Origin of the sequence: Lacrimispora xylanisolvens, from assembly GCF_002934545.1 — a bacterium.
Classification (GTDB): Bacteria; Bacillota; Clostridia; order Lachnospirales; family Lachnospiraceae; genus Lacrimispora; species Lacrimispora xylanisolvens.
Window position 1 is genome coordinate 115,343 of the sequence record NZ_PTJA01000006.1, and the last position, 203,019, is coordinate 318,361.

A 203,019-nucleotide genomic window follows, 5' to 3' on the forward strand; every position below is an offset into this window, starting at 1 on the left:
ATCCCATCATGGAACCAATACTGTTCAGGGACTCATAGTCAATGGGGATATCCAGATTTTCTTTCGTGATGCAGCCACCAGATGGACCACCGGTCTGCACTGCTTTAAACTTCTTGTTATTCTTGATTCCTCCACCAATATCATAGATGACCTCACGTAAGGTAATGCCCATTGGCACTTCCACCAAGCCCACATTATTTACTTTACCGGCCAGAGCAAAAACTTTTGTACCAGGCGATTTCTCCGTACCGATACTTTTAAACCAGGCAGGTCCTTTTAAAAAAATTGGGGGGATATTGGCAAATGTCTCTACATTATTCACACAGGAGGGTTTATCCCAAACACCTCTTTGAGCCGGAAACGGGGGTTTTGAACTGGGCTCCCCTCGTTTACCTTCTACAGAATGGATAAGAGCAGTTTCTTCTCCGCAGACAAATGCACCGGCGCCATACCGTAATCCGATATCAAAATTAAATCCTGTGGAAAAAATATCCTCTCCCAAAAGTCCCAGTTTCCTTGCCTGCTTAATGGCTACTTCCAGGCGGTTGATGGCAAGGGGATATTCCGCTCTGATATAAATATACCCATACTGGGCTCCTATGGCATAGCCTGCAATTGCCATTGCTTCAAGAACAGAGTGAGGATCTCCTTCTAGTATGGAACGGTCCATAAATGCACCTGGATCTCCTTCATCTGCATTGCATATAATATATTTTTCATCCGACTGATTCTGCCTTGTATATTTCCATTTGAGACCGGTAGGGTAACCGCCGCCGCCTCTTCCTCTGAGACCTGACTGAACGACTGTATCAATTACTTCATCCGGACTCATTTCCGTTAAGCATTTTGCCAATGCCTGATACCCATCTGCCGCAATGTATTCATTAATATCTTCCGGGTTGATAAAACCACAATTCCTAAGTGCGATCCGGATTTGCTTTTTATAGAAGGGAATGGATTTTTGCCCTTCCAGTCTTTTTTTTGTATTTGGCTCCACATACAGAAGACGTTCCACCTTACGGCCTTTTATCACATGCTCCGTAATGATTTCCTCTGCATCCTCCGGCTTTACCGTGATATAAAACACATTGTCCGGATAAACTTTTAAGATGGGACCTTTCTCACAAAATCCAAAGCATCCGGTGACAACCACTTCCACTTCATTGGTTATTTCGTGTTTCTTTATTGATTCCTTTAACATCTTCACCAGTTTCAGGCTATCGGACGCTGTACAGCCGGTACCTCCGCAGACCAGTAAATGCATTCTGAAGTTACTCATATGCCCTCCTCCTTATTCCACGTTTTCAAATGATTTATTAATAATTGCATTTTGGAGGAGGCGGCCATTTTTTATATGCTCAACCACAATTTCCCGTCCTCTGTTCTCGTCCACTTTTCCATATAGAACTGACGGCATTCCTTTGGAGATAACTTCGACCACCGGTTCCTGGGCACAATATCCGATACAGCCAGTCTGAGTTACAGATACATTGGCAAGTCCCTGCTTTGCAATTTCATCCAGAATGGCTTTCATGGTTGATCTGGCACCGCTGGCAATCCCGCAGGTCGCCATTCCCACCCGGACTAAAACCTTATCCTCAGATTCAGCAGTGGACCGTAAGTCCAATTGATCAAGAGCTGCCTGTCTGATCTTTTTCAGTTCTTCTACTGTTTTTAACTTAGCCATCACGCTTCCTCCTGATATTCTTCAATGATTGCTTTAACCTGATTCAGTTCAACCCTTCCATATACCTTATCATTGACCATCACAACAGGAGCAAGACCACAGGCACCAATGCATCGTAATCCGGATAACGTGAATTTTTTATCTTCCGTTGTTTCACCTGCTTTGATATTCAGGATCTTTTCAAATTCCCGCATAATGGCATCGGCACCTCTTACAAAGCATGCAGTTCCCAGGCATACATTGATCACATACTTACCTCTGGGTTCTGTGGTAAAGTAAGAATAAAAGCTAATGACACCAAATACCTTCGCACTGGGGATCTCAAGCTTTTCAGCAATAAAAAAAATCACATCATTGGACAAATATCCATAGAGATGCTGAGCTTTGTGCAGTACCGCAATTAACGCTCCTCTCCTGTCTTCCATGCTGTCAATAAATTTCTGCAGATCCTTAAATTTCTCCTGGGTATTGCATTTGCTTTCCATAAACAGATCTCCTTTTGGCTTTATGTAGACGCTCCCTGTCTTACAAGGGATAGATTTCCTGTTTATCCTGTCTTATATACATATAAATTACAAATATATTTAAAAAATGATTGACACTGACGGAACGTTATGGAGTATAGTTATCCTATCAAGAGCAGGAGGAAAGAAAGTATGAGAACTGTAAAGGAAGTATCAGAACTCACCGGTGTCAGTACGCGTACGCTTCATTATTATGATGAGATCGGCTTGTTTCCGCCTACAGACAAAAGTGAAGCTGGATATCGGCTTTATGACGACAGAGCCATAGAAATTCTACAACAGATTTTATTCTTTCGTGAGTTCGGTATACCTCTTAAAGATATTAAAACCGTCATGAAAAACCCTTCACTTGATAGAAATCAGATTCTGCAATTGCAAAGAGAGATGCTGGTTGAAAAAAAAGAACGCATGGAACGCCTCATTGCCAGCATAGATAAGGTTCTGAAAGGAGACAACAAAATGGATTTTTCAGTTTTCACCAAAACAGAGATTGAGAAAATGTTTCAGCTTATGTTTGACAGCATGCCGGAGGAAATGCGTCAGACAGCCATTGGTGAATTTGGCAGCTTAGAGCATTGGAAGAAGCATTATATTGAAGCCGTATCTTCAGAAGATATGCAAAAACGCTATGCCAAAGTAGTTGAGTGGTATGGCGGGAAAGATGCTTATTTGTCCACCCTTGAAAATCCAATCAGCAGAGAAGTTGCCGAAAGCTACAAAAAGCGGGAGGACACAATCCGTAAAAAGCTGATAGAAAAACGTGGTTCTGACCTTAATTCTTTTGAAGTGAAGGCGATTATCGGTGAATATGGTTTCGTCATGAAACAGGTTTGCCAGATGAAAGAAGAAGAGGGCCTGATGCTGGCAGTTGCCCAGTCCTACCGTAACAGGCAGTGTCAGCAGGCAATCGATCAGGAATATGGGGAAGGTGCAGCAGAATTTTTTGCACAGGCAATCGAAGCATTTTATTGTAATTAACTTCCGACACTCCTAACAGGAAAGCTTTTGTATTTTAAAGCAGAATATGGTAATATAATTAACAAATTAAATTACTTATAATTAATTAACTGCGAATGTCACAGAGGAGGTAACAAAGATGAGGAAAGAAAAATATTTGTATCTTTATTTGCTTTTATTCTTGTTGATGACAATTGGTGCATTTGTATGGCAAATGTTTTTTCCCAATGTGGCAGAAACTTTTTCGGTATGGCGGATGAGTCGGGGATGGCAGGCCGAAATTGCTTTATGGAATGTTGGGATTGATTTTGGCATTGTTATTACACTGATCAGGCGTAACATTGAATATGCAAAAATACTCTCGCTTATCTCGGTTGTACTTTGCATTTTATTAGGGGGACACCACCTTATTTATGCAGTTACAGCAACGAACGGCAATATCACTCTGCATTGGATGGGCGCAATTGAAGTGCTTCTTATAGGCGGAGGGACTGGTATTTTTGCCCTTATTAAGTCTGACTGTTTTAAAAAAGAAGCAAGATATTGACTTTATGAAAAAAGCCAGCATTTCGCTCATAGCGAAAAGCTGACTTTTAAAGCCGTATACAATCTCCACTCTCTCTTATCCGCCGATCTGGCATTCCAGACCTGACAATCTGGCAATCTTCAGCATCTGTTCCATCTGTTCACTGTTCATAGGTTCTATTCCCTTTAAGGAATAGTCTTCTCCCAGACCTTCATATTTTGCCTCACCCAAACGGTGATATGGCAGAAGATGAAGACGCTTTACACCCTGAATGGAGGCAGCGTAGGTGGAGATCATTTCAATCTCCTTTTCTGTATCATTAAATCCAGGAACAACCGGTACACGAACGATCAGTTCTGTTTTTGACAGACCAATCTTCCTGATGTTTTCCAGTATCCCTCTGTTTGACAGCCCTGTAAACTTCAGGTGCTTTTCCTCATCCACATGTTTCATATCACACAGTGCCACATCAAGCCAGGGAAGAAGCTGTTCAATCACTTCATATTCCGCAAATGCGGAGGTTTCAATGGCAGTGGAAATACCTTCAGACTTGCATGCCTCAAGTAAAGACCTGGCAAAGTGCGGCTGCATTAAAACTTCCCCTCCAGAGATTGTTAAACCACCATGGGAACGGTAATAGTAAATCATGTCTTTCCTGATCTCCCTCATCACTTCCTCTACCGTCATTTCCTTCCCAATCAGCTTCTGTTTTCCCTGAACCAACATATATTGGGGTTCTCTGGACAGATTCTCCGGATTGCAGCACCATTTACAGCGCAATGGACATCCCTTCAGAAAAACGAGAGTTCTGATGCCCGGTCCGTCGTGAACGGAAAATCTCTGAATTTCCGAAACAATTCCTTTCGCTTCATATATTCCCTGCATGCTCCGTCTCTCACTCTCCTAAAATATTTGCTCTGTACGATTAATAATATCATCCTGAAGGCTCTTATCAAGGTAAATGAAATGAGCGCTGTAGCCAGCTACACGGACAACCAGATTCTTATACTGATCGGGATGATTTTGTGCATCAACCAGTGTCTCACGACCTACTACATTATACTGTACATGCATTCCTTTCTGATCAAAGAATCCTCGTACCAAAGCAGAAAGTTTTTCCAGACCTTCTCTTCCGCTAAGAGCAGAAGGATGGAATTTCTGATTAAATAATGTACCGTTTGATACAATCATATGGTCTAAATGTGCAACGGAATTAGCAGCTGCTGTCGGTCCATTGGTGTCTCTGCCGGATACCGGTGATACACCGTCAGCCAAAGGCTCTCCCGCCTTTCTTCCGTCGGGCATTGCACCAGTCTGTTCGCCCATGGGCACATTCGCAGATACGGGATATAAACCTGGCTGGAATTGTCCTCCCCTGACATTTCTGTATTTTTCTACCTCACGGCAATATACCAGTGCAGAGAGTCTTGCCAGGTCATCGGCTTCTTCAATATCATTTCCGAACTTCGGCACATTTTCCATATCCTCAAGCATACTGCTGTAATCACCAGAAGCTTTCTTTGCTGTTATTCCCTGAGATGTAAGTTCTGCAAGGCGGGCAATCTGATCCGGAGACAGGCTCTTTCCTCCTTCTGTCAGACGACGTACTACTTCCTTTAATATCTCTGCATCCACGGCTTCCATGGATGTTCCGCCAAAGTTATCCTCCATAGCCTGTTTGATCTGAGCAAGAGTATACTTCTTCTTATCAAATACAAGTTCCTTGATGCACATCAGGGAATCGCCCACATTTGCAACGCCAACGCCCTGAGGTCCTGTAAAGTTATAATGGGCTCCACCGCACTGAATCGACTTTCCTTTTCCAATGCAGTCATCTACCATAGATGATACAAAGGGAAGGGGCGCTCTCTGACCATGGGCCATATCAACGGAATTATCTGCATTGGTGAGGAATCTTACACAGTATTGCATCTGCTTCTGATAAGCTTCCAGAATCTGCCCAAAGCTGGTAAAGGAAGTAAATTCTCCGGTTTGAGGCGTAATTCTCACTCCATCCAGACAGCCATTGTAAACCACCAGTTCCAGTACCTTTGCCAGATTAAAGAATGCTGCATCATGCCAGCCTTCCGTCTTTCCACCCACCTGAGGCTCCACGCAGCCGATGATTCCATAATCTCTCGCATCTCCCAGAGTAAGTCCTCTGTTTACCAATGCAGGAATGATTACCTCATCATTGTAATATGCAGGCATACCAAGGCCCAGTCTTGAAGTCTCAGCAGCCTTAATTAGCAGCTCATGAGGAGAACCGTTCCAGACACGGATTGAAATAGATGGCTGGGGAAGCTTTGTATGCTGGGTTGCTTCCAGGCATGCAATAGACAGTTCGTTGGTCGCATCCATACCCGCTCTATCCTGTCCTCCTACAATCAGGTTCTGGAACATGGGATAACCGCCAAAGCCTTTGGTGGATCCGGTATCACGGACTTTGTTCACATCATTGAACTTCACCCACAGGCAGTCCAAAAGCTCCTGCGCTCTTTCCTTTGACAAATTCAGACTTTCGATGTCTGCTTTATAATAGGAATACATATACTGGTCAAAGCGCATGGGGGAAATGGAGTGGCCATTGGATTCAATTTGTATAATTGCCTGAACAAACCAGAAGGATTGTAAAGCCTCATAAAAATTCTCCGCTGGATTAGCAGGGACTTTCCTGCAGTTTGCTGCGATCACTCTCAATTCCTGAGCCCGCTTCATATCTCTTTCTTCTGCTGCCATCTTTTCAGCCAGAGCTGCAAAACGTTCAGAATAACGAATTGCTGCTTTAGATGTAATTATTACTGCATTTAAGAAATGGGTTTTTTCAATTGAGTCAGGACAGCCTTTATCCAGGTTCGCCAGTGCATTCTCCGCATCTTTGATAATGCCTGAGAATCCATTCTTCAAAACCCTTTCATAATCAACGCTGATATGACCCACACCATTAAAATAGTAATTACCAACAGTGAATACATTATGATTCATGGCAGTTTTTGTATCATCATACATTAATTCTGTTGCCAGTTCATTGACAGTACGACCGTTCCAGTATGTAAAGCACTCTTTTAATTGATTTTTCACTTCATCTGTAATGGTAAATACATCACCTTTACGCTGTGCAAGTGAATCAAACTCATCCAAAAGCCATTTGTTGGAAAACTCCGGGAAAATCTGTGTGGATCTGGGTGCAGTCGTGAGATTACCTACAATTAATTCACTGTCACGGATTACCAGCGTCATATTTTCCAGTATATATTCCAGAGCCTTTGCTCTTCTAAGAACCATTGGCAATGCTTCTGTCTCTTTATAAGATTTTGTAATCAGTAAAGCCCTCTCTGATTCCACTGCCGGCAATGCCTTATATAATCCATCAATTAAGTTTTGAATCCTTGGGCTTGTTTCCTCCGGCCCAATGTTTAATATCTGCTTCATGGTTTTTCCTCCATCTCCATTACATTTTTTCTCTCAAGGGTTTAACAATTTTTTTGTAAATGCCACCGCCTAAAATACCTCCGAGAAAAGGTCCGAAAACCGGAACAATTAGTCCATATAAATTACTGCCTAACCCGTATTTTCCCCAGCCTGCTGCCATCACAAATAATCTTGGGCCGAAGTCTCTGGCGGGATTCATGGCGAATCCAGTCAGTGGACCAAAGGCAATTCCACAGAAAATAACGATGGCACCAATGGCAATATCTCCAATTCCCGCGTCAGGTGCAGAAACATTTTCTTTGTCTGTCACTGCATATATGGTAAGTACCAGCATGGCAGTAATGACGGTTTCATTGATAAATGCTTTCAACATGGAGACCCCGGCTGCCGCTCCAGTCACAAAGATTCCCATCGCTCCGGTTCCTTCTGCGGTTCCTCTTACCCACCCGTTTACTTCTTCCATTCCTCTTATTCCGGAAGAAAACAGATAGTATACAAGTGCGGCTGCACAGAACGCACCGAGTGTCTGCGCGGCGATATAGCATACGGCCTTTTTCTTGTCAAATCCATCCCATACAACCAATGCCGCTGTAACTGCAGGATTTAAATGAGCGCCGCTCACTCCTCCCACAATGTAAATCGCAATGGTAATTGCCCCGCCCCAGCATACTGCCATAAAAGGATAACTTATATCGCTCATTTTCAGCACCATGGCCGCTACAGAGGCAAATCCAATGGAAACAAATAAGAATGTGCCCAGGAACTCTGCCAAACATGGAATCAGTATTTTTTCCTTCATCCCCTTATTTTCCTCCTGTATAGCTTTTTTTGTATAAATCCCTTAAATCCTCTGCTGATGGCTTAATGGGATTTGTTCTCGTGCAGTTATCTCCTGATGCAGCCATTGTCATCCGATCCAGCTTGTCATAAAAATCTGTCTCATTGACACCAGCTTCTCTGAAAGAAGCAGGAATTTTAATCGCTTCGGACAGCATTCTTACTGCTGCCTGCAGCACTTCAGCTCCGTTTTCAGCATTTTTAGGAGAAAGTCCAAGCCTCCATGCAAGATTCCCATATCGTTCTCTTGCTCTCTGATCAGCTGCATTGTAACCCAACACCCATGGGAGTAAAATTGCATTGGCTCTTCCATGGGGAACGTGTAATGATCCGCCGATTGCATGTGCCAGAGAATGATTGATTCCAAGAGAGGCATTGGTAAATGCCATTCCCGCCATACAGGAGGCATCGTGTAAAAATCCTCTTGCCTCCAGATCATCTCCATGCTTTACTGCTGTGGGAAGGAATTCGAATACAATCTCCACTGCTTTTTCTGCCAGGGCGTCTGAGAAACTGCTTGCATCAGTAGAAACATAAGCTTCCAGAGCATGAGTCAATACATCCATCCCTGTATCGGCAGTAATGGACGGAGGAACTGTTTTTGTCAGATCCCCATCCAGTACTGCTAAATCTGGAAGCAAAGCATCATCAACCACTGGGATTTTGCGCTGATCCATCTTAATAACCGAAAAGTTAGTGACTTCCGATCCGGTTCCGCTTGTAGTGGGTATTGCTACAAACACCCGTTTTTTTTCTTTTTCCGCGATTTTCCCACTGCAGTAAAGAATACTTTTTGCTGCATCAATGGTCGATCCGCCACCGCAGGCAATAATCAGATCAGGATCTGTCTTTATAAAGACTTCCGTTCCTTCAGCAATCAACGGGGTATCCGGGTCAGGATAAATATGATCAAAAACAGTTACCTGCGCATCTGTTCTTAATTGTGTCATGACAGGCTTAATGTTTCCGCTTTTAACCATAAACGGATCAGTGATGACCAGAACACGGTTATAGGCCAATTCATCCAATACCTGTATGGAACCGGCGCCAAAATATACTGCCGGCTTAATCTGAAATTTTTTCATTTTGATAGCCGCCTTACCTTATTCAAATTCTATGGTATCAACAATTCCAACAATGGACATATCGCCCACCATGCTCATATCGTTGTCTACGCTGCCGCCCCAGTCAACCAAAACACAGTCTCCAACACCTGCACCAACCGCATCTATGGCCACGTAGGGAGTTTCACTTTCCATCAGTCTTCCTGTTTCATCCACTGACTTTATAACCAGAAGCTTTCCTCCCACCAGTCTGTCTGTCTTCTGAGTGGCGACTACTTTTGCTATTACTTTTGCTAAATGCATGTAATCACATCCTCTCAGATTCCGCTCAGTATCCGGCGTAGCAGATCTTCCACCTCTGCTCTTGGTATAGAAGTTTCCGCTTTCTGCTCCGACTTCACACAACCGCAGGCTGGGATCTCCCTTTTTATTTCTTCTAAGGAACGCATGCCATAAGCGATACGGCGTACATTGATCAGATTCGTCGGGCCGATGTTGTCCGATGTGGAACTGCCTCCAACTGCACCACAGCCCAGTGTCAGAGCCGGAACAAGATTGGTGGATGCTCCGATTCCGCCAAGAGTAGCAGGGGTGTTGACCAGTAAGCGGGATACATTCTTCTTTAAAGCAAATTCACGGATAATATCCTCATTCTGAGAATGGATCGTCATGGTATGACCTTTTCCTTCATTGTTTAAGATTTCCATACAACGCAGGCAGGCACTTTCCCATGTGGGCTCCGTGTAAAATGCAAGGACTGTTGTCAGTTTTTCTCTGCTGTACGGATTTTTATGAGAAACTGTATCCTGGAAAGAGACAAGAACCTTTGCATCGCCCGGTATATCGATACCGGAAAGCTTAGCCAGTTCCTGAGCGCTTTTTCCAACAATTACCGGATTCATGGTCATATTTGGACGAAGCAGAAATCTTCCCAGTTTTTCGGACTGCTCCTCTGTCATGAAATAAAAGCCCTGACGCTTCATTTCTTCCACGACCGTATCTTTCATCTCTGCTTCCACCACAACAGACTGTTCCGACGCACAGATTACACCATTGTCAAAGGTTTTGCTCTCTAAAATCTGGCTTACTGCCTTTTTCACATCTGCACTGCGTTCAATAAATGCGGGACCATTTCCAGGTCCTACCCCTATGGCCGGAGTTCCTGAGCTGTATGCCGCTTTCACCATGGCTTCTCCGCCTGTAGCCAGAATCAATCCAATATCCTTATGCTTCATCAGGGCATTGGTGCCATCCACGGTGGGGACATTGATGCACTCGATTAACCCCTCTGGTGCTCCAGCTGATACACTTGCATCCTGAAGAATCTTCACAGTTTCCTTGATGCAGTTTACAGCAGAAGGGTGCGGAGAAAATACAATTGCATTTCCTGCCTTTAAGGCAATCAGGGATTTGAAAATAACCGTTGATGTCGGGTTTGTAGATGGAATTAAGCCTGCAATAACTCCCATTGGAACGCCTACTTCCATCACTTTTAATTCTTTGTCATCCCGGATTAATCCAACCACTTTCTGGTCTTTCATTGCCTCATAGACATACTTGGCTGCAAAAACATTCTTTACTATTTTGTCCTCCCATTTCCCGTATCCGGTTTCTTCTTTTGCCATCTTTGCCAGCATTTCAGCATTTTCAAGTGCTGCTTCCATCATGGCCTTTACGACCTGATCCATTTGTTTCTGGGAAAACTCCTGATAAGATGACTGTGCTTCTTTTGCTTTTGCCACCTTAGTTCTAACCTCCTGTATGCTTTGGAGGTCCTTATCATATTCCATCACGGCTGATTCCCCTTTTTCTTTTCAATAATTTCTACAATAATGTTCTTTTCGTTTAATGCTTCTCTTGCCAATGGAGTGATGACACTGCGGGAAGATACTTTGATTCTCTGTCCTGGCCGAAAGCCCTGTACATCTTTCATGGTCAGTACAAAAAAAACCTCTGATGATGATTGTTCTGGTAAATGCCTTTCTGAATAAATGGGGATTTCCGGATAAAGCATCTTCTTCAACCGGGACGAAAATTCCTCCCGCCCAATCAATATGGCTCCAAATTCGTTCCATCGCTCCTCGTAGCCAGCCATCATCCGATTATAGGACTCATTGAGATTCATCCCTGTTTCTCTTGTATGTCCGCTGTCGGGACTACAGTTTTCCGTCACTGCCAGTATGGGGATCTTCTTCATAAAGCCAGCTGCAATCGCCATGGAAACCAGGTTGTCCTGTATTCCCATCGCTCCCTTTGCCAGAGTATTTCTGGTTAATACCGGAATGATGATGATGTTAATTTCATTTATTTCCCGATATAATGTCTCTCCATCCAGAATAAAGCGTGAGTCCAGCCTGTCCTTGATTGCACTGGATGCAAGGCTTTTGAAAGCCGGAGTTACCGCTATTCTGGCTTCTGTCAACAGCAGCTCATCAACCATCTTCTGATATTCCTGATAATCTGCAGTACCTCCGGTCAGAAGAACCAATGCCTTTTTATCCATCATCGGCAAAAGACTTTTTAAAATATTTCTGATAATTTCTTCTTTTTCCATCATCTTATTCCTATGCCTTCTCTTTCACAGATGGAATTGACATAGCAATTCCTATGGGTGTCACCAGCAAAGGATTCTGGGGTTTATAAACGGCAATCCCCAGATATTTTTGAAAAACTGCCTCAATTCCTTTCAAACAGCTGGTCCCTCCTGCTAAATAAATGGGGCCCTCCTGTTCTCTCATAAAGGAACGGGTAATGTGCGCCATTTTTTCCATAACAGGCTGGATCATGGTAAAAACCAGCTGATAGTTGTCCTGGCTTTTTTTGTACTGCTCCGCTTCTGAAAATTCTAATTCCATAGCTCCGGAAATCACTAATGTCATGTGAGTTCCACCGGTGGGTTCATCCATGGAATACATGATCTGACCATCTTTTACCGCGGAAACACCGGTAGTACCGCCGCCTATATCCACCACAATTCCGTCCCTGATTCCCATCATTACGGCGGCAGCTTCCGGTTCATCTATTACATGAGTCACATGAAAACCTGCATTTTCCACCACATTACTGATTACCTTCGTGTTTCCGGTCATGATACCTGGCGGAATTGCAGTCGCAGCTTCTTCCAGTTTCGTGTTCAGCCGTTGTTCCAGCCTGCTCTTTAGTTTTTCCAGTATCCGGACAGCATCTAAGAATTGCACTACAATTCCGTCCTTTACCACATTGGCTGACTCCATTTCAAATGCTACCGGGCGGTTTTCCTGGTCTAACACCGTCACCACAATATTGGAGGTTCCCAGATCCACCCCTACTTTCAGAGGCAGCACAAATTGTTTTAAATCTATGAATTCTTTTTCAGAAGTTGCATCCATTTGAAGCAGATATTCATTCGAACGATCCATTTCTGTCTGCTCTCTGATCATATTACCATTCCTCTCACTTAATCAGCTGGACAACGGCATCTGACGGGGTTCCTGCTGCATTGGCCTCATCTGTATCAATGTGGAACTCCAGTGCAGACTGCTCCGTTACACGAATTACCACATGGTGCATGGTATAGCCTCTTTCACCCGGAATTTCTACAGATACCGAATCCCCGTCATTCACCTGAAAATGCAGAGCATCCCCAGGACTCATATGAATATGAGGCTTCGCGATAATAACGCTCTCTTTCATCACCATCATTCCCCTGGGCCCGATCACACAGATGTCTGCTGCACCACTCAAATCTCCGGAAAGACGCACTGGCGGATTTACACCCAATGAAAAACCATCCGAACGGCTGATCTCAACCTGGTTTTGTTTTCTTACCGGACCAAGCACTCTTACATTTGAAAAACTGCCTTTTTTCCCGGCAATACACACGGTTTCCTTTGCTGCATACTGTCCTGGCTGTCCCAGATCTTTTGCCTTTGTCAGCTCATATCCCTTTCCAAAAAGAATCTCCACAGATTCCCTGGTCAGATGGATATGACGGTTAGATACTCCCAGTGGTATTCCATATTCCGCCGGCTGGTTCTCCATCATAGATAAAATTGCTTTTACAGTGAATTCCTGATTACTTGTCATGTTTCATTTCCTCGCTTTCCTCTTGCATGAATGCACAATTTCTCCATTTGTCCCTTTTCTCTCGGACACTTGGGATCCTTGCACAGATTGCAGGTATATGCTGGACTCTTTTCATTCTCAGATTCTCTGTCTGCAATTATCTCAATGTTATTCAGGTTTTCCACAACTTCTGGTTCCACAGACGTTTCTTCCACTTCGGCGGTCTTTTCTTTTTCCTCTGCCGCTTTTTCACTGCAATCCACCTGTGTGGCTTCTTCCGCTTTCCCGGATTCTTCTGCCATTAACCAGCCCTTAAGCCCAGCGGACAGCCGGGGGATTACATGAGCAGATACCACTGTTCCGACTTTTTCTGCATTTACCCCAGCTGAAGTGACTGCCGCTTTTACAGCTCCCACATCACCGGAAAACTTTACCGTAAAATAGGCTCCTGTGGCATTCTCTATGCCCACCAGAGAAACATTTGCTGATTTAAGGCCAGTATCTGCCGCTTCTACCGCCGCAAGCAGACCAATTACTTCAATTAATCCCAGCGCTTCATCTTTCAAAAGGCTCTACCTCATTTCTGTGCCATTTTACAGTGTGGGGGTCGTCATAGATACTGGATTCTGTCCCATACCACGAAGAACGGAAAGTCCCACATCCCTTGCAGCCAGAACAGACTGTCTGACGGCTCCTGAATCCCCTGAAAATGTCACAATAATCTCATTGGAAAAACATGTGCCTGATGCAGGGCTTGCATATGTAACAATATCAACATTTGCTGTTTTCATCGCCATATCTGCCATCAGAAGCCCTACTGCTGCCGGTGCTCCTACCGTAATTCCAAACGCCTTTCCAATGGGAGCATGGAATGCCTTATTGAGCGCATAGCTTGCACGGGCAGTGTAATGAAGCTCAATATGCCCTGCATCACATCCATACACATTACCAAAGTTCCGCTCAAGAGCCGACAGCATTATTTCTACGGCACGTCTTGCATCAGAAACATCTTCTGCTGCAAATATAATTGTGCTTCCATGTCCTGCTCCGCCTTTTGTATCACGGCAGAATTCTACGCTCACTACTTCCGTATTTGTAGCTTTTACTGCCTCGTCAGCAGACATCACATGAGGTGCTCCACCTGTTCTGGAACTCACGATACCGATGGAACGATACTTAGGATCCAGCTTCAGATTTTCATGCAGATGATACTCCAGATTTGCAATTACCAAACCAACTGTGTCCCCAATTCCGGCACCTACAAACTCGGTGAGATTGCACTGAGATGACACAGCTGTCTCCACTTTTTCTGTTGTCTGCTCTTTATTCTCTGAACCAGTAACAGAACTTAAAATCTTATCTAATAAATCCTTATCCATGATCTACCCTCTCCTGAATTATTTCTCCTGAAATTTTGGTAACATTTTCTCCACATCTGTATGTGGTCTTGGAATTACATGAACAGATACAACCTCACCCACACGCTTCGCAGACGCTACACCTGCATCAGTGGCTGCCTTCACTGCACCAACATCCCCCCGTACCATTACGGTTACTAAACCAGATCCGATTTTTTCATAACCGATTAAAGCCACGTTTGCTGCCTTTACCATTGCATCTGCTGCCTCAATTGATGCAACCAATCCTTTTGTTTCGACTAAACCTAATGCTTCCTGTCCCATTTTACTACCTCCAGATTTTTATTTTTATCTATGTAATCATGCAAGGTGCATGTTACATTTTCACAAATAAAAGTGTCAATTCCCTGTTATCGTTATAAATATTATCACATTCATTTGCGTTTCCTTAGGATTTCAGGAAGTACTTCTAGTATTTTTCCCATCTGTGATCTGGTATTTTTTCTACTTCTTTTTTTTGACTATCCGCTATTTAAAGGATTCTCAAGGTGGGAAAAATACCACTTCATAAAAGTGAATTGAAAAGACCAATCAACTATGTTATTATTTTATATATCTAAAATGAGGAGTTGAGTTTTTCATGAATCCAGAATTTGATCTTTTACTTGAGAACTTAATTGACTTCGATGAATTCAGCAAAATTCAATCTGAGCTGTCAAGTATCGTAAGCTTTTCTGTAGTAACCGTTAACACCGATGGGAAACCATTTTCTTCTCTTAGTAATTTTTCTACTTTTTGCCAGTTAATCCGTACTTCTGAGGCAGGCCGCCAGGCCTGTATCTCATGTGACTACTACGCTTTAAAGCATTCACTTGAGATGGGGCATTCGATTGTGTACGATTGCCACTGTGGTTTAAGAGACTGTGCCGCTCCCATAATTGTTAACGATGTTCTATTAGGCGGCGTTTTAGGTGGACAGGTCTTGATTCATGAACAGGACAGGGCATTAATTGATACAGAAAAGCTGGCAAATAAATTTAATCTATGCAAAGAGGATTTAGACCGGACTGTAGCAGAAATTCCTGTTGTTGCAGAGGACTATATCCAGACATGTCTGAAGTTTTACAGTTTTTTTGCCGAATATATCGCAGAAAAAAGCTATAAGACCATCATCCAACAACAACTCAATCATGAAACAATTGAGCGAATCCGACAGCAGCAGATTGCTTCTGCTCAGACCTTAAAAAGAATTCAGGCACAGATGAATCCTCATTTTCTTTTTAATGCTTTAAACTCCATCGCACGTACAGCACTTCTTGACGGATCTGAGGAGACAGAACAGCTGATTTACGATTTATCAAATTATCTGCGTTATACAATCAAAAATACTTCTGATACTCCAACCATTGAAGAAGAACTGAACAATTTAAATCATTATCTGAATATACAAAAAGCACGTTTTGGGGATAAGATTACCTGCCATATACATGCGGATGACAGCATCAGAGACTGCCGCATTCCCAGCATGACACTACAGCCGTTGGTTGAAAACTCTTTCATCCATGGTTTAAAAGACTGCATGGCGAATGGAATTATCAGAATTGATATTACAAAGACGAATAAAAATCATAAAAATGATATCTTAATTCAAATTTATGATAATGGATGTGGTATTTCAGAGGATATCATTGATTTGCTACAAACAGAAGAAGATATTGATAACCCTGCCTCTGGATTAGGATTAATGAATACACAAACCCGTATCAAAAAATTATACGGTCCGGAATACGGAATAACCATTGACAGCAAAGTGTACACTTATACTAAAATTGATATACTTCTCCCAGTCACTTACCGTTAGCTCTAAAGGAGGTGGATTGTATGTATAAACTTTTAATATGCGAAGATGAATCATTGGAAAGAAAGGCTCTGAATCTGATTATTCAGCGCCATTATCCCAACATTCATTTAGTCGGATCTGCAACCACCGGTTTTGAAGCGATTAAGTTAGCGCATCAGCATTTACCAGATATAATTCTGATGGACATTGATATGCCTCAATGCAACGGATTAGATGCTCAAAAAGAAATTTGTAATTTTCTGCCTAATGTAAATACAGTTATTATCACTGCTTACAATGAGTTCACTTATGCACAGCAGGCGATAAAATGCGGTGTTATTGACTTTTTGCTAAAACCGATTGCTCCAAATGATTTGTATAACTGCCTGGATAAAATATTGGGATCAATGAAAAAAAAAGACACCTCCCCTACTGTACCGCCTAAATATACAGATTATATTCAGGAAATACTAAATTATATTGATTACCACTTTTTAGACGATCTGAGTTTAAGTGACCTGGCTTGTGAATTCAATTTAAATGAGAAGTATTTAAGCCGATACTTTAAACAGAAAACGGGAACTTCGTTTACGGAATATATTATAAAACTGAAAATAGAGCGTTCAAAAAATATGCTGAAATTCTCTGATGCTCCCATTTATGAAATTGCAGCGGACTTAAATTTTAATGACGCTTCCTACTTTACAAAAGTTTTTCAAAAGCAGGAGGGTATTTCTCCCTCTCAATACAGGAAAAAAGCGGGGAACTTTCAGATTGTATAAATTTTAGAAGTGTATTTAAAAGAGCCAGCCTTCTATTGATAAGGAAAGGCTGGCTCTTTCCAGGTATTAAGATTTATAAGTTCTTATGAACAATTTCTTTTAAAGCGGGTAAGACATCCTCTTCATACCACGGATTTTGCTTGAGCCACCCCAGGTTTAAAGGAGAAGGGTGCACCAATGGAAAATATTCAGGTAGATATTTTTGAAAATTACGTACTGTCTCCGTTAAACTTTTCTCACGTCTTACATTTAAATAATACTTTTGTGAATAGCTGCCGATTAGAATAATAATTTCAACATCTGGCATCTCCTCCAGTAAACGTGGATGCCACTTTTGCGCGAAACCTTTTCTGGGAGGTGCATCACCAGTTTTTGCTTTTCCCGGATAATAGAAATCCATAGGCAATTGAGCGATACGATTTGTATTATAAAATATTTCTCTGGATACTCCCAGCCACTCTCTTAATCGATCACCGCTTAAATCATTCCAAAACAATTGAGTTGCTTCTGCTTTACGTCCCGGTGCCTGCCCTACAATGGCAATGCGTGCATCTGCAGAGGCTTTAAAGATTGGGGATATTCCCATTTTTGTATAGGATTCATTCATTGGGTCAGCCATGATTTCCTGTTTTATCTTTTCAAATATATTCATGCTTACTTCTACCTCAGACCTCCGTTAAATTCAACATTTAGCAATCTGCTTAGTTTAGCTGTATTATAGCATTTAATTTATTGTTTACGTAAAAGACCGGTCATTCCCTATTATATTGAGAATAAACGGTCTCGTAATTACATTCTATGTGAAATACACATTAAGTTTGTTCCCGATTTTTTGCCATTCCAAGATAGCGGTCAAGCTGCTGTTGCTCCAGTGTAGCTATCATATCTGCAAAAGGCTTAATATCCTTTTTTACTGCATAAGCTTCCAGGACATTAAAATATTCCAATCGATTTTCCTTTGCAATGGACACCGGCAAAAAGCCATTGGCCATCAGTTGGTAGTTCATAATTAATCGAGAAGTTCTGCCATTTCCATCTGCAAAAGGGTGAATTCTTACAAACTCAGCGTGTGTCCATGCTGCAAGCTCCACAACATTATCTTTGGCTCTGTCCTGTAAATCCAGATAGAACGCTTTCACCTGACGATACATGTCGCTGGGGCTTGGAGGAGTATGTGCTGCACCAGAAATATATACATCAACGTTCCGGTATATTCCTCCAAACATGATATTTTCCATTAGAATAGCATGTAAATCCTTTATAATCTGCTCATCTAAAGATTTTTTTTGTGCGATACAGTCTTTTACATACTGATAGGCTTTGTTGTGATTAATAACTTCATAGATTTCCCGAAGCATTTTGCCGCCGACAGATAAACCATCTTCCAGTACCACCTTGGTTTCCAGCAAGGTAAGTGTGTTCCCTTCGATGGCTGTAGAATGGTGAGTATATTCTAGCTCAAACGCCTTTGCGTAGCTTTTTACCGTTATTTCCGGGAGTGAATCCTTAATCTGTTCATAGTATTCTTTTTTTTGCAATAATATCTTATAATCCAAGTTATTCACTCCTATCTTCTTTGTTCTCTTTTACATTATTTTACCATGTAATAGTTAATTATTCAACGTAAGCCTAAATATTATTAAACTATCTTTCAGCGGTACCCCTCCGGATTACCAATCTGCCACCGCAGGGAATCCTTACACATTTCATCAATTCCCCGCTCCGCTTCCCAGCCAAGTTCTTCTTTCGCAAGGGAAACATCTGCGAAGCATTCTCCAATATCTCCAGAACGGCGCGGTTTGATGGAATAAGGAATTGGTTTTCCCCATGCCTTTGAGAATGCTTCTATCATCTGAAGCACGCTGTATCCACGTCCGGTTCCCAGATTATATATTCTGACCTGGGAATTATGGGTAGAAAGTTTCTCCAGAGCCTTAACATGACCCAGAGCCAGATCCACTACATGGATATAATCCCTGACCCCAGTGCCGTCTGGTGTGTTGTAATCATTGCCGAAAACGCTGACTTCTCTAAGCTTTCCTACAGCAGCCTGAGTGATATAGGGGGCCAGGTTATTGGGAATTCCCGTTGGGTCCTCACCGATCAGCCCGCTTTGGTGAGCCCCCACTGGATTAAAATAGCGAAGTATAATAACGCTCCACTCTGGGTCCGCAGTATGAAGATCCGCAAGAATTTGTTCCAACATACCCTTGGTCTGACCATAGGGATTAGTGATGCTTCCTTTTGGGCACTCCTCAGTGATGGGAACAAAGGCCGGATCTCCATACACAGTGGCAGAAGAGCTGAAAATAATCTTTTTTATCCCATAAGCTCTCATGACCTCACATAAAACAAGAGTCCCGGTAATGTTATTATGGTAATATTCCAAAGGCTTTGAGACCGATTCTCCTACTGCCTTTAAGCCCGCAAAATGGATTACTGCCTCAATTGCTTCCTTATTAAATATTTCTTCCAGCGCGTCTCTGTCCAGAAGATCTGTCTTATAAAAAGTCACCTGCCTGCGGGTAATTGCTTCCACTTTCTTCAATGACACACATGAAGAGTTCGATAGATTGTCCACCACAACCACATCATATCCCCGTTCTAAAAGCTCCACACAGGTATGGCTGCCGATATATCCGGCACCCCCTGTCACCAGTATCTTCATCCTTTATCCCCTTTCTTTCCTATTGATATTTATTTATAATTTCTTTCATCTCCACCCACTTCTTCTCCATATCCGCTACCAGAGCAAACTGGGTTCTTGCACGATCTAAGTTGTGGTTATCCCTGCTGGTGTGGAAATAGGTATCTCCCTGAAGGAAATCTGTTAAGAAACGCATACCGCATTCATAAGTCATTAATTTGGCACCCATAGGGAGCATTGTTCTTTCCTCTGCCGTCAATACCTCTTTGCAGCCTTCCATATAGCCTTTCGTATAGATTTCAAACAATTCCAGAGATAAGGATGCCTTGCTGGAATCTGGATCATCCTCTTCGGCCGTATTGGCTCCGAACCGGATGGCATCACCGAAATCAAAGATAGAGAGCCCCGGCATAATGGTGTCTAAATCAATGACACACAAAGCCTCGCCAGTCTGGTCATCGATCATGATATTGTTAAGCTTGGTGTCATTGTGAGTTACACGGAGCGGCAGCCCGCCTTCTCGCAGCAGTTTCATTGCAGTATCTGCCTCGCTTTCCCTGTCCAGTACAAAATTTATCTCTTTGCTGACTAAGTGAGCCCGATTACAGACATCCGCTTTGACCGCTTCTTTAAAAGCTTGCAGGCGAACCGGCGTATTATGGAAATTCAAGATGGTTTCCGTCAGTTTTCCGGCGGGGTATTCTCCCAGTCTGCACAGGAAACGACCGAAGGCTCTGCCGCTCTGGTAAAAATCTTCCGGATTTCTCACCTTATCGTAGGTGGTAGCCCCCTCGATAAAAAGGTAACCTCGCCAATAGTTCCCATCGCTGTCCTGACAGTAATCCTTTCCATCCCGCGCTTTAACAATATTTAACGTCTCCCGGTCCGGATCTCCAGCCTGAGCAATAATCGCTTCACGAAGAAACGAGGTGACACCTGAGATATTTTTCATAAGAGAGACCGGATCCTTAAATACCTCATTGTTGATTCTCTGTATGATGTAAGGCTTTATGGCTCCCCTGTCCACACAGACCAGACGGAACGTATCATTAATATGACCATTTCCATAGCGTTCACATGATACCACTTCTCCCTGGAAGGCCAGCAGACCAATGGCCTCCCCGATTTTTTTACATTGTGCGTCTCCCATTACTGTTCCTCCCAAAGTTTTTCCGGATAAATACCTGTTTTCTTAAGTTCCCTGACGGCATTTACCACCGTTTCCTTATCTTCTTTGTAAGTGACACCGTACCAACGGTCCACGCTCTTTAAAACGGTAACCTCCGCCTTATATTCCTTTAACAGCTCATCCACCACAAAAGGAAGGAAATATTCACATTTTAACGGATTTCCCGGAAGTTCTTTATTCAGAAAAACGGCAAACCTCTGGTCAAGCTCTTTAATTATACTTTTTGTAAATCCCCACATATTCATGGAAACAACGGTGTCCTCGCCCAGCTCTGTCCAGGTCTTGCCGTCATCCTCTGTAAATTTCGCCTTATTTCCCTGCTTTTCAATTCTGGTGCGTTCATGGATATCTACAAGCTTTCCATCTTCACTGATGGTGCACACGCCCCTTGCCACATGACCATTTTCCGTCAAGGTATTATAAAGGCGGTAGCCTACCATGGTATACTGATACTTCTCACCGTCGGAAATCTCTGACAACTGATTGTATATGGACACAAACGCGCTTTTTCCATAATAATCATCCGCATTAATCACGGCAAAAGGTCCGTCAATCACATCCTGGCAGCATAAAATAGCATGACCGGTTCCCCACGGCTTCACCCTTCCCTCCGGCACCTGATACCCGGCCGGAAGCCGGTCCAGCTCCTGGTATACATATTCCACTTTCACGTGGGACGCTATGCGGTCTCCAATGTTCTCCCTGAATTCTTTCTCAATGGCTTTCTTAATAATAAAAACAACCTTCTCAAATCCGGCCTGAACCGCATCAAAAATTGAATAATCAATGATCTTGTTCCCATATGCATCGATAGAGTCTATCTGTTTTAATCCACCATAACGGCTGCCCATACCTGCAGCCATAATCACCAGAACTGGTTTTCCGTTCATTGCTGTTACCTCCTGAAATTTACTATCCTCAGTATAATGAATATGCTCATAAAAATATTTACACGATCTATTATTTTATTTACACGATCGTACTCTTCTTTCATTTTTACAGAAGAATGTGGTATACTGATTTTAAGAATAAACATCAAAAGAAAGGATAACCCATGGCCTATAAAAGCACTTCGCTCCGTCCCTCAGCTGTCATTAAAAAGATTATAACGGTTCACTATTTTGAATACATGAGCAATTTCACTTTTCCCGGTGAAAGCCACGACTTCTGGGAATTTGTCTGCGTTGACAAGGGAGTCATTGACGTGGTGGCAGACGGGAAACAAATCCCTTTAAAGAGGGGAAATATCATCTTCCACAGTCCAGGGGAATTCCATAACATACTGACCAATGGAACGATTGCCCCCAATCTGGTTGTAGTTGGATTTGAATGCAATTCTCCCTGCATGAAAGCATTGAAAGGAAAAGTTTTGTCTGTTCAGGAAACGGAAGCAGCTCTTCTTGCCCAGATTATCATAGAAGCCCGGAATGCATTTACTGGAAGGCTTGACGATCCCTACCAGGAAGAACTGGTCAGGCGGCAGCCCGTCGCTTCCTTTGGCGCCGAACAGCTGATCGGCAATTATCTGGAAGAACTGATTATCCACCTCTACCGTAAATATATTTCCAATCCGGGGCAGATTCTCACGGATAGTCCGGCAGAGAGCCGGATCCATGGAGATATCCATAACCGGATCGTCCGCTACATGGAAGAACATTTAAGAGAGCATCTTACCATTGAATCCATTTGCCGTGACAATTTGATCGGGCGGTCCCAGCTTCAGAAAATATTCCGGGAAGCCCACGGCTGCGGCGTTATCGATTTTTTCTTAAATAAGAAAACAGAAGCGGCCAAACAATTAATTCGAAACAACCAGATGAACTTTACGGAAATTTCAGACTGTCTGGGTTATAGCTCCATCCACTACTTTACAAGGCAGTTTAAAAAAATCACCGGAATGACTCCCACCGAATACGCCTCCTCTATACGTTCTCTCTCCGAAAAGGCATAGAGGCTTATTTTTGTTCATTGATTCATTATATAGTCCATATACATGCCGGGGTGAAAAAGATTATAATTAATATGAATTATAACAATCTTTAACTGTTTATTTAAACGGAGGCACTCCATGCAAAATTTACCGATTCAAGATAATCCTTTACAGACTCGTCAGGATTTAGTGAAAGCTTTAGAAACAATCGTTCATCCTCTGATCCCATATTATTCTGACAGGAACACGCAGCTAATTTTAGGCAACACTGGTACGTGGGCTGTAAGCCGCACTGCTAATATGGAAGCACTGGCCAGACCTCTCTGGGGGCTGGTTCCTGCAGCTGCAGGAGGTTTTACAGATGATATCTGGCTTATTTACCACGATGCGATCCGCTATGGCACCAATCCATCTTCTCCGGAATATTGGGGCGATATTGAGGATAATGATCAAAAAACAGTAGAAACTGCTGTATTAGGACTTGCCCTTTGTATGGCACCTGAGCAATTATTTTATCCGCTCTCCAAAGAAGAGCAGACTCGATTCGCAGACTGGCTCTATCAGGTAAACTATCATAAAGTTCCTGAGAACAACTGGAGATTTTTTATCGTTCTTGTTAATCTTGGTTTAAAAAATGTTGGAATGCCTTATGACAGGGAACGCATAAAACAGGAATTAGAAGCTCTGGATACTTATTATCTGGGGGATGGCTGGTATTCTGATGGTGCAACCGAACAAAGAGATTATTATATTGCTTTTGCCATGCACTATTACGCCTTAATTTACGCACATCTGATGAAAGAGGAAGATCCTGTTCGAAGTAAACTTTACATAGAGCGCGCCAAGATCTTTGCTCAGGATTTCATCTATTGGTTTTCAGAAGATGGTGACTGCGTCCCTTACGGAAGAAGTCTGACTTATCGCTTTGCACAATGCGCTTTTTGGGGTGCACTGGCCCTTAATGATGTGGAAGTTTTTTCCTATGGGGTTATGAAAGGAATTGTTCTAAGGCACCTTAGAAACTGGTTCCAGAAGCCTATATTTAGTCGTGACGGTATTCTTAGCATTGGGTATTGCTATGAAAATCTGGTTATGTCTGAATCTTATAATGCTCCTGGATCACCTGCCTGGTCATTAAAAGCCTTTTTACCTCTTGCCTTATCAGAAAGCCATCCTTTCTGGCAGGCAAAAGAAGAACCATTGCCTGCCTTATCCTACAAAAGAGTTATGCCTCATCCTCATATGGTTTTTGTCAGAAAACCACATCATGTAGCAGCATTTACCGCTGGACAATATGCCGGCTTTGAGCCTGCTCATATGGCAGCAAAATATGAGAAATTTGCCTACTCTAATGTATTTGGCTTCAGTGTACCAAGGGGCGATTATGACCTTGCACAAAATGCTCCTGACAGCATGTTAGCGTTAAGTGAACAGGATAGTTATTACCGCGTCAGAAGGAATTGTGAATTATTGGAACTAAATGAAGAACTTATCCGTTCTCGTTGGAAACCATGGCCGGACGTAACGGTCACAACTACCGTTTTCCCGGGATTACCCTGGCATTATCGTATTCATGATATTGAAACCCAGCGTCCTCTATTTGCAGCGGACTGCGGTTTTTCCATTCCAAGAGCTGCTGACAGAGGGGGAGAGTTTATCCCTTCTGAAGCACAAAATACTGAAAATGGTTATCTGATCTTTGAGTGTCCTTATGAAGATGAGGATAAAGGAACCTGCTATCATTATATCAGTGGAATATACGATTTAAGCGGAGAAGGAACAGCTCATTTTATCCAGGCAGATAGCAATAGTAATCTGATCCATCCAAGAACCTACATACCCATAATCCAGTCACAGCTGAAACCTGGTAAACACAGACTTATTTCTGCCGTTTTTGCCGGAACAAAGGAAGCATTGCCCTCCCATATCCCAATGACTGCAGAGATGTTGCTGGCACTTTTGGAAAATAAATAATAATTAGAAAACGCCCCTGGTCTCAATCTTAAAAGGCCAGGAGCGTTTAACATGAAAGAATCACTCATCAATGGTTAATTTCTGCTTTTTATTCAGATTCCTGTATTGTCCCGGAGTCAATCCTGTCTGCTTCTTAAAAAAACGAATAAAGGCATTACAATAGAGATATCCCACCAGTTTAGCAATCTGATTAACACTTAATTCAGTTTCAGCTAACAGTTTTTTGGAGGCTTCAATCCGAATGCTATTAATTGCATATAATAAAGAGTTTCCAGTTTCACATTTATAGATCTTTGATAAATATGCAGGGGTCAGATGAAAGGTTTTTCCAAGCATTGATACATTTAAATCCGGGTTGAAATAATTTTCTTTAATATATTGATTGATATCCTTTTCTATAAAATATTTCTGCATCTCTTGTTGTGACGAATTCAATTCGCATGCACAAGAGCAAAAAACTAATTCTCCGAAACAATTTGGTATATGAAAATTGATTATCCCAGTGGGTGAGCATGCCAGATATTCGACATCATCTCTATAGCTGTTATTAATCCTATATGCGTTAAACAGCCATATATCTCCTATTTCAGGCGGAATGCCTGGTGCTGTAATAAATTCAGTAAATGGGATTGCGAATTCCACCATAAATTCTTTCTCTTTCTGATCCTGGATAACAGCTGAAATAATATTATTATTCACTCTGGCATATTGTAAAATCGTACCAGCCAGGTCGTTATGTATATCATAATGAAGTACTGCATTTAACGGATTTACCTCAATCTCCATATAGGTTTTTCGATCCCTGTTATCATCAATGAATACTTCTACCACATCCTCTTCATACAGTTTTTCATTAAAGCCTCTCTTAGTTGCATTGATCTGTTCATACTTGCAATAAAAGCCAGCGTATAAAAAGGTGTCATCCCACAAGAACTTAACAATTGTCTGGTTATCATTTTCTACTCCTGTTACTGTATCCACCAGTAAAATACCTTCTGCAGCCTCCCATTGGACTTTTCTTAAATTACCATTGATAATAAGTTTATCGCTTATTTTCCTGCATTTATATCTCATAATAATTCCCTTTCTAAAAATTAATATTGAGTGATAACGTAAAAAAGCGGGGTGCTCTAAAACTAACTTACGTTAATTTTGCAACACCCCTTATTCTTGATTTTCTTCTAGCGATTCCATAAAAATGGATCTTCTGTCCTGCTTAAATACGTTCTAAGCCTTTCCCTGTATCTAAGAACATCATTTCTCTGACAATCCGGCTTTAATAATTCAGGATTCATTTGATAGGGATCCATTTCATTATCATAAAGATATTCCCTCTGTTCCTCGCCTGGGGCATAACCGTTAGTAATGACATAAGTGTAACGCTTATCCCTGATCCCCCGCCAGCCATAGGATTTATGATTAAGACCCTTACAGGAGAACTTCTTTACCATCTCCGCGCCTCCCGGATAAGAGCATATAAACATATCCTTTGGCTCATTCTTATCCGTTGCGAACATTCCTTTTACATGACTATAGCCTTCGCATGTCTCTGGAACGGGAATTTCCAAAAGCTCCAGAATTGTGGGCATGTGATCAGGGCTGGCAAAAATAACAGGGTTGTCAGCCGACTGGATTCTGCCTTTCTGACGAATCATAAGCGGGATATGAATGGACTCCTCATACCAGATATTTTTACTCATCAATCCATGGGAACCCAGCATCTCTCCATGATCCGATGACAGGATAACAAGGGTATTTTCCTCCATATCATGATCTTTCAGATATTTTAGGATTCTTCCAAACTGCTGATCAATTCCATAAATTGCAGCATAATACTGTCTTGTCTGAGTCTCCAGGAGCCCTCCCTTTTCTCTCATCTCTTCCGGAACATTTTCACGATAACAGACCTCCAGGTCCTTAAACCGCTGGTAATACTTATCCGGCACCAGCTCATAGGGAAGATGTGGCGGATTGTAGGATAGATACAGCGCAAATGGCTGTTCCCCCTCTTTCCTTGCTTCCATATATTCGAGCGCCTTGTCTGTTTCAAATTCTGCCGACCATTTTCCTGGCTTTATCTGGCTTTCATCGTCTTGCCAATAATGGGGATTCATATGATCGTCCCAGGCTCCGTAAGACAGCCAGTAATCAAATCCATGCCTTCTTTCCCCTGGCGGCGTATAGGCATCCCAGTCTCTTGCACCTGATATTGGATTGGCAACAAAGTTAAGCTCCGATGCATCCAGATGCCATTTGCCAATGTATCCCGTCCGGTAACCTCCACCTTTTAGCACATCTCCAATGCAACGCTCCTGAGGTCTTAACATGACCTTCTCTTCCAGCCCAATCTTACAATTGGTCCACATTCCAAGATGGAAGGGGTATTTTCCTGTCATAAGAGACGCTCTGTGGGGAGAGCATAAGGGATACGTACTGTAAGCTTTGGTAAACCTCATGCTCTCCCAGGCAAAAGAGTCAATGTTTGGTGTTATCACCTGATCCATGTTCATAAATCCCATGGCGTGCGCCCGCCATTGGTCAGCAAACACATACAGCAGATTTGTCTTCATTTTTTTCTCCTCCACCAGCAATTACCAGTACAGCTTCCAGTCTCTGGAGAGCCTTGTCAGCGCCTCCATATAAAAATAATCTCCCCATGTATTGCACTCATCTACACCACGGTCGGTACAGGTATTCTCTTTGGAATTTCTCGCATAGGTGCCATGAAGCAGCAATCCATTGGACATTTTGTAATCCCTGTTGGCACAAAGGTCTGTCAGCGCCCTAAGCATCCGGTCAGCTGCAGTCAGATATACCTGTGCCTTCTCTTTTTCTAAGTATTTTGCCATTTCCAGGATTCCGCAGACAGCAATGGCAGACGCAGAGGAATCTCTCGGTTCCTCACTTCCTGTGTCAAAGTCAAAATCCCAGTAAGGAATCAGATCTTCCGGCAGATGTTCAATAAAATAATCCGTCACGCTGCAGAATAAGTCCATGTACTCCGTATTCTTTAAATACCGGTAGCTTAAAGCAATCCCATAAATCCCCCATGCCTGTCCTCTGGCCCATGCAGAACCGTTGCGGTTCCCCTGATGGGTTACTCCATACGTGGGTTCCCCTGTTTCCACATCAAAGAAATGGGTATGGTAGGTAGAATGATCCGGACGCAAAATACATTTCATGGCAGTCTTTATATGGTTTTCCGCCTTATCTTCGTAGGAAGGATCTCCTGTCACTTCGGTTGCCCAGTAAAGTAAGGGAAGATTTAACAGGCAGTCAATGATCAGCCGGTATTCCTTTGGTTCGCCAGGGTTTCCCCAGGCCTGAAGAAACTTTCCTCTTTCCCTGTATCGTTCTGCCAGATGATCCGCTGCTAATAAAGCGGCTTTTTTTGCATGCTCATTGCCAGTCAGCTTATAAGCTGCCACACAGGATAAGCTATATAGAAATCCCATATCATGATGATTTACGTCAATTTTATTTTCAATTCTGTCTAGAAAGCTTTCTACCTGTACCTGTGCGGATTTTTGGAATGCATCATCCCCGGTGTGCTCGTAAGCCAGCCAGATCACTCCTGTCCAGAACCCTGTTGTCCATTCCACGTTTTCTGTTGCCTGGTAAAATCCGTCAAAGCTGTTGGGAGACTGGAATTTATCCGTAAATTCCGTAAGGTTCTCTTTCACGATCTTTACTGCATCATTAAGAGCCTGTTGAACCATCCCCGCTTCCATTCCAGGATACTTTTTTATTTGTTCCAATGTCTGTGCCATATGCCTCTCCTTTCCTTTTTACTGTCCATCTTTTTGGACATAGAGGGATACCCGCAGGGTGTTTCCTATCTACTGTCCATCTTTTTGGACATAAAGGGATACCCGCAGGGTGTTTCCTATTTACTGTCCGTCTTTTTGGACATAAAGGGATACCCGCAGGGTATCTCCGTTTTTATCCTTTGATTCCGCTGGCTGCAACGCCCTCTACAAAGAACTTCTGACAGCTTAAAAATACAATGATAACCGGAATCAATGAGCAAACGGAAGCAGCCATGATCCATGCATAATCCGCTCCGAACTGGGATATGAACATTCGGATACCAAGCTGGATGGTTTTCAATTCCTTTGTTTTTAAATAGATAAGCGGTCCCATAAAATCATTCCACACATTGGTAAATGTAAATATGGTCAGGGTTGCCATAGCAGGTTTTCCAAGAGGAAACACAATTTTTCCGAAAATACCATATTCATTTAGCCCGTCGATCCTGGCAGCTTCGCATAATTCATCGGGAATGCTGATATAAAACTGACGGATTAAAAATACGCCAAACGCAGAAAACGCCTGCATTAAGATCAATCCTAAATGAGTGTCGTTAAGACCCAGCCTGGAAACCAGAATAAACTGTGGTACCATGTATACCTGCCATGGAACAGCTATGGTAGTAACATACATGAGAAAGATCAGATCCCTGCCTTTAAAACGCGTCTTTGTAAAACCATAAGCAGCAAAACAGCTGGTACACAGCTGTATGATGGTGGTAATAACCGTCAGCTTTGCTGTATTGAAAAAGAAGGTCACAAGGGGCAGCTTCTTCCAGATGATTTTGTAGTTTTCCCAATGCATCGTATCGGGCCACCATTTCATTGGTACGGAAAATACGTCTTTATTAAGCTTTAAAGAAGAGATCACCATCCAGTAAAAAGGCACCAGCATAAAAAGGGATAAAGCAATCAGTCCCAGATACAGAGGTATCTTTAAATCCTTTGTTTTTGTATTCATCGCTTTCCCTCCTTACATCAAATCTTTAGACCACTTCTTTTCACCCGCGAACTGAATCAGGGTGATCACAAGCACTACTGCGAACAAAACAATGGCTCCCGCACTTGCCGGTCCAAACTCCCATGAGGTAAATGCCTTTTCATAAATATAATTGACCAGGGTTTTGGTGGCGTTTCCGGGACCTCCGCCTGTCATTACATATACAAGATCAAACACCTTAAAGCACTGAATTGTAAGCATAATTAGCACGAAGAATGTGGTCGGAGTCAGCATGGGAATCGTAATATACCGAAGCTTCTGGATACCATTGGCTCCGTCCATCCCTGCCGCTTCATAAAGGGAACCTGAGATTCCCTGGAGAGCCGCCAGATAGACGATCATATAGTAACCCATGTATTTCCATACACTTACCACTGAAATGGCCACCATGGCCCATTTCACATCAACAACCCATCTGGGAGGCCTGGATATGCCGATGAATTTTAAAAATTCATTGATGGGTCCAAAATCCGGCTGAAATAACATGTTCCATACTGCACCTACCGCCACAATGGAGGCAATGTAAGGAAAATAAAGTGCTGTACGAAAAATTGCTATCCCTTTTAACTTATGATTCAGTAAAACTGCCAGTAAAAGTGACAGCACCAGAGTTGGAACTACTGTAAGCAATGCATATTGAATGGTGTGAAGAAAGGATTGAACAAATATTCTGTCACCAAAAATCTGAGCGAAATTTTTTAATCCAACAAACTCCATGGGAGACTTGGAGCCATCCCATTTCATAACACTTAAAATAAAGGAAAAAATAACAGGAATGAATACGAAAATAGCATATCCGATTAAATTAGGCAAAATAAAGGAATAACCGACCAGGTTACTTCGGATTGCTTTCTTTTGATGCGACGTCAATGTGGTTTTTACTGCTTTCATACTGGGTTAACCTCCTTTTCACCTGCTTTTTGCCACAAAAAGAGCGCCTTGTTTAAATTTTAGAAAAGGCGCTCTTTGGCAATCAATTATATTTTACCAGCCTTTGATCTCTGCAACACGTTTGTTCAGTTCTTCGATTCCCTGATCAACCGTATACTGCTTAATCATGATCATTTCATGAACTTCGTCAAGAGCCTTACGAATTTCTTCGATCTTTGGGTCTAAAGGACGGTCAAATGTGTAATGAGTATAGGACAATGCTTCAATATTAGATTCTCCCTCGGGGAAGAACTGTGCGGAAGCGATGGTCTTTAAAGATTCCTCTGTCTGGATACCGGTAAATACACCCTGTTCAGCCAGAATATTTGCGGCTTCTTTGCTTGTAGCAAATTTTACAAAATCCCAGGATAAGTCAGGTTCGTCCGTATAAGCGCTGATTCCGACAGGAGTAAGAGCTCCTACCGTATATCCTGATTCTGTATCAGCAGGATGAGGAAGTCTTGCAATGCCCCAGTTAAAGGAAGTCTCATCTGCTGCACGGGACTGGATCATGGTGGCGATAAACCAGGTTCCCATTGGCATCATAGCGCACTGCTGATTCTTAAATACAGAGGAGTAATGGATATTTGCTGTCTTTAACGTGGAGTAATCCTGGATATATCCCTTATCCTGTAAGGAAAGAGCTGCCTCATACCATGGCTTTAAAAAGGAATAATCTTTTTCAACAACTGTATGCTTGCCATCCTGAACGGCCCAGTTTGTTACAAGCGCCTGCCATGTATGATTATGTCCGCCGTATACCTTTGAGCTGCCTTCTCCGGAAGTCATCTTCGCAGCCAGTTCATTATACTGATCCCAGGTCATATCATTGGAAGGATATGCAACACCTGCTGCATCAAAAAGATCCTTATTGTAGTATAAGACATACCAGTCGGAACGGTACGGAAGTCCGTAAGTCACTCCGTTGTACTGAAGCTGCTCTGCAGCACCATTATAAACGGATGTATCAAAGTTGTCTTTTTTCATGAAATCATCAAGAGGAAGAAGCTGCTTTTTATCAGCCATCTGAAGCATGGAGCCCATATCCTTTACCCAGATAATATCCGGATCCGGCTGAGCTGCGGATAAACTGATTCCCAAGGAATTGTTGTATTCATCAGCAGAAGTATCAATGACTTTAATTTCCACATTGGGATTTTCTTTCATATAGGCATCAACCACTGACTGAAACTGAGGAGATGAATCATAGTCCCATGTCGTAACGGTAAGAACCTTCTTTTCACCAGAGTTCTGTGTTTTATCTCCTGCCTTTGCAGAATCTGCGGCAGTCGTTGCTCCGGTTGTATCTGCAGCACTGCTTTCAGCTGTTTTGCTGCCACATGCAGTTAAAGATGCACACACCATTCCGGCTGCTAATACCATAGCTAAAACCTTTTTTAATCTCATCGGTTTGTAACCTCCCTTTTTTTAGAACTACGCGCGTGTTCTTTATGCTATAAAGATACCAGATCTGAGGCTATATCGGAATAAACGATTTGCATAATTATATTATTTTTTTACGTTTTTCCTGTCTCTAAAAATTAAAACATATACTTTATTCAGATTTTTATATTTTTTTAAGATTCATTTCTATTTCGTTGAATTTCTGCGGAATAAAGGATATGATATTACTAAATTTAATCTCGTGCAGGCTGAGATGCAAAGTTGTGCATCTGGCATTTAACGGCTGTTCACGGGGGAGAAAGGATGAGATCATGCCCCGAACATTCCGGTATAAATTTCTTTTATACAATCTGCTGATGGTTATCATCATTGCATGTGCCGTGAGTTTTTATAACTATCACTCTTATTATAAGGATGCTTTAGAAAACGAAACAAAAAATACAGTGAACCGGGTCCAGATTTTGTCAGATCGGATGGAAGTTGCTTATAAGGAAATGGTCAACATTGTGGTTACCTGCTCCGAACGTAAATCCTTATTCTCCTCTCCTTCCTTTAAAATGGGAGACCATGGGGAATCTGCCTATATTAAGCTCTACGCCTCCAATGTACTGAGAGATTTTTGTGCAATTTCAGGTTACAGCAAATATATTTATAAAATCACACTGTATAATAATGGAGAAGTTCTGCAGGCCGGTAACGCTTACGGTTCCACCCGGGATGTAGGTGACATTCAAAATGCCCCCTGGTTTCATGATCTGCTTTACAGAGAAAATACCCAGTACCTTCTTTCTCTGGAGGACAATCCTTTTTCTCCTACCAATTATACCCCAAAGATTCTTCCACTTTTAAGGCCATTAAAATATGCTTCCAACGGGCAGCCGGAAGACGCATGGATATTTCTTGCTGTATCCCCCAGGCTGTTTTCTGATACACTAAAAAGCATGGGAGACGATCAGATCCTTTATGCAGCCACTTCAGACGGAAGTATTATTACTTCTGTGAATGGAAATTCTTTTAACGTTGACCATTTGCTTGGAACGTTAAAAGACAGGAAAGAACCTCAGGGTAATTTCCGTACCCGGCTTGATGGGGAGGAATGTATCATCGCCTATGAAAAACAGGCTGTCAGCGGATTGATCTTCTTTCAGGTCCTTCCAGTTTCCTCTCTTAATCTGGACCATGGAGTGATCAGCGGCACCATCAGCCTTATTTTCTTTTTCTGTTTTGCCATCGGCCTGACCTTGTCCTGGTTTATATCCCGCCAGTTAAGCGCTCCCATCAGCCGCCTGAAAAAACGTCTGGAATTTATCTCCCAAGGTAACTTTGATCCGGACCGTTCCATTGAAACGGCTGATGAAATCGGAGGCATTGGAAAACAGATTAACCAGATGTCCAGCCGGATCTCCGATCTTCTGGAAACAAGGGTACAAAGTGAGAATGAAAAAAGGGACTTAGAAATTAAAATGCTTCAGGCACAGATCAATCCTCATTTTCTCTATAATACCCTGGATTCTATTAAATGGATCGCAACCATGCAGAAAAACAGCGGAATCGTCCAGGTTGTCACTGCCCTGTCCTCTCTGCTTAAAAACATGGCAAAGGGATTTAACGAAAAAGTAACGCTTCGTCAGGAATTGGATTTTTTAGAGAACTATGTTATTATAGAAAAAATCCGGTATATAGAACTCTTTGACGTATCAACCCAGGTGGACCAGGAGGTTCTTTACGATGCCAAGATCGTGAAGCTGACCCTTCAGCCCATTGTGGAAAATGCTATATTTAACGGAATTGAACCAAGCGGAAGAAACGGGCTGATACAGATTCACGTTTATACGGAAAACGGGATACTCTATATTTCAGTAAAGGACAATGGCATTGGCATATCACCTGAAAATATAGAAAAGCTGCTGACAGATACCTCCCGTATCACAAGAAGCAATATGAGCGGAATCGGCCTTCCAAACGTGGACCGGAGATTAAAGCTGGTTTACGGAGAAGAATATGGCTTAAAGCTGGAAAGCGAATTAGACCAATATACATTGATTACCATTGCCCTACCACTGGAATTTTAGAATGAGCTGACAAAGGGGTGTGAAACATTATGTATCGAATTATTATTATAGACGATGAACCACTGATCCTGGCCGGCATCGCCTCTCTGATCATATGGGAAAACTATGAATGCAGCATTATTGGAAAGGCCACCAATGGCCCTTCCGCCTTTGACATGATTATGGAACTTCAGCCGGATATTGTAATAACGGATATTCGTATGCCCGTATTAAACGGCCTGGAGCTGGTGGAAAAATGCAAAGAAAACAACTGTTCCTTTGCTTTTATTGTATTAACCAACTTAGAAGAATTTCATCTGGTTAAAAAAGCACTGTCTCTGGGTGCTTCTGATTATCTGGTAAAAATTGATTTAAATGAAGAGGCTCTGATCGCTGCTTTAGAACGTGCTAAGGAATCCTGTGACTTATTTCATAATAAAAAACACCATCTGATGGATGAACGTCAGGAGAACAGTCAGGAAGACCTGGATAAGATAACGTTTCGACGCCTTTTATTTTCCCAGGAGGAAGTCCCTGATATCCCCGAAGAACTTAAGAAGCAGTATCCGGCTCCTTTTATCATCCTTTTTACCTTAAAACCCATCCACATAAATTTTGAAGCAGGGGGCGGAAGCTATGATCTGCATTCCGTAAGCAGGCAGATGATTGATATCTTAGGCGGAATCGCGGCAAGATCTTTCTTTCATGACACAATACTGGAATACCGGCAGGATACCTTTCTCATCATTGCCTCTTTAAAGGGTGATACTTTTTCCCAAAACTCTATCAGTGAATTCTGCCATAAATTCAGTGTGGCTTTAAAGACCTATTTTGAGTTATCTGCTGTTTTTGGGGTGAGCCGTTTAAAGGAAACGATGTCAGATCTTCCGGAAGCGTTCTCTGAGGCCCAGACCGCACTGGATTATTATTACTTTGATTCTTCCAACCAGGTAGTATTATACCAGGGTCAGCCCTCCCATTTCAGCCAGGCAAAAAATTTCAACATCAATGTATTTAAAAAAGAACTGGCGGCTTATATCAGTCAGAATGACAGCGAAAAGCTTGCTTCTATCTTTGAAGACATCATCACGCTGTTTCGTGAAAATAAGCCCCGGAAGGAACAGGCGACCAGTGCCTGCATCAATATCTATACTTATTTATACTCCTTCTTTGAAACAGGAAATGGCAGCTATCAGGATATCTTCCCTTATACCATCAACATTGCGGAGCAGCTGAATCAGTTTAACAGCCTGGAGGAAATACTGGAATGGCTGAGAAGCTTCTGCCAGAAGCTTTGCAGGCTTTTAAACGACAGAAAGTCCACCCGCTCTGATAAGCTGGTAGACCTGGCAAGAGGCTACATCAAAGAACACTATATGGAAAAGCTGACTCTGGTGGATGTTGCGGAAGCGTTAAATATCAGTTCCGGTCATTTAAGCAATACCTTTAAAAAGCTGACCGGTACCACTCTTTCTGATTATATTGCTCAGGTAAAGATCCAGCATGCCATGGAGCTTATCGACACTCACCAGTACCTGATGTATGACATCTCTGATAAACTGGGCTTTGATAATCCCTATTATTTCAGCAAGGTATTTAAGAAAGTTACGGGGATATCACCAAGAGAGCATGAAAACAGGACCATCTATCCGCATACGGATAAAGAGTAATTTAAGCCACAAGCATTCATGCCTGTGGCTTATGGTTTAAGTGTAGAGGGTGAGACCTATATTTCTTTGATAATCCTATCTTGAATCTTCTAATATTTATATTCATCCACCATACTATACTGGCTTGACTGTATCGTATTATTCTGTGTCCTTGCAGACTTATTTAAATGAATGTTAACATCTCTTCGGATTTGAAATTGTTCCACATTCTGCTTCAACAAATCAGCCTGACCACTAAGCTCCTCGCTTGCCGCCGCACTTTCTTCTGCGGTTGCACTGTTGCTTTGAATAACAGAAGATATTTGTTCCACCCCTATTAATATCTGAGACACTGCATCAGATTGTTCTTTCGAAGTACGAGCAATATCATTAACAAACTCTCGCACCTGATCTGATCCTGTCACAACATTTGTCATTGACTGTGCAGTGATTTCAACAATCTCAGATCCCCGTTCAACGGCTTGTACCGTTTCTTCAATGAGCATAGTAGTATTTTTTGCCGCATCTGCTGATTTCTGAGCCAGATTCCGGACTTCATCTGCAACAACAGCAAATCCTTTTCCGGCAGAACCAGCTCTCGCCGCTTCAACTGCCGCATTTAGTGCCAAAATATTCGTCTGGAACGCAATATCCTCAATGGTTTTAATAATTTTACTGATTTCTGCTGATTTTGCATTGATATTATTCATAGCCAGTTTCATTTCCTGCATTTGACTATTACTATTAATAACCTCTTCAGATGTAGACACAACTTCTCTGTTTGCCAAATCAGCATTGTTGGCAGTATTCTTTATTTGCTGTGAAATATCAGCTATCATTGCTGAAAACTCCTCAATGCTGCTTGCTTGCTCCGTTGTTCCCTGAGCAAGGGATTGTGCTCCCGATGAGACCTGATTGGCGGCCATTGCAATTTGTTCTGATGACGTTTTAACATGTTCAATTGTCAGGGAAAGATTCTCTGAAATATTGAGAAGAGAATCCTTTATTTTTGAGAACTCTCCTATATATTCCTGTTTCAATTCAAAGCATAAATTCCCCTCTGCAATTTGATTTAGAATATGTGCGATCTCTTGAATATACTCCTTATAATCAACTAAAGTTATGCCTATTCGTTTAAATGAATCAATCAGTTCACCTACTTCGCCACTAGCTTTTGTTTGTAATTGCACATAAAAATCTCCTCCAGCTATTTTATTGGCAGCTTCGGATACTTCCTTTATTGGTTTCGAAATTTTCAGGCTTGTAAATATGCCAAAGAAAATAGCTAATAATGACACAATAGAAATAATCATCATTTCTAACTTAATTAAATTTGTAATTGGGCTAAGGATGTCAGCCTTATCCAAAAGAGCTACATACCGCCAATTTGTCTTTTCACTTTTTATAGACCTGATTAAATATGCTTTATTATCCACTTTTACTTCATTGAAATCTGCACCTGATAAAATAAGATTACTTAATTCACCTCCATATGTATCTGATACATTTTTAAAATTATTATCACTGTTACTTGGATCAGCAATAATCGTTCCGCTATCATCAACAATGATAAAATGTCCTTTTGTATCTTTTCCTGCCTTGTCAACCATCTCTGTAATCTTATCTAAACTCATATCCAATGCAACAACGCCGATTACTTTTCCACTGGCATCTTTCAAAGCTTGAGAAGCACCTAAAATAACAATGTTATCCGTTGCAAAGTAGTAAGGATCACCTAATACTGCTTTATCTGGATTATTAATGGCAATCGGGTACCATGGTCTCTGCCGTGGATCAAAAGGGCCTTCCATATTTCCTTCTGGGTACTGAACATATCCTCCCGATTCCACACCCATATAAACATATTGATAATTAGGATGTGTTTCACCAAATTCTTTAAATCTCTGGAAAATTTCCTGTTCCACTTTTCCATTTTTACTAGGGGTCATTTGGGTTTTTCCATTGTTATTTACATAACTTGTCAAAGTTCCATCTGCCTGCTTTATTATCGCTTCATTTGCAAAACCACTGGTATTATTCATTAATTCTTCAATGATTGAATCAATATTACTATTAAACATCTCAAGCTGCTTATTGGATGCTCTCTCTTGTTCAGACATGATACTTTTACCCGTAAAATTAATAAATATTGCAGAAACCAAGATTAATGGACACAATGAAAATAACAAAATAATTATACTAAGCTTTACCTTCAAACTGAAGTTCATTTTTTTCATCATTATAATCATTCCTTTCAATAAAGTAAGTGTTCAATATCTCTAATAATTTTATCTTTGGTATTTTGCTGAATAACTCAATCCATAACACACGTTTTACAAATTAAATTATCACTTTATTTTTTGTTAACTTTTCTCTTCATGAATTTGTATGTATTAAACCTCCTTTCAAACTTACAGCCAACATAAATAAAATACACATTTTTATCATATTATCAAAGGAAGAGAGAAGAAATAACAAACCTGGTATGAATAAAATCAAATTTATTTTATATTGCTTTATTTTTTACAAATTACTGCAAATATCAACAAAAATCTACAATTTTCTACAAATCCATTATATTGTATTTGTAAAAATTATGCAACAAATTATTATAATCTTTGGTAATTATAGAATTTTAGCACATTATTTCCTTAATCTTCCAAATTTAATTTTTTCTACCAACTATCTTGTTATCTAAAAAAAGGTACATTTTCAAAATGAAAATGTACCTTTTACCCTTTATTTATGTAGGATCCCTTTTATATAAGAGGATTCTAAAATTTGAAGAATTTATTTTTTTAATCGGATTATAATTTTAATGAGAAAGGACTAAATATGAAAATAAAAAAATTCGAATCCTTAACAATGCCGTTGGGCATGATAGGTGTAATCTTTTATTTACTCCATACGCTTTTGGGTCAGCTCCTATGGCCGGATTATAATCCTATCAGTACCGATATTAGTTCTCTGACTGCCGTGGGCGCACCGAACAGAACTTTGCTTTTGATTTTTACCACCATCTATGGCATTGCTACAATATTATTTGTCATAGGAATGCTAGTCAAATCCTTTCGTAAATACCACTCTGCTGTTCGCACAGGATGGGGCATTTTTCTGTTAATGAACCTTGTTTCCATATTCGGATATGCATTATTCCCACTCACTGGTGATAAAACTCAGATGACATTCGGCAACATGATGCACATTATCGTCACGGTAATTGTAGTGTTTACTACGATTACCGCAGGTTTTGTTCTGTCTGTCGGTTATTTAAAGCAAGAGAAAATGAAACGGCTGGGAACTTTTACGATCATTATGTCTGTGATTATTACGACAGCAGGTGTACTCAACCCCATTGGTATGATAAATAATTTAAATATCATGGGACTCACAGAAAGAGCTGTTATTTACTCGCTGCAGCTAATGATGTTTGTGTTCTCGGCGTATTATTCATTTTCAAAGACAGAAAAGCGGTAATTTTGCATCAATAATTATAAGTTCACAGTGTTATGACAGTGTCAGTAAAATTCTCAACCGATGCACTTTTTTCATGAAACCGAACCGCATTTTTTAAGATCCCCTCAAAGGAATAATATTCATCCTCCGGCATGATCGGAAGCTTTACCCTCTCTTTTAAACAGCCGGCTTTGTAGATAGCTGTAATCAGCCCGACCGTCCTTCTCCCGTCTAACCCGGTAATCAAAGGTCTGGCTCCGGTCTCAACTGCACGAAGGATATCATCAATCTCTCCGGTGTGTCCCTCATATAAAAGATCCGGTATTTCCTCATAGAAAGCTTGAATTTTGTCAAGCAGCTCCTGATTCCCCCCTTTCTCAGGGAAGCCATTGGTCTTTGAGATTTCTGCTTTTAAATCCCACGGCACCGAAAGTTTTGCATCGGCACACTGCAGTTCTATGCCCTGCTGTTCTCCATGATGTATGACAGAACTTGTTACCTGTGCCAGACTTCCGTCCTGGTATTCTAACATGGCAAGAGATAAGTCTTCTACCTCTGAATTGTCATGCATCACGTTTGCCAGCATTGCCATGACCGCCTCTGGCAGTTTGCCTTCCAACCAGTTAAGCATATCAATATGGTGTACCGCATGATTTAAGGTAGGACCGCCGCCTTCCTTTTCCCAAAGCCCTCTCCACCACAAATCATAATAGCAATGTCCTCTCCACCAGCTGGAGTTTACATGTACGCAGCAGATCTTACCGGCGATTTTGCTATCAACCACTTTTTTTAATTTGTAGATCTGGTTTCGAAAACGATTTTGTGCAATACACGCCATAATTACATGATTTCTCTTTTCCGCCTCCAACATGGCGTCACACTCCTGAAGGCAGGCAGCCATGGGTTTTTCCACCACTACATGGCAGCCTGCATCCATGGAGTGAATGGAGATTTCCCCATGGACGTACGGCGGGGTGCATATGTGGATTACATCAATATTAAGGCCGGAATCAAGCATTTTCTGATGATCATCAAAAATCCTGCAGGTCAGATGATACTTCTCCTTTAAAGCTTCCGCTTTTTCCGGATAAATATCACACAAAGCGACGATACGGCACCTGTCTGGAAACGTAAGAAGGCCTTCGATATGTGACGGGGCGATATTTCCCGTTCCAACAACCGCAATATCTAACATGGCTTCTGCCCCCCTGCTTCCTCTTGTATATTAATTGCCTGGTTTTGCGCCCTGACGCACAGCTCTGCCGCCTTGAAAGCATGTTCCTGCGTCATGGCATTCTCCGTCCGGTTTATACAGTCTAAAATCAGCTGGCCAAAGAACGGGTATCCAACCATTCCGGTCACTTCAAAATGCTGCTCCCCTTCCTCATTGACCAGGAAGACATGGTTTGAGCTTCCGTCACAGGCTCCGATATTTACGTATTTGCGCAATTCAATATAACCTTTTGTACCAAGGATGAAGGTTCTTCCGTCACCCCAGGTGGAAAGTCCTTTTGGAGTGAACCAGTCTACACGAAAATGCTGGGTTGCCCCATTGTCTCCCAGAAGTACCGCATCCCCGAAATCTTCCAGTTCAGGATAATCCGGATGCCCGAAATTCCCCACCTGGGAATACTGCACTTTTGCATCCTTTACCTTACAGTAAAACAGAAACTGTTCAATCTGGTGGCTTCCAATGTCACACAATATGCCGCCGTATTTTTCCTTTATAAAAAACCAGTCCGGTCTGTCCTTAGGATCTCCCACTCTGTGTGGGCCAAAGCCGTCAATATGTATGGGAGTTCCAATTGCTCCCTGCTCAATCAGCTGTCCGGCAAAAACCGCCGCCTCCACATGGATCCGCTCACTGTAATATACCATATATTTCTTCCCGGTTCGTTTCACCATTTCCTTCGCGGCTGCCAGCTGTTCTAAAGTGGTAAGAGGAGCTTTATCTGTAAAATAGTCTTTTCCCGCTTCCATTACCCGAAGACCCAGTGCACAGCGCAGGCTTGTTACTGCAGCGGAACAGACCATATGCACCATGGGATCTTTCAGGATCTGCTCCTCAGATTCTGCCACCTTAACCTCAGGAAAGGCTTTAACAAAGTCAGCAACTTTTACCGGATCGGGATCGTATACCCATTTGAGTACTGCCCCAGCCTCCGTTAAACCATTGCACATTCCATAAATATGTCCGTGGTCCAAGGCAATCGCTGCTATGAAAAAATCCCCTTTTGAAACCACAGGCTCTGGTTTTCCTTTTGGCGCATAATTCATGCCATCGTTTCTACTGTACATCTTCCTGTCTCCTCTCACTTTCTGTCTGATTCCTTCAAAACTTACTTCCCGGCAAATACTCCGTCATAATAATCTGTTCGCTCTTTGATAATCTGGTCGTATCCTGCTTTCTTTAGTTTATCTTTAAACTCCTGTAATGTGGCATCAAATTTGTCAGGCTGGCAGGTAACTAATTTTACGAAATATTCTTCCCTGATCACACTGATCTCCGTATTTTTCTCTGTAGCGGTTGGTGCAGTAAAGGTTGGATCGTGCCTTATTGTTCCAACAGAAGCATTTTTAAAATTGTCCAGCACATAGTTTTCATATCCGGGACATTCCTTAGAGGTGGCCAGTGCGAATTCGTCGGCAGTCTTATAATAGCCCTGGTTACCAATTATAAACAGATCATGTCTGGTCCAGTCTTTGTCCTTTGTATTATAACTCGCATCAAGAACACAGGGAACCCCTGCATCATCATATTTGAAATGTTCTCCTTCAAATCCGTGGAAAATTGTAAATCCGCCTTCCTTGGTAGCAAGCCAATCCAGATAAGTTACGGCTGCTTCCACATTCTTTGCTGATTTCGGAACAAAGAGATAGGCACCGTTAATGGGATAATTCTTATTATAGATTTCCCCGTCATTATCATTTTTAATGGGAGGAATGCTAATGACATCCGCCTTGGGATCCGTTGACTGAAGCACCTTTAATAAGCTTCCACGGAGACTGTCTACATTATAGTTTACATTGGATTCAAAACAGCCTACTTTTCCATTTACAAAGTCTTCTTTTAAGGCATTTTCCGTAGTATCCACATAATATTCCGGATCGATCAGCCCTTCATTATACAATTGGTTCATCCATTTGAAATACTCTCCAAAGCCCGGATCCATATAAATTAAGCTGGTTGCAGAGTCTGCTTCGATTGCATAAGCTTTCTCATCCTTTACGTTTTTTAAAAATGAGGTAGCCATTACCCCCGCAATATCGCTGGCTTTGGTACATACCCAAAAGCTTGCCGCAAAGGAATCGGGCTTATATTTTTTGAATTCCTGCAGAACGTGGTACATCTCCTCTTTCGTTGTGGGAGCCTGTAACCCCAGCTCATCCAGCCAGTCTTTACGGATAAAGAGATTTGTTGAGGCTGTAGTGGAACGTCTTGCCGGAATGGCCCACAGCTCTCCCTGCTGATTCCGTCCCAGATCCATACAGTCCTTACCAATATATTCTTTTAAGTTTTTTGCCTGATCTTCTCCATCCACATAGGGTGACAGGTCATAGGTTCCTCCATCTTTATAAAATCCTTCCACAATAGAGGATGTATAGCAGATCATAATATCCGGACCAGTGCCGGATGCCATCATAAGCTGGGCTTTATTCACTTCATCCGCTCTTGGAACAGCCACAAATTTAACGGTAATTCCTACTTTGTTCATTTCCTGATTGATGTATTTTGTCCATCTGTTGTCAATTACTGTACTCCCCTCCGGTGCATTGCTTCTGTCAAACACTTCAACCGTTATGGTCACATCATCAAATTTTTTAGATCCGTAGGTGGTTTTAAATTCCTCTTTTCCTCCTGCTGCATCCGATACTGCGGTACCCTTTGTGTCTGCATTTTTAGAAACCTCTCCCGTACTTTGGCAGCCAATCAGACTGACTGCCATTGCAAAAACCAATCCCCCTGCCAGAAAACGCCTTACCTTTTTCATATACCTTCCTCCAATCATATAATTTAGTGTATTAAAATCCCGGACTTGTCAGCCTTTCACAGAGCCCAGCATAACACCCTTTACAAAATATTTCTGAAGCCATGGATAGACAGCCAGTATGGGAACTGTTCCAACTACGATGCATGCCATCTTTAACGATTCTGCCATTACCTGCTGCGCCAGTCCCTCGTTTCCTGCCGCCCCCAGCTCTCCGGCAAAAAGAAGACTTCTCAACCGAAGCTGGAGGGTATACTTTTCAGGGGACTGAATATAAATAAGAGCATTAAAATAATCATTCCAGTAATAAACGGCATAGAAAAGTCCGATGGTAGCAATAATCGGCATGGACAGGGGAAGAACAATCTTAAAGAGAATCTGAACGTCCGTTGCTCCGTCAAGATAAGCAGCTTCTTCCAGACTTTTGGGGATTTCCCTGAAAAAAGTTCTCATTACAATGAAATTAAAAACATTAACAGCTGAGGGAATGTAAAGTGACGTAAGCTGGTCATACATTCCCAGATTTTTTATAACCAGAAAGGTTGGAATAATACCTCCGTTAAAATACATGGTAAACAGGATCATTCCGGATATCCATCTCCGTCCCTTTAATTTATCCTTTGAAAGTGCATAGGCCGCAAATACAGTAAGTATCAGACCAATAGCAGTCCCCAGCATTGTTACCACCATGGTTACTCTCATTGCTGTCCAGATCTGTCCTCTATGTACAATCTCCTTATATGCATCCAGCTGCATTTCAATTGGAAAAAAAGTAACGGTTCCGGATAAAACTGCCCGGTTGCTGCTAAAAGAATAAGCAACTACATTTAAAAATGGATAAAAGCATATTACAACCAGGATCGTCAGCAACAAATAGTTTATCACTGTTCCCCAATTAATTGCTTTCTTTTTACTGACACGTATCTTGTTCATAATATATCCCCCTCTCTATAAAATTCCCTCTTCTCCAATCAGTTTGGCAATACGATCTGCAAGAATCAGTATGAAAATATTAACGGCTGACTGAAACAGACCGATTACTGTAGATAAACTGTACTCTGCCTTTACAATACCCAGACGATAAATATAGGTACTGATTACTTCTGACACATTGATAACCTTGGTGTTGCCAAGAAGCAAAGGAGCGTCCAGACCGATACTCATCATTTTGCTGATAGACAGAATCAGCATAACAATAACCACTGACCGGATCATAGGAAGGGTGATATAGAGGATACGCTGAACTTTGCCTGCGCCGTCTATGTAGGCTGCCTCATACAGGGATTCATCAATACCGGTTATAGCCGCCAGATAAATAATTGTTCCCCAGCCAATTTCCTTCCACACATTGCATATAACATAAGTAAAAATCCACCATCCGCTGCTGTTTAAGAAAGGAATTGCATTGAATCCCAGATGCTTCATCATCTGATTTACGCTTCCATCGGTCTGGGCAAAAAGATTGGTTGCAATGCCTGCCACTACCACCCATGACATAAAGTGAGGCAGATAAAGAAATGACTGGGATACGCGCCGGAACAAGGGAAACCTAACTTCATTCAGCATTAATGCAACCAGTATGGTTAATGGAAAATTCACAGCCAGTGTAGACAGATTAAGTATTAAGGTGTTTTTAATGGACAGCCAGAACAAATCTGTCTGGAAAACCTGCTTAAAGTTAAGTAAACCAACCCATTTACTCCCGGTAATTCCCTTAAAAACATTATAATCTTTAAAGGCAATGATAAGGCCGTACATAGGCACATATTTAAATACAATATAATAGGTAATGACCGGTACCAGCATCAAATACAGCCATTTATCTCTCCAGATATAAAACCAGATATTTTTACTGTCTGAATGCATGGATTGGTATCCAACCTGACGTTGTTTTGCCCACTTCATTTTCATATTCTCCCTTCGCGCTTTCATATACTTAAATTTACCGGACCCCCTCCCCGTATACAACAGTAGATTTCTATTTAGGAGTATGAATAACTATCATGGAGGATCAAAATCTATTATTTCCGTGTAGAATTATGGTATCACTTGAAAACAAACTTTATCCTGTGCTATAGTTAAAGTTAGCCTAAGAGCAAGGATCCGCCGTATTGAGAATATTTCAGTGTAGGAGGCTTTTATGAATCTATTTTCCAATAAGAACTGGGTAAGCAGAAAGAAAAGAGGATTCCGCAGATATTTGTACCGAATCCTTCTTTCTAACATCCTCCTTATTTTAATTCCCATCAGTGTCCTGGGCTTCTTCTGGTACCACATGATGTCACAACAGGCAAAACAGAAATTCTATCAGCAGAAATCCATTGATATAAATGAAATTGCTTCTGGGATCAATCAGCGAATTAAAAGCATAAAGATGGAAACAGCTACGGAAATCGGAGAAAAGAGATACAGTACCTACACCTATTCAAACGATTACAATACAGATTTATCCATGATTTCAAAGAGGCTGTCCGCCATGACACAGAAATATTACTTAATTGATTCGGTATATTTTTACGACAAGACAACCGGCAAAATCTATAATTCAAAAACCGGAAGGTATCTTTTCTCGGAATTTTACGATACCAAATGGTTAAATGATATAAACGACAATATCTACAGCATACAGCAGCTGCCTCCCCGCCTGATCTTTGATGATGAATCATTGTTTGACAAGTACAGCTTTTTATACAATAAGCGGAATAATCTTGTCCTTTCTCTCGTTTTAAAGGGCAGACCGGATTTCTATCTGGTAACTAACATCAGTATTAAGAGCTTATACAATGAGATTGTTGATTCCTACCATCTGAATGATAATCATATGGAGTTTTTTATTCTGGACAGAGATGGCAGGCTTATAGAGGGAGACAGCCGGTATGCAGAATGGAAACAACTGATCCGTCAGCCTGCCAGAGAGCTGGATAATGGAGTGACTTATATCGTCTGCAATAATCGTATATATTTTATGAAACCCGTTAACTTTGACGCTTTATCAGTTACTTCTTATCCCCTCAGCGATTCTTATCAGGAAGCTGTTTATCTGGGAAAGTACATACTTCTGATTTGTATCGGACTAATCCTATTTTCCCTGATCATCTCATTCTATATGGCAAAACGATTATACAGGCCGATTAATATTCTATATTCAGATGTTGCAAAAGGTACCAGGAATTCTCCACAGGAACACGTAACAGATGAAATCGATATGCTGAAACAGGTATTTTCAGAGATGAACACGTTTAATTACAATGCCAGATTAAAGTTAAAACGATTTGATGAAATAAGTAAGGCGTTTAACTTCAGAAGTTTTCTGGAAAACTGGAAGTATACAGCTGATTTCACCAATGACCATCCCTATCTGTTTGATAAAAGCGGAAACTGCCACTGCGAAATGCTGTTGGTGAAATTCGATATCGCCGATATGAAATTGTCACCTGATGATGAGTTGTTATTCCGTCTGAACCTGCAGGAAGTACTGCGAAGCTATCTCCAGTCTTCCATGAAAGGAGTTTTAGCCAAAACCGAGGAAGAGACTCTGGTCTTGCTCTACCAGGGTAATGAAGTGGAGAGTCTTGAGCAGACAAGAACAGTTCTGGCTGATACGGTAATTAAGTTGACAAACCAGAACGCATATTTCGGGATCAGTCAGCCCATATATCATGCGGAAGAAATTTTAGAAGAGTACCCCAAATGTCTTGAAACAGTCAAAAACTCATATTTTTTTAATTGGAAAAATGAACTCACCACATTTAAAAAAATCGAGAAAAGTCTGGACTCTGATGAAGTATATATGATGTTATTAAATATTAATACATCGTTTATCCGTAGCATTGTCTCTCAAAACGAACAGGAAACAGAACGACTGCTTCTGGAATTGGAGGATAAACTTGGGGATATCAGGAATGTCTCCCAGGTCAGGGATGTATTTAACCGGATACTGGTGGAACTGGATCACGAATTTCATTTCACCAGGCTGATGGATACCAACCTTTTAGATGCTTTATATGAGTATAAAACATTAGCGGATATGATTCATTCCAGCAGAAAGCTTCTCATGAATATCAGCGTTCATTATAAAAGCAATGATGCAAAAGAAACCAATTACTGTGATATGGCAAAGCAATATCTAAATGAGCACTATATGAATGACATGAATATCACTGATACAGCTGACTATCTGAATATCAGCTATTCTTATCTCAGTAAAATTTTCCGGGCAAAAACCGGAACGACCTTAACCGATTACTTAAATAACATACGAATTGAAAAAAGCAAGGAATACCTTACTGATACGCTTCTTACGTTAACTGAAATATCAGAACTGGTAGGATATAATAACGTTCAAAGCTACCAACGTTTTTTCAAAAAGTATGTAACCATGACTCCGGGAGAATACAGAAAGCTTCAGGCTTCCAGATTGCTTTAGCAGATGTCGCTCCCCTAAATTGTCGTCAGTGACCTGGCACTGGCCATGAAAGAGTTTTAATAAAATTATCAACTATATTACAAACTTCTTCCGTCCAGAATTCTGCTCCTCCATGATCTGCCCCTTCCAGTAAATACAACCTGACATTTTTACCGCAAGCCTTTAATTTCTTATAAAGACTGACACTTTGGGATACGTTGACAGTACGATCCTTTGTACCGTGAAATATGATAACCGGTGGTATATCAAGTTTATGTGTGATATAACACTCTACCGTTGCTTTTTCCCGAAGCTCCGTTCTTTCTCTTAAATTACTGTGTCCCATAACCATTCCCTCAGGGCTGTCAGGAAGATGATGATTTAAAGTTGAAGGGAACCCATCTTCCTCCAGCATACTGACAGCGCCATAATAATCCAGAATTCCTTTTACTTCCGCCGATACGCCTGGATAAAGGGTTGCATCCATTTCATCGCCTTCTTTTACAATTCCGCAGAACATAGCCACCTGACCACCGGAGGAGGAGCCGCCAACAAATATGTTGTCCTGATCTATATGATAATCGCCTGCATGGATACGAATATACCGAATTGCATTCCTGGCATCCTGAACCTGAGCCGGAAATGCCGCAATACCCGAATGCCTGTACTGAACAACTGCGATCACATACCCTTTTGCCGCAAGTTTTCCAAGTAAGGTACATGATCCATATACATCCTGTTCCATCCACGCAGACCCCTGCACATATACAATACAGGGATATACTTTATCAGGATCATTTCTGGTAAATGGATTCAGAATTTGAAGATGTAATGAAATGCCATTCACTTCTGCGTATTTTACATCATGATGATAAGATACTCCCACCTCATTCCCTGATGTTGTTAACCGCACAGCATCTTCTATTTCCTCAGTAAAATCAGGGAATTCATCATAAGTCCATGTCTTTACTTCCATTTTAAACACACTCCTTATCAATTAATTTTATTTGCTGCTTTGCCCGATATGTTCCAGCATTTCAAAAATCATTTTTTCCGCATGTTCCATTCCTAACGAGGTATCAATGCATAGCTGATAATTAGAGGCCATTCCCCAAATCTGATGCGTATAGTAGCGATAATGTTCTGCTCTCTGTCTATCATTCTGCTGTATCTTTTTTCTTGCCTCCTTCTCATTTAAGCCTTCTGTCTTCATAATTCTTTTTACACGAAATTCCATTGGAGCGAAAAGAAAAACCTTTAAGCATTCATCACGTTCCCCTAAGATATAATCGGCACACCGGCCTACAATTACACAATTGCTTTTCTGTGAAACTTCTTTTATTACATTTGTTTCCGCTTCAAAAATAGCATCCTCCGGTGCTGTATGCTCCTGAGAATAGACATACATTTGATTCATCATATCAAAAATAAAGCTGTTTGTCATTTTTTCTTCTCTTTGGGATATGTACCTGGGTGTATAACCGGTTGAGCCGGCGGCCATTTGAATGAAGTACTTATCATAAAAATCATAGGACAGCCTTTCTGCCAGTAATTTTCCAATATCGTGCCCACCACTGCCATACTGCCTGCCAATTACAATACAAATTGCATTTTTCTTTTGTTTCTCCAGCTTGTCTTCAGCAGAACCAAATAATATCTGATTCAAAACGGTTAAATGTCTGCCTATAAACCTTGCTATAAATCCTACCAGAACTGCGGACACAATTGTGCCTTCCCCTACACCATAAAGGCGTTTCGTAAAGCAAAAGGATACTATCCCTGCCGCCACTGTCATTGTTATGTCAAAGGCAACCTTTGTAATGCCAAATTCTGTTTTCCATCGAAATACAACAGCCCTGACGAAGGCTTCTCCCGGCAGCATAACAACATCAGCAAGAATTTCCAGATATACACCAATTCCAAGAATGAAACACCCTGCCAGAAGACATAAAATTTTAGCTATATACCCTCCCGGTTGAACAGATTTAAATGTGACCATACACAGATCAATAAAATACCCAAATACAATAGATACCGGAATCTGCAGCATCTGCTCCAGCTTAAAATTATTCTTTAATATCAGTAACTGCAGCAGAATCAAAAACAGGCTGAACAATATGGTGAAACTTCCCAGTGAAAATGGAAAATTCAGGCTTAACACATAAGGGATAGATGAAATCGGGGATGTCCCCAGATTTGCTTTTGTAATCAGGCAGACCCCCAGCGAATTAATGAAAATTCCTACAATAAATATGACATAACGCTTAATTTTTTCCATCCTCAATCATTTATCCTTTCAAAGTCTTATTACAAATAAAACACTCCCTTTCAGTAAACAGGATTTTATCCTTGTCTGCCAAGATGGGAGTGTAATATGAACTATCGATTATTTAATAGATTTTTTATGTTTATAATTTTCATCATAAAAACTTCCATTCCTGATGCTATCGGTCATTCCTTTATAAGGTGCTTCATTAATAACATCATTATTGTCAATACCAGCATCTCCAATATAGGTAATTGTTGCAAATTCCGGAACAAGATATTTGGGGTAAGTGTCGTACTTCTCTCTTGCCTCCAGCATAGTGTCTATATGTTCATTCTGATAAGTAACTGTAATTTCCGGATGCTCATGCACCCATTTAGGGAAGAAAATCACACCATGCAGTTTTCTTTCGTTTGGCATAAAATCCAGCGCTACATCTGTACCAGTAGGCTCTGTCCAGGTAATCTTAAATACCCCATCTGTCAGTTTTACAATAGTTGCTTCCTGATCAGTAACCCAACGTCCGGCTACCATTCCTCCATGAATTCTGTAATCCACCGTATGGTCATTCTTTGCATACCATTCATATTCCCAGCCATTATCGTAAGTATAAATAAAATGTGTTCCTATAAAATCTGATAAATCTTTAAAAATTTTTTCTGACATTCATTTTTCCTCCATTATTATGTCATTAAAAACATGTAATTAATTACATATTAAATTGTCAATATTTATGCTATACTATAATAAATAAAATGTCAACCAGATTTTTGGAGGAGTGATATGGCACAAAAAAATTTATTAAAATATATTCTTTTAGGCTTGCTGGAAAACGAGAAAAAAACGGGATATGATTTGAAAAAATTATTCGAAACAGAAATTGGTGAATTCTGGTCTGCAAAGCATAGCCAGATATACTTAGAATTAAAGCGCTTAGAAGAGCAGGGATATATTTCATCTGAGACTGGTTTATTCGGGAATAAGCTTGAAAAGACATATTATACCGTTACAGATAAAGGACGAAGGGTACTGAGTGAATGGGAGGAAACCCCTACCGGAGAACTTCCCATAAACAAAGATGAATTTATTCTTAAATTATATTTTATTCACGATAAAAATGACAAACGCATTCAAGAAATGCTGTCTGAGCAATATCGATTACATGTTTCAAAACTAGCCCATTTAAAAAAGCGAAAGAATCTGCTGTTTAAGGATGAGATTTCACGTTCTAAAAACTACGGTCATTTTTTAATACTTGACCTTGCCATTCGAAGAGAGAAAGAATATATTGGCTGGATAAAACAATATTTGCACTAATCCTGATATGTGTGTGCAGTTTGCTTGTCTAAAGAAGTGTTAACATCAGGGCGGAATTCCAAAGAATCCCGCCCTTTATTAACAGAAAACTAGTTGTATTGCGCTTTCCGGCCTTAATTAATTCCATGGTTGAACTTCTGTTTTTATGGTTGTATGCGGCTGCTTTAGAGCTTCCTGCATCAATAAGAAAAAATAGTTATCCTGGCATCCCTCTGCAAAGGAATAAAAACTGTTACCAGTCAATAGATATTCTTTCATTCCAAGGAGACAGCGTAACATGGCAACTTCATCATCCGTAAGCCGTTCCCCTGCAAAAGGATTATTATAGAGACAATCCCCTCCAAGATTAATGGAATAAGTAGATAATGTATTAATGTTCTGGGTATTCTGAAAGGTTTGAACTAACGGCTGGTTATCTTTGGTCAGGCTTCGTACCACATCATCATCCATTTCACCGCGAACCCCCTGTATATTCAGGTGACGGGTTCGGATTTTGGAACGGTATTGTATATTAGACGCGAAATCATAAAAAGCTACTTTTCCGCTTTCAAATTCTATGGTGTATCTTGACCGGTCAGCAATCACCACCTCTCCATCCGTCTTAATTCCATCTCTGGAGTCGGTGACCGTCACAGGAAATTCATAGTTTTTACCAATTATTCGGGCTGTTTCAAATCCAACTCCTAGCAGTTTTCGTATTAAACTGACCCCGTGATAGTCATGAGCCCAGGATATGGATAAGTTATGAACCTCGCCTAATATTCCCTTTTTTAGAGCCTTTAATTTCGCCTCATAAAGCGGCTGTAAAAAATATTGTTCTGCAATCTGAATCTTGGCATCTTGTTTGACAGAAGTATCCCACAGGGAATGAAGGTCATTTAAGTTCATGGCAGGCGGAGTCTCCACTAACATTGGAATGCCATAAGGGATTAACCGCTTTATCATCTCAGGATTTCCATCCCTTCCAATGGCTATCACCACAAAATCAGGATTCGCAGATAAGCATTCCTTTAAGGTTAAAGCTGTTGGAACGGAATGGGTTTGGGAAAATTCAGCTGCTTTCTCTTTGTTTCGAAAAAAAACAGAAGTTACTTCAAATTTTTCAGATAGAACAAGGCCTATTCTTAAAAAAGCCATTGCCCGGAATCCATTTCCTATTATAGCATATCTGATTTTAGTCATGAGGGCCTCCTTAGATTTTAAATAACAAAACTGCAATAAGCCTAGTGCTGAAATCTTTATTTATTTTATGATAAATTGTAAAATTATTCAATCAAAAAAAATAATGTATTTTAAACCAACTTTACGTTTGTGAGCTTTTCAGATACTTCCCAAAGCTTTGAAGCAACTGCAACATCCTTTGCCTGTGGTGCAATTTTAGCTACTGTTGGGCACCCTCTCATCTCATTCATTCTGGAAGGGCCATAATATACGCCGCCTTTTGCTTCATTTGCGGTTGCCGCATAAAGTGAAGGCCACGCTCCATGAGCAGCCGCTTGAAATAAGATCGGTCCAAATAGCCTCCGAACCATACCCGCGGGGCTATTCTTTCCGGCCCCATTCGGGATCAATTCTGTTCTTGATATCCCCGGATGTGCACCCATGCTGCTAATTCCCCAGCCAGCTGCATCACTTCGCCGTTGTAGTTCAAATGCAAACATTAAGCACGCGAGCTTTGACTGTGAATAGCTTACCATTGGTTTGTAATTAAAATCCGATTGTAAATCATCAAAGTTTATAGCTCCTTGGAGATGAGCCAAACTACTCAAAGTGACCACACGAGGCTTGTTTCCTTTCTGTAAAAGAGGAAGCAACTGTGCTGTTAACGCAAAATGTCCAAGATAATTTGTTCCCATTTGAAGCTCAAATCCATCAATTGTAATCTTACGCAGAGGTGGATTCATTACTGCTGCATTGTTAATTAATATATCCAGACTTTTGCGTTGTGCCCTTATCTGTTCGCCAAATGCTTCTATTGATGCCAAATCCGCCAAATCCAGTTTTTCAAAACATATATTTCCAGCTGGAATCAATTTTTTAATTTTTTTAATGGCCTCGGCACCCTTATCTCTATTTCGGCCCGCCATTATAACTTCGGCTCCCGCCCTAGTCATCGCCAATGCTGTTTCGTATCCAATTCCACCGGTTCCTGTAATAACAACCGAACGGCCTTTTTGTGAGGGTATATCTGCTATGCTCCAATTACTCTTTTTATTTTCTTTCATCATTAACACTCCTTTTATTTTATAGTTTTCTTAACTCCTGCGTAATGCCGCAGTTTCACTAAAGAAAAGTGTTCCTCGGTAATCCGTATATGTTTATCATCTATAACCTCCTATCAAATATACACGGTTAAACTTTAAATTTCCTTCCCAGGTAATTTCCAGTCTTGAAAGTTTTTAGATTGTACTTTATACTTATAGTACCAGTTGGAGTTCTATCGAAGTCAAGTATATATAAAATTATTTTTACAGGAGATCTTAGCCGTGTATACTATTAATGAAGTTTCAAAAATTTGCGATATATCCGTTTATACGATCCGCTTTTATGATAAAGAAGGACTTCTTCCCTTTGTCACCCGAAACAGCACTGGAAACCGACAGTTTAGTGAAGGAGACCTTGATGTGTTAAAACTGATTTGCTGCCTTAAAAATACAGGAATGCAAGTCAAGGAAATTAAGCAATATATCGATTTATGCATGCAGGGCGAAGGAACCGCCCCAGAACGAAGACAGATAATGGTTAATCACCGTAAGTCAATCCTCAGGCAGATAGATGATATGAAAAAGAATCTGACGATTGTTAATTTAAAAATAAGTTTTTATGATTCCTATATAGCTAATCCACAGGCCGGCTATGATCCATTAAAATATATGTTGGAGAATAAACAAAAGGATCATAATGACATAAATAAGCCGTCAAACACTTAGAGTCGTGTCTAAGCATTATTGTTTATGTCGTATAAAAAGGGAGCCCGTCTTACACTAATCTGCAAGAAGGGCTTTAATTAATTAAATCGATTATGCATTAACATACAATGGTTCTACACACTGTGCGATTTTAAGTGACATTTTCCAGAGCATCCGGACTTATTGCTGATTTTGTAGTTGTATCTGCATATATGGCAAAGAGTTTCTATGCTGGTGATATGCTCCAGCGCATTAGCATCGGCATCGGCAATTTCAGGGGAGAGACCGAGCACATCAACAAAAAATGTTCGGATAATCTCGGCCTTATCCAGTGCCAGAACAGCCTGATACTCGCCTTCCTCTGTAAGGCACACCAGTCTGCTGGCATCACGAAATATCAGCTTCTCTTTTTCCAGTTTTTTCATTGCAACAAATGTACTTGTTTTTGTAACACCAATTTCGGCCGCAATATCAATTATCCGCACACCCTCATCACCACGGGAGGTAAGTGTATAAATCGCCTGAATGTAATTTTGCAGGGAAGCAGACAGTTCCTTATTATTCAATATAACCCCTCCTTTCTCTACATAGTTTATTGCTGAAGGCAATATCCTCAATGGTCGTTCCGGAAAACTTCACCACAATGGCCAGCTCATCTCCGCAGCTTGGATTAACGCAGTAAGTGTTGTCTAACCTGTATTCAAAAAAATTATCAATACATAAAAATCACGGGTCTGACAAGGTCTTTAAGTAACGATTTCCACTCTCTGTAATCGTCAAGATTTTTGCCCCTTTATCACTAAATCCACAGGATCCGGAAAAACTGCAGCCATGACACGATTCTCCGCAGCTACCGCCGCTTCCTGATGGGGTATATAAATATTTCATCTGGCAAAGCTGTCGGATTGCCGCATCAATCACGCCTATATCCGTATTTAGTTTTTCAGCTAAATCGCTATAGCTGATGATGTTTCCTTTGCCAACCTCCAAAAGAATATTGTTCAGCAGCATAATTTCACCTCCCTATATAAGCAAAGCGTACCGGCAGAGTAACCCTGTTACCGCCGATACGCTTTCCATTCTTACAATTACCAAAGACCGGCTTTAAAAAATTAGTAATGCAATCCGATAAACGACACCTGCCAGTATAAGTGCGGTAATGAAATAGTAAGCCGCCACTTTTAATGTCCATTTGTAGGACTGGCTCTCACTTGCCGAAGCAGCAACCGCAGCCATGCAGGGAACATTAAAGAAGAAGGCAAATATAAACGCCAAGGCCTGAGGTGCCTGCACGGCTGATAATAAAGCAGCTTCCAATCCAGTCTGATTGATGGCAACAGAACTGGTAACCAACGTTCCTGCCAGACTGGAAACGCCTGTGCCTGCACCAAACAGGACCGCTATCGCGCCCAGCGCAGCTTCTTTTCCCATCGCCGACACAATAAACGCAATGACAAGCTGCCAGCTAAGCCCGAAAATAGAACCCACTGGCTCCAAGAACTTACCGACTGCATAAATTGCACTGTTTTCAATATTTCCGGTGGAGGTATAGGACAGAAGCCAAATAACAATCGCGACCACCATAATTACGCTGAGCGCTTTAGAAGCGACTCCTTTTATTCTTGACCATACATAGTTAAAGATTGTTTTCCAGTTTGGTTTATGATAAGGAGGAAGCTCCATAATGAGTCCTGCCTCTCCTTCCTGCTGGGGAAGCCCTCTTTCAAAAAACCAGGAGGTAAATTTCATGTGCAGAATTGCCACCGCGAACAAGCTGATTATAACCCAAACGGCGTTTACTCCGAAAAACAGGCTGCTCATAAGACCTACCACACCCCATGTTCCTGCGCAGGGAACGGCCCAGCTGGTTGCAATTGTAATCAAACGTTGTCTGGAAGAATCAATGACCCTTGCGCCTGAGACACCGCCAATGGTACAACCAAAACTCATCAGAAACGGCATGACCGATTTTCCGTGGAGACCAAGCTTTGACATCAGGTTGTCAAATACATAGGCGACTCTTGCCATGTATCCAACATCCTCCATAAATCCAAATACAAAGCTTACACCTGATACAAAGGCCACCATGTACATAACCATCAAGAGACCAGGTACCAGTGCTTCGACGATCAGGGACACCAAAAACGGAGCCGTTCCCGCTGCCAGCAGAGCCACCCCAGCCTGAGCAGCAAGCGTCGTGACAACTTCTGTGATTACCTTAGCGATTAAAGCAACAATAATACTTACAATAAATCCAAGCAAAACTAAAACAACCGCCAAAGGCTTCCCCCAGATAGGGTGGATTGCTATCCTGTCAAAGCCGCTTTTCTTTTGCCTCGTTTTTGGAGGAGCCTGCACCGCGTTTGCTAAAACATGATCAATCCATTCATACTTACAATTAGCGCCAATAATTGCGCCATCACTGTAAGAATCAAGAATAGACTCTACTGTTTTCCATGAAGACTGGTCTGACTTTTCTTTTGCCAGCGTCTTAATGTTGTCATCACCCTCAAACAACTTGGCAGCAATCCATTGGGAGCTGTAATTTCCAATCCCGCTTTTAGGAAGCGCGGCTATCACCTTATCAAAATCTGTTCCAAAACTCTCGTGGTATTTTTGCGTAATGAAATTCGTTTCAATATACTTCTTATGGCTCGTAGCCGCCTCTAATCGGCTTAAAAACCTGGAAATGCCATCCTTTTGCGTAGCTACAATAGGAACAACAGGGACCCCAAGACGTTGTTCCAGCTTCTTATAATCAATTTTCTTGCCATTTTTCTCAGCCACATCAATCATCGTTGGCACGACAACCAAAGGAACGCGGACACCGATAAAATCGGATAGCAGGTACATGCTTCGTTCTAATTGTGAAGCATCTATCATTACGACTATGGCATCACTTTTACTGGAATAAACGTAGTTTCTGGTGATCAGCTCCTCTTCAGAATTGGCTGCCAGACTATATGTTCCCGGAAGGTCTACAATATTGTAGGTTGTATTGTTATAAGTAAATTCCCCTTGCTTTTGCTCAACTGTTTTTCCAGCCCAGTTTCCTACGTGCTGCCTGGAACCTGTCAGTCCGTTAAAAAGGGTAGATTTGCCTGTATTGGGCTGACCCATAAGGCCTATGGTAATGTTTTTTTGTGCAACAGCCTGCATCGGTTACACCTCCTCTACTAAAATATTTGCCGCTTCTTTTTTGCTTATGGCGATCATTGTGTCCCTTGCGTAAATAAGCAAAGGAGACTTACGCTTATTTTGAACCACCTCAACGACAGTGCCGATTGACAAACCAATGGATGTGATCCGGCTGATAAACCGGGGTGTCCCATTCAATTTTTTCACTTCATATGATTTATCTTCTTTTTGTTGACTTAAACTATCCATCCTCTTTCCTCCTCGTTGTTTTTTATATTGTTTGAGAATTAATATCCAGTATAATTCTCAGTACAATCATACAAGATCGTGCTTTTAATACATCTGCGCGCATACAGCTTAGAAAATAATTTAGTAGCTAAAACATATAGCAGACTCGTAATATAGTAAGTAATGACTAACTGTATAGTAAAAAAAATAGGCACAAACAATTAACAATGTTTTAGCAACTAAAACATTGTTCAAAAAAACGTCCTTCCTAACAGGGAGGCATTTTTTCGGTCAATTTATCAAATAATGTAATAATTACATTAACATCATTTTCATTCAGGGAATTCATAAACTTTATTGCATCTGCATGCATTTCCTCATGGTGGCGCTCATGCCCATAATAGACTGTTTCACCTTGCCTGGTTAACCGAAAAAAGGTGTCTTTTTTATTTCCGTTTTCCTTATATCTTTCAATCAGACCTTTTTTAACAAGCTTATTTGCAACCTGTGTAACGGCTCCGTTGGTAACCCCCAACGCCTGCGCCAGTTCGCTTGCATTTGCATCCTTGTGGTTAAACATTGCCACAATCAAATGAACCTCTGAATGATGCAATAAATCTCCTGTTCCGTAGTCTCTCGCTTGTTTAGATTCCGCGTTAAAAATATTAATCAGAGAGTAAATTCTCTCCATGAGTTCGACTTTCATTCTTATCACCACATCAAATTATATAGCTGCTAAATCATTTTGTCAAGCAATCATTTTACAATTAAAAATTCATATTTAAAGCAGAGTCATTTATCTTTTGAGTAATATGTTTCATTATCCAGCATTGTTCATTTGCAAGAGAATAATAGACCAATTTTCCATCTCTGCGTTTATTAACAAATCGATTCACCCTCAAAATTCTGAGTTGATGCGAAATTGATGATGCAGATGCTTCCAGAATTTCAGCTAATTCATTTACGCATAATTCATTTACGCATAATTCATCACAGTATAACAAACTAAGTATTTTAATTCGGACGGGGTCGCCTAATACCTTAAAGAATTCCGTCATTTGAATTATCTTGTCATTGCCTTTAATGGGAATTTCAATATTGTTACTCATTAACCCCGTCTCCTTTCATTTAAAGTTTTTTTACAAATAAAACACGGATTGCATTTAATACCGCAATAATTGTTACACCTACGTCTGCAAATATCGCCAGCCACATGTTAGCAATACCAAGAGCACCTAATACTAATACAATAAATTTAATTCCGATCGCAAATACAATATTTTGATATACAATACGAATACATTTTCTGGATATCTTAATCGCTTTTGCAATTTTGATTGGATTATCATCCATTAACACTACATCTGCCGCTTCAATCGCTGCATCTGATCCCATAGCTCCCATGGCAATACCAATATCTGCCCTTGAAAGCACTGGGGCATCATTAATGCCATCCCCAACAAAGGCCAGCTTCGCTTTTTCTGACTTGATGTTTAATAATTCTTCTACCTTAGAAACTTTATCTCCTGGAAGAAGTTCACTGTAAACTTCATCCATTCCTAATGATTTTGCCACTGATTCCGCAACAGCTTTCGCGTCTCCAGTCAACATAACTGCTTTTTCAATTCCTGCCTTTTTCAGTGATCTGATAGCCTCAGCCGAATGTGGTTTGATAATATCTGAAATTATGATATGCCCGGCATAGACTCCGTTAATCGCCATATGAATAATTGTTCCCACATGATGACAATCAATATATTTTACATTGAGTCGATTCATTAATTTCGCATTTCCTGCTGCAACTTCAATGCCATCAACCTTTGCAGTAATACCATTTCCACTGATTTCCTTAGTATCTGTCACTCTGGAACGATCGATTTCTTTTCCATATGCTTTCTGTAAGCTTTTACTTATGGGATGGGATGATGCACTCTCGACTAATGCTGCATATTCTATTAATTTTGAATCTTCCATTTCATTATGATGAATTCCATTTACCTCGAATACACCCTGAGTTAACGTGCCAGTTTTATCAAAAACAACATATTTTGTTTTTGATAATGTTTCCATGTAATTTGAACCTTTGACTAAAATTCCTTCTTTACTTGCTCCACCGATCCCTGCAAAGAAACTTAAAGGGATACTTATTACGAGTGCACATGGGCAACTGATTACAAGAAATGTCAAAGCACGATAAATCCAATCTGTCCAGTCCGGTGAAAGCCCCATACCCAACATACGAACAAGGGGTGGAATGATAGCCAATGCTAAAGCACTATAACAAACTAATGGTGTATATACTTTGGCAAATTTAGAAATAAAATCTTCTGATTTTGACTTACGAGAACTTGCATTCTCAACTAAATCCAGAATTTTTGATACGGTTGACTCTCCAAATTCTTTTGTTGTTTGTATCTTTAAAACACTGGTCATATTGATACACCCACTAATAATCTCATCACCAATTACTGCTTCTCTTGGTAGACTTTCGCCTGTTAAGGCGCTTGTATTCAGACTGGATTCTCCTTCAATAATAACACCATCAAGCGGTACTTTTTCACCTGGCTGCACTATTATAACGCTTCCAATACCTACTTCGTCTGGGTCAACTCGTTCTAACTTTCCGTTTCTTTCTACGTTGGCATAATCAGGACGGATATCCATTAATTCGCTTATATTTTTCCTGCTTTTTCCAACAGCATAACTTTGGAACAACTCACCAACCTGATAAAAAAGCATAACAGCAATTGCCTCAGTATAGTCCCCTTCCCCAAAGATACCTACCATCATTGCTCCAATTGTTGCTACTGCCATTAAAAAGTTTTCATCAAAAACCTGTTTGTTCCTGATTCCATTGAACGCCTTAATTAAAATATCATACCCGATAATTAAGTATGGGACTAAAAATAATCCAAATCTCAACATTCCTGCAATTGGTAATTGTTCTAAAACAACAATTAATATTGCAGATAGAATAATTCGACCAAGCATTTTTTTCTGCTTCTTATTCATAATCTTTCCTCCTTACCCTGTCTTTTCATATAAAATAAAATCGATAGATTTTTATATTGGTTTTAAAACATGGAAAAGCAGCTCCATGAAAATCTTCTTTCGTTGTAATGAGCTGCTTCTCCATGTTGTTTATAAGGTTAACTTAGATAAATATCTCACAATCCTGTTCTACCTTTTTGCAGTTCTTTAAAACTTCCTGCATTACTGCACTTACATCCTGCCCCTCTTCAAACTCTACGTTCATTTTTTGTGTCATGAAGTTTACTACGGCTTCTTTTACTCCAGATGTCTTTTTTGCAGCATCCTCCATTAAGTTTGCACAGTTCGCACAGTCGACCTCAATTTTATAAGTCTTTTTCATCGTAAGTTGCTCCTTTCAGTTATTATCATTCAACAATTAAGTAATTGTTTAATTGATGACCTGATTATATCTCCTATGATTTTTCAAGTCAATAGAATCACTAGTGTTTATACCATTCGGGCGAATAATTTAACTATATGGAATAAATGGGCATTCTACTATTAGTAATATGAAGCAATTGACAATATTCCTGATTCAACTTACAATATGATTAAACACTTACTTAATTGTTTAGAAAGGAACTCTATTATGTCTGATTTTAAACTCCCACACGATCATGGAGAAAATTTGGATACACGTTTTGATCATATGCCTAAACTTGAAGACTTTCAGACAGCATCAGATATTTTCAAATTGCTTGATGATAGCAATCGGATTAGAATTTTTTGGATTTTATGCCACTGTGAAGAATGCGTTATTAATTTATCCGCCATCATGGGAATGAGCAGCCCTGCACTCTCACACCATTTAAAGTTTTTAAAAACTTCTGGATTAATCGTAAGCCACCGTGAAGGAAAAGAGGTTTATTATAAAGCTGCCGAAACACCACAGGCCGATTTAATGCACAAAACCATTGAACGGCTTATTGAAATATCCTGCCCATTGACATAAATACTTCTCTTGATAGAAAAGAGGTGAAAAACATGAAAGAAAGCTTACCAGTGTTACTAAAAAAAAACTTGCAGCATATTCCCATTGGCAAATATGAAATTACGAATTATTCTGGTGATGATAATGATACAATCATTTCATCCAGTCATATCACAGTAGAAATGGATAACCGAAGCAAAGGACAGATGGAAGATTTTCCTCTATTCACCGGAATTGAACTTTTGTTTTACCGTTTTCTTGGTTCCAAAGTATATTCACGACACGAAGCATTTGAACATGTAATAGAAATAAATTATTGCCAGGATGGAAGCATGGGATGGAATATGAATAATGGAACAAACATTTACCTTGGAGCTGGTGATTTATCGATCCATTCAATGACACGTTGTGCAAACTCTGAATTGACATTTCCACTTCATTACTACAATGGTGTCAGCATTACTATTGATATCACCAGAATTGCTACAACCTTACCGGAAATACTAAAAGAAGCTGGCGTCAGCGGGCAGAATCTTTATCAAAAATTCTGTGCCCTTCCGAAACCAGTATTTGTACAACAAAATAACAAAGTCATACAAATTTTTAATGATTTGTACAATGCTCCCTGTACTATGAAAACTGCGTATTATAAATTAAAAGTACAAGAACTCATTATCCTTCTTCTTTCTATGGATGTCTGTGAAGAAAAGATCGTAAATCCCTATTATGAGCAACAGGTGAATCTGATTAATGAAATTCATTCTTTATTAACACAAAACCTGGAACAATACTTCACAATCGATGAGTTATCAAAGAAATTTTTTATCAATACCTCTGCTCTTAAAGAAACTTTCAAATCGGTATACGGCGCACCCATTGCTTCGTATATGAAGGAATATCGTATGAAAAAAGCCATGGAATTACTTAGAACAACCGATTACCATATTTCTGAAATTGCAAATAATGTGGGATATCAATCACAGAGTAAATTTACCGCTGCCTTTAAAGATATTACTAATTTACTTCCCTCTGAATATAGAAGACTAAATCGATAAGGCACAGTGTTTATTGCCACTTTATTGAATTTTACCCAACTGTAAGGCATCGTAATACTTACCATCTACATAATAGTTATCTTTTAGCCGGCCTTCCAGCTCAAATCCATTCTTAATTAATATCCGGGCAGAGCCAATATTTGCATCTGCAACACTGGCATGAAGTTTATGCAGTTTTAATGTTTCAAAAGCAAAATTGCAAATCATTGCAACACACTCTGAGCCGTAACCCTTACCCCAGTGATCCCGATGGAATACATAACCAATTTCCGCTTGGTTTGCTACCTTATCAAAATTAAATAGCATGGCTGTCCCGATGATCTCCCCTGTTGATTTAATAGCAACGGAGGCATAGAGATGCGTACCGGCGGACTCACGTTCCAGCATTGTTTTTACATACTGTCTCGTCTCATCTATTGAACTCATTAAATTCCAGCCAATAAATCGTGATACTTCCTTATCCGACGCATAGCTATGTATGGCATTCACATGGTTCATACTTAACGGCTTAAAACAGATCTTTTCAGCTTCTAATGAGTGAAATAACTCCACGTTTATCATTTTCTCCATTTCCTTATGTGTAATTTACGTAGATTATTTTACCACTTTCTATTGAAATAGACCATCATAAAAATTTTATTGACTGGTTAAGAATTATATGCTAACGTTAAAACAGAGGGTACACTCGGTTTTATAGTGGAGGATAAACAATGAAAAAAGGAAGCAAAAGAAAGCTGGATATTCAGCAGGCAACAAGATTACTTATAATTGAGAAAGGTTACTCAGCCGTTACAATGGCGGACATAAGCGAAGCGCTTAAACTGTCGGTCGGGGGACTTTATTACCACTACCATTCTGTGGAAGAAATCTTTTTAGACATTGTTGAGAACGAAACCAGTGACGTATGGGGGATATTTTCCGATGTAAAGGACATTGAAAGTCTGATAAAGGCTTTTCGCTTATATTACCAGCTTGAAAAAGGGGATATGATGAATTTTGAAAATACGCTAAACTGTATATTTTACCCGTACTTTTTCAGTTTTCCCCCGGATATAAGAAAAGAGAAAATGAAAGAAGCCTATTTGAACACAATAAATGCAATTAATACAATACTTAAAAAGGTTTACAAAAATAAAGAGCATATTAAGCTGTTAAGTCACCGCATTTATATCATGTTACATGGTTTAAATATACTTGCCACCACCGGACAGATTGATGAATTAATAATCAAAAATGAGTTTCTGGAAGTGGAAAAATTCATGTTGCAACTGTACCATGAAAGCGAGGGAAGGCAATGAGTATTTCTATCATAAAAAAATACGATTTTGATAATTTCACAGCAGTGGAAAAGGTTCTGACAATAGATGGTAACCGTTGGAGATACACGGTTAGCGGGAAGGGAAAGCGCTTTTTACTTGCCATACTTTCAAATATTACGGGGCACTTGCTGGGGCTTCCGCTGGCTGAGGAGTTCCGGGAAGAATTTATAACAATAGCGCTTTCCGTTCCTCCTATGCATACGTTTGCCGACACAGCGAAAGGCCTCAAAGCTGTTCTGGATGCCGAACAGGTAACAAAGTGCAGTGTTATCGGCAATTCAAATGGTGGCGTTTATCTTCAAAACCTTATAAAGCAGTACCCCGGTATTGCTGATAAAATAGTATTTTCCCACAGCCTGACATCCATGAATCCAAGTGATGTCAACACCACGAATGCGTCAGAAGTCAGGATTTACAGCAAAATGCGTAAAATACTTAAAGTGCTGCCAGTTTCCGTATTGACATATGGGCTGGGCAGAGCGTTTTGCCCAAAACTGCGGCTGCAATCCGGAAAAACTGATACAGATAAGTTAATTGCACTTTGCAAAGAGGATTTTAAAAGAATAACCAAGCAGGATTTTTACACCATGGCAGACTGTATGGAAGATTTCCTCTTTAACCACATATTTACTTCTGAGCCGTACATAAACAGACCGAAGGATATTCTGATCGTAGACAGCGAATCTGATAATTTGGCCAATCCAATGCAGCGCAAAGAGATGCTGGAGCTCTGCCCTAATGCCAATGAGTATCATTTTAAAACAGGTGGGCACGTTACAATTATAAACTGCCGTGAAGAATATTTTTTGTTGCTGCATAAGTTTTGGGATAGGCCGGATTAATCCTCATTAAACACACCGCCTTCGTCTATTGTTTTCAAACGCTCAAGCCAACGCAATATACACCCGCTATTAAAAAAGCTTAATAATGCGCCATCGCAGAAACGCTCTGCTCTTACAGCTCCGATTAAAAGAGCTATCACGCATTTTGCAGCTAATTTTGATACATCAGCCTCTTCCATTGATTCTATGCTCCATTTCAGTCCATTCGCTTCCAGTGTCTCACCATAACGGGTATGTTCATATTCCGGGTGCTCCTCGCAGAATTTGTATAAGTCTTCCTGGAAGGAATCCACCGTCTTCGAATAATTAACAAATGGCATATGGATCGGACGCTCTGGTGTACCATCGTTTTCCTTATCTATAATCCACTCACCAAATTTATCGGCTTGGATTATTGGTATGTATTTTATTAATTGCTCAAATTTATTCATTCTCGTCCTCCTCAGTATCATCAATGCCATGAGAGCAGGTTTCCATTTTCATAATGATAATAATCTCTTCGTCTTTACCAAATTTTACTCCATCACCGCTATTATAGACAGCTCCATTGATTGTTTGAAAAGCACCTTTTCCTATCCCAAATCCAATCCTGATTGTTTGTTCGGCATAGGAAAGAATAGCCGCAAGAATGATACCTTTTTCAAGATCCCATTGAAGCTTAGTGACCTGTGCATTCGTCCTTGCCATAATTCCACTGATGGATCCCATTTTCCATTTTGATGGTAATGCAGGAAGAAATTCAACCTCTCCTGTGTTTGAATATAGAAGCATTTCATTGATAATTCCTACAGTCCCTAAAGATGTATCTGTGCAATACACCCCCGCACTCCGGTCGGTATTATGATCCGTCATTAAGGATGTGAAATAGATGTTACTGGACATAATTGTATGGAGCAGATCATATGCAGATTCTCCATTCTTAAGCCTGGCAGCAACCAGTGCTTTGTGGACCCACCCATGTGATGCAGTGTCATCCTTACCAGCGTTTTCTCTATTTCTATTTGCGATAGCTGAATTACAAGCTGCTACAAGTTTACCATTATTCTGAATTTCATAGGCAGGCCATGCACAATATAAGTGACTTATATGACGATGTTCATTGTTTTCTGCATATTCATTCATTGCCCATTCACATAAAGTTCCCGTACTATCATATTTATATTCCGGGAGCAGGTCCATTAGTTTCAGCCATTTATCCACATCCGTTTCATATCCATTGTAAGCCAGCGCTTTTTCAATTTCTATTATCATTTTTAGTCCATCCCGCGCAGCAGAAATATCCATTGTGGCATTAGCTGTAATTGGGCTGTTATATCCTTTCGGTCTGTTTTCAGGTGAATAGGATGGAATAATGATATATTTTTCTCCGGGTTCCAGGTTCCTCTTTCCCTCTTTGTAGCATGCCCTCCCATTAATATCTGTATAATATTCAGGAGTGAACAACTGCCTCCAGAAATTTGCCTGCTTTAAAAGGAGTGGATGGAGAATATCCTCCACCAGATTCAGATATTCCCGGTTATACAGGTGACTAATTTTATCGTTGACAGGTATCTTGCAATCCCCAAAACATTGCCAGAACTCATAGATTGGCAGAAGAATCCAGCTAGCGCCAGCATTCCAGTATTGAAACGGATAATATTGATCATACTCGAACATTAGAGCACAATCGCCATCTGTATTTACAGGCACAAGGAGTGCATCTTTCATACCGTAAACCTTGGCTGCATTCTCTTCCCAATCCTTCGCCTGTCTAAGGACAAAATAAATGTATCCAATTGACGCATCCATAACATTGCCTGTATTCATTCCAGAAACCTGAAAATTTACATTGGCATCCATTGTATAGGCGCCGCTCCATCCGGGATTCCATTCACCTGTCCACAGTCCGCAAAGCCGTGGAGCCGAGTTGCCTGCACAACATATCTGTACATATCGGCCCTGATTATAGGCTCTTTCAACAATTGCATTCAATAGCTCGCTATTGTTCTTTTGTTTCCTTAACAATTCTTCATTAAATACGCCTTTGTCTTTATCTGTATCCGAACCAAGACAAAATGATACCGCATTAAATAACGATGACTGCTTTTTCGCATGAGGGGTAAGTGCGGACTCATATGAAAAGTTACCTGTTTCATCCGTGTATTTCTTAACAATTTCCTCAGTATCAGACAACAATTCATTGACCAGATCGTAATTTTTTTGGGTTGCAAATTGGTGTAATTTTCCCATCTGATGTGTACGGGCAGTCTTCGTGATTAAAAACACTTCATCTGCACCGGTAATGCGGATCACGGGATTTTTTTCCTTACCTACATTAATCTTTTCATTTCTGTCAATTCCGGACACCTTTTTTTTCGTTCCACCAACGGCAATCACCCTGGTAACTCCTGCATATCCGCCTTCGGCAAGTTCACTACCGTCATAGGAAGGATAATGCACTACCATTGAGATATGTGTATCATCTTCATCCACCAGCTTTTTATATTGCAAATTTTCTTCATCGCATTTTGCATCTTTATTAAAAGCATCCTTACCGAAGTTTTTCATTGAAGATAAATCATCGATTGATAGATCCATATTCACTTTTATTCCAGCGTCCGATTGGGTGATTTTAGTGATGGTTACATTGTCTTCTCTTGATGTAAAAGTCCTTCTCGTCCATGTTCCGTTCTTGTCGGTATAACTGACAACGATCTCACCTGATTCAAAATCCGTCTCCCGAACATATTCCAATGTTTTTTCCTGCGGCATATTCAATCTGACCTGGTGACCGGGATGAAAGCGATAATTATAGGTACGGATTCTGTCATGTACATTCCAGCTATCATCAAAATTAATCACTGCCTGTCTGGCCTCATGAAGTTCAGCTGTTACTTCAGGCGGCGTAAAGCGAGGTTCTGGTGTTGGCATTATAAAGTACATATTCTGATAGATAAGGGTCTCAGAATATGGAGAGCACGAACAGATTACTCCATTTTCTCCATTTCCAGTAACCATGCCGTCACGCCATCCTGGTTCAGTTGTCTCGTAATTATAATATGGGATAATATCAGTATAAGAATTGGAAATTACCTTCGTTCTGTATTTATCTTTCATATAAAATTCCTTTCACTTGCTTATTTAACAGCACAAATATTCCAAATTATTATACTATAATATCATAATATAGACCATGTCGACACAACAGTTATTCTAATGCTTTGTAGATAGCTCCAATCTTATCAATATTAGCTTCTGCCCGCCCAAAAAATCCTGCAATATATGTTCCTGCGGGTGCAGTTAACGTAAGTGCGGTTCCACTTTTTACTCCACTTTCCAAAACACGGTTTTTGTTTGTTGTCAACTCCAAATAGAATACCCGGTCTGACCCCTTATAAGTATTTTTATAAATAACCGCCTGAATGATATATTCATCGTTTTCCAACGCCAAAGTCTTCTGCGTTCCGCCAGTTCCACCATTGCTAAGCACTGTACCATCCCCATAGGTCATTGATACGGCATCCACGCGATTTTCTCCCCTTATACTAACGGATACAGGTCTGCTGAATGTTGGTGATGGATTTCTTAAGAAATTGAACGCTATCCCACCAGATCCTCCCCATAGATCACTGTAAACGATACTATTATCCCTGGTATAGCTAAAGTTTGCACTTATGGCATAGTGATCAGAAAGCTGATTTCCCTCCAGGTCGGTGAAATAACTATTTTCAACCTTATAAGAGGTGGGATTCAGCGTAATACCGGCACCGCTTCGATAAAAAATTTTATCTACAACTTCATTGTTGGCACTGGTCTCTCCGGACACCCCCAGCAATGCTTCTCCTCCCTTTTCCGGATAAATCCCATTTCTGATTTTTTCTATCCAGACATCTCTCATGTCCAGTCTGTCGACAAATAAAGATTTTAAATCGTCATCAGCCCGGGTATATCTGCAATTGGTATCTCCAAACACAATCACTGCATGCCCCTGAGAATATTGCTCAATATAGGTAGCAAGCTGATTTAAATTACTACGCCTTGCAGCCTCCGATTTCGGATCCGTATCGGCATCTGCGTGAAGATTATAAACATCTACATAGACACCATCTGCTATTTTAACCTGATTGTACATAAATCCCTTTGGGGTCAGTTCATCACTACCGCAATCAAACTTACCATAACGGTCTGTCCATGTTTCACGGTCTGTATCTCCAAATGGATAATTTGACAGGAAATTCATACCATCACCAATTCCTGCTCCTCCAGAAGTAGGGGTTCTATATGCATGAGTATCATTTGCATAGAGGGCGGCGTGATAATTGAAATCTTCCTGTACATTTATTAAATCGTAGGCATAAAGCTTTGATCCTATTTGAGGAATATATTTCTTAGGATCTCCACTGCTGGAAAACATTTCTGGCAGCCCTCCGATATTGTAGGAAAGAACGCTGAAAGTACCTGTGGTATTGCTTTCAGTTCCTGCAGAACTGGAAATATTATTACTTCCAGTTATAAGAGTAGTTAATACTAAAAAAACGAAACATTTTAATTCATTCTTACGTTTTATCATACTCAATAATCCCCTTTCAAATAGTGTGATTTTACAATAATAAATAAGGATGTGAAAGGCCCCAGGAGCTGTGAACTCCCAGAGCTTTTCACATAAATTCTCTTACCGGACGTTCTTGAAAGAATTGACGTTATTGCAACAGCAAAGAAACTCCCCTCCAAGCTTCCCTAATTACTTCCTGTACCAAATTTGAACCAGTTCAGGTTGAATAAGTATCCGCTTCCTCCTGTAAATTTCAGATATAGGTCATGCTTACCGCTCACCCCACTAACATTGCACGTTGCAGCCGCCCAGGTCTGCCAACCCCCGGTCCCGGCAACCGGACAAGTCCCTGTCAAAGTCCCGTTAGGACCATCCAGCCTGATCTCAATATTCCCTCCGCTGGTGGCACTGGCAACTCTGGCCTGAAAGCTTGCAGCACCACTGCCGAAATCAATATTGCTGTAAACGGCATAATCTCCGTTTTCGATATATCCGACATTTTCCCCGCCTTCCGCACAGCTTTCGGTTTGAACTCCCGATTGGTTATTGTAACTCTCCGCTTCAATCTGTGTAAAGGCTGATCTTGGGTCAGGTGTTGGCTGAACACCCCCGGAATCTAATGCGGCACCATCAAAGGGAATGACGATAACCTTACTGCCATGACTGTCGTTACCCAAGTCTTGGTCTTTTGCAACGTCTATCGCCGCCAGTGTCATTGCAACCACATGGCCATTCTCCATATACACATTGGGACGTTCTAATTTATTCCAGTGATTTACCGTACCATTTGAATAGCGGATAAAATTCGCTGTCGGGTCATAGGCATATCCAGGTTCTAATTTCCAGTTGCTGATACCATCTTGGGAAGTGATGTGATACGCTTTACGTGTGTCCCACTTATTGACAATAATATGATAAAGGCCACCACTGTACCACATAACCGGATCCTCCATGTTGACTGTGGGACAACCGGGAATCTTCTCATAAATATTGGTACCCTGAATGGTGTAAGGTCCAAGGACATTATCAGAAATACCAATTACCCCATCTCTTTCAATCAGCCCATAACGTCCATCCGGACGAAGCATAATGTAAACATTGGACGCTGTATATTTGGATGAGTAGGCATTTGGAGTAATCGATACACTACCCAGCTTTGACCATGGCCCATCCAGGGAATTGGAGACAAAAATGTCAGCAGGCCGCCTGGTTTCACTCACCAGAATCCCATACCGCCCGTCTTTTAGTTGGAACGGAACCACGTTGTGACCTTTTCCGCCCTGATCGTTGGACCAGCACATACCTTTGTCTGTATAAGGTCCATAAAGATTGGAGCTCGTCGCATGAACAGCCACAGATCCAAACCACCCGTTGTGACCGGCAGATTGATTCCACCGGCTGGCAAACATATGATACGTGCCATCCGGCCCCTTGATGATACCTCCATCCCAGTATGCATACTTGGACATGGTCCTATCTTCCAAACCGTTGGATTGATCACGAGGACCCACTGCTGCTGCGCCCCAACAGGAAGACGATAGGGAATCGATTATCGGTGTCGTTTTAAAATAATCAATATACTTCATAATCCACATTACCTCCTTACTTGAGATCTCCGGCGGTTACACTTCCTCCGGTAAACTTAAACCAGTTCAGGTTGAACAAGTATCCGCTTCCTCCCGTAAATTTCAGGTATAAGTCATGTTTTCCGCTCACCCCACTAACATTGCACGTTGCATCCGCCCAAGTCTGCCAGCCTCCGGTTCCGGCAACCGGACAAGTCCCTGCTAAAGGACCGGTAATACTATCAAGCCTGATCTCAATATTACCTCCGCTGGTGGAACTGGCAACTCTGGCGTAAAAGCTTTCTGCACCATTGCCGAAATCGATATTGTTATAAACTGCATAATCACCGTTTTCAATATACCCCACATCCTCCCCACCTTCGCTGCAGCTTTCGGTTTGGATTCCAGACTGGGTATTGTAGCTTTCCGCTTCTATCTGTGAGAAAGCTGATGTCTGTCCAGGAGTTACACCTGTGCCGGTGAACTTCCACCAGTTGAAGTTAAACAGATAACCGTTACCGCCGGTAAATTTTAAGTATAGGTCATGTACTCCTGTTGCACCGCTTACATTACAGGTCTTAGTTATCCAGGTCTGCCAGCCTCCGGTACCTGGTACAGCACAGGTTCCCACCAGTTTCCCGTTCTCGCTGTCAAGGCGGAGCTCAATATTACCGCCGTTCGTTGCCGAAGCCACTCTTGCTTCAAAAGATGCCGCACCGGAACCAAAATCTACACCTTTTACTTTTATCCAGTCCCCGTTTTCGATATTACATACATCCATTCCGCCTTCACTGCATTTTTCTGTCTTAACACCGGATTCCCAGCAAATTGTTTCAGCTTCCGTTTTAACATATGGGTCTAAATTACCAAGCTGGCCTGGGCCATTTTTGGTAATTGGAATACTGGGAATTGTACCATCTGCATTGTATTTGAATTGCTCCACCCCAACAGAACGATGATAGCTTCCGCCTCCTGGTAAATTACCGGTATGGTAAAAAAGGTAGGAATTTCCCTTATAATCGGTTACTCCCGGATGGTTTGTATAGCTGTTTTGTGAACCCATAATAGTTCCCTTAGAAGTCCATGGCCCAGTAGGACTGTTGCTGGTCGCATAGGAGATATTTTCGGATCCTCCGGTCATACCTGCGTATACCATGTAATATAAATTATTACGCTTGTAGAACCACGGACCTTCCACATAATTTGCTGGTTTGGGAGATACCTGGACAATACCGCCTGAATATGAAATCATATCCTGATTCAACTTCACATAATAGAGGTTACCGTTTCCCCAGTAGAGATACGCCTGTCCGTTGTCGTCAATGAACACGGTAGGGTCGATATCCTGCGCCCCGTTATTGGCGATTAATGGTTTCCCAAGAGGATCGGTGAACGGCCCGGTGGGGCTGTCTGATACTGCCACACCAATTACCCTTGCGCCCCCGGCGTTATTCCGGGTCATCGGACCGTAGAAATAAAACTTTCCGTTCCTGTTAATAACCTGACCAGCCCATGCATCGCCTTTTGCCCAACTGAATGTGTTGTAAGACAACGGTGATCCATGATCCGTCCAGTTTTGCATGTCGGTGGATGAATAACATCTCCAGTCATTCATGGTATAAAAATTATTGACGATGGTGTCCTCGTCATGAGTCGTATACAAATAGCAAGTCCCGTTATAGACCGTCGGAGCAGGATCCGCAGTATAATTCGTTTGTACCATTGGATTGTCTGCATAACACTCTGTTGTTTGAAATAGGGAAATAGCCATCAGGAAAACTACAACTTTACATACTTTTTTCATAAATTACCTCCTATTAATAGGTTAATTTCCGCCCTGGTTACTAGTTTCGGTCTGGATTCCAGACTGGTTATTGTAGCTATCTGCCTCGATCTGTGTGAATGCCGATTTTGGGATGTTATAATCCGTAAATCCTTTTGCGCACGCCATTTGTGCAAAATTCCACAGACTTGGTTTCCAGACAGTCCAATCGTGACCTCTTCCTGGAATTTGATAATAGGTGCAGGGGATATTATTGCTTTTACAAAAATCAGCTATGCCGTTACTGTAAGATAAATTATCATTGGTTCCAATGCAAAGAAACAATAGCTTCATCTGCTGACGGGTAGCTGCAGGATCCGGAAACAGTTTGTTGGTGGGATAGGCAACAGGTCCCCCGCCTGAAAAACCTCCCACATAGGCGAATTTGTTCATATTTGTACACCCAATATTATATGATTGCGGACCACCATACGAAAGACCGGCAATTGCTCTGTGAAGACGGTCAGTATAAACGGAATAATGTGAATCGATGTATGGGATAAGGCTGTTGAGTATATCATCCGGTAGCTTACTATCAGATATAGACGATGTATTAGCATTTGGTGTTACAATGATAAATGGCTGAATTTTTCCATCGGCAATGAGGTTATCCAAAATAACATTGGCTGCGCCTCCGCCTGTAAACCAATCACCTTCACTCCCGCCGTAGCCGTGCAATAAATACAGAACGCTGTATTTGTTGCTTGTTGAATATCCTGGTGGCAGGTAAATTCTCGCCTTCCTCTGGCCTTTTGTTGCTGATGACTGATAAGTAATACTGTTGATCTGCCCGTGGGGAACGTTGTTCCTTGCCTGGTCATATCCTGCCGGGGGCATGGTTGGGAGTGCTTGTGCCGCCATTGAATTTACAGGCATTGCTAAAAGTACTGCAAGAGTGAAAAAAGCCGGCACTATTCTCCTGACAATTTCATTCATTAAGGGTTTTAGTCTCATTCTTTATTTCTCCTTTCTTTTATTTTGCCGGTATCCCAAACGGGATACACGGCAATTTGATTCGAGTACACTATCTTCCCCCGGTAAATTGGAACCAGTTTATATTGAATAAGTAACCGCTCCCACCGGTAAATTTCAGGTATACGTTATGCTTCCCGCTTGCTCCGCTGATACTGCAGGTTCTGGTAGTCCACGTCTGCCAACCGCCAGTCCCGGTAATAGAACAGGTTCCTACTAATGGACCAGTAAGACTGTCCAGCCTGATCTCAATATTCCCTCCACTGGCGCCGCTGGCTACTCTGGCCTGGAAGTTTGACACTCCTGCACCGAAATCGATATTGTTGTATACGGCATAATCTCCATTTTCAATATACCCAATGTTCTGTCCTCCTTCGCTGCAGGTTTCCGTTTGAATACCGGACTGGCTGCTGAAACTCTCCGCTTCAATCTGTGAAGAAGATCCGCTTACCCGGAGCAGTGCCGCCGATTCTCCCATCTTCATGCCTTGTGAATTCACTACACACAACCGGTACGTACCGGCAGCGGCTGGGGCAGTAATCGATGTGGAAGTTCCTTCCGCTTTTGTCATTGCAGATCCCTCGGTAAAACTGGTTGTTCCAGCCGGTGCAAACCACACCGTGTTTGAAGAATTCCCGCTGCTCCTTATGCTTATGTCAGTTCCGGCTGCAGCTGCACAACTTGCGGGGAACACATAATCCGGTGTTGGAAGTAAGTTCGCCGGGATAATATCCCTGTATGCTTCCTGGATTCCCGAATTCAAACAGGTGGTGTACTGTGTCAAAGGCCATACGTTATCCGGTACGACAACCGGGGGATCAATTTTACTGTTTGGAGGATTAACGCCCATTTTACTTACGGTGGCATAGGTCCGCAATATGGTTAAATCGTGTTTTTGTCCAAAATCCTCACAGTTGATGGTATACTTTACCCCCGGATCAATATCCAGTACGTTGTCATTTTCATTGATATAGGCAGTTCCTTCATCGTTATGCAAACCATAGGTCGGACCGGAGGTTGCAGGAGGAATTCCCCTGACATAGTTCTGGTTAATGTTTGTGCCCGGCATCTGTCCGATGGTATAGATGGCTCCGCTGTCATGAAGCCTGGTTAAGGTATTAATAATCCGGTTATTACTTACTGTGTTGTTTTTACAGGTAGTGGAGTCAGTGAAATTACACCATCCCCAGCCTAAATGGATTCCATTGTATGCTGTTGACTGAACATGGTTATTGGTTATTTTAATGGTATCCACAAAGTAAGCCGTGATAGCGGCACATCCACCAAATCCGTGAGACGTGCTTATGTTGTACAACAAATTATTGTTAATGGTGTTATTCTTACAGACCCCTTCTACGCCGGGAGCATATTTTGCATGGTTTCCACCGTCTCCGATATAAACATGCTGCGGATGCCCTACTGTGATACCGCTTGATGTGATGTCCGTGATGTAGTTGCCCATAAGACTGGAATTTATAACATCGTTTACCATGGATATTCCATCATTGCCGCTGTGCTTCACTGTATTTCTTATAAAATTGATGGAATCGCTACTGCTTACGTTGATCATTCCCGGCAATGTATCAACAAGATCATACTTGGTGTTGTGCCAGTTGTCATTATAAAAAGCAATAAATGCCTGTGCTGCCTGACATGTGGATTTACCGTGTGAGCCTGCAACATTCACAAGGCTGTAATCCGTATTTTCAAAAGTAATGCCCTGAAAGGTGATATTCTTAACCCTGTTAGTCGTTGATGTTCCCGCGATGTCGATCAGCTTCTCTACAACAGGCGCCTCTACATCGGCAGTTGCCATATTCTCGCCTGGACGGATATAGTAATAAAGCGTTTTGGCCGTCTTGTCAAAATAAAATTGGCCGGGAGAATTTAAGAATTCAAAGGCATTATAAATCGTATGGGTACCGGAAGCGCTAAAGGCTGCACCCCACCCCGGAGTCTGTGCTATTGCCCCATAAGGCTGCTGCAAAAGAAGCACTCTGTTACTTCCGGATGTAATGACATCCCTGGTACAAACTATATTCTCATTCCAGGTAGTACCGTTTACGATCTCAAGGTCATCTTTGTTGCTGGCAATTGCCGGTACATCCGATGCATTATACTGAACCCCGTCACTCTTACTGCCGCTTGTCCATGCCCAACTGGCCTGTCCTGCAGTTACGGAATAAGTCCCGTATCCTCCGCGGGCTGTAACGGTTTTGCTGGTCATGGAAGCCCTCTGGTCATTCACATACAGGTTTCTCAATTTAGTGGAACGATTGAGCGCAGCTTTATAAATATTGCCGCTATGCTGAGTCCAGCCTGTGACTTTTGTTGCACCGTTTAAGACCGGCGTCTCACCAGGGTATGCCTGATAATAGATCCTGTATCCGTTTGTTCCCGAATCCTGTGGTGCGAAAGTAATGGTACTGGTAATACTGTAATTTCCACCCCGCAGATAAATATAGATATCTCCGGTCATATTGCTGTTGATCATGCGGACAGCGTCCCGCGCCTTAGTGATTGTTTGAAAGGGTGCCGCAAGCGTTCCTGGGTTGCTGTCGCTTCCTGTGGGCGAAACATAATAAGTTGCCTGAGTCGCAGCGGAGGCAGCTATTGGAAAGACAGCAAAAGTCTTCTTTTTTAACATACAGTTTCCTCCTGATTTTTTTATCGTATCTTTATAGTATATGAGGTAACTTCGAAACTGTGTCCAACAAGTACTTTTTAAAGATGGGCTCACCAGCCAAGGGCCTGAATCATTTTATCAGCATATCGCTTGCCCAGGGTAACTGATGAATCGTGGCTAAAATGGAGACGATATTGTGTATCGCCAGGATCCACTACCAGACCATTTGCAGAGACTACATAGCAATTGGGAATCAGGGAAGGCAGTTGGTTTACCAGCTTATTGTGACCTGCACAAGGACCGCTGTAAAGCAGTTCGCCGGGAAGGAATGGGACATTCCCCAGATTTAGATCTTTTCTAAGATCCTCCACCAGTGTTTTTACCTTGCCGGGCCAATTCGGATCGCCGCTGTTGGATTCGCCCTGATGGAAAATGATACCTTCGATGACGCCTCCATTTTGCTGTGCAATTCTTGCACGGTTGAGGATCCAATTATATTTGGTGCCTCCCGACTTCATAAATGTCTCGATCTTTTCACCACTAATGGCGCAGGGTATCAATCCGATGGTATCCCCAGCCGGGACTTTCTGTATCATGGTCTTGCCAAACCAGTCTCCAGGGCCGATAGCATTAAGCCAGGAAGCATGAAGAGGCGGACATGCCACATCCCACTTATTGGTTACCCGTCCAAGTGCAGCATTATTATCGTACCCCAATACCAGCACGCGGGGGTCTTCCACTTTATCAGAAGCTTGCGCCAAAGCATAACCTGCCATATTGGATTGGCCTAATAGCAGAAAACAGTGGAATTTACCAGCTTTTGCTGTTGTAGTTGTTGTCGGTTCAGGTGTCTGTGCAGACATAAGGGTGAAACCCTGTTCGTTTACAACCCCCAGGCTTTCCATGCTGTATGGCGCCGTAAATTTAAACCAGTTGAGGTTAAACAGGTATCCGCTTCCGCCTGTAAATTTCAGATAAACGTCATGTTTTCCGCTTGCACCGCTAACATTGCTCTTTACATCGGTCCAGTTCTGCCAGCCACCTGTTCCTGTAACCGGACAAGTTCCGATCAAAGTGCCATTAATACTATCCAGTCTGATCTCAATATTACCACCACTGGTAGCGCTGGCTACTCTGGCCTGGAAGCCTGCCGCACCGTTGCCGAAATCGATATTGCTGTAACTAACATAATCGCCATTCTCGATATAACCCACATTCTCCCCACCTTCGGTGCAGGTTTCGGTTTGGATTCCCTGCTGGTTTTTGAAACTTTCCGCTTCGATCTGTGTAAAGGCCGATACGGGATCAGGGGTTGGTGTTGGCGTATTCTGATCCGTAAATCCTGCTGCGCACGCCATCTGGGCGAAATTCCACAGACTTGGCTTCCACACGCTCCAATCATGGCCTTTACCTGGGAGAAGCCATTCCGTGTAACGAATATTATTGGACTTGCAATAATCTCTTACCCTATTGTTATTGGATATAAGTCCATCTGAGGTTCCGCATGAGAGAAACAGCAGTTTTGAATTCGCCCTAACCTTAGTCCCGCCATCAGGAAACAGCTGGTTAACCTGTTTGGTGATGGGTGAGGAGGAAAAGCCACCGATATAGGGAAACTTATCCACGTTGGGCAACCCGATATTCAGCGATTGGGCGCCACCCTGTGAAAGACCGGCAATCGCCCGATGCTGGGCATCAGTATAAACGGAATAGTGTGATTCGATATAGGGTACAAGAGAATTCATCAAATCTTTCGTGAAATTCTCCCAACCATCCCTTACTCCAGATCCCGTCGCATTTCCGTTTGGTAATACAAGGATAAAGGGTTGAATTTTACCGGCAGCAATGAGATTGTCAAGGATGACATTGGGTGCGCCGTTGTTGTACCACTCATCTTCATTTCCGCCAATGCCATGCAATAAATACATGACGCTGTATTTGTTGTTTGTTGAATATCCCGGAGGCAGGTAAATTCTCGCCCTCCGCTGGCTGTTTGTCGCCGTGGACTGATATGTAATATAGCTGACCTGACCGTGTGGTATGTTGGTCTTGACCTGGTCGTAGCCTGACGGTGGAGAGGCTGGGAGCGTTTCCGCCGCAACTGAATTTACAGGTATTGCGAAAAGTATAGCTAGAAGTACAGCGATTATGGAAAATTTTCGTCTCAATTTATTGCTTATTTTTTTCATTATATTTTTTGATTCCATGTTTATATCTCCTTTCTTTTTTTGTTGATTTGTTGTTTTGTTATTTTGTTATTTAAAACCTACCTTTAGATTAATTTAATCGTTACGTCTGCATTTTAACCTCCCTTCTTTTTTAGTAAGTACACTGCACTCGTATTACTTATCTTTAAGTTCTCATAGCCCCCCTTTCACTACCTTATTGTGTAATATAAAATAAGCTTATCTTTAAACCGCCGTTATTCCAAAGGGGGAGATGGACATTTTTTCCTCTACATCATGATATTAATTCATAATCATCCGATGTTTATATTACATGTAGGAATGCGGTACAATGCGCCATTTTTTACTGCTCCCCAATAAAAGGATTATTTTTATTGTGAATTCACATATATTAAAAAGAAAATTTAAAATGCTTTGTAAACTAAATTTTGTGATTAAAAAGCGCACAATTAAAATTATTTTGTTGCAATAAAATACATCTATAAGAAGCCTCCCCGACACATATCCCCGACCAAAGTTCAATGTTTATGGAGGTAACCTCTTATAGATGTATCCTATTTATATCAACTATTCATTTACTTCTATATTAAAATGTTACAGCTTGAATACAAACGTCCAGATTGTGGATTTAATCCATTAATCTAATTTGCATGTTCCATCAGAGCAATACCCATCGGACGATGGTCCAGATTTATTCTCCTTGGTCTTAGCATTGTCATAGTCTTCTTTCCATACCTTTTGAAGTATCTCTAAAAAAATCTCGCTAGGTTGTGCTCCAGTGATAGAATATTTATCATTTATAATGAAAAACGGAACACCCTGAATACCGATTTTTAATCCATCTGCCCTGTCTCTTGCAATATTTTCACTATACCGATCGTCTGCTAAAGCGTCCAAAGCCTCTTTCTCATTAAGCCCAATTTCGCCTGCCAGTCCAGCAAGTGTGGCATAATCGCCAATATCCAGTGAATCTACCAGATATGCCTTCATAAGGCGTTCCATCATTTCTTTCATTTTGCCTTTCTCTTCTGAAAAATATGAAAGGCGGAGCGCGTCGTAGGAATTAGTAGGGATTAATGTATCAAAATGATAATCCAGTCCGATTTCTTTCGCTTGCTGTTCGAGCTGATAATTCAGTTGCTTTGCTTTTTCATATGACATACCATGCTTGCTAGATAAAACCTGATGAATATCCATGCCGGTATTCTTTTTCGCATAAGGGTCTAGCTGAAAACTACGGAAAGCAATTTTGACATCCTCCTTATGCTCAAACTGCTCCAAAGCTATTTCCAGGCGTCGCTTGCCGATATAACAAAACGGACACGCAATATCTGACCAAATCTCTATTTTCATATTCATAAAACTCCTTTCTTAACTCTTACCACCAACTGTTATTTCTATTTAGAGTCGGTCGTAAAACCTGTTCACCTGTTACAAATACTTTCAATTAAGTTTAAATACTTTCAATAAACTCTTGTAGTTTTGTAAGATTTTCTCCTTGAAGCTCTCCTGTTTCTTTCCCTGTCTGCCCTTTATCAAGAAGTCCTAAAACGTTGTTCAGCTTAAAGCCCATAGCCGCCACTTCTTCTTTCGCCCCGCTGGCATCTGAAAACGCGCCAAGCACAACCAAGCTAAGTTCAGGTATTGAATCTTTATTTTGCTTCAAGTAAGTTCTGACCGCTGGAGCGAGGGCAGGCCCCCAATTAGGTGTGAATACAAGAATTTTATTATAACTCTTTGGGTCATATGTCGTAGCGGAAAGAGTTGTATCTCCTTTGATGAGAGCACGGTGAAAACGTCTAACAAACCCGATACTCCCAGACCATTCTGAGTGGTCTTTCAGTTCTTCCACGTCTGCGCTTAAGAGCTGTGCCGCCTTTTGCGCAAGCAGTCTGACATTACCTGTCCTTGAATAGAAAACAATAAGTGTTTTACTCATCTGAAAATCTCCTATTAAAAAAACTTCATTGAATTATTATAGAGTTCATTGATGAATATATGAGATGATAAATATCTAATTTATTTGATCGATTTTATCTTCTGTAACATATTCTTCAATGCGATCTTTTTTGGTATACATATCATACCAAATATTCGCAATTTTATCTTGAACTCCTGAATTCGGCTGCATCCAGATTCCAATTGATACATGCCCCACATAGATACCTTTGTTCTTTAATTCGCTGTTCAAATTAAAGATATAATTACGCAGACCGGAAATTGCAATTCCAACATTACCCATTCCAGGCGTTGGATTGACTGAAGATCCTCCTGTCGTAAACAGTAAAGCCCCACTCTCTTTATCCAACATATCCTGAAGAACTTCTTTAATAGTGGATATCGCACCTAATACGTTGAATTGATATTGATATAGTGCATTTTCTTCTGTTACATCCAGAGTAGTTGCTACTGTTTCTATACCAGGTGTTGGACTGTATTCAAGTACATCAATAAATCCATATTTCTTTTTAACAGCAGCAATCGCTAAACGAATTTGATCTTTATTTAGTATATCTGCTTGAAATGACGCCACTTCGATGCCTTGTTGTTCCAGTTCATTAACTTCTTTGTTCAACTTTTCTACATTTCGGGATATAAGCGCTACACGAAATCCATTTTGTCCGAACTTTTTTGCAATTGACATTCCTAATCCGGGTCCCGCCCCAACTATTACTAATGTTTTCATTTGACATCTTCCTTTCATAAATTAAAGCAGCTCATCGAGTTTTATATAAATAGTTTATTGGAGACTATTACTGCACCAATCGTTTTCCCGCTTCATACGCCTCATCCAATAATTCCTGCGGGATTTTATAGTCTGGTACACCACTTCCATAAACAAGCAAACTGCTTTCAAGCTCCCACCCGAGTAATTTTATCAATGAATCTGTTGACTCAGTTACCTGTTTAAACATTTCCTTGTCAGGATTTCCCTGAGCATACACAGTTACGACTTTCTTACCGGGATAACGCGGTGAGTAATCAGCGTTTACCACAGGATACAACCTATCCATCCATGTCTTTGACTGACCGTTGATTCCGGCGAAATATATTGGAAAGCTTGCAACGATACCATCACATGCAGCTATTTCTCCATACATGGTTTGCAGATTGTCTTTTATAGCACAACCATCGTTTGCCCTACAATAAAAACAGCTTTGACAGCCTTTTATACCGTCGTCATTGAGATCGTAGGTTATAACTTCCATACCAGCGTCTTTTGCGCCCGAAATCACCTGTTCAACCAGCTTTGTGCTGTATCCGTTTTTTCTGGGGCTACCTTTAAAAACAACAATTTTGCCCATAGTTCAAATCCTCCTGAAAAATATTGATTTATCGTGGTATATTTAGTATACTATAATCAAAATATAGTTCAAGTACGCAGAATAATCTGACATAGTATAGTTCTTGATACCATAGGTATTTCCACACAGGAGGTAGAGACATTATGAATAACAGTTTAACTTATGAGGAATTTTTAAAATCGCTTAATTCATTTAAACCAACAGTAAATGATTGTCGTATAAGCAACTCTTTGGTCATGTTACAGGGTAAATGGACAAACCATGTCTTATTTGAGTTATGCAAGCAGGACAGTATACGTTTCGGAGAGTTAAAGAGAGCGCTACCGGAAATTACAAATACAATGCTGACCACTACACTACGGGAACTTGAATCCTATGATCTGGTTAACCGGATTCAATATAATGAAATTCCCCCTCACGTAGAATATTCTTTAACGGAAAAAGGCAGAGACCTGATACCAATTTTTTATGAGATTTATAAATGGACACTTAAGTATGGAAAATAACATAGAGTATCTATGAGGCTTGCCTTAACGGTTCACCATGAAAACGGGCAGTTAGCCTGCTCTTTATTAGAGATGTTGCAGATCAGTCTATTTCTTCAATTAAAGAAAGGGATATCACACGAGGGTAATATCTCTTTCTTCTTAATTTTCATAAATCATTTGTTTCTATTTTCTTAACAAATTTTGAATTCCTGTCCTGGCGCCAGCACAATTACGCGCTTTGGATTGACTACATGATCGTAAATATTCTGCGGATTGCCATTAAATGCTTTCTCATTTGGTGCATCCATTGTTCCCCAATGAATCAGCACAAGCTTCGCATCAGGATAAGTATTGGCTAGTTTGTATGCATTTTCCAAACCAATATGTACATAATTATCTGAGAAATCAAAGAGTATTACATCCGGCGGATCCATGTGTAGCTGACATTCCATTAATCTAGAATCTCCAACATACCAGATTTTTGCATCTCTTGTACGCAAATAAAATCCACAACATTCTCTGTCTTCCCATACCCGGTAATTATAGCTTTCATACAATCTCTGCCATGCGTGATCTGCTGGTGTCAGTTCTATGTCTATCTCGCCCACTTGAATATGGTCTGCTATATCATGCCCATTTGCATCAATGTCACACTCTTCCTTCATTAATGAAGCCACATAGAGGGTTGTATGATATGCATTGCACACAGATTTCAAGTTCTTACAGGTAGCTCTGGAATAATGATCACTATCTGAATGGGAAACCAGAACCGCATCCACCTTAAGTACTTCTTGTGATAAAATCGGTATATCAATTAGCAGTGGCATATCAAACCCATCCAATACGGGATCAATCATGATGACTGTGCCCTGACTGTTTATCATGGCTCCGCCTCCACCTAACCAATATACACTTGTTCCACCTTTATTTTCAAAATCTTCGGCTGTCATCCTACAGGTAGCAGGTGCTACCATTTGACCTTTTTCATTCATTTTCATTTCGATTGACTTCCTTCCCTATCAGCTTGATACGTTAACACGGATTTTGATACGGTCTCATACCGTGATTTACCAGCCTTATTTGAAGTAAAATGAACCTAAAGTTAACGTACACTGCACTCAGAGTCTATTTGTCAACAGATCCAAAAGTTCACAGGCTATTCCCTATATTAGCCTATATACTTTTCATGCATTCTATAATTATATAGCAAGGTGAGTACAAGCGCAAACAACTTCTCCTCTATTATTTAGACAAAACGCACTCATTTCTGAGTGCGCAATTAAACATTATATAGTAGACAGCACATATCTTTAAAGCAGGTATGTAACTCTAATAATAGCTGTTGCGGATTTTACAGTGAGCACAGAAAGCATCCCTCAGTATTTTAAGCAGCCACGCTGGTATGAGCAGTACTATAAAAAACGATAATGTAAGGCGGGTCCGAAATTCCGGATACCCGCCTGTATTTAGTCATCATTAATTGTTATATTCGTTCACTTCATTGTTCGAAATCTGTTCGTAAGCAATATAATCTTTACGCGCTGTAAATGAAGCTTTATTATAATCTTTTTCAATTGCATATGTTGGACTTGATGTTGCTTTACTATTGTACCATGTTACAAAGTCATTTATTTTGTCTGCAGTCATTTCGTATTCCTTCCGTTCGCCGGTGACCATAGTAATCACAAGAAGAGCTTTATTACCGGTTGGCTGATCAGTGGAAGCTTGTGGAGTTGCTGAGGCTTCATTGGAATTCCATCCTTCGCTACCGTTGATGATTGCCGTTACAATATAATAGTAAGTAGTTCCATTCGTAACGTCTGTATCTATATAGGTAGTTCCTGCTATGCTTATTAGAATAATTATTTTTAATCTGAGCCTTATAAATCAGGTATAAAGTCAATTTCATCTTCTTCGATTATTTTTCTCCTTGACAATAGTCCAATTCAAGACTATAATAGTCCATAAATAGACTATTATAGTTGGAGGTGTCGACTTGAGTAATAATGCAGTTTTAACAAGGGAACTAACCCGCTATTATTCAATATGGCAGGAAATCAATTATATATATGATGAATGGGCAAAGTCACGTGGAATATCTGTTAGCTATTTATTGGTTCTTGCCGCAATTGACGAAGCCCAAGATGAGTGTACCCAGAAAAAAATCAGTCAGCGATACATGATACCGAAGCAAACTGTGAATGCAGCTCTGAAAGATCTGGAGCAAAAAAGCTATGCTGTCCTTCACCCGATGTTAAAGGATAAGCGAAACAAGCAAATCAGTTTAACCGAAATCGGACAAGCATACGCCGATTCGATTCTCAATGAGCTACGAAGAGTTGAACTTTCTGCGATAGAAAAAATAGGAAGTGAACGTATGCGTAGATTTAATGATGATGGCGAACTGTTCATCAAATTTTTAAGCGAAGCCGTAGATAAGAATACCAACGCATAATAAACATTAGAAAGGAGAATTTTATGGAATTCACTAGAGTTATAATGGACAGAAGATCTGTTAGAAAATATAGTAATAAAAAACCTTCAAAAGAACAACTGATGCAGATATTGGAAGCAGGACGTCTAGCACCGACTGCTTATAACAAACAACCACAAAAAATATATGTTCTTGAAACAGAAATGTCTTTGGAAAAAATGGACAAGGTTCATCCTTGTCGTTATGGCGCACCTATAGTATTACTGGTATGTGCAGATACAGCAATCGCTGGGCCTTCAGCAGAAATTGACGGTACCATTGTAGCAACACATATGCTTCTTGCTGCTTATAATGCAGGTGTTGAATCAGTTTGGGCTGGTGTGTTAAAGAGGGACGAAACTAGAAAAATCTTTAACTTGCCTGAGACTGTTATTCCGATTTGCTTTATTGATTTGGGATTTCAGCCTACAGATAACAGGGTTAATATGTCTTCCGCAAAGAGAAACTTATTGGAATCAATGGTGACAATCTTGTAAATTTTTGCATTCCCATCAAACAAGGTTTGAGGTAGGCACTCCCTAAAAAGCGGCAGTTACACCCTTATTTCATCAGCGGGCAATTAGCCTGAAATTAACTTATTGTAATTACCTTTATTTTACCATATAGAGACTATAACTTATATTATCATTTGTTATTTTATATGACAGATTTCGAGTAAACGGTAAAACATTCGTACCTTTACAATAATGCCGCCTTTACTGGCGGCACGTACTTTATTATTTATTAACTACTGTTTTAAGGCATTCTTTTGGAAGTGATTCTGACCATGGAAGTAATTCTTTCATGAAATCCAGGCTGGTATCTTCCTGATGTTTCGGGATTTCTGTCAACAAATATTCGAAATAATTGTAAGGCTTTAGGTTGTTGGCTTTTGCAGTTTCAGCAATGCTATAGATAACTGCACTGGCCTTTGCTCCGTTGATGGTATCAATCATGTGCCAGTTGGCTTTTCCAATACAGAATCCACGAATTGCCTGCTCTGCAGCATTGTTATCTGCAGGGACCATGCCGTCTTCCAAAAATACTTTTAGATACTTCTCCTGATTCAGGCAATAAGTAAAACCCTTTCCTGTCTCCGATTTTGGTGGAACTTTATCACGGTTTTCTTGTATCCATGCAAAGAAAGCCTTTACCAGTGGTTTGCAATACATTCTTATATGGCATCACCATCCTCTAGTCACAGTTTTCGCCCATATACGGTATATCAAGTTTCCAAAGCGACTGTTGCTTAGCATTCCCTGAGAGATCTCTCTATTTATTGACCCGGACAGTACTCATGCTAATAGCTCCTCTATGCTAACCTCTTCTGCTTGGTTGACTGATACTACAGCATTTTCTTAATTTTACGATACTCTTCTTTCCCATAATCGTTCCTTTTTCATAATACTGTGAGTGCTCTTGCCACTGTCGAAAGTAATAAGGAGCATCAAGAACCGTCGTTGTCACAAGAAAACCATTATCACAATTGTCAGAATAATGATGGTCTTTATTTACCACATAGGTCCAGAAACACAGACATTTAACTTCTTCTGACTTTTTCACTTTTACTCCACTTCTATACTGGTCTCAATTCTCTTGTTTTAACTTTCATTCTTCTTCCATTTCTATATCGAATTGTGAGCTTGGTTTATCGCTAATTAAATTTTCATAATACCAAAAGTACTCTTTCTTCCCCTTTGCATTATATTCGATTATCTCTGTTGGACTCTGACCTTCTATTTTTAGAGTATTTACTTTATCAGTTCCAAAACTACCAAATATAAATCGTTCTCCATCATTAATGCTATATTGAGCCAATAAATCATATAAAGGAGCCGACCGATTAGCAGTTATTAATGGTTTAGATCTCCACTTACCACCTACAGTTTCTGGATTTGTTAAAATTAATGCATATTGTTTTTTTTCATTTATTGTCATAACCATAAATTTACTAGCCACAATTCCATCTGATTCTAATCCTCCATCTACATGATAAAACATCGTAGCATAATTATCATTTTCTAATATTTTAATAATATCACTCACTTTATTCATATATGGATATCTTGAAAAAAAATATTCAGAATTTATTTGAAGAGCTTCTTCCATAGTATCTGCATATTGAGGTTCTGGTTTTTTTATAGTAAGCGTATAGCTGTTTTCACTTAAATTTATGCTTACAGAATCATTATTACTATTTTTATATCTATGTAAATTTAATAATAAAAAATATAAGATTGTAGCTATTAATATTATCGAAATCATAGTAATAACCACAATTTTCCCTATTTTTTTAAGTAAATTTGTCATAAATTTTACCTCAAGAATAATATTTTTAAATGTATTTTGGATATCAATTATTCTTAATACTCTATAAATTATATATCCTGCACCAACACCTATACCAACAGTTTTTGCTGCCTTTTCCATATTCTTATATTTTTCCAGACTTTCTGCTGGTACAGCTACAGGCTCTTTCTTGGGTTTGTTTACATACCCCCAATAAATCATTCCTGGTTCATCAAAAAAAGTGTAATATCGAAGATTTTTATTAGGCTTTGATGGACAAGGTACAGTCCAGCCATTTGGATCAAATATTGTCCCATTTTCGTTAACGTTATAAATTTTCATGGAATTTAAAGCTTGTATTACTTAAATATATATCTATTTTTTCCATCCCAGTTAAGCTATAAGGATATCCAGTTACTTGTTTCTCTACTTAAATTTTTCCATAATTATCCAAGGACATTTTATATTTCGTTTCCGGAGGTTGCCAGTCTTCTCCATATAATGCCCTGCATTGCCTTACCCAATTAATAACTTCATTACATTTATGATTGAAATTTTTTATTATTAAATTTTCTTCACCCTTTTGCCAGGCTTCAATAAAATCGACTAGAATGTTACACCTACAAAACAATGGAATATCTACACTAGCTTTACCACTGGATTTCACATATTCCCAACGCCCTCCTAACTTCTTAATTAGCATATTTCCATACACGGAAGCAAGCTCTACCAACTTATCCTGTATGTCCTCATACATTTCTCCTTGTATTTCTTCAAGTTCTTTTTTTAACAACTGTAAAATGTCCGCCTCTGGCAAATCAACCGCATTAATCCGGCTCATAAACTGCTTCATCAGTACAGCATTCTCTTCATATAACTTCTTATACATTTGAGTAGTTGGCTTAGGAGACTCCACCATGACCTTTTTTTCATTAGCTAATTCATTTAATTTATCAATACCATATTTCTCGGCAACATCTAAAAGCTTATTCAGCACTTCTCTTTGATCTTGCTGGTTGTTAAAGCTCAGGAAGTCCCAATTGTATTTCGGGTCATTGATAAGCTCTTTTGTTCGGTATATCGGAAGACCCACCCCATAAACATAAAGATTTAGTGCATAAGAATTTTCCCATTGACTCTTTTGAATCGCTATATACTGTTCCACCCCTTCTACCTCTCGGCTAAAGGTCCAAATCAGATTATTATAATCCACATATTGAAAGTCATAGGGAGACAGTCTTTTTTCCATTATTTCAACTACAACACTTTTCTTTCCCATCTTTTCTCGTTTTCTGTATAAGGTACTTCCTGCAACACGTTAATCCAACGGCAATCCCAGATCCCTTACAGTTTACATTTTTCAATAATTATTAATTTTCTATTTCTATACTTAAAATCGTATCATAGAACATTGTATTATTGTGAGTCAGAAAATAAATAAGTGTGATTGGCCACAATATTGAAGCTGTTATTTTAATTAACGTATGTACATATGCATATTCAAATTTTATCTTTTCGACATGCTGATAAGGTTTTATATTCATAATTTTTTTACCCACAGTGAGTTCAGAAAATTTATAATCTGCTATAAAAAAATAAGCAAATAATATAATTATCATTATAACCATATAAAAATTAAATATTAAATCTATAAATATATACAAATTTGAATTTAATATACAAGCTAATAATAGCAATACCACAAGGGAGTTAAAAATATAAAATAAAACAATATCAATTATAGCTGCTATAAATCTTTTCATAGCATATTCCTCCAACTTATAAATTTATTGACGAAGCGAAAACTCATAGGGCAAATATTCAGATAAAAATAAGTATTTAATAATTAATGCATTCTCTTCGTCTTTAATATTATCCATCTCAAATATGCCATTTTCAATTTTTTCCGAAATTAGTGGATAGGAATACATCTCTTGATCAATAATAATACCTATATGTTTTCCTATATTCTGCTCTGTAAAATTTCCAAACTCCTCAGCAGCTTTTTTACATAAATGAACCTCTAACGAAAAATTAGATTTACCGTCTAATGGTTTATAATAAATTTGAGCCGATTCAATTAAATCATTTGAACTATTATCCAATATTGTATTACCATTCTCATCAATAAAACAAATATTCCCCCTACGACATAATTTTTCGATCAATTCATCTGATCTATCAATACCTTTTATAGTTACAATTATAGATTGGTTTTTACCACTTGCTGTCCCATCTATTTTTAATATTTTTATTCTATTTTCTATTACATCACATGCTTGCTTAAGCTGAGTTTTAGATAAATCCTCTGTTGTATCTAGAGTTATAGAAAATGTATGAGAGGGATAGATAAAATCCTTCATTTGTATACAACCAGTTAAGGTTAATAGCATTACACATATTATAACTATATGCAATCTCTTTTTAAACATTTTATTTCCTCCAATTTCTGAAAGGCCGGAGACTCTCCTGTTTCATCCGGTACAAATCCTGTGATCCTGGCAGCGGTATGACAGTTTTTCTCTATTTTCATATCAAATTCCTGAATTTCACTGATATTCAGATCGCTGCTGATTATTAGGTTCCCAGATGTTACTGCATTCATAAAATAGCACCTCTCGCATTTGTTTGGACTTTTTTATTCATCACTATTTAATACTATTCTAATGTTACATTATATACCATAAATCATCAAAATTGTACTTCATGTAACATTTAACCGGCTACATGTAATTTTTGGTAATCTAGGGTAATATTATGTCAACTTTACTGCAGTTTTACTGAAATACCAATAGATAGTATAAATCCTAAAATATTTGATTTATAATCACTCTTTTTCAATTCTTTCTCATCTCATTCATATATAAACCGTTGCTGCCTTGCATAGGAACGACCATCATAATAAATTCCTTTCGCTGCCGACCCATGTAAATAATGGTTGTTCCAACTCTACGCTGCGTTTGCAACATGAACAGGTTACTAATGCATTTGGTTTCTATTCTATTATTTGCATAGAATACTATAAAAAAGATCTGTCTCATCGGAAGAGGCAGGTCGCAATGTAAAGCTGAGATTTGTGATTCCATTTTCTTTTCTGTTCATTAGTTTTGCTAATATAAAGATTATACCTTTAATCCCCTATGTCATCCGTGGATGAGCAAAACCACTATATTTTGTGGTCAAACCCATCTATTTCTTCTTTTTGCCACAATACGTCATCATTATCACCGCTTCAACATTTGTCACTAGGAAAACATATCTACTGGTTTCTTAAATAAAATCATTAGTTCAAGGACAAAAAAGTGTCCCGTCCCTATAAGTAAACACACCTATCCTTTAAGAAATTCACCCATAACGAAGGAATGCGTCTGTTATTTTCTGTAACTATGTAAATTATAACATGCAAATACCACGAAAACAACGAATAACGACAATTAATTCTATCGTTTACTATGCAAAACGCACTAATTTTATCGTATATAGGAGATTTTAAAGACAATATAACTAACGGATAAGGATAAATATATCTCTGGTATATCTGATGTATTAACAATTATTAAGTCTAATGTTCTTTTTCTGCCATTAACTTTTCTTAGAGTAAGGAGTTCTCATTCACGGTGCATCACGAACCAAGGCACGGTCCATGAAAAAAGCAGACCATTCTCTTCGAGGAATGAACTGTGGAGTTCTTATCAATCAAAACTCTGGCAGACAGGGATATCGAACATAACTGAATAAAATCTGTCGGTTGTTTAAAAACTTTAAACCGTCAGTAACAACTTACTTTATGTCTTTTTTTATTCTATTGTTATGATTAAATATCCAATAAGCAATCGCACCAACTGGTGCCGATAAAAATACCTGTATACCAGTTGTATATTTCATTATTTTAGGCATAAATAGCGTATACACAAAAAAACCCACTTTAACATTTTCTGTCACTGTGAAGCATACGCCTCCATATACAATCATAATCAAAAGAAGCCATAATCCCCAACGTTTCTGCTTCTTTTTTATACAAATACCTGATGTATATAAAGTAAAAATCACTTCTAGTATGGCACAAAAAGCCATAACCCATTGTGCAAAATCAAATTTTCGCCAAGTACTAAATTTTCCTGTTGGCTCTTCCTGGCGTTTTAATTTAAAATAGTTTAGCCCAGATTTTCCATTATAATTATTATCAATTGATAACTCAACTTGAAAAGTATCCTCGGGACACTTAATTTCATAGGTATATAGAATTCCTGCAGGTCGTTTTCCCTCAGCAGGTCTATATTTTTCACCACTTTTAGTATAAGTATATGCTTTTTTTATACCCCAAATTTTCAAATGTCCACTAAATAAGTCCGCAAAAGATTTTCTTGCTTTTTCTGAATTATCACCATGAATCCATAAACGGTAAGCTGCTTCCTCATCCTGATTATTGAATGCCTCTAGATATTGCTCTAAATAGGATTCTGGAGTCATATTTGCAGATGATTTTTCTGTATTTAACTCTGATGCAATAACTTCACCAGAGCTGAAACCGCTTAGAATAATTGCATATAAACATGTAACTAAAACTAAAAATAAACTTCTTATAAATTTAATTTTATTCATTTTTTATTAATCTCCATATATCATTTATTACAATTCCTTTATCTTTGACTTTCGCACTCTACAAACTGGCTTTTCACCCACTTATATGCCAATAATCCAATCTCACTAAAATCAATGGTAACATTACCACCTCCTTCAACACCTGCGTATACCTCAACACCAAACGTCAACTTTAAATGACCATCAAATATCCCGTCGTTCAAACAAACTATTGGAGTAAACTCATATGTACCATAATTATACTCACCAGCCAACGATAATACCAAACTATCCGGTATACCTACACCACCTCCTGCTTGACCTTTAAAAGAAACGTCCATGTGTTCGTCCATCTCAAGATAATTTTTTAATATAAAGCTGATATTTACTAACCCGACTGAAACCTTTCCTCCAATTCCGACTCCTCCTTCTACGTTTGCATCCAAAATTTTATCAATTTCATCTATAATTGACTGCCAGCCTTCTTTCCAAGCCTTATCTGCAGATATAAATATTTCCCTGATATATATGTTGTATTAACAATATATTTATACAGTCCAATTGTTCTTTTTCTACAATTACATTTTCTTAGAATAAGGGGTTCTCTTTCACGCGCATAACGAAACCTGGTACAGTCCATGAAAAAGCAGACCACTCTCTTGGCGGAATGATCTGCTATTAAGCCTAACTGTGTACCTGACTTTTAAAATATAGCGATTATATCACACAAAAACTGCTTTCCATGTTCATACAAAATCCTTTTGCATCATTTTAGTCTAGGGAAAATCTTTTTATTATCCGATTATTGAGGGTTACCATAAACACCAAATTACAGTGATGGTATTTTATATTTCGTTTCCGGAGGTTGCCAGTCTTCTCCATATAATGCCCTGCATTGCCTTACCCAATTAATAACTTCATTACATAAGAGGCTCCATCATGACTTTTTTTCATTAGGTAATTCATTTAATTTATCAATGCCATATTTCTCAGCAACATCTAACAGCTTATTCAGCACTTCTCTTTGCTCTTGCTCATTGTTAAAACTCAGGAAGTCACAATTGTATTCCGGGTCATTGGTAAGCTCTTTTGTTCGGTATATCGGAAGCCCCACCCCATAGACATAAAGATTTAGTGCATAAGAGTTTTCCCATTGACTCTTTTGAATCGTTATAAACTGATTTACCCCTTCTACCCCTCGGCTAAAGGTCCAAATCAGATTATTATAACTCACATATTGAAAGCCATGGGGAGACAGCCTTTTTTCCATTATTTCGACTACAACACTTTTCTTTCCCATCATTCCTACTTTTCTCTGCATAAGTACTGCTTATGGTACCATATATACTACATTGGCGGAATCTCCCATTCAGCTGAAGTTGACGGCGGCTGCCAATCTTCCCCATATAATTGCCTGCAGTTAGTTACCCAAGGAATAACCCTACTACACCTATAGTTATATTCCTCTATTATTAAATCATCTTTTCCCTTATGCCATGCTTCAATAAAAACTTCTAACACATTAATCCAACGACATAATGTTATATCCAAGCCAGTTTTAGCAATACGTTTATTATATTTCCAACGTCCTCCTAGCTTATTAATTAACATATTTCCATACACAGAAGCAAACTCCACCAGTTTATCCTGTACAGACTCATACGTTTTCCCTTGCAGTTCTTTCAGTTCCTTTTTTAGTAACAGTAGAATATCAGTCTCCCTTATTGGACCATCCACCATAATCTTACTTATAAATTGCTGAGTCAATGCAGAATTATCTTTATATAACTTCTCATACATTTGAATAGTGGGTTCTGGCAGTTCAATCGGATCTGGTTTGGTTTTTGCTTCTTTGGTTAATTCAGTGAGTTTATTCATTCCGTATTTTTCAGCAACGTCTAACAGCTTATTTAGCACATCTCTTTGTTCTTGCTCGTTGTTAAAACCCAAGAAGTCTAAATTGCATTTAGGGTCATTGGTTATTTCTTTGGATCTGCAAAACCGAAAACCAGCATCAATTTCTAAAGTATAGTCATTTGCCGCGTAACTCCGTTGAATCACTATACTTTGAATCACCCCTTCTACCTCTCTGCTGAATCTCCAACGGTAGCCCTCATATCCTGCATAATGAAAGCCATAGGGAGATAATCTTTTTTCCATTATTTCAATTACAATACTTTTCTTTCCCATCTTTCCTCCATTTCCACACAAATGCTGTATTTTATATTATATTGATAATACTTTAGTTTATAGCCGGGCAACTACCAAATACTTGTGTAAATATTTGTGCTGCTTTTGTAATAAGCGCCACAGCAAAACCATTATCTAATACTCCAAAACCAGTCGCATCATCCGCGAACAAGGCAAGGCCGAATGCTGTCAATCCCACAGCACCTACTACCAGACCAGCATTCTTAGCCCATTCTAAAGCATCTTTCGGCAACGCTACTAACGCTTCCTGCGGCTGTTTTTTTCTATCATCATAAGACCAGAAAATCATCCCCGGATAACTTGGATCTGTATGATAATTAATCATTTTCTTTGGATATTTAAGGCTGGGAAGTGAACAATTAAACATACTATTTAAGGAATAACCTTCTACCGCCTTTTCCCCATCATATATTGTCTTATTATTATTTATAGCATTTATATATGCGCCTAACTGTACCTGACCTCTTGTTCTTCCAAATGCAGTATCATGTTTTAATTCATATACTTCAATCTGCCCAGCGGCATTATAATATATGTAGTCTGCGCGGCCTGATCCTGACGGTGTGGAATACCCTGACCCATTTCCTTTTTCTAATCCATCCGGTATGAGTGCTTCCGGAACCAGCCCTGGGCAGCCGGTCATTTTAGTTTTTAAGGTTTTATGGGCATCACCACCTTGCTCCATCAGTACAATCCAATACTCTGATTCATTCCCTAAAAAATCAATAAAATTTAAAGGTGAATTAAGACAGTATATATAACTATTTAAAGATGAAGAACTGTCAAGATACCCTTTTAGTATATCTTCTCCACCAAATCTTCCAATCTCCGGGATATACTCTCTCGCTTGTGCGAAGTAGGTGCCGCTCACCTCATCTGCCAAATATCCGGTATAGGAAAAAGGCTGTTTTTTCCCAGCATTTCCATACATATCACAACCAAATTCATCATATCCATAACATTCTATATCGTTTCCGTTATGCCATTGAAATCTGACTGGGCTTCCCATCTCATCTAAAAGCGCAAAACTTTCTAATCCCCCTTCCTCCATACCTTCAAGAAATTTTCCCCACAAATAATTTTGACGCTTCCCCCCACTTTCTGCCGCAAGCAAATCATTATAATCTTTTGTCATATCAAGAAGATATTCCGTCTGGCTGCTTTTTGCTTCCAGAATTTTTTCTGTCTTCCCAACTCTTCTGCCCAAACCATTATAAACATAACAGCTGCTTTTTTTACCAGAACCAGATGCAGCCATGCTCAGCCTGCCAATGGCATCGTAAGTATACTCATGTTCTATTGTGCTATCGTTCCGGATTTCTGTCAAGTTTCCTCTTAAATCATAATCGTATATGTGTCTGATTCTGCCTGTTTTCTGGATCATCTGATCCGCAGCATTATAGGAATATTCAGTTTTTTCTTTCCCTTCCAGCATTACTGTCCGGTTATTAAATGCATCATAAGCATATTCCCGCAGTGTCTGTCCATCCTTTTCTACAGCGGCCATCCTGCCATTATGGTCATAATGATACCTGTATTTCCCGCTTTCTTCCGGTACTCCCTTTCGATATTTCCGAATTTCAGTTTTATTCTCCATACGGTCATACGTATACTGGTAATTTTCCAGTACTGTATCATCCTTTTTATGAATAAGTTCAGTCAGTCTGCCAGCGTGGTCATAATTCCAGAACGTGGTGAGACCGTTATTGCAACTTCTTTCTGATAATCTTCCTGACTGGTCATATTGATAATTCACACGCCTACCTCTGCAACGAACTTCCTTCATACGCAGCAGATTGTCATAGGCATATTCTGTCCGGCTTCCATCAGGATAGACAATAGCTTTCCTCTCATCCAGGTCACCAAACTCATAAGCTATACTTTGCCCTCGATGATCCGTTATCTTCTGTATTCTTCCAAAACTGTCATACTCGGCAATAGTGATTCCAAGCCAGTCTTTTACCTCCTTAAGCTGCCGGAGTGGATCATAGGAGTATTCTACTTGGTCTCCATTATCATAAGTGATGCTCTCAATCTGTCCGTCAATGGTGTAAGAAAATGAAGTACAGTAGCCATCCCGATCCGTTTTTCTTAGTACGTTTCCGGCAGCATCATACTCATATTGTTCCTTATTTCCCAATGGATTCGTCACGGAAAGTATCCGCCCGGTCAAATCCCTCTCATAAAACGTCAGATGCAGGCTATGTTGAATTTGATTTAGCTTTATGGCCTCCTCCAGTTCCATGTGACGCTCAGACTGGTTCCCTGTTCGGAATACCACAGTTACATTACCCAAAGGATCATAACCATATCTCGTAAGATTCCCCTTTGCATCTTCCACGCTCATAAGCCTTCCAGCCGGAGAATAGCTGTACTTGGTTGTATTTCCATTGGCATCCGTAACGGAAGTTATATTCCCAGTTGTATCATAAGAATAGGATTTTTCCTGACTGTCACTGCTTTTTATTGATATTATGCGGTTCTGACAATCATAGTAATAACGAATACGGTACCCCTCACTATCCCATTTTTCCAATATGTTCCGGTTTCCATCATAAATATAATTCTCACCTTTTCCATCAGGATAATTTACTTTTTTTAAAAGACCTCCGGGATAGTATTCATAAGAAGTCGTCCTTCCAATTGCATCCTTAACAGATATCGGTTTGCCCATTGAATTATAACAAAAGGTAGTTATGTTACCACGAATATCAGTTTCTTTAATTTTCCTTCCACTTGCATCATACTCCATCTGTTTCCAATTACCAGCCGGATCTATGATCCGTGCTAAGTTTCCAGCAACATCATATTCGTAATGAGTTACCATGCCAAGTGAATCCGATTCTTCTATTACTCTGCTTAATGCATCATAATGGTAATTAATAATTTTACCTCTTACATCTTTTATCTGCACTTGGTTTCCGCAGGCATCATATGCAAATTTCGTTTGCCCCCCTACTGCATCTTCATGTTGAATCAGTCGGTTGGATTTATCATAGGTAAGGTGTATTTCTCCTCCATTGGGCAGTTTTACACTAATCGGATTGCCCATTTGATCATACTGATATTCCGTTGTATTCCCTTCTTGATCCTCGTATCGTTCCGGACGGTTGCAGGAATTATACCACATCTTTTGTGTTGACCCATCATAATCCATGATGGCAATTACCTTTCCGCTTGGATTATATTTGTACTCTTTTTCATATCCCATAGGATTTATGGTTTTAACAATATCGTTCTTTTCATTATAAAAAAATTTGGTTATGTTTCCATTTCCATCTGTTGTCGAAGAAACTCTGTTTAATATGTCATATTCGTACTGGATCATATTTTCCATTGAATCAATCATACAGGTTACGTTTCCTGATGAATCATAGCACAGCTTTTTCTTCGAACCGTCCGGATATAAAATACTTTCCAATTGTTTTTTATCGTCGTAATTTAAGTGTGTAATATTTCCGTTTGGATTTTCCACTTCCACAAGATTCCCTGATTTATCATAACGTCTTTTAGAACAGGCACCATCCTGTTGCTTTATACAAATCAATTTTCCGTTAATGTCATAAGTCATATTCGTCTTCTGCCCCAAAGCATTGACTACTTGCGTTAAATTCCCCTGGTTATCATATGAATACCTGGTCGTATTCCCATTTTTATCCGTAAAACGAATCTTTTGATTCCTGTCATTATATTCAAATATCTCTTCCCCATCCTCATAAATGGTACGGACATTTCGCATTCGTTTATCACTTTCATAAATGACCAGACTTCCATTCTGCTCCAGCATGTAGGTACGGTTATTTTCATCATCATACCGAAACTCTGTCACACCCCCATCGGGCAGGATCTGCTTTCTTACACGGTCAGCTCCGTCATACTCATTCTTCACTCCCAGTATATCCCGGGGCGTAATAATTCCATTTAGCTTTCCATTCTCATTGTATTCATAGGTATAGGTGTTTCCCATGGAATTGGTAAACCACCGAAGTTTCCCATACTGATATATCAGACTGATCTTTCTTCCGGTATGATCCTCTACATAGATCAGTTTCCTTTCCTTGTTATAGGTATAATTCAGCCTGCCTCCGGTTCCATTATCCACACATTCTAAAAGTCCATCACTGTTGTAAGTAAATTTACGCTTGTTTCCATTCCTGTCTTTCTGACTGTATAGCTTTCCCTCCTGGTCGAACTCATAAACAGTGCCATCTTCCGTCTCTAACTGGTAGCCGTTTTCTGATCTGCTCAGTATTCCTCCGTCTCCCATTACAGGTGCATAACTATCCCCCAGCTTCCGACAGTAAGGCAGTTCCCGGCCGTCTTCCAGAACGATTCCTAACAGTTCTTCCTCTTTGATTTTTATCAGACGGACCCCGTAATTATGATTCCATCCCTCTCCAAGTACCTGCTGGTCTCCGCAATCCATAGCGTTATAGAACAGCTGAAAACTTAACGGCATATTGCCATTTATTACAAGATCCTCTTTTTCATAAATATAATTTCCTGTATTCATATTGATGGGATCTTTGCCATAAACCTGACAAAGCATATTCTTCCCTGCTACCCAGCGGAATACATTCTGGTAACGCTTTAAAAATGCAGCCCAGTTTATCTTCCCGTCATATCCCTGACCTGAAGACACCGGAATAATAACTCCTCCCTTTTTGCAGAGCAGGACAGAGCTCATGCTGATAGCCTCTTCTCCCCCTACGGTTTCTGCCTTTCCGGTTCCTACTGCTGTATTTTCCCATTTATCAACCAGATCCATGAAACCTTCGCACTTGTGGTCCTTTTCATTCTTTCGGCACTCTCCAAAGTACGGGATATTCTCACACGCCTTGCAATCCTTACAGTTCACCTTTTTCTTTCCACCGCTGGTATATCCATGACCGGTTGGAAGTTTAAGCTGGGTAATATTGCTTCCGTTCACACAGAAAAGCTTTGCTCCCTCCACCAGATACTCCTTACTGTCTGCTGCTTTTTGCGCCTGATTAAGCAGCGATCTCGCTCCCTGACCAAAATTCATTTTACCTGCCTCACTCATTGCTTTTTCTCCTCTCTTTCCCCTGTTTCAACCGTTTATTTCAAGATGCTGCTGCCAGATAAACTTACCTCTTTAAGCTTCAGACCAATGCCCCCCGTTCCAGCAGACTTTCCGCTAAATCCATACGAATTACTACTGCACTTTCTGTTCCTGTCCTGACACGGAATAGAGGAACTCCACTAATTTTTTCTCTGTCAAGGACTATCTCCCTCTGTCCGGGACCGGGATGCCTTGCCAGACACTCCTCTTCTTCCAGCATAGGACAGTAATAGGAGGCGCATTCCCCTTTATCCGTGTCAAATAGTACAAAAAACAAAAATGGAATATTTAAATCATATAAAGCCGTCACCTCCATAGCCGGCCTGGAAAGCAAAAGAAATGGCTTAACAATGACATCCGGAAATACCCCGTCCATTCCAAGTTTTGCATTAAGCTGGATGAAAGGTGGCATCTTCTGATACTCGTCCCGGGTCAGCTTCCTTACATCAATGGTCTGGCTCCAGTTTATGATCTGCGGAAAAGGATTTTTATCTCCGTCGGTCAATATAAAATATTTCATTTTTCCTTTATACGCCAAAGGATCTCCCCCTCTCCCTGATATCTTCCGAAAAAGGCAGTAAAATTTTCAGCCTTTACTGCCTTTTGAAAAGCTTCCGTTTCCATGATCTCTCCTGCCAGATCAAAGCACAGCTGACAGACAGCTGCATAGTAATATTCTATACATATCCTGCGGACAGCCTCTTCCTCATACCTCCAAATCCTTGGGTACTTTTTGCGTAAGCCGATCATCACAGTTTCCATATCTTCCTCAAAGCATTCAAAAAAGCATGGAGGCCTCCAGTACAGTTCTGCTGGAGCCGGATCAAAAAAGAATTCTTCGTCATACAGGGATAACCGGAATTCATAGCTTCCGGTATGAAGGCTGGTGTGAAGATAGCAGATTCCCAGTCATGATACTTCTTTCTGCTCATCCACTGCCTGACTGAATAACCGTACAAAGGCATCCACCACTTCATTTCTGTACTCCTTTTTCCGGTATTCCTTTTCAAGTCTCCGGCACTGGGAAGCAAATAGCTCTTCCTCAGCATCTTGGGCGGCTCTCTCCAATTCTTTTAACCGGTCCATCATGATCCTCCTGCCTATTGTACTTTCAGTTCTCCTCCGGTAAATGATATACCCTGATCAATGTCGATGCTGGTTGTCTTCTGTTTTAAATTTACAGATGCAGCACCTCTCGCATCTATTTGGACTTTTTTATTTATTACTATGTAACACTATTCTAATGTCACATTATATACCAAAAATGGTTAAATTTGTGCTAGATGTAACATTTAACCGGCTACATGTAATTTTTGGTAATATTATGTATGTCAAATTTGCTGCAGGTGCAGGTGTGTCAAATTTTTTGCTCATTGATCTGTAAAGTAAAAAATAACAAAGGCACATTCTCAAAATTGAAAATGTGCCTTTGTTGCCCTTGATTTATCAAGTGTCCCGTCCCTATTAGATATAATTTAAGCCACAAGCGATCATGCTTGCGGCTTATTGTTTAAGTGGAGATAGTGGGATTCGAACCCATGCAAATGAATAGACAAAACATTAGTAAATGCCGGGATTCCTTATAAAATCGAGGTTTCTCGGCATTAGTATTTATTTTGACAGACAAATATTTACCATAAAAAATAAGTATTTATAAGGTTATGCAACACGAAATGCAACATGAATTATTAGTGATTCAATACAATATTAATTTAATTTAGATATTTAATATTTCGCAGAATTGTATTTAACTCTCTTAATGAATCTTGATATTTTTCTTCGACATAAGCATAGTTATATCTATTATCTTTATCTAATTGTTTAAATGATTTACTTTCATTAATGCATGATGTAAATGCACTTATTATATCAGTCAAAACTACTCTAAAAGTGGTATATTCCCCAGGAATATTTCCTAAAATTTTTGAAACTTCTGCTTTCAATTCAACATAATAATCAATTTCAGTCTTGCTACCACGAGCATTGGGTAATGCCCCACTTGCTATATTATTAAATTTTTGAGCCATTTTTTCTAACTGAGAATATACTGGCTCTAATAAAATTAGGTCATTAATACTTTTTATGTGATTTTTAAGTTTATCAATTGTTTTATCCATTTCTTTCTTATTTATTCTTGATTGATAAGCTGCAAATCCACTTAAAAGTGCACCTAAGGCTGATATCGCTGCAAACAATAGTTCTAAATAATTAATCATTATTTTTTTCCTTTAAATATTGATATTTTTTCATATCACCATATAATGCAGGAAATACTTCCTCCCAACGGCCATCATCCATAAATGCCTTAGCCAAACTTTCACAAAAATGATATTCAATTGGCATACTTCTATTAAAAGCTTTATGTTCTCCACCAAAAATATCAGTTATCATTTTTTCGAAATTATGATTTAAAATAGCTTCGCTTTTATTAAGCTTGTTCCTCATTTCATCCATTATATCCATTATTTTTGCATACTGTTCACGCGACACATTATAATCCAACAAAATACCATTTACATTTGTATCCACCCTCAAAAGTTCTTCCCTAAACTCCAATTGCGAAACTCGCACTTCTAATTCTTCATATTTTTTTATTAGATCTTGAATATCCATGCATAAACCTCCTTTTATATTTCCACTTTTTTTCTTTAAGTTTATCATATCTATACAGGAATTCAATATAATTTAAAATAATAATACTGTAGTTTTGGACAACTTCTATAAATTAACAGAAAAAGCCCTAGTTTCCCAGGGCTATTTCATCAATCATTATATTCATTCACTTCAAAGTTTGAAATCTGTTCGTAAGCAATATAATCTTTCCGAGCTGTGAACGAAGCTTTATTATAATCCTTTTCAATTGCAAAGGTTGGGCTTGACGCTGCTTTGCTGTTATACCATGTTACAAAGTCATTTATTTTGTCTGCAGTCATTTCGTATTCCTTCCGTTCGCCGGTTACCATAGTAATAACAAGAAGAGCTTTATTACCGGTTGGCTGATCAGTGGAAGCTTGTGGAGTGGCTGAGGCTTCATTGGAATTCCATCCTTCGCTGCCGTTGATGATTGCCGTTACAACATAATAGTAAGTAGTTCCATTCGTAACGTCTGTGTCTGTATAGGTAGTTCCCGTTATGCCTGTGGCTATTGTTGTATATGGGCCTCCTGCAGTCGTGGAGCGCTTAACAGTGTAACTTGTTGCGTCTGTCACCGTATTCCATTTCAGATTAACTTTAGAGTCTCCCGCTGTGGCTGTAGCCGGGTCATACACCTCTGTTGAATTATTTATTCCACCTATCGCATATATTTTTCCATCTATTACTTCTGTTTGAAATTGTTCAGTATTTGAAACACGAATTGTAGACATTGATGCCAATTCCGTCCAAACAGGTTCAACTTCATCAGCAAAAGCAGTAACCTGTCCTATAAACATTACACTAACCAACATAAAAATAACCGTTGCTATTCTAATCAATAATCTATTATTCATACAATGTACCTCCAAAATTTATCTTTTGTAATTATTGTTGTTATTAATATTCTAAATCAATAAATAAAGTGCAGAAAAGAAAGCCATTTGAATGTAACAAATGACTTATAATTTTTTAATATAATCGATTATAGTATTCTGGGATTTCAGCACTTGATTTATGTTTTAGAATGCATTTATATTATCATCTTGTATCGATCTGGACAATTGGTAACCTTGCCAAACAAATTTAGCACTATTTCACTAATCCAGGATACTGCAGCACTCCATCCTGATCTGGTGTGAGCTTCACTGGCTCCGTGATCATCTTACCATCAGAATCCACGGCATAGATCTTTCCGGAATTTTCAACCAGCTGTGACTGACACATGGCTCCGTCGGGTCCCAGGTAATACCATGCGCTGTTATACTGGTACCAAGTATTAGTGACCATAATCCCTGCAGCATTAAACCAGTACCACTTGCCATGATCCTTTACCCAGTCATTCCGCACACACTCCCCTGTATCGCCATAATAGAACCGCCAGCCGCCGTCCTTTTCTTTCCAGCCAGATTTCTTTTTCTCAAGAACTTCAGGAACCCATGTCTTCTTAAAGGCCTCCGGACTTGCATAAACCTTTTTGATCCCACTCGTTGAACTGCCCCAGTCTGGAAGCTGGAAGTGAGGCTTATCAACCGGGGACTTCCAGTTTCCGCCCCACTCTAAACCTATGTTTACACCAATCGCACCAACTCTCCCGAAGAAGTTCCCGGCTTCGTTATACGCTCCCAGTCCGTCATTCCGGTAAATGTCAAAAGCTGTCCCCCACTGATGGTAAGAACTGTATGTACTGCCTGGTGCGTTGGTTACTTTATTTCCGGGCTTAGTCCTGCCCTGAGCATAAAGCGCATCCTGTTCTTCCACAGTCCGGTAAGTCTCTCCAATGGCAATCTTTAAGCCCTGCTTATCGGACTCCGCTGTCAGCTTGGCAGCCAGAGCCTGCAGGCGTGGGTGACACAATGTTATATCTCTCATATTATTTTCCTCCAATCGAAAAGGACCCAGGCTTACCCAAGGTCCGTAAAATTTTGTATTAATATAATTATTCTTTATTTTTAAACTCATTCTCTATAATTTTAATAATAGTTGATTCTTTATTTTCTTCCAATCCTTTTGCCAATTCTATAGTTGTTAAAAACTTTTCTTTACTGTTAAGTGAATCATAAAATCTATTGATTTGTTTTAGGGTACTATTATATATTGAAAGAAACAGAACAGCTATGAATTCACTGATTATCCCTGAGATACCAGTAACAATGCTTATGGTTTCGCTATCTTTATTTATAATTCCATTTAATATAGCAAAACAAATCAAGCTTAATCCAATTATACATGCAAGTATTGAAGAAACAAATGTAATGTTAGCTTGTTTTTTGTTTATTGAATAATACTCAGCTATTTCCTTTAAATTTATACGCATAATATCCATTGCAGTTTGTGCATTATCTATCTTCTTTTTATATTCTGTATCATAATTTATATTTATACCAGTATGAATAGACATATTTCCTTGAAGAAAATTAAAGATTCTTTGGGTATCTCTTTTTATGACAGGAAAAACCTTCTTTATGGTTATATAATATACTATTATTGGTAAAACATTTTGAAGAATATAAACAAAATATTGTATTTGCGTAGTATCTATTCTCATATCATCAAAGAAATACATTAATGTCATACAGAAAAAACCAATCATACGATCTGTAAACAAGAAAATCATCAACACCATGATATACGGAAGCAAATCAAGTGAAGATTCTTCATGTTTGTTTTCATTTTTTTCCATAATACCCCCACACTTTAAATATTTTATATTAATATATCATATAATAAACTCTACATCAATTACATGTAATTATTTTATACAATTACTATAATTTACTCAAATAACCGCACCTTTCTAGAGATGCGATTATTGTTTATTAGTGGGTAGGTATATTTATCTATGTTTTGCCCTTTGATATTAAATGCAGTATTGTGACATTACATCCGTTGCGACAGTCGCAACAGCTCAAGTGTTATCTGGCAGCTCGTCTGTGTACTGTGTAAGGAACTTCTTCACTGTCTCCCACAAGCGCTTTACCGGCAGACCGCACAGAGTCATGTTTTTAAGAATACTCACCAGCTCATATGCTATGTACAGAAGTCCGAAGAACTCCGCCACCCCAATGCCACTAACCGGCAGATATGATCGGACCGCTTCCGGAATGAAGCCGATCAGGTTAAGATGTACAATCCGATCAAGTATCAGTAGGAACGCAAGGGAAGCTACCATGGAGATTTTCCGGATTGCTCCATCAATTCCGAAACAGCTGTTAAATTCATGCTCTTTAATCGCTCTGATACAGCCGAAGCAGGTGTCCATCACTACTGCCAAAATAACAAGTTTTATAATCGGGCTTCCCCATGCCAGGGCAAGCAGTTCTGTAATTCTATCCATTTCCATTTACCTCACTCTTTCTTAATTTTTCGTTTTCAGAATCTCTTGTTTTTCTGATTCAGTAATCCAATTCTTAATTACCGCATTAGTCAGCATCGTAGCCGTAAGTGGACCCTTACCACTGTTATATAATCTCATTAATGTCTCAAACATAATTAACCCTCCAGCCCTGATAAAATCAACGTGTCGACTGTTGCTCTTAAAGATTTGATTTCCTCTGCCTGTGACTGTATCTTATCCTGAATGTTTGGTGTCCGGTACTCAACGATCACCACGTCTTCCAGGGCTTCCACGTTGCTGTATACCGGTTTTCCCTCATCATCAGTCCCGGTCTGTTTCTGTTCAATCCTTACCGGGAAGTCACTTTTCAATTTCACTTCCCCCGTATATACCAGATCCCCACGCTGCCACTCTTCTACTCCGTCAGCTGTGTATTTTGTGATGGTGCTGTTTTCTGATAGGTTTTTATGTATATCATTAATCATATTTGATCCGATAATAATGGCTACCGTTGCCGTTTCTCCATTGGATAGGTGTAGACTGCAACTGCCGTTTGCAATGTTGTAGGTTTTATCTCCTACTTTGATTGTTTCTTGATTCATATTTCATTCCTCCTTTATGAGTTTGTTATATATGTGCAACTTAATAAATATACATTTCCTGCTGGCAAATCGTACGCAGGTGATAGATATATTCCGCTACCATAAAGTTGTACATAGTCGAATTGATTTTGAGCATGTGCTGTGACAGCCGTACTTGCTGTTGCTGTAGGAAATCCATTTATTGAATATTGCGTATGTGCGCTTAAAGTAGCGGTTAAAGAGATAGCTATATTCACTACTACTTGTGCTATACCTCCATTGAGATTACCTATCCTATAGTATCTCCCACTTATATTCGCCCATGTACATGATAGTCCTGATACAATAAGATCAGCTATTTGCGTACCATTTTCAAAAAAAACAGAACCTCCAGTATCGGCTATTCGTGTCCCCTGCGGTTGTATCCCCATGGTCTTTATAATAGATCCGGAGGCGGAATAAAGACTATTTGTATTTCCTGAAGTATTCCCCCAATAAGCCGAAGTGCCAACACTCTTATATGCCCGTAGGGCATTCATATGATTTGAAACAATGCAGTTATATACTTGAAAATCACTTTCAGCAGCATATATTCCAGAATTATTAGGAGCATTTCCAACTATGTTGCAGTATTGAACAATTAAAGCTTTATTGTTATATGAATCTATTCCTGCTGAGTTAACTGTTAGAATATCAAAACCTACAATAAATACGTATGACATACACTGGGTTACAAGAATTTTATTAACCTTACACAATGTGGATATTGCTGTGATGTGGTTACTGTAAAGCCTGACAACTCCGTTAGTAAATCCCGCAATAGTTACATCCTCTGAATAAGTACCATCTGCTACGTAAATAATACATTCACGTGTTCCCAGATCTTTTGGAATAATATCAATAGCATGTTGTATAGTCTTAAATGGATTTAACTGGCTTCCATCTCCCGTCGTGTCAGATCCCGTATTGGCAGATACATAAAGAGTGATATTACTGGTAAGAGGTTTTATGTATCTAAGGAACGTCAACGTTTTCCCTAAAAACTGCTTAACACTCTCACCCGCTGTCGGGATCGGATATTTATCCTCTACTGTATCCAGATTTTCAATTACTGTTTCTGATATGTCCCCTCCGTTGACATCCACCTTCAATCCAAGTCTGGTCAGTATCTTACTGTACAAATACTGCAGCCCTTCATAACTGAGGTATTTCATATTGCTCCCTCCTTACTGTCGATCTCATCTATTTCATCATTCGTTATAACACTGTTCACAATTCCATCGACCAAGGCCTGTGCCCATACCGTTGCCCCGGCTGTTCCCAGTACTCCCGTGGTGTCAGCCGCTTCAATCCCTGTGAGTGCTCCAGGATTAACCTGCCCAACATAAGAGGCGGCTCTGTCGGCTTCACTTTTCGCCCTATTTGCTTCTGACTGCGCCTGACTTGCATAGTTACCCGCCCCCTGCATATAGGTTTTAGCGTTGGCTTCACTGGTAGAGGCTTCACTGGCTTTTTGAGTTGCCATAGCGGCTGCCGCTTCCGCTATGTCTGCTTTATCCTTGGCAGACTGTTCACTGGTTGCTGCAGCTGTGGCCTTCTGGGTGGCAATTTGCGCACTTCCTGCGGCATTGGTTTCAGAAGCGGAAGCGTTTGCTGCCTTCTGCTTTGCTATATTTGCCTGCTCCGTGGCTATCTGTTCACTGTTTGCCGCAGCCTGAGCATTCTGACCGGAAGTTGCAGCGTTTAACTTCACCTGCTCATAGTAATACTTGGCGTTATCTGTTTCACTTTCCGGAAAGTCTTCATCACCCTCTGTGTACCGCTTTGCATTCTTTTGATACTGCAGGGCAGCGTCACGGGCTGACTGAGCGTCCAGCATATACTGACGAAACTGTGTCTGTATGGCAGAGTCAAGTTTCTCCATTGTGACAGATCCGTCTACAATGACCGCCTTCATGATCCGGTCGGTGATCGTCATGGAGATCGTGGCAGTGCTTTCCACGGAATAAACGAACCGCGTCAGATCAATGACTTTTTTTGTTCCGTCCGCCAGTGTGAGAACTAACTTATCATCGTCTGTGATATCAAAGTTTGTTACAACCTTTTCAATATCCAGATCATAGGACTTTACAGAACCGTTTAGCAGCGTTACGGTAAGTATTCCGGTATCAGTATCCAGCGTCACATCTTTTACCATGGTGTTTACTATGGACTGATCGGCTTTGTTTGCATCAATCTGTACGATCCGGTTATCAGCTTCCTTGATACCATTTTCTATTTTCAGAAGGTGGGTGCGGTTTACTGCTGTCTTTTGAGATGGCCAATTCTGCCAGTCTGTGATGTAATAATATGGTTGATAAGGCATTAACCCTCTCCTCCTTTCTTCTCAGGATCCGGATCCTTGATTTCTCCAGGTGTTCCGGAATCTAAAATTTGAGCAATAACAGCTATGCTCTTAGCGCTTTGAACTCCGGTAGAAATAATTCCGTTTAGAAGAGCGCCGATCTGTGCAATCTGATCCTCTGTGTAAGTAATTACTTTCTTCAATTTTTCCTCCTTTCTGCACACAAAAAGAGCGGGGAAATTAATCCGCGCTCTGTGTAATAGTTTTATTTAGTTATTGAACCCAAACGCCATCCGATCCAACTGTATAACCGTCTGGGGTTGTGGTGTCGTGGAGCATTCTGCTAAAGTTATCGAAATAGTACCACTTACCATCAATTTCAGCCCATGTGTTATATTTTGTTACACCATCAGCTCCAAGATAATACCAATCATCCCAAAATTGTTTCCACTGATTTATTTGGCGTTCTCTATTATCATCAAGATAGACCCATACCTGAGTATCCTTTGGCCCCGTAATTTGTGACATACCCTCTCCAAATGCAAGAAAGGAAAAACAAATACTGATAATTAGAGAAACTGTTATTGTTTTAAATATTTTCATTATCAATTCCCCCTTTACCTTAGTTTAATTCCTTTCCATTTTAAAGTCAAGTACGCGAAAATTTAATAGTCCCAATTGCTTATACCTACAAATCGCCTTAATTGGTTTAATCTCAAATATATTTGCTTTAGCATAGCCAAGTTAGTCATTCCTTCAGTCCAAGGATCATCAAACTGAATATCGCCACAATACACTCCACCTACATATATATTTCCTGTTCCTTCTAGTCTAATTCCCGTCACCCCTCTCCCTCCCAGGTACAATGATGCAGTTTTGCCAACATTTCCTGGACTACCCTGAGGAGCATCTTTAACGTCTAGCATAAACCAACCATTATTAGACCTTAATAAATTTGCACCATCTGCACTTGTATAAAAATCCCCGAATCCCACAGCGCTACTGTTTGCATAAAATGTTTCAGAAGACAAAGCACCGGAAAACACCCCATTAATAGCAACGATGTTCCGGCAGGTCAGCTTTCCATCACTGGTCATACTGGAAAAGTCTGAGGTCCATGAGAATCTGTTTCCTCTTATATTTACTCCACCGCTTTCAACAGAAATTTCCGCTGATACATCACCCTTACTTACCTTTGCAAGAATCTGATCAGCTGTAACTTTAAATTGTGCTTCTGTGTACTCTTTTAAATTCTTTACAGATAAATTAATTTGATCCGCTGTGAGCTTTAATGACGCCTCTGCCTGCGTTGCCCTGGTTACCTCCTGAAGGATCTGCTCCGCTGTCTGAACAAACTTTGATTCAGTTTCTTCTTTTAAGTCCGATAATCTGACAGAGACTTCTCCCACAGATTTTTTAATAATAGCCGTCTTTCCTTCCAGCTGAATAATCTGAGTCGGAATTCCAAAGCTTTCCTTTCGTTCCCTGGTACCGGCAGCTTCAAACGTGTCCATCATTGCCTGAATGCCATTTATGGTACGTTTCAAGCAGTAGGTTTCTATCACATCATCACTGGTGTAACAGATAATCCCATCCCCGGGCTCTACCCAGGGGAGCGCCTGTGTTACAATCTTGCAGGGGCGGTATACCTTTCCGGATATTTGGTCATGTACTGTGATGGCTATATTAAGCAGATCCTCCGCCTTTTTACCAAATACAAGGAAATTCCCCTGTATGGTATATGCGTTGGTTCCTCTGCCATAGGAAGCACCCACATCCCCCTCTTCCTGCCTGATCTGAACCTTATCAATGCCGTAGGTCAGAAAGTCTTCATAGGTAGTCCCTGACGGATTATAATGGGACAGGGTTTCTCCTTCCAGCTGAGAGGGGAATAAATCGTCTGCTGGATATAGTTCCTCTGACGGGAAGAGTCCCGACGATCCCAGGAAGACATACTTAAATCCTCCAGTAATGTCAATCTGACCAAAACAGCCGTTTATTTCACAGATCGCTTTCATGGCATCACGCCCGGACAGCTTAGATGGATCAATGGATCTTGTTACCTCCATATCGTCAAGGGGAAGTATTATATCCCGCTGCCGGATCCCAATGAATTCACACAGGGAATTACGATATTGTTTTAATGTCATGGGAAAGGTAAGACCGCGGTACCAGGCTGACACATCAACATCAAAGTTCAGCATACGGTCATAGGCTACGATCTTTCTAAGCCTACGGTCTGCCTGTCGTTCAAAACTGTTTACTTTGTAAATTCCAAGCATCATCTCATATCCGCCAACTTCTACGGATAGAGCAAATTCTTTACCCGTAACGTCCATTGTTACATCTGCCACAATGATTTCCACTCTTGCAGCACAGCATTCCCCAAAGGTCAAAGACTGGGTGTCACAGATTGACTGTGTGAGTATAAGCGATTCATAATTAATCTGATCCGGTCCAATAAGAAGTATGGGTGTGTCATCAACCGGGAATAAATCATCAGCCGGCCAGACATCTTCACCGGGATAAAGCAGGTCAATGGTTCCATCATAAAACCGGAGATTTACTTTTCTTACGGTTTCCTCTATGCTGTTACTTCTTCGATATAGCGCTTTTATTTCTTCCGGTATGTTAAGCATTTTACCTCCTTAATACTCAATCATGGCAATTCTTACGGGCTTATATCTGATATCCCCGCTTATCTCATCAATATCATAAACGTCGAATTTCAGATCCGGGCTGTAAAAAGTCCCGGTCTGATAACCACCGTCCAAATATTCAAGAGTATATTCATCCCGGTTGCGAAGAATATTTTCAAGTTCTGCTTTGTCGCTTTCATGCAGCAGTTTTGTGTTAAACTCAATTTTTGTTACTTTATGGGGCAGTATGTTTCGGTGAAGATAGCCAGTACTGTCCCGGTAGGAATCCTTATCCTGTCTCTGCCTTGGCGTAATTGAAAAAGTCCCGAACGCAATTAATTTGTTCGGGAAGATAACTCCATTCACTTTTAATAAGTACCCCTGATAGGGCATAGGCATCACTCTCCTTTTACTTTAATATACCATTCCAAGCTGCTGGCCAGTGTTCTGCCTATAATCATCTGCACCTGATTTCCACAAGTCCACAACATCAGACTTATTTACTCCAGGCTTGGCAAGAATGGCTCTCAGCAGTTCGTTCTGTTCTCTCAATAACTGATTCTGTTCCGCATTGGCTACAGTAACCGCTGTTGCGATTCCATCAGTGATCTGGTCATTGTTTGCAACCGCTGTACGGCTTCCGATCCGTCCGACAAGCTCAGGACCGGACTCTCTGGCCAGGAACATTTCTCCGGTAGTTGGATATCCTCCGGAGGCAAAAGCCGGAATCTGAGGAATCGTGAAAAGCTGGAACGATCCTCCTTCAATCACAGTCTTGCCAGCTATCTCAACGCCGTCCCACTGAAACTTCATCTTTTCATTTAGCCAGTCAATGAACTTATTGAATAAGGATCTGGCGCCGTCAATCGCATTACGGAAAGTGGTTGTGAACGCTTCCGGTACCTTTGACATGATTCCCTTCCACTTCTCCAGGGTGAACCATGGGCTTACTTCCTTATCCCACCAACCGGTAATGTCTGTTTTCCAAGCTCCCACCGTTTCGTCCCAGGTCTTTTTTAGCTGTTCTTTAATCGTCTTATATAAGTCACCCCATTTCTGGACAGTAAACCAGGGAGCGATATAATTTGTGTACCACTCATTTAAAGCAGTGGTCCATTCGCCAAAGGTGTTTTTAAATCCCTCAACGATTCCCAGTAGGATATACCCTCCATATGGTTTCATGGATTCCGCAGGGGAGTGGATTCCAAATACGCTGCAGATTCCCTCCACGATCCAGTCCAGAAGATCCCCGATCGGTTCCAGGAGATAAGCAAAGGCACCACTGATTCCAGCGCCAATACCAAGAAGGATATCTGCGCCTATTTGATACCATGCCTGATTTCCTGAGAATGCTCTTTTAAACGCGTCTTCTGCAGTCTTAAAAAGGCTCTGCATGGTATCCCAGTTAAATATCTTATCGCCGATGATCTTAAGAATACTCTTCCCGTCAATCTCAATGCCATTTAAAGCACCTATTATTCCGCCTACAATCGCACCGGCAAGAGTACCAAGTCCGGGTACCCAGGATCCCACTACTGCTCCGGAAACAAGTCCGGAAATTAAATTACCAAAGAATTTATTCACCCAGTCAGGAAGGAGTTTTTCCAACGCACTGTTAATCCACCCAAGGATCTCTACTACAATTACCTCAAATGCTGCCGATCCGCTTAATCCCTGTGTAAGGGCTGAAAGACCGTTTCCAAATTTCAATACCGATGTAAAAAATCCGGATATCTTAGGGAAGTATACCGCCAGAGCTTCACCAAATGTCCCGGCACCTGTTTTTATCACCAGAATCATTTCTGCAAAATCTTTAAAAAACTTTACTACTCCTGTAATTTTAGGAAAATAAACAGCCAAGGCTTCCGAAAAAGTTCCAGCGCCTATTTTAATGACTGCTATCATCTCAATGAAATTTTTCAGTACAGAAATAATCTTAAGACCTGAAACAAAAGTGATGAATGTTTTTATTGAATCAAGAACTTCCGTTATTGCCTTAAACCCGATTAATGCAGTTGCAATTACTCCCAGGGCATACCCGATTCTCTCCGCATTATCTGGATCAATAGAATTTAAAGCTTTCGCTATAGCATTTAACCCACCGGGAACTACTACATTAATAAAACCTGCGCCAACGTTTAGTAAATCATAGAAGAACTTTAAAAGCCCTTCTCCTACCTTTTCTGCAAAGGGTTCCAAAGCTCTCCAGAAGTTTCTAAGTGCTTCATTGATTACCGGCCAGTTCACCTTCATGAGAAAATTATTGACTGCATCCGCAAACATGGGGATACCGGTTCCAAGAGTCCATTTTCCGATAGGTACTAAAAACTCATGGTAAAAATCTTTTAGTCCAGTCCAGACAAAGGTTCCAAACTTTGCAAGACCTTCATTCCACAATCGTTCCAGTGCTACCCTGGTAGGCTCTGCTGCTTCTTTTATGGAATCCACTAAGTCCTTAATTTTTTGCGCTGACGCTTCCAGCGCGGGATTAACCGTAACACCTGCAAACAGTTCACCATTTAGATTCCCTAAGTCTGGGACAGCTCCGCCACCAGCCCCTCCGTCTTTTCCATTACTGGAACTTAAGTTGTTAAGCTCATCAAATGCTGACAGCTGCTTATTCATTTCCTTGGCAGACTTAGCGGCGTTTCCAAGGTTATCCGATATCGCTCCGGAAGATCCTACTGCATTTTCCATGGTGTCAGCCACACCATTTCCGTTTCCGCCCCTATCTCCAAACAATGCAGAAGTAAAGGCTTTGAAATAGTTTGCCATCGTCTGCAGCTTAGATAGTACGACATTGATCACCTGAATCACTGGTGTAAAGGCGTTTATAAGCCCCTGACCAACGGTAGCCTTTAGAGCATTAAACCGCTCTGTCAGAATACGGACCTGGTTTGCCCAGCTTCCTGATGTACGGGCAAAGTCTCCATTTGCAAAACGTAGTTTGTCCTGCACAAAGGCGTATCGGAGTGCAACTTTTTCCGCCTCTGACATTTTGGCCGTTACTTTACCGTATCCATTTTCAAGAGCCCAGGCATCAAGGGCAGCCTGTGTCATAACAACACCAAGATCTTTTAACGTTTCGGTCTCACCGGTGAATACGGATTTTAACTTTGTAAACGCCTCTGACTGACTTGTATCATAAAAGGATGCCACATCCGCAGCCAGACCGGTAAGGGTTACGCCCATGGAGGCTGCTGATTCTTCCGAGAACTTAAATCCCCTGGCCATGGAGGCGAATACTCCGGCATAACGCTTTGCCGATATTTCCGACATGCCGAACTTTTCTATCGCATTCTTGGCAAAGGAATCAATTCGATTTTCCATGCTGGGGACTGCCTGTTGTATGACGTTATCTACCTCAGCCAGCTGCGAGCCTAAATCAATACACGACTTACCAAAGGCGACAATGGCGGTAATGCTAAGAACGGCAGCCACCACTGCAGCAATCTTTTTAAATGAAGATGCCATCTTTGAAGTCTGCCGCTCCACATGCGCTGCGGTATTTGTTGTCTGCTTTTTTACCTTCTCCAGTTCGTCACGGTAAGGCTTTGTATATGCCTCTATGATAACCTGAAGCTTTTCAAGCGTCATGCCTTCCAGCTTTACCACCTCCCGTCCTGGCATGGTTATGGCGGTGTGCAAAATCTATCATTTGTGCCTTGTACACCGCCAGATCGTGCTCCTGTTTCTTTTTCTCAAAATTCGTGTCCTGTGATTCAAATAGCTCCGGGAAATAATCCCATAACTCTAAAAGCTTCGTATCCTTTGAGCCATTGACAACAAGGCTTACATACTGAGCAATATCCTGTGCCAGAAAATGCTTTTCAACCAGCCTTTGCTTTATTTTCTTTTGCTCTTTCCGTTCAAAGCTTTCCAGGGAATCCTGAATCTCTGCCAAAGAAAGATTCCAAAACTGCTCTGGACTGAATCCGCAATCTAATGCGACCGGATAAATTTCATATATAAAATCCGATAAGGTTTTATTTACATGACGTCCTTTACTTCCTCCAGCTTCCGATCCATCTCCGTCTGCTGGTCCTCCGAGAAAAAACCGGACACACTGTAAATAGGCATGAGTACGTCAGTCATAAAGGAAAGCTGTGTCCCGCCCTCCTCGCAGTACTTATCAAACATTTCCTGTACATCGGTATATTTGACTCCATGCTCCCAGGTCTTCATAGCTCCCTGCGTAATAGAGAGCATAATGGCCAGAGGTGGCATTCCTCCTGAGTTTTGCAGGATATTTAGAAGATTACACTTATATTTATCTTCCAGCTGACAGATCACGGAAGTGGTCAGCTTTAACTTATGTTCTTTTCCGCCCACGTTCCAGTATGCAAAGGGCGCGCGTTTCTTTTTCATTGCTTCTTCCCCATTTACTGAGGGTTCAACTTTTACATTTTCTTCATCTAAATCATAGTTCATTATGTATTACCTTCCTTTCTTTAAGCTGGATCTGAGACTTCTATATCTGTCTGCAGACCGAGGGTGAGCGTATATTCAATGGCTGCGTTTACTCCGCCACCTCCGACCTTTACGCTGCACTGTGCATCAAAGTGAAACTTCGTTCCGTCCGGGAATGTCTGTTCAAAAGAAACCGTTTCCTTGGCATCTGACACAGTTCTCAATTTTCTGTATGAAGAATTTTCTTCATTCTCCCACTTGAACTTATAGGCCAGATCTCCCGGATCGCCAATGCCAAGCTCCGAGTGTTTCATCTTATCGGCCAGTGTCGTATTATCTACCTTCTCCGGATCCACGCCAAGCTCTGGAACTTCCTTCAGTCCTGGCAAATCTGAATAGGTGCTTTCTCCCTTCTTTTTCATTCCAAGGGTTATACCATTTGCTAACATTTATCTGTCTCCTCTCTAATAGCTGTGATAGACCTGTTTGGTCTTTACATCAATTACCATTTCATATCTCATCTGTTTATGCTTTAAGCCACTGGGATCCTCTACGTCCATGCACTGAATGCGTTTAAGGCCCAGAGCTGCTATGGCCTGATCAACAGCAACTGCTGCCGCTGATGTGCTTTTCTTCGCCCAGATATCAATACGATACCGGCAGTACGCCTTTTGCTCTTTCATGTCCGTATATTCCATGACTTTGTTATCCTCTTCCATGTACTGGATTGCAAGATCTTTTTCCCAGTCTCTTGGATAGAAGTCCGTCACATTATCTGTGACAGTACAAAGAGCTGCGTATACTTCATCTTTTACATTAATCAATCCTGAACCGCCTTTCTAATTTCTCTTGCCAGATAATTCTTTATATTACGGGTTGCCCGATCCTCATTGTTTTTAAGAGCAGGATACATAAACGGCTGCGCGGCCTGACCGGAACTCTGGTAAAATCGCCCCTCTGGGGTATCGATGTAAAACATATGGTACTTTTCAGCGGTGGCTGCATCAATCTGGCTTACATGGATCCACCAGGGGGATTGTGTGTAGGATTGAGAAACTTCAGGAGATATTCCTGCATGATCTGCCTCTCCCTTCGGACCGGTGCCAAATTCAACATAAGGACCATGTTTCTTATTGGTATAAGCTGCTCCGATCACTTTCTCATCCTGCCTGTAAACAGAAGTTTTAATGCTCTGCCGCAATTCCCCGTCATTGACCGGACACAAAAGCTTTGCTTCTCCCTGCACCATTTTAATGGAAGCCCCTACTGCTTTTTCCAATCCCGGACCCGTAACACTGCTGGTCATGTTGTTATACTTTTTCATGAGGCTATCAAGCCCCTTTATACTACCTGTCATAACTTCTCCAATTCCATGTACAACTGCCGGTATGGTCGAATTGCTATGATCTTATAATCCGGATCTGATCCTCCTGGAACGTAAACACAGAACCCATCACCTTCACGAAATGACTGAGATCCCAGGAGATAGCTGACACGACCTTTTTCATCAGTTTCTACTTTATACGCTCCATCAAGCCGACAGTTACGGATGTAGGAAAGCTTTTGCCCGTACATTTCCGCCTGCAGTTTCCCTCCGGCGGGCCAGATCTCAGCTGTCACAGGCTTTGCTTCCCCATACTCAATATAGAAGTTTCCCTCATTGTCTTTCTTGGCTTCTGCAGGTCTAAGATGATACTGTTTCAATCGGTTTCGTTTTAGTCTCATAAGTCCTACCTCCTACCCGTATCAACCGATACCGGTCCAGTGTTCCGTAAATATGTTTTGGGGCATCTTCAAAGCTGTAGCTTTCCCCACCTTCACTCCGGCCAGATTCTCCCTCTGTTCCCATACGGTTTAAAGCGATCACTGCCAGATCCCGGACGGTCTTTAATAATGCTGGGGGCAGCTCTGTCCGGTTGGTGTAGGCAAGAACGTATTCCTTTGCATCTTCAAGCAAAAGGGAGAGCAATTCTGTATCACTCTCCCCAGTCAGCTTTTTCAGTTTTTCAAATTCTTCCACCTACATCACTTCCTTTAAGACAGCCAGGAGATCTTCTTTTCCAAGGGAGGAAGTACCCTCAATCCCCTTTTCTTTTGCAAGTGCTTTTAATTCAGGAACCGTCATGTCCTCCAGGTTCTTTTCCGGTTCTGGTATATTTTCGGGTTCCGGTACCTTTTCTGAGTTGGTGAATTCTTCAGGATTTACTTCGGTTACTTCATAATTCTCCACATCTTTTAGGCAGATTTTAATTACATCTTTGTTGGAGCATTCCTGAATAAGTTTTGATTTTTTATTTCTAATAAACATAAAAATCCCCTCCTTATTTCTTATTTGCCGTCATAACGGCTACACACTTACGCTGTAAGATTTTAGCACCATACACATGTAAGCCTTTTACGGCATCAGAGAAACGTTTTTCCGGACGGTACGCTTCTGTTTTCAAAATCTGTTCTGCATAGGATCCTGCTTCATTGGTCCCTGCAATGATCTTATACTTTGTTCCGGCAGTGTTTGGCACATTATTAGATAAACTAACACGTAAACCGGCAGCTACACCAACTTCTCCACCTTCCAGGATTGCTTTATTATAATCCGTTCCATTCCCCACAAAGCGCTTATCTTTTAGTAAAAGCCCATGATACCACGCAGGAATAACCGCCCAACGCCCTTCCATTGGCACATCTGCCTCTGTCAGCAATGTAGCAAGATCTACAAGAGCGTCATAAGCATCTTCAGCGGTTGGAACAATAGGTGTAGTATCACTTCCAAGTACATTGGCAGCATCTACACCGATGTACAGCAAATTAGCGGCAAAGCGGTCCGTCACATCGTTCATACCATAGGCGGCTCTCATCATGGCCTTATCCATCAGCTTGGGATTAACCTGTGCCGCATCTACATCATCGATTCCAAAGTTAAAATACTTTGCCTGATCGATTGTAAGGGTGAGCTGATCCCCGCTTAATTCGTCGGGTGCTTCAATATCGGCGCCCTTTGCATAGTCCTTGATCTCCACATCACCGATCTGATTGATCTTTACCGTGTCACCAAAGTTCTTAATCTCTCCTTCATAATCACGGTTAAGAAGATTCGCATATACATGTTTCTTGTCCAAATGTCTTAATAATCTGGCACTCCAGATTGTAGGAATAAAATTAGTTACTGACATAAATTAATTACCTCTCTTTCATGATTATTTCCAATCTTTCATGGAATTGGAAATTGCTTCCCAGTTTTCATTGATTTCTTCTGGGGTCATAGTTGCTACCTGTTCTTTAGTGTAAGCAGCTGTCTGAGTAGCCTTTTTAATTGGTGTTCCACCTTTCAGCCGCTCCTGAATTCCTGCTTCCAAGGCTTTCTGGAAAGCTGTTTCAATTGCTGTAATGGATTTATTGCAGGAATCAGCATCTGTATAATTGAGGACTTCCGCAAGCTCTACTGGAAGCTTCTTCTCTGCCAGGGTGTTCTTTGCTTCTGCCATAAGCTCACGGCGTGTGATAGCAGATTCACGGTCCAGTAGTTCTTTCTCCTGCTTCTGGCGCATGTACTCAGTCTTTTCCTCTTTGTTCATCTTGGAAAGCTTCTCCGCCTCGGACAGCTTATCGTCCATCAGCGCAGACCATTTTTCCTTGGCTGTTCCCAGGGCTTTCTGCACACGGCGGTCAAACTCCGCCTGATAGCTTCCTTCTTTCAGGATCTCATCAAAGGTTTTTGTTTTGGGAGGATCCTGTTCTTTTCCTGATCCATCTCCACCAGCACCACCTTCGCCAGATCCTTCTTTTCCCGGTTCACCTGTTCCGCTGCCTTCGCCACCTGCAGCGCCGGCTCCGTCACCATCATGACCAAAGAAATGTAAATTAATAGGGTATAAACTCTTTTTTCTCATCTTATCTTCCTTTCCGCCCCGTCCCGTTCTTCTGCCCGGACCGTTGCTTAAACATAAAAAATAACACCCAGGATTACCTGCGTGCTTCTAAGCTGTATCGTTCAGTAGGAGGCTTCACCCCGCCGCCCAGAGGGAGATTGTGGATCACCTCCTTTCTGTTGCGATATCGCAACTTTTGGGTACAAAAATACCATCGGTCAATTTACTCACCGATGGTATCATTTCTGTTCCATTATTTTGCTTGCTTGTTCTTCGGTCACTTCATAATATGAATCATACACTGGGCTGTCAGGAAATCTAAACTGTGCCATAATGCCAGTTCTCACCCAGCCTCTTTCTTTATCATACTTAAAACTCTTGCGACCTTCGGAACGAATAAGGGTCCCTCTATGCTCATAATCATTTAAAACATAATAACTCACTTATTTTTCACCCTTTCAACATTTTTAGGAAAAGTTAATCTGCTTGAAAGTTCAATCATCTGATCATCAAGCTCTAAGTATTCTTCCGACTCATCATCTAAAATCTTTCTTTGTCTCTCATATAGCTTGTGTAACTCACCGTTTTTCAGATCAAAGCTTTCCCGAGTGTGATACTGCATTTCAAAAGTCTGACCACCTGGTGATTTAATGAAAGTATTTATTCCGTTGTAGGAACTATCCGGATGCCATGTGTTTTTAATTCTAACTGTATTATAGCCTTGGTTTTCAAATTTTTCAATGGCAAGCAGTGTCTTTTCCGTTAAACGCTCGGGATCTGCTCCCAAAGTATAACGAATTATATCTTTGATTTCATATTCATTTCCTCCTGGATCATAATTCTTTCTAATCTTTTCAAGGAAAGACTCTTTTGTCTTGATCCGATATTCCAGTCCCAGGCTATCCATTCCTGCAGCTTCCGCGATTATCTTAACCTGATTGGTTATCTCCGGTTCGCTTTCAATTGCTTTGCTGTAGTAAGACATTCCTTTGTACTGGGCTTTTAATATGCCGTATTCATCTGTATCAGCATATTTTACCTTTTGGAAAGAATCCAGTGTTTTAGGAGCCTCTTCTCCAAGTATCTCCTTATACCGTTCAAACTGACGCCTGTCTGCTGATCGGTTTCGGATCATCTTTTCATTAAACTCTGCTTCCGGTTTTCCCTTGACATTCTTTCCGTACCATTCTTCATATGTCATGTTGGTAGGTACTGTATTGGTCTTTCCGGAAACCGGATCCCTTGCCCTGCGCTTCATCTGTGAAAGTTCTTCGTCTCCTATATCGCAAATGGTTGTTGATCTGCACCACGGGTGCATAGGCGGGCAATTAATCCCTGGCTGCTGTTCTGATACCTTGAAACGCTTTCCGTCCAGGCTCCTGCAAATGGAGGAAGTCCTTAAATCCAGTGTGGCAACATAAATGTAATACTCAATCCCACACTCCTCATAGGAAGCCATCTCCATCTGATTGGCAAGATTACAGCTTTCTGTTCTGACAAGTCTCCTTGCCTGACTGGCTCCTGCCGCAAACTTATTCGCTATGATATCAGCAGTTTCACGATCCGTCCGGCCTGTGATGAGACTAAGGAGCAACTCTTCTTTCAAATCCTGCGCTAAGGCTTTTGTATTACTCCAGATCCTTGCGGAATAGTTAGCACCAGACCACTTACTATTTACCACCCGCTCAACGGCTGCAGGTGATATCAGATTGAAGCCAAAGTTCAAACCGGTGCGCTGCTGTATGCCAAAAATAGACCGGTAATAGGCTTCATTGGCAAGATCGATATAGTGGCTGGTGCTTTTTACTTTCTCCTGCTGGTAGACGTTTTGCATGGTCAGATCCAACTGGTTTTGTAGCTGCTGCAACCGTTCCAGCCTTGCCTGATATGCCGGGCTCTCTAACTCTGCCAAGATCTCCGCTTTTGTTTTATCACTACCGCCTGACCGTAAAGCTGCTTTTAATTCATCAAGGGAAGTTTTATCCTTCATGGAGTTTAGAAGTCTGTATGCCTCCTTCTCAGACAGCTTGTGCTTTTTCTGATACCGTTCAAAGATCTCATCCAGCTCCAGGCTTATGTGCCGGGAACTTTTTAAGTAAAGCCTTGATATTTCCTCCGCTGCTTTTTCTGCCTGTTCCATGTAGCGAAACATCTCCCAGGCTTTTCGCTTCTCCCAGTAGGAAAGGTTACTCATTCACAGCACCGGCCTTTTTCTTATTCTCTGGCGGATCCTCGTCCGGAGGAGGATTGCTGCCTATACCGAAAATCTCTTTCTGCTGCTTTACGGCTTCCTCTGCTTCTTTATCAACCGCCGCCATCTCCTCTTCCACATTATCAACAAACGGGATCTGTGAAAGAAGCGTTTTCTTCCCAACCTTTCCCCAAAGATTTGAAACAATCTGGCTGATCTCCAGGAGGTTCCTTGGTAGCGCCCTTGTGAATGTTGGAACGATACCGGATATATCTACGTTCACAGCCTTACTCTTTTGGAGCCAGCCGGAGAAAAGGCGGATCCGCTTTCTTAGTCCCTTCTTGTAGTACCTGGTCTTAATCTTTGTGATATTCTCCATTCCCAGGAGCTTAAACTCCATAGCTACACCGGATATGTTCCCGCCAAAGCTTTCATCAGTCATGCAGGGGATATGGGAAAACTTATGAATATCCTGCTCAATCGCCTTCTTAAGGACTTCCACGCCTGTTTCATCAAAAGTCCTGGTCAAATACTCCGCCTTTGCATCTGCAGGAAGTTCCAGAAGCTTATCCCGTTTTACCTTGTCTTTAGCAGTCTTCCCGTCTTCGTCCTTTGCTTCCGGATCTCCAAGCATTGCTCCGTAAATAGCAAGGATTGAATCAATAAACTGTTCCTTGTCTGTGATACGGTCAGACATCAGGGCATTGTAGGCATCGATCAGCGGAATCTGTAGTTCAAAGTCACCGATAGCCAGTTTGTTGTTTAAGTATTCTATAATCGGGACTTCCTCAAAGTAATGAGGGGTAGGATCCTCCATGAGCGCCTGCGGGCCGGTAATATCATCAATGTTAAGGACATATTTGTAATGTGCCGTCAGTACCGTGGCAATAAAGGTGGTTCTCTTTTTGTCGGAATCATCTTTCCTGGCGTAGTAGTAAACTGCGAAGAGCTCCTTCTGCTCTATCGTATCATCGTATACCATGAAGGTATTTTCCGGAGACAGGCTCTTTATTGTAAGATCCGTTTCTCCTTCTTCTGGGTAGATGTACTCATAAGTTCTGCCATACACAGAAAGATCCAGGCCATTATCTCCGTCTGCCTCATCAGCTCCTGCCTGCTCAAAGGCATCTGTCAGAATTGCTATATCATCTTTGCTTTTGTAGGATACAGAATTCCCGATAAAGTAAGAGCTGGCTGTATCTGCAATATCCTTCGCATGATTACATACCAGCTTTGTTTTACGGTCTTCCGATAATATTTTATGCTGCCCCTCATAATACTTCATAAGTTTTCGGAGTCTGGCTGCTTCCCTGCGGTGCTTTACAATCAGCGTGCGAATTGCCTGTTTATCGGGGCTTAGTTCGTCCCAGGACTCCCTGGGCATTGTGTATATGTACGTGGTTATCACCTTCTTTCTGTTATTGGTTGAATTTTCCAGTTTACGCCCTTATACTGTACATACAGGCTCTTGTCAGGGCCTAATACAAAAGAAAGGGGGAAAATTAGATGCATCCAAAAGCAACAATTTCTTGTTCCTGTGGCTGTATGTTCCAATCTGATTTTCAAAAAAGCTCAGCCGAAAATCCACCTTGCTGCCCTCAGTGCAAAGCAGTTATGGATATGGAATCTTGGAAAAATTTAAGAACAACGATGGCTGAATTAGCTGACTTTAATTATCACATCATGAAATGGCATTCTGAACGCAATGAGCCCAAAATGCTGGTTCCTGCTATCACTGTCACTACTCTGGAAGATTAAGTCTATCCAAATGCAATTCTTCGATAACATGACGGCATACATCAAAAGCCACACCAGGCATTAAATCTATATTGTATTCTTTAAATAAAGCCTTCATCGAAATTGTTAAAAGATCTAGCTTTCCATTTAATGCCTGGTTAAGTCGTTCTTTCTCACGAATATGTTTTTCAACATTCATACCTCTCACCCCCTTAATTGAATCCGTAAGCAGACTTGCTCCGGATCTTGATCGTTTTGTTATTAAGTATCGTATAACAGAAGTATCTGACTGCATCCATAGCGTGATCGTGCTGCTTTATTGGCTTATCTTCTCCCCGATCTGCAGCCTTGGGATCCCAGATGTAGGAGGCAAACTCTTTGATCGTATTGATACAGGACTGACTAAATGCGATCTTTTCTGTGTTCAGGAGTGTGGAAACCAGCCGGATCCCGTCCTCCACATCATTGTCCGCTTTCATGGTCTTATATCCCCGGTTATTAAGCTCTGTTATGAAAGAAGCTGCCGAAGGATCCACAATGATGGCTTTAACCGGAGTTCCCTCCAGCCATTTCTCCAGATCATCCGCATACTGGGAATCTGCTTTCTGCTTTCCCTTATCACGGCCAGAATAGTAATACTCCCTGGTGCAATACCACTTCTTATCAATTCCTTTGTTCCAGAGAAGAAATACCATTGCATTCTGCGTACCGTAGTCAATACTGACATATCGTCCACCATCAATCAGGAGCCGGGCGAAGTCCACCACTTTCTTTACATGCCGATCAATATCAAACATGTCATAGATGATACCTTCTGCCATAGCCCATAAGCCCAGTATGTATCGTTTATAGAAAACTCCGGAGTACATGCTCCGGTATCTGGCCTTAATCTGCTCTGACAGGCTTAAGTTATCTTCCATGGTAAAATGGAGGACGATCAGATTCTTTTTCTTGGCTTCATCAATCCAGTTCGTTTTAAACCAGTGATACGGTCCGTCAGGGTTGCAGTTAAACCAGTACTTTGATCCATCAACGGAACAACGGCCGGTTGCCTGATTGACAAAGGATTCCGGCATCAGAGCTACTTCATCGAAGAACACACCGGCCAGCGTGATACCCTGAATGAGATCCTGGGAACGTTCGTCCTTTCCACCAAATATGTAAAAGTAGTTCGTAACCTTTCCCCGGCTGATCTCCACCAGATTGTCAGATCTGTGATCCACAACACGGTAGCCTCGGCTCTTAAGCATCAGCTTTAACCAGAAGAGAACGTTTCTCCGAAAGGATCCGATCGTCTTACCACACATGGCGAAGTTCTGACCTTTAAACCGCTGCATTGCCCACATGATGAACGATAATGACATACAGACCGTCTTTCCGGATCGGATCGCACCGTCGGCTATGATTCCATCTTTATCCTTGACCGGAGAGGTATCGCACCACCATGTAAGAACCTTCTTCTGTTTGAGGGAAAAGGGCTGAAACTTAAATACCTGTAGCTTAGTGGATAGGCTACATTTCTGTTTTAACTTCTCAATCCTTGTTTTTAAGGCTTGCAGTCTTTCATTCATCAGCATCACCCCAGATCTCAGCAGCTTCGCTGTTCATGGCATCCATAAAACCATCGTCCTCAATGTCCTGATCTGACGGATCCCGTTTCAATGCTTCCAGTTCAACCTTCATGATCTCCAGTTCAAGGCGGGCATCATCAAAGCCGTACCGGTGAAGGGAATCAATGGCTTTCTGTTTACGGGCCTGCACCCTTGTGAGGGCATCTTCTACCGCCTGGATCTGTCCCAAAGCTCCGGTGTACTCTGTGGAGTCTTCTTCTGTGCTGGACTTGAACTTAACAGCGGTCATGCCTGAAGCTTTGCGTTCTGTCTGATCGGCAGCTGCCTGCTTTATATCCTCAATCCGTTTGAGCATTCGCCGTTCACGGACTGTGAGAAGCTGGATCTCTTGCAGAAGAAGTTGCTCCTTATCAAGCTGAACCATGCTTATGAGCTTCTTCTCGTCTTCTTCCAAGGCATCAAAAAAGAGAGTCTCAAACTCTCCTGTTTTAACTGCATTCTTATTCTCTTTTGGGGCTCCACCATCATTGCCGAGGGCATTCTTATTTCCTATCGGTGGTCCCTTCTTATGCGAACGCTCGCTATTTTTATCCGAACGTTCGTTATCCCATTTATGAGTTGACTTCCATCTTCGGACAGTTCCCTCTGGGAGATTTAGTTGACTTGCAATCTCAACTAATTTCATACCTTTTAGATATAAAGCCTTTGCCTGTTTAATTCTTTCGTCTGGAGCTCTTGCCAAGCCTCACCACCTCACTTGTGTTGTTTTTTATATTAAGAAGAGACGGGGTTGGCCGCCTCTACTGGAGTATATTATTTTATTTCACTCAAACTATTAACCATTCCGTACTTCTCCCTACAATCATCACACAATATCATTACATCTGATTCTCTAAATCCCGGTATCCGGTCATGTGTGACGATCACTTCTCCTTTGCCACAAGGACAAACATATGTATCGGTGTCAATTGTTCCGGGACCTGCACCATATCCTTGATGGGGTTCACTGCTATGAGATTTTAAATTAAGATTCATAATTCCGATACCTCCTTAGTATGATTCATTGTTCAATTTAAGCAAATTATATCACCTTTACCTGCAGAAGAAAACACCCATCAACTAAAAATCGACAGGCGTTATCAAAAAAGGAGAGAGACTAGTTTACTATCCTTTATGTACAAGTGTTCGTCTATAATTAACACATTCTTATGTCAATTGCTTTTTATGTAAGGCTAATTTAAATGACGCTATTTCTTTTTATGTTTATGGTCTCTTTTATTACTAGATTCTGAATTATTGTAAATATTTATAATAAGCTGTTTTATATCTACTCTGATGAAAATAAGGCAAAAAATAATAGGACAATATTTTGAAAAATCCATTGTTTTCCTCTTTTCGACAATATTAAATTTATAAATATTATCTCTAAAAGGAAAAGAATTATACAGTACAAAACAAAAACACCCATCAAGGCGTTACCAAGACAGGCATTTTCAAAAAGGAGAATATCAGGAATTAATCAGTCACCGGGCTGTTACACCCGGCAACCGTAGGGGGTTGAGTTCATCTGTTTACAGATTTCTCATCTTAAATAATATCACAGAAAAACCGCCGTAACCGCCATTTTCAATCTTTTTCCAAAAACCTATCATGCTTCTGTCTGCAGCTACTATCAGTGTAACACCGTATCTTCCCTTTGCTGACCTGATCCTTATACAGATCATTCATTCTATGCGCCACCTGTACCCAGTTCATATTTTCCACATAGTACAGAGTCATAATGTTCCTGATCTCCACCTTGTCAATTCCAGCTATGTATTCCTCCACCTGATTAATTAATTCCAGAAGCATTTGCTCCTCGTCCATCAGGATGACGTAACTCCTTTCATAGGCCTTGGCGGCTCTCTGGGACTCTGGCACTGGATAACCAATAATGACAGCCGTTCCCAGGGGCTTCTTACCTCTCTTCCCCTTGGTCACAGTATCAGCCACCAGATACCCCCGTTCCCGCAATCTGTCCAGGTGATCCTCTTTCTTTTGTAGTTGTTCCCTGAGAAGTTTTACTCTGGCCAATGCATCGGAATACTCAATCAAAATATTTTTATCTATTTCTGTCACCCCCCGTTGTCAACTTCTTCTTTGTTCTGTTCTTTTTCTGCTTATAAAGCTCTGCATAAGTCATGGTCGCAGTCTTACTCGGATCTGCAACACTTGCCACCTGAACAAGATGAAAAAACTTCCTGACCACAATCATCTTATCCAATTCAATCCGGACTCCCCGGACGAAGTCTTTCCGATAACTCTTGTAAGTGAACTTGTCCCCGACTTTCACAGACCGCTTAAACTCTGCCAGTTCACGCATTGTAATACCTACGTCCTTCTGATCGGACTCTGGCTTCTCGGATGTAATCGTTCCCACTATCTTGAATTTATATCGTTTTCCATAAGTTCTTCCCTCACGGGCATAATCTCTTATAGCCTGCCGTGGTATAGAAAGCAGTTTCTCCCACTCCTTAGAAGTATGCTCTCCTATCAGATCGCCTTTATCGTATACCGCAAATACTATTTCAGGTGTCAACCACACCGCCTCCCTTCTTCCGCTGATAATAAACTCCTGTGCTGAATAAATGTCCCTTACTTTCACAATCGCAGGTCGTGCGCTTGCAATCAGACGGCCAGTGTTTCCTGCAAATAAGGCATATCATTTCGGTTGTTGCAGGCTGCATTCCTTCTGGGTGTTCCGGTTTCGCTCCTGGTCTTTTCCTCAGCTTCGGATCCGAACACAGGCTTGTATATGTATAAGCTGGCATCTGCGCACTGAAACTCATAACCGGCGGCGCCTTTATAGCTTCATCCGCCTTAGCTTGTATGCGACTGTTTACGCTGGCTCTGTCTGCTCTGCAATCTTTTGATGATTTTCTCAATGTATCCCTCCTTTTGGGCAATAAAAAACCAACTACCGAATATTGATAGTTGGCGTTTGACATTAGATCCTTACAAAATTCAACGTGTAAGAGCAATAATCTGGGTTCACAATAATCATTGTTGCCTTATAATGTAAATTGTTATGAAATTTATCTTCACATGATATAATAAATTCTAGCTTTAAATTTGATTCATCAAGTTTACCGTTAATAAACGAAAAAGTTAATTTCTCTTTTCCGCTAAGATGGCTCTTGTATAAGCTATTTTGATTAGGTTTATCAATTATATTACCTGATTTATCAAATACTTTGAATTCACCAACGGTAATATTATCAGCTAAGTTATTAGATATGTTTTCTAACTCGAACTGCATGTTTGAATAATTTCCTCCATAGCTTGCTAAATAACTTAATTTTAATTCTGGAGAATGTATTGTCCTTTCAAGTAGTTCTGATCTTTTGTCAGCTTCTTTCTTAATCTCTTGATTTTGGTAAAGTGCCAAAATGCTTAAAATTACAGTCCCTAAGAATCCTAAAACTGATCCATAATATGACAATACACTTCCTGAGTCCCAATCTGCAACAAGAAATTCATAGGGAGCACTTATTTTAAAGCAAATATGTATAATAATTGGAATCCCTATGATTATTACAAATAATAATGCCGTAACGATGCCCAAATGTTTTATAATCCAGCTGAACCATTTTTCCATATTTTTCCTCTTTTGTTATTTTAAGTCAAGTATATATTACTTTTCTCCAACTATCAATATTTTATTATCAAGGTTCGTAAAGTTATTCTCTAACTACTATTTAAAAATTCATCCATAACGTCTCCACCCTCGGAAGACTATTCTGCGCCCTGGCCGGAATCTGTATTTTCCTCCAGCCTTTCAAGTAATTTTCGTATAGTTCACAGTCATATCCGGAAAGCATGACCTTAGCTTTGCTGAAGATCACCGTCATCAGTAGTTTCTCATGATCCGGATCAGACATTTCATACCTATACTGCTTCCTGCTTCTAGTTGATAGCACATAAGGCGGATCCAGGTAGATCAGAACGTTATCATGATCGAAAGCTCTGATCAGCTCCAGTGCCGGCTTATTCTCAATCTGTACGCCTTTCAGCCTGATAGCCATTTCTGCCAGTGATTCCGGAAGCCGGTTCCAGTACCTGACTGCATAGGCAGCTTCCCTGCCATGTACATCTTTCTTCCAGCCGCATTTCTCAGTCAGCCGGAAGCCATGGCTTTGCATGGACCTGATTGCAAAGTATCCAGCCTGCTCTATCGGCGTCTGCGGCTCCTTTGTAAAGGATTCATCGTACACCTGTCTGGAATACGGCGTATATGTAAGCCAGTCCTGAAGTTCCTGACAGCTTTCCGGATTCTGGATTACCCGGAAGAAATTCACCACATCACCATCAAGGTCATTCACCGTCTCGATCTTGGAAGGAGGCTTTTCAAAGAACATACCGCCTCCGCCAAAATACGGATCCAGATAGCTGTGATGTTCTGGCATATTTTCGATTATCCAGGAAGCTATCCTTTTTTTACTGCCGGGATAATGTAATAATGATTTCATTAATATTCCCCTTTATCAGATTCCTGGTATTTCTCCGGAAGAGGCATCCAGGCAAGAACATCGTTGTAAACATTGCCTTCTTCATCAAACCAGGTGCATTCGTCACTAGTGAATTGAAGTGTGTTGACTACTCCGTTAAGGAATGTAACATTGAAATACGGGCAATGTTCATCTTCTGTATCAATCGGAACATCTGGCAACCTCTCTGCTACCGGTATCCATTCCTGTTTCACCCGGTTATATGTATTTAAGATATCACACACATACTTCCCCATCTGACAACCAGCGCATACCTCCTCCAGATCTACCTTTCGCTCAATCTCCCCAGGGAACCGGCACAGGTGATCACATACATGCTCCATCATAGGAGTGACGATCTTTAACATTTCATTTTGCTCTGCCATCTTTTATCCTCCAGTCCTAATCTACTACAGTAAGACCGTCTACTGCATAACCGCCACGATATCCTTCCAGCAGTACGCACTCTGTACCGCACAATTCCCATGGCTCACTGCGAACTTCAAATATTTTCCCTTTATTAATCTCCGCAACCTTGTATTTATCATTCATAACAACTCTATCTCCAATTTCCATACATCCACCTCTCTCCCAGGACTTCCCGAAGTCCTAAAGTTTAATATTATGACTTCACTTTTCCTGGCACACACTCAAAATGTATGTGCAGCTCAGTCCGTCTCTTGATTTTTATGTATACATGGTCCCGTGGATCTCCTTGCCGCAGTAAGAACAAATATGTGTTTCTACTGGTGGAGGCCCACAGGCTTTCTTTTTAGCCGGCATTCTTTTCACACCCCTTCACAATCCCGTGAACAATTTCCCTCAGCTGACCGGCATATTCAAGGACCAGATCTGCATCCTGCTGAATGAAAGCTGCCTGACTTGCCTTTTTCATGATCCCGGATTTTTTGATTGCTGAATTGATCTCCAGATACTTCTGATCCGCTTCGGCTCGTTCGATCTGTAAACCATCAAGCGCCACATCCTGAAGGATCTCCCTGGTCATGGACTGAATACTTTGTGTAAGCTGCTCATATGATTTCCTGTACTTTGTTTTCAGCGTTTCAAGAGGCACGTTCTCCTTGTTTCGCTTTAAAGAATCTAACAAGGACCTATATTCGTTTAATCTATGTTCTGTCATATTATTACCTCGGTAACCGGATTTCAGGTTACTGTAACCCTTTTTGTTAACGACATAGGTTACCGTTCAAACCCTTATAGAATATAGGTTCTCTAGCAACAGTAACCCAGTAACCCTCTTTTTTTGATTTCCCTACGCGCGAGACATTTTTTATAAAAGATTGTTAAAATAAATACACATATTTCAAAATTATTTTTCTATATATAGGAGTGTGATTTTTTAGGTTACTGGGTTACTGTACCCCAAAATCACCCTCAAGCCCTTATAGAATATAGCTTTCTTCGGTAACCTCTCAAAGGTTACTCTTAGTGAAAAGGAAGCTCTTCCTGACCGTTTTTAGACTGATCTACCTTAACAAATCCATCTTTGTCCGCATCATCATTCAATTTGAGGAATACACAGCGTACTTTGTTTCCTTTGAAACTCTTAATTTTATCCATCTTTTTACCGCTGCTTTCTGCCTGGATCAGATCTTTCCGGTTCGCCCATGACAGAAAAGAAGTTCTTGAAAATCCTCCTTCTTTGCACAGAGCGGTAAACGCAGTCGTGTAAATGATGGCAAATCCATTCTCAATCACGCCCCATTTTTCCACGTTTTCATTCTGGATGTCAAACCGCGCTGGGTTCATAGCAACCTTGTCCAGGATAAACTGATAGCAACGTTCATTATCGGAAAGCTCGTTCCGGTCTACCAGGACCTCTTTGGCTTCCTCCAGACTGATATACTGTCCGTCCTTAAAGAGATAATCCGTGGCTATTTTATCAGCTGTCAATACGATTGAAAGAGACAAGCTCTGCTTCTGCATCTTTTCATCATCAGCCAGCTTCCGCGCAAATTCCTGCTGTATCTCCCTGATCTTTTCAGTTCCCAGCTCCTTTATGACCTCAACAAACTCACGGCCTGCATGACCGTAATTCCGCTTAACTAACTCTGCTGTACTGCCAGGGCTTTCAAAAACACGCTCTCCGCACTCGATTTCAAGAATACGGTTAATTGCTCCGCCCTGGGTCACATAAGAGCTTAAGGGGCGCTCTCCGTTCGTCAGGATGCAGTTCTTCCAGTGATTCTCACGGTTCAGCCCCAATTCCTTGTTAGAACGGGTTTTTCCCTTGCCAGAACAAAGATCGTATACCAATCCCTCGAAGTTGTCTTCGATCTTCCGATTCTTTTTGCTGGAATCGTCCAGGATGAGGGGAAGGTTATTCAGCAAGTCACATATCGCTTCCAGCCCCACCTCTGTTCCCTTATAATCTTTTATGTAAGCATTCTCATCCGGATCTGCCCAAACAGAAGTTGCCAGCATGAGAGATACGGTTTTACCGCCTTCGGTTTCTCCCCAGAGGTCCACAAAGTATGGAAGCCCTCCAAGTGGCTGCACCAGTACGCTGGAAAACGCTGCAGCCAGTAAAAACTTAACTTCTATTCTTCCGGCTTTACGCAGCGCTATCACATGCTCATACCACGCTGTCCGGCTTCCGGACTGCCCTACGCTTTCATAAATCTGCCGAAATCGGGAGTCACCGTCGAAGACAATATCTGTATCGTAAGGCAGGAATCCACCCCGGATCCAACCCAGTTTTGACGTGGAGTACTGGACTGCGATATGCTCCTCATTGGCATTTTCTACGTCTGCCAGATATCGAACCAGATACTTAGCATTTTCACTGGTAACAGCGATTCCGCGACCTGACAGCGATACAATTTTATTGGCTGATGTTACCATGGTCTTTGGGACAATGATCTCTTCCCACCGACCATTACGCTTATATGCCAGCTTTATTTGTTCTTCTCCGGTCTCTAAGTTCTTCAGGCGCTCAATTGGCAGGATGGGGTGATAGCAGGCCAGGATATCGGTATACCCTGTTGATGGATTTCTGAGGCAGATACCGGTTTCTGTTGCAAGCCATTCCTTACATTGCATGTTGTCATAAGGGCCGGTAAAGTTTGTCCAGTTTTCCAGATAGCAGGGAGCCTTGACTTTTTCCCGCTCCTGGCGCTTCATTTCCTTTTCAACCTTTTTATAAGCTGATACCATTTCTCTAAATTCTGTTTTAACTCTAAGTTCCGCAGCCTTTAAGCCAAGGGAAGCAAGAAGTTCCGCCCGATAAAGCTCATCTTCTTGGTCAAAAACTTCTGTCAGTACCTCGTTGGATAATAATGTTTCTGCCGTGAGCTCATTCAACGGCACCATGCTACCACCTCGCTTCTAATTCATTTAATTCTGCATGTATGTAAAGCTGATACTGCAGTGCATTGTAACAATCACACCAGATATCACTGAAAGGCTCTGATCTGTCCATATAAGACCGGTAAATGCCTATGAGCATACAGTTGAGCTGTCTCTTTATTCCAGCTCTCCCTCGCTCTTTCTTTAGCATTTCCCGACGCTTCTGGGACTTGTAAATGGTTAGCCTGGAGGAGAATGTTGGTTTTTCATATGTTCCCCCAAGGAGCTGAAACGCCTCCTTGAAGGTAATATTTTCCATCTGCTCTACAAAAGAAAAGATGTCTCCATTTGCTCCGCAAGCATGACAATGATAATCCCGCCCATAGACCTTCATAGAAGCCTGCCTGTCTCCTGGGTGGAATGGGCAGGATATAAACCCCTTCCTGTCTGGTTGAAAACCATAGCGCTCCACAATATCCCTCATGCTATATGTATCTTTGATTTCCTCAACGGTCACCAGAGACACCTCCCAGTAATTCAATTATCTTGCTACCAGTATGTAGTTTGTCGCAGAATAAAAACTGGGTATTATATTTACGCTCCATAGTCTTTAAGATCTTTTCCAGCTTCTCGCCAGTGACCGCTTTAGAAGACGTTTTCAGGCGTGGATTGTTCCATTCATGAACATCGTCAATGCTCTTGATCTGGTTGCTATGCTCCACCAATATGATTACCTTAACGCCTATTTCCTGCGCCCGTTTCAGTTCATCAGTAAACCTTCTATGTCCTTGGCATACATTGGATGCGACCTCGGTTAAATTTTGCTTTCGGTCTATAATCAGTCTTGGATTGTCAAAATTCATATAGTCCCCGACATGGAGCTTGCTGACAAAGTGCTGTATTCCCTTCTGATCGAAAGTATCCACAATTTTACGGATTGCCCTGGCCTTTTCTCTGGAATCAATTTGTATAACCATCTGATCCCTCCTTAGTTGAATGGAAGACCTTCGTCTTCGACTCCATCCGGGATATTCATAAATCCGTCACCAATTGCACTACTGGGCGCAGGCCTTGATTCATCTGCAGATCCGTTTGCATTGTTGGAATTCTTAGATTCACCAAATTCTACCTGCTCCGCCACAACATCTGTGGTGTAAACTTTTTGCCCATCCTGATTTGTATAAGAACCTGTTTGAATTCGTCCCTCAACAACAATTTTATTTCCCTGAAAGAAATATTTTTCAACGAACTCTGCTGTCTTTCCAAATGCTACTGTATTTATGAAATCCGAATTTTGCTCATTTTCTCTTTTAAACCGCCGATCAACCGCGATAGCAAAGCGGGCAACGGTATGACCATTATCCGAATATCTGACCTCCGGATCCCTGGTCAACCTGCCTATTAGAATTACTCTATTAATATGTCATTCCTCCTCTATAGTTCATATTCCATTCCTTTATTTGCCACATAAACCGGGCACTCTACCAACTCCTGGACTTCCTTCTGAAAAACTGTTTCATTGCTTGTTCGGTCAGATAGATGCATTAGGCAGACCGTCTTTAAATCATGGTTCTCATTTACTCGGATAAAATCCTTGCAGATATCAAGTTCCATGTGCGTAAGCTTAATTCGCTCCTGTAAGCCCTCATGATATGATTCCCGTAACAGATCTTTGCTGTAATTGCACTCGATCATGATGTGATTCAGGTTCTTAAATTTATACCGGATATACTCAGTATCAGTCGCAAAAAGCAACCTTCCAACTTCCTGGTGTTCAATCAGAAAACCAGAACACGGTGCATCATGTACCAGTGGGAATGTCCTGACAGCAAAAGGCTTACTGATTGCCGATAATGCTCCTGTTATATGCCCCATACTTGGAGCCATGACGGGAATGCCAACTTTTATATACTCATGTAGATACTTTGCATGGTCTCCATGCTCATGAGAGACAACTACTCCGACAATCTTACTGATATTAAAGCCCAAGGCTCTCTTAACTTCTTTAAATGGAATCCCTGCTTCAATAACCAAGCACTCTGTCTCATTGTGGAGCAAATAGCAGTTTCCTGCCGATCCGCTCCCTAAACAGGTCAATTTCAAAATGGATCACCACCATTTTCCTGAACGGCTTCATTACCGACCGTCTCTGACACTTCCTCAAAATCAACCGTATTTGCCTGACTTAAATCATCTTCGTGCTGATTCACTGTCTCATTGTCAATGTAACGAGGACTACCGTCTTCACTTATGACAGCCATGTCCTGCTCGTATGCGTCAGACATTTCAATACTCATGATGCCCCACTTGCTGATTAACTGCCGGATCATGGTCTTTTCTGCCATTTCGTCGAAACTCTTATACCAGAAGGAAGAATACTTCCAGAGATCCTTTTTAGAGATCTTCCCTTCCTGGAGCAAGTGGAAATCACTGAGATTAAAGGCCTGCGAATACTGGTCTGCATGCTTCTCCATTTTGGATCTGGTCCAGAAGATCTCTTTCCTGAAACCGTTTAGAAGTTCAAAGTATGCCAGATAACCGATAACTGGCAGCTCCTCTCTGATTGCATCATCTTCGATAAATTCAAATTTATGCTTTCCAGTTGATCGATCACGCCCCCGGTACTCACCCTGACGGATATAGATAACATCCAAATCTTTGTACTGTCCTGTTCGCATTGCCAGCTGTTTATAACCTTTAGCTCCAAGCTGGAACTGAGCATCTACGGAAACAACTTTACCCTCTCTATCCTTTTTCTTGTAAGGGACCATATAAAACTGTCCCAGCTGAGGACTGGGGGAAAGATTCAAGGCCTCCCCCAGAAGCGCTGCACTTAAAATACTGTTATGGCTACATTCCTGCAAAGCCGGTGTATTCTGTACTGCAGATACCACACTTGCAATAAATCTTGTTGTATTCTTCTGTCCAACCACCTGTAGAATATTTGCTTTGACTTTATCGTTTGATAAGAAGCTTGCTATTCCCTTTGGTTGCGTCACTGCAACTTCGTTTCCCATCTTTACGCCTCCACTTCCAATGTGCTATTTTCTGATACTTTTAAAAGAATGAGCTGCCCTTCCATATCCGGAATATTAAAATCGTTTACAGACTCTGCATTATCAATAAATATAGGTGCTGTCACGCCATAGATCTCCTGTAGCGCTGTAATAATATCCAGCCCGGCGACAACTCTATGACCTGCATTCAAGGAGCTGAATGGAACTCCATTTACCATGCATTCGCAAGTTTCCTTGTATCCGCCATTGATCTGATTTTCAAAAAGACGGAAATTGACCAACTTGAATTTTGAGTTTATCCGTGAAGAAAGCAAGTCCATCTTTGCCTTAGTGAATTCTTCCAGAAGGAACAGCTCTTTCTCCTGGTCGGCAATCAGCTGTGATGTGGTCCGCTGCTCCTGTTGCAGTTCTGATACGCGTGTCTGCACTCTCTCATTGTTCTCTTTCCCTGTAAGCGTAGATTTAACTCTGTCAAGCTGTGTAACCAGATCCTGCTTCTTCTGTCTCAACTGATTTAGATATCCTGATCCGGTTCCCATTTCCTGAGCCTGTTTTTCTAATTTTTCAATCTCTGCAGAAATAGTCTGATACTCCAGACTGCCAGATATCTCCACTTGTTGAGGTAATTTAGCCAACTCTTCCATGGCTGCTGTCTTCCGCTTATTCTGCTCCACCTTATTGGCTTTACAGGTTTCCAACTTCTCTTTAAGGATGCTAATCTCCTTTTCAAAAGCTTCAATATTTGCCGCAACCTGTTTTCCATTCTTAACAATGTCAGAAAGGCTCTTTTGCTTATTGGACTTAAACTCCTCCTGCTTAGTCTCTCTCTGCTCTGGCGGAAGCATCTGCTTACACATCGGGCAGCATAGGGTATCCTCATTAACCTGCATGGCCTGGACTTCTTTGTGATTTTTAAGCAATACCTCTCTATAAGACCGGTTACTCTCCAAAAGTTCCTGTTTTTGTTTAATCTCTCTTTCTGTCTTCTCATATTCTCGGATCGTATCCGAGAAGGAGTATCCGGCATCATCAATTCTCCGCTGAATTTCCCGCCGCTGATCCATCAGTTTTTCGTTTGCTTTGCGCTTTAAATCCCCCAAATTAAACTGTTTTTGCATAATTGCATTGTTAATCTGGGTAAGTGCCTCACTGGCTTTGGATGCGTTACTTTCCTGCTCTGTCAGATCATTAATTTGTTTTTCCAGATCTGCTTTCTGGTTCTCACATTCTGCAAAATCAGCCTGTACCAAACCTTTGCTGGCTTCGTCAATTCTGGCCGGTAACTCCGCCTGCCTATTATTTAGTTCTTTCAGCGCTTTCTTTGCTTTAGCTGTCAAATCATCTACAGAGAACTCTTTCAAAATCTCAGACAGTGGAGAAAACTTCTGATTGGTGGAGATCACATCCTGATCCGTAACCTCAGAGACCAATTTTAAAAGAATCGTTCTCTGGTCTTTCCATTTCAACGATGTGAACGCCTGGGGACTGGTAATTAACTTAAACAATTCCTCATTCATCAAATCATCTATGTAAGCTTTGTAATCCTTTTCCGCCTTGGGGATTTCATTGATTTCATATTTATTGATGTTCCCCTGCAGCTGAGAAACCTCGCTGCCCTTTTTCTTAACCCAGTTCTGCTCCTGCTTCTTGCAAAGGAGAATATCCTTCCCATCCGCTTCTAAAATGGCTGATACTTTAATAACCAGATTGTCTATAAGCTCGCCCTGGCGATTATTTGGACGAATATTAAAATCGGACTTTCCCTCGCTATCCTTATTAAAAAGCAACCATGTAAAAGCGTCCATTATGGTTGTCTTTCCGGTTGCGTTCTGACCGGAAATGGTTGTCCTATTATGAAAGTCAATAACTAACTGGGTGATTCCCTTGAAATTCTCGATAGAAATTTTCTTTAATCTCAGATTCATTCTCTTGCAATCCTCCTAAGCCCTATGTATAATAGGGGTGAAAAGTGTTTACGTGTTACCTTGATTCCCTAGCTGTTCCCGCAGCTGGGGTTTCTGCTTCTTGGGAATTGATTCCTCTATTCCCTCTCCATCATTAAGTCCTTTGGCTACCGCGTAGGCTGCATCTTGATCATAAATAATTTCGCCTGCATACTCCCGGTTGCCAGAATGATCCACCTTACTAATATCTCTTAGTCGATAGACCTGAAAGATCTTTTCATCGCCTATATACTGAGACGATACTTTCCATTTGCCGTACATGTGATTTCACCTTCTCTCGCTGAATTTATCCTTTGCATATCTTAATAGCATCTTCCAGGGTCTTTACCGATAAAAGTACACCCATCATAAAGAACCCGCCTATTTCCGTAACCTCCTTATCCGCAAAGTAAGCTATAAATTGATCTGGCCAGTCCGCGTCATAAATCTTTCGAACCCCCTCTTCATCTGCATATAAAAACCTTATGAACGGGATTTTTGCTACATCCTGCTGATCTATTGACTTATCTTCTTTCATAACACCTCCAACGCACCAACTGCTAAAAACATCAAAGCCATTGCACTGAGGAAGATCACTGACGGCATGATCCGCTTTGTAAACTCCATCAGCTTCGACGGGCGGGTGTCGGTGTAATCGTCTAAGTTGTCATAGTATCTCATACGTCCTCCTTACCTCTAACAATCTGCAGAATCTCCTGATCACTCAGCCCTAGGGCGGATACCATGATCCATAGATCCTCCAGCCTAAATGTTTCCGGGTGCTGCCAGCGATACTTTATGGTATTCTCTGGACGATTTAGGCGTTTGGCAATTTCCTTGTTTCGGATCTGCTTAAGCTCCATGCGCTTTCTGATCGTAGTTTTGGCAATCAGTTTCTTCTGTTCAAAATCACTTAGTTTTAACTTTGGCACTTATTTCCCTCCTTTTATAATCCTTACAAGGGTACCTTCGGCTGCAGTCTGGACAGCGATTGCGGTACTGGCAGGACTTACATGATAATTTGGATTCTATATGTATCACCATTCCTTTCTTGTAAAATTTTTCAGTTCTCTTTATAATAGAAATTAAATTCAATCAAAGGAGAATGTTGTCTTGATTTCTAATAAAGCAGAGTATGAAAATATGACCATTAAAATCTTAAATACCATAATTTCCGGAGAAATTCCGTTGCCGGAAATGTTCCCTGAATGCAACAAAATAGACTTTGACCAAATTCTCGAACAGTGCATAAATGAAGATTTTATTACGGGATTAGAATCTGACCGCATGAGTGACGGTAAGCTGCACTATAATCGAATCTTCCAGCCATACGTTACATTTAAGGGGCTTTCTTTCATAGATTCCGTAAAACAGACAGAAGCTTTGGAAATTTCCAAGGCAGCTGAACAAAAATCTATTAAAGCTGCACTTAAAGCAAATAAATCTTATATAATTTCAGTTGTTGCAATCCTTGTTTCAGTCCTTGCTAATTTAGATAAGATAGCGCATAACGTACAAAAAGTATTATCTTATCTAAATACGCCATGAAATTTACAAGCACAAGAATAATAAGCAATACAGTAACTGCCTTGTTTGTCTTTTCAGTTTGGCGGTTTCTTTTTTCGACTTCTTTTAAAACCCTTTCATCTTCCGACATTCTCTCACCTCATCTTTTATTTTTGCTATAAGTCCTAATTATTGTTAGCAGCAAAATACTCTACTGGGACTTCGAAATACTTTGCTAAAGCCATGAGCTTATCAAATTTGGGATTGTATCTCCCGTATTTCCAATTTGTCAGAGTAGCCGTAGCAACTCCCGTCTGCTTTGCAACCTCGTAATCAGTTACCTTCGCCTTGTCTCTTAATTCTGCATATTTCTGGTACAAAACTACACCTCCAATCTAAAATCTATTGACATTAGCTAAGTTTTCTAATATAATTAAGAGGTCGATCAAAGTCATAAAGAAAACTCAGCTAATTCCACTTTATTTAGCTTATATATCAAAGCTATGGTCATATAATAGCATTGATTTCAAAGCTTGTCAATGGGGTTTAGCTTATTTTTCAAACTTATTTTTAAGAGGTGCAATATGTATGACATATTTTATAAACTGTGTGAAGAAAAAGGCGTAACTCCTTATCGAGTATGTAAGGAAACAGGAATAACTACTGCGACTATTAGCAATTGGAAAGCTGGAAGATACGTTCCAAAAGCTGATAAAATGAAAAAAATAGCTGATTATTTTGACGTTACGGTTGAGTATTTAATGACAGGTGAAGAACCCAAGGATTACAGCGCAGAATTATCTTCGGTTGAAACTCTGGCCGCACATTTTGATGGCGAAGATCTATCAGAGGAAGAAATGGAAGAAATTATGAAATACGTTGAATTTGTAAAAAGCAGACGTAAAAAATAGTTACACGGGGACAGTGAATGAACGATTTAGAAAGACTAGAGCAAAAGGCATACGAAGAAGATATAAAGATTGATTACGTTAGTTTTAAGAGTAAAAACATTCGCGGGTTATACTGTGATGGCTCAATAGCTATTAATTCAGATCTTCTGACCACTGCTTCAAAAGCGGATGTACTTGCAGAAGAATTAGGACATTATTACACAACATCTGGCAATATTATAAATACCAAAAGTGCCTCTAATCAAAAGCAAGAGCGTGCCGCAAGGCTATGGGGATTTAATGACAGAATCGGTTTAACGGGAATTATAAATGCTTTTAAGGCTCATTGTGAAAACACGCACGATATTGCAGAATATCTCAATGTAACAGAAGCTACTCTTAAGGAAGCGCTTGAATATTATCGCCAGATATACGGAACAGGAACCATGGTAGATAAATACTTCCTGCAATTCGAGCCAAATCTTCAAATACATACAATGCTATACCCAAAATAAATAAGGATGTAAAAAGCCCCAGGAGCTGCGAACTCCCAGAGCTTTTCACATAAATTCTCTTACCGGACGCTCCGGAAAGAAATGATATTTTGACACCTATATTATATCATTTTCTGAGCGCACTGGCAAGGGGCGTTATTTTTATACCCAAAAATAGAAAGGAAATGATATTATGGCAACAGCAAAGAAACTACCCTCCGGGTCCTGGAGAGTTCAGATCTACAGTCATACCGAATCAACTTTACTCCCAGACGGATCTTCCAAAAACAAAAGAATATATAAATCTTTTACCAGCGATGATCCTTCTACGAAGGGAAAAAGGCAGGTTGAAAAAGAGGCTGCTCTATGGGCCGCAAACAAGGAACTGGAGTCAAAGAGTTACAACAAGACTATTGGTGATATGATAAATGACTACTGTACCGCAAAGAGTAACGTACTCTCTCCCACCACAATAAATGGATATAAGTCCATTAAAGAAAATATGATGAAGAGCATATCTGAACTAAAAGCTGATCGTGTAGGGAACGATATAATCCAGCAATGGATAAATGAAATTTCAATAGACAAATCTCCCAAAACCGTTAGAAATGCTCACGGGCTTTTGGTGGCTGCCTATGATCTTTACTATCCGGAAAGACGTATTCGAATAAAGCTACCGCAAAAAATAAAAAAGAATACTTATACCCCTTCTGACGAAGATATAAAAATTCTCATGGACCATTTTAAATGTGATAATGAAATGTTAAAGGCCGTCTGTCTGGCAGCATTTGGTACTCTTCGACGATCAGAAATCTGCGCCTTGACAGCAGATGATGTACATGGCTGTACTATTGCAGTAAACAAGGCAATGGTCAGAGTCTCAAGAGGTGAATGGACAATAAAAACCACAAAAACAGTATCCAGTACCAGAGAAATAATAATGCCTCAGTTTGTAATTGATATGCTGCCAAAATCAGGGAAGTTAGTAGAAGTTGGAGCTCCCGATAATATATCCAATCGATTTGCAAGAGCCATCAAAAAGCTGAAACTTGGTGAGATTCGTTTTCACGACTTAAGACATTACGCTGCTTCCATCATGCACGCGCTGAATGTACCAGATCAATATATTATGCAGCGTGGGGGATGGTCTTCAGATAAAACCTTAAAGCAGGTTTACCGTGGTACAATCAATGATTATGAGCAGAAATATGTAGACGTAACTATAAAACATTTTGAATCAATGCAACACGAAATGCAACACAAAAATAAAAAAGCCTAGTATTTACTAGACTTTTACGATGGAGATAGTGGGATTCGAACCCATGACCTCTTGAATGCCATTCAAGCGCTCTCCCGATATGTCGGGTGTGCACCCCCAAAGACCATTTTTTATATGTAAGATATATATACTCAGCTGTGAAGAGCTTATTGCGAATGTGTGTTACTTTACGATGCTACTGTAGTAGCCTTTTCCTCGGTTATACTATCAATTCCGTTAAGAAATTGCTGTATATCCATGTTTAAATCAATATCCAGTTTATAATCCTTATATACATTTACCCGTTTTATAATGTAACTGGTTATCATTTTCTTAACTTCCATATTACTTTCATCAAAAATTTCTGACCATGTGCGAATACGGGAAAGTTCATTTTTCATTTCCACGGCTTTCTCGTTACCTCGCTCAAGCTCTGCCATAAGTGCAGTTAGTCGCTCACTGGTTGCAAGTACCTTATCACGGCTTTCATTGACTAATTCTGACAGAACATCCACGGGCATTTTACTTTTCCCTTGTACTGCTTTGACAACTTCAGCCTTTAATGATTCATATTCCGTATTTGCCTTGGTATTCTCAGCTTTCATCCTTTTAATTTCTGTCCGAAGTTCTGCCATGTGACGATCTTGTGCGTTGCCAACTATCATGCTGTCAGACACTACTGACATACGGTCAAAAATTTGATGAAGCACTTGAGTAACAGCATCGTCAAGTAAATGCATTGTATATCCTGTCTGACCATCGCAATCAAGACGGCGTCTTGTTTTATTATAACAGATATATCGTATTCGCTTAACTCCTTTTGTTTCACCATTCGCAAGTTTAACTACTTTGCCGTTGGTTGTTAAGACCAGACGGCCCCCGCAGTGACCACAAAATACATTACCAGACAAAAGTGACTGTCCTGAAGTATTCAACGGAGCGGTTCTCTCTTCCTTCTTCTCATTGACACGTTCTTCTTTCAGCTCTTGAGCCAGGTCGAACGTGTAAGGATCAATAATTTGCAGTTCTTCAAACGGTTCTGAAAAAGTAGCTCCGCTTCGGAGCACTCCTTTATAAGTTACATTCTTCAAAATTGCTCCCACTGATGACTCATGCCAGTTCGAACCATTCCGGGTTTTTATGCCTTTGTCATTTAAAAACATAGCGATACGCCAGCGTCCATATCCGGAAGATACACATAAGCTATACATCATGCGTATTACTTCAGCCTCTTTATCATCAATCACCAATTTATTTACCTCATGCTTACGCTTGTTCATAACTCCGCTTTTTTCAAGCCGATATCCATATGGCGCTACGCCACCGCGGAAGCGACCTTCCTGAACCATCTGTCCAAGGGCAGTTTTGGTTCTTATGGAGGTTTTTTGACTTTCACCATCAGCCTGCCAGAAACGTATGTAATTTGTTAAACGGTCAGTATGTGACTCAAAGCGTTGTTCACCTTCATTGACGCTCCATACTTTGATACCCTTCTTTACAAACCATTCCACAACAAAAGGAGTCTCATCAGATTTTCTCCCGAGTCTATCAAACATAAACACCAGAAGAATATCAAATTTTCCTTTCTCAGCATGGTCTTTAACAAGTTGAAGTCTATCTCGATCCGCTGCGCTTACCTTAAATCCGGAAACGCCGGTCTCCTGTTCCTCACGGACGATTGTCCATCTCATACGCTCTGCAAATTCACGGCAGGCTTTTCTCTGCATAGGTATATCTGCTTGATTCTGATCATCATGATCTACCTGCTTGGCGGTAGAAACTCTGTATAAACAATAAACTCTTTCAGCCATATTGTATCCCTTCCTCTCATATAAAAATCATGTGAGAGACTGGACACTTGATATATGAAATTTTCAAGGAGCTTTGGCTATTACCAATCTCATTATCTCACACAATTTATTGGAAAGCTATATGAATAACAGGATATATAATTTACTTTAATTATTACCCAAAAGTGTAATCCGATATTATGGACAAAGTATCAACAAATAATAACTAGCTAAAGTCTATGTTACACATTTACTGATTAGAGAACATTTAGACTCAACTTAATTACTATTTTTCTTAATATCTCAGTGGAATCCGAGAATGATAAATTTCGCACCCTACCATTTTATAATCAAATGAATTTAATTATATAATTTCATAGTTTTTACCCTATTCCAATTATATGAAATAGTTACTTTTCATTGATTCAACCCATCTAACAATACTTTCGTGTTCCGCTGCAGAGATTGAATAATTCCGTGCAGTAATTTCTTTTCCTGCCGGACTTAGGTGAGAAGTTGTTGCTAATAGCGCACCACTCGCGCCGTTGTCTATAGTATCTAAGTACAATGCTTTTACAGCATTTACCTCAACTAGATTATTTTTTGAATATCGCTTACATTGTATTATTATCATAGTATTAGTATCTCTATGCGTTGCAAAAATATCAATACCCCCATCTTTACGGCCTGTGCCTATATTAACATCAAATCCGTTTCTCGAAAAAAATTCAGCTGTCAGCCCTTCAAATTGCCTCCAGTGAATATTGTATAAAGCATCCGTATTATTAGAGAGATAATCTATATATCTTTGATCAAAAAAAACATCTGGCAAATCAGGTAATTTTTCACTATCAAACAGATCTGATAATGATATAATTCCATCCCATTTCTTTGTAGGCTGCAAATAAGAAAAACTTCTATCAAGAGAACTCGTCAACGTTAATAAAAATAAAATAGCTATTCTTTTAGAAACGCCTGACACCTGAATAAGTTTATTTATAAATTCATCACCTAATGGTTTTTCGTTTCCAAAAGTTTTTCTATGCCAATCAAAACATGAATGTGCACTTTTCACAGCAAGCATCATTTCATCCTGGTATTCAGGATGCTCTTTTAGCAACGACATCATTGGGAAAGGATTTGTATCCGATAATTCACCTAATTCTTTCCTAATATTATTTATTACAAATTCTAACTCTTCAGGTCTTATTCCGTAGACATTGTTTTCTGTATTATTCAATATAAATTCTGAAATATCATCTTCAAAACCCTTAAGTATTTTTTTTATTTCGTTATAATCCAAATACATTCCTGATTTAACAATCAAACATTCCTGAATTGTGTCCATCATTTGAGCAACACTCATTGCGCACCGCATAGTTTTACACCTTCTTTTAAATAATTAAATCCACTAAAGATTTTTGTATTAACATGAAAACCACAACAGTTCCATATATTATTATTTATTTAGGCTTTCCGTTTATGAATTATGTTTTATTATAAATATTAACTCTCGAACTTCTCAATACCAATTTCAGCATAATCAATATCACACTGGTCACATTTATAACGCAGCATATCCTGAATTCTTGTATCGCAAGTAGAAAAAAACAACTGATCGATGGCACTATTTTTACTAGAAAGCTGATATTTAATAAAATCAAGGAATGCCAACATATTAATGTCATCCATGCAGCTAGTAATATCATCTACAAAGTAAATTGAAAATGGATCAATAGCCTTTAACCGTAAAGCATTTCCTAAAAAATATGAGAGCATAAACACACTAAGCTGACCATCACTAAGCATATTTAAAATCGGCTTATTCTGATCGTCCACGACTGCCAATAAACCATTACCTTTGCCACCTTTTAAGTTAATTCCGGCAACTTTCATATCACGGGTTAGTTTACGAAATATCTTATATAAATATGGTCCTACTTGATTGTATTCTTCAGCATTCATTTTTTTTAGCAAAGTACGAATCTGTTCTGCACGCTCTTTTACTTTCGTAGAAAGTTCTTTTAACTTTTCTATTTTCTGAGTTGCTGCTAAATTAATTTCTACAGCCTCTTTCAACTTTTTTACTGCATCAAGATATTCGAAGTTCTGAATATGGCTGCGCATTGAAGCAATTTTACTCCGCAGAAGATCTTCATTATACATTACACCATCAGGCACACCCGTGGCAAGAAAACGGATATTTTCCAACAACGTGTTTCCAGTCAGATTCTCCATATTAGAATAAAATACTAATGATAGCAATCGATTGGCTTCATTTTCGATTTCAGAGGTGCATTCTACAGCAGGAATGAGCACATCAATTTTCTCGATTTCCTCATTTATACCATCGTATGAAAGCATTTTTTCCTGTTCATAAGCTATGCTATCAATTTCCCGTAGTTTTTCTAGTGCACCAAAATAAGCATTGGTAACATTGTTTAATCTTTCAAGTTTATCCACGTATTCTTGTATTTTATCAATCTCTGATTGCAAGGCTCGCTTTGCATTTGTAAGCTGTTCTGTATTGATTAATCTAAGTTGCTCTGTCAAGTTGGAAATTCCTAACTTTTTCTCTTCAATTAATTCCCTCTGCTCAGACTGATAATTTTGAGCCAGTTTCGTTATCTCTGCCTCTTCAATCGTATCAAAGAGTTCAGATCCACAAACAGGACAAAGCACAGGCTGGTTTGGTTCTACTTTTCGTTTTTCAGACCTATAATGAACTAAGCCACGTTTTCCGGTAGTAATAGTAGTCAGTGCATCAATTATTTCATTTCCCTTTTTTAATATCTCTACCTCTGCTGTCAGCATCTCTTTTTGAATTTTTAGATTTTTTTGCTGATTTATGCTTTCTTCCCAATATTGTAAAGTAAATAGATTATTGTTTATATTCAGTATCTCCTCACTGTATCCAGCAAGATTATCTGTATCAAGAGTGATTTCATTATATCTCTTTAACTTATCTTTGACTTGTCTAAGAATAACAGGATCACTGACTCCTAGTTTTACTGCTTCAACAATTTCTGAACTATGCGCTACAAATTCATTTCTTATGACTTCCAGTTCTTTTTTTCGGTACTTCGCATCTTCCCATGCTGCCTTTCTCTCAAGCAAAGTCGTTATACGAGCGTAACCACAGCGATATAATGCACGCAGTTGCTCATTTAATTCTTCAGTTGTCATTTTCCTCAATACAGTTTGTTCAGCAGGATATAGCAGTCGATTATCATACGGAAGAATCTCTGGTGATTTTTCATGCTTTTCAAGAGCGTCGCGATACGTTCTTATTGTCTCTTCTGACACCTGAGGAACATTTTTGATACGATTGTTAATATCTTCGCAGCATATATCCAAGTTAGCGGCAACATTTTCAGCAATGGAATGATCTGTGGTAAAATCGGCAAATTCTTGACTCATACCGCTACGCCCAGTATGTAAAAAGTGGAATGTTTTTTGCATATCACAGACATGGTATTTATAAAAGTTCTTTTTATCTATAAAACCTTTTAATAACAGCTCTGCTTCTTCTCCCTCTTTATTATTCACTTTCACTGAACCACATGTGTTAAGAGTATCCTCTTGCTGCAGACGAACAATAGTATATGTTTGATGATTAATGTCTAATTGTAACTCTACTCTAACTGGCTTACTCAAATAATACTTATTTTTTAAAATAGCCTCTTCATTGCCTTTCCGGGTTCCTTCCGCACCGGGGTTACGTTCCGCATATGATCGGTGCAATCGGACGATATCACCAGTAAAGCACCACTCCACCGCATCCAATAATGAAGTTTTGCCTTTACCGTTTGGCGCCGTAAGCAAAACCAGAGATTTACCGCCAAAGTAAAAAGATACTGGTTGACCAAATGCACGAAAATTTGCAATTTTTATATTTTGTAATTTTATCATAATTCAAGCCAACCTTTCACTGCTACAAACTCTTCCTCCGTGAAATTTAATTGATCGGCAGAATTACTGCGTGCACGATGATCTATTTTTATTCGTTCTTTGCATAGAAAAGAAGCAGTGCCATTATCTGGAAGAAGAGAGGTTAGATTTTCTTCATTTTCCTGATTAAAAATTTCACCTTTCAATTCATCATACCAAAACGGTAATAATATTCGGCTATCGCTGTCAAAATTATCATTTGAACCACATGGAATAAATATTTTGCGAGATACTGAAACTGATTTTTCTTCCGTAAAACTATCTGGACGATTCATCAACGGTAAATTACCTGTCTCGCAAATTCCTTTTTTTTCCGTATACAATATAATTTGAGTTATATTATATTGCAACTTTTTTACCGCTTCATGCCCGCCTTCACGAAGTTCCCCAAAATTAACAAAAGCCATAATATGATCATCCCAACTAGTACAAAATGTATTCATATTTGTACCAGGTTTCGGTTGCAAAATCAAGAATAGTTCATCTCCGTATTTACTTTCATATATCTGACGCAACTCGCCAGGAACTTTTCCATCAATTAAAAACATACCAATATCAAGAACTCCATCTTCTGTAATTAGGGAACGATAATCATACTTTTTGAAACACTCTTGCCACTTCATTCACTTACCTCCCAATCATCATTTATACATTTATCTAGAAAAATTGATTTATTACAATTTTCCGTATTATGCCAGCACTCCATATCCACTCTGATACATTCCATGCACTCAATACGAAACTGTCCTTGATGGAGTATAGATATTGTTTTATTATTTATTATGGATGAAACATTCTGCTCGTATGAGAACTTTCCATGATATTTTCCGCACATATACCATTTCTCTGGACGAAAATCTTTCATACGTTGAAAAGTACAATAAAGTTCTTCCCCACTACGCGAACTATCTGGAGTAGATAAAATAACCGAAGAGTTAGCAACATCATCTGTAAATTTTATTTTTAAGTAACGAGTTTCATGTTCATCTATATAAAATTCAGGCATCAATCGAACACGGTCCGTTTGGTTTAATGATCTATCTATTAAATCAAAGTTTATATTAAACAATATTTTCCAGAAGTAACGTAAAAATGTTTCAATAGCGTTACGATGCTCGTAAATTACCTGAAGCCGTTTTGAAACATTCCATTCTATAAAGTCTGTGAGCGAATCATTATCCTTCATGCTAATAGTATTCAATAGTTGCAACTGACCAGACTTATTACTGCCAAGTCGGTATATCCAATCCGCACTTGTATCTCGAATAAACTGAAGTAAATTAATATGTGCCATGGTTAATTGTTCATTAAACTTTTCTATTTTATCCCAGCAGTCCATGACCACATAACGCATATATGCAGCAATATTTGCCTCTGTATCTGTACTAATATGGTCACTCAAGTATTTAATAAAAATCTCTCGATCCCGTTTACGGAAATGGAAAGTCTCCATATTTTTTGGTGGATCATTATAAGTTTCCTGAATATACTGTACTGCCAAACCCAATAAAATATTTTTTCTCATATCTTCATCAATAATATTATATTCAGAAAATAAACCATTCAATTTAGATGCAATTTTTTCTCGATATGATTTTAATGTACCAAGATCCTTAGTAATGATCAGTGCATTTAAAAAGCTCTGAATTGAATCATTCCATGCAAAGGCCTCAAAAAATCTATTTTCCGAATCTGTCTTTTTTAACGGATATACATGCTCAGCCAACCAAGCCTCCATATCTAAAGGTAATTGGGGACAATCAACACGATTAACATTAATATAATCCTTTCCTTGCATATCGGCTAATGTAGGCTTTTCTGGTATCGTTTTTGTATGTATGGCGAGAACAGGAATAAGTTCTCCTTTATATCCATAAAGTTTCATACGCAAATATTGATAATAAAGATCCCGCATAATTTCCTTGATAATAATTGACCCTTTTGGATAATATTTTACCTGTATTATATATACTCTATTCCCAGCCGAAGTAAACACGTCTTCTATATATTCTGAACAAACATATTCTGTCTGTGGTTTTATAAGTTCGTCTACAGCAATCAAATCCTGAAAAAGAAAACCTCGCACTTTGCTACTTGCGTCACGCGTTCCTTCACCATGGTACATATTCATAAAAATTTGTATGTTAGAATCAGGCATTTTGTCCACCTTTTATATTCTTATTATTTGGTATTATTTTGTACAATCATAATAAAAAAAGAATGTACTTCAAAAGTTCTTTAACATCAAATATTATCATATTGTAGTCTTAAAATCTTTCTATAGACAATTATACCAAATTTCGTGAAATCTAACAACAAAAAGCCGACATATATATAATTATTAATAAGTTTATAAAAAAGATTTACCATTGTAAAATGAAACTACTCACGTAAATGGTAACCAGACCAGGCCATAAATTCGCCGCCCTATTTAGGACGACGGTATATTTACCGTAAGATTTCTACAAAGATCAGGAAAGTCCTCTGACCACGGCATTAGTTATGCCAGTTTATCTCCTGAAACATTATTCTTAATAGTTTATAGATAGTTTTGTAATTATTACTACAACTTTTTTAGTGTAATTCGCATTAATTCTTTCTCATATATTTTTTTAATTCATCAAATGCCTTAGGATATATTAGCTTTCGTCTTTCTAAATCATATTGAATCCAACCACCATTTCGTTCAAATGGTAAATATTCTTCAAGTACATTTAACATAATATTATTTTCGTCAGCAGTGATAGGAGTAGGTTCATGCACCGTAATACTTTTAATTTCATTGGAGATCATTTCTATAATATGTTTATCCAAATCTTTCAATGACTCCCCATACGGTAAGTAAGTATGCTCCCCACCCCTCAACCATATACTTGGTATTACCTTCATCTGAATGAGATGGTAATGCAAAATCATTTTCAAGATCAGCACCATCACAAATATAATTCAACTTTGGTTTATCTAAATAATACCATTAATACCAAGGGGAGCCCGCCATCTTCACGCACGGACCTGCTGCTCCAGTTATCATTCCTATATCTCTCTTATTTAAGATTATTTCATTTTCAATACCTATTTTAGCATTTTGTACATGCTCTATATTAATTGGGCGTAAATTATATCATAAATAAAATGAAATCCCAGATTATCATTTATATGACGTGTTGTTACAAAAACCCTTGATTCAAGTAGAAAAGTGGAAAGAGCACCAATACTGAATCTACCGTTTCTGTTTTTCATGCAGAAACATTTTGAATTGTTCCTCACTGATACATTCGATTTCCACTAGTAATTGTTCATCCTATCTGAAGATTCTCCTTTCTGTGATTAATATTAATAATACACTCCAATTTTATTATTGTTTAGCAAAAGTATAAAAATAATAATATATGTCAATAATAGTAAAAAATATTTTTGGAGGTTTATCATGTCAAATATTCAACAAGAAATACCAGGAGTAGAATCAGTTCCTACTGGTGATGGCGCCGTAGCCTGTTGCTATAGGATGCCCGAAATTGAACGTAGTAAGTCAGAAAAACTTATACCAGGAATTGAGACACTTCCTACTGGTGATGGCTCCTTAGGCTGTTGTTTTAGAATGCCAGAGTCCGAACGTAAGTCAGAAAAATTTGTGCCGGGTATTGAGACACTTCCTACTGGTGATGGCGGCTTAGGCTGTTGCTATAGAATGCCAGAGTTTGAACGTAAGTCAGAAAAATTTGTGCCGGGTATTGAGACACTTCCTACTGGTGATGGCGGCTTAGGCTGTTGCTATAGAATGCCAGAATCTTAGATAGTAGGTTAATAGAATTCATTTCGACATACAATTCGTTGGTTGTTAAGTCTATGTAAGTATCGTTTTTAGCTGGAGTAATATAAATTAATATTACTCCAGCAATGTTTATTTTTTAACAAAATATTTCTAGGAGAAGAGTAATGAATAATAAAGACCAATTATATTACGTTAACAATGAAACAATTTTACGAAACGAACCTAATTACTATAATACTAAATATATTTATAACAGGAAAACATGTAAAACATATATTTTGAATAATACAGAATTTTTATTGATTGAATCTTTAACTTCAAGTCCCAAAATTTTATCTGAAATATCTAAAAACTTTTCATACCTTAATTCATCTCAGCTAACTAAAATACTTGAAAATTTTATAAAGAAAAACATTATAACCACAAATATCAGTTCCTCAGAAAAAACTATTAAAAATAAAAAGTTATTACCTTCTGTCAGATACCCTGTACCGGTAATGACATTTCCATCGGAAATAGATATAAGTCTTACAAGACGATGTCAATTAAATTGTATTCATTGTAATATGGATGCTAATATTAATAATAAAAACGAAATAGAACCAGAACAATGGTACAGCATATTCGATCAACTCGAAGAAAATAAAGCCATGAAAATTACAGTTAGTGGTGGAGAACCATTAATGTATCCATATATTAATAATATAATAGATAATTTATCTAATAGAAATTTATTAAAAGTTCTTTTAACAAATGGAGTAGCTATAACAAATGAAATAGCTGAAAAATTAGCAAAAGCTGAATTTAATGTAGTCATGTCTCTTGATGGTGCAGACTCAAAAACTCATGATATATTTAGAGGCTCAAATGGAGCATTTAATAAAACTCTTAATGCTCTTGATTTATTAAGAAATTTTAATATAAATGTACATTTGACTACAGTCTTAAATAAAAAGAACATTAATCAAATTGAACAAATCATTTCTATTGCCGAATCAAAGGGAGTAAAATTACTCAATTTAGTACTTTTAGATACAATTGGGAGAGGCAAAAATGCAATTGACTGGATAATTTCTAAAGATGAATACTTACAATTAAAAGAAAGCATAAATACTAGAATAGATAATAATAGTTTAAAGATAGAGATAGATAATCCTAAAAAGTATTTAGCTGATGATACGACAGCTTTGTTCTGTAAGGCAGGTACATTTGGTATGGCAATAGATTGCGATGGTAAAGTATTTCCGTGCAATTTATGTTACAAAAATGATTTTAATTTAATTGGAGATGCGACTGAATCTAGTTTACTGCAAATCTGGCATAATGATAATTGGAATCTATTTAGGGGAGAGATTAATTTAGGAAATCTTACAGTATGTAATAAATGTGAAAAGAATAATAAATGTAGTTTAAAAGCATGCAGAGGTAAGTCATTTATTGAAGGCGATGTCTATGGGCGACCATATGGATGTCCTGAAGTTAGTGACTTTGTTTAATAATTATAATATCTAGGCTCTTGATTTGCATATTGAGGAAAAACTACCGAAAGTTCAACAATATAATATATATAATACTTTAGTAGCTATTATGGGGAAGATAATAAAAAATAGTAATTTAAATTATTAGAAAAAATATCCCAAAACATGCGCGAGAACCAATGAATAATGGCCTTACCTATGTATTAAGACCGTTTCAAGAGTGGGGGAAGAAATCTCTGTAAAAACAGATCTTCTATGATAAGCGGTAGGGCTGAAGGCTTCTTAATGAGTTTTCAGCCTTTAGTTTATATATACCCTATGGATCAGGGTATGTCAAGAGCAGGCGGTGTTCTCGCCTGTCTTTCACCCAATTATAATAATTAGCCAGGTAAGCGTCCCTCGTACATAATACTCAGTTCTCCATATATCTGGCCCCAGTTACGGATCGACATGGTCCATTTCTTAGTGGCTTCAAATGTAGATAAATACAGGGCTTTTAACAGCGCTCCATCACTTGGAAACATACTCCTTTGACGATTCAGTTTTCGGTAGGTTGCTTTGACTTTCTATTGCATTTGTGGTACTATGCTGATATCAGTATAAGTGGTATGACCCGTTCTTCAATACCAGAAATGTCACGTTGATATTTGGGAACAATTTGGAGTTTAGTTTTTATTTTACCATCTATTATTCTATAAATCTATACAAATATGACAATATTACCGCAATGCAATTTAAATCGAGAGTACATTACCCCTATAATTTACCCCGGCCTTCTCAGCTTGTCTCATCTGATTCTTTCTCTCAATGGTATATACCTTATTGCCTTTTTTGAATCTGCTCCCCGTCTGCTTAAACCAAAAGGGTATGTCGTATTCCATACATTGCTGCATGGTATTTAATATCCAAGCAAAATCGCAAATTCTAGCCTCATTCCCCGATTCTCCACCACAAGTAACCTGTTCTATTTTTCCCATGGACAGATAACTCCGGATGTTTATTGGCTCCAACATTGGTTCATGAATAATCATCCGATGCTTAATTGGCAGTTCCATGAAAATAGGTAAGCGATAATCTGCACGGTTCTGGTTCTCACATGTGCAACAGATTGTGACATTGTTGTAGCCATCTCTCCAGTCTTCTGGTAGTCCGACATCGAACCGGTGAATTCTCTTTGTAATAATTACAAACTGTAAATCGCTTCGCTCTCGGATCATCTCCCACGCTTTAGCACGCCATGCATCTGCTTCCTCCAAGAAAAAGTCAGAAGTCATGCAAGTATATACACATTCTCTAACAGGTTGTAACTTATACTCTCGCTTACGGTCACGCTTAACTGGCAAATCAAAGCTTGCCGTCCTTGTCACAATACTACTATCCTTACCAAATTCTGCATCTCTACGATAAACATAGCAATTCATACAGCCAGGACTTATTTTTTTGCATCCATGCCATGGATTCCAAACTGCCATTTCACCGCCTCCTTATAGAACAATATTATGAATGTTTTTTTACTGAGGAACCAGAATTAACCCGCATTATATACCATTAGATACTCGTTCTCACCAGTTTCTTTTTCTGTTAAATAATTTTCAATACAAAAACCCTCTTTTTTATAGAAAGTCACCGCACCGTTATTCTTTTCATAGACATGTAAGGATAATCTCTTTTTTCGCTTCATTGCATCTATCAACTGATGACCAATCCCTTGTCCTTGATGGCCTTCTGCCACAAAAATTCCAGCTATATAATCTGCATCCATTCCGATAAATCCCAGTATTTCATTTCCAACCTCATACACGTATACTTCCGCATTGGGTAATATGGCTCTTACAGATTTATAATTATTTTTCCAATAGGATTCTTCTATAAATGAATGGGCGTTTACATCCCCCTCCAGCCAGATCTCCATGATTCTATCTACATCTTTAAACTCAAATAATCGTATCATCACATCTTCCTCCCACATCTCTTCTAACATTATAACTGAGTATATCGTGGAGTGCAATATGCAAAAGAACATTTGTTCTGTTTTAATTAGATTAGTTTTTCTGCAATCATAATCAATAATAATTCTTAGCTACTACGCAGGTCTTTGAATATCACCGTTTTGCAGAAAAAAGTTTTGCCAAAGTATCTATTTAACCCTTTTTTATTAAAAAGGAACTTATCAAAGTTTTTTTTATAAATTCTGCCATCTCTAAATTAGGTTCTAGCGCAAATGTTAAAGTTACCAATTTGTCATTTATCGTCAGTTTCAAGGAATTCTTTTTTAAATCATTATTTATTTCATTCATTGCAATGCCTCCTACCTGCTAAACCGTGAGATCCGCCATGGACTCTGTCGAAATTAAATTTCTTAGATACAGTCGTGTAGATACGATTACTTAGAATTCGGAAGAATCCATGACTGTCCAACCATATATAAGAACAGCAAAGTTTTCCTCTGCCTGTTAAAAATAACGGACATATTTACATTCTTTTTCATTTATTCATAGATTTTCCTATACTATGTCTGTTTAAATTCATTTCACAGGAATGCGGCAGGGCAATCTTGCTCTGCCACATGATCTCTAAAATGAATATTTCTACTTATTCTTCATTTTTGCATTTTTATTCGACATAACTTCCCAAAACGCAAAGAACCAATTGATTCTTCTATAGGGCGGCAACAGTAACGGCCTGTCGGTTAAACGGGCCTCATAGGAATTTCACCTCTCTCAGGATCTCTGCGAGCCGCCCCCATTGCGATGTCTGTGGCTGGACGGAAGTAGCATTAGCACTGTCCATTTCATTGCGAAACAGTCCACCATAGACTGTTTTATGACCAGGCGTTCTCGCTCATCACCTTCGATGCCATCGGTTCGACGGATGTTTCTCAACCTTCCGCAGGCAGTTCTGGCGCGCCCGTCAATGTCGCTGCCGCTTTTACACGGCTGGACAGATCATGTATTAATGCTGCCGGATATGAAGTTTTCAAGGAGCAATAGAAGGAATAGATAACCCCCCTCACTTACTTTCACGTCAAGCGAGGGGGTTGAGCGGAATAATTTTTAATTTTCCATCAGTTTCTTTAATTTGCTAAGGATTCTTACCTTTCGATCATGTATGGTTCTCTGTGCAATATTTATTTCTCTAGATATTTGATGTTCGCTTTTTCCTTTGAAAAACAGCTCTTTTATCAGTTCTTGCTCCTTTGGTGTAAGCATTTCTAAGCAGGAAAGCATTTTTTCAATTAACACCGCTTGGACTGCAGCATCTTCAACACTTATTTCATCCGATGCAAACTGGTGATTTGAGTCCTCCAGACGTTCAAAGGAATCCTCCCTGCTGGGAATGAGAGTAATTGCACAGCTAACGCAGTCAATTTGGTAACGTTCCACCTTTAAGTCGTACTGCTGATACTCCATTTTGCGGTCACTTTTTTCCAGTACCTCAATAACCGCATCACTTGCTTCGGGATACCTCTCCCGATAATTAATTCTTCTGATTCTTTTTGCCATTTGGCTTGTCCTCCATTTCATGATTTTCAAAATCAAAGAATGAAGAACAAGCGGTGGAGACCTGCATCGGGGTATTGACGGGGTTCTGTATAAAGCGACTTTTTCAGTGACTTCTTTTGTATTATTTAGTCGTTGAAACAGTATTATTGTCGAAACAAAAAAATCAGTACTACGCCAGGTTAGGTGCAGTACTGATTTTTTATTATATTTATTTGTAGGTGGGCAAAGTGTATGTACTCGGCTGTCTTTATCTCCACCTCAAAACACAGTTGTTGGAATGAAGCATACAGATACCCCTCTTATTTAAGCAATAAGCAAACACCGGTATCTTAATTTCTTCCATGTTTAAAAGGTGTTAAAAAAGACAGAATCCTACTCTCAAATGAGGAGAAGTGCCATAAAGCTTTTTCTGGCGGCTAGGCTATCATAGTGCAAGAAACACCTTAGATCCTTGGCTTTGCGTCCCCGTTTTTCAACTGGTTTGCCTTTGACATATTTTATTGTGAATAAAACTATTTCTTATGACTACGGGTACTTCTGTTCTTAACGAATCAGATATAACCATACACACACATTGAACATTATAAAACTTGTTAATAATCACAAACACAGCTATCCTTTAAGAAATTCACTAATAATAAAGGAATGCGTTTGTTATTTTCTGTAACTATATAAATTATAACATGCAAATAACATGAAAACAACGAATAACGACAATTAATACTATCGTTTGATGTGCAAAACGCACTAATTTTATCGTATATGGAAGATTTTAAAGACAATGCAACTAACTGATAAGGATAGATATATCTTTGGTATATCTCAAACTGTAGACAAACTATATTTTAAAAATTTCTTTATTCAAGTGATGAATAAAAATACAAACCACCAGATATTTTTTTGATATCTGGTGGCTTATTATTCAGTAGTTAATATTTAGTGTAATATTCATGTATAGGTATTTCGATAATGTCTTTTATGTAATATTCAATCTCTTGAGTTGACTGCAAATATTTGGCTGTATTTATAGTGCCGTTGTAAAAATTAAGGGTTATCACATTATCTTGTACGCTATAAGTTCCCTCATATCCGTCGGACTCCTCTGTAGTTATGCCAATGTACCGCTTAAATGTGGCATCATCATTGAAAGTCAACGTTCCACCATACTGTATTCCTGTACCATATAACTCTTGGAGAGAATAGTCCTCACCTGTATTTGCATTTTTGGCATAACTTATCATCCAAGTTCCCATTATATATTCAAGGACGTTATCTTTAACAGAAGGCGAGTCTGTAGCACTTGATGTTGTTATTGGGTCTATCTCTGGCGTATTTGTTGGTTTTATTACTTCGGTTGTCATTGACGGATTAGAATTAATGCTGAATCCATTATCACACCCTGCAAGTATTAAGACCATAACACAGGTTAAAAATATAGTGATTTTTCTCATGACACTGCCTCCTGTCTTCAATAAGTTCTTTTATAGTCATCATCATAGTTTTCTGTAATTAATACTTCTCTTAAATTATCGAAGAAATCTGTTATATTTCCATCCATATATTCTTCGAACGGATTAATTATAGTAATGCAATGAATTTAGTTTAGAAACGAATTCTATTCTTTCTAAAATCATTCGAATTTTTCGCATATGCTCTATGCTTATACATTGGGACTCCTTCTCTTAATTCTTAGTTTCTTGATTATACCAAAGTAAAAAACAAAAAGGAAGCACTGTATATTTATTCTGATAAAATACAGTGCTTCATAGTATAAATTACTTTGTATACAACCTGAGATATATCTCTGGTATATCTGATGTATTAATAATTATTAAGACTAATGTTCTTTTTCTGCCATTAACTTTTCTTAGAGTGAGAAGTTCTCATTCTCGGTGCATCACGAACCAAGGCACGGTCCATGAAAAATGCAGACTAATCTCTTGGTGTAATAATGTACTTTAAAACCTTAACCACCCCAACCAACAGCATAAAAAAAATTCATACTAAATATCCGATTATTGCGGGTTGCTGTTCAAAAAATAGAGATTGCTGCTCTTGCCGCCGTTCTCCCTCCAGCGCTGCTCCTTACGAAGGTAGCCGCTTTTCTCCAAATCTGACAATGCCCTCTTTACGGTGCTTCTGGAAAGATTCAGTTCTCTGGCAATGGTACCAATTGCCGGATAGCATTTGCGGTTATGATCAGCCCTGTCATGGAGATACATGAATACGGATTTTGCCCGGTGAGGCAACTCAGATTGGTACACAGATGTAAAATAGGCCATATTTTCACCTCCTGTCCGAATGCTGTTTTTGCTCCATTGGTTCTAAATTGATAGCAGGATTCGGATTTTGTACTATTCCTCCCGAAGTTGATACCCTATCTACTCTTTCTTCCGGCTCTGGTTCAAAAGCTGCATTTCGACGGATGATTTCTTCCTCCACTTTACGGCGGTCGACATACTCCACCTTTCTTGCGGACTGCTCTGCAATTTCATATGGCTTGCCAAAGGTAATACCCCATTCTAAGAACAGCTTAAGGCAGGTACGCATGGGATAGGCTCCTGTCTTGGTTACAATGAACCTTCCCTTTGGCATGGATTTCAGCTCATCCGGTGTCATCAATGGACGCTCAATCATCTGTAAGGACTGACTAGGGTCATTCTTTCCCCTGCTGACAGAACCGCTCATAACAGTCTGACTGCCGAGGGCCTTTGACAAAATCTGTGCCGATTCACTGTTAGGAGCAAAACCGCCGAACACTGCATCCTGGCAATTATCGGTTATAATAGCAGCACCTTCCTTGCCATAGTTTTTCTCCAGCTGTGCAAAGCTCTGGATTATGGCAACAATGGATACCCGCCGGGAGCGGCTGGCCGAGAACATCATCTCTGCCGATTCAATTTTAGGGATGGTTCCAATTTCATCTAAAAACATCATGACGCGGTTTGGCAGCTTACCGCCATACTCATCGGCTACAGAAAGAATTTCCCGGTAAAGCTGCTGAACAATTAGACTGATTATAAAATATTTAGTGGAATCTTCTTCCGGCATGACGAGAAAAATGGCACTTTTCTCGGTGCAAAACCGTTCAGCATCTATGGCAGTGTCAAAGCATAAAATCTGTTCCAGCTCTGAATCTAAAAAGGCATTGAGCCGTGACAGTGCTGTGGATAAAACGCTCTGCATGGCCTGCTCTGCAGAGTTGAGTGCCGCGCCTGCAAACCACTTGGTTTTATGATCATCAGGCAAATGCGCCATCAGAAGCTGAAACAACGTCCGACCTTTGACGCCGCTGGGCGCCAGTAAATCCTGAATAAGCTTAAACACGGATACGATATGCCGCTCCCCTGGCTCACAAAATTCGGCAATCAGCAAAATGACTGAGGTCAGAAGCCCTTCTGCTGCATCATAGAAGAAGGCATTTTGCCCTGCTGCAGCACTGTCGAAGCCTCCAGAATTAATGATGGTCTTGGCCGTAATCTTAGCGTACTTCTCTGCTCTTGCCTTGTACGTTATGCTTTCCGGGTGAGCAAGGTACAAATCCATATATCGGTTGACCAGATGAAGCAGGTTATTGCCATCCGAACGGGTAGGATTTCGCAGGTCAATGACTGACACATGATAGCCGTAATAATCCTTGGCAATCCCTGCATAGTTTCGATAAAGGTCCCCCTTTGTGTCGGTAGTGATAAAGCTCATGCCAGAAGCACAGGCATATTCCAGATTTGGATAGAGAAAGTTGGCTGTTTTGCCGACACCCGCCGCACCAATCATCAGACAGTGGATATCATCGTCATCTACCAGAGCATAGCCGTGATGCGTTGATTTATCAAAGAGTGATGCTTTTCTCCAGCCTACAATCAACCCTTGTGCTTTGGGCAGGTTGTTTCCCTGACGCCATTTTTCCGGCTCATATCGAATCGGGGTATAGACCGTCCGAATTTCCTTTTTAGTTGCCCAACGGGCCGTACCATGTTGACCATCACCTACAGTTTTAGATTTTATACCATTTAGGCTGTAATAATGGACAAGCAGTGATAATGAAGCAAGTATACTAAACATTGTCGTGCCTACGACAATCAAGGTTACTATTTGTGGCACCTGCATCGGTTGCCCTCCGTTTCATTGTAAAAGAAAACCGCCAAGGAAAGTTTCAACTTCTTGACGGTTTCTGTGTCTTAGGTGATTCCTAATCACATGCTTAATCTCATATTCGCCTCTTTCTCCTGTTTTTGTTGTAACGCTTGAAACTCCAGTTTTATGAACATTTCAGTTCTGATACAGTTTAATGCCAAACGTAAGTATACTCCACCAAGCTGTTTCTGGTCAGTCTCCGTGCGGATACCAGAAGTATCAATCATTTGGTTAAGCTCAGTCATATCGCCACGAATATCCTCCAGCCTGGAACGAAGCCCTCCCCTGTCTTTATGAACGCTATAATTCGTTTGAAGTTTCTTCATAAGTTTATCCGTAGTCACCGGATGCTCCATCTGACGGCACAGTTCCTTTGTTAACAACAGGGAACACGCCGCCATATATTCTATACATTCTCTTACGGACTCTTTATTTTCCGGCATAATCTTTCCGCTACTTACCATTGGTTTCAAAGCTTGATAAGTATCCTTTAACAGATATCTGATATTCCGGCTGAGACTGATTTTTTCGCATAACACAAGCAATTTCTCACATACTTGCGGAAAAAGTATAATCTTTGGGTGTTCCTCTGAGGAAATTGGAGGCATCCCGTTTTTTGCTTTTAGGTCCTCATTCCAGTCCTTGTTGATTGACTGAAGTACGGTTACATCTATATAATCATTTTCGGAAAGAATATCCTTCAATCGTGCATTTGCTTCGATCCCAGCTGCGTCATGATCCAGACAAAGGAATACTTTTCTAAGCTGCGTGTTCTGCCGAAGCTGTTGGAGCAGCGCATGCTCTGAAACTCCATCCAGGGCAACATAGCTGTGTTCCTGCCAGTCTCTTGGATACAGGGTGATAAAAGACAGCATATCTACCGGTGCTTCAAAAACATAGATTCGGTCACTGTTTCCGCTCCAATGAAAACTGAATTTTGGATCACTTCCTTCTACATTGCCCTTATAAGAATCTCCTTTTGTATAGGTACCGCGCTTATGAGCATGACGGGGTATACTATTTTCGTCCATACCTACGAACACTGCATTATGATACTGGCTGTCCTCATAAATGAGCTTTTCATGGGCAAAAAATGATATTATCTCCCGATCTATAAACCGCTGCTTGATGAGATATGCAAACACCCGTCGCATGTCGTAGTTTTCCTCTGGCAGTGCAAAAACCTTGCGTGGAGACGGGGCGCTTTTCTCTGTTTGGTTCCACTCCACGCCGGATTCCCCGCCCAGTAGGAAACATACCGCCTCCGGAAAGCTCATATCATAGAACTGCTGTACAAAATCAATGGCACAGCCACCTTCTTTGCGGGAATGGCGGAACCATTCGTTGCCCCGGACGGTTACACTGTCATACCGTTTCCAGCGCCATTCCCGTCCTGAACGAACCAGCTGTTCTCCCTGGCGCTGGAGGAAGTCCACCAGATCCACTGTATTAGCCTGATGTTTTTGTTCATCGGTAAAATATACATATGCCATCTGAAACACCCCCCTTATCAACGTTTACGTTTTCCACAGCGCATATGCCCATGCCGAGTGCAGAAAAAGGCCACCCGCTGATGCATGGACGACCTTTGACATAATTGAACGGTTTGTATAGGCGGCAGTTTCTTTTTCTGTCTCTGTAATTGCTTCCCCATGGAATACCATACCTCCTTTTTTTTAGTAAATAGTGAGCTTTTGTTCATGATCATTCGGAGCGTGCCCCTGGGCAATCTTTTTTTCTCTCAGCTTTCTGCGCAGCTTACTTTCCGTTTGAATACCCGGACTACCAGAGAGTCTTTTGACTTCCTCCTGAAATATCCGACTGATATGATGCAGTAACCTTGTTGTTGCCAAAAACATAGAGGGATTACGGATGGAGTCCAAGTTGTCCAGGAAAAACTGCGCATAAATATTACCTTGTTCTGCTGAGAGAGTGAGCCATCGCACAGCAGCTTCCCTGTCGCGGGGAACCTCCTGTCCCAGCAGATACATTTTACCAAGCTGGTATTGGGCGTATTGATTTTCCTGTTCAGCAGATTTTGTCAGCCATTTTACAGCAGCAGCCATATCTTTTGAGATTCCTTCTTCCTTCAGATACAACGTTCCCAGGGCATACGCTGCATAGGAGTTATCCTGCTCTGCAGAGAGGGTAAATAAATCTACTGCCCTTTGTATGTTCTTTTCCATATAATTTCCGTCCCGATAGAGCTTTCCAAGAGCATACTGTGCAAGAGCATTGCCGTTGTCAGACGCTTTTGTCAGCCATCGAAGAGCTTTCTCTACGTTAAATTTACCGCAGTGCACATCCAGATAAATTTTTCCCAGCATATATTGTGCATTGGCATTCCCCAGCCGAGCGGATTTTTCCAAATAGTAGATTGCCTTGTCTATGTCCTTTTGCGTTCCGGTTCCGGTGTAGAGCATCTGACCAAGGCGGTACTGAAGCTTATCATCACGGCTTTGTCGTTCCATCTGCTGAAAGCCATGGAAAGCAGCCTTAAAATGCAGCTGCGCTTCCTCAGTATTCCTTGCTGTTCCAATTCCGTCCCGATACATCTTTGCCATCTCATAGTCTGCATAGGGCATACCCTGTTTAGCAGAACTTTGGTACAGTTGAAACGCGGTATTTAAATTATGTTCTACACCCCTTCCCCTATAATAGAGAACTCCCAAAGAATATTGAGCGTATTTATGGTTCTTGGAGGCTGCTTCCTTAAACCAGTTTGCCGCTTCCACATAGTCCTGTTCCGTTCCAAGCCCTGCTGCATACAGTTTGCCAATGCGGTACTCTACATACCGATGTTCCTTTTTGGCTTCAATCGCCCGAAAAGCAGCAAGCGCTTTGGAGTACCAGACAAAAGCAGCATCTGTATTCATTTCCACACCTAGCCCGTCAGTAAACATCCGCCCCAAATCATGCATGGCAAAGGCATTTCCGTCCTCTGCTTCTAGCAAAAATAAGGGCAGAGCCTGTTCAAAGTCCGGCTCTGCGATATCCGTACCATAAAGATAGGTAAGGGCCTGTTTATAGCGGTTGTTCCATGCAATGTGTGGCTTTTGGGGCACTATACTTAAGGCAGATACTGGAGATATGTTATTAGAATGTTCAGTCAATGATGATTCAGAGTTATGTCCAGCTCCGGTTTCAAGCTCAAATACTTTTATTTCCCCTTCTTCATCTGTATTAAGAAAAACAGAACCGGCTTCTTCAATTGATTCTATATGATTCATGATTGTTGCTTCCTCTATAATGCTTTCTTCCTCTGGAAGCGATTCGGCATATTCATCTCCTGCAAAAACAACCTCCTGATTGCACAACCTGACCGCCTCCGAAATTATTATATTTTTTATCTGCTTGAATTCCTTCTGCTGGGAAAGCGGCACCGGCACGGGAAGGTCATCCTTGTAAGTACGTAGCACCTCGTTTCGCAGCTCCTGCCATTGGACATAAGCTGCCGATACACGTCCATCCTTCGCCAGCTCGTCAACAATCTGGTTTACCAGTTTCTTGACCGGTGCTTTTAAATAACCAAATTGCTTTTTGCCGGTGGTTCGCCGGAGCCGTTCCGCAAGCTGAGTCAACATATTTTCCAAAACTGGATTATCACAATTTCCCGCCTGCATCTGCCTCAAAAGATCCTGGAGGGTATCCCGGCTCTGCGCTGTCAGCGTTTTTCTTCGCTCCGTCTGCTCGGTATAGATTTGGAGCAGATCCTGCTGAAAGATTTCCCTTGTCAGACTGCTTCGCATGGCTTCAATGGCGGGCTTGGTTACAAAGCCCTCACGTGGATCGACCGAATACACGATCATGTGGCAGTGAGGGTGATGTTCTTCATCGTGATAGGCAGCGTACCAGCGCAAATTCTCTGGTACAATCTTTATCTGTTGGGCAAAGACATTCCTTTGCTTACGTAGCAGAGCCATCCACGCAGCAGCATTGTCGTATCCCAGCCGGGCAGCATCCTCCCTCCGCAGGGAAATAATAGGTGTCCAGATGTTTCCGGCGTGCACTGCCACCTCCTGTGCTGTCTGCGAAAGCACCAGCGGAACATCTTCATCGGAGAATAGCCCATGACTGTCCAGTTGTTCGGCACGGGGACGGGTAGCAATATAGTTAACATACACCTCTTGATGTGCCAACTGGTCAATGTTTTGATCCAATGCAGCAGAGATAAATTCTGAGGCATTTTCCATGGTAGGCTTCACTAAATAGTCCTCATACTCGAACAGCCCTGTGGAATCTGGAAACTGCTCCAGAATATCTGACATAAGAAACTTCTGCTTATCCGTGGCAGGACGGTTTCGCATCCGCTCTGGAAGTCGCTCTACGCCCTCCCGCGTGGCAATGTAGGTTACCAGATTTTCTGCATGAGCCGCCGTGTTTTTTAGATAGCGGCATTTAAAGATAATTCGGGGCATGGTCAGTCACGCCTTTCTCTCTTCTGGAAGCTGGCTACATTCTCAAAGGTCACGGAACCCACTGATCGCTTTACATCCTCTACACATTTCCCCCTGAGCTTACGCAGGGTATTTTCGTCTACATCTGCAGTGGTGGAGAGGATATTCATCATCATTGACATCTCAACTGCCAGCTTGAATATCAGTCGGGACATACGGCTCTCCAGACCATCCACCATTCCGGTCATGGCTGTGGTGATAGCGGCTGGAAGAAAACGCATCCCTTCTTCTGCGGAAATGTAGCCGCAGTAAAATTTAATTGCCTTTTCGATGAACTCACTTTGACTCTGGCAATTGTCACGCTGGTACCAGTCTGCCACTAGCTGTCTGGTTTCCGGATACATCCACAGAGGGAACTTCTTTTTGTTTTTTGCTTCTTCTGACATGGTAAACCTCCGTTTCTATCAAAAAAGGGCTACAACACCGGTCACAACCCCTATAAAAAGCCTTTGTTTTACGCATTTACCGCTATTGTGGCATTCGCACAACCCCGAAGGCAACCCCAAGGGCATTTTTACGACCCCGGTAAGAAACCGTTTTTCTCCCCGCATTGCGGGGAGATGTGAGCGGGAGCGGGGCGTCCTTGACCCCGCTCCTTTAACCCGCATCATTTTCGCCCCCATGGTTCACCCCAGTTTTGGCGGTTCTTACCACTGCCAGTATTTTGGTGTTAACGGGAGCAACGGGGGCTTTTACTGTCTTATGGCGCAGCACTCCGCTCCTGATAGATAAAGGCGTCACAGGGGCATACAGGCGGCAACAGGGGGGCCTCTTTCCTCCATGTTGTTACATGCTTTACTCAGTGGGTAAAATATTATTTATACCATTACATCTCCAGATGCATACCCTGCTGCATTTCTCCGTCAGATACCATTGATATACTTCCTGTTTCCGCATCATACCGATAAACTTCATTAGAAAGACGTTCTTCCTCATCAACCTGGCTTTGATTAATATCACATACAATATCCTTTAAATCCTCAATTCCTCTTTCCTTTTCTTCACGAATCAAAACTAACTCATGGATCGATGAGGGAAGAATCAGATAGTTTCCACCAAGCTCCTTTGAGACTGATTCCAATACATCCGGGCAGAACATATAAGACGCTCCCTGCCACTTTTTGCTATTACTCAATACAAACAAAAAGCTGTTTTCCATGCTGAGTTGACTCTCTTCTATGGGACATCCCATCATATCCGCAATTACATAGTCCATACTATGGAACTCATATGGCATAAGCTGCTTCATACTCTTTTCAGCCTGTTCATGCAGCATCTCTGCATCAATATTCCACAACTTTAAATGATCATTATTGACTAGGAGCGTACCAAAAACGCCTCCATCCTCTTCAATTAAATAGCGGTATACAACAGCCAGATCCTCTACTATCTGATGGGGGACAGAGGACAGCAGTTCCCGATTCTTATCAGCATTTATCGCACACATAAACAGGCTGTCTTTCAAATTTTCGTAGTCAAACTTATGTATACCAAACTTCGGTGCTGCTTCCACTGACTCCAGGTATTGTTCCGCAAGCTTCTTTAGGATTTCCTCCATACTGACACCCCTGCTGTAAGATTGGTAGGCATTATCTAAGTATATCTGCGGAGTAAGATCACTTCCGGGTATCCGTATACTCATTCCATATAACTGAATGCCATTATTTTTTAGCTGCTGACGAACCGATACCTCTTCATTTTTCCATTCCTCAGGCAGATATTCCTTGATATGCCGTTCTACTTCTTCTATAAAGTCTTTAAATTCCATTGTACAAATCCTCCTGTTCTTTGTGGTTTTTACTTTTCACAGCTTTGACGGTTTTGACCACTTTCAATATTTTAGGGATTAAAGCATAAATTCCTATATGTTGCCTGCTGATTCAATACGTTCCTGAACCTCTGCTGGAACATTCTTTTCATAGAGAGCCTGAAGCACAGCCTCCAGATCTGCATTTAGTTCTGCGACATTTTGAAACTGCCGGAGAGCTTCCAGTTTCTCCATTTCGTAATATATTAGGATTAGAGTTGTTTTCATCATTAACCTCCATTTAAGTAAGCCAAGTTGGTGCATTCATCATAAACATCTTAAGCAACTGACTATGAATTTGAGCCAAGTTGGTGCAATCTTTCTTCTGGGTTAAACATCAGTGTGCTAGAAATCCTCAAGTGCATGTATCAGACTGTCGGGAATATCCTCCAGCTGTGCTGCCACAGCCCGCTCCGCTTGTGGTGGAGTAACTCTCAATGAGAGCTGATTTATTTCCTCTCGAACAGCCTGCCGCACAATTTGTTCAATATGACTGTTTTGTTTAGCGGATAGAATACTGGACACCACAAATTCGGTTCGGTGACGGCTGGCCTGCTGCGTGAACAGCCGCTCTGCTTCCTGGTGTCTGGGATCGTCCATATCAAAAGACAGATAGTATCGTTTTCGCATAGTCTTATCCCAGCAGGAGCTTGTACCCGTCCGCATTGGCAAACCGGTTCAGCACAGCAACAATATTAATCTCATTCCCTCGCAGCCGGGATTCCAGCAGCTCCGCTCCGCCGCCTGCAAACACAGTAGGGAGCCTTAAATCCAAGCCTCGTTCCCGCAGAGCGTTCAGCAGTTCCTTGCAGTAGGCAGACACTTCATACTCCACTGTCTCTTCAATTTTCTTACGACCAGTGTGTTGAATTTTCCCTCGGATTGCGTCAGTGATCAAAGCATCCGAAAGCAGAATGCCACATTTCTGCAGAGCGTCCTGAATGCGGCTATAGAGGATGATCGTTCCCAAACGCAGACTAACACAGCTTGCACGCTCCAGCTTGAAATTATGGACTGTGAGAACATCCACCGTATAACCGCCGATGTCAACGAGGGTAATGCTTCTGTATTCCTGCAAACGAGGATAATACCGGCACAGTGCCGCATGTCCCTGGGCGAACACTTTACAGTCAGAAATACGACATCGGTATGCTGTACCTTCGAACTCAAAGGACACATTTTGTAGAAAATACCGCCGAAACGCTTCCTTTTGTGTACCGTAGCTGTCGATGGGAAGCCCCACACCAAGCATAATATCTGCATCAGTTACACCAACACGTTTCATAGCTTCGGCAATAGCCGGCAGGGTGAGAATAAAAGTGTCCTGCTCCATTGTCTTATCCTGCTGAAAGCGCAGTCGTCGCTCTCCGATGGCGTAATAGCTGCCTTCATAGAACAGCTGAAGCTCCGGTGTTAAAAACTCCCGGTCACTTACAGTAAAACCGGAGGCATAAAGCATACCGTCCGAGGATTTTGTATTGTAGTTTCCATTGTCTATTCCAAGCTTGATCATGGCAGGAACCTCCTTTTTCTTTTTCTGCGGTTATGGTTACATCCTCATTGTCATACCAGGAGTTTCCTCCTGAGAATCCTCTGATGGTGTTTCGGATGGCACGAGTTCTGTCTGTGTCTCCGCAGCTGCCTGCTCCCTCTGTCGGCGATTCTGACGGACGGGTCGTTCTGGTCGTTCTCTTGCAGAGGATGTATCCTGGCCTTCCTGCGGCGCTGACACCTGCTCCATGCGGCTCTCCACATATTCCCGCACTTGCGCAGGAACTGCTTTTTCATAGGTTTTGTCCAGATAATCCTTTAGCTCCTGTTCAATGGTAAGTTCCTTTTTGTCCATGAAAAAACGGAGTGCTTCCAGTTTTTCCGATGGAAAAGATACCTTTAGTTCTGACATGCTCATTGCTTTTCCTCCTTTAATTTTTAATTTTATTTCCGGCAATCACGGCCTTTACTGTGCCGCATTTTTCGCATAAGGTCTTGCATATAGCACCTGCTTGTCTGCATCAAACAGGTCCCTGTACACAACCCGTCCTCTGGAAGATGAGGCGTCCACTACCTTGCTGTTGCCGGCATAGATACCCACATGAGTAATATTGAGATAACGTCCGTTTACTTTGTGGCTCCAAAACACAAGATCACCTGGAGCAAGATCGGCTTTCGAAACGGTCAGACCATTGTTGACACAATATTTTCCCTGCTCAGCAGCGGTACCAGGAAGATTAACCCGCAGCTGACGGTATATCCACTGTACGAGATAACTACAGTCGGTATAACCTGCCTGACCGCGAAGCTCCTGTGAGTAGGGATCTCCCAGACGGGACAGTGCAAGCTGAACAGCCTGGGAACCAGTTTCTCCTGCTGCCAGATCAGTGGTCGGATTGACAAACTGTTCCGGCAGCCAATCCGACCACTGATCAAATCGGTCTCCTTCGCCTGTTGCGCCGGTTCCATACAAGGCCCGGTAATAAATTTCTGAGGCATTTGCCTGATTTTCGTACGAAATCCTGCGCCCGAGTGTACTTTCCAGATTTCTATAAATTACTGGAAGGGAAGTAAGCGGCACCGCTGCGGTATAGGTCTCCTCATGCTCCACTCCGTCCTCATCCGACCATGTACGAGTGCGTTCCTCGTAGCGAACGAAGCAGTCAGTAAATGACTGATAATCAATCCCTCGCAAGGATTCAGCGCCGAAATACAGAGAATAAAAAATAGCCTTAACCTGTACAGAGTCAAGACTTCCCTCCTCAATCATCAATGTAATTTCAGCAATAATCACATCCAGCTCCGAATAACTTTTACGCATGTCCTCAATATATTCTCGATAATCCTCCGGTACCTGACCTGAAATAACTCCGTCATGAAAGGATAGCTGAACAGCGGCGTTGTTATGGTTCGCAGTTCCAGACAAAAGACTGGAAATCATGACAATAATCAGGATAAAAGGTGTTAAAATCGCGGCAACGAGAACACCCACCGCCTTCCAGGTCCGTTTATCTGCAGCTGCCATAATTGCTGCCTTTACCGCTAGAGTAATCGTTACAGGATCAGCCATGGCTGCACCTCCTTTTCGTAAACATGCACACGGATTATCCCCAAAGTGCAGTAAAACTTATTTTTTACCACCACTTCTGTCCGAACAGATTCCCCTGCTGCGGCTCATACTGTTCCTGACTCTGTGCTAACTGAATCGATTTTTCCACTGCCTGTTCCAGAAAGTCCGTATCAAAACCAGCTGAGTGATAACCCTCCAGAATGGTATTAAGATAATAATCAGAAGGGGCCCCAAACGGACGCCCATCATTCATAATATACACCATGGCTTTTACTGATCTGCCGCTCAACTCCACAGGAAACAGCTCCTTTCGGTAAAAATTTGGATATCCTTCATAATAATCAAGAGCAAGCTCGTCCTGGGGTCGAATTTTCCACAAGAGAACAGGAACCCTTGCACCAATAAGAGGTTCCACAGTTGCAACAGCACTACTGCGACTCCCCCGGAACAGCATCTCATAATCTTTCATTTCACTAGTGCCTATTAATTCGGCAGTAGGGCACCGATAGGCCATTTGAGTAAGGTTCAAATTACTGCCATAAGCAATATATAAGGTTTCTTTTTTCATTTAGGCATTCCTCCTTCTACATGGACATAGTAATACCGGGGCTTTGCTCTTCTTCCCCGGCCTGATTTGTTTCGTATTCTGTTACTGACTCCGGCTGCGCCGAAATACTCTGCTCCGCCTCCTCTAAATGCCTTTCTTTTTTCTGCCGTAATCGTTCTTTCTGCTGCTGGGCCTGTGCCGGGTCACGCCAGGCAATACAGCCCTCCAGATGTTCCAACAGATGCAGCCTTGCGGTTTTGAATTCATCTCCAATAAGACCAAGGCGCAGCAGCCAAGTACGAAACGTATATTTTTCGTTAGTGGTCTGTGTCTTGGTTCGGCTGGCACAACGCTGATTAAGGGCTTGTGCCGAAATCGCCATACATAGCTGAATGTACGCTTTAATCTTGCCGGCATGAGTAGTGCTGTTGAATAAACGGAACTCCACCGTACCCTTCTGGAATACACTGTGCAGATTTAAGCAGTGGTAGCGGCTGTCATGGTAATGCTCATGGCTTCCATCCGTGCCGTTATACCAGATGCCGCTGACTTGATCCAGCGTTTTGGGTCTCCTACGGTTGAGTTCCTCCAGAAAGCGGCTTTCTACCGGCTTACACCATCGGTGCTGTCTGTCGACAGTCACCTGCAGAGCCTTATAGATCATATCCTCCTTAGCTGCCATTATATTGGTGATATTGCGCAGCGTGTTAGCGTCAAAAGGTGATGCGTCTATATGCACATGAATGCCGCAGGAGCCGTTGGTAATTGCACCAGCCTCCCGAAGCTTGCGAATTAGCTCCTGTACCGTTTCGATGTCCTCCCAGCGACAGATAGGGCTGACCATCTCGGTTTTGTATTCATTTGGCGCGGAAACGATTTGACGTCCGGATCTTTTCTGTGCAGTAATACTGGAATCACTCATAAACTTCCATTTACGCCCCTGAGAATCCAGCGCAGAATAGGTATCATAACAAGTGCCGTCGTAATGGCTGGCAGTTCCAAAATATTCGGCCGCAATCTTTGCTGCCTGTTCACGAGTCACGCCGGTCATCTCAATTTCAATGCCAAACCGCTGTTCCTTCATGTCCATGAGTTATACTCCCTTCGCCATTTATTCCGGACAGTCATCAGCGACCGCCTGCCTTTCCGAACAATTTTGCCTTATGCTCCGGTGCATGAACCATCAGGTTATAGCGCTCATTTCCGCATTTATAGAGACACACACCCTGCTGGGGATAACGGATGAGTTCAAATTCAGATCTCTCCAGCTGAAGGGTATCCATGTAGAATTTTGCATCAATGGAGCCTGCATTAAAAAGAAACTGGTGAGTCGGGATAGAAAACAGTGGTTTGGTCAGCTCTCGGATATGCTCTACATTAAAATCCTCCAAATTCTGCGAGGCAAGAATGACGGCGCTTTCCTTTTTACGTACACGTTTCATGAAGTTGCGGATATATTCAATTGCCGTCAGGTTCGTTAGGAACAGATACAGTTCATCAATGCTGGCAGCGGTGTTCCCAGTGGTTAAAAGCTCATTGCTCATATAGGACAACACGTTGAACAGTAAGGCGTTTCGCAGATTTTTACTGGCATTTAACACACCCTTAACACCAAAGGTTATAAAATCATTGCTGGTGATGTTGGTATGGCCGTTGAAAAACTTAGACTCCGCTCCTTTGCACATGGAATGGAGTCCAAGACATATTTCCCGCAGAGAATCTGCTGTATAAAGCTGTCGTTGACTTTCATCGAAGTTCTTGTATTCTGTCTCTATAAAGTCGTACAAATCAGAAAGAATGGGGTAATCCGTATGCTTTAAACGGTCAAAATTGCTTCGATCGGTAATACCCCATTTCTCATAAAGCCTTCCCAGCATGATTTCGATTGTGTCAATTTCTCTGTCGGTAAAGTCCTTATAGGTGCGAAAAAAATCCTTTAAAAAACTGATGTGCTGACTGAGCTTGCTACTCTGCCGGAATGCCTGAGGTGCCTCTGTATCCTTTGGGTCGCCGGTTTCATCCCAGCTTTTTGGCTCCAATACATTGATAATGAATTCGCCGGACATAAGGTCGATGAAACAGCCACCGAGATTGAGGGTCAGATCCTCGTACTCCATTTCGGGATCTAGTCCAATGATGTGCATGCCGGATTCCCGCAGGTTACATAAAATGAGCTTAAGAAGGTAGCTCTTGCCTTGACCGGAATTTCCAAGAATAAGGATATTAGCATTGGTTTTGTCATCAGCACGGCGGTTAAAATCCGCCAGAATGTTACTTCCGAATTTATCCCGGCCAAGGTAGAAGCCGTTGGGATCGGTCTTGCCGGAGTAATTAAAGGGATACAGGTTTGCGACCGAGCTGGCAGGAAGTACCCGTTCAAACTGATCTCCAAACACGTTATAGCCGGAGGGCATGGCACACTGGAATCCCTGCTGCTGGCGCAGCATCAGGCGGTCCACGTTGAGCTTGCTCCGTATGAGTTCGGTTAAAACCTCCGTCTGTAAGAGTTTCAGCTGGTCATAGTCATGGGAAGTCAGCTCTATATACACAGCAACATGAAGCAGTGGTTCCCGGCTCCGATGCATCTGCGCCACGATAGTTGCAACATCCTGCAGATTACTTTCCGCTGTGACCGTCTGCTGTAAATCTTGCGTACTGGTACTTTGCATACGGTTTTTATTTGCAGCATTTGAGATGATCTTCTTTTCCTCTACCGGGGTAACATGACGGGTATAGAGGTGCAGCGTCACGCCGTCCTTTTCACCAAGATGACGCAGGATGGCCTGTTCATCAGTGGCAGTTGGGTATTCACGAAGTGCCCACACACATCGGTAGGTATTGCCGCATATAAAGTGATCAGTATTAAACTTGATTACCGAGGGCGCGATCATATCAAGAAACTCCTGAATTCGTATATCCTTTTGCGATATACTATCAGGATTGCTTTTTTTCGACATAAGCAAGCTCCTTTCGTTTTAACTAACTCAAAAAAACCGCCACTAAAAAGTGACGGCTTGCTGTTAAAAAATATTAAATTGTTAACTAGAAAGACCCCCATTATTACTGGAGGTCTTTCCAGTTAAAGTTGTTGTTGCTGTGTTTGTTCCTGTGAAATTGCCATTCCAAGATAGCGATCAAGCTGCTCTTCCTCTAGGGATGCAATCATATTGGAAAATGGTTTAATATCCCGTTCTACTGCATAAGCTTCCAGAACATTAAAATATTCCAGACGGTTTTCCTTTGCGATAGATATTGGCAAAAAGCCATGAGCCATCAGCTGATAGTTCATGATTAATCTAGAGGTTCTTCCATTTCCATCAGCAAACGGATGAATTCTCACAAACTCAGCATGGGTCCAGGCAGCAAGCTCAATTACATTTTCTATTGCTCTATCCTGCAAATCCATATAAAATGCTTTTACCTGACGATACATCTCGTTAGGGCTTGGCGGAGTATGGGAGGCACCAGAAATATAAACATCTACGTTCCGATATATTCCTCCAATCATAATATTCTCCATTAAAATAGCATGTAAGTCCTTAATAATATGCTCATCCAAAGGCTTTTTTTCTGCGATACAGTCTTTTACATACTGATAGGCTTTGTTATGATTAATGACCTCATAAATTTCTCGAAGTTTTTTTCCACCTACGGACAGCCCTTCCTCCAATACTACCTTAGTTTCCAGAAGGGTAAGTGTGTTCCCTTCAATTGCTGTAGAATTATGTGTATATTGTAGTTCAAATTGCTGTGCGTAGCTTTTTACCGTTATTTCAGGGAGTGAATCTTTAATTTGTTCGTAGTCATCTCTCTTTTGAAGTATTACTTTATAATCCAAGCTATCCACTCCTTTCTTCTCTATTCCTAATATGATATTTTACCATGTTTTGGTTATTTATTCAATGCAAGACTAAGATATTAATCATTAAGTATCACCCAACGCTCACCGTCATAATTCTCAAATTTTTCGGTTGTAACATTCTGTTCAAAATAGACTGCCAGTAATCGCTTAATATCTTCCTTGCCAGCTCGTTGTGCAATAAATCCCTGCTCCCGCAAGATTTTCTCTATGCGATTTAAATAAGGGAAAACCTCGCTTTCCTTTTCGTTACAAAGCCGTATGATGACGAGGAATTCCCGTGCTGTTGCCATCTGCACCTGTATACGATCAAGATGAAGGAAATCCAACTCCAGCAACTTCCGCACAGCCGTTTTATCCTCCTGATCCATACGGCTTCGCAAAAATCGCTTATTATCCTCGTAGCTCTCCCGGCTATTGAGACAAAGGAATTCTAGCTCAGCAAATCCTTTGAGAACAGTCATCAACGCATATATACGAGCTGATATACTTTCTTCTGATAAAACAGAAATATTTGTGGGCTTAATCATAAAATATACCAGACGATCGCTCCTGTAGGTTTCAAGACAATAATCCATCACCTCTCTGGTTCCAATCAGTTGACGGGTGACCTGGCGCTGTCTTGTACTTTTCTGTTCTTTACTCATTTTGGATACCCCCATTCGTAGGTCTGCTGTTTCGTTAAAAAGAAAGCGCAGGAATATTTAATAAAGTCAAGGATACTGATATCATCAAAACGTATTGTCAAAAAGGCATAAAGGGCGGTGATCACAATAGGTGGCAAAAGCCACAGCTGCACAAATGCAAACACAGATATTAAAAGCCCCACTCCAATGATGCCAATATCCCGCAGCTGCCACAACCAGAGTGTGGCCCTTGATTTTAAGTTATCGGGATAGATGTACATGCGTATTCCTCCTGTTCCTTTCTAAATCTAGTTAATAGGCGATTCCCCGCAGCACATGCTCCACACAGGGAATCGCTACAGTCCATCATATAGGCTGCCGAGAGTTAACGGCTTTATCAATATCGTATTCCGGTGGATGGCCCTTCCTCTGGCATAAATTCCTTTCTTATTTTCTATGCTCCATAATTTCCTCTTCTGATACTTTCCTAACTGGTATACCCAGCTGTTCGGCCTCTTTAAGCTCGTAAAGCATTCCGGTGCTGACGCAGGAACCGCACAGCCATAATTCCTCACATGTAATGAGTATCCGAAGTCCCATTTGAATTCCGATTTTCCGTTCTTTAGGAACCATATCATCCAGCAGCTGGGGATAAATCAGATGCACCGCCACCGGGGCACAGTTCTGCGAGATGGCATAGCGGCAGGCTTCCTGTGCAAACCTTATATTTCGTTCAACCTCACCTGCATAGGGGGAACAGATATATACCAGCTTCATTTTGCCACCGCCTTCACAATGGTCTTTGTGATATTCATGGCAGCCTGCCCGGCATAAACAGCACTCATAAAGTTGGCTTTCGTACTGGTATCCAGCCCGAAGGCTCCGGCGATCCGGGGTATTTCTCCTGCTGCCAGCATCAGGCCTAACCCCAGCAGAGCATTATCCTTAATCACCATCAGACCGGCGATGAGAATGGTGGCCTGCAGAAAAGCAGTCAGACACAGACCTACAATCTGCTTACACCAGCCAGTAAAACCGTCGATGTATCCACGGGGAACAGAAAACATATATAGACTCCCCACTGCAATCTGAATGATCAGGATTCCTCCGCGCTTAAGATTTGCAAAAAACACCTTGATTACGGCATAACCCATCATAATCAGGATAAATAGCATCATGATGGGGCTGGTGATAATGCCCAGCCCGCCGAAAACACCAATGCTGCCTGCACTTTCAAGGCTGCCTGCTGCAGAAAGCTCGCTTATAATGTTGCCTGCAAGAGTGTTTAACCCGCTTCCAGAGCCGGTTATGCCAGTTGCCAGGCTGCTCTGCAGAGAAATAGACAGCTTGTAAAGCTCTACCGGAACTGTAGAAAATAGTCCTACCGCCATAAAGCCCTTAATAGCATTAAGAGCAGTATCTCGGATACTTCCTCTTCCGGACTGATATTCAATCGCACATTCAAACATGGACACTACTAGCCCGGTACCATAGAGCGACCAAGACAGGTAAACAAAAAACAGCACTATAGACTTAACCCAGCTCATCTCAAACAAATCTGCACCCATACCACCCATGGCAGAAAAGAAATTTCCGAGAAATCCTATAATCTGACCATAAATCCAATCAAGAATCTGACCCAGCACCGTATCTGCTACAAAGTCCCATATGAACATGGCATCACCTCCAAAAAAAGAGCCCTTTCAGGCTCCTATCAATACAAATTAAGTCAGTTTACATCTAATTAACTTCCATTTCATTAAATTAAAAAAAGCCCTCCGAGAGATTCGGAAAGCATTACTTGACATTTTATCTTTTCTGAGTTTACATGGTATTGGCGGGGTTTCCCCGACAATAAAAAACGTCATGGCAGGCTGATGTGCTGGAACACATCAACCCTGCGCTAAGGTGAACTGAGCACCCGGCACAACCGCAAAGCGGCACCACGACAAGATTATTATACTGCATCTGTCGGTGCGGCACAAGATGAAAAAATAAGCGTGTGCATGGGAAATGGGGTGTACTTACCCCCGCCTTTGCATGCGCTTTTATAATACGGGAAATTCCCGACCACATTATGAAAGGTCGGGATACTATGAATATCTTTGAACACAAATCCAGTTTTCTGGGAAGGCAAGAGGCTGAATACTCTGGAGACTCGCTCTTGTCACTGCTAAGGCTTGCCAAGCAGATCCGGCAGAGACTTGGAACACAAGGCTATTTGCTGGACTGCTACCTCTCCCTCTTTTTCGAGGGCCTCAACACAGCACTTACTTATGAGGCCGCTAGCGATGGATTTATGGGGTGCGGTGAATTCCAGAGCCTATGCCTTCATGTATTGGACGGCACTGAGCCAGATAGCCCACACCCTCTTTACCATTCGATATTGGAAACTTATGAAGCGCAGAGAAAAAAATTATCCTTTCAGGAAAATAATACACAATTGTATATGCTTCTGGTTTTTCTTGAAGACGAGCTACAAGCTTATGCAACTGAATGCTTTGTAAAAGAGCAAGTAAAAATTATAGAGGATGCGATTGATTTCTTCCGACTGAAGGAGTTTTATAACCAAATTTCTCAGATTGTAGGTGAGCCATTTATGGAAGAACTCAACTTAAGACTGAAAAAGCGGTTTCTGCTTGCACCAATTGCGGTAGTGTTTGCACAAGGCTTTACCGATGAATTGCTTGACAGACTTATGTGCCGCGATCCTGAAACCAGCAGACTAATATTTCAGCTTATGATTGATGTTTTGTAAGGGTGATAAGCAAATGGAGAAGGAGAAGCACAGGGGAAATTGACTCTCTGTGCTTTTCTGCTAATTCATAATGAGTTGCTTGTATCCATTTCGCCTCTATGGTAAACTCTTCTTAGATTTTCTACTCAGTAAAACATTTTTGAAAAGGTAGTAATCGAAGTTTACGCTTAAGAAGCGAATTTATGTAACAAGAAGGTGGAAAAGATAAAAGAGTCAACTATTATAGCAAATTTTTGTAGTCCAATCGAAACCGTTTGGAACATTGTTACTGACAATACAGCGTATACTTGGCGTAGTAATGTAGTAAGAATAGAAGTGTCTGATGATGGCAATAGGTTTACTGAATTTACGAAAGATGGATTTGAAACTCAATTTACTATTACGATGAAAAATCCATATGAACGCTATGAATTTGATATGAAAAACAAAAATATGAACGGGCATTGGATTGGGCTTTTTTCAAAAGACGGATCTGGCACTAAGATTGAATTCACAGAAGAAGTTGAAGTCGCAAATCCCATTATGAATTTATTTGTAAAGTCATATCTTAAAAAGCAACAAGAAACTTATGTTATAGATTTAAAAAAATCATTGGGCGAATAAAATGAGCATTGCACGGGATTTTGAAAAATAGTCCCACCAAATAAAATCTTACTTATTACGAAGTTGAGCCGTTGCATCAAAACGAAGATGCAACGGCTCCTGCTATGCCTAAATGCCCAAGATTTCCCAGTCAATCCTTGCATAAGGTTAGTGGAATCGCGTTGTAATATGTGACGTACTAAACTATAATCAGAAACTTGAACTGCCCGCTGTTTATATAATGCGATGAGGGCATGAGTTGTTTATCATGCCTGTTTTACCCTGGATTTATTAAGCGGTATTTATCAATACATTTCTGAAATATAGTTTTTACACGCTGAGCTAAAGGCTTTTTACAAGGAAGCCTCTGGTTGTTAGAAAGGTTATAGCAATTGCTTTCAAGATTTTTAATTTATTTTAAAATAGGTCTTGCAAATAATTTTTAATCAATATATCCTTTATTTCAAGGATATCCTTTAAAAACTTTAAAGGAGAAATTGATTGAATGAATCAGGAAACCATCAAAGAGCTTGAAAGAACAATAAACAGAGACTACAGAAATATCGCGGGCATTACTGTACAAAAAAACGGCATAAAATTATATGAAAACTACTTTAACGGATTTACCGCCGATACCGCCTTTCATGTGTTTTCGGTGACAAAGAGTATTGTTTCCGCACTTATCGGCATTGCCATCGATAAAGGTTATATCAGGAGCATCGACCAAAAGGTGCTGGACTTTTTCCCGGATTACATGCTAAAGCGAGGCGAAAAGACAGCGCAACGTATCACAATACGGGATATGCTGACCATGACCACTCCGTTCAAATACAAGTCAGCGCCGTACATGAAGTATTTTACAAGTGAGAGCTGGGTAAAGAGCGCCCTTGATCTTTTGGGCGGTAAGGGAGAGATTGGTAAGTTCCGGTACACGCCCCTCATAGGGCCGGATATCCTGTCGGGTATTCTTACAAACGTGACCGGTCAGTCCGCGCTCGGATTCGCATATGAGAATCTGTTTTCTCCACTGGGGATCGATGTCATGCAGAATGTGGCTTTTCACAGCAAGGAAGAACAACTTTCCATTATGAAGGATCGTCACGAAAGCGGATGGGTCGCAGACCCGCAGGGAATAAATACGGCAGGCTGGGGACTTTTCATGACACCTGCGGATATGGCAAAAATCGGACAACTGTATCTGAACCGCGGAGCATGGAACGGCAGGCAGCTCATATCTGCCAAATGGATCGACGAGAGCACGACCGAGCACAGCCGCTGGGACAAGCTGCTCTACGGTTATCTGTGGTGGATCGTTGATGGAAATGAGCACAGCTACGCTGCCATGGGAGACGGCGGGAATGTGATCTATGTCAACCCGGCGAAAAATCTGATCATTGCCATTGCTTCGCTTTTTATACCGAACGCGAAGAATAGAGTAGAACTGATCAAAAAATATATTGAACCAATATTTGAGGATTAAGTATAACGAATCCCCCTTACCGAGGAGATTACGAGCATAACATGTACCTGCATCCAATTTGGTGAACAGGCTGACTCTGCAATTAAAGAAGCCAGCCTGTTCCTTTTCCTATATACCCAATATGGACCATATATATAAAGGGCAAGTTAAAGTAAAAACAAGGCAAGCAAAAAGAATAGCAGGTGCAGCAAATTCAAACTGACCATGCTTACGATAATCAAAATATGTAGTTCCAAGTTTAGCAAAAAAGCAGACTGCCAAAATTAAGTCAATAGCTGGAAACACCACTTTGTTAACAACAGTCTTTATTTGGCTGGACGCATCATTCCATGTGCTCTCAACGGCTCCAGCAACATCACCGCTTCCAGCAGCGAGTCCAGTCATTCCAAACAGGAAAATCAACAAGAATACTATATTAAGGATCATAAGGATACGTTTTAGCTTCATTGAAATTGCACCTCTTTCATTAATTTTAAAATAGACCACCAAGTTAACAGTGCACTCTTTTTCTTTCTGCCAATCAGGGCATTACAGGAGCGATATGCCAATCGTCCCAAAGACTTCCATGAATATACACCGAGTCAGTTAGATTCATCGATAGCATGCCATCTGGTGTCCAGCAATCGAATAGCCAAGTATACGGGGTATAGTTGCCATTCGGCATCCAAATGGGTGTAAAATGCGTCCGCCGTTTATAGGTTGAAAATTTGTTAATCAGGAATTCAAACTTTGCATTATATCCTGACTGAGTCTGATCCAGCTTTCTCCAGTAGGTTTGATATTGAAATTCAGGAAAATAAGTCAAGGCCGTCTGTGCATTCGTCACAGCTGATGATTGATTGGTACTAACATGAGCAGTTGTAGCTTGATTGATTCCGTATCCACTTTTCAAATCTTTGTCTGAAGCAGTTGGGTCTTTTTCATCCGGAGTGATACTCATAGAGGCCGAAAGACTTGCACTATATGAATTCCAGTCAAATTCCCACCATCCCTCATCTTCCCAATACCCATCATCATCGTCATCTCCGTCATGCCACACCCAATTCTCCTGCCACCATGGGTGCCAGACTCCCCATGACGCCGAGGTCTTCTGGGTATTATTTGGTATAGATGAGGCGGTGTATGAGTCGTTACGATCATCCGCCAGTGGATTAGGAGGATCGTTTCCTAACAGGTCCACAATCTTTGCGGTAATTGTCCCCTTATTTACCACACCTCCTCCTGTCGCAGATACACGTATAATCATGGTCTGAGGAGTAGAAGGTGTCGTCCACCTTACCCAAACCAACTGACTATCTCCCTTCGGATAATACACACCACTTACTGTATAAGTCTCACTCCCAACAGTAAATTTAACTTTTACAGGATTATCTGGATCAGCTTGCTCACCGCTAACAGTTACAGAGGTAATCACCTCTGTGTTGATTCTATATTCGTAATCGTAGTCCTCAGTTTCTGGCGGTATATCTGTCTCTTTAAATCGAACAATCCCCAAACCCAAGGCTGTTTTTATTTCCTGATTAGTTCGAATACCTGTTTTTGGTCCGCTCCATGCTGGATACCCCAAATCTTCCGCCTCCAAAAACATGGAAAGAGGTAAGTTTTGAAAAGCAGACGTTGGAAGCACAGCACGTACCGCTCCGCTTGTTAATTCATCATACATAGCTGATTCTGTTGCCGTCATTGCCACATATAATCCTTGAAATTTAACATATATAATTGGTTCCAGTAACAGCTTATACCTTCCACCAATCAATACATTAAAATCCATTCCTGTCTGATTTGCGATGCTTCGTATGACCTGTTCATCTGTAAAATAACTTTTTATCGCCTCAATGCTAGCTACTCCAAGGCTTTTCGAGCTAATAATTCTCGGAAGAGACTGACTTGGGTTCACGAACTGATATACTCCTTTATCCAAAGCAAGGATAGCTCCTTCCGAATAAGAAATCTTGCAAACCTTTCCAAATGAACATGAAATATTGCTTAATCTCTTATTTGTAAGATCAATGGGTGTCGTGACCGGTTTTCGACTCTCAGCTTCCACCACAGTTACCCGAACCCCTTCCATTCCCGGAGTCCAACTGTTTTGTGAGGTTCCCTGTCCCATGCTTCCTCCACCATTGTCAATATTTCCATCGCCGATTGCATAGGCTGTTACTGGAGATAAGGTCACCATAAGAATCATAAGAATCAGATGAAAAATACCTCTCATACTGCTCCCTTCCACAAAAAAAGCACCACCCCTAAATCTGAGGCGATGCATTTTCTGATAATTGTTACTTTTAATCCATTGAACCAATTTTATTTCCATTTTCAAACATATCTTCAGCGGTCGTTCCAGATACGCTACCACCATTATCTTCTACCCAACCAAAACCGGGAACATAAATTTCCCCTTCATGATTATTTTCTGATTCTGATGGTGATTGCGTAGGTGTAGTCGTTGATTGGACCTCGCTCTCTTCCGCCTGAACCGCAGTAGTTACTTTTTCTCCGCTTGGTGTTTTAGTCGGATCTTTTTTTGCTTCTTCTAAAGGTTCAGCGGGTTTTGTTACCTCTGGCTGAATACTCTGCTTGGTACCGCTTGAATCTCCGGTATCCATATTCTGTATCTCCGCTTCTGTGGAAGTAGGCTGAACGCTTACTTCTTGCGTAGTAACCGGAGTTGTCGTTTCCTCTCCCATGACACTAAGTGTTGAAATGGTCGGAGAATCTGTAGTTGTTATCAACGCAGCGGTAGTTGCCTCTGCTTCAACAAGTGTCTCCGTCTTAAATCGGGAAACAATTGCAATTACCAGGATGATACACATAAAACTGATTCCGGTGACAATACCCCATTTCTTTTTCCTGTCAGATAGTTTCATTCAAATCTCCCCCTTTTTCAGTATAAGTTTCTCCTTTATTCAGTAACACACATTACCACAGATACTATCGCAAGTCTATGGTACATATGTGAGAACTTAAAATAAAGGCATATATTTAGCCATAACCTTCAGATTTATTGTCATAGGCGGAAGGAACTTCCCTCCAAAAGATACCGGAACTTCCAATCGGATTGTCGTATCAACCAAAAGACCATTGGAATTGTCAGGAATTGCAGGAGCAAACGGCATGTTATCTAAACTGACAGATAGAGCTGACAATCGGAACTCGGCTGTGCTCCCGGCATATTTCACATGATATCCCTTTTCCTGTCTTAATCCAAGCACTTGATCCAGGCGACTGTAAATATCACCATAATCCAGACTTTCCTCAAAATTATCCGCAAACGGCTGATATGCTCCCGAGTAACCTTCCCTTACACCGTGATATACGTCATCATAGCTGTCATTTACAGTCGAAATCACAGCGGACTGTACTGCATCACGAACACCTTGTGCGACAATCATCAATCGGAGGCCCTCCGAAATAACACACAGAAGTAGTAAAAGGGCAAGTGCTGTTGCAACGGTAAGAGGAAAAGACGAACCTTTCTTACTTTTTAGTATATCACCGACTTTAACAGTTGTCACTTCCAATACACCTCACTTTTACCAGATGACTTAGCTGCCAGAGTAATAGGAAAACTGCCGAAACCTCCGAAAATCCCGATATCTGTCTGCATGGTTAAAGTTACCGTAAACTCTTCATTCAGCTGAATTTTTCCAGTCTGGGACCATGAGATATCCGGTTTAAGACCTGTCTGTTCCGATAATATCTGTGCTCTACGGGTGGTTTCCGTCCCAACACCTCCTGCTACTTCTGCTTCACGGCAAAGCTCACTTGCATAGATGTCCAGCTTATTTTTGGAGATAAATACCGGCAGAACACTGACCCCGACGGCAACCACCAGCATAACACACAGAACCAGTACTGCCACATCCACATATCCCTCCCCACACTGAGAACGCAGGAGTTTTAGTATAGATGTACCACCTCGTCTAAGTTTTAAAACATAGCGTCCTCCATCTCTCCCACTCTCTGAACGTGATACGCCATAGCACATGCTCCCACTATCTTCTTTCTGTCTCTTTTCATCTTTAACCATAAATCCCTCCTAAAACATGCTGCCTAAAGAATCCATAATCTGTATTGCAATGATAACCAGATAGGTTAGCAGAAAGCACATCAGCATCACAAAGGAATACACACGGATCTTCGGAGGAACTTTCTGTGCCCGTCCTTTTAAACGCTGAAGTTCCAGCGCCTTGAAGTCATGAGCCAGCATTTGAAAATATACAGCACTATCGTCTCCTCTTAGGACGCCAATGAGTCCTCTGACTACATCGGATAACATGGGTGAATTAAATCTTGCCTCAAATCGAGTCAGTGCTGCCTCATAGCTGGAGGAACGCATATCGGCCGTCAATATATCCAGCTCCTGAGCAAAAGCAGAGCTGGCGTTCTTCTTGTATGTTTCCAACATCGCCAATACATCACGACTGGCTTTTAAGGTCTGCTCTATGGTTGCCACGAACCGCGGCAGCTCTCCTTCAATCTGATCCCTTTTTACCTTCAGCTGTTCGTCCGCCTTTCGGATCTCTCTGAAATATGACAGTACCGCAAGGAACACCACAATAGGAATAAGTAACGGAATCAGGATCAGACATGGAATAATTCCTGACAGAATAGCTCCGGCCTTTGTGATGGCATATGCCTCATATACTTCCGGGGTCACAGAATAACCTGCCGCTTTTAAAACATTGCTCATACGACTGTGCTTATATTCATCCAATCGAATGTATTTCGACACCTTTACTGCACCGGACATCAACCAGGCTTCCACTGTTCCTGAAGCTCTTTTACTGCTGCTTCCTGCTCCCCGCATAGCTTTTGACGTACTCAAAGTGGGGAGTTTCAAAACATCTGCCAAAAGAAAGAACAGTCCTGCCGCAAGTAAAAATCCAACAAAAAATAGTTGTCCCATATCTCATCACCTCCTGTACTCTACAGGCTTTGTAAGCTTAATCACAAAGGCTGTTGAAATAAAGATTGCTGCTGCACATACCGACAAAACAATTTGTCCAACTGCCGTATGCATCAAAGTATAGTACCAGTCTCTGTTTAGCAGGTACATAATGGGAATATTGCCGACTACAAGGAGTGCCATCATTATAAATTCTTTTCTTGGTTCGAACACCATATACTCCAGCTCCGCGTTAACGATTCGCATATCGGACAGCTTGCTTACGATAGGAGTCAGAGTCGTTTTTAAGCTCCGGTCATACTGACATGCTGCGATAGCATCACACCACTCATGGAATACTTCATTTTCAATTTGTGAGTTCATGCCATGAAGTGCCTCTACAATATCCGGATTAACCAGTTTTACCTTTGTCGAAAATCCGTCGAACACGCTTTTTACAGGAGGATTTAAGTAAGAGACGCTTTCCTCTACTGCAGTAACGATATCTTCATTCCGAAGGTATGCTGTGGTAATAATAGATAAAGCAGTTTCTAACTCATCCGCAATGTTTTTTTTGTAATGGCTGGCGGTCAGCCTTATATACCAGAATGGCAGAAACATCATACCGACAGCCAGAACTGGAACAAGAAATACATTATTCATAAGTATAGCGAGGCTGACACCGGTGGCGAAGCCTAACAGTGAGGCGGCACAGACAAGAGAAAACCAGCCGCTCCGTTCTGTAATCTTTAGAATTTCCTGTATCTCTGTAATCTCCCGCCGGAAAAGAGACATCTTTTTCCGCTTGGCCGCCTCGTTGATTTCGGAACGAATGCTCTTATTCTTTCTTGTCAGAAATCCAAACAGGCTATCTGTAAATTCCATGGGAGTTAAGCCTATTAAGAGGAAAAAGCCGGCTATTAACCCGATACAGGAGGCTAAAAGAATTGTGGTCATGCTATGTCACCTCCCAGCCCAAGAATCCGCTTTAAGGTATCCTGAGGCATCCCATTTTCAAGAAAGCGTTTCTGCAGACTTTGAGAGATGCCTTGTATTGCCTGATGGCTTCCACTTATAATAAAGTTTCCGTCCTCTACACGGTTTTCCGTGATTTGAAACTGAAACAGGCTCCGATAGTTTCTTGTGCCATCCGGTAGGATTTCACACTCCATGATTTGCATCATTCGCCTTTTTTTATTTTCAAGCTGTTTTGCGAATACCACGATAGGAAATGCTTCTGTGACCAGATCCATGAGGGTGCTATCCGCCATATCGTATTTCCGCTTGCAAAGGGTAACCATACGGCGCCAGGTGGCTTCACAGGAATTTGAATGAATGGTGGTCAGCACAGTATGCCCGGTCCTGGCAGACTCCTGTGCGGCATATGCTTCCGGTCCACGCATCTCGCCCACACAGATAATTTCAGGATTAAAGCGCAGAGCCATATCCAGAAGAATATCCTGATCAATGTTCTGTTTTTCATTTTCACTGAACCGGGTCAGGGTATGGATTACACTGTTTGTAACTTTGCCGTCCTTTTTACGGATCAGTGCTAGTTCACGGGAACCGTTTTCAATGGTAAAAATACGTTTATTGTCTGGGATTGTGGTAAGCAGCCAACCAGCCAGTGTAGTTTTACCGGAACTGGTAGCACCAGCAACGCATACGGAAATACCATACCGCAGACATTCCGTAAGAAAATCCAGCATAGGTTCCGAGGCTGTGCCACCCCTGATAAAATCAGCTTTTTGCATACTCTGAGGATTTACGATACGAATGGAAGCGGCTACGCCTACATCCTCATCTACCACCGGGGATTTTAAAGCCGCAATTCGAATGTTTTTACTTAAATGTCCCAAGATTGCAGGGCTTGCATTATCTAAAACCATACCGGATACATGAAGCATGCGTCGTACCACATTGACCGCATGTGCCGGACTTTCAAACTGTTCATCTAGTTTTTTGGTCACTCCGCTACTATACTGCACCTCAATATCATTCCAGGCATTAACATCAATTTCCTCAATTCCTGTACCAAAAACGTATTTAGTCAAGAAAGAAAACTCTGCCATTTCAGTGTAAAGGGCATCAACCAGCTGGGATTGTGACATTTCGGCAACTGCCAGACGGTAATCCTGAACATATTTGCTGATATAGCGCTTTACCTGGGACTTGACTTCTTCGCTATCTCCGTCGATGATTAACGTTGCATACTTGCTGGAAATATAGGATTGTACCTCTTTGAGTACCTGCCGGAACTCTCTGATCGCCCCTTCCGCAGAAAAAAACAGTTCCTGATTACCGTCTGTGCTTTGATTCAATAGGATATCCGTTTGTATGGGTTCTTTTCTCATACGCCGAACACCTCCTTTGCGATTTCTGTTATCTCCTTCCGAAAGCCCCGGCTGTCCTTAAGCGAAAGATCTCCAAGGAGGTTCCCATCTAATCCCAGCTTCTCAAGTTCATTAGAATGTGGAAGTTTAAAGGTTACATTGCCAAGCACCTGCTCAATATGCTCGCTTGCCTGATTTGGTTTTATATCAGATGCAACCTTATACTGTTTATCCGCGTCCCATTTCTGATCCTTTAGGAGCGGGAGCTGGCTGGACAGATAACTGATTGATTTCAAATCGCAGTTTACCAGCCGAAGAACGGAATCAGCCTCCAGAAGAGATACAGCGGAAAGAACATCATAGGCAATGTAACTGCTACAATCGATGATAATATAAGGGGCAATGACCCGCAGATGGTCAATTAATTCCGTCGCCAACTCCGTGGTATAGGGTGGGTAAGTATACATATTTTCCCCCTTCTTCATTCCTATGATAGTCAAATACTCCATCTTTTTGAGGGTAATACAATTTTGACGGATAAGCTCATCTGTAATATGAGTTGCTGCCAAAATACTTCCGAGGGAACGTTCACATTCCAGATCTGTCGGCGCACATATGCATGGCAGCATCGGTGCCGTCATGTCACATAAAAGCAACAACGCATTGCGTTTATGAGCAGCCAGATATTTGGCAAGCCGTACACTGACCGTGGTCTTTCCACTGCCAGGGCTGCCCCACACCGCTAACACCTGAACATCTGTATTTAAGTCCTCCTGAAATGGCTTCAGCTGATTCCTGAAAAAAAGACTTCCTTTCATAAAATTAATCATTCATTCCACCACTTTCCGGTTCTACAGCAGAATTGGCATATGTGTCCGTTTCAGAGCTGTCATTTGATGATGTATCACCAGAAGAACCATCTTCTGGCACTGTACTATCTGCCTGAGAGGTACTGTTCTGGCTTAGGGAAGGATACAAAGCCTCCAATAGTTTACTTTGAATATCTAAAAACTTATCTGCGTTTTCTTTGCTGCCCCGATATGCAAGAGAAAGATGGATATTTCCCTCCGATTCCAACTCTGCCAGGATTTTCGCCTGATCCGGAGAAGCCAGCAGGGTCACAGAAGCAGGTAACTTCTTTTCTTTTTCTGCCGATAGATTGGATTCGGTGTTATTCTGATTTAAATCATAACCGGAGCTTGCAGTTACGCCAATTACCTCGATATAAGTCAGTTCCGGTGGAATCACGGTTGCCCCCTGTTTTTTATAATCCGGTGCTATGACACTGACAATATCGCCGGATGCCAGTTTGCCGGATAGCCCTTGTGCAAAGTTTTTGATACTGACTGATATAGCCTGTTTGTTTCCATCGAGGTCATATAAGTAATTATTTTCCTCTGCTGGAGCAGTCGCCAGTTTTGAAGTGAGAATATAATCACCAGGTGACAATGCAGTTACGGCGTACTTACCAATGGCAGAATTCATTTGCCGAACCACCTGTTCTGGTAGGTTGTAGCTGCCTGCTTCTACCGCCTGAACCATATCTTTAGTAATCTCCTCTCCGATTCCAATCTCTTTTACCACCCGGACAATGGTTGCTTTCTGCGATATACTCTGGTTATAGAGAGGGGTGATTCCAAAACAGATAAGTAATGCCAGCAAAATACAAATAATACCAAGTACTGTGCGGTTCTTTAAAAAACGCATGAATGTTCCTCCTAACATAAAAAATAAGCTGCAAGGCAGCCAATTGAAAGAAAAGGTGCAAGGGGATATGATTTTTTTATATCTTTCCTGTGCCGTTTTAAAATCAGAGTATGGATCATATGGAATGCCAGCATCAGAATCAGTCCTAAAATCATACCGGTCATACTCTTTTGAAAGCCCAATACCAGACCCACTGCGGCCGAAAATTTAATATCGCCTCCGAATAAACCACCCAGGAAAAGCGCGAGAAACAGAAACACTGCAGCGGTTAACAGTCCAAACAATTTTTCCGGTGTAAAGTCCAAAAGCCCGGTCAGAGCAATTCCAAGACAAATCACGTCAGGAATGATCTGTTTTTTTGCATCCCATATGGTAGCTGCGACCAACAGCGCAACAAAAAAGCCGCCCTGCACCAGATGCGGCCAATCACTTACCATAGTTGAACATATCTACAATGCGCTCTTTCAAAGTCGGGAGTACCGTTTCTCCAAATAGGGCATAGAGTCCCGACAACACCAACGCACCAATGACTACAGAAATTAGAATCTTAATAGCAGTATCCACAAAACCTTCCCCACGCTGGGAGTTAAGAAGCTTCCATGCGTTTGAAACAGTCAGAGTATTTTTTGATTTATCAAATAGGGATACCAGCTTACTTTCAATAGTTGCAGAAATACCTGACATTTTGTATCTTACCTTATTTAATAGATTTCTCATGACAATTTCCCTCCAAAATAATTATTTAATAACAGATGATAAAATGTTGAATCTCAAAGCCCTGCCATTTGTATGCCAGTATCCTGTTCTGGCATTTGATCCGAAGTAGGCATCTCGGCTTTCCGCTGGTTTTGTTCATGATTTTGTGTTAGAACAAGATCATAAGCCTGGAAAACTGCCTGATTTAGTTGTTCCCGAAATTCTTTCGTAACCGGAAAGCAGATGTCCTTGTATTCGCCGCTCCCTGCCTTATAACTTGGCATTGCAATGAACAGCCCCTTAGTACTGTCAACAATTTTTACGTTGCGGATAGCAAAGCAGTCATTTAGGTTAACGGATGCATAGGCGCGAACATTACCGTCCCGGTGAATAGAGCCGATCTTCACGTCTATTTTCATAGGTGTTGTCTGTGAATCCATTTGAGTTCCTCCTAGTTCTAGAATAAAAAATGCAGCCTTTCAACTGCAATGCTTGTAATTATAAATTCATTTGCGGTTCCTGACCTTGCTCCTGTTGCGGCTCCTGAAAAGAAATTTCTTTGAAACCGCAGGTATCACAGTAGTAAAATGCACAGCCATTTTCATCGTACAACTCCAGCACATCGGATATAGAAAGGCTATGTCCCTGGTAGCCGTGTGGGTGGTCGATATTAAATTTCGTATAGAGTGCTTCCAAATCATTAGTCTCCACCTCGCCGTCATACACTACCTGATAGCTGGCAGAGTCCGGCTCCCCGAAACGGCTTGTGAGCGTATCATAGCTAATGAATTTCATCATAATATCTACTTCGGGTGCAAGCTGCCACACGCGGCAGCGTTTGAGCAATGATGCGTTGCCCTCCGGATCAATGGTGCCTGCCGCCAGTCTCTCAAAAGTGCCGGGCTTCCAGTCCACCTCCAGTCCTCTCTTTTCTGTAAGATAGGACTCCAGCTCATCGGTCTGAAACATGGGATCTACCACAGCTTTTTCTCTTGAGAGGTAACCAGCTATGTTGCCGTAATAGAGAATGCGGTTGCTTCTAATTTGAATGTTGCTCATGAAAATTCCTCCCTTCAGATGCATTCACCCTTACTGGAAGTAAAACTCTACGCTGTATGTAATATTACTCTTGTTATACATGCAATTGTGATTTGTGTAGTAGTAAAACTCCAGCTGACTGTAGATGCCAGGTGAAAGTGAACGGCTGAAGGTAATGCCGTTTGTGGTTGTTCCGTAATCCAGCTGATCCCACTGCCCGGTCAGGATGTTGTAGCCTCGGACACGGCCATAATCATTGCCGGAATGCCCGGATACTGGTGGCACAGTAAAGGTATAGTTGGTGATGGTTGCGCCGGAAATACCCTGCTCCAGAATCACTGACTCCGGACCGGTCAGGGTCATACCGCCACCGCGGTTTGGGTCAGCTACAAAGAATACAATGGCTGCCCAGGAGGATTCGGCTCCGGTGGAATCCACTGCTTTTACCCGCACCGCATTTTTGCCAAGCGGATACGCTGTGCTGATCTCAGCAGGACGTCCCTCCCAAATGTAGGTAATGGCATCTCCATCCGTATCTGTGCTGTAAGCAGTAATGGTGACAGGAACACCAGGGGCTATACTATTTCCGTTTGGTGTACGGGTAATGACTGGAGTGCTGGGTGCAGAATTGGTCACAGTAAAGGTAATATTCGTCCAGTCGGAATATAGCCCCCATGCATCTTTGGCACGTACCCTAACAGTATGGGTACCCACGGAATAATAGCTGTCAGCAGTGTTACCTGAGTATTCCAGCGTTACTGCATCGCCATCCGGGTCTGTTGCTGATGCAGTAATGTTTACCAACAGCTTACCGTTCCGAGCAGTTCTATAGACTGAGGCATCTCCGACTGGCTTATTCGGCGCATTATTAGTGACCGCAAAGCTCTGGGAATAGCTGAAGGTTCGGCCCATGCTGTCTGTAGTGCTGGCAGTCAGGACATAGCTTCCTGTGACATTAATAGAAATATTACCTCCGCTGTTAGATAGGTTTCTTGTATAGCCGGCGGTACTTCCTCCTTTTGTTAATGACCACGAAAGGATTCTACCGTCCAGTCCGGTAGCTGACGGCAGGGATACTTGAAAACCGGAACCAATATGAACGTTAGATGGAACTGTAAATGGGAAACTGGCAATGGGCCTGATGGTTCCGGTATTGGAAGTAAAGGTGAATTTTCGACTGTTGGAATCAGTTACCTCTGTCACCAGCTTTACAGCTATTGTTTTGTCTGTAGAGATACGCAGATTCCCGCCATCAGCAGAAAGGGAGCCATCCGCATGCTGGGTATAGGGCTTTGCTGCCCCGCCATCCACTGAAAGGAGCCATACTATACTCATATTATCCAGCTCGGAACCTGTGGCATTGACCGCCATAGAATCTCCGCTGTAGGTCAATGCTGGAATAATTATGTTCATATCAGGGATTGGGTATACGGTGAAGCTTTGGGTTCTTTCGTAGGCACGGCCGGCAGGATCTGTCATTGTCAAAATCAGCTGATACTTCCCCTTTGCAGGGAATGTAATTGTACCGCCCATTCTGGTAAGGGTTCCGGAGGCGTAGATTCCATAAGGCTCCAAGCCTCCTTCGTCCTGAATAATCTTCCAGCTGGCAGCGAGGTTCTCCAGGTCCGTACCGCTGACGGTGACTGTTCCGGCTTCACCTGTATACCAGACGAGAGGTACATTTAGTGTAATCGTAGGAACTGGGTAGACTGTAGTACTGGCACTGTAGGAAAATATCCGCCCCAATGCGTCCGTCATAGAAGCTGTCAGAGTATAAGTTCCCACTTCTTTAAAACAGATTTTCCCGCCATAGGCATTCAGACTGCCCTCCAGCGCATTGGTAAGTTCCGCAGGATTTCCAGCTTTTGTGAGCGTCCATTCTATCGGCAGTGTGTTATTGTTACCGCGGGTGCGCAGGTTAATAGTTCGATCGGTATGAGTCGCTTCCGGAAGTTCGAAAGAAAGAGACAGTACCGGAAGGACTTCGACTTTCCCACCGTCCTCATAAAGAAAGACACGGCCGGTTTCATCCGTGATTCTTGCAATGAGCTCATAAACTCCGGCGTGCTTAAAGCGGATGGTGCTGCCGTTATTTGTCAGTGTACCATCAAGATAAGTCGCAAGATTCTGGAATCCAAAGCTATTCTCTAACAGCCATTCCACAGTTAAGCCATCCAAATCCATGGTTTTGGGAATCACAGAAACGGGGGTATCCGTATGGGCTGTTTCCGGCAGCTGGTAGGTAATACCTGGAACCGGATAAACCTTAATGGGTGAGGTATAGCTGTAGCTGCGTCCGGCAGGGTCTGTAAAGGCGGCTTTTAAAACATAATCTCCCTTTTTCTTAAAGCGGACAGTACTGTTTTTATCGGTCAGCGTTCCTTCAATATAATCAGAAAGAGTGATGTCTTCACCGTTTCGGGTCAGTGACCACTGGATTTCAGAAGTCCCAAGATTCTGGAATGTAGCTTCTATCTGAACACTCTTGTCCGTGTGTGTAATTTCTGGCAGGTAAAAACCTACAGAGCCTACCGGGTAAATAATAATAGTTTGCGTAGCATCAAAGACTCTGTCGGTTTCATCAGTTAGCATTCCGGTAATCCGATACACGCCCTTGTCCTTAAATCGAATCTTTCCACCCGCATTGGTCAGGGAACCTTCCAGCTCGTCTTTGATTTCAGCCGATTCGCCGTTTTTCATTAAGCTCCAGACCACAGGTAGTCCATCTGCATTCGTTCTTGCTGCAGTAACTTCCAAGGCGGTATCGGTGTGAGACGCTTCTGGAAGCGTGAATGCAATCTCTGCTACGGGATAGACTCTTGTTCTTTCCGTATGGATAAAGATGCGCCCGGTTTCATCCATGACCGTGGCAGTAAGAGTGTATGTGCCCTTGCTTTTAAAGACAAAGCTGCCTCCCTCATTAGAGAGCGTACCGTCCAGAATATCGGCTGGCTGAACCGCTTCTCCATCCTTTTCTGCCGCCCACACAATGTCATATCCATAGAGTGCTTCCAAAGAGTAGGCAAGCGTAACGGATTTGTCTATGTGAGTCGTTTCGGGCAGGGCAAAGATCAGGTCAATTGTCGGGTAAATGGTCACAGTTTTAACGAGCAGAGTTTCTTTTCCTCTGACATTTTTTGCAGCTGCGGTCAGGGTGTATTTCCCTGGCTCCCTAAACTGGAGCGTTCCTCCCTCCAGACCGAGAGTGCCGATACCTACAAGCTCCATTTGCTGTTCGGAGCCATCCGCAGCAATTTTCGTCAATGACCAGGAAAAGCTCTCCATGTATTTCCATACCGGCATGATTTTAATTTCAGTATCGGTATGAGCGGTGACGGGAAACTCAAAGCGCACCTGCGTATCTGGATAGGAATAGGAGCCACCGCCGGAATCACCGCGGTCATCCGAATCCCGTCCGGGTTTTGGTGTAGGTGTAGGCTTCTCTGGCGTAGGCTCCACCAGAACAGGCGTAGTGGGCTCTGGGTTTGGTTTGGGTATTTCTGAGGTTGGAATAGGCAGCGGCTTTGTCTTATCAATCATTTTCTCTGCTTCGCCCTTGGTGATTGGTTTATTCGGCTTCAATTTGCCGTCATCCTCATCTCCAATAATGTCATCCTCCCTGCCGATAATGACGTAGCCCTTGTCACTATTTTTGATATCCTTGTCATCGTCATATCCACTGTGGCCTTTGGTATTCTTGGCTTCCTCATCCCTTCCGCTGATACGCACCAGCATCTTGATAATCTCTGCACGGGTAATGGGTTCATCTGGTTTAAAGCCATCTGGATAATCAGCAGGATCAATGATCCCAGCATTGATGAGTGCCTCAATATACTTCTCCGACCAGTGACCGCGGGTATCCGGGAAGCTGGCTGTATCCTTTTTTGCATCCGCCGTATCCAGCGGAATGTCCCGTACTAAAATTGCGGCAAACTCACCGCGGGTAATGATTTCATCCTTCGGTATAAACAATTCCGGACGCTCCTGGGTATAAATAAAAAAACCGCCGCCAAGCAGCAGGAATAGAAGGAGGATGGCAAACACGCCGACCCTCTTCTTTTTTTTATCTGTCATGAGAGTACCTTCCTTTCATTTTTTAATAAAAATAGTTAAAGTATGTAATCTTCATAGCTTAAACTCCATGCCGCAATTTTGCTCCTGTTCCTTTTGATGTGCTTCCAGCATTTCCTGGGTCGGATAAAGGAGCTTTCCCTCCTGCATCTCAAATACGCAGAAGTCATTCCGGTCGCAGATCATAATCTTATGTTGGTAATCCATCTGCATTTCTATAAATTCCTGCATTTCCTTTTGGCTGCAAAGCCATACACCGGAGGTGTAGCGACCATCTGGCAGAAAACAATAGCCGCTGTACTGCGATTGATGGCTTTTTAAATCCAGCGCACCTGCCGGGCGTATCTGACTAAGCTGTAGCCTGGCATGGTCTGTTAGAATTTCCGGCTTTGCAATACCCATGATATCGCTGCGGCTCCAGCGGGTTTGCTCCCCGTTTTCCAGAGATACGGCAAAAACCGCCCGTCCGCTGGGATTGGGCTTGCTGCCGAAGCCTCCGGTACAAAAATACAGCTGATTCTCCGCACTTCTATCATTTTCAGGCAGAGAGGAGGCGCAAAGAATGACAACCTTGCCAGCAATAGAAAAGTCATATCCAATCTTCCGGCAATCCAAAGGGGTGAAAAGCAAATTTTCTTCCAAGACTTATTCCTCCTTTCGCTGCTTCAGTAGCTCAGTCAATTCACCGATCAGTCCAAGACGTGTGCCGTCCGGCATTTGCTTAATGGCTGCACGGACGAAGGCTTCCACCGCTTCCGGGGACTGGTCTCCCACCTCGATGAGCTCCACCTTTTGAATACTGACTGCACCCTGTCGGACATTCATCTTTACGATATCGCCATAGTCCAATCCAGACGCGGAGCGCATCTCCTTTGGAATCAGTACACGGCCCTTGCAATCAATAATTCGGTATGTTTTTTTTGAATTCATAAATAGTATTCCTCCTTCCTCATTACCTCCCGAATAGTATCGGGGTGAATTCCAAGCTCCTGAAAGAGCCCAGCTAGTTCCTCCGGCAGACGGTTCAAAATATCCGAGGCTAAAATAACAATAGCACCATCGCCACAGATGATTTCCAAATCACTGTCTGCAGAAATCCCCGCCCCCTCCATCACCTCTCCGGGAAGATTCAGGCCGTCCTCATTCTCTGTTTCATCCTTCTCCTCCAGCGTATCCTCCTCCTGCAGAGCGCACAGTGGTATGGCAACTTCAATCCCTGCCTGCGTAAGTAAAAGAAGTGGAGCTGCTTCATCTCCCCTGGATGCAAGCACCACTTCAACCTGTTCACCAGGGGTAAGTCCGGCGGGAATCACAGGAATAGTCAGAAGCCCGTGGTGGTCGACTGCCGCTTTTGTTTTCATAATTTTCATAATAAGTTTCTCCTTCATATTTGTTTTTCCGGTTAAGACTCACTGAAAAATAGTTCAGGATCAAAAAGATTCATTTGTAATGGCCTATCTCTCAGCCGTTCCCCGGTGTCATAGTTGGAGATGAATACCTCCGCGTATTCACTTCCGTTGTCATAGCGCTGTGCCAGGTTGTTAAGACGGCTGACTGCTTCAATGTGAAAGCCCTGGTACAGTTCCCGGATAAATTCGCAGTCATTGTAGCTGACCAAAAACTTACCCTTGCAGACTGTCAGCGTATCCCGCAAGCGATAATGATCTTCCTTTCTGAACTCTACCGCATAATGTCCTTCTGTCTGGTAGTAAGGAGGGTCACAGTAAATGAAGGCATTTTCCCGGTCGTACTGCCGGATGAGATCTTCAAAGTCCTTGTTTTCAATGACTGTGTCCCTTAAACGAACGTTTGCCTTCCAGAGCAGATGGAAGGTCTTTCGAATATCGAAAGGCTGACAGCCAAAGCTGGTACAGCCGCTTCCGTAGCTGTAGCGAATGAGCTTAAAAAATGCAGCGGCACGCTTGACGTCATTCATTACCGCTTGCTCCGTTAGAATCTGCTGTATGTCCTCATAATCAGGTGGAGGTAGGTGACGCTCAGCAAGATCCAGCTCCTTTGAAAGATACTCGCTGGTGAATTCCTTCTTTGAGAGATACCTGCGCAGTACACTAAATTCATCCCGGCTGTTCAGCGGCAAAAAGTTCAGCTCCCGAACTAGGTCAAGAGTCTGCTCCTTTGCACACTTGAATAAATTTGCCAGGTCGGAGTTGAAATCGTTATACACCTCCATGGCAGTATCCATGGGACGCCCAAACAGCACCCAGCCACCACCGCCGAAAACCTCAATGTAACGTCCGAACTCCTTAGGCATTCGCTGATAGATCAACTCTCGCAACGCCTTCTTTCCGCCCACCCAGCTGATAATGCTGTTCATTTATTCACCTGCCTTTGCTGCGGCGGTTGATTGCATCAACATCCGTTTTCATACAGGTTCCGTCTGGACTCCAGCAGATGAAACCGACTTGGGGGTATGGACAACCGTCACAGCGTGAGAGATCCTGTGGCAGTGAGACACCATAGCGTTTGGGCATACTGGTTGCTTCCGCACCTTTTCTTTCTGTTGGCTTTGTATTTTGATTCATGCTTTGCACTCCTTTCGCTGAAAATAAAAAAGGCACCATCCTTTTTTCAAAGACAGCGCCCATTTTTAATTAAGTTATTATTAGGTTGTAAAAAAAAGAGCGTCTCTCAGTTTCCAATGAAACCAAAGAACGCAAATTAAATTGTTATTTCTATGTGAGACTGGTTATCCAAGCTGCATACCGCCCATCTTCTGCCCCTGCTCCAGTTCTTCCTGCGTCATTATACTCCAGCTATTGACACCATTCCATAAACTAACATAGATTTCTCCAGCCGAAGTTTTAATCGGCCTCTGCTCGAACCCTTCTCCGAATCCGTCTGCAGCCTGACCGATGATTGTCGCTTTGAGCAGATCAAGTTCCTCTGCGGTCAGCTCACCATGTACCCGGCACTCAGCTACTCCCATTAATTTGCCGTTAAGTGGTTCTACCGTAAAGACATAGGACTGGACATTTCTGCTAATACTGTCATACTCATCATAATATTCCATGAGACCGCGCTCCGCTTCCTGCGGCATTCGCTCCTTAAAAAGAGTGGCAAGGATGTCATTTTCAAGAGCCAGTGCAGTTCGGTTATCAAGCACCATCGGTTCATTCTCCGTATCACCCCATTCGTTCTTCTCATAGAGTCTGACGGTAAGTGGCATATATAGCTTCAATGTATGAAGCTGCTTTGGAATCACACAGAACCGATCCTCACCAGGGATAATGGCAAGAGTGCGTCCGTTATCCCAATCCATGTGGAGTTGACATTGGTCATCAATAAAATTGACTGTTCCTTCAGTGCCGGGCGACACCGGAGAATAGGGATCATTCATTTCGATAAGCCTGATTCGCGTACCGGGTGGATACTGTTCCTTCATAAACTTAAGCCATTCTGGATGCTTCATCATGTTACATTCCTCCCATCTTAATTTCATTTTCATTGATTTGCTCTGCAGTTTCATTCAGCACAGCAGTTTCCTGTTTTAAGTTTATCTACTGTAATGTGAAATTAAATATACATCATCTTTACTATTCATATACTATTCTCTCTTTTAAATGTTTTTTATCTAGAAAATTGAAAATCAGGAGTATTATTTCCTTTAGAGAAAAATACTCCTGATTTTTTAACCGATGTAAAATAAACTTATAACTCCATAGTAATTTTTAAAATCAGAGTAATAAATAATTGCTACTTACAATTTAATTGATGCAGTATATCATTAGTAAGTTTAGATAAAGGTCTTTGATTAAAATTATCGGATTTATAATTACCTAAGATTAATTGTTTTAATTCTGATGGGCTTTTAAAGAGTTTTTCATATGACCTATAGATACTTTCAATCGCTTCATCATTAAAGATATAATTTTTATATAATAATTCAGATATATAATCTACATGTTGTTCATATAGCGATTCAATTTTAAAGCTATCATTATATTGTTTTATTAAGTCCTGATTCTTCTTTGCTGACTGGAGCTTTACAATTATTTCTTCCTGCTTTAGTAAATTACCGATAACATTCTGAATCTCAAAGTGTATCCCCTTATCACCAAATGACTCTTCATAAGGATACAAAAAATTTTCTGAGGGTGTATTTGATTTACCCTTATTACACAAACTACACGAAGGGACTAAATTATATATTGATAAAGCTAAGAATGGATAATCCGATTTAGGGAAAAAATGATCAAATTCAGGTCTTGACTTTAAGTCTGTTTTTACTATTTTTTCTCCAATTTTCTTTGATGTTTTGGTTCTGATTGTGAAAGTATATTGCCTATTACAATATGGACATACATTTACTTTCATTATCCTTAGTATATTGTAGGCTGCATTACGATTGCTAAATTTTAAATATAAATTTTCGAGTTCATCTTTGATATATTCTCGTGTTCTATCTATTAAGCATGAACACTTCCATTTTGAATCTTCTTCATATGCTTTATTTATTTTTTTTTGGAAATCGATTAAGTCAGTTTTACTGCTTAATAAACATATTTTTATAACCTTTTCTTCTGTATCAATGAACTCTGCTGTTTTTATAAAATTTGCATCATTAAGATAATTGCATATTTTTTCTATTTCGGGATAACTATTTTTTTTAATATCTTTCGTTATCATTTTTTCTATCTCAGTTCTTTGCTCAGCGGTTAAATTTATTTTAATCATTTAATCACCACCTAACATCTTGTTAACAGCTTCTAATGAATTTTCAAGATGCTTCTTTAATTTTTGCAATTCATCAACATTTTGAGGTATTTCCCTAAAAATCTTTTCAGAAACTGTACCATACTTTTCATCAAATAACCGTTGCATCTCATTTCTAACAATATCATCACCAATCATATTGATAATATGTTTATACTCATTTTGTTTAGATTCTTCGTTAGCAAACAAATCTTCCCTTGACTTTAATTTTTCATATACTCCATAAATTATTTCCTTTGCATATTCACCAACAGCACCTTTTTCAAGGAAGAAATTCTCTCTAAGTATTGTGTAAATATTAGCACCAAATGACTGCTTATGACTATCGTTATTCTCTACAACTGTTTTGCCATCATGTCTATTCAAATAAATTATATTTTGTCGTGGAATGTCAGAAAGAATCAATGGAGAATGTGATGTTATGACAATCTGAACCGGCTTTTCTTTCTCTAATTTATTAATGGTAGTAATTAGTTGGCTTATAATTTTTCTCTGCCACTCCGGATGGGCATATAGGTCGATTTCGTCGATAAGTAAAAGTTTGCTTGTATAATCTAATCTTTCCATACCCATAATATCATCTAATTCTGGAATCAACACAAACCATGAGAACATATTTTGCATTGCACGCTCTCCTGAACTCATTCCAAGATTTTCTACTCTTATATATCTAAGAGCAAAGGAATTTCTTTTTTTGAATATATCTCGAATATGTTCGTAAAAATCAGCGTTCTTTTTACATATTACTTTTACATATGAACATGCTAAATCATCAGGATTTTCAATTAAATTTTTTCTCATGTAACATAAAGATAAAAGATCATCAATATTTTTAATATCTTTAAGATATTCCATATATTTTTCTGATATAGGTAGTTTTTTCAACTGATCATATAAGCTTTTATTAAAATCTACTGTGGGCAATTTAAAATTATCTTCATAGAAAAAAAACTCAAATAATAGGTTTACATATAAAACAATTGTACAATCCTTTCTTCTAGCCTCTTCAATTTCCTTGAATTTGTAATGTTTTTTAAAAGCATTAATTTTATCAAAAAATTTCTTAACCAATTTGGAAGGAGCTTTGTCAGGTTTTTGCCCACTCAATTTATAATAACCTTCATTACTTAATTTGATGGTCTCAAAATCATCGTGATATTTATTTTCAATAAGGCTAATAATATTTTCAAAGTAAATATAAATCTCACCCTTGAAACATCCTGCAAAATCGCTTATGTCATTGTCCAACAAAAACTGATAATATAATATATCAAGTAGATCTTGAAACTTTTTATCGTCTCTGTTTTCTTTAATAATCCAAGCAAATCCAAGGTCATCTTCTTTAATATTATCATAACCATGCTTTCCAAAGAGCGCTCTATAAAAGTTATTCGCGACAATATTCATAGACCTCTGATGCAAATTAATGTTATATGTTTTATCACTACGTGAATATCCTACTAATGATTCAGGCATAAATGAATTATTGGAGAGATAAATTATAAGCTGTCTTCTAACGTTATTTAGTTGTTCTATTTTGTTCGTTTTTACTCTATTCCAATATAAATTTTTATGTAACACTTTAAAATTGCAAGTAAGTTTATCTTCAAGATTATAATATACAATTAATTTTTTATTCTCGGTGAATACATAGATGGATTTGTGATGTTCATACTCATTTGCATCATTTATTTCATATCCAATAGCACTATTGAACTTATAAAAACAATTATTGTTTGCAATAAATGATAATAATGTTGTCTTGCCCGCTCCATTAGAGCCTACCACTGCAGTGATGTTATTGATTTTACCATTATCCTCTCTACTATTAAAAATATTTATTGTATCCTTCTTTTCACAAAAAAGATTACGGGGATTATCAAGATTATCAACTTTAAACTTGTATAAAGCCGAAAAATTAAACTCTTTTTGAATAAAACAATCGTGCTCACTATTATTAATCCATAGATATAAAAGTTCCATACAATCTCCCTATCTGGTAATCAAAATATATACATTTTTTATGTAAGGCCACCATCTCTTAACTTCAGTATTATTTTATTTTATGACAAATTGTAAAATTATTCAATCAAATAATCATAGTTCATTATTCGAATATCAGATTTAGCTAATATTAGTTTGATAACAAAAGAGCATAAGGCGTGTTGTTGAACAAGCATACTATGGAATTTATTAGCCATTCGCGTCCTCAAAACCCTCCATGGCTTGCCTTAGGCCAGTTCGTCTATCTTAAATTTTGGAGCCACTCCGCAAACTCGGCTGAAAATTTGCTTTCAGTATAATCCTTTTCTACGCGCACATGGTCTAAACGCTGTCTTCAATAAGGATCTGTGCAATCTGAAAAACACTAACTATTCTAATACACTAAGGGAATTTGGAGAAATATCTTCTAAGATCAAATATTCTCTTGAGCCTTCACCAAGTCTACCATCAGCACCTACATTTCTGGGGGAATATACGCATTTTAAGTATTCACCTTTATACATTCCTGTAACCACAATCCTTTGGCTATTGCTTTTTACATATTTGTTCTGATTTATATAATTATAAAGATCATGAACATAGATTCCCTTCCCCAGTGTATCCGTTTCGCTTGAGGACATGCCTTTTAATCCATCCTTCAAAATATTATCTTTGTTTGAAAAATTTGTTTTGTGTATAAAATTGATTTCACCAGAAACCTTAATAGACATTATTCTACAATTTAACATCTTTAGAATATCCTCTTCTTTCCCTCTCACATATTTATTATAAAAATCCTCCGAATAAATCAAATGCCGATTATATTTATACTGGCGCTCATCAATAATATTGTAGATATAAAAATATTTAGTCATTATCTATAAACCTCCAAAATATTCATTTATATAATCCATTGCTTTTATTGTTGGATTTAAAAACAACTCTTCCAAGATTTTAAAGTGCCATATTTTATCCAATAGTTCTTCGCCTAAATTAGTATTTTAATATTCGTATCTACACAGTTTAGATGAATTTTTTTGGCTTCATAAATACTATATTTGATGCTTTAGAGATAAATATTGCAAAGAGATTATCCACTTCTATTGACCACTCCAATCTACCAATATTATAAAATATTTTACGATTTGTTGCTCCGATAATTTCATCTTCAGTACTTTTATTTACAAAAGAAAAAAACTCAGCCAAGCTATCTTCATCATATATATTAGTGTTGAAGTTTAAAACTTTTTCCTATATTAATTTATTATTTATTCTTTTTACTCGTTTTTCAATCTTATCGAAGTTATCGAAAAGACCTTGCTTATCATTATATAATATTTTGGCTGAACTTTTTACAATTTAATAAATTTACCAATTTACTTTTAGTTTCCATCAGTGTCATCTGCCTTTTTACAAAAACTATAATTTTAAAATGGATTATCGTAAACAACAAAAAGCCTTAAATCAATGCGTAATTTTACGCTTAAAAATTATATATTGTTCTCTAACTCATGTTCCAATCTTTATTAGCCTATCCGGTGATTTCACTATTGAGTCTTTCCAACCGTTCTTGTCGTACAGGCTTCTTTAGCTCGCATTCCCACACTATTATTACATTCCAGCCATCATTCCGCAGCACTTTAATATTGGCTGCATCACGTTCACGATTTCTAACCAGCTTTGGTATCCAGTATTCTGGATTGGATTTGGGAACAACATAGTATTTACATCCTTCGTGGCAATGCCAGAAGCATCCATTGATAAAAATCACGGTTTTGTATTTTGGAAGTACAATATCGGGATGCCCTGGATACCTTTTGTCGTTTTTACGGAAACGAAAGCCTCTGCCAAAGAGATACTTGCGAACTAACTCTTCTGGTTTTGTATCCTTACTTCGTATACGAGACATATTATAACTCCGTACTTCTTTCGTATGGTTGTCTGCCATATCCTTCCTCCCAATTTAGAAAATAATTTCTAGGAATCTTCAGCCCTTATTTCATAGGGCCGAAGATTCCTATATTTAAAAATCACCCACTTTTTTCACCAAAAACACTTGACTACCTTCCCAAATATGACGTGTAATCAGTTTTGTATGATCCTTGCTCCCGGTGCATTGAGTCAGATAGAGACAATTACCGTAGCCGGCTCCACAGCTCTTGTATTCCCTGTATCCTTCTCGATTTGTAGTACTGTATTCCAGCGTTTTGTTATTCGGGCAGACATAGCAGTCATAATACTCATCATATGCGTACTCATATTTCTTAAAGAATCCGTCTTTCGTCATATGACGTTTGCATGGAAAGAGTGGATTTATTCCATCATCAAGCAGTATCTTTGCAATCGCTGGTGTCTTATATCCTGCATCCGCAATTATTGTCCGGATGCCGATATCTTTGATCTTATTATAAAGTCCTATAAATGTACGGCTGTCATGAGTATTTCCTGGTATGACTGTGTATCTAGGAATCCAACCATTCTTATCGCAGGCTTTTTCTATGGCATAAGCGAATACACTTTTGTGTTCCCCCTTGTGGAACCACTCGCTTTCTGGATCATATGTACTGCATTTTATGGTTCGTGTTTCGTTGGGCGATCTTTTTACATCATACGTATCACCTCCTCCAGATGGGGGATTGGGAGTATTTTTATCATCTTTATCTTTTAATGGATTTTGCCATGCTGCTCCCTACCGTATTCAATTCTTTTTTCAAAAGTCCTTCATAAAATAGCGCCTCTTCATTCTGCATTCTGAGTCATCATAAGTAAATGGTAAATAACCAGTCCAGGTCAATAAGTTCGCCGCCCGATTGGGGCGGCGGTATCTTTACCGTGTTTTTAGTTTTCTACAACGATCTGG

General features: G+C 40.8%; 208 protein-coding genes, 3 pseudogenes and 1 riboswitch (1 of these 212 running past the window's edge). Of the genes and pseudogenes, 29 read left to right on the plus strand and 182 right to left on the minus strand.

Annotated elements, in window-relative coordinates; all coding sequences use genetic code 11:
• The 3 genes in view from BXY41_RS12580 to nuoE are tightly spaced (at most 12 nt apart) and all read right to left on the minus strand, a layout consistent with a single transcriptional unit that may run on beyond the window.
• On the minus strand, nt 1–1,279 hold the 5' portion of the coding sequence (locus BXY41_RS12580; protein WP_104437207.1) for an NADH-quinone oxidoreductase subunit NuoF. The gene continues 515 nt to the left of window position 1, outside the view; only the first 1,279 of its 1,794 coding nucleotides appear in the window; its start codon is at nt 1,277–1,279; its stop codon lies beyond the left edge, outside the window.
• Nucleotides 1,280–1,291: 12 nt separating this feature from the next.
• Nucleotides 1,292–1,687, minus strand: a complete 396-nt coding sequence (locus BXY41_RS12585; protein WP_104437208.1) for a (2Fe-2S) ferredoxin domain-containing protein — start codon at nt 1,685–1,687, stop codon at nt 1,292–1,294.
• Complete coding sequence (gene nuoE, locus BXY41_RS12590) at nt 1,687–2,172, minus strand: NADH-quinone oxidoreductase subunit NuoE (RefSeq protein WP_104437209.1); 486 nt, start codon at nt 2,170–2,172, stop codon at nt 1,687–1,689. Before nuoE ends, BXY41_RS12585 begins: the two co-directional genes overlap by 1 nt.
• Nucleotides 2,173–2,343: 171 nt before the next feature.
• On the opposite strand from nuoE, the gene BXY41_RS12595 reads away from it, so the two are divergent.
• Complete coding sequence (locus BXY41_RS12595) at nt 2,344–3,189, plus strand: MerR family transcriptional regulator (protein WP_104437210.1); 846 nt, start codon at nt 2,344–2,346, stop codon at nt 3,187–3,189.
• Nucleotides 3,190–3,307: 118 nt separating this feature from the next.
• Nucleotides 3,308–3,715 (plus strand): hypothetical protein, encoded by a 408-nt coding sequence (locus tag BXY41_RS12600; protein WP_104437211.1) that lies wholly within the window; start codon nt 3,308–3,310, stop codon nt 3,713–3,715.
• A gap of 75 nt (nt 3,716–3,790) precedes the next feature.
• Here BXY41_RS12600 and BXY41_RS12605 read toward each other — a convergent pair whose 3' ends face one another.
• The 12 genes from BXY41_RS12605 to pduA are packed head-to-tail and all read right to left on the minus strand — an operon-like array spanning nt 3,791 to nt 14,753.
• Nucleotides 3,791–4,579, minus strand: coding sequence for a glycyl-radical enzyme activating protein (locus tag BXY41_RS12605; RefSeq protein ID WP_104437212.1), 789 nt, complete (start codon nt 4,577–4,579; stop codon nt 3,791–3,793).
• An 18-nt stretch (nt 4,580–4,597) separates the two neighbouring features.
• Nucleotides 4,598–7,126: a glycyl radical protein gene (locus BXY41_RS12610; RefSeq protein ID WP_104437213.1), complete on the minus strand. Its 2,529-nt coding sequence runs from the start codon at nt 7,124–7,126 to the stop codon at nt 4,598–4,600.
• Between the two features lie 19 nt (nt 7,127–7,145).
• Nucleotides 7,146–7,925: an MIP/aquaporin family protein gene (locus tag BXY41_RS12615; protein WP_104437214.1), complete on the minus strand. Its 780-nt coding sequence runs from the start codon at nt 7,923–7,925 to the stop codon at nt 7,146–7,148.
• A 4-nt stretch (nt 7,926–7,929) separates the two neighbouring features.
• Nucleotides 7,930–9,048, minus strand: coding sequence for a 1-propanol dehydrogenase PduQ (locus tag BXY41_RS12620; RefSeq protein ID WP_104437215.1), 1,119 nt, complete (start codon nt 9,046–9,048; stop codon nt 7,930–7,932).
• Between the two features lie 18 nt (nt 9,049–9,066).
• A complete protein-coding gene (locus BXY41_RS12625) occupies nt 9,067–9,330 on the minus strand; it encodes a EutN/CcmL family microcompartment protein (protein ID WP_104437216.1) in 264 nt (87 codons plus the stop codon).
• A 14-nt stretch (nt 9,331–9,344) separates the two neighbouring features.
• A complete protein-coding gene (locus tag BXY41_RS12630; RefSeq protein WP_104437217.1) occupies nt 9,345–10,817 on the minus strand; it encodes an acetaldehyde dehydrogenase (acetylating) in 1,473 nt (490 codons plus the stop codon).
• The gene (locus BXY41_RS12635; RefSeq protein ID WP_104437218.1) at nt 10,817–11,584 is read right to left on the minus strand and encodes a flavoprotein; all 768 of its coding nucleotides are present in this window, start codon (nt 11,582–11,584) and stop codon (nt 10,817–10,819) included. The genes BXY41_RS12630 and BXY41_RS12635 overlap by 1 nt, the downstream gene beginning before the upstream one ends.
• A 7-nt stretch (nt 11,585–11,591) precedes the next feature.
• A complete protein-coding gene (gene eutJ, locus BXY41_RS12640; protein ID WP_104437219.1) occupies nt 11,592–12,446 on the minus strand; it encodes an ethanolamine utilization protein EutJ in 855 nt (284 codons plus the stop codon).
• A 13-nt stretch (nt 12,447–12,459) separates the two neighbouring features.
• Nucleotides 12,460–13,092 carry a phosphate propanoyltransferase gene (locus BXY41_RS12645; RefSeq protein WP_207657071.1) on the minus strand — a complete coding sequence of 211 codons (633 nt, stop codon included), beginning with the start codon at nt 13,090–13,092 and terminating at the stop codon, nt 12,460–12,462.
• Nucleotides 13,089–13,637: a BMC domain-containing protein gene (locus BXY41_RS27340; protein WP_104437220.1), complete on the minus strand. Its 549-nt coding sequence runs from the start codon at nt 13,635–13,637 to the stop codon at nt 13,089–13,091. Before BXY41_RS27340 ends, BXY41_RS12645 begins: the two co-directional genes overlap by 4 nt.
• A gap of 27 nt (nt 13,638–13,664) precedes the next feature.
• A complete protein-coding gene (gene pduB / locus BXY41_RS12655; RefSeq protein ID WP_104437221.1) occupies nt 13,665–14,450 on the minus strand; it encodes a propanediol utilization microcompartment protein PduB in 786 nt (261 codons plus the stop codon).
• A gap of 18 nt (nt 14,451–14,468) precedes the next feature.
• Nucleotides 14,469–14,753, minus strand: a complete 285-nt coding sequence (gene pduA / locus BXY41_RS12660) for a propanediol utilization microcompartment protein PduA (protein WP_104437222.1) — start codon at nt 14,751–14,753, stop codon at nt 14,469–14,471.
• 316 nt (nt 14,754–15,069) lie between these two features.
• Between pduA and BXY41_RS12665 the strand changes: the two genes are divergently transcribed.
• Nucleotides 15,070–16,290, plus strand: coding sequence for a sensor histidine kinase (locus BXY41_RS12665; protein ID WP_104437223.1), 1,221 nt, complete (start codon nt 15,070–15,072; stop codon nt 16,288–16,290).
• A gap of 20 nt (nt 16,291–16,310) precedes the next feature.
• Nucleotides 16,311–17,051, plus strand: a complete 741-nt coding sequence (locus tag BXY41_RS12670) for a response regulator transcription factor (protein WP_104437224.1) — start codon at nt 16,311–16,313, stop codon at nt 17,049–17,051.
• Nucleotides 17,052–17,124: 73 nt separating this feature from the next.
• On the opposite strand, the gene BXY41_RS12675 is transcribed toward BXY41_RS12670, so the two are convergent.
• The 5 genes from BXY41_RS12675 to BXY41_RS12695 all read right to left on the minus strand — a co-directional run bounded on the left by BXY41_RS12675 (nt 17,125) and on the right by BXY41_RS12695 (nt 21,777).
• A complete protein-coding gene (locus BXY41_RS12675; protein ID WP_104437225.1) occupies nt 17,125–17,703 on the minus strand; it encodes a uracil-DNA glycosylase family protein in 579 nt (192 codons plus the stop codon).
• A gap of 160 nt (nt 17,704–17,863) precedes the next feature.
• Nucleotides 17,864–18,607, minus strand: coding sequence for a Fic family protein (locus BXY41_RS12680; protein WP_104437226.1), 744 nt, complete (start codon nt 18,605–18,607; stop codon nt 17,864–17,866).
• Nucleotides 18,608–18,702: 95 nt separating this feature from the next.
• Nucleotides 18,703–19,719 carry a UDP-glucose 4-epimerase GalE gene (gene galE / locus BXY41_RS12685; protein ID WP_104437227.1) on the minus strand — a complete coding sequence of 339 codons (1,017 nt, stop codon included), beginning with the start codon at nt 19,717–19,719 and terminating at the stop codon, nt 18,703–18,705.
• A gap of 19 nt (nt 19,720–19,738) precedes the next feature.
• The gene (locus BXY41_RS12690; protein ID WP_104437228.1) at nt 19,739–20,848 is read right to left on the minus strand and encodes a phosphotransferase enzyme family protein; all 1,110 of its coding nucleotides are present in this window, start codon (nt 20,846–20,848) and stop codon (nt 19,739–19,741) included.
• On the minus strand, nt 20,848–21,777 hold the full coding sequence (locus BXY41_RS12695; RefSeq protein WP_104437229.1) for a nucleotidyltransferase family protein: 930 nt from the start codon (nt 21,775–21,777) through the stop codon (nt 20,848–20,850). Before BXY41_RS12695 ends, BXY41_RS12690 begins: the two co-directional genes overlap by 1 nt.
• Before the next feature lie 164 nt (nt 21,778–21,941).
• On the opposite strand from BXY41_RS12695, the gene BXY41_RS12700 reads away from it, so the two are divergent.
• Complete coding sequence (locus BXY41_RS12700; protein WP_104437230.1) at nt 21,942–22,838, plus strand: AraC family transcriptional regulator; 897 nt, start codon at nt 21,942–21,944, stop codon at nt 22,836–22,838.
• Nucleotides 22,839–22,955: 117 nt separating this feature from the next.
• Nucleotides 22,956–24,791 (plus strand): DUF2264 domain-containing protein, encoded by a 1,836-nt coding sequence (locus BXY41_RS12705; protein WP_104437231.1) that lies wholly within the window; start codon nt 22,956–22,958, stop codon nt 24,789–24,791.
• Between the two features lie 60 nt (nt 24,792–24,851).
• Here BXY41_RS12705 and BXY41_RS12710 read toward each other — a convergent pair whose 3' ends face one another.
• The 6 genes from BXY41_RS12710 to BXY41_RS12740 all read right to left on the minus strand — a co-directional run bounded on the left by BXY41_RS12710 (nt 24,852) and on the right by BXY41_RS12740 (nt 31,937).
• Nucleotides 24,852–25,865 carry a helix-turn-helix domain-containing protein gene (locus tag BXY41_RS12710; RefSeq protein WP_104437232.1) on the minus strand — a complete coding sequence of 338 codons (1,014 nt, stop codon included), beginning with the start codon at nt 25,863–25,865 and terminating at the stop codon, nt 24,852–24,854.
• A 107-nt stretch (nt 25,866–25,972) separates the two neighbouring features.
• Nucleotides 25,973–27,361, minus strand: a complete 1,389-nt coding sequence (locus BXY41_RS12715) for a sulfatase family protein (protein ID WP_104437233.1) — start codon at nt 27,359–27,361, stop codon at nt 25,973–25,975.
• A 21-nt stretch (nt 27,362–27,382) separates the two neighbouring features.
• Complete coding sequence (locus BXY41_RS12720) at nt 27,383–28,561, minus strand: glycoside hydrolase family 88 protein (RefSeq protein WP_104437234.1); 1,179 nt, start codon at nt 28,559–28,561, stop codon at nt 27,383–27,385.
• Between the two features lie 172 nt (nt 28,562–28,733).
• On the minus strand, nt 28,734–29,561 hold the full coding sequence (locus BXY41_RS12730) for a carbohydrate ABC transporter permease (protein WP_104437236.1): 828 nt from the start codon (nt 29,559–29,561) through the stop codon (nt 28,734–28,736).
• 12 nt (nt 29,562–29,573) lie between these two features.
• On the minus strand, nt 29,574–30,491 hold the full coding sequence (locus BXY41_RS12735) for a carbohydrate ABC transporter permease (RefSeq protein WP_104437237.1): 918 nt from the start codon (nt 30,489–30,491) through the stop codon (nt 29,574–29,576).
• Nucleotides 30,492–30,584: 93 nt separating this feature from the next.
• Nucleotides 30,585–31,937 (minus strand): ABC transporter substrate-binding protein, encoded by a 1,353-nt coding sequence (locus BXY41_RS12740; RefSeq protein WP_104437238.1) that lies wholly within the window; start codon nt 31,935–31,937, stop codon nt 30,585–30,587.
• A gap of 308 nt (nt 31,938–32,245) precedes the next feature.
• On the opposite strand from BXY41_RS12740, the gene BXY41_RS12745 reads away from it, so the two are divergent.
• Entirely contained in the window at nt 32,246–34,006 is a 1,761-nt protein-coding gene (locus BXY41_RS12745) for a sensor histidine kinase (protein ID WP_104437239.1), read from the plus strand.
• A 29-nt stretch (nt 34,007–34,035) separates the two neighbouring features.
• Nucleotides 34,036–35,655, plus strand: a complete 1,620-nt coding sequence (locus BXY41_RS12750) for an AraC family transcriptional regulator (RefSeq protein ID WP_104437240.1) — start codon at nt 34,036–34,038, stop codon at nt 35,653–35,655.
• An 89-nt stretch (nt 35,656–35,744) separates the two neighbouring features.
• Here BXY41_RS12750 and BXY41_RS12755 read toward each other — a convergent pair whose 3' ends face one another.
• Complete coding sequence (locus tag BXY41_RS12755; protein ID WP_170072346.1) at nt 35,745–37,874, minus strand: methyl-accepting chemotaxis protein; 2,130 nt, start codon at nt 37,872–37,874, stop codon at nt 35,745–35,747.
• 595 nt (nt 37,875–38,469) lie between these two features.
• Here BXY41_RS12755 and BXY41_RS12760 point away from each other — a divergent pair.
• Nucleotides 38,470–39,111, plus strand: coding sequence for a DUF998 domain-containing protein (locus tag BXY41_RS12760; protein WP_242980190.1), 642 nt, complete (start codon nt 38,470–38,472; stop codon nt 39,109–39,111).
• 22 nt (nt 39,112–39,133) lie between these two features.
• On the opposite strand, the gene BXY41_RS12765 is transcribed toward BXY41_RS12760, so the two are convergent.
• The 5 genes from BXY41_RS12765 to BXY41_RS12785 are packed head-to-tail and all read right to left on the minus strand — an operon-like array spanning nt 39,134 to nt 44,984.
• Nucleotides 39,134–40,285 (minus strand): Gfo/Idh/MocA family protein, encoded by a 1,152-nt coding sequence (locus tag BXY41_RS12765; RefSeq protein ID WP_104437242.1) that lies wholly within the window; start codon nt 40,283–40,285, stop codon nt 39,134–39,136.
• Entirely contained in the window at nt 40,279–41,388 is a 1,110-nt protein-coding gene (locus tag BXY41_RS12770) for a Gfo/Idh/MocA family protein (RefSeq protein WP_104437243.1), read from the minus strand. The genes BXY41_RS12765 and BXY41_RS12770 overlap by 7 nt, the downstream gene beginning before the upstream one ends.
• 41 nt (nt 41,389–41,429) lie before the next feature.
• Nucleotides 41,430–43,082 (minus strand): extracellular solute-binding protein, encoded by a 1,653-nt coding sequence (locus BXY41_RS12775; protein ID WP_170072348.1) that lies wholly within the window; start codon nt 43,080–43,082, stop codon nt 41,430–41,432.
• A gap of 48 nt (nt 43,083–43,130) precedes the next feature.
• The gene (locus tag BXY41_RS12780) at nt 43,131–44,012 is read right to left on the minus strand and encodes a carbohydrate ABC transporter permease (RefSeq protein ID WP_104437245.1); all 882 of its coding nucleotides are present in this window, start codon (nt 44,010–44,012) and stop codon (nt 43,131–43,133) included.
• 15 nt (nt 44,013–44,027) lie between these two features.
• On the minus strand, nt 44,028–44,984 hold the full coding sequence (locus BXY41_RS12785; protein ID WP_242980191.1) for an ABC transporter permease: 957 nt from the start codon (nt 44,982–44,984) through the stop codon (nt 44,028–44,030).
• Nucleotides 44,985–45,219: 235 nt separating this feature from the next.
• Between BXY41_RS12785 and BXY41_RS12790 the strand changes: the two genes are divergently transcribed.
• Entirely contained in the window at nt 45,220–47,505 is a 2,286-nt protein-coding gene (locus BXY41_RS12790; protein WP_104437246.1) for an AraC family transcriptional regulator, read from the plus strand.
• Between the two features lie 25 nt (nt 47,506–47,530).
• Here BXY41_RS12790 and BXY41_RS12795 read toward each other — a convergent pair whose 3' ends face one another.
• The 3 genes from BXY41_RS12795 to BXY41_RS12805 all read right to left on the minus strand — a co-directional run bounded on the left by BXY41_RS12795 (nt 47,531) and on the right by BXY41_RS12805 (nt 50,416).
• Nucleotides 47,531–48,460 (minus strand): alpha/beta hydrolase, encoded by a 930-nt coding sequence (locus BXY41_RS12795; RefSeq protein WP_104437247.1) that lies wholly within the window; start codon nt 48,458–48,460, stop codon nt 47,531–47,533.
• Between the two features lie 27 nt (nt 48,461–48,487).
• Nucleotides 48,488–49,762 (minus strand): cytidylate kinase family protein, encoded by a 1,275-nt coding sequence (locus BXY41_RS12800; protein ID WP_104437248.1) that lies wholly within the window; start codon nt 49,760–49,762, stop codon nt 48,488–48,490.
• Between the two features lie 108 nt (nt 49,763–49,870).
• Nucleotides 49,871–50,416 (minus strand): phenolic acid decarboxylase, encoded by a 546-nt coding sequence (locus tag BXY41_RS12805; RefSeq protein ID WP_104437249.1) that lies wholly within the window; start codon nt 50,414–50,416, stop codon nt 49,871–49,873.
• Nucleotides 50,417–50,533: 117 nt separating this feature from the next.
• Between BXY41_RS12805 and BXY41_RS12810 the strand changes: the two genes are divergently transcribed.
• On the plus strand, nt 50,534–51,067 hold the full coding sequence (locus BXY41_RS12810) for a PadR family transcriptional regulator (RefSeq protein WP_104437250.1): 534 nt from the start codon (nt 50,534–50,536) through the stop codon (nt 51,065–51,067).
• Between the two features lie 117 nt (nt 51,068–51,184).
• Here BXY41_RS12810 and BXY41_RS12815 read toward each other — a convergent pair whose 3' ends face one another.
• Together BXY41_RS12815 and BXY41_RS12820 are read right to left on the minus strand one after the other, a co-directional pair.
• On the minus strand, nt 51,185–52,249 hold the full coding sequence (locus BXY41_RS12815; RefSeq protein WP_104437251.1) for a Gfo/Idh/MocA family protein: 1,065 nt from the start codon (nt 52,247–52,249) through the stop codon (nt 51,185–51,187).
• A gap of 110 nt (nt 52,250–52,359) precedes the next feature.
• Nucleotides 52,360–53,295: an SDR family oxidoreductase gene (locus tag BXY41_RS12820; protein ID WP_242980192.1), complete on the minus strand. Its 936-nt coding sequence runs from the start codon at nt 53,293–53,295 to the stop codon at nt 52,360–52,362.
• Between the two features lie 258 nt (nt 53,296–53,553).
• On the opposite strand from BXY41_RS12820, the gene BXY41_RS12825 reads away from it, so the two are divergent.
• Nucleotides 53,554–53,997 (plus strand): MerR family transcriptional regulator, encoded by a 444-nt coding sequence (locus BXY41_RS12825; protein WP_104437253.1) that lies wholly within the window; start codon nt 53,554–53,556, stop codon nt 53,995–53,997.
• 113 nt (nt 53,998–54,110) lie between these two features.
• Here the strand turns inward: BXY41_RS12825 and BXY41_RS12830 are convergent, their stop codons facing one another.
• The 8 genes from BXY41_RS12830 to BXY41_RS12865 all read right to left on the minus strand — a co-directional run bounded on the left by BXY41_RS12830 (nt 54,111) and on the right by BXY41_RS12865 (nt 60,715).
• The gene (locus BXY41_RS12830; protein WP_104437254.1) at nt 54,111–54,542 is read right to left on the minus strand and encodes a metal-dependent transcriptional regulator; all 432 of its coding nucleotides are present in this window, start codon (nt 54,540–54,542) and stop codon (nt 54,111–54,113) included.
• Between the two features lie 160 nt (nt 54,543–54,702).
• Nucleotides 54,703–54,987 (minus strand): hypothetical protein, encoded by a 285-nt coding sequence (locus BXY41_RS12835; protein ID WP_104437255.1) that lies wholly within the window; start codon nt 54,985–54,987, stop codon nt 54,703–54,705.
• 93 nt (nt 54,988–55,080) lie between these two features.
• Nucleotides 55,081–57,135, minus strand: coding sequence for a ferrous iron transport protein B (gene feoB, locus BXY41_RS12840; RefSeq protein ID WP_104437256.1), 2,055 nt, complete (start codon nt 57,133–57,135; stop codon nt 55,081–55,083).
• Between the two features lie 3 nt (nt 57,136–57,138).
• On the minus strand, nt 57,139–57,363 hold the full coding sequence (locus BXY41_RS12845) for a FeoA family protein (RefSeq protein ID WP_104437257.1): 225 nt from the start codon (nt 57,361–57,363) through the stop codon (nt 57,139–57,141).
• Between the two features lie 247 nt (nt 57,364–57,610).
• Complete coding sequence (locus tag BXY41_RS12850; RefSeq protein ID WP_104437258.1) at nt 57,611–58,048, minus strand: MarR family winged helix-turn-helix transcriptional regulator; 438 nt, start codon at nt 58,046–58,048, stop codon at nt 57,611–57,613.
• A 61-nt stretch (nt 58,049–58,109) separates the two neighbouring features.
• Entirely contained in the window at nt 58,110–58,451 is a 342-nt protein-coding gene (locus BXY41_RS12855) for an ArsR/SmtB family transcription factor (RefSeq protein ID WP_104437259.1), read from the minus strand.
• A gap of 19 nt (nt 58,452–58,470) precedes the next feature.
• Nucleotides 58,471–60,354, minus strand: a complete 1,884-nt coding sequence (locus tag BXY41_RS12860; RefSeq protein WP_104437260.1) for a heavy metal translocating P-type ATPase — start codon at nt 60,352–60,354, stop codon at nt 58,471–58,473.
• Nucleotides 60,355–60,496: 142 nt separating this feature from the next.
• Nucleotides 60,497–60,715: a cation transporter gene (locus BXY41_RS12865; protein WP_104437261.1), complete on the minus strand. Its 219-nt coding sequence runs from the start codon at nt 60,713–60,715 to the stop codon at nt 60,497–60,499.
• A 249-nt stretch (nt 60,716–60,964) separates the two neighbouring features.
• On the opposite strand from BXY41_RS12865, the gene BXY41_RS12870 reads away from it, so the two are divergent.
• Together BXY41_RS12870 and BXY41_RS12875 are read left to right on the plus strand one after the other, a co-directional pair.
• Nucleotides 60,965–61,327 (plus strand): ArsR/SmtB family transcription factor, encoded by a 363-nt coding sequence (locus tag BXY41_RS12870; protein ID WP_104437262.1) that lies wholly within the window; start codon nt 60,965–60,967, stop codon nt 61,325–61,327.
• Between the two features lie 32 nt (nt 61,328–61,359).
• Nucleotides 61,360–62,361, plus strand: coding sequence for a helix-turn-helix domain-containing protein (locus tag BXY41_RS12875; protein WP_104437263.1), 1,002 nt, complete (start codon nt 61,360–61,362; stop codon nt 62,359–62,361).
• 21 nt (nt 62,362–62,382) lie between these two features.
• Here BXY41_RS12875 and BXY41_RS12880 read toward each other — a convergent pair whose 3' ends face one another.
• The gene (locus BXY41_RS12880) at nt 62,383–62,922 is read right to left on the minus strand and encodes a GNAT family N-acetyltransferase (protein WP_341457834.1); all 540 of its coding nucleotides are present in this window, start codon (nt 62,920–62,922) and stop codon (nt 62,383–62,385) included.
• Between the two features lie 149 nt (nt 62,923–63,071).
• On the opposite strand from BXY41_RS12880, the gene BXY41_RS12885 reads away from it, so the two are divergent.
• Nucleotides 63,072–63,659 carry a TetR/AcrR family transcriptional regulator gene (locus BXY41_RS12885; protein ID WP_104437264.1) on the plus strand — a complete coding sequence of 196 codons (588 nt, stop codon included), beginning with the start codon at nt 63,072–63,074 and terminating at the stop codon, nt 63,657–63,659.
• A complete protein-coding gene (locus BXY41_RS12890) occupies nt 63,656–64,522 on the plus strand; it encodes an alpha/beta fold hydrolase (RefSeq protein ID WP_104437265.1) in 867 nt (288 codons plus the stop codon). The genes BXY41_RS12885 and BXY41_RS12890 overlap by 4 nt, the downstream gene beginning before the upstream one ends.
• Here BXY41_RS12890 and BXY41_RS12895 read toward each other — a convergent pair.
• From BXY41_RS12895 to BXY41_RS12950, 12 genes are all read right to left on the minus strand, one after another.
• Nucleotides 64,519–64,953 carry a DUF6508 domain-containing protein gene (locus tag BXY41_RS12895; protein ID WP_104437266.1) on the minus strand — a complete coding sequence of 145 codons (435 nt, stop codon included), beginning with the start codon at nt 64,951–64,953 and terminating at the stop codon, nt 64,519–64,521. The genes BXY41_RS12890 and BXY41_RS12895 overlap by 4 nt on opposite strands.
• On the minus strand, nt 64,946–67,618 hold the full coding sequence (locus tag BXY41_RS12900; RefSeq protein WP_104437267.1) for a glycosyl hydrolase family 95 catalytic domain-containing protein: 2,673 nt from the start codon (nt 67,616–67,618) through the stop codon (nt 64,946–64,948). The genes BXY41_RS12895 and BXY41_RS12900 overlap by 8 nt, the downstream gene beginning before the upstream one ends.
• A 91-nt stretch (nt 67,619–67,709) precedes the next feature.
• Nucleotides 67,710–69,071 carry a jacalin-like lectin gene (locus BXY41_RS12905; protein WP_104437268.1) on the minus strand — a complete coding sequence of 454 codons (1,362 nt, stop codon included), beginning with the start codon at nt 69,069–69,071 and terminating at the stop codon, nt 67,710–67,712.
• Nucleotides 69,072–69,238: 167 nt separating this feature from the next.
• The gene (locus BXY41_RS12910) at nt 69,239–70,639 is read right to left on the minus strand and encodes a carbohydrate-binding protein (protein WP_242980193.1); all 1,401 of its coding nucleotides are present in this window, start codon (nt 70,637–70,639) and stop codon (nt 69,239–69,241) included.
• A gap of 16 nt (nt 70,640–70,655) precedes the next feature.
• Nucleotides 70,656–72,422, minus strand: a complete 1,767-nt coding sequence (locus BXY41_RS12915) for a glycoside hydrolase family 43 protein (RefSeq protein ID WP_104437269.1) — start codon at nt 72,420–72,422, stop codon at nt 70,656–70,658.
• A 21-nt stretch (nt 72,423–72,443) separates the two neighbouring features.
• The gene (locus BXY41_RS12920; RefSeq protein WP_242980194.1) at nt 72,444–73,394 is read right to left on the minus strand and encodes an alpha/beta hydrolase; all 951 of its coding nucleotides are present in this window, start codon (nt 73,392–73,394) and stop codon (nt 72,444–72,446) included.
• Nucleotides 73,395–73,464: 70 nt separating this feature from the next.
• A complete protein-coding gene (locus BXY41_RS12925; protein ID WP_242980195.1) occupies nt 73,465–76,059 on the minus strand; it encodes a carbohydrate-binding protein in 2,595 nt (864 codons plus the stop codon).
• Nucleotides 76,060–76,148: 89 nt separating this feature from the next.
• On the minus strand, nt 76,149–78,227 hold the full coding sequence (locus BXY41_RS27495; RefSeq protein ID WP_104437405.1) for a sialate O-acetylesterase: 2,079 nt from the start codon (nt 78,225–78,227) through the stop codon (nt 76,149–76,151).
• Nucleotides 78,228–78,860: 633 nt separating this feature from the next.
• On the minus strand, nt 78,861–79,577 hold the full coding sequence (locus BXY41_RS12935; RefSeq protein WP_104437270.1) for a DsbA family oxidoreductase: 717 nt from the start codon (nt 79,575–79,577) through the stop codon (nt 78,861–78,863).
• A 100-nt stretch (nt 79,578–79,677) separates the two neighbouring features.
• The gene (locus BXY41_RS12940) at nt 79,678–80,163 is read right to left on the minus strand and encodes a flavodoxin family protein (protein WP_104437271.1); all 486 of its coding nucleotides are present in this window, start codon (nt 80,161–80,163) and stop codon (nt 79,678–79,680) included.
• A gap of 75 nt (nt 80,164–80,238) precedes the next feature.
• Nucleotides 80,239–80,910 (minus strand): SDR family NAD(P)-dependent oxidoreductase, encoded by a 672-nt coding sequence (locus tag BXY41_RS12945; protein WP_104437272.1) that lies wholly within the window; start codon nt 80,908–80,910, stop codon nt 80,239–80,241.
• Nucleotides 80,911–80,977: 67 nt separating this feature from the next.
• Nucleotides 80,978–81,529, minus strand: a complete 552-nt coding sequence (locus BXY41_RS12950; RefSeq protein ID WP_104437273.1) for a flavodoxin family protein — start codon at nt 81,527–81,529, stop codon at nt 80,978–80,980.
• A 143-nt stretch (nt 81,530–81,672) separates the two neighbouring features.
• Here BXY41_RS12950 and BXY41_RS12955 point away from each other — a divergent pair, with 143 nt between their 5' ends.
• A complete protein-coding gene (locus BXY41_RS12955; protein WP_104437274.1) occupies nt 81,673–82,035 on the plus strand; it encodes a winged helix-turn-helix transcriptional regulator in 363 nt (120 codons plus the stop codon).
• A 173-nt stretch (nt 82,036–82,208) separates the two neighbouring features.
• Here the strand turns inward: BXY41_RS12955 and BXY41_RS12960 are convergent, their stop codons facing one another.
• Together BXY41_RS12960 and BXY41_RS26755 are read right to left on the minus strand one after the other, a co-directional pair.
• Complete coding sequence (locus tag BXY41_RS12960) at nt 82,209–83,015, minus strand: MBL fold metallo-hydrolase (protein ID WP_207657072.1); 807 nt, start codon at nt 83,013–83,015, stop codon at nt 82,209–82,211.
• Nucleotides 83,016–83,493: 478 nt separating this feature from the next.
• The gene (locus tag BXY41_RS26755) at nt 83,494–83,664 is read right to left on the minus strand and encodes a hypothetical protein (protein ID WP_170072350.1); all 171 of its coding nucleotides are present in this window, start codon (nt 83,662–83,664) and stop codon (nt 83,494–83,496) included.
• 349 nt (nt 83,665–84,013) lie between these two features.
• Between BXY41_RS26755 and BXY41_RS12965 the strand changes: the two genes are divergently transcribed.
• Complete coding sequence (locus tag BXY41_RS12965) at nt 84,014–84,472, plus strand: MarR family winged helix-turn-helix transcriptional regulator (RefSeq protein WP_104437275.1); 459 nt, start codon at nt 84,014–84,016, stop codon at nt 84,470–84,472.
• 23 nt (nt 84,473–84,495) lie between these two features.
• Entirely contained in the window at nt 84,496–84,987 is a 492-nt protein-coding gene (locus BXY41_RS12970) for a nitroreductase family protein (protein WP_104437276.1), read from the plus strand.
• 240 nt (nt 84,988–85,227) lie between these two features.
• On the opposite strand, the pseudogene BXY41_RS12975 reads toward BXY41_RS12970, so the two are convergent.
• From BXY41_RS12975 to BXY41_RS13180, 41 genes and pseudogenes are all read right to left on the minus strand, one after another.
• Nucleotides 85,228–85,653, minus strand: a pseudogene (locus BXY41_RS12975) (IS66 family transposase); the annotation flags it as partial.
• Nucleotides 85,654–85,807: 154 nt separating this feature from the next.
• A complete protein-coding gene (locus tag BXY41_RS26565) occupies nt 85,808–86,053 on the minus strand; it encodes a hypothetical protein (RefSeq protein WP_146088576.1) in 246 nt (81 codons plus the stop codon).
• A gap of 45 nt (nt 86,054–86,098) precedes the next feature.
• Nucleotides 86,099–87,121, minus strand: a complete 1,023-nt coding sequence (locus BXY41_RS12980; RefSeq protein WP_104437277.1) for a hypothetical protein — start codon at nt 87,119–87,121, stop codon at nt 86,099–86,101.
• Nucleotides 87,122–87,209: 88 nt separating this feature from the next.
• Nucleotides 87,210–88,058, minus strand: coding sequence for a hypothetical protein (locus BXY41_RS12985; protein WP_104437278.1), 849 nt, complete (start codon nt 88,056–88,058; stop codon nt 87,210–87,212).
• Between the two features lie 91 nt (nt 88,059–88,149).
• Complete coding sequence (locus tag BXY41_RS12990) at nt 88,150–88,542, minus strand: RDD family protein (protein ID WP_104437279.1); 393 nt, start codon at nt 88,540–88,542, stop codon at nt 88,150–88,152.
• 24 nt (nt 88,543–88,566) lie between these two features.
• Nucleotides 88,567–89,211, minus strand: a complete 645-nt coding sequence (locus BXY41_RS12995) for a SecDF P1 head subdomain-containing protein (protein ID WP_104437280.1) — start codon at nt 89,209–89,211, stop codon at nt 88,567–88,569.
• The gene (locus BXY41_RS26760; protein ID WP_104437281.1) at nt 89,187–89,384 is read right to left on the minus strand and encodes a hypothetical protein; all 198 of its coding nucleotides are present in this window, start codon (nt 89,382–89,384) and stop codon (nt 89,187–89,189) included. The genes BXY41_RS12995 and BXY41_RS26760 overlap by 25 nt, the downstream gene beginning before the upstream one ends.
• 1,175 nt (nt 89,385–90,559) lie before the next feature.
• Nucleotides 90,560–91,381 (minus strand): hypothetical protein, encoded by an 822-nt coding sequence (locus BXY41_RS13010; RefSeq protein ID WP_104437283.1) that lies wholly within the window; start codon nt 91,379–91,381, stop codon nt 90,560–90,562.
• Nucleotides 91,382–91,419: 38 nt separating this feature from the next.
• Nucleotides 91,420–91,806, minus strand: a complete 387-nt coding sequence (locus BXY41_RS13015) for a hypothetical protein (RefSeq protein WP_104437284.1) — start codon at nt 91,804–91,806, stop codon at nt 91,420–91,422.
• A gap of 491 nt (nt 91,807–92,297) precedes the next feature.
• Entirely contained in the window at nt 92,298–92,681 is a 384-nt protein-coding gene (locus BXY41_RS13020) for a DUF4304 domain-containing protein (RefSeq protein WP_104437285.1), read from the minus strand.
• Nucleotides 92,682–92,707: 26 nt separating this feature from the next.
• Complete coding sequence (locus tag BXY41_RS13025; RefSeq protein WP_104437286.1) at nt 92,708–93,550, minus strand: hypothetical protein; 843 nt, start codon at nt 93,548–93,550, stop codon at nt 92,708–92,710.
• A 52-nt stretch (nt 93,551–93,602) separates the two neighbouring features.
• Nucleotides 93,603–98,615: a DUF6531 domain-containing protein gene (locus BXY41_RS13030; RefSeq protein WP_104437287.1), complete on the minus strand. Its 5,013-nt coding sequence runs from the start codon at nt 98,613–98,615 to the stop codon at nt 93,603–93,605.
• 79 nt (nt 98,616–98,694) lie between these two features.
• Complete coding sequence (locus BXY41_RS13035) at nt 98,695–99,192, minus strand: hypothetical protein (RefSeq protein ID WP_104437288.1); 498 nt, start codon at nt 99,190–99,192, stop codon at nt 98,695–98,697.
• A complete protein-coding gene (locus tag BXY41_RS13040) occupies nt 99,171–99,416 on the minus strand; it encodes a hypothetical protein (protein ID WP_104437289.1) in 246 nt (81 codons plus the stop codon). Before BXY41_RS13040 ends, BXY41_RS13035 begins: the two co-directional genes overlap by 22 nt.
• 147 nt (nt 99,417–99,563) lie before the next feature.
• Entirely contained in the window at nt 99,564–99,743 is a 180-nt protein-coding gene (locus BXY41_RS26570) for a hypothetical protein (protein ID WP_146088577.1), read from the minus strand.
• Nucleotides 99,744–100,366: 623 nt separating this feature from the next.
• Nucleotides 100,367–100,870: a hypothetical protein gene (locus BXY41_RS13045; protein WP_104437290.1), complete on the minus strand. Its 504-nt coding sequence runs from the start codon at nt 100,868–100,870 to the stop codon at nt 100,367–100,369.
• Nucleotides 100,863–101,267: a DUF1878 domain-containing protein gene (locus tag BXY41_RS13050; protein WP_104437291.1), complete on the minus strand. Its 405-nt coding sequence runs from the start codon at nt 101,265–101,267 to the stop codon at nt 100,863–100,865. The genes BXY41_RS13045 and BXY41_RS13050 overlap by 8 nt, the downstream gene beginning before the upstream one ends.
• Before the next feature lie 149 nt (nt 101,268–101,416).
• On the minus strand, nt 101,417–102,142 hold the full coding sequence (locus BXY41_RS13055; protein WP_104437292.1) for a kelch repeat-containing protein: 726 nt from the start codon (nt 102,140–102,142) through the stop codon (nt 101,417–101,419).
• Nucleotides 102,143–102,377: 235 nt separating this feature from the next.
• Entirely contained in the window at nt 102,378–103,157 is a 780-nt protein-coding gene (locus BXY41_RS13060) for a M15 family metallopeptidase (RefSeq protein WP_104437293.1), read from the minus strand.
• Nucleotides 103,158–103,224: 67 nt separating this feature from the next.
• Nucleotides 103,225–103,968, minus strand: a complete 744-nt coding sequence (locus tag BXY41_RS13065) for a TRADD-N-associated membrane domain-containing protein (protein WP_104437294.1) — start codon at nt 103,966–103,968, stop codon at nt 103,225–103,227.
• A 225-nt stretch (nt 103,969–104,193) separates the two neighbouring features.
• Nucleotides 104,194–104,622, minus strand: a complete 429-nt coding sequence (locus tag BXY41_RS13070; protein ID WP_104437407.1) for a phage holin family protein — start codon at nt 104,620–104,622, stop codon at nt 104,194–104,196.
• A 155-nt stretch (nt 104,623–104,777) separates the two neighbouring features.
• Nucleotides 104,778–105,224, minus strand: a complete 447-nt coding sequence (locus BXY41_RS13080; RefSeq protein WP_104437296.1) for a hypothetical protein — start codon at nt 105,222–105,224, stop codon at nt 104,778–104,780.
• A gap of 14 nt (nt 105,225–105,238) precedes the next feature.
• Complete coding sequence (locus tag BXY41_RS13085; RefSeq protein WP_104437297.1) at nt 105,239–106,417, minus strand: hypothetical protein; 1,179 nt, start codon at nt 106,415–106,417, stop codon at nt 105,239–105,241.
• Nucleotides 106,414–107,568: a hypothetical protein gene (locus BXY41_RS13090; protein ID WP_104437298.1), complete on the minus strand. Its 1,155-nt coding sequence runs from the start codon at nt 107,566–107,568 to the stop codon at nt 106,414–106,416. Before BXY41_RS13090 ends, BXY41_RS13085 begins: the two co-directional genes overlap by 4 nt.
• The gene (locus BXY41_RS13095) at nt 107,568–107,750 is read right to left on the minus strand and encodes a hypothetical protein (RefSeq protein WP_104437299.1); all 183 of its coding nucleotides are present in this window, start codon (nt 107,748–107,750) and stop codon (nt 107,568–107,570) included. Before BXY41_RS13095 ends, BXY41_RS13090 begins: the two co-directional genes overlap by 1 nt.
• Before the next feature lie 70 nt (nt 107,751–107,820).
• Complete coding sequence (locus BXY41_RS13100; protein WP_104437300.1) at nt 107,821–108,150, minus strand: hypothetical protein; 330 nt, start codon at nt 108,148–108,150, stop codon at nt 107,821–107,823.
• A gap of 62 nt (nt 108,151–108,212) precedes the next feature.
• Nucleotides 108,213–110,186, minus strand: coding sequence for a hypothetical protein (locus tag BXY41_RS13105; protein WP_104437301.1), 1,974 nt, complete (start codon nt 110,184–110,186; stop codon nt 108,213–108,215).
• Between the two features lie 9 nt (nt 110,187–110,195).
• Nucleotides 110,196–110,579: a DUF6711 family protein gene (locus tag BXY41_RS13110; RefSeq protein ID WP_104437302.1), complete on the minus strand. Its 384-nt coding sequence runs from the start codon at nt 110,577–110,579 to the stop codon at nt 110,196–110,198.
• A gap of 21 nt (nt 110,580–110,600) precedes the next feature.
• Nucleotides 110,601–113,801, minus strand: coding sequence for a phage tail protein (locus BXY41_RS13115; protein ID WP_242980196.1), 3,201 nt, complete (start codon nt 113,799–113,801; stop codon nt 110,601–110,603).
• A complete protein-coding gene (locus BXY41_RS13120) occupies nt 113,773–114,090 on the minus strand; it encodes a hypothetical protein (RefSeq protein ID WP_242980197.1) in 318 nt (105 codons plus the stop codon). Before BXY41_RS13120 ends, BXY41_RS13115 begins: the two co-directional genes overlap by 29 nt.
• An 86-nt stretch (nt 114,091–114,176) precedes the next feature.
• Nucleotides 114,177–114,617 (minus strand): DUF6096 family protein, encoded by a 441-nt coding sequence (locus BXY41_RS13125; RefSeq protein WP_185140358.1) that lies wholly within the window; start codon nt 114,615–114,617, stop codon nt 114,177–114,179.
• A 20-nt stretch (nt 114,618–114,637) separates the two neighbouring features.
• On the minus strand, nt 114,638–115,045 hold the full coding sequence (locus BXY41_RS13130) for a phage tail tube protein (RefSeq protein WP_104437305.1): 408 nt from the start codon (nt 115,043–115,045) through the stop codon (nt 114,638–114,640).
• A gap of 15 nt (nt 115,046–115,060) precedes the next feature.
• Nucleotides 115,061–115,420, minus strand: coding sequence for a hypothetical protein (locus BXY41_RS13135; RefSeq protein ID WP_104437306.1), 360 nt, complete (start codon nt 115,418–115,420; stop codon nt 115,061–115,063).
• Nucleotides 115,417–115,953, minus strand: coding sequence for an HK97-gp10 family putative phage morphogenesis protein (locus tag BXY41_RS13140; RefSeq protein WP_104437307.1), 537 nt, complete (start codon nt 115,951–115,953; stop codon nt 115,417–115,419). Before BXY41_RS13140 ends, BXY41_RS13135 begins: the two co-directional genes overlap by 4 nt.
• Nucleotides 115,950–116,321, minus strand: a complete 372-nt coding sequence (locus tag BXY41_RS13145; RefSeq protein WP_104437308.1) for a hypothetical protein — start codon at nt 116,319–116,321, stop codon at nt 115,950–115,952. Before BXY41_RS13145 ends, BXY41_RS13140 begins: the two co-directional genes overlap by 4 nt.
• A complete protein-coding gene (locus BXY41_RS13150) occupies nt 116,281–116,616 on the minus strand; it encodes a phage head-tail connector protein (RefSeq protein ID WP_104437309.1) in 336 nt (111 codons plus the stop codon). The genes BXY41_RS13145 and BXY41_RS13150 overlap by 41 nt, the downstream gene beginning before the upstream one ends.
• Nucleotides 116,617–116,904 (minus strand): Rho termination factor N-terminal domain-containing protein, encoded by a 288-nt coding sequence (locus BXY41_RS13155; RefSeq protein WP_104437310.1) that lies wholly within the window; start codon nt 116,902–116,904, stop codon nt 116,617–116,619.
• 13 nt (nt 116,905–116,917) lie between these two features.
• Nucleotides 116,918–117,766, minus strand: a complete 849-nt coding sequence (locus tag BXY41_RS13160; RefSeq protein ID WP_104437311.1) for a phage major capsid protein — start codon at nt 117,764–117,766, stop codon at nt 116,918–116,920.
• 24 nt (nt 117,767–117,790) lie between these two features.
• On the minus strand, nt 117,791–118,483 hold the full coding sequence (locus BXY41_RS13165; protein ID WP_104437312.1) for a DUF4355 domain-containing protein: 693 nt from the start codon (nt 118,481–118,483) through the stop codon (nt 117,791–117,793).
• A gap of 418 nt (nt 118,484–118,901) precedes the next feature.
• Nucleotides 118,902–120,656: a minor capsid protein gene (locus BXY41_RS13175; protein ID WP_170072352.1), complete on the minus strand. Its 1,755-nt coding sequence runs from the start codon at nt 120,654–120,656 to the stop codon at nt 118,902–118,904.
• On the minus strand, nt 120,649–122,061 hold the full coding sequence (locus tag BXY41_RS13180; protein WP_242980198.1) for a phage portal protein: 1,413 nt from the start codon (nt 122,059–122,061) through the stop codon (nt 120,649–120,651). Before BXY41_RS13180 ends, BXY41_RS13175 begins: the two co-directional genes overlap by 8 nt.
• A 98-nt stretch (nt 122,062–122,159) precedes the next feature.
• On the opposite strand from BXY41_RS13180, the gene BXY41_RS13185 reads away from it, so the two are divergent.
• A complete protein-coding gene (locus BXY41_RS13185; protein WP_104437314.1) occupies nt 122,160–122,411 on the plus strand; it encodes a hypothetical protein in 252 nt (83 codons plus the stop codon).
• On the opposite strand, the gene BXY41_RS13190 is transcribed toward BXY41_RS13185, so the two are convergent.
• The 23 genes from BXY41_RS13190 to BXY41_RS13290 form a co-directional block, all read right to left on the minus strand.
• A complete protein-coding gene (locus BXY41_RS13190) occupies nt 122,395–122,589 on the minus strand; it encodes a hypothetical protein (RefSeq protein WP_104437315.1) in 195 nt (64 codons plus the stop codon). The two genes, BXY41_RS13185 and BXY41_RS13190, sit on opposite strands and share 17 nt — an antisense overlap.
• 13 nt (nt 122,590–122,602) lie before the next feature.
• Nucleotides 122,603–123,967 (minus strand): PBSX family phage terminase large subunit, encoded by a 1,365-nt coding sequence (locus tag BXY41_RS13195; protein WP_104437316.1) that lies wholly within the window; start codon nt 123,965–123,967, stop codon nt 122,603–122,605.
• The gene (gene terS, locus BXY41_RS13200; RefSeq protein WP_104437317.1) at nt 123,954–124,703 is read right to left on the minus strand and encodes a phage terminase small subunit; all 750 of its coding nucleotides are present in this window, start codon (nt 124,701–124,703) and stop codon (nt 123,954–123,956) included. Before terS ends, BXY41_RS13195 begins: the two co-directional genes overlap by 14 nt.
• 71 nt (nt 124,704–124,774) lie before the next feature.
• Complete coding sequence (locus BXY41_RS13205) at nt 124,775–124,996, minus strand: hypothetical protein (RefSeq protein WP_104437318.1); 222 nt, start codon at nt 124,994–124,996, stop codon at nt 124,775–124,777.
• A gap of 591 nt (nt 124,997–125,587) precedes the next feature.
• Entirely contained in the window at nt 125,588–126,079 is a 492-nt protein-coding gene (locus BXY41_RS13210) for a hypothetical protein (RefSeq protein ID WP_104437319.1), read from the minus strand.
• Nucleotides 126,063–126,539 (minus strand): hypothetical protein, encoded by a 477-nt coding sequence (locus BXY41_RS13215; protein WP_104437320.1) that lies wholly within the window; start codon nt 126,537–126,539, stop codon nt 126,063–126,065. The genes BXY41_RS13210 and BXY41_RS13215 overlap by 17 nt, the downstream gene beginning before the upstream one ends.
• Nucleotides 126,529–126,885: a hypothetical protein gene (locus BXY41_RS13220; protein WP_104437321.1), complete on the minus strand. Its 357-nt coding sequence runs from the start codon at nt 126,883–126,885 to the stop codon at nt 126,529–126,531. The genes BXY41_RS13215 and BXY41_RS13220 overlap by 11 nt, the downstream gene beginning before the upstream one ends.
• 62 nt (nt 126,886–126,947) lie before the next feature.
• Nucleotides 126,948–127,598 carry a hypothetical protein gene (locus BXY41_RS13225; protein WP_104437322.1) on the minus strand — a complete coding sequence of 217 codons (651 nt, stop codon included), beginning with the start codon at nt 127,596–127,598 and terminating at the stop codon, nt 126,948–126,950.
• Nucleotides 127,599–127,698: 100 nt separating this feature from the next.
• Nucleotides 127,699–128,469 carry a DNA adenine methylase gene (locus tag BXY41_RS13230; protein ID WP_104437323.1) on the minus strand — a complete coding sequence of 257 codons (771 nt, stop codon included), beginning with the start codon at nt 128,467–128,469 and terminating at the stop codon, nt 127,699–127,701.
• Complete coding sequence (locus BXY41_RS13235) at nt 128,469–128,873, minus strand: hypothetical protein (RefSeq protein ID WP_104437324.1); 405 nt, start codon at nt 128,871–128,873, stop codon at nt 128,469–128,471. Before BXY41_RS13235 ends, BXY41_RS13230 begins: the two co-directional genes overlap by 1 nt.
• A gap of 16 nt (nt 128,874–128,889) precedes the next feature.
• Nucleotides 128,890–129,063: a hypothetical protein gene (locus BXY41_RS26765; protein ID WP_170072354.1), complete on the minus strand. Its 174-nt coding sequence runs from the start codon at nt 129,061–129,063 to the stop codon at nt 128,890–128,892.
• A gap of 196 nt (nt 129,064–129,259) precedes the next feature.
• On the minus strand, nt 129,260–129,628 hold the full coding sequence (locus tag BXY41_RS13240; RefSeq protein WP_146088578.1) for a hypothetical protein: 369 nt from the start codon (nt 129,626–129,628) through the stop codon (nt 129,260–129,262).
• A gap of 305 nt (nt 129,629–129,933) precedes the next feature.
• Entirely contained in the window at nt 129,934–131,820 is a 1,887-nt protein-coding gene (locus BXY41_RS13245; RefSeq protein WP_104437326.1) for a DUF927 domain-containing protein, read from the minus strand.
• Nucleotide 131,821: 1 nt separating this feature from the next.
• Nucleotides 131,822–132,313 carry a CHC2 zinc finger domain-containing protein gene (locus BXY41_RS13250; RefSeq protein ID WP_104437327.1) on the minus strand — a complete coding sequence of 164 codons (492 nt, stop codon included), beginning with the start codon at nt 132,311–132,313 and terminating at the stop codon, nt 131,822–131,824.
• Nucleotides 132,303–132,773 carry an ERCC4 domain-containing protein gene (locus BXY41_RS13255; RefSeq protein WP_104437328.1) on the minus strand — a complete coding sequence of 157 codons (471 nt, stop codon included), beginning with the start codon at nt 132,771–132,773 and terminating at the stop codon, nt 132,303–132,305. Before BXY41_RS13255 ends, BXY41_RS13250 begins: the two co-directional genes overlap by 11 nt.
• An 11-nt stretch (nt 132,774–132,784) precedes the next feature.
• A complete protein-coding gene (locus tag BXY41_RS13260) occupies nt 132,785–133,216 on the minus strand; it encodes a single-stranded DNA-binding protein (RefSeq protein WP_104437329.1) in 432 nt (143 codons plus the stop codon).
• Between the two features lie 14 nt (nt 133,217–133,230).
• Nucleotides 133,231–133,899, minus strand: a complete 669-nt coding sequence (locus BXY41_RS13265; protein ID WP_170072356.1) for an MBL fold metallo-hydrolase — start codon at nt 133,897–133,899, stop codon at nt 133,231–133,233.
• Nucleotides 133,896–134,813, minus strand: a complete 918-nt coding sequence (locus BXY41_RS13270; RefSeq protein WP_104437331.1) for a recombinase RecT — start codon at nt 134,811–134,813, stop codon at nt 133,896–133,898. The genes BXY41_RS13265 and BXY41_RS13270 overlap by 4 nt, the downstream gene beginning before the upstream one ends.
• 2 nt (nt 134,814–134,815) lie before the next feature.
• On the minus strand, nt 134,816–136,738 hold the full coding sequence (locus BXY41_RS13275; RefSeq protein ID WP_104437332.1) for an AAA family ATPase: 1,923 nt from the start codon (nt 136,736–136,738) through the stop codon (nt 134,816–134,818).
• Between the two features lie 48 nt (nt 136,739–136,786).
• Complete coding sequence (locus BXY41_RS13280; RefSeq protein ID WP_104437333.1) at nt 136,787–137,038, minus strand: hypothetical protein; 252 nt, start codon at nt 137,036–137,038, stop codon at nt 136,787–136,789.
• 25 nt (nt 137,039–137,063) lie between these two features.
• Nucleotides 137,064–137,294 (minus strand): hypothetical protein, encoded by a 231-nt coding sequence (locus tag BXY41_RS13285; RefSeq protein WP_104437334.1) that lies wholly within the window; start codon nt 137,292–137,294, stop codon nt 137,064–137,066.
• Complete coding sequence (locus tag BXY41_RS26770; RefSeq protein WP_170072358.1) at nt 137,291–137,437, minus strand: hypothetical protein; 147 nt, start codon at nt 137,435–137,437, stop codon at nt 137,291–137,293. Before BXY41_RS26770 ends, BXY41_RS13285 begins: the two co-directional genes overlap by 4 nt.
• Complete coding sequence (locus BXY41_RS13290; RefSeq protein ID WP_104437335.1) at nt 137,434–137,688, minus strand: hypothetical protein; 255 nt, start codon at nt 137,686–137,688, stop codon at nt 137,434–137,436. The genes BXY41_RS26770 and BXY41_RS13290 overlap by 4 nt, the downstream gene beginning before the upstream one ends.
• A gap of 181 nt (nt 137,689–137,869) precedes the next feature.
• Between BXY41_RS13290 and BXY41_RS13295 the strand changes: the two genes are divergently transcribed.
• Nucleotides 137,870–138,304 (plus strand): hypothetical protein, encoded by a 435-nt coding sequence (locus BXY41_RS13295; RefSeq protein ID WP_104437336.1) that lies wholly within the window; start codon nt 137,870–137,872, stop codon nt 138,302–138,304.
• 143 nt (nt 138,305–138,447) lie between these two features.
• Here BXY41_RS13295 and BXY41_RS13300 read toward each other — a convergent pair whose 3' ends face one another.
• Nucleotides 138,448–138,642: a helix-turn-helix domain-containing protein gene (locus BXY41_RS13300; RefSeq protein WP_104437337.1), complete on the minus strand. Its 195-nt coding sequence runs from the start codon at nt 138,640–138,642 to the stop codon at nt 138,448–138,450.
• Nucleotides 138,643–138,846: 204 nt separating this feature from the next.
• Between BXY41_RS13300 and BXY41_RS13305 the strand changes: the two genes are divergently transcribed.
• From BXY41_RS13305 to BXY41_RS13315, 3 genes are all read left to right on the plus strand, one after another.
• Nucleotides 138,847–139,173, plus strand: coding sequence for a helix-turn-helix domain-containing protein (locus BXY41_RS13305; RefSeq protein WP_104437338.1), 327 nt, complete (start codon nt 138,847–138,849; stop codon nt 139,171–139,173).
• Nucleotides 139,174–139,190: 17 nt separating this feature from the next.
• The gene (locus tag BXY41_RS13310) at nt 139,191–139,667 is read left to right on the plus strand and encodes an ImmA/IrrE family metallo-endopeptidase (RefSeq protein WP_104437339.1); all 477 of its coding nucleotides are present in this window, start codon (nt 139,191–139,193) and stop codon (nt 139,665–139,667) included.
• Between the two features lie 172 nt (nt 139,668–139,839).
• Nucleotides 139,840–140,925 (plus strand): site-specific integrase, encoded by a 1,086-nt coding sequence (locus tag BXY41_RS13315; protein WP_104437340.1) that lies wholly within the window; start codon nt 139,840–139,842, stop codon nt 140,923–140,925.
• A gap of 167 nt (nt 140,926–141,092) precedes the next feature.
• Here the strand turns inward: BXY41_RS13315 and BXY41_RS13320 are convergent, their stop codons facing one another.
• The 6 genes from BXY41_RS13320 to BXY41_RS13345 all read right to left on the minus strand — a co-directional run bounded on the left by BXY41_RS13320 (nt 141,093) and on the right by BXY41_RS13345 (nt 149,468).
• Complete coding sequence (locus tag BXY41_RS13320) at nt 141,093–142,715, minus strand: recombinase family protein (RefSeq protein ID WP_104437341.1); 1,623 nt, start codon at nt 142,713–142,715, stop codon at nt 141,093–141,095.
• A 376-nt stretch (nt 142,716–143,091) separates the two neighbouring features.
• The gene (locus BXY41_RS13325) at nt 143,092–144,060 is read right to left on the minus strand and encodes a restriction endonuclease (RefSeq protein WP_170072360.1); all 969 of its coding nucleotides are present in this window, start codon (nt 144,058–144,060) and stop codon (nt 143,092–143,094) included.
• A 140-nt stretch (nt 144,061–144,200) separates the two neighbouring features.
• The gene (locus tag BXY41_RS13330) at nt 144,201–146,606 is read right to left on the minus strand and encodes a hypothetical protein (protein ID WP_104437343.1); all 2,406 of its coding nucleotides are present in this window, start codon (nt 146,604–146,606) and stop codon (nt 144,201–144,203) included.
• The gene (locus tag BXY41_RS13335) at nt 146,603–147,268 is read right to left on the minus strand and encodes a hypothetical protein (protein ID WP_104437344.1); all 666 of its coding nucleotides are present in this window, start codon (nt 147,266–147,268) and stop codon (nt 146,603–146,605) included. The genes BXY41_RS13330 and BXY41_RS13335 overlap by 4 nt, the downstream gene beginning before the upstream one ends.
• Nucleotides 147,265–148,803 carry a hypothetical protein gene (locus tag BXY41_RS13340; protein WP_104437345.1) on the minus strand — a complete coding sequence of 513 codons (1,539 nt, stop codon included), beginning with the start codon at nt 148,801–148,803 and terminating at the stop codon, nt 147,265–147,267. Before BXY41_RS13340 ends, BXY41_RS13335 begins: the two co-directional genes overlap by 4 nt.
• A 431-nt stretch (nt 148,804–149,234) precedes the next feature.
• Nucleotides 149,235–149,468 (minus strand): hypothetical protein, encoded by a 234-nt coding sequence (locus BXY41_RS13345; RefSeq protein WP_146088579.1) that lies wholly within the window; start codon nt 149,466–149,468, stop codon nt 149,235–149,237.
• Nucleotides 149,469–150,072: 604 nt separating this feature from the next.
• On the opposite strand from BXY41_RS13345, the gene BXY41_RS13350 reads away from it, so the two are divergent.
• A complete protein-coding gene (locus BXY41_RS13350; protein ID WP_104437347.1) occupies nt 150,073–150,438 on the plus strand; it encodes a hypothetical protein in 366 nt (121 codons plus the stop codon).
• Nucleotides 150,439–150,581: 143 nt separating this feature from the next.
• Entirely contained in the window at nt 150,582–151,913 is a 1,332-nt protein-coding gene (locus BXY41_RS13355; RefSeq protein ID WP_104437348.1) for a radical SAM/SPASM domain-containing protein, read from the plus strand.
• Between the two features lie 362 nt (nt 151,914–152,275).
• Here BXY41_RS13355 and BXY41_RS13360 read toward each other — a convergent pair.
• The 25 genes and pseudogenes from BXY41_RS13360 to BXY41_RS13470 all read right to left on the minus strand — a co-directional run.
• Nucleotides 152,276–152,477 (minus strand): annotated as a pseudogene (locus tag BXY41_RS13360) (IS256 family transposase); the annotation flags it as partial.
• A gap of 152 nt (nt 152,478–152,629) precedes the next feature.
• On the minus strand, nt 152,630–153,367 hold the full coding sequence (locus BXY41_RS13365; RefSeq protein WP_104437349.1) for a DUF5131 family protein: 738 nt from the start codon (nt 153,365–153,367) through the stop codon (nt 152,630–152,632).
• Between the two features lie 56 nt (nt 153,368–153,423).
• Complete coding sequence (locus BXY41_RS13370; RefSeq protein ID WP_104437350.1) at nt 153,424–153,846, minus strand: GNAT family N-acetyltransferase; 423 nt, start codon at nt 153,844–153,846, stop codon at nt 153,424–153,426.
• Nucleotides 153,847–154,036: 190 nt separating this feature from the next.
• Nucleotides 154,037–154,192 carry a hypothetical protein gene (locus tag BXY41_RS26775; RefSeq protein WP_170072362.1) on the minus strand — a complete coding sequence of 52 codons (156 nt, stop codon included), beginning with the start codon at nt 154,190–154,192 and terminating at the stop codon, nt 154,037–154,039.
• Nucleotides 154,193–154,948: 756 nt separating this feature from the next.
• Nucleotides 154,949–155,398, minus strand: coding sequence for a sigma-70 family RNA polymerase sigma factor (locus BXY41_RS13375; RefSeq protein WP_104437351.1), 450 nt, complete (start codon nt 155,396–155,398; stop codon nt 154,949–154,951).
• Between the two features lie 408 nt (nt 155,399–155,806).
• A riboswitch (cyclic di-GMP riboswitch) is annotated at nt 155,807–155,894 on the minus strand.
• Between the two features lie 433 nt (nt 155,895–156,327).
• Entirely contained in the window at nt 156,328–156,849 is a 522-nt protein-coding gene (locus BXY41_RS13380) for a lipocalin family protein (protein WP_104437352.1), read from the minus strand.
• 564 nt (nt 156,850–157,413) lie between these two features.
• Entirely contained in the window at nt 157,414–157,680 is a 267-nt protein-coding gene (locus tag BXY41_RS13385; protein WP_104437353.1) for a helix-turn-helix domain-containing protein, read from the minus strand.
• A gap of 4 nt (nt 157,681–157,684) precedes the next feature.
• Nucleotides 157,685–159,505 carry a VirD4-like conjugal transfer protein, CD1115 family gene (locus tag BXY41_RS13390; protein ID WP_104437354.1) on the minus strand — a complete coding sequence of 607 codons (1,821 nt, stop codon included), beginning with the start codon at nt 159,503–159,505 and terminating at the stop codon, nt 157,685–157,687.
• Nucleotides 159,506–159,591: 86 nt separating this feature from the next.
• Complete coding sequence (locus BXY41_RS13395) at nt 159,592–161,025, minus strand: DUF3991 domain-containing protein (protein ID WP_104437355.1); 1,434 nt, start codon at nt 161,023–161,025, stop codon at nt 159,592–159,594.
• A 183-nt stretch (nt 161,026–161,208) separates the two neighbouring features.
• Nucleotides 161,209–163,950 carry a MobP3 family relaxase gene (gene mobP3 / locus BXY41_RS13400; protein ID WP_104437356.1) on the minus strand — a complete coding sequence of 914 codons (2,742 nt, stop codon included), beginning with the start codon at nt 163,948–163,950 and terminating at the stop codon, nt 161,209–161,211.
• A 2-nt stretch (nt 163,951–163,952) separates the two neighbouring features.
• Nucleotides 163,953–164,375, minus strand: coding sequence for a hypothetical protein (locus BXY41_RS13405; RefSeq protein WP_104437357.1), 423 nt, complete (start codon nt 164,373–164,375; stop codon nt 163,953–163,955).
• A 440-nt stretch (nt 164,376–164,815) separates the two neighbouring features.
• Nucleotides 164,816–165,757 carry a DUF5688 family protein gene (locus BXY41_RS13410; protein WP_104437358.1) on the minus strand — a complete coding sequence of 314 codons (942 nt, stop codon included), beginning with the start codon at nt 165,755–165,757 and terminating at the stop codon, nt 164,816–164,818.
• A 93-nt stretch (nt 165,758–165,850) separates the two neighbouring features.
• Nucleotides 165,851–166,027 (minus strand): hypothetical protein, encoded by a 177-nt coding sequence (locus BXY41_RS26780; protein WP_170072340.1) that lies wholly within the window; start codon nt 166,025–166,027, stop codon nt 165,851–165,853.
• Between the two features lie 114 nt (nt 166,028–166,141).
• A complete protein-coding gene (locus BXY41_RS13415; protein ID WP_242980199.1) occupies nt 166,142–166,426 on the minus strand; it encodes a plasmid segregation centromere-binding protein ParR in 285 nt (94 codons plus the stop codon).
• A gap of 4 nt (nt 166,427–166,430) precedes the next feature.
• On the minus strand, nt 166,431–167,309 hold the full coding sequence (locus BXY41_RS13420; RefSeq protein ID WP_104437360.1) for a ParM/StbA family protein: 879 nt from the start codon (nt 167,307–167,309) through the stop codon (nt 166,431–166,433).
• A gap of 36 nt (nt 167,310–167,345) precedes the next feature.
• Nucleotides 167,346–167,705, minus strand: coding sequence for a DUF6103 family protein (locus BXY41_RS13425; RefSeq protein ID WP_104437361.1), 360 nt, complete (start codon nt 167,703–167,705; stop codon nt 167,346–167,348).
• A gap of 48 nt (nt 167,706–167,753) precedes the next feature.
• Nucleotides 167,754–168,857, minus strand: a complete 1,104-nt coding sequence (locus tag BXY41_RS13430) for a C40 family peptidase (RefSeq protein ID WP_104437362.1) — start codon at nt 168,855–168,857, stop codon at nt 167,754–167,756.
• A gap of 64 nt (nt 168,858–168,921) precedes the next feature.
• The gene (locus BXY41_RS13435) at nt 168,922–169,425 is read right to left on the minus strand and encodes a gamma-glutamylcyclotransferase family protein (RefSeq protein ID WP_104437363.1); all 504 of its coding nucleotides are present in this window, start codon (nt 169,423–169,425) and stop codon (nt 168,922–168,924) included.
• A gap of 16 nt (nt 169,426–169,441) precedes the next feature.
• Nucleotides 169,442–170,494, minus strand: coding sequence for an amidoligase family protein (locus tag BXY41_RS13440; protein WP_104437364.1), 1,053 nt, complete (start codon nt 170,492–170,494; stop codon nt 169,442–169,444).
• Nucleotides 170,495–170,531: 37 nt separating this feature from the next.
• Nucleotides 170,532–172,361, minus strand: coding sequence for a VirB4 family type IV secretion system protein (locus BXY41_RS13445; protein ID WP_104437365.1), 1,830 nt, complete (start codon nt 172,359–172,361; stop codon nt 170,532–170,534).
• Nucleotides 172,362–172,483: 122 nt separating this feature from the next.
• Nucleotides 172,484–173,242, minus strand: coding sequence for a Fic family protein (locus BXY41_RS13450; RefSeq protein WP_104437366.1), 759 nt, complete (start codon nt 173,240–173,242; stop codon nt 172,484–172,486).
• An 80-nt stretch (nt 173,243–173,322) separates the two neighbouring features.
• Nucleotides 173,323–173,910: a hypothetical protein gene (locus BXY41_RS13455; RefSeq protein WP_104437367.1), complete on the minus strand. Its 588-nt coding sequence runs from the start codon at nt 173,908–173,910 to the stop codon at nt 173,323–173,325.
• Complete coding sequence (locus BXY41_RS13460) at nt 173,907–174,170, minus strand: hypothetical protein (protein WP_026889870.1); 264 nt, start codon at nt 174,168–174,170, stop codon at nt 173,907–173,909. The genes BXY41_RS13455 and BXY41_RS13460 overlap by 4 nt, the downstream gene beginning before the upstream one ends.
• Nucleotides 174,171–174,336: 166 nt before the next feature.
• A complete protein-coding gene (locus BXY41_RS13465; protein ID WP_104437368.1) occupies nt 174,337–174,666 on the minus strand; it encodes a DUF7768 domain-containing protein in 330 nt (109 codons plus the stop codon).
• The gene (locus BXY41_RS13470) at nt 174,663–175,565 is read right to left on the minus strand and encodes a conjugal transfer protein TrbL family protein (RefSeq protein ID WP_104437369.1); all 903 of its coding nucleotides are present in this window, start codon (nt 175,563–175,565) and stop codon (nt 174,663–174,665) included. The genes BXY41_RS13465 and BXY41_RS13470 overlap by 4 nt, the downstream gene beginning before the upstream one ends.
• Nucleotides 175,566–175,984: 419 nt before the next feature.
• On the opposite strand from BXY41_RS13470, the gene BXY41_RS26960 reads away from it, so the two are divergent.
• From BXY41_RS26960 to BXY41_RS13485, 3 genes are all read left to right on the plus strand, one after another.
• Entirely contained in the window at nt 175,985–176,647 is a 663-nt protein-coding gene (locus tag BXY41_RS26960; RefSeq protein ID WP_185140359.1) for a hypothetical protein, read from the plus strand.
• Nucleotides 176,648–176,842: 195 nt separating this feature from the next.
• Nucleotides 176,843–177,250 (plus strand): SRPBCC family protein, encoded by a 408-nt coding sequence (locus BXY41_RS13480; RefSeq protein ID WP_432765513.1) that lies wholly within the window; start codon nt 176,843–176,845, stop codon nt 177,248–177,250.
• 484 nt (nt 177,251–177,734) lie between these two features.
• A complete protein-coding gene (locus tag BXY41_RS13485; protein WP_104437370.1) occupies nt 177,735–178,709 on the plus strand; it encodes a serine hydrolase domain-containing protein in 975 nt (324 codons plus the stop codon).
• A 108-nt stretch (nt 178,710–178,817) separates the two neighbouring features.
• Here BXY41_RS13485 and BXY41_RS13490 read toward each other — a convergent pair whose 3' ends face one another.
• The 26 genes and pseudogenes from BXY41_RS13490 to BXY41_RS13620 form a co-directional block, all read right to left on the minus strand.
• Nucleotides 178,818–179,156 carry a DUF3852 domain-containing protein gene (locus tag BXY41_RS13490; RefSeq protein ID WP_104437371.1) on the minus strand — a complete coding sequence of 113 codons (339 nt, stop codon included), beginning with the start codon at nt 179,154–179,156 and terminating at the stop codon, nt 178,818–178,820.
• Nucleotides 179,157–179,229: 73 nt separating this feature from the next.
• Nucleotides 179,230–180,924 carry a DUF8193 domain-containing protein gene (locus BXY41_RS13495; RefSeq protein ID WP_104437412.1) on the minus strand — a complete coding sequence of 565 codons (1,695 nt, stop codon included), beginning with the start codon at nt 180,922–180,924 and terminating at the stop codon, nt 179,230–179,232.
• A 70-nt stretch (nt 180,925–180,994) separates the two neighbouring features.
• On the minus strand, nt 180,995–181,576 hold the full coding sequence (locus BXY41_RS13500) for a DUF6550 family protein (protein WP_104437372.1): 582 nt from the start codon (nt 181,574–181,576) through the stop codon (nt 180,995–180,997).
• 96 nt (nt 181,577–181,672) lie between these two features.
• Nucleotides 181,673–182,101 carry a hypothetical protein gene (locus BXY41_RS13505; protein WP_432765514.1) on the minus strand — a complete coding sequence of 143 codons (429 nt, stop codon included), beginning with the start codon at nt 182,099–182,101 and terminating at the stop codon, nt 181,673–181,675.
• A gap of 119 nt (nt 182,102–182,220) precedes the next feature.
• Complete coding sequence (locus BXY41_RS13510) at nt 182,221–182,616, minus strand: DUF4320 family protein (protein ID WP_104437413.1); 396 nt, start codon at nt 182,614–182,616, stop codon at nt 182,221–182,223.
• A gap of 132 nt (nt 182,617–182,748) precedes the next feature.
• A complete protein-coding gene (locus tag BXY41_RS13515; protein ID WP_104437374.1) occupies nt 182,749–183,618 on the minus strand; it encodes a secretion protein F in 870 nt (289 codons plus the stop codon).
• Between the two features lie 6 nt (nt 183,619–183,624).
• A complete protein-coding gene (locus BXY41_RS13520; RefSeq protein WP_104437375.1) occupies nt 183,625–184,554 on the minus strand; it encodes a type II secretion system F family protein in 930 nt (309 codons plus the stop codon).
• Nucleotides 184,551–185,951: a type II/IV secretion system ATPase subunit gene (locus BXY41_RS13525; protein ID WP_104437376.1), complete on the minus strand. Its 1,401-nt coding sequence runs from the start codon at nt 185,949–185,951 to the stop codon at nt 184,551–184,553. The genes BXY41_RS13520 and BXY41_RS13525 overlap by 4 nt, the downstream gene beginning before the upstream one ends.
• Nucleotides 185,948–186,760 carry an AAA family ATPase gene (locus BXY41_RS13530; protein ID WP_104437377.1) on the minus strand — a complete coding sequence of 271 codons (813 nt, stop codon included), beginning with the start codon at nt 186,758–186,760 and terminating at the stop codon, nt 185,948–185,950. Before BXY41_RS13530 ends, BXY41_RS13525 begins: the two co-directional genes overlap by 4 nt.
• Complete coding sequence (cpaB, locus tag BXY41_RS13535) at nt 186,753–187,637, minus strand: Flp pilus assembly protein CpaB (RefSeq protein ID WP_104437378.1); 885 nt, start codon at nt 187,635–187,637, stop codon at nt 186,753–186,755. The genes BXY41_RS13530 and cpaB overlap by 8 nt, the downstream gene beginning before the upstream one ends.
• A gap of 11 nt (nt 187,638–187,648) precedes the next feature.
• Nucleotides 187,649–188,074 carry a prepilin peptidase gene (locus BXY41_RS13540; protein WP_104437379.1) on the minus strand — a complete coding sequence of 142 codons (426 nt, stop codon included), beginning with the start codon at nt 188,072–188,074 and terminating at the stop codon, nt 187,649–187,651.
• Complete coding sequence (locus BXY41_RS13545; protein WP_104437380.1) at nt 188,064–188,354, minus strand: DUF6133 family protein; 291 nt, start codon at nt 188,352–188,354, stop codon at nt 188,064–188,066. The genes BXY41_RS13540 and BXY41_RS13545 overlap by 11 nt, the downstream gene beginning before the upstream one ends.
• Before the next feature lie 53 nt (nt 188,355–188,407).
• On the minus strand, nt 188,408–188,773 hold the full coding sequence (locus BXY41_RS13550; RefSeq protein ID WP_242980200.1) for a SpoVG family protein: 366 nt from the start codon (nt 188,771–188,773) through the stop codon (nt 188,408–188,410).
• A 58-nt stretch (nt 188,774–188,831) separates the two neighbouring features.
• The gene (locus tag BXY41_RS13555) at nt 188,832–189,392 is read right to left on the minus strand and encodes a YodL domain-containing protein (protein WP_104437381.1); all 561 of its coding nucleotides are present in this window, start codon (nt 189,390–189,392) and stop codon (nt 188,832–188,834) included.
• 30 nt (nt 189,393–189,422) lie between these two features.
• A complete protein-coding gene (locus BXY41_RS13560; protein WP_104437382.1) occupies nt 189,423–193,445 on the minus strand; it encodes an S-layer homology domain-containing protein in 4,023 nt (1,340 codons plus the stop codon).
• Nucleotides 193,446–193,496: 51 nt separating this feature from the next.
• Nucleotides 193,497–194,084, minus strand: a complete 588-nt coding sequence (locus BXY41_RS13565; protein ID WP_104437383.1) for a hypothetical protein — start codon at nt 194,082–194,084, stop codon at nt 193,497–193,499.
• 3 nt (nt 194,085–194,087) lie between these two features.
• Nucleotides 194,088–194,372, minus strand: coding sequence for an AbrB family transcriptional regulator (locus BXY41_RS13570; protein ID WP_104437384.1), 285 nt, complete (start codon nt 194,370–194,372; stop codon nt 194,088–194,090).
• Nucleotides 194,369–194,812: a hypothetical protein gene (locus BXY41_RS13575; RefSeq protein WP_104437385.1), complete on the minus strand. Its 444-nt coding sequence runs from the start codon at nt 194,810–194,812 to the stop codon at nt 194,369–194,371. The genes BXY41_RS13570 and BXY41_RS13575 overlap by 4 nt, the downstream gene beginning before the upstream one ends.
• A gap of 32 nt (nt 194,813–194,844) precedes the next feature.
• Nucleotides 194,845–195,777: a DNA adenine methylase gene (locus tag BXY41_RS13580; protein WP_104437386.1), complete on the minus strand. Its 933-nt coding sequence runs from the start codon at nt 195,775–195,777 to the stop codon at nt 194,845–194,847.
• Nucleotides 195,778–195,781: 4 nt separating this feature from the next.
• On the minus strand, nt 195,782–195,985 hold the full coding sequence (locus tag BXY41_RS13585; protein ID WP_104437387.1) for a hypothetical protein: 204 nt from the start codon (nt 195,983–195,985) through the stop codon (nt 195,782–195,784).
• A gap of 164 nt (nt 195,986–196,149) precedes the next feature.
• Nucleotides 196,150–196,875 (minus strand): DUF4314 domain-containing protein, encoded by a 726-nt coding sequence (locus BXY41_RS13590; protein ID WP_104437388.1) that lies wholly within the window; start codon nt 196,873–196,875, stop codon nt 196,150–196,152.
• Between the two features lie 281 nt (nt 196,876–197,156).
• Nucleotides 197,157–198,137, minus strand: a complete 981-nt coding sequence (locus BXY41_RS13595; RefSeq protein ID WP_104437389.1) for a hypothetical protein — start codon at nt 198,135–198,137, stop codon at nt 197,157–197,159.
• The gene (locus BXY41_RS13600) at nt 198,138–200,159 is read right to left on the minus strand and encodes an AAA family ATPase (RefSeq protein WP_104437390.1); all 2,022 of its coding nucleotides are present in this window, start codon (nt 200,157–200,159) and stop codon (nt 198,138–198,140) included.
• Nucleotides 200,160–200,548: 389 nt separating this feature from the next.
• Nucleotides 200,549–201,034, minus strand: a complete 486-nt coding sequence (locus BXY41_RS13605; RefSeq protein WP_104437391.1) for a hypothetical protein — start codon at nt 201,032–201,034, stop codon at nt 200,549–200,551.
• A gap of 656 nt (nt 201,035–201,690) precedes the next feature.
• Nucleotides 201,691–202,107 carry a very short patch repair endonuclease gene (locus BXY41_RS13615; protein ID WP_104437393.1) on the minus strand — a complete coding sequence of 139 codons (417 nt, stop codon included), beginning with the start codon at nt 202,105–202,107 and terminating at the stop codon, nt 201,691–201,693.
• Between the two features lie 117 nt (nt 202,108–202,224).
• A pseudogene (locus BXY41_RS13620) lies at nt 202,225–202,912 on the minus strand (transposase); the annotation flags it as partial.
• Between the last annotated feature and the right edge of the window lie 107 nt (nt 202,913–203,019).

Excerpts from the sequence above, each read along its gene's own strand:
- BXY41_RS12775 (WP_170072348.1), bottom strand. The coding sequence starts at position 43,082 with ATGAAAAAGGTAAGGCGTTTTCTGGCAGGGGGATTGGTTTTTGCAATG.
- BXY41_RS13320 (WP_104437341.1), bottom strand. The coding sequence starts at position 142,715 with ATGGCTGAAAGAGTTTATTGTTTATACAGAGTTTCTACCGCCAAGCAG.
- BXY41_RS13435 (WP_104437363.1), bottom strand. The coding sequence starts at position 169,425 with ATGAAAAAAGAAACCTTATATATTGCTTATGGCAGTAATTTGAACCTT.
- BXY41_RS12715 (WP_104437233.1), bottom strand. The coding sequence starts at position 27,361 with ATGAAGACAAATCTGCTGTATGTGTTTGCTGACCAATGGCGGGCGCAC.
- BXY41_RS12885 (WP_104437264.1), top strand. The coding sequence starts at position 63,072 with ATGAAAAAAGGAAGCAAAAGAAAGCTGGATATTCAGCAGGCAACAAGA.
- BXY41_RS13280 (WP_104437333.1), bottom strand. The coding sequence starts at position 137,038 with ATGTACGGCAAATGGAAAGTATCGTCTCAGTATATAGGCGATGAAAAG.
- BXY41_RS12905 (WP_104437268.1), bottom strand. The coding sequence starts at position 69,071 with ATGATAAAACGTAAGAATGAATTAAAATGTTTCGTTTTTTTAGTATTA.
- BXY41_RS13100 (WP_104437300.1), bottom strand. The coding sequence starts at position 108,150 with ATGAAAATATTTAAAACAATAACAGTTTCTCTAATTATCAGTATTTGT.
- BXY41_RS13090 (WP_104437298.1), bottom strand. The coding sequence starts at position 107,568 with ATGCCTTATCAACCATATTATTACATCACAGACTGGCAGAATTGGCCA.
- BXY41_RS12610 (WP_104437213.1), bottom strand. The coding sequence starts at position 7,126 with ATGAAGCAGATATTAAACATTGGGCCGGAGGAAACAAGCCCAAGGATT.
- BXY41_RS13575 (WP_104437385.1), bottom strand. The coding sequence starts at position 194,812 with ATGAAAATTATGAAAACAAAAGCGGCAGTCGACCACCACGGGCTTCTG.
- BXY41_RS13230 (WP_104437323.1), bottom strand. The coding sequence starts at position 128,469 with ATGAAATCATTATTACATTATCCCGGCAGTAAAAAAAGGATAGCTTCC.
- BXY41_RS13530 (WP_104437377.1), bottom strand. The coding sequence starts at position 186,760 with ATGATTAATTTTATGAAAGGAAGTCTTTTTTTCAGGAATCAGCTGAAG.
- BXY41_RS26960 (WP_185140359.1), top strand. The coding sequence starts at position 175,985 with ATGAATATCTTTGAACACAAATCCAGTTTTCTGGGAAGGCAAGAGGCT.
- BXY41_RS12985 (WP_104437278.1), bottom strand. The coding sequence starts at position 88,058 with ATGGGAAAGAAAAGTGTTGTAGTTGAAATAATGGAAAAAAGACTGTCT.
- BXY41_RS12745 (WP_104437239.1), top strand. The coding sequence starts at position 32,246 with ATGCCCCGAACATTCCGGTATAAATTTCTTTTATACAATCTGCTGATG.
- BXY41_RS12785 (WP_242980191.1), bottom strand. The coding sequence starts at position 44,984 with ATGAAGTGGGCAAAACAACGTCAGGTTGGATACCAATCCATGCATTCA.
- BXY41_RS13270 (WP_104437331.1), bottom strand. The coding sequence starts at position 134,813 with ATGGGAAACGAAGTTGCAGTGACGCAACCAAAGGGAATAGCAAGCTTC.
- BXY41_RS13380 (WP_104437352.1), bottom strand. The coding sequence starts at position 156,849 with ATGAGAAAAATCACTATATTTTTAACCTGTGTTATGGTCTTAATACTT.
- BXY41_RS12900 (WP_104437267.1), bottom strand. The coding sequence starts at position 67,618 with ATGAAAGATAAATACAGAACGAAGGTAATTTCCAATTCTTATACTGAT.
- BXY41_RS12850 (WP_104437258.1), bottom strand. The coding sequence starts at position 58,048 with ATGAAAGTCGAACTCATGGAGAGAATTTACTCTCTGATTAATATTTTT.
- BXY41_RS13105 (WP_104437301.1), bottom strand. The coding sequence starts at position 110,186 with ATGCTTAACATACCGGAAGAAATAAAAGCGCTATATCGAAGAAGTAAC.
- BXY41_RS12860 (WP_104437260.1), bottom strand. The coding sequence starts at position 60,354 with ATGAATAAGAAGCAGAAAAAAATGCTTGGTCGAATTATTCTATCTGCA.
- BXY41_RS12630 (WP_104437217.1), bottom strand. The coding sequence starts at position 10,817 with ATGGAATATGATAAGGACCTCCAAAGCATACAGGAGGTTAGAACTAAG.
- BXY41_RS13190 (WP_104437315.1), bottom strand. The coding sequence starts at position 122,589 with ATGAATGTTGAAAAACATATTCGTGAGAAAGAACGACTTAACCAGGCA.
- BXY41_RS13425 (WP_104437361.1), bottom strand. The coding sequence starts at position 167,705 with ATGAGCATGTCAGAACTAAAGGTATCTTTTCCATCGGAAAAACTGGAA.
- BXY41_RS13235 (WP_104437324.1), bottom strand. The coding sequence starts at position 128,873 with ATGGCAGAGCAAAATGAAATGTTAAAGATCGTCACTCCTATGATGGAG.
- BXY41_RS12980 (WP_104437277.1), bottom strand. The coding sequence starts at position 87,121 with ATGAAAATTTATAACGTTAACGAAAATGGGACAATATTTGATCCAAAT.
- BXY41_RS12880 (WP_341457834.1), bottom strand. The coding sequence starts at position 62,922 with ATGATAAACGTGGAGTTATTTCACTCATTAGAAGCTGAAAAGATCTGT.
- BXY41_RS13415 (WP_242980199.1), bottom strand. The coding sequence starts at position 166,426 with ATGCGAAAACGATACTATCTGTCTTTTGATATGGACGATCCCAGACAC.
- BXY41_RS13525 (WP_104437376.1), bottom strand. The coding sequence starts at position 185,951 with ATGAGAAAAGAACCCATACAAACGGATATCCTATTGAATCAAAGCACA.
- BXY41_RS13455 (WP_104437367.1), bottom strand. The coding sequence starts at position 173,910 with ATGAGTAAAGAACAGAAAAGTACAAGACAGCGCCAGGTCACCCGTCAA.
- BXY41_RS13460 (WP_026889870.1), bottom strand. The coding sequence starts at position 174,170 with ATGTACATCTATCCCGATAACTTAAAATCAAGGGCCACACTCTGGTTG.
- BXY41_RS13515 (WP_104437374.1), bottom strand. The coding sequence starts at position 183,618 with ATGGGACAACTATTTTTTGTTGGATTTTTACTTGCGGCAGGACTGTTC.
- BXY41_RS12895 (WP_104437266.1), bottom strand. The coding sequence starts at position 64,953 with ATGAATAAATTTGAGCAATTAATAAAATACATACCAATAATCCAAGCC.
- BXY41_RS27495 (WP_104437405.1), bottom strand. The coding sequence starts at position 78,227 with ATGAAAAAAATAAGCAATAAATTGAGACGAAAATTTTCCATAATCGCT.
- eutJ (WP_104437219.1), bottom strand. The coding sequence starts at position 12,446 with ATGATCAGAGAGCAGACAGAAATGGATCGTTCGAATGAATATCTGCTT.
- BXY41_RS12970 (WP_104437276.1), top strand. The coding sequence starts at position 84,496 with ATGGAATTCACTAGAGTTATAATGGACAGAAGATCTGTTAGAAAATAT.
- BXY41_RS12600 (WP_104437211.1), top strand. The coding sequence starts at position 3,308 with ATGAGGAAAGAAAAATATTTGTATCTTTATTTGCTTTTATTCTTGTTG.
- BXY41_RS13545 (WP_104437380.1), bottom strand. The coding sequence starts at position 188,354 with ATGAGAAATCTATTAAATAAGGTAAGATACAAAATGTCAGGTATTTCT.
- BXY41_RS12960 (WP_207657072.1), bottom strand. The coding sequence starts at position 83,015 with ATGAAAATGAATGAAAAAGGTCAAATGGTAGCACCTGCTACCTGTAGG.
- BXY41_RS13445 (WP_104437365.1), bottom strand. The coding sequence starts at position 172,361 with ATGTCGAAAAAAAGCAATCCTGATAGTATATCGCAAAAGGATATACGA.
- BXY41_RS13255 (WP_104437328.1), bottom strand. The coding sequence starts at position 132,773 with ATGGTTATACAAATTGATTCCAGAGAAAAGGCCAGGGCAATCCGTAAA.
- BXY41_RS13010 (WP_104437283.1), bottom strand. The coding sequence starts at position 91,381 with ATGAATAAAATTAAATTTATAAGAAGTTTATTTTTAGTTTTAGTTACA.
- BXY41_RS12855 (WP_104437259.1), bottom strand. The coding sequence starts at position 58,451 with ATGAGTAACAATATTGAAATTCCCATTAAAGGCAATGACAAGATAATT.
- BXY41_RS13490 (WP_104437371.1), bottom strand. The coding sequence starts at position 179,156 with ATGAAGCTAAAACGTATCCTTATGATCCTTAATATAGTATTCTTGTTG.
- BXY41_RS13045 (WP_104437290.1), bottom strand. The coding sequence starts at position 100,870 with ATGATTAATTATTTAGAACTATTGTTTGCAGCGATATCAGCCTTAGGT.
- BXY41_RS13155 (WP_104437310.1), bottom strand. The coding sequence starts at position 116,904 with ATGTTTATTAGAAATAAAAAATCAAAACTTATTCAGGAATGCTCCAAC.
- BXY41_RS26755 (WP_170072350.1), bottom strand. The coding sequence starts at position 83,664 with ATGACTGCAGACAAAATAAATGACTTTGTAACATGGTACAATAGTAAA.
- BXY41_RS13595 (WP_104437389.1), bottom strand. The coding sequence starts at position 198,137 with ATGATTAAAATAAATTTAACCGCTGAGCAAAGAACTGAGATAGAAAAA.
- BXY41_RS13305 (WP_104437338.1), top strand. The coding sequence starts at position 138,847 with ATGTATGACATATTTTATAAACTGTGTGAAGAAAAAGGCGTAACTCCT.
- mobP3 (WP_104437356.1), bottom strand. The coding sequence starts at position 163,950 with ATGCCCCGAATTATCTTTAAATGCCGCTATCTAAAAAACACGGCGGCT.
- BXY41_RS13070 (WP_104437407.1), bottom strand. The coding sequence starts at position 104,622 with ATGGATAGAATTACAGAACTGCTTGCCCTGGCATGGGGAAGCCCGATT.
- BXY41_RS13585 (WP_104437387.1), bottom strand. The coding sequence starts at position 195,985 with ATGAATCAAAATACAAAGCCAACAGAAAGAAAAGGTGCGGAAGCAACC.
- BXY41_RS13240 (WP_146088578.1), bottom strand. The coding sequence starts at position 129,628 with ATGACAGAACATAGATTAAACGAATATAGGTCCTTGTTAGATTCTTTA.
- BXY41_RS12770 (WP_104437243.1), bottom strand. The coding sequence starts at position 41,388 with ATGTACAGTAGAAACGATGGCATGAATTATGCGCCAAAAGGAAAACCA.
- BXY41_RS12695 (WP_104437229.1), bottom strand. The coding sequence starts at position 21,777 with ATGAACGGAAAACCAGTTCTGGTGATTATGGCTGCAGGTATGGGCAGC.
- BXY41_RS12665 (WP_104437223.1), top strand. The coding sequence starts at position 15,070 with ATGAATCCAGAATTTGATCTTTTACTTGAGAACTTAATTGACTTCGAT.
- BXY41_RS13080 (WP_104437296.1), bottom strand. The coding sequence starts at position 105,224 with ATGAATCAAGAAACAATCAAAGTAGGAGATAAAACCTACAACATTGCA.
- BXY41_RS13560 (WP_104437382.1), bottom strand. The coding sequence starts at position 193,445 with ATGACAGATAAAAAAAAGAAGAGGGTCGGCGTGTTTGCCATCCTCCTT.
- BXY41_RS12705 (WP_104437231.1), top strand. The coding sequence starts at position 22,956 with ATGCAAAATTTACCGATTCAAGATAATCCTTTACAGACTCGTCAGGAT.
- BXY41_RS13615 (WP_104437393.1), bottom strand. The coding sequence starts at position 202,107 with ATGGCAGACAACCATACGAAAGAAGTACGGAGTTATAATATGTCTCGT.
- BXY41_RS12720 (WP_104437234.1), bottom strand. The coding sequence starts at position 28,561 with ATGGCACAGACATTGGAACAAATAAAAAAGTATCCTGGAATGGAAGCG.
- BXY41_RS12935 (WP_104437270.1), bottom strand. The coding sequence starts at position 79,577 with ATGAAAATAGAGATTTGGTCAGATATTGCGTGTCCGTTTTGTTATATC.
- BXY41_RS12605 (WP_104437212.1), bottom strand. The coding sequence starts at position 4,579 with ATGCAGGGAATATATGAAGCGAAAGGAATTGTTTCGGAAATTCAGAGA.
- BXY41_RS13500 (WP_104437372.1), bottom strand. The coding sequence starts at position 181,576 with ATGAAACTATCTGACAGGAAAAAGAAATGGGGTATTGTCACCGGAATC.
- BXY41_RS13355 (WP_104437348.1), top strand. The coding sequence starts at position 150,582 with ATGAATAATAAAGACCAATTATATTACGTTAACAATGAAACAATTTTA.
- BXY41_RS13485 (WP_104437370.1), top strand. The coding sequence starts at position 177,735 with ATGAATCAGGAAACCATCAAAGAGCTTGAAAGAACAATAAACAGAGAC.
- BXY41_RS12925 (WP_242980195.1), bottom strand. The coding sequence starts at position 76,059 with ATGTTAAAAAAGAAGACTTTTGCTGTCTTTCCAATAGCTGCCTCCGCT.
- BXY41_RS13350 (WP_104437347.1), top strand. The coding sequence starts at position 150,073 with ATGTCAAATATTCAACAAGAAATACCAGGAGTAGAATCAGTTCCTACT.
- BXY41_RS12615 (WP_104437214.1), bottom strand. The coding sequence starts at position 7,925 with ATGAAGGAAAAAATACTGATTCCATGTTTGGCAGAGTTCCTGGGCACA.
- BXY41_RS12760 (WP_242980190.1), top strand. The coding sequence starts at position 38,470 with ATGAAAATAAAAAAATTCGAATCCTTAACAATGCCGTTGGGCATGATA.
- BXY41_RS13110 (WP_104437302.1), bottom strand. The coding sequence starts at position 110,579 with ATGCCCTATCAGGGGTACTTATTAAAAGTGAATGGAGTTATCTTCCCG.
- BXY41_RS13410 (WP_104437358.1), bottom strand. The coding sequence starts at position 165,757 with ATGGAATTTAAAGACTTTATAGAAGAAGTAGAACGGCATATCAAGGAA.
- BXY41_RS13550 (WP_242980200.1), bottom strand. The coding sequence starts at position 188,773 with ATGGATTCACAGACAACACCTATGAAAATAGACGTGAAGATCGGCTCT.
- BXY41_RS12740 (WP_104437238.1), bottom strand. The coding sequence starts at position 31,937 with ATGAGATTAAAAAAGGTTTTAGCTATGGTATTAGCAGCCGGAATGGTG.
- BXY41_RS13335 (WP_104437344.1), bottom strand. The coding sequence starts at position 147,268 with ATGAAGTGGCAAGAGTGTTTCAAAAAGTATGATTATCGTTCCCTAATT.
- BXY41_RS13330 (WP_104437343.1), bottom strand. The coding sequence starts at position 146,606 with ATGATAAAATTACAAAATATAAAAATTGCAAATTTTCGTGCATTTGGT.
- BXY41_RS13600 (WP_104437390.1), bottom strand. The coding sequence starts at position 200,159 with ATGGAACTTTTATATCTATGGATTAATAATAGTGAGCACGATTGTTTT.
- BXY41_RS13205 (WP_104437318.1), bottom strand. The coding sequence starts at position 124,996 with ATGAATCTTAATTTAAAATCTCATAGCAGTGAACCCCATCAAGGATAT.
- BXY41_RS12845 (WP_104437257.1), bottom strand. The coding sequence starts at position 57,363 with ATGGATAGTTTAAGTCAACAAAAAGAAGATAAATCATATGAAGTGAAA.
- BXY41_RS13605 (WP_104437391.1), bottom strand. The coding sequence starts at position 201,034 with ATGACTAAATATTTTTATATCTACAATATTATTGATGAGCGCCAGTAT.
- BXY41_RS12595 (WP_104437210.1), top strand. The coding sequence starts at position 2,344 with ATGAGAACTGTAAAGGAAGTATCAGAACTCACCGGTGTCAGTACGCGT.
- BXY41_RS12755 (WP_170072346.1), bottom strand. The coding sequence starts at position 37,874 with ATGATGAAAAAAATGAACTTCAGTTTGAAGGTAAAGCTTAGTATAATT.
- BXY41_RS13555 (WP_104437381.1), bottom strand. The coding sequence starts at position 189,392 with ATGAGCAACATTCAAATTAGAAGCAACCGCATTCTCTATTACGGCAAC.
- BXY41_RS12625 (WP_104437216.1), bottom strand. The coding sequence starts at position 9,330 with ATGCATTTAGCAAAAGTAATAGCAAAAGTAGTCGCCACTCAGAAGACA.
- pduB (WP_104437221.1), bottom strand. The coding sequence starts at position 14,450 with ATGGATAAGGATTTATTAGATAAGATTTTAAGTTCTGTTACTGGTTCA.
- BXY41_RS12890 (WP_104437265.1), top strand. The coding sequence starts at position 63,656 with ATGAGTATTTCTATCATAAAAAAATACGATTTTGATAATTTCACAGCA.
- BXY41_RS13580 (WP_104437386.1), bottom strand. The coding sequence starts at position 195,777 with ATGAACAGCATTATCAGCTGGGTGGGCGGAAAGAAGGCGTTGCGAGAG.
- BXY41_RS12800 (WP_104437248.1), bottom strand. The coding sequence starts at position 49,762 with ATGGAAAAAATTAAGCGTTATGTCATATTTATTGTAGGAATTTTCATT.
- BXY41_RS13245 (WP_104437326.1), bottom strand. The coding sequence starts at position 131,820 with ATGGTGCCGTTGAATGAGCTCACGGCAGAAACATTATTATCCAACGAG.
- BXY41_RS12955 (WP_104437274.1), top strand. The coding sequence starts at position 81,673 with ATGAATAACAGTTTAACTTATGAGGAATTTTTAAAATCGCTTAATTCA.
- BXY41_RS13275 (WP_104437332.1), bottom strand. The coding sequence starts at position 136,738 with ATGAATCTGAGATTAAAGAAAATTTCTATCGAGAATTTCAAGGGAATC.
- BXY41_RS12675 (WP_104437225.1), bottom strand. The coding sequence starts at position 17,703 with ATGAATATATTTGAAAAGATAAAACAGGAAATCATGGCTGACCCAATG.
- cpaB (WP_104437378.1), bottom strand. The coding sequence starts at position 187,637 with ATGCGTTTTTTAAAGAACCGCACAGTACTTGGTATTATTTGTATTTTG.
- BXY41_RS26780 (WP_170072340.1), bottom strand. The coding sequence starts at position 166,027 with ATGATGAAAACAACTCTAATCCTAATATATTACGAAATGGAGAAACTG.
- BXY41_RS13370 (WP_104437350.1), bottom strand. The coding sequence starts at position 153,846 with ATGATACGATTATTTGAGTTTAAAGATGTAGATAGAATCATGGAGATC.
- BXY41_RS12805 (WP_104437249.1), bottom strand. The coding sequence starts at position 50,416 with ATGTCAGAAAAAATTTTTAAAGATTTATCAGATTTTATAGGAACACAT.
- nuoE (WP_104437209.1), bottom strand. The coding sequence starts at position 2,172 with ATGGAAAGCAAATGCAATACCCAGGAGAAATTTAAGGATCTGCAGAAA.
- BXY41_RS13420 (WP_104437360.1), bottom strand. The coding sequence starts at position 167,309 with ATGATCAAGCTTGGAATAGACAATGGAAACTACAATACAAAATCCTCG.
- BXY41_RS12690 (WP_104437228.1), bottom strand. The coding sequence starts at position 20,848 with ATGGGAGACGCACAATGTAAAAAAATCGGGGAGGCCATTGGTCTGCTG.
- BXY41_RS12735 (WP_104437237.1), bottom strand. The coding sequence starts at position 30,491 with ATGAAAGCAGTAAAAACCACATTGACGTCGCATCAAAAGAAAGCAATC.
- BXY41_RS13040 (WP_104437289.1), bottom strand. The coding sequence starts at position 99,416 with ATGGAAACTGTGATGATCGGCTTACGCAAAAAGTACCCAAGGATTTGG.
- BXY41_RS13365 (WP_104437349.1), bottom strand. The coding sequence starts at position 153,367 with ATGGCAGTTTGGAATCCATGGCATGGATGCAAAAAAATAAGTCCTGGC.
- feoB (WP_104437256.1), bottom strand. The coding sequence starts at position 57,135 with ATGCAGGCTGTTGCACAAAAAAACATTACCATAGGCCTTATGGGTCAG.
- BXY41_RS26775 (WP_170072362.1), bottom strand. The coding sequence starts at position 154,192 with ATGAATGAAATAAATAATGATTTAAAAAAGAATTCCTTGAAACTGACG.
- BXY41_RS13440 (WP_104437364.1), bottom strand. The coding sequence starts at position 170,494 with ATGGACATGAAGGAACAGCGGTTTGGCATTGAAATTGAGATGACCGGC.
- BXY41_RS13495 (WP_104437412.1), bottom strand. The coding sequence starts at position 180,924 with ATGAGAGGTATTTTTCATCTGATTCTTATGATTCTTATGGTGACCTTA.
- BXY41_RS12635 (WP_104437218.1), bottom strand. The coding sequence starts at position 11,584 with ATGATGGAAAAAGAAGAAATTATCAGAAATATTTTAAAAAGTCTTTTG.
- BXY41_RS13085 (WP_104437297.1), bottom strand. The coding sequence starts at position 106,417 with ATGAAATACCTCAGTTATGAAGGGCTGCAGTATTTGTACAGTAAGATA.
- BXY41_RS12910 (WP_242980193.1), bottom strand. The coding sequence starts at position 70,639 with ATGAAGTATATTGATTATTTTAAAACGACACCGATAATCGATTCCCTA.
- BXY41_RS13050 (WP_104437291.1), bottom strand. The coding sequence starts at position 101,267 with ATGGATATTCAAGATCTAATAAAAAAATATGAAGAATTAGAAGTGCGA.
- BXY41_RS12620 (WP_104437215.1), bottom strand. The coding sequence starts at position 9,048 with ATGAAAAAATTTCAGATTAAGCCGGCAGTATATTTTGGCGCCGGTTCC.
- BXY41_RS13340 (WP_104437345.1), bottom strand. The coding sequence starts at position 148,803 with ATGCCTGATTCTAACATACAAATTTTTATGAATATGTACCATGGTGAA.
- BXY41_RS13395 (WP_104437355.1), bottom strand. The coding sequence starts at position 161,025 with ATGGCATATGTATATTTTACCGATGAACAAAAACATCAGGCTAATACA.
- BXY41_RS13175 (WP_170072352.1), bottom strand. The coding sequence starts at position 120,656 with ATGAGTAACCTTTCCTACTGGGAGAAGCGAAAAGCCTGGGAGATGTTT.
- BXY41_RS12940 (WP_104437271.1), bottom strand. The coding sequence starts at position 80,163 with ATGAGTAAAACACTTATTGTTTTCTATTCAAGGACAGGTAATGTCAGA.
- BXY41_RS12920 (WP_242980194.1), bottom strand. The coding sequence starts at position 73,394 with ATGAGACTAAAACCCTTAATGAATGAAATTGTCAGGAGAATAGTGCCG.
- BXY41_RS13030 (WP_104437287.1), bottom strand. The coding sequence starts at position 98,615 with ATGAGTGAGGCAGGTAAAATGAATTTTGGTCAGGGAGCGAGATCGCTG.
- BXY41_RS12700 (WP_104437230.1), top strand. The coding sequence starts at position 21,942 with ATGGCCTATAAAAGCACTTCGCTCCGTCCCTCAGCTGTCATTAAAAAG.
- BXY41_RS12765 (WP_104437242.1), bottom strand. The coding sequence starts at position 40,285 with ATGTTAGATATTGCGGTTGTTGGAACGGGAAATATCGCCCCGTCACAT.
- BXY41_RS12795 (WP_104437247.1), bottom strand. The coding sequence starts at position 48,460 with ATGGAAGTAAAGACATGGACTTATGATGAATTCCCTGATTTTACTGAG.
- BXY41_RS13065 (WP_104437294.1), bottom strand. The coding sequence starts at position 103,968 with ATGGAAAAAAATGAAAACAAACATGAAGAATCTTCACTTGATTTGCTT.
- BXY41_RS13130 (WP_104437305.1), bottom strand. The coding sequence starts at position 115,045 with ATGTTAGCAAATGGTATAACCCTTGGAATGAAAAAGAAGGGAGAAAGC.
- BXY41_RS13140 (WP_104437307.1), bottom strand. The coding sequence starts at position 115,953 with ATGACAGGTAGTATAAAGGGGCTTGATAGCCTCATGAAAAAGTATAAC.
- BXY41_RS12950 (WP_104437273.1), bottom strand. The coding sequence starts at position 81,529 with ATGGGCAAAATTGTTGTTTTTAAAGGTAGCCCCAGAAAAAACGGATAC.
- BXY41_RS13285 (WP_104437334.1), bottom strand. The coding sequence starts at position 137,294 with ATGAAAGAAGATAAGTCAATAGATCAGCAGGATGTAGCAAAAATCCCG.
- BXY41_RS13165 (WP_104437312.1), bottom strand. The coding sequence starts at position 118,483 with ATGAGAAAAAAGAGTTTATACCCTATTAATTTACATTTCTTTGGTCAT.
- BXY41_RS12790 (WP_104437246.1), top strand. The coding sequence starts at position 45,220 with ATGAATCTATTTTCCAATAAGAACTGGGTAAGCAGAAAGAAAAGAGGA.
- BXY41_RS13310 (WP_104437339.1), top strand. The coding sequence starts at position 139,191 with ATGAACGATTTAGAAAGACTAGAGCAAAAGGCATACGAAGAAGATATA.
- pduA (WP_104437222.1), bottom strand. The coding sequence starts at position 14,753 with ATGGGACAGGAAGCATTAGGTTTAGTCGAAACAAAAGGATTGGTTGCA.
- BXY41_RS13125 (WP_185140358.1), bottom strand. The coding sequence starts at position 114,617 with ATGAACTATGATTTAGATGAAGAAAATGTAAAAGTTGAACCCTCAGTA.
- BXY41_RS12750 (WP_104437240.1), top strand. The coding sequence starts at position 34,036 with ATGTATCGAATTATTATTATAGACGATGAACCACTGATCCTGGCCGGC.
- BXY41_RS12780 (WP_104437245.1), bottom strand. The coding sequence starts at position 44,012 with ATGAACAAGATACGTGTCAGTAAAAAGAAAGCAATTAATTGGGGAACA.
- BXY41_RS13145 (WP_104437308.1), bottom strand. The coding sequence starts at position 116,321 with ATGAGACTAAAACGAAACCGATTGAAACAGTATCATCTTAGACCTGCA.
- BXY41_RS12585 (WP_104437208.1), bottom strand. The coding sequence starts at position 1,687 with ATGGCTAAGTTAAAAACAGTAGAAGAACTGAAAAAGATCAGACAGGCA.
- BXY41_RS26760 (WP_104437281.1), bottom strand. The coding sequence starts at position 89,384 with ATGAATGCAGTAACATCTGGGAACCTAATAATCAGCAGCGATCTGAAT.
- BXY41_RS13020 (WP_104437285.1), bottom strand. The coding sequence starts at position 92,681 with ATGCAGAGAAAAGTAGGAATGATGGGAAAGAAAAGTGTTGTAGTCGAA.
- BXY41_RS13375 (WP_104437351.1), bottom strand. The coding sequence starts at position 155,398 with ATGGCAAAAAGAATCAGAAGAATTAATTATCGGGAGAGGTATCCCGAA.
- BXY41_RS13465 (WP_104437368.1), bottom strand. The coding sequence starts at position 174,666 with ATGAAGCTGGTATATATCTGTTCCCCCTATGCAGGTGAGGTTGAACGA.
- BXY41_RS13315 (WP_104437340.1), top strand. The coding sequence starts at position 139,840 with ATGGCAACAGCAAAGAAACTACCCTCCGGGTCCTGGAGAGTTCAGATC.
- BXY41_RS12815 (WP_104437251.1), bottom strand. The coding sequence starts at position 52,249 with ATGACTAAAATCAGATATGCTATAATAGGAAATGGATTCCGGGCAATG.
- galE (WP_104437227.1), bottom strand. The coding sequence starts at position 19,719 with ATGAAGATACTGGTGACAGGGGGTGCCGGATATATCGGCAGCCATACC.
- BXY41_RS13195 (WP_104437316.1), bottom strand. The coding sequence starts at position 123,967 with ATGCTGATGAATGAAAGACTGCAAGCCTTAAAAACAAGGATTGAGAAG.
- BXY41_RS26765 (WP_170072354.1), bottom strand. The coding sequence starts at position 129,063 with ATGGAAATTGGAGATAGAGTTGTTATGAATGATAAATACAAGGTTGCG.
- BXY41_RS13390 (WP_104437354.1), bottom strand. The coding sequence starts at position 159,505 with ATGCAGGTGCCACAAATAGTAACCTTGATTGTCGTAGGCACGACAATG.
- BXY41_RS13520 (WP_104437375.1), bottom strand. The coding sequence starts at position 184,554 with ATGACCACAATTCTTTTAGCCTCCTGTATCGGGTTAATAGCCGGCTTT.
- BXY41_RS12990 (WP_104437279.1), bottom strand. The coding sequence starts at position 88,542 with ATGAAAAGATTTATAGCAGCTATAATTGATATTGTTTTATTTTATATT.
- BXY41_RS13025 (WP_104437286.1), bottom strand. The coding sequence starts at position 93,550 with ATGGGAAAGAAAAGTATTGTAATTGAAATAATGGAAAAAAGATTATCT.
- BXY41_RS13570 (WP_104437384.1), bottom strand. The coding sequence starts at position 194,372 with ATGAATTCAAAAAAAACATACCGAATTATTGATTGCAAGGGCCGTGTA.
- BXY41_RS13055 (WP_104437292.1), bottom strand. The coding sequence starts at position 102,142 with ATGAATAATAGATTATTGATTAGAATAGCAACGGTTATTTTTATGTTG.
- BXY41_RS12710 (WP_104437232.1), bottom strand. The coding sequence starts at position 25,865 with ATGAGATATAAATGCAGGAAAATAAGCGATAAACTTATTATCAATGGT.
- BXY41_RS13540 (WP_104437379.1), bottom strand. The coding sequence starts at position 188,074 with ATGGTAAGTGATTGGCCGCATCTGGTGCAGGGCGGCTTTTTTGTTGCG.
- BXY41_RS12865 (WP_104437261.1), bottom strand. The coding sequence starts at position 60,715 with ATGAAAAAGACTTATAAAATTGAGGTCGACTGTGCGAACTGTGCAAAC.
- BXY41_RS12915 (WP_104437269.1), bottom strand. The coding sequence starts at position 72,422 with ATGAAAAAAGTATGTAAAGTTGTAGTTTTCCTGATGGCTATTTCCCTA.
- BXY41_RS13325 (WP_170072360.1), bottom strand. The coding sequence starts at position 144,060 with ATGAGTGTTGCTCAAATGATGGACACAATTCAGGAATGTTTGATTGTT.
- BXY41_RS12995 (WP_104437280.1), bottom strand. The coding sequence starts at position 89,211 with ATGTTTAAAAAGAGATTGCATATAGTTATAATATGTGTAATGCTATTA.
- BXY41_RS26770 (WP_170072358.1), bottom strand. The coding sequence starts at position 137,437 with ATGAGATACTATGACAACTTAGACGATTACACCGACACCCGCCCGTCG.
- BXY41_RS12835 (WP_104437255.1), bottom strand. The coding sequence starts at position 54,987 with ATGCTGCTGAACAATATTCTTTTGGAGGTTGGCAAAGGAAACATCATC.
- BXY41_RS13060 (WP_104437293.1), bottom strand. The coding sequence starts at position 103,157 with ATGAGAGATATAACATTGTGTCACCCACGCCTGCAGGCTCTGGCTGCC.
- BXY41_RS13430 (WP_104437362.1), bottom strand. The coding sequence starts at position 168,857 with ATGGCTGATCCTGTAACGATTACTCTAGCGGTAAAGGCAGCAATTATG.
- BXY41_RS12730 (WP_104437236.1), bottom strand. The coding sequence starts at position 29,561 with ATGAATACAAAAACAAAGGATTTAAAGATACCTCTGTATCTGGGACTG.
- BXY41_RS26570 (WP_146088577.1), bottom strand. The coding sequence starts at position 99,743 with ATGATGGACCGGTTAAAAGAATTGGAGAGAGCCGCCCAAGATGCTGAG.
- BXY41_RS13385 (WP_104437353.1), bottom strand. The coding sequence starts at position 157,680 with ATGGCCTATTTTACATCTGTGTACCAATCTGAGTTGCCTCACCGGGCA.
- BXY41_RS13505 (WP_432765514.1), bottom strand. The coding sequence starts at position 182,101 with ATGATTGTCGCACAAGGTGTTCGTGATGCAGTACAGTCCGCTGTGATT.
- BXY41_RS12945 (WP_104437272.1), bottom strand. The coding sequence starts at position 80,910 with ATGAAAACATTAGTAATAGTTGGGGCGGGACCCGGATTAGGAATGTCA.
- BXY41_RS13590 (WP_104437388.1), bottom strand. The coding sequence starts at position 196,875 with ATGATGAAGCATCCAGAATGGCTTAAGTTTATGAAGGAACAGTATCCA.
- BXY41_RS13225 (WP_104437322.1), bottom strand. The coding sequence starts at position 127,598 with ATGGAAAAATGGTTCAGCTGGATTATAAAACATTTGGGCATCGTTACG.
- BXY41_RS12645 (WP_207657071.1), bottom strand. The coding sequence starts at position 13,092 with ATGACAAGTAATCAGGAATTCACTGTAAAAGCAATTTTATCTATGATG.
- BXY41_RS13470 (WP_104437369.1), bottom strand. The coding sequence starts at position 175,565 with ATGTTCATATGGGACTTTGTAGCAGATACGGTGCTGGGTCAGATTCTT.
- BXY41_RS12670 (WP_104437224.1), top strand. The coding sequence starts at position 16,311 with ATGTATAAACTTTTAATATGCGAAGATGAATCATTGGAAAGAAAGGCT.
- BXY41_RS13185 (WP_104437314.1), top strand. The coding sequence starts at position 122,160 with ATGCATCCAAAAGCAACAATTTCTTGTTCCTGTGGCTGTATGTTCCAA.
- BXY41_RS12810 (WP_104437250.1), top strand. The coding sequence starts at position 50,534 with ATGGCACAAAAAAATTTATTAAAATATATTCTTTTAGGCTTGCTGGAA.
- BXY41_RS12875 (WP_104437263.1), top strand. The coding sequence starts at position 61,360 with ATGAAAGAAAGCTTACCAGTGTTACTAAAAAAAAACTTGCAGCATATT.
- BXY41_RS12820 (WP_242980192.1), bottom strand. The coding sequence starts at position 53,295 with ATGATGAAAGAAAATAAAAAGAGTAATTGGAGCATAGCAGATATACCC.
- BXY41_RS13405 (WP_104437357.1), bottom strand. The coding sequence starts at position 164,375 with ATGTCAGAAGAAGCAAAAAACAAAAAGAAGTTCCCTCTGTGGATGTAT.
- BXY41_RS13160 (WP_104437311.1), bottom strand. The coding sequence starts at position 117,766 with ATGTCAGTAACTAATTTTATTCCTACAATCTGGAGTGCCAGATTATTA.
- BXY41_RS12870 (WP_104437262.1), top strand. The coding sequence starts at position 60,965 with ATGTCTGATTTTAAACTCCCACACGATCATGGAGAAAATTTGGATACA.